Source organism: Natronolimnobius sp. AArcel1 (assembly GCF_011043775.1).
Lineage (GTDB): Archaea > Halobacteriota > Halobacteria > Halobacteriales > Natrialbaceae > Natronolimnobius.
Genome location: NZ_JAAKXY010000003.1, coordinates 111,585 through 342,270, shown reverse-complemented (window position 1 = coordinate 342,270; position 230,686 = coordinate 111,585). Strand labels below are relative to the sequence as shown.

211 protein-coding genes, 4 tRNA genes and 4 pseudogenes (2 of these 219 only partly in view) are annotated in these 230,686 nt (G+C 57.4%); 96 read left to right on the top strand and 123 right to left on the bottom strand.

Annotated features, from left to right (window positions below; translation table 11 throughout):
• The 8 genes from G6M89_RS09840 to G6M89_RS09805 form a co-directional block, all read left to right on the top strand.
• A protein-coding gene (locus G6M89_RS09840) for a CARDB domain-containing protein (protein ID WP_165161617.1) crosses the window boundary here: on the top strand, positions 1-2,053 show its 3' portion. It extends 302 nt beyond the left edge of the window; 2,053 of the gene's 2,355 nt are visible here — the last part of the coding sequence; the start codon falls outside the window, past its left edge; the stop codon is at positions 2,051-2,053.
• 114 nt (positions 2,054-2,167) lie between these two features.
• On the top strand, positions 2,168-3,505 hold the full coding sequence (gene hmgB / locus G6M89_RS09835; protein ID WP_165161616.1) for a hydroxymethylglutaryl-CoA synthase: 1,338 nt from the start codon (positions 2,168-2,170) through the stop codon (positions 3,503-3,505).
• Between the two features lie 196 nt (positions 3,506-3,701).
• Positions 3,702-4,541: a sulfite exporter TauE/SafE family protein gene (locus G6M89_RS09830; RefSeq protein ID WP_165161615.1), complete on the top strand. Its 840-nt coding sequence runs from the start codon at positions 3,702-3,704 to the stop codon at positions 4,539-4,541.
• Positions 4,542-4,570: 29 nt separating this feature from the next.
• Complete coding sequence (locus G6M89_RS09825; protein WP_165161614.1) at positions 4,571-7,039, top strand: cation-translocating P-type ATPase; 2,469 nt, start codon at positions 4,571-4,573, stop codon at positions 7,037-7,039.
• Between the two features lie 236 nt (positions 7,040-7,275).
• Positions 7,276-8,427, top strand: a complete 1,152-nt coding sequence (locus G6M89_RS09820) for an AI-2E family transporter (RefSeq protein WP_165162095.1) — start codon at positions 7,276-7,278, stop codon at positions 8,425-8,427.
• A gap of 223 nt (positions 8,428-8,650) precedes the next feature.
• Positions 8,651-9,988, top strand: a complete 1,338-nt coding sequence (gene gcvPA, locus G6M89_RS09815) for an aminomethyl-transferring glycine dehydrogenase subunit GcvPA (protein ID WP_165161613.1) — start codon at positions 8,651-8,653, stop codon at positions 9,986-9,988.
• The gene (gene gcvPB, locus G6M89_RS09810; protein ID WP_165161612.1) at positions 9,985-11,514 is read left to right on the top strand and encodes an aminomethyl-transferring glycine dehydrogenase subunit GcvPB; all 1,530 of its coding nucleotides are present in this window, start codon (positions 9,985-9,987) and stop codon (positions 11,512-11,514) included. The genes gcvPA and gcvPB overlap by 4 nt, the downstream gene beginning before the upstream one ends.
• 73 nt (positions 11,515-11,587) lie before the next feature.
• A complete protein-coding gene (locus G6M89_RS09805) occupies positions 11,588-12,346 on the top strand; it encodes a hypothetical protein (protein WP_165161611.1) in 759 nt (252 codons plus the stop codon).
• Positions 12,347-12,400: 54 nt separating this feature from the next.
• Here G6M89_RS09805 and G6M89_RS09800 read toward each other — a convergent pair whose 3' ends face one another.
• From G6M89_RS09800 to G6M89_RS09785, 4 genes are all read right to left on the bottom strand, one after another.
• Entirely contained in the window at positions 12,401-15,097 is a 2,697-nt protein-coding gene (locus G6M89_RS09800; protein WP_241175288.1) for a PAS domain S-box protein, read from the bottom strand.
• 110 nt (positions 15,098-15,207) lie between these two features.
• Complete coding sequence (pstA, locus tag G6M89_RS09795; RefSeq protein WP_165161610.1) at positions 15,208-16,149, bottom strand: phosphate ABC transporter permease PstA; 942 nt, start codon at positions 16,147-16,149, stop codon at positions 15,208-15,210.
• The gene (pstC, locus tag G6M89_RS09790; protein ID WP_165161609.1) at positions 16,146-17,093 is read right to left on the bottom strand and encodes a phosphate ABC transporter permease subunit PstC; all 948 of its coding nucleotides are present in this window, start codon (positions 17,091-17,093) and stop codon (positions 16,146-16,148) included. Before pstC ends, pstA begins: the two co-directional genes overlap by 4 nt.
• Positions 17,090-18,103 (bottom strand): PstS family phosphate ABC transporter substrate-binding protein, encoded by a 1,014-nt coding sequence (locus G6M89_RS09785; protein ID WP_165161608.1) that lies wholly within the window; start codon positions 18,101-18,103, stop codon positions 17,090-17,092. Before G6M89_RS09785 ends, pstC begins: the two co-directional genes overlap by 4 nt.
• Before the next feature lie 201 nt (positions 18,104-18,304).
• Between G6M89_RS09785 and G6M89_RS09780 the strand changes: the two genes are divergently transcribed.
• Entirely contained in the window at positions 18,305-19,300 is a 996-nt protein-coding gene (locus G6M89_RS09780; protein ID WP_165161607.1) for a phosphate uptake regulator PhoU, read from the top strand.
• 16 nt (positions 19,301-19,316) lie between these two features.
• Here the strand turns inward: G6M89_RS09780 and G6M89_RS09775 are convergent, their stop codons facing one another.
• The 5 genes from G6M89_RS09775 to G6M89_RS09755 form a co-directional block, all read right to left on the bottom strand.
• Positions 19,317-19,634 (bottom strand): sodium:proton antiporter, encoded by a 318-nt coding sequence (locus tag G6M89_RS09775; protein ID WP_165161606.1) that lies wholly within the window; start codon positions 19,632-19,634, stop codon positions 19,317-19,319.
• Positions 19,635-19,740: 106 nt separating this feature from the next.
• Entirely contained in the window at positions 19,741-20,205 is a 465-nt protein-coding gene (locus tag G6M89_RS09770) for a universal stress protein (RefSeq protein ID WP_165161605.1), read from the bottom strand.
• A 239-nt stretch (positions 20,206-20,444) separates the two neighbouring features.
• On the bottom strand, positions 20,445-20,816 hold the full coding sequence (locus tag G6M89_RS09765) for a 30S ribosomal protein S8e (protein WP_165161604.1): 372 nt from the start codon (positions 20,814-20,816) through the stop codon (positions 20,445-20,447).
• A 104-nt stretch (positions 20,817-20,920) separates the two neighbouring features.
• The gene (locus G6M89_RS09760; protein WP_165161603.1) at positions 20,921-22,348 is read right to left on the bottom strand and encodes a PQQ-binding-like beta-propeller repeat protein; all 1,428 of its coding nucleotides are present in this window, start codon (positions 22,346-22,348) and stop codon (positions 20,921-20,923) included.
• 128 nt (positions 22,349-22,476) lie between these two features.
• A complete protein-coding gene (locus G6M89_RS09755) occupies positions 22,477-24,732 on the bottom strand; it encodes an NADP-dependent malic enzyme (protein WP_165161602.1) in 2,256 nt (751 codons plus the stop codon).
• 147 nt (positions 24,733-24,879) lie between these two features.
• Between G6M89_RS09755 and G6M89_RS09750 the strand changes: the two genes are divergently transcribed.
• From G6M89_RS09750 to G6M89_RS09730, 5 genes are all read left to right on the top strand, one after another.
• Positions 24,880-25,368: a phosphopantetheine adenylyltransferase gene (locus G6M89_RS09750; protein WP_165161601.1), complete on the top strand. Its 489-nt coding sequence runs from the start codon at positions 24,880-24,882 to the stop codon at positions 25,366-25,368.
• 72 nt (positions 25,369-25,440) lie between these two features.
• Positions 25,441-25,653, top strand: a complete 213-nt coding sequence (locus G6M89_RS09745; RefSeq protein WP_165161600.1) for a DUF1918 domain-containing protein — start codon at positions 25,441-25,443, stop codon at positions 25,651-25,653.
• Between the two features lie 48 nt (positions 25,654-25,701).
• On the top strand, positions 25,702-26,175 hold the full coding sequence (locus G6M89_RS09740; protein WP_165161599.1) for an RNA-binding protein: 474 nt from the start codon (positions 25,702-25,704) through the stop codon (positions 26,173-26,175).
• A gap of 111 nt (positions 26,176-26,286) precedes the next feature.
• Positions 26,287-27,441 carry an SPFH domain-containing protein gene (locus G6M89_RS09735; protein ID WP_165161598.1) on the top strand — a complete coding sequence of 385 codons (1,155 nt, stop codon included), beginning with the start codon at positions 26,287-26,289 and terminating at the stop codon, positions 27,439-27,441.
• 83 nt (positions 27,442-27,524) lie between these two features.
• A complete protein-coding gene (locus tag G6M89_RS09730) occupies positions 27,525-29,282 on the top strand; it encodes a YcaO-like family protein (RefSeq protein WP_165161597.1) in 1,758 nt (585 codons plus the stop codon).
• Between the two features lie 37 nt (positions 29,283-29,319).
• On the opposite strand, the gene G6M89_RS09725 is transcribed toward G6M89_RS09730, so the two are convergent.
• Positions 29,320-29,811, bottom strand: coding sequence for a hypothetical protein (locus G6M89_RS09725; RefSeq protein WP_165161596.1), 492 nt, complete (start codon positions 29,809-29,811; stop codon positions 29,320-29,322).
• Between the two features lie 94 nt (positions 29,812-29,905).
• Positions 29,906-31,405 (bottom strand): IMP dehydrogenase, encoded by a 1,500-nt coding sequence (guaB, locus tag G6M89_RS09720; protein WP_165161595.1) that lies wholly within the window; start codon positions 31,403-31,405, stop codon positions 29,906-29,908.
• Positions 31,406-31,544: 139 nt separating this feature from the next.
• Between guaB and G6M89_RS09715 the strand changes: the two genes are divergently transcribed.
• The 5 genes from G6M89_RS09715 (at position 31,545) to G6M89_RS09695 (ending at position 35,799) form a co-directional block, all read left to right on the top strand.
• Positions 31,545-32,519: an acetamidase/formamidase family protein gene (locus G6M89_RS09715; protein WP_165161594.1), complete on the top strand. Its 975-nt coding sequence runs from the start codon at positions 31,545-31,547 to the stop codon at positions 32,517-32,519.
• Positions 32,520-32,781: 262 nt separating this feature from the next.
• The gene (locus G6M89_RS09710; protein WP_165161593.1) at positions 32,782-33,927 is read left to right on the top strand and encodes a helix-turn-helix domain-containing protein; all 1,146 of its coding nucleotides are present in this window, start codon (positions 32,782-32,784) and stop codon (positions 33,925-33,927) included.
• 46 nt (positions 33,928-33,973) lie between these two features.
• A complete protein-coding gene (locus G6M89_RS09705) occupies positions 33,974-34,300 on the top strand; it encodes a HalOD1 output domain-containing protein (protein WP_165161592.1) in 327 nt (108 codons plus the stop codon).
• A gap of 342 nt (positions 34,301-34,642) precedes the next feature.
• Positions 34,643-35,575: a DUF5794 domain-containing protein gene (locus G6M89_RS09700; RefSeq protein ID WP_165161591.1), complete on the top strand. Its 933-nt coding sequence runs from the start codon at positions 34,643-34,645 to the stop codon at positions 35,573-35,575.
• A gap of 49 nt (positions 35,576-35,624) precedes the next feature.
• Positions 35,625-35,799: transfer RNA gene (locus G6M89_RS09695), tRNA-Trp, on the top strand.
• A 184-nt stretch (positions 35,800-35,983) separates the two neighbouring features.
• Here the strand turns inward: G6M89_RS09695 and G6M89_RS09690 are convergent.
• The gene (locus G6M89_RS09690) at positions 35,984-36,193 is read right to left on the bottom strand and encodes a hypothetical protein (RefSeq protein ID WP_165161590.1); all 210 of its coding nucleotides are present in this window, start codon (positions 36,191-36,193) and stop codon (positions 35,984-35,986) included.
• 307 nt (positions 36,194-36,500) lie between these two features.
• Here G6M89_RS09690 and G6M89_RS09685 point away from each other — a divergent pair, with 307 nt between their 5' ends.
• A complete protein-coding gene (locus tag G6M89_RS09685) occupies positions 36,501-37,190 on the top strand; it encodes a helix-turn-helix domain-containing protein (protein ID WP_165161589.1) in 690 nt (229 codons plus the stop codon).
• A 430-nt stretch (positions 37,191-37,620) separates the two neighbouring features.
• Here G6M89_RS09685 and G6M89_RS09680 read toward each other — a convergent pair whose 3' ends face one another.
• Positions 37,621-38,091, bottom strand: coding sequence for a hypothetical protein (locus G6M89_RS09680; RefSeq protein ID WP_165161588.1), 471 nt, complete (start codon positions 38,089-38,091; stop codon positions 37,621-37,623).
• Positions 38,092-38,421: 330 nt separating this feature from the next.
• Here G6M89_RS09680 and G6M89_RS09675 point away from each other — a divergent pair, with 330 nt between their 5' ends.
• Complete coding sequence (locus tag G6M89_RS09675) at positions 38,422-39,600, top strand: redox-regulated ATPase YchF (RefSeq protein ID WP_165161587.1); 1,179 nt, start codon at positions 38,422-38,424, stop codon at positions 39,598-39,600.
• Positions 39,601-39,673: 73 nt separating this feature from the next.
• On the opposite strand, the gene G6M89_RS09670 is transcribed toward G6M89_RS09675, so the two are convergent.
• The 3 genes from G6M89_RS09670 to G6M89_RS09660 all read right to left on the bottom strand — a co-directional run bounded on the left by G6M89_RS09670 (position 39,674) and on the right by G6M89_RS09660 (position 41,809).
• Positions 39,674-40,021, bottom strand: coding sequence for a hypothetical protein (locus tag G6M89_RS09670; RefSeq protein WP_165161586.1), 348 nt, complete (start codon positions 40,019-40,021; stop codon positions 39,674-39,676).
• Between the two features lie 247 nt (positions 40,022-40,268).
• Positions 40,269-40,343 (bottom strand) — tRNA-Glu (locus G6M89_RS09665).
• Positions 40,344-40,456: 113 nt separating this feature from the next.
• Positions 40,457-41,809: a hypothetical protein gene (locus G6M89_RS09660; RefSeq protein WP_165161585.1), complete on the bottom strand. Its 1,353-nt coding sequence runs from the start codon at positions 41,807-41,809 to the stop codon at positions 40,457-40,459.
• Positions 41,810-41,911: 102 nt separating this feature from the next.
• Between G6M89_RS09660 and G6M89_RS09655 the strand changes: the two genes are divergently transcribed.
• The gene (locus G6M89_RS09655; RefSeq protein ID WP_165161584.1) at positions 41,912-42,496 is read left to right on the top strand and encodes an MBL fold metallo-hydrolase; all 585 of its coding nucleotides are present in this window, start codon (positions 41,912-41,914) and stop codon (positions 42,494-42,496) included.
• 44 nt (positions 42,497-42,540) lie between these two features.
• On the opposite strand, the gene G6M89_RS09650 is transcribed toward G6M89_RS09655, so the two are convergent.
• The 7 genes from G6M89_RS09650 to rpl7ae form a co-directional block, all read right to left on the bottom strand.
• Positions 42,541-42,825, bottom strand: a complete 285-nt coding sequence (locus tag G6M89_RS09650) for a DUF5827 family protein (RefSeq protein ID WP_165161583.1) — start codon at positions 42,823-42,825, stop codon at positions 42,541-42,543.
• A gap of 140 nt (positions 42,826-42,965) precedes the next feature.
• A complete protein-coding gene (sod, locus tag G6M89_RS09645; protein WP_165161582.1) occupies positions 42,966-43,568 on the bottom strand; it encodes a superoxide dismutase in 603 nt (200 codons plus the stop codon).
• Between the two features lie 298 nt (positions 43,569-43,866).
• Positions 43,867-44,256 carry a hypothetical protein gene (locus G6M89_RS09640; protein ID WP_165161581.1) on the bottom strand — a complete coding sequence of 130 codons (390 nt, stop codon included), beginning with the start codon at positions 44,254-44,256 and terminating at the stop codon, positions 43,867-43,869.
• Positions 44,257-44,557: 301 nt separating this feature from the next.
• Positions 44,558-45,028 carry a nucleoside-diphosphate kinase gene (gene ndk, locus G6M89_RS09635; protein ID WP_165161580.1) on the bottom strand — a complete coding sequence of 157 codons (471 nt, stop codon included), beginning with the start codon at positions 45,026-45,028 and terminating at the stop codon, positions 44,558-44,560.
• On the bottom strand, positions 45,025-45,411 hold the full coding sequence (locus G6M89_RS09630; protein ID WP_165161579.1) for a 50S ribosomal protein L24e: 387 nt from the start codon (positions 45,409-45,411) through the stop codon (positions 45,025-45,027). The genes ndk and G6M89_RS09630 overlap by 4 nt, the downstream gene beginning before the upstream one ends.
• 3 nt (positions 45,412-45,414) lie before the next feature.
• On the bottom strand, positions 45,415-45,639 hold the full coding sequence (locus tag G6M89_RS09625) for a 30S ribosomal protein S28e (protein WP_087714364.1): 225 nt from the start codon (positions 45,637-45,639) through the stop codon (positions 45,415-45,417).
• Positions 45,640-45,649: 10 nt separating this feature from the next.
• Positions 45,650-46,012: a 50S ribosomal protein L7Ae gene (gene rpl7ae / locus G6M89_RS09620; RefSeq protein ID WP_165161578.1), complete on the bottom strand. Its 363-nt coding sequence runs from the start codon at positions 46,010-46,012 to the stop codon at positions 45,650-45,652.
• A gap of 314 nt (positions 46,013-46,326) precedes the next feature.
• On the opposite strand from rpl7ae, the gene tmcA reads away from it, so the two are divergent.
• On the top strand, positions 46,327-48,648 hold the full coding sequence (tmcA, locus tag G6M89_RS09615; RefSeq protein ID WP_165161577.1) for a tRNA(Met) cytidine acetyltransferase TmcA: 2,322 nt from the start codon (positions 46,327-46,329) through the stop codon (positions 48,646-48,648).
• Between the two features lie 8 nt (positions 48,649-48,656).
• Here tmcA and G6M89_RS09610 read toward each other — a convergent pair whose 3' ends face one another.
• Positions 48,657-49,394: an SDR family NAD(P)-dependent oxidoreductase gene (locus G6M89_RS09610; RefSeq protein WP_165161576.1), complete on the bottom strand. Its 738-nt coding sequence runs from the start codon at positions 49,392-49,394 to the stop codon at positions 48,657-48,659.
• A 111-nt stretch (positions 49,395-49,505) separates the two neighbouring features.
• Here G6M89_RS09610 and G6M89_RS09605 point away from each other — a divergent pair, with 111 nt between their 5' ends.
• Entirely contained in the window at positions 49,506-49,991 is a 486-nt protein-coding gene (locus tag G6M89_RS09605; RefSeq protein ID WP_165161575.1) for a DUF456 domain-containing protein, read from the top strand.
• A 256-nt stretch (positions 49,992-50,247) separates the two neighbouring features.
• Positions 50,248-50,919, top strand: coding sequence for a twin-arginine translocation signal domain-containing protein (locus G6M89_RS09600; protein ID WP_165161574.1), 672 nt, complete (start codon positions 50,248-50,250; stop codon positions 50,917-50,919).
• Between the two features lie 36 nt (positions 50,920-50,955).
• Here the strand turns inward: G6M89_RS09600 and G6M89_RS09595 are convergent, their stop codons facing one another.
• Complete coding sequence (locus tag G6M89_RS09595; RefSeq protein ID WP_165161573.1) at positions 50,956-52,674, bottom strand: glutamate--tRNA ligase; 1,719 nt, start codon at positions 52,672-52,674, stop codon at positions 50,956-50,958.
• 122 nt (positions 52,675-52,796) lie between these two features.
• Here G6M89_RS09595 and G6M89_RS09590 point away from each other — a divergent pair, with 122 nt between their 5' ends.
• Both G6M89_RS09590 and G6M89_RS09585 read left to right on the top strand, forming a co-directional pair.
• Positions 52,797-53,333, top strand: a complete 537-nt coding sequence (locus tag G6M89_RS09590; RefSeq protein ID WP_165161572.1) for a hypothetical protein — start codon at positions 52,797-52,799, stop codon at positions 53,331-53,333.
• 79 nt (positions 53,334-53,412) lie between these two features.
• Positions 53,413-53,895 carry a TspO/MBR family protein gene (locus G6M89_RS09585; RefSeq protein ID WP_165161571.1) on the top strand — a complete coding sequence of 161 codons (483 nt, stop codon included), beginning with the start codon at positions 53,413-53,415 and terminating at the stop codon, positions 53,893-53,895.
• 226 nt (positions 53,896-54,121) lie between these two features.
• Here G6M89_RS09585 and G6M89_RS09580 read toward each other — a convergent pair whose 3' ends face one another.
• From G6M89_RS09580 to G6M89_RS09570, 3 genes are all read right to left on the bottom strand, one after another.
• The gene (locus G6M89_RS09580) at positions 54,122-54,532 is read right to left on the bottom strand and encodes an FxLYD domain-containing protein (protein ID WP_165161570.1); all 411 of its coding nucleotides are present in this window, start codon (positions 54,530-54,532) and stop codon (positions 54,122-54,124) included.
• Positions 54,533-54,698: 166 nt separating this feature from the next.
• Complete coding sequence (idsA3, locus tag G6M89_RS09575; protein WP_165161569.1) at positions 54,699-55,787, bottom strand: geranylfarnesyl diphosphate synthase; 1,089 nt, start codon at positions 55,785-55,787, stop codon at positions 54,699-54,701.
• Positions 55,788-55,791: 4 nt separating this feature from the next.
• Positions 55,792-57,144: a ribonuclease J gene (locus tag G6M89_RS09570; RefSeq protein WP_165161568.1), complete on the bottom strand. Its 1,353-nt coding sequence runs from the start codon at positions 57,142-57,144 to the stop codon at positions 55,792-55,794.
• Between the two features lie 477 nt (positions 57,145-57,621).
• Between G6M89_RS09570 and G6M89_RS09565 the strand changes: the two genes are divergently transcribed.
• Positions 57,622-59,922 (top strand): universal stress protein, encoded by a 2,301-nt coding sequence (locus tag G6M89_RS09565; protein WP_165161567.1) that lies wholly within the window; start codon positions 57,622-57,624, stop codon positions 59,920-59,922.
• A 5-nt stretch (positions 59,923-59,927) separates the two neighbouring features.
• Here the strand turns inward: G6M89_RS09565 and panB are convergent, their stop codons facing one another.
• Positions 59,928-60,740, bottom strand: coding sequence for a 3-methyl-2-oxobutanoate hydroxymethyltransferase (panB, locus tag G6M89_RS09560; RefSeq protein ID WP_165161566.1), 813 nt, complete (start codon positions 60,738-60,740; stop codon positions 59,928-59,930).
• A 140-nt stretch (positions 60,741-60,880) separates the two neighbouring features.
• Between panB and G6M89_RS09555 the strand changes: the two genes are divergently transcribed.
• Positions 60,881-61,117, top strand: a complete 237-nt coding sequence (locus G6M89_RS09555; protein WP_165162092.1) for a DUF5822 domain-containing protein — start codon at positions 60,881-60,883, stop codon at positions 61,115-61,117.
• Between the two features lie 35 nt (positions 61,118-61,152).
• Here the strand turns inward: G6M89_RS09555 and G6M89_RS09550 are convergent, their stop codons facing one another.
• Complete coding sequence (locus G6M89_RS09550; protein WP_165161565.1) at positions 61,153-61,671, bottom strand: HAD hydrolase-like protein; 519 nt, start codon at positions 61,669-61,671, stop codon at positions 61,153-61,155.
• Positions 61,672-61,935: 264 nt separating this feature from the next.
• Complete coding sequence (locus tag G6M89_RS09545) at positions 61,936-63,225, bottom strand: HAD family hydrolase (RefSeq protein WP_165161564.1); 1,290 nt, start codon at positions 63,223-63,225, stop codon at positions 61,936-61,938.
• Between the two features lie 147 nt (positions 63,226-63,372).
• On the opposite strand from G6M89_RS09545, the gene gfcR reads away from it, so the two are divergent.
• Entirely contained in the window at positions 63,373-64,023 is a 651-nt protein-coding gene (gene gfcR, locus G6M89_RS09540) for a transcriptional regulator GfcR (protein WP_165161563.1), read from the top strand.
• Positions 64,024-64,365: 342 nt separating this feature from the next.
• On the top strand, positions 64,366-64,572 hold the full coding sequence (locus tag G6M89_RS09535; RefSeq protein ID WP_165161562.1) for a hypothetical protein: 207 nt from the start codon (positions 64,366-64,368) through the stop codon (positions 64,570-64,572).
• A 457-nt stretch (positions 64,573-65,029) separates the two neighbouring features.
• On the opposite strand, the gene phoU is transcribed toward G6M89_RS09535, so the two are convergent.
• The gene (phoU, locus tag G6M89_RS09530) at positions 65,030-65,701 is read right to left on the bottom strand and encodes a phosphate signaling complex protein PhoU (protein WP_165161561.1); all 672 of its coding nucleotides are present in this window, start codon (positions 65,699-65,701) and stop codon (positions 65,030-65,032) included.
• A gap of 168 nt (positions 65,702-65,869) precedes the next feature.
• On the opposite strand from phoU, the gene G6M89_RS09525 reads away from it, so the two are divergent.
• From G6M89_RS09525 to G6M89_RS09510, 4 genes are all read left to right on the top strand, one after another.
• The gene (locus G6M89_RS09525; protein ID WP_165161560.1) at positions 65,870-66,319 is read left to right on the top strand and encodes a universal stress protein; all 450 of its coding nucleotides are present in this window, start codon (positions 65,870-65,872) and stop codon (positions 66,317-66,319) included.
• Positions 66,320-66,441: 122 nt separating this feature from the next.
• Complete coding sequence (locus tag G6M89_RS09520; RefSeq protein WP_206335514.1) at positions 66,442-67,425, top strand: M48 family metalloprotease; 984 nt, start codon at positions 66,442-66,444, stop codon at positions 67,423-67,425.
• Positions 67,426-67,468: 43 nt separating this feature from the next.
• The gene (locus tag G6M89_RS09515; RefSeq protein WP_165161559.1) at positions 67,469-67,732 is read left to right on the top strand and encodes a hypothetical protein; all 264 of its coding nucleotides are present in this window, start codon (positions 67,469-67,471) and stop codon (positions 67,730-67,732) included.
• Positions 67,733-67,823: 91 nt separating this feature from the next.
• Positions 67,824-68,561 (top strand): HNH endonuclease, encoded by a 738-nt coding sequence (locus G6M89_RS09510; RefSeq protein WP_165161558.1) that lies wholly within the window; start codon positions 67,824-67,826, stop codon positions 68,559-68,561.
• 94 nt (positions 68,562-68,655) lie between these two features.
• Here G6M89_RS09510 and pstB read toward each other — a convergent pair whose 3' ends face one another.
• A complete protein-coding gene (pstB, locus tag G6M89_RS09505; RefSeq protein WP_165161557.1) occupies positions 68,656-69,519 on the bottom strand; it encodes a phosphate ABC transporter ATP-binding protein PstB in 864 nt (287 codons plus the stop codon).
• A 286-nt stretch (positions 69,520-69,805) separates the two neighbouring features.
• Positions 69,806-69,988, bottom strand: coding sequence for a hypothetical protein (locus G6M89_RS09500; protein WP_165161556.1), 183 nt, complete (start codon positions 69,986-69,988; stop codon positions 69,806-69,808).
• Between the two features lie 120 nt (positions 69,989-70,108).
• Here G6M89_RS09500 and G6M89_RS09495 point away from each other — a divergent pair, with 120 nt between their 5' ends.
• Together G6M89_RS09495 and G6M89_RS09490 are read left to right on the top strand one after the other, a co-directional pair.
• Positions 70,109-70,654, top strand: coding sequence for a cob(I)yrinic acid a,c-diamide adenosyltransferase (locus tag G6M89_RS09495; protein WP_165161555.1), 546 nt, complete (start codon positions 70,109-70,111; stop codon positions 70,652-70,654).
• A gap of 94 nt (positions 70,655-70,748) precedes the next feature.
• Positions 70,749-70,823, top strand: a tRNA-Val gene (locus G6M89_RS09490).
• 298 nt (positions 70,824-71,121) lie between these two features.
• Here G6M89_RS09490 and G6M89_RS09485 read toward each other — a convergent pair.
• Positions 71,122-71,511, bottom strand: a complete 390-nt coding sequence (locus tag G6M89_RS09485) for a hypothetical protein (RefSeq protein ID WP_241175287.1) — start codon at positions 71,509-71,511, stop codon at positions 71,122-71,124.
• 179 nt (positions 71,512-71,690) lie between these two features.
• Positions 71,691-72,236 carry a winged helix-turn-helix domain-containing protein gene (locus G6M89_RS22315; protein ID WP_241175286.1) on the bottom strand — a complete coding sequence of 182 codons (546 nt, stop codon included), beginning with the start codon at positions 72,234-72,236 and terminating at the stop codon, positions 71,691-71,693.
• 71 nt (positions 72,237-72,307) lie between these two features.
• On the opposite strand from G6M89_RS22315, the pseudogene G6M89_RS09475 reads away from it, so the two are divergent.
• Positions 72,308-72,733: pseudogene (locus tag G6M89_RS09475) on the top strand (hypothetical protein); the annotation flags it as partial.
• Between the two features lie 47 nt (positions 72,734-72,780).
• Here the strand turns inward: G6M89_RS09475 and G6M89_RS09470 are convergent.
• Together G6M89_RS09470 and G6M89_RS09465 are read right to left on the bottom strand one after the other, a co-directional pair.
• Complete coding sequence (locus G6M89_RS09470; RefSeq protein ID WP_165161553.1) at positions 72,781-73,245, bottom strand: hypothetical protein; 465 nt, start codon at positions 73,243-73,245, stop codon at positions 72,781-72,783.
• 29 nt (positions 73,246-73,274) lie between these two features.
• On the bottom strand, positions 73,275-73,601 hold the full coding sequence (locus G6M89_RS09465) for a hypothetical protein (protein WP_165161552.1): 327 nt from the start codon (positions 73,599-73,601) through the stop codon (positions 73,275-73,277).
• Between the two features lie 431 nt (positions 73,602-74,032).
• Between G6M89_RS09465 and G6M89_RS09460 the strand changes: the two genes are divergently transcribed.
• The 6 genes from G6M89_RS09460 (at position 74,033) to G6M89_RS09435 (ending at position 83,706) form a co-directional block, all read left to right on the top strand.
• On the top strand, positions 74,033-76,198 hold the full coding sequence (locus G6M89_RS09460) for a restriction endonuclease (RefSeq protein WP_206335513.1): 2,166 nt from the start codon (positions 74,033-74,035) through the stop codon (positions 76,196-76,198).
• Between the two features lie 123 nt (positions 76,199-76,321).
• Positions 76,322-77,419 carry a hypothetical protein gene (locus G6M89_RS09455; RefSeq protein WP_165161551.1) on the top strand — a complete coding sequence of 366 codons (1,098 nt, stop codon included), beginning with the start codon at positions 76,322-76,324 and terminating at the stop codon, positions 77,417-77,419.
• A gap of 1 nt (position 77,420) precedes the next feature.
• Positions 77,421-78,545 (top strand): hypothetical protein, encoded by a 1,125-nt coding sequence (locus G6M89_RS09450; protein WP_165161550.1) that lies wholly within the window; start codon positions 77,421-77,423, stop codon positions 78,543-78,545.
• Between the two features lie 113 nt (positions 78,546-78,658).
• Positions 78,659-82,291 carry an Eco57I restriction-modification methylase domain-containing protein gene (locus G6M89_RS09445; protein ID WP_165161549.1) on the top strand — a complete coding sequence of 1,211 codons (3,633 nt, stop codon included), beginning with the start codon at positions 78,659-78,661 and terminating at the stop codon, positions 82,289-82,291.
• A gap of 38 nt (positions 82,292-82,329) precedes the next feature.
• Positions 82,330-83,364 (top strand): endonuclease NucS domain-containing protein, encoded by a 1,035-nt coding sequence (locus G6M89_RS09440; protein ID WP_165161548.1) that lies wholly within the window; start codon positions 82,330-82,332, stop codon positions 83,362-83,364.
• Positions 83,365-83,475: 111 nt separating this feature from the next.
• Positions 83,476-83,706: a hypothetical protein gene (locus G6M89_RS09435; protein WP_165161547.1), complete on the top strand. Its 231-nt coding sequence runs from the start codon at positions 83,476-83,478 to the stop codon at positions 83,704-83,706.
• 54 nt (positions 83,707-83,760) lie between these two features.
• Here G6M89_RS09435 and G6M89_RS09430 read toward each other — a convergent pair whose 3' ends face one another.
• The 5 genes from G6M89_RS09430 to G6M89_RS09410 all read right to left on the bottom strand — a co-directional run bounded on the left by G6M89_RS09430 (position 83,761) and on the right by G6M89_RS09410 (position 90,595).
• Positions 83,761-87,555 (bottom strand): helicase-related protein, encoded by a 3,795-nt coding sequence (locus tag G6M89_RS09430; protein ID WP_165161546.1) that lies wholly within the window; start codon positions 87,553-87,555, stop codon positions 83,761-83,763.
• Between the two features lie 31 nt (positions 87,556-87,586).
• A complete protein-coding gene (locus G6M89_RS09425) occupies positions 87,587-88,273 on the bottom strand; it encodes a PD-(D/E)XK nuclease family protein (RefSeq protein WP_165161545.1) in 687 nt (228 codons plus the stop codon).
• A 128-nt stretch (positions 88,274-88,401) separates the two neighbouring features.
• Positions 88,402-89,667 (bottom strand): PD-(D/E)XK nuclease family protein, encoded by a 1,266-nt coding sequence (locus G6M89_RS09420; protein ID WP_165161544.1) that lies wholly within the window; start codon positions 89,665-89,667, stop codon positions 88,402-88,404.
• 78 nt (positions 89,668-89,745) lie between these two features.
• Positions 89,746-90,444 (bottom strand): resolvase, encoded by a 699-nt coding sequence (locus G6M89_RS09415; protein WP_165161543.1) that lies wholly within the window; start codon positions 90,442-90,444, stop codon positions 89,746-89,748.
• Positions 90,437-90,595, bottom strand: coding sequence for a hypothetical protein (locus G6M89_RS09410; RefSeq protein WP_165161542.1), 159 nt, complete (start codon positions 90,593-90,595; stop codon positions 90,437-90,439). The genes G6M89_RS09415 and G6M89_RS09410 overlap by 8 nt, the downstream gene beginning before the upstream one ends.
• A gap of 181 nt (positions 90,596-90,776) precedes the next feature.
• On the opposite strand from G6M89_RS09410, the gene G6M89_RS09405 reads away from it, so the two are divergent.
• Together G6M89_RS09405 and G6M89_RS09400 are read left to right on the top strand one after the other, a co-directional pair.
• Positions 90,777-91,460 (top strand): nucleotidyltransferase domain-containing protein, encoded by a 684-nt coding sequence (locus G6M89_RS09405; protein ID WP_165161541.1) that lies wholly within the window; start codon positions 90,777-90,779, stop codon positions 91,458-91,460.
• Positions 91,461-91,463: 3 nt separating this feature from the next.
• Positions 91,464-91,958, top strand: a complete 495-nt coding sequence (locus G6M89_RS09400) for a hypothetical protein (protein WP_165161540.1) — start codon at positions 91,464-91,466, stop codon at positions 91,956-91,958.
• A 688-nt stretch (positions 91,959-92,646) separates the two neighbouring features.
• On the opposite strand, the gene G6M89_RS09390 is transcribed toward G6M89_RS09400, so the two are convergent.
• The 3 genes from G6M89_RS09390 to G6M89_RS09380 form a co-directional block, all read right to left on the bottom strand.
• Complete coding sequence (locus tag G6M89_RS09390) at positions 92,647-92,832, bottom strand: hypothetical protein (RefSeq protein ID WP_165161539.1); 186 nt, start codon at positions 92,830-92,832, stop codon at positions 92,647-92,649.
• Positions 92,829-93,179 (bottom strand): HalOD1 output domain-containing protein, encoded by a 351-nt coding sequence (locus G6M89_RS09385; protein WP_165161538.1) that lies wholly within the window; start codon positions 93,177-93,179, stop codon positions 92,829-92,831. The genes G6M89_RS09390 and G6M89_RS09385 overlap by 4 nt, the downstream gene beginning before the upstream one ends.
• A gap of 84 nt (positions 93,180-93,263) precedes the next feature.
• On the bottom strand, positions 93,264-93,908 hold the full coding sequence (locus G6M89_RS09380) for a helix-turn-helix domain-containing protein (protein ID WP_165161537.1): 645 nt from the start codon (positions 93,906-93,908) through the stop codon (positions 93,264-93,266).
• Positions 93,909-94,099: 191 nt separating this feature from the next.
• On the opposite strand from G6M89_RS09380, the gene G6M89_RS09375 reads away from it, so the two are divergent.
• Positions 94,100-94,765, top strand: a complete 666-nt coding sequence (locus tag G6M89_RS09375; protein WP_165161536.1) for a helix-turn-helix domain-containing protein — start codon at positions 94,100-94,102, stop codon at positions 94,763-94,765.
• Positions 94,766-94,823: 58 nt separating this feature from the next.
• Complete coding sequence (locus G6M89_RS22310; RefSeq protein ID WP_228442374.1) at positions 94,824-95,231, top strand: hypothetical protein; 408 nt, start codon at positions 94,824-94,826, stop codon at positions 95,229-95,231.
• Between the two features lie 317 nt (positions 95,232-95,548).
• On the opposite strand, the gene G6M89_RS09365 is transcribed toward G6M89_RS22310, so the two are convergent.
• Positions 95,549-96,001, bottom strand: coding sequence for a HalOD1 output domain-containing protein (locus G6M89_RS09365; RefSeq protein WP_343162636.1), 453 nt, complete (start codon positions 95,999-96,001; stop codon positions 95,549-95,551).
• 137 nt (positions 96,002-96,138) lie between these two features.
• Here G6M89_RS09365 and G6M89_RS09360 point away from each other — a divergent pair, with 137 nt between their 5' ends.
• The gene (locus tag G6M89_RS09360; protein WP_165161535.1) at positions 96,139-96,585 is read left to right on the top strand and encodes a hypothetical protein; all 447 of its coding nucleotides are present in this window, start codon (positions 96,139-96,141) and stop codon (positions 96,583-96,585) included.
• Between the two features lie 658 nt (positions 96,586-97,243).
• Here the strand turns inward: G6M89_RS09360 and G6M89_RS09355 are convergent.
• The 3 genes from G6M89_RS09355 to G6M89_RS09345 form a co-directional block, all read right to left on the bottom strand.
• A complete protein-coding gene (locus G6M89_RS09355; RefSeq protein WP_165161534.1) occupies positions 97,244-97,762 on the bottom strand; it encodes a hypothetical protein in 519 nt (172 codons plus the stop codon).
• A gap of 27 nt (positions 97,763-97,789) precedes the next feature.
• Positions 97,790-98,182: a HalOD1 output domain-containing protein gene (locus tag G6M89_RS09350; protein WP_165161533.1), complete on the bottom strand. Its 393-nt coding sequence runs from the start codon at positions 98,180-98,182 to the stop codon at positions 97,790-97,792.
• A gap of 321 nt (positions 98,183-98,503) precedes the next feature.
• Positions 98,504-98,698, bottom strand: a complete 195-nt coding sequence (locus G6M89_RS09345; protein ID WP_165161532.1) for a hypothetical protein — start codon at positions 98,696-98,698, stop codon at positions 98,504-98,506.
• A 194-nt stretch (positions 98,699-98,892) separates the two neighbouring features.
• Between G6M89_RS09345 and G6M89_RS09340 the strand changes: the two genes are divergently transcribed.
• A complete protein-coding gene (locus G6M89_RS09340; RefSeq protein WP_165161531.1) occupies positions 98,893-99,639 on the top strand; it encodes a hypothetical protein in 747 nt (248 codons plus the stop codon).
• 659 nt (positions 99,640-100,298) lie between these two features.
• Here the strand turns inward: G6M89_RS09340 and G6M89_RS09335 are convergent.
• Entirely contained in the window at positions 100,299-100,793 is a 495-nt protein-coding gene (locus G6M89_RS09335; protein ID WP_165161530.1) for a hypothetical protein, read from the bottom strand.
• Positions 100,794-101,124: 331 nt separating this feature from the next.
• Here G6M89_RS09335 and G6M89_RS09330 point away from each other — a divergent pair, with 331 nt between their 5' ends.
• The 4 genes from G6M89_RS09330 to G6M89_RS09315 all read left to right on the top strand — a co-directional run bounded on the left by G6M89_RS09330 (position 101,125) and on the right by G6M89_RS09315 (position 107,049).
• Complete coding sequence (locus G6M89_RS09330) at positions 101,125-102,603, top strand: site-specific integrase (protein WP_206335512.1); 1,479 nt, start codon at positions 101,125-101,127, stop codon at positions 102,601-102,603.
• Between the two features lie 219 nt (positions 102,604-102,822).
• The gene (locus tag G6M89_RS09325) at positions 102,823-103,644 is read left to right on the top strand and encodes a hypothetical protein (RefSeq protein ID WP_165161529.1); all 822 of its coding nucleotides are present in this window, start codon (positions 102,823-102,825) and stop codon (positions 103,642-103,644) included.
• A gap of 393 nt (positions 103,645-104,037) precedes the next feature.
• Entirely contained in the window at positions 104,038-105,756 is a 1,719-nt protein-coding gene (locus G6M89_RS09320; protein ID WP_165161528.1) for a pentapeptide repeat-containing protein, read from the top strand.
• A 105-nt stretch (positions 105,757-105,861) separates the two neighbouring features.
• Complete coding sequence (locus tag G6M89_RS09315) at positions 105,862-107,049, top strand: tyrosine-type recombinase/integrase (protein ID WP_343162635.1); 1,188 nt, start codon at positions 105,862-105,864, stop codon at positions 107,047-107,049.
• Positions 107,050-107,063: 14 nt separating this feature from the next.
• On the opposite strand, the gene G6M89_RS09310 is transcribed toward G6M89_RS09315, so the two are convergent.
• Entirely contained in the window at positions 107,064-108,062 is a 999-nt protein-coding gene (locus tag G6M89_RS09310) for a tyrosine-type recombinase/integrase (protein ID WP_165161526.1), read from the bottom strand.
• Between the two features lie 419 nt (positions 108,063-108,481).
• On the opposite strand from G6M89_RS09310, the gene G6M89_RS09305 reads away from it, so the two are divergent.
• Positions 108,482-109,075: a hypothetical protein gene (locus G6M89_RS09305; protein ID WP_165161525.1), complete on the top strand. Its 594-nt coding sequence runs from the start codon at positions 108,482-108,484 to the stop codon at positions 109,073-109,075.
• 231 nt (positions 109,076-109,306) lie between these two features.
• Here G6M89_RS09305 and G6M89_RS09300 read toward each other — a convergent pair whose 3' ends face one another.
• From G6M89_RS09300 to G6M89_RS09185, 24 genes are all read right to left on the bottom strand, one after another.
• On the bottom strand, positions 109,307-109,639 hold the full coding sequence (locus tag G6M89_RS09300; protein WP_165161524.1) for a DUF342 domain-containing protein: 333 nt from the start codon (positions 109,637-109,639) through the stop codon (positions 109,307-109,309).
• Between the two features lie 32 nt (positions 109,640-109,671).
• Complete coding sequence (locus G6M89_RS09295; protein WP_165161523.1) at positions 109,672-111,846, bottom strand: hypothetical protein; 2,175 nt, start codon at positions 111,844-111,846, stop codon at positions 109,672-109,674.
• Entirely contained in the window at positions 111,843-112,301 is a 459-nt protein-coding gene (locus tag G6M89_RS09290; protein WP_165161522.1) for a hypothetical protein, read from the bottom strand. The genes G6M89_RS09295 and G6M89_RS09290 overlap by 4 nt, the downstream gene beginning before the upstream one ends.
• 26 nt (positions 112,302-112,327) lie before the next feature.
• Positions 112,328-115,390: a phage tail tape measure protein gene (locus G6M89_RS09285; protein ID WP_165161521.1), complete on the bottom strand. Its 3,063-nt coding sequence runs from the start codon at positions 115,388-115,390 to the stop codon at positions 112,328-112,330.
• Between the two features lie 266 nt (positions 115,391-115,656).
• On the bottom strand, positions 115,657-116,106 hold the full coding sequence (locus tag G6M89_RS09280) for a hypothetical protein (RefSeq protein ID WP_165161520.1): 450 nt from the start codon (positions 116,104-116,106) through the stop codon (positions 115,657-115,659).
• A 128-nt stretch (positions 116,107-116,234) separates the two neighbouring features.
• Entirely contained in the window at positions 116,235-117,434 is a 1,200-nt protein-coding gene (locus G6M89_RS09275) for a hypothetical protein (RefSeq protein ID WP_165161519.1), read from the bottom strand.
• 66 nt (positions 117,435-117,500) lie between these two features.
• Complete coding sequence (locus G6M89_RS09270) at positions 117,501-117,992, bottom strand: hypothetical protein (protein WP_165161518.1); 492 nt, start codon at positions 117,990-117,992, stop codon at positions 117,501-117,503.
• Between the two features lie 3 nt (positions 117,993-117,995).
• Positions 117,996-118,391: a hypothetical protein gene (locus G6M89_RS09265; RefSeq protein ID WP_165161517.1), complete on the bottom strand. Its 396-nt coding sequence runs from the start codon at positions 118,389-118,391 to the stop codon at positions 117,996-117,998.
• Positions 118,388-118,714: an HK97-gp10 family putative phage morphogenesis protein gene (locus G6M89_RS09260; RefSeq protein WP_165161516.1), complete on the bottom strand. Its 327-nt coding sequence runs from the start codon at positions 118,712-118,714 to the stop codon at positions 118,388-118,390. The genes G6M89_RS09265 and G6M89_RS09260 overlap by 4 nt, the downstream gene beginning before the upstream one ends.
• A 2-nt stretch (positions 118,715-118,716) precedes the next feature.
• On the bottom strand, positions 118,717-118,929 hold the full coding sequence (locus tag G6M89_RS09255; protein ID WP_165161515.1) for a hypothetical protein: 213 nt from the start codon (positions 118,927-118,929) through the stop codon (positions 118,717-118,719).
• Positions 118,930-118,965: 36 nt separating this feature from the next.
• Entirely contained in the window at positions 118,966-119,298 is a 333-nt protein-coding gene (locus G6M89_RS09250; RefSeq protein WP_165161514.1) for a hypothetical protein, read from the bottom strand.
• Positions 119,299-119,373: 75 nt separating this feature from the next.
• Entirely contained in the window at positions 119,374-120,180 is an 807-nt protein-coding gene (locus G6M89_RS09245; RefSeq protein ID WP_165161513.1) for a phage major capsid protein, read from the bottom strand.
• A gap of 91 nt (positions 120,181-120,271) precedes the next feature.
• Positions 120,272-121,414, bottom strand: a complete 1,143-nt coding sequence (locus G6M89_RS09240) for a hypothetical protein (protein WP_165161512.1) — start codon at positions 121,412-121,414, stop codon at positions 120,272-120,274.
• A gap of 4 nt (positions 121,415-121,418) precedes the next feature.
• Positions 121,419-121,739, bottom strand: coding sequence for a BppU family phage baseplate upper protein (locus G6M89_RS09235; RefSeq protein WP_165161511.1), 321 nt, complete (start codon positions 121,737-121,739; stop codon positions 121,419-121,421).
• A 13-nt stretch (positions 121,740-121,752) separates the two neighbouring features.
• A complete protein-coding gene (locus G6M89_RS09230) occupies positions 121,753-122,142 on the bottom strand; it encodes a hypothetical protein (RefSeq protein WP_165161510.1) in 390 nt (129 codons plus the stop codon).
• Positions 122,143-122,285: 143 nt separating this feature from the next.
• Positions 122,286-125,903: a hypothetical protein gene (locus G6M89_RS09225; protein ID WP_165161509.1), complete on the bottom strand. Its 3,618-nt coding sequence runs from the start codon at positions 125,901-125,903 to the stop codon at positions 122,286-122,288.
• 21 nt (positions 125,904-125,924) lie between these two features.
• A complete protein-coding gene (locus tag G6M89_RS22750; protein WP_165161508.1) occupies positions 125,925-126,758 on the bottom strand; it encodes a minor capsid protein in 834 nt (277 codons plus the stop codon).
• A 114-nt stretch (positions 126,759-126,872) separates the two neighbouring features.
• A complete protein-coding gene (locus G6M89_RS09215; protein ID WP_165161507.1) occupies positions 126,873-128,393 on the bottom strand; it encodes a hypothetical protein in 1,521 nt (506 codons plus the stop codon).
• A 31-nt stretch (positions 128,394-128,424) separates the two neighbouring features.
• On the bottom strand, positions 128,425-129,960 hold the full coding sequence (locus G6M89_RS09210; protein WP_165161506.1) for a hypothetical protein: 1,536 nt from the start codon (positions 129,958-129,960) through the stop codon (positions 128,425-128,427).
• 21 nt (positions 129,961-129,981) lie between these two features.
• On the bottom strand, positions 129,982-130,419 hold the full coding sequence (locus G6M89_RS09205) for a hypothetical protein (protein ID WP_165161505.1): 438 nt from the start codon (positions 130,417-130,419) through the stop codon (positions 129,982-129,984).
• A gap of 157 nt (positions 130,420-130,576) precedes the next feature.
• The gene (locus G6M89_RS09200) at positions 130,577-130,894 is read right to left on the bottom strand and encodes a hypothetical protein (protein WP_165161504.1); all 318 of its coding nucleotides are present in this window, start codon (positions 130,892-130,894) and stop codon (positions 130,577-130,579) included.
• Positions 130,887-131,183 carry a hypothetical protein gene (locus tag G6M89_RS09195; RefSeq protein WP_165161503.1) on the bottom strand — a complete coding sequence of 99 codons (297 nt, stop codon included), beginning with the start codon at positions 131,181-131,183 and terminating at the stop codon, positions 130,887-130,889. The genes G6M89_RS09200 and G6M89_RS09195 overlap by 8 nt, the downstream gene beginning before the upstream one ends.
• A gap of 24 nt (positions 131,184-131,207) precedes the next feature.
• A complete protein-coding gene (locus tag G6M89_RS09190) occupies positions 131,208-131,537 on the bottom strand; it encodes a hypothetical protein (RefSeq protein WP_165161502.1) in 330 nt (109 codons plus the stop codon).
• Between the two features lie 86 nt (positions 131,538-131,623).
• On the bottom strand, positions 131,624-135,472 hold the full coding sequence (locus G6M89_RS09185) for an Eco57I restriction-modification methylase domain-containing protein (protein ID WP_165161501.1): 3,849 nt from the start codon (positions 135,470-135,472) through the stop codon (positions 131,624-131,626).
• Positions 135,473-135,599: 127 nt separating this feature from the next.
• Between G6M89_RS09185 and G6M89_RS09180 the strand changes: the two genes are divergently transcribed.
• Positions 135,600-136,391, top strand: a complete 792-nt coding sequence (locus tag G6M89_RS09180; RefSeq protein ID WP_165161500.1) for a DUF4145 domain-containing protein — start codon at positions 135,600-135,602, stop codon at positions 136,389-136,391.
• A 21-nt stretch (positions 136,392-136,412) separates the two neighbouring features.
• On the opposite strand, the gene G6M89_RS09175 is transcribed toward G6M89_RS09180, so the two are convergent.
• The 3 genes from G6M89_RS09175 to G6M89_RS09165 form a co-directional block, all read right to left on the bottom strand.
• A complete protein-coding gene (locus tag G6M89_RS09175; protein ID WP_165161499.1) occupies positions 136,413-137,480 on the bottom strand; it encodes a hypothetical protein in 1,068 nt (355 codons plus the stop codon).
• A 1,428-nt stretch (positions 137,481-138,908) separates the two neighbouring features.
• Positions 138,909-139,511 (bottom strand): site-specific integrase, encoded by a 603-nt coding sequence (locus G6M89_RS09170; RefSeq protein ID WP_165161498.1) that lies wholly within the window; start codon positions 139,509-139,511, stop codon positions 138,909-138,911.
• A 364-nt stretch (positions 139,512-139,875) separates the two neighbouring features.
• Positions 139,876-140,022, bottom strand: a complete 147-nt coding sequence (locus tag G6M89_RS09165; protein ID WP_165161497.1) for a hypothetical protein — start codon at positions 140,020-140,022, stop codon at positions 139,876-139,878.
• Between the two features lie 457 nt (positions 140,023-140,479).
• Between G6M89_RS09165 and G6M89_RS09160 the strand changes: the two genes are divergently transcribed.
• From G6M89_RS09160 to G6M89_RS09145, 5 genes are all read left to right on the top strand, one after another.
• Positions 140,480-141,583, top strand: coding sequence for a hypothetical protein (locus tag G6M89_RS09160; protein WP_165161496.1), 1,104 nt, complete (start codon positions 140,480-140,482; stop codon positions 141,581-141,583).
• A gap of 90 nt (positions 141,584-141,673) precedes the next feature.
• Positions 141,674-142,231 carry a hypothetical protein gene (locus G6M89_RS09155; RefSeq protein WP_165161495.1) on the top strand — a complete coding sequence of 186 codons (558 nt, stop codon included), beginning with the start codon at positions 141,674-141,676 and terminating at the stop codon, positions 142,229-142,231.
• The gene (locus G6M89_RS22555; RefSeq protein ID WP_255488176.1) at positions 142,224-142,352 is read left to right on the top strand and encodes a hypothetical protein; all 129 of its coding nucleotides are present in this window, start codon (positions 142,224-142,226) and stop codon (positions 142,350-142,352) included. The genes G6M89_RS09155 and G6M89_RS22555 overlap by 8 nt, the downstream gene beginning before the upstream one ends.
• Before the next feature lie 48 nt (positions 142,353-142,400).
• The gene (locus G6M89_RS09150; RefSeq protein WP_165161494.1) at positions 142,401-143,033 is read left to right on the top strand and encodes a hypothetical protein; all 633 of its coding nucleotides are present in this window, start codon (positions 142,401-142,403) and stop codon (positions 143,031-143,033) included.
• A gap of 367 nt (positions 143,034-143,400) precedes the next feature.
• A complete protein-coding gene (locus G6M89_RS09145; RefSeq protein ID WP_165161493.1) occupies positions 143,401-143,823 on the top strand; it encodes a hypothetical protein in 423 nt (140 codons plus the stop codon).
• 97 nt (positions 143,824-143,920) lie between these two features.
• On the opposite strand, the gene G6M89_RS09140 is transcribed toward G6M89_RS09145, so the two are convergent.
• The gene (locus G6M89_RS09140) at positions 143,921-144,943 is read right to left on the bottom strand and encodes a site-specific integrase (RefSeq protein WP_165161492.1); all 1,023 of its coding nucleotides are present in this window, start codon (positions 144,941-144,943) and stop codon (positions 143,921-143,923) included.
• Positions 144,944-145,504: 561 nt separating this feature from the next.
• On the opposite strand from G6M89_RS09140, the gene G6M89_RS09135 reads away from it, so the two are divergent.
• Together G6M89_RS09135 and G6M89_RS09130 are read left to right on the top strand one after the other, a co-directional pair.
• Positions 145,505-146,350: a hypothetical protein gene (locus tag G6M89_RS09135; RefSeq protein ID WP_165161491.1), complete on the top strand. Its 846-nt coding sequence runs from the start codon at positions 145,505-145,507 to the stop codon at positions 146,348-146,350.
• Positions 146,351-146,406: 56 nt separating this feature from the next.
• Positions 146,407-146,814, top strand: coding sequence for a hypothetical protein (locus tag G6M89_RS09130; protein ID WP_165161490.1), 408 nt, complete (start codon positions 146,407-146,409; stop codon positions 146,812-146,814).
• A 279-nt stretch (positions 146,815-147,093) separates the two neighbouring features.
• On the opposite strand, the gene G6M89_RS09125 is transcribed toward G6M89_RS09130, so the two are convergent.
• Positions 147,094-147,504: a hypothetical protein gene (locus G6M89_RS09125; protein WP_165161489.1), complete on the bottom strand. Its 411-nt coding sequence runs from the start codon at positions 147,502-147,504 to the stop codon at positions 147,094-147,096.
• A 72-nt stretch (positions 147,505-147,576) separates the two neighbouring features.
• Positions 147,577-148,434 carry a polymer-forming cytoskeletal protein gene (locus G6M89_RS09120; protein WP_165161488.1) on the bottom strand — a complete coding sequence of 286 codons (858 nt, stop codon included), beginning with the start codon at positions 148,432-148,434 and terminating at the stop codon, positions 147,577-147,579.
• A gap of 123 nt (positions 148,435-148,557) precedes the next feature.
• Here G6M89_RS09120 and G6M89_RS09115 point away from each other — a divergent pair, with 123 nt between their 5' ends.
• Entirely contained in the window at positions 148,558-148,755 is a 198-nt protein-coding gene (locus G6M89_RS09115; RefSeq protein WP_165161487.1) for a DUF5800 family protein, read from the top strand.
• A gap of 18 nt (positions 148,756-148,773) precedes the next feature.
• On the opposite strand, the gene G6M89_RS09110 is transcribed toward G6M89_RS09115, so the two are convergent.
• On the bottom strand, positions 148,774-149,352 hold the full coding sequence (locus tag G6M89_RS09110) for a hypothetical protein (protein ID WP_165161486.1): 579 nt from the start codon (positions 149,350-149,352) through the stop codon (positions 148,774-148,776).
• A gap of 226 nt (positions 149,353-149,578) precedes the next feature.
• Between G6M89_RS09110 and G6M89_RS09105 the strand changes: the two genes are divergently transcribed.
• The 3 genes from G6M89_RS09105 (at position 149,579) to G6M89_RS09095 (ending at position 154,286) form a co-directional block, all read left to right on the top strand.
• The gene (locus tag G6M89_RS09105) at positions 149,579-152,173 is read left to right on the top strand and encodes a methyl-accepting chemotaxis protein (protein ID WP_165161485.1); all 2,595 of its coding nucleotides are present in this window, start codon (positions 149,579-149,581) and stop codon (positions 152,171-152,173) included.
• 59 nt (positions 152,174-152,232) lie between these two features.
• Positions 152,233-152,583: a DUF192 domain-containing protein gene (locus G6M89_RS09100; RefSeq protein ID WP_165161484.1), complete on the top strand. Its 351-nt coding sequence runs from the start codon at positions 152,233-152,235 to the stop codon at positions 152,581-152,583.
• Between the two features lie 170 nt (positions 152,584-152,753).
• A complete protein-coding gene (locus G6M89_RS09095) occupies positions 152,754-154,286 on the top strand; it encodes a (R)-citramalate synthase (protein WP_165161483.1) in 1,533 nt (510 codons plus the stop codon).
• A gap of 101 nt (positions 154,287-154,387) precedes the next feature.
• Here the strand turns inward: G6M89_RS09095 and G6M89_RS09090 are convergent, their stop codons facing one another.
• Positions 154,388-154,594, bottom strand: a complete 207-nt coding sequence (locus G6M89_RS09090; RefSeq protein WP_165161482.1) for a hypothetical protein — start codon at positions 154,592-154,594, stop codon at positions 154,388-154,390.
• A 50-nt stretch (positions 154,595-154,644) separates the two neighbouring features.
• Positions 154,645-156,108, bottom strand: a complete 1,464-nt coding sequence (locus G6M89_RS09085; RefSeq protein ID WP_165161481.1) for a 4Fe-4S ferredoxin N-terminal domain-containing protein — start codon at positions 156,106-156,108, stop codon at positions 154,645-154,647.
• Between the two features lie 679 nt (positions 156,109-156,787).
• Between G6M89_RS09085 and G6M89_RS22300 the strand changes: the two genes are divergently transcribed.
• The 4 genes and pseudogenes from G6M89_RS22300 (at position 156,788) to G6M89_RS09065 (ending at position 161,264) form a co-directional block, all read left to right on the top strand.
• Entirely contained in the window at positions 156,788-158,278 is a 1,491-nt protein-coding gene (locus tag G6M89_RS22300) for a DUF4157 domain-containing protein (RefSeq protein WP_241175285.1), read from the top strand.
• Positions 158,275-159,261: a hypothetical protein gene (locus G6M89_RS09075; RefSeq protein WP_165161480.1), complete on the top strand. Its 987-nt coding sequence runs from the start codon at positions 158,275-158,277 to the stop codon at positions 159,259-159,261. The genes G6M89_RS22300 and G6M89_RS09075 overlap by 4 nt, the downstream gene beginning before the upstream one ends.
• Positions 159,262-159,350: 89 nt before the next feature.
• Positions 159,351-159,834, top strand: a pseudogene (locus tag G6M89_RS09070) (DUF4157 domain-containing protein); the annotation flags it as partial.
• Positions 159,835-160,424: 590 nt separating this feature from the next.
• A complete protein-coding gene (locus G6M89_RS09065) occupies positions 160,425-161,264 on the top strand; it encodes a hypothetical protein (protein ID WP_165161479.1) in 840 nt (279 codons plus the stop codon).
• Positions 161,265-161,845: 581 nt separating this feature from the next.
• Here the strand turns inward: G6M89_RS09065 and G6M89_RS09060 are convergent.
• Positions 161,846-161,930: transfer RNA gene (locus tag G6M89_RS09060), tRNA-Ser, on the bottom strand.
• Between the two features lie 147 nt (positions 161,931-162,077).
• Here G6M89_RS09060 and G6M89_RS09055 point away from each other — a divergent pair.
• Complete coding sequence (locus tag G6M89_RS09055; RefSeq protein WP_165161478.1) at positions 162,078-163,028, top strand: MoxR family ATPase; 951 nt, start codon at positions 162,078-162,080, stop codon at positions 163,026-163,028.
• On the opposite strand, the gene G6M89_RS09050 is transcribed toward G6M89_RS09055, so the two are convergent.
• The 3 genes from G6M89_RS09050 to G6M89_RS09040 all read right to left on the bottom strand — a co-directional run bounded on the left by G6M89_RS09050 (position 163,025) and on the right by G6M89_RS09040 (position 167,840).
• Entirely contained in the window at positions 163,025-163,330 is a 306-nt protein-coding gene (locus tag G6M89_RS09050; RefSeq protein WP_165161477.1) for a zinc ribbon domain-containing protein, read from the bottom strand. The genes G6M89_RS09055 and G6M89_RS09050 overlap by 4 nt on opposite strands.
• A gap of 130 nt (positions 163,331-163,460) precedes the next feature.
• Positions 163,461-166,151, bottom strand: coding sequence for a phosphoenolpyruvate carboxylase (gene ppc, locus G6M89_RS09045; protein ID WP_165161476.1), 2,691 nt, complete (start codon positions 166,149-166,151; stop codon positions 163,461-163,463).
• Between the two features lie 900 nt (positions 166,152-167,051).
• On the bottom strand, positions 167,052-167,840 hold the full coding sequence (locus G6M89_RS09040; protein ID WP_165161475.1) for an SDR family NAD(P)-dependent oxidoreductase: 789 nt from the start codon (positions 167,838-167,840) through the stop codon (positions 167,052-167,054).
• A 117-nt stretch (positions 167,841-167,957) separates the two neighbouring features.
• Between G6M89_RS09040 and G6M89_RS09035 the strand changes: the two genes are divergently transcribed.
• Positions 167,958-168,368 (top strand): hypothetical protein, encoded by a 411-nt coding sequence (locus tag G6M89_RS09035; RefSeq protein WP_165161474.1) that lies wholly within the window; start codon positions 167,958-167,960, stop codon positions 168,366-168,368.
• Positions 168,369-168,371: 3 nt separating this feature from the next.
• Here G6M89_RS09035 and G6M89_RS09030 read toward each other — a convergent pair whose 3' ends face one another.
• The gene (locus tag G6M89_RS09030) at positions 168,372-168,836 is read right to left on the bottom strand and encodes a universal stress protein (protein ID WP_165161473.1); all 465 of its coding nucleotides are present in this window, start codon (positions 168,834-168,836) and stop codon (positions 168,372-168,374) included.
• A gap of 133 nt (positions 168,837-168,969) precedes the next feature.
• On the opposite strand from G6M89_RS09030, the gene G6M89_RS09025 reads away from it, so the two are divergent.
• Positions 168,970-169,842 (top strand): universal stress protein, encoded by an 873-nt coding sequence (locus tag G6M89_RS09025; protein ID WP_165161472.1) that lies wholly within the window; start codon positions 168,970-168,972, stop codon positions 169,840-169,842.
• 40 nt (positions 169,843-169,882) lie between these two features.
• Here the strand turns inward: G6M89_RS09025 and G6M89_RS09020 are convergent, their stop codons facing one another.
• The 12 genes from G6M89_RS09020 to G6M89_RS08965 form a co-directional block, all read right to left on the bottom strand.
• On the bottom strand, positions 169,883-170,374 hold the full coding sequence (locus tag G6M89_RS09020; RefSeq protein ID WP_165161471.1) for a pyridoxamine 5'-phosphate oxidase family protein: 492 nt from the start codon (positions 170,372-170,374) through the stop codon (positions 169,883-169,885).
• An 85-nt stretch (positions 170,375-170,459) separates the two neighbouring features.
• The gene (locus G6M89_RS09015) at positions 170,460-171,209 is read right to left on the bottom strand and encodes a sugar phosphate isomerase/epimerase (RefSeq protein WP_165161470.1); all 750 of its coding nucleotides are present in this window, start codon (positions 171,207-171,209) and stop codon (positions 170,460-170,462) included.
• Positions 171,210-171,259: 50 nt separating this feature from the next.
• Positions 171,260-172,276, bottom strand: a complete 1,017-nt coding sequence (locus G6M89_RS09010) for a GDSL-type esterase/lipase family protein (protein WP_165161469.1) — start codon at positions 172,274-172,276, stop codon at positions 171,260-171,262.
• A gap of 768 nt (positions 172,277-173,044) precedes the next feature.
• Positions 173,045-175,216, bottom strand: coding sequence for an alpha-L-arabinofuranosidase C-terminal domain-containing protein (locus G6M89_RS09005; RefSeq protein ID WP_165161468.1), 2,172 nt, complete (start codon positions 175,214-175,216; stop codon positions 173,045-173,047).
• Between the two features lie 78 nt (positions 175,217-175,294).
• Positions 175,295-175,507 carry a hypothetical protein gene (locus tag G6M89_RS09000; RefSeq protein WP_165161467.1) on the bottom strand — a complete coding sequence of 71 codons (213 nt, stop codon included), beginning with the start codon at positions 175,505-175,507 and terminating at the stop codon, positions 175,295-175,297.
• A gap of 53 nt (positions 175,508-175,560) precedes the next feature.
• Entirely contained in the window at positions 175,561-176,619 is a 1,059-nt protein-coding gene (locus tag G6M89_RS08995; protein WP_165161466.1) for an ABC transporter ATP-binding protein, read from the bottom strand.
• The gene (locus G6M89_RS08990) at positions 176,612-177,667 is read right to left on the bottom strand and encodes an ABC transporter ATP-binding protein (protein ID WP_241175284.1); all 1,056 of its coding nucleotides are present in this window, start codon (positions 177,665-177,667) and stop codon (positions 176,612-176,614) included. The genes G6M89_RS08995 and G6M89_RS08990 overlap by 8 nt, the downstream gene beginning before the upstream one ends.
• 73 nt (positions 177,668-177,740) lie before the next feature.
• The gene (locus tag G6M89_RS08985; RefSeq protein WP_165161465.1) at positions 177,741-178,736 is read right to left on the bottom strand and encodes an ABC transporter permease; all 996 of its coding nucleotides are present in this window, start codon (positions 178,734-178,736) and stop codon (positions 177,741-177,743) included.
• A 1-nt stretch (position 178,737) separates the two neighbouring features.
• Positions 178,738-179,754: an ABC transporter permease gene (locus G6M89_RS08980; RefSeq protein ID WP_165161464.1), complete on the bottom strand. Its 1,017-nt coding sequence runs from the start codon at positions 179,752-179,754 to the stop codon at positions 178,738-178,740.
• 13 nt (positions 179,755-179,767) lie between these two features.
• A complete protein-coding gene (locus G6M89_RS08975; RefSeq protein ID WP_241175283.1) occupies positions 179,768-181,603 on the bottom strand; it encodes an ABC transporter substrate-binding protein in 1,836 nt (611 codons plus the stop codon).
• A gap of 85 nt (positions 181,604-181,688) precedes the next feature.
• Complete coding sequence (locus G6M89_RS08970) at positions 181,689-183,803, bottom strand: helix-turn-helix domain-containing protein (RefSeq protein ID WP_165161463.1); 2,115 nt, start codon at positions 183,801-183,803, stop codon at positions 181,689-181,691.
• A gap of 321 nt (positions 183,804-184,124) precedes the next feature.
• Positions 184,125-185,609 carry a glycoside hydrolase family 43 protein gene (locus G6M89_RS08965; RefSeq protein ID WP_165161462.1) on the bottom strand — a complete coding sequence of 495 codons (1,485 nt, stop codon included), beginning with the start codon at positions 185,607-185,609 and terminating at the stop codon, positions 184,125-184,127.
• Positions 185,610-185,819: 210 nt separating this feature from the next.
• Here G6M89_RS08965 and G6M89_RS08960 point away from each other — a divergent pair, with 210 nt between their 5' ends.
• The gene (locus G6M89_RS08960; protein WP_165161461.1) at positions 185,820-187,313 is read left to right on the top strand and encodes an alpha-N-arabinofuranosidase; all 1,494 of its coding nucleotides are present in this window, start codon (positions 185,820-185,822) and stop codon (positions 187,311-187,313) included.
• A 163-nt stretch (positions 187,314-187,476) separates the two neighbouring features.
• Here G6M89_RS08960 and G6M89_RS08955 read toward each other — a convergent pair whose 3' ends face one another.
• Positions 187,477-188,520, bottom strand: coding sequence for a zinc-binding dehydrogenase (locus G6M89_RS08955; protein ID WP_165161460.1), 1,044 nt, complete (start codon positions 188,518-188,520; stop codon positions 187,477-187,479).
• Between the two features lie 383 nt (positions 188,521-188,903).
• Here G6M89_RS08955 and G6M89_RS08950 point away from each other — a divergent pair, with 383 nt between their 5' ends.
• The 4 genes from G6M89_RS08950 (at position 188,904) to G6M89_RS08935 (ending at position 195,549) form a co-directional block, all read left to right on the top strand.
• A complete protein-coding gene (locus G6M89_RS08950; RefSeq protein WP_165161459.1) occupies positions 188,904-191,576 on the top strand; it encodes a glycoside hydrolase family 2 protein in 2,673 nt (890 codons plus the stop codon).
• 93 nt (positions 191,577-191,669) lie between these two features.
• Entirely contained in the window at positions 191,670-192,434 is a 765-nt protein-coding gene (locus G6M89_RS08945; protein WP_165161458.1) for an IclR family transcriptional regulator, read from the top strand.
• Positions 192,435-192,521: 87 nt separating this feature from the next.
• Entirely contained in the window at positions 192,522-194,438 is a 1,917-nt protein-coding gene (locus G6M89_RS08940; RefSeq protein WP_206335509.1) for a glycoside hydrolase family 127 protein, read from the top strand.
• 823 nt (positions 194,439-195,261) lie between these two features.
• Positions 195,262-195,549, top strand: a complete 288-nt coding sequence (locus G6M89_RS08935; protein WP_054861831.1) for a PadR family transcriptional regulator — start codon at positions 195,262-195,264, stop codon at positions 195,547-195,549.
• 169 nt (positions 195,550-195,718) lie between these two features.
• Here the strand turns inward: G6M89_RS08935 and G6M89_RS08930 are convergent, their stop codons facing one another.
• On the bottom strand, positions 195,719-196,564 hold the full coding sequence (locus tag G6M89_RS08930; protein WP_165161457.1) for a VOC family protein: 846 nt from the start codon (positions 196,562-196,564) through the stop codon (positions 195,719-195,721).
• Positions 196,565-196,688: 124 nt separating this feature from the next.
• Here G6M89_RS08930 and G6M89_RS08925 point away from each other — a divergent pair, with 124 nt between their 5' ends.
• The gene (locus G6M89_RS08925; RefSeq protein WP_165161456.1) at positions 196,689-199,526 is read left to right on the top strand and encodes a sugar-binding domain-containing protein; all 2,838 of its coding nucleotides are present in this window, start codon (positions 196,689-196,691) and stop codon (positions 199,524-199,526) included.
• A 169-nt stretch (positions 199,527-199,695) separates the two neighbouring features.
• Here the strand turns inward: G6M89_RS08925 and G6M89_RS08920 are convergent, their stop codons facing one another.
• The 5 genes from G6M89_RS08920 to G6M89_RS08900 are packed head-to-tail and all read right to left on the bottom strand — an operon-like array spanning position 199,696 to position 203,751.
• On the bottom strand, positions 199,696-200,562 hold the full coding sequence (locus tag G6M89_RS08920; RefSeq protein ID WP_165161455.1) for a UbiA family prenyltransferase: 867 nt from the start codon (positions 200,560-200,562) through the stop codon (positions 199,696-199,698).
• A 43-nt stretch (positions 200,563-200,605) separates the two neighbouring features.
• Positions 200,606-202,099, bottom strand: coding sequence for an FAD-binding oxidoreductase (locus G6M89_RS08915; protein ID WP_165161454.1), 1,494 nt, complete (start codon positions 202,097-202,099; stop codon positions 200,606-200,608).
• A gap of 25 nt (positions 202,100-202,124) precedes the next feature.
• Positions 202,125-202,553 (bottom strand): hypothetical protein, encoded by a 429-nt coding sequence (locus tag G6M89_RS08910; RefSeq protein ID WP_165161453.1) that lies wholly within the window; start codon positions 202,551-202,553, stop codon positions 202,125-202,127.
• 23 nt (positions 202,554-202,576) lie between these two features.
• Positions 202,577-203,041, bottom strand: a complete 465-nt coding sequence (locus G6M89_RS08905; RefSeq protein WP_165161452.1) for a DUF2240 family protein — start codon at positions 203,039-203,041, stop codon at positions 202,577-202,579.
• A gap of 59 nt (positions 203,042-203,100) precedes the next feature.
• The gene (locus G6M89_RS08900; RefSeq protein WP_165161451.1) at positions 203,101-203,751 is read right to left on the bottom strand and encodes a reverse transcriptase-like protein; all 651 of its coding nucleotides are present in this window, start codon (positions 203,749-203,751) and stop codon (positions 203,101-203,103) included.
• Positions 203,752-203,938: 187 nt separating this feature from the next.
• On the opposite strand from G6M89_RS08900, the gene G6M89_RS08895 reads away from it, so the two are divergent.
• From G6M89_RS08895 to G6M89_RS08870, 6 genes are all read left to right on the top strand, one after another.
• Positions 203,939-205,513 carry an ABC transporter substrate-binding protein gene (locus tag G6M89_RS08895; protein ID WP_165161450.1) on the top strand — a complete coding sequence of 525 codons (1,575 nt, stop codon included), beginning with the start codon at positions 203,939-203,941 and terminating at the stop codon, positions 205,511-205,513.
• A gap of 102 nt (positions 205,514-205,615) precedes the next feature.
• A complete protein-coding gene (locus G6M89_RS08890) occupies positions 205,616-206,605 on the top strand; it encodes an ABC transporter permease (protein ID WP_165161449.1) in 990 nt (329 codons plus the stop codon).
• A complete protein-coding gene (locus G6M89_RS08885) occupies positions 206,602-207,600 on the top strand; it encodes an ABC transporter permease (RefSeq protein WP_165161448.1) in 999 nt (332 codons plus the stop codon). The genes G6M89_RS08890 and G6M89_RS08885 overlap by 4 nt, the downstream gene beginning before the upstream one ends.
• 2 nt (positions 207,601-207,602) lie before the next feature.
• Positions 207,603-208,856: an ABC transporter ATP-binding protein gene (locus tag G6M89_RS08880; protein WP_165161447.1), complete on the top strand. Its 1,254-nt coding sequence runs from the start codon at positions 207,603-207,605 to the stop codon at positions 208,854-208,856.
• Positions 208,853-210,205: an ABC transporter ATP-binding protein gene (locus G6M89_RS08875; protein WP_165161446.1), complete on the top strand. Its 1,353-nt coding sequence runs from the start codon at positions 208,853-208,855 to the stop codon at positions 210,203-210,205. Before G6M89_RS08880 ends, G6M89_RS08875 begins: the two co-directional genes overlap by 4 nt.
• A 148-nt stretch (positions 210,206-210,353) precedes the next feature.
• Positions 210,354-210,716 carry a hypothetical protein gene (locus tag G6M89_RS08870; RefSeq protein ID WP_165161445.1) on the top strand — a complete coding sequence of 121 codons (363 nt, stop codon included), beginning with the start codon at positions 210,354-210,356 and terminating at the stop codon, positions 210,714-210,716.
• A 116-nt stretch (positions 210,717-210,832) separates the two neighbouring features.
• Here G6M89_RS08870 and G6M89_RS08865 read toward each other — a convergent pair whose 3' ends face one another.
• Positions 210,833-211,114, bottom strand: a complete 282-nt coding sequence (locus tag G6M89_RS08865; RefSeq protein WP_165161444.1) for a hypothetical protein — start codon at positions 211,112-211,114, stop codon at positions 210,833-210,835.
• Between the two features lie 313 nt (positions 211,115-211,427).
• Positions 211,428-213,659 carry a CDC48 family AAA ATPase gene (locus G6M89_RS08860; protein WP_165161443.1) on the bottom strand — a complete coding sequence of 744 codons (2,232 nt, stop codon included), beginning with the start codon at positions 213,657-213,659 and terminating at the stop codon, positions 211,428-211,430.
• A gap of 198 nt (positions 213,660-213,857) precedes the next feature.
• On the opposite strand from G6M89_RS08860, the gene larC reads away from it, so the two are divergent.
• A complete protein-coding gene (gene larC / locus G6M89_RS08855) occupies positions 213,858-215,219 on the top strand; it encodes a nickel pincer cofactor biosynthesis protein LarC (RefSeq protein WP_165161442.1) in 1,362 nt (453 codons plus the stop codon).
• Between the two features lie 106 nt (positions 215,220-215,325).
• Here larC and G6M89_RS08850 read toward each other — a convergent pair whose 3' ends face one another.
• The gene (locus G6M89_RS08850; RefSeq protein WP_165161441.1) at positions 215,326-215,832 is read right to left on the bottom strand and encodes a hypothetical protein; all 507 of its coding nucleotides are present in this window, start codon (positions 215,830-215,832) and stop codon (positions 215,326-215,328) included.
• Positions 215,833-216,524: 692 nt separating this feature from the next.
• On the opposite strand from G6M89_RS08850, the gene G6M89_RS08845 reads away from it, so the two are divergent.
• Positions 216,525-218,081, top strand: coding sequence for a hypothetical protein (locus G6M89_RS08845; protein ID WP_165161440.1), 1,557 nt, complete (start codon positions 216,525-216,527; stop codon positions 218,079-218,081).
• 199 nt (positions 218,082-218,280) lie between these two features.
• Here the strand turns inward: G6M89_RS08845 and G6M89_RS08840 are convergent, their stop codons facing one another.
• Positions 218,281-218,637 carry a hypothetical protein gene (locus G6M89_RS08840; protein ID WP_165161439.1) on the bottom strand — a complete coding sequence of 119 codons (357 nt, stop codon included), beginning with the start codon at positions 218,635-218,637 and terminating at the stop codon, positions 218,281-218,283.
• Positions 218,638-218,986: 349 nt separating this feature from the next.
• Between G6M89_RS08840 and G6M89_RS08835 the strand changes: the two genes are divergently transcribed.
• Positions 218,987-219,526, top strand: coding sequence for a hypothetical protein (locus G6M89_RS08835; RefSeq protein ID WP_165161438.1), 540 nt, complete (start codon positions 218,987-218,989; stop codon positions 219,524-219,526).
• A 282-nt stretch (positions 219,527-219,808) separates the two neighbouring features.
• Positions 219,809-220,612, top strand: a complete 804-nt coding sequence (locus G6M89_RS08830; RefSeq protein WP_165161437.1) for a DUF4330 domain-containing protein — start codon at positions 219,809-219,811, stop codon at positions 220,610-220,612.
• 2 nt (positions 220,613-220,614) lie between these two features.
• On the opposite strand, the gene G6M89_RS08825 is transcribed toward G6M89_RS08830, so the two are convergent.
• Positions 220,615-221,115, bottom strand: a complete 501-nt coding sequence (locus G6M89_RS08825) for a VanZ family protein (RefSeq protein ID WP_165161436.1) — start codon at positions 221,113-221,115, stop codon at positions 220,615-220,617.
• A 167-nt stretch (positions 221,116-221,282) separates the two neighbouring features.
• Between G6M89_RS08825 and G6M89_RS08820 the strand changes: the two genes are divergently transcribed.
• Both G6M89_RS08820 and G6M89_RS08815 read left to right on the top strand, forming a co-directional pair.
• Entirely contained in the window at positions 221,283-221,567 is a 285-nt protein-coding gene (locus G6M89_RS08820) for an AbrB/MazE/SpoVT family DNA-binding domain-containing protein (protein WP_165161435.1), read from the top strand.
• On the top strand, positions 221,560-222,027 hold the full coding sequence (locus tag G6M89_RS08815; RefSeq protein ID WP_241175281.1) for a hypothetical protein: 468 nt from the start codon (positions 221,560-221,562) through the stop codon (positions 222,025-222,027). The genes G6M89_RS08820 and G6M89_RS08815 overlap by 8 nt, the downstream gene beginning before the upstream one ends.
• 36 nt (positions 222,028-222,063) lie before the next feature.
• Here the strand turns inward: G6M89_RS08815 and G6M89_RS22855 are convergent.
• From G6M89_RS22855 to G6M89_RS08800, 3 genes and pseudogenes are all read right to left on the bottom strand, one after another.
• Positions 222,064-222,405 (bottom strand): annotated as a pseudogene (locus tag G6M89_RS22855) (type II toxin-antitoxin system PemK/MazF family toxin); the annotation flags it as partial.
• Between the two features lie 95 nt (positions 222,406-222,500).
• A complete protein-coding gene (locus tag G6M89_RS08805; RefSeq protein WP_165161433.1) occupies positions 222,501-223,751 on the bottom strand; it encodes an RNA-guided endonuclease TnpB family protein in 1,251 nt (416 codons plus the stop codon).
• A 161-nt stretch (positions 223,752-223,912) separates the two neighbouring features.
• Entirely contained in the window at positions 223,913-224,284 is a 372-nt protein-coding gene (locus G6M89_RS08800) for a helix-turn-helix domain-containing protein (RefSeq protein ID WP_165161432.1), read from the bottom strand.
• 973 nt (positions 224,285-225,257) lie between these two features.
• On the opposite strand from G6M89_RS08800, the gene G6M89_RS08795 reads away from it, so the two are divergent.
• Both G6M89_RS08795 and G6M89_RS08790 read left to right on the top strand, forming a co-directional pair.
• A complete protein-coding gene (locus tag G6M89_RS08795; protein ID WP_165161431.1) occupies positions 225,258-225,602 on the top strand; it encodes a winged helix-turn-helix domain-containing protein in 345 nt (114 codons plus the stop codon).
• Positions 225,603-225,938: a type II toxin-antitoxin system PemK/MazF family toxin gene (locus G6M89_RS08790; protein WP_165161430.1), complete on the top strand. Its 336-nt coding sequence runs from the start codon at positions 225,603-225,605 to the stop codon at positions 225,936-225,938.
• 43 nt (positions 225,939-225,981) lie between these two features.
• Here the strand turns inward: G6M89_RS08790 and G6M89_RS08785 are convergent, their stop codons facing one another.
• The 6 genes and pseudogenes from G6M89_RS08785 to G6M89_RS08760 all read right to left on the bottom strand — a co-directional run bounded on the left by G6M89_RS08785 (position 225,982) and on the right by G6M89_RS08760 (position 229,222).
• Entirely contained in the window at positions 225,982-226,137 is a 156-nt protein-coding gene (locus tag G6M89_RS08785; protein WP_165161429.1) for a hypothetical protein, read from the bottom strand.
• The gene (locus tag G6M89_RS08780) at positions 226,124-226,372 is read right to left on the bottom strand and encodes a UPF0175 family protein (protein ID WP_165161428.1); all 249 of its coding nucleotides are present in this window, start codon (positions 226,370-226,372) and stop codon (positions 226,124-226,126) included. Before G6M89_RS08780 ends, G6M89_RS08785 begins: the two co-directional genes overlap by 14 nt.
• Before the next feature lie 105 nt (positions 226,373-226,477).
• Entirely contained in the window at positions 226,478-227,005 is a 528-nt protein-coding gene (locus G6M89_RS08775) for a hypothetical protein (protein ID WP_165161427.1), read from the bottom strand.
• Positions 227,002-227,535, bottom strand: coding sequence for a helix-turn-helix domain-containing protein (locus G6M89_RS08770; RefSeq protein ID WP_165162075.1), 534 nt, complete (start codon positions 227,533-227,535; stop codon positions 227,002-227,004). The genes G6M89_RS08775 and G6M89_RS08770 overlap by 4 nt, the downstream gene beginning before the upstream one ends.
• 66 nt (positions 227,536-227,601) lie before the next feature.
• Positions 227,602-228,501: pseudogene (locus tag G6M89_RS08765) on the bottom strand (hypothetical protein); the annotation flags it as partial.
• Positions 228,494-229,222, bottom strand: a complete 729-nt coding sequence (locus G6M89_RS08760; RefSeq protein WP_165161426.1) for a hypothetical protein — start codon at positions 229,220-229,222, stop codon at positions 228,494-228,496. The gene G6M89_RS08760 and the pseudogene G6M89_RS08765, both read right to left, overlap by 8 nt.
• Before the next feature lie 233 nt (positions 229,223-229,455).
• On the opposite strand from G6M89_RS08760, the gene G6M89_RS08755 reads away from it, so the two are divergent.
• On the top strand, positions 229,456-229,719 hold the full coding sequence (locus G6M89_RS08755) for a helix-turn-helix domain-containing protein (protein WP_206335507.1): 264 nt from the start codon (positions 229,456-229,458) through the stop codon (positions 229,717-229,719).
• Between the two features lie 328 nt (positions 229,720-230,047).
• Positions 230,048-230,686 carry the beginning of an ABC transporter ATP-binding protein gene (locus G6M89_RS08750; RefSeq protein ID WP_165161425.1) on the top strand. It continues 1,164 nt past the right edge of the window, so only the first 639 of its 1,803 coding nucleotides appear in the window; its start codon is at positions 230,048-230,050; its stop codon lies beyond the right edge, outside the window.

The window sequence follows — 230,686 nt, the reverse complement described above, 5'->3', positions numbered from 1 at the left end:
AACGCCGATAACGATAGAGAATGCGGATATTGGTGACCCAATTATTGACGGCCTTCTTGAAGAGTCACTTGATACAAAGTTCATCCAGTACGACCCACATTATAACGAATACCAAGATGCACCGAAGACGAACATTGAACATACACTTCTATACAACGAATTTGGCCATGCAAACGTCACACTTGAAGAACAACACCTCATTCGTGACGATCAGCTTACTCTCTTCGTCATCGACGGCAACCTGTCACGGACCGATCAGCGAACAGTATCCGTCGACGTAGAACGGCTTGGTGGCCCCGGAGACTCGACGCTCGAGAGCGACGGTGCAACAATTACAATTCCAACAAACTCACCTGACCGGTGGAACGACTCGGTTGGAACATCGTTCGACGATGATAGCGAAGAGTATGCCAGAGTCACGGACGCAACCGACGATAGCGTTACGATTGAACTCGATGACGAACAAACGTTTGACCTCTCCGTCGCAAAGGTTGGAGTCGGTGATGGTGGTGAGCGTGATGATCGATTCTCAGGTGACGACTCCAGTGAATCTGGCGAGGGTGGAGGATCAGGAGGGGAAAGCGATCCAGTACAGGGTCCGTTGGTCACAACTGCTGATGCACCCGCTGAAGTGACCCAAGGAAATGAGTTTACACTTAGTGGTACAGCGACCTCCATCGGTACTGAGAGCCACTTTCGAAGTGGAACACCTATTGTTGGTGGTCAGTGGGAAAGCGATGGACCAGATGGGGAGAACACAGGGACCTTAGATATTGATGGTGATCCCGAGAGTTTGGAGAATGTCAATCTCGAGGACGAGATAACGACGGAGATCGACACCGACGAATGGGAGACTGGTGAACATACCCTTACAGTGTGGGGACAGGACGCGTCTGGGCGGGTGAGCAGTCTTGGTGACACTGCGAACACGAGTATTGAAGTGAGAGATCCACCCGAAGACGAGCCATCTTTCTCGGTCTCAATTGACGAGTACGACGACGACGTGACAGCAGGCGAAGACGCTGAGTTCACTACTAACGTTCAAAATGATGGTGGTGAAGCGGGAACACAGGATATTGTCCTCGATGTCGATGGTCAGAACGTTGCCGAATACGAAACACTCGAACTCGAGCCCGGTGAGTCTGCGGAGGTCACTCTTACGTGGCAAACCGAACAGGTGGATACTGGGGAGAGAGCGGCAACGGTCTCGAGTGATGAGGACAGCGATACTGTCGAAGTACGAGTCAATGAAGCAGAGGTTCCAGGTTTTGACCTCGTATACATAAGTGACGTTAATGGGTTTGTTCAACCAAGTGAGGAGCGACAAACGATCCAGTTTGCACTTGATGAGGGGCCGGAAGCGTGGGAAGATGTTGTCATTGATCTCAGTAATCCGAACGATGGCGGTGTCGACTATACAGACACGTTCGGTGGCGACTACCGAATTGAGCGTGGAAGTGGTCAACTCTGGAATAGCGGAGAAACGCTCGTATATCAGATCGATGACAGTTATGAAGCAGGAGAGATAATCGAACTCAGTGTTGGAAGCTATGCAACCGATGGCACAGGTGGACCCTATGATGTGGCGTTCACGCGAACAGATACCGATGAAACAGCGATAACTGACTTTGAGATAGATGGTGAAGAGGGTGCTGATGATCCGTTCGTCTCTGTCGGTGCCTCCGATGTTGACGGTAATGCTGGCCCTGGAACGGAGCAACAAACGTTTACATTTACTCCTGGGTCACAGATCGAGCCAAATGAGCGAGTGCTATTCGACATCAGTGAGCCCAACGGCGATGGCGTGACCTATGGCTGGGATGTGTCGCTTGAACAGGGTTCCGGAGAAGTCTGGCGGGAGGGAGATGAGATCGTCTACCAGGCAGGTCAAAACAGTTACGCCGGCGAGGGGGTCGAAATCTCAATTACGCTTGAGGGAACCGACCGTGAAGGTGGACCATATGATGTCGGCGTAAGACGAACGGATACCGGGGATGAAACAACGACGACGTTCGAAATCATTCCACCTGGTGCTGGAGCTGGCCCAGGATAGTCTCTATACGATACTCATTTGATATCAAAGTCACAGTATCGAGATCGACAAAGGTAGACAATTGTCGAAACCACGAACGACACTACCATATGGCTTCCCCGATATTGGGTTGGTATGACTGCAGTCGGTATCGACGCGATCGAAATCTGGACTGGGAACCTCAAGATGGATCTTCCCGGCACGTTCGCCCCGGAGAAAGGCGAAGATCCCGCAAAGTATACTAAGGGCCTCGGTCTCAACGCGAGTTCGTTCCCCGACAGCTACGAAGACATCGTCACGATGGGGGCCAACGCCGCCCATCGATTGATGGAACGAAAGGGACTCGAGCCCGACGACATCGGTCGCATCGACGTCGCGACTGAGAGTTCCTTCGACAACTCGAAACCGGTTTCGACGTACGTCGCAGGCTGCCTCGAGTCGGTGTACGACGGTGACTTCCATCACGCGAACAAGGGCGAGCGTAAGTTCGCCTGTATCGCGGGGACCCAGAGCCTGGACGATGCGTACAACTGGATTCGCGCGGGTCGCAACCGCGGTCGCGGCGCGCTCGTGATCGCAACTGACACCGCACTCTATGCTCGCGGTGACGCCGGCGAGGCAACGCAGGGCGCTGGAGCGGTCGCAATGCTCATCGACGAAGATCCGGATCTGGTTGAGCTTTCGACGCACCAGGGCTATGGCTCGGCTGACGAAACGGACTTCCTCAAGCCGAACCAGCAGTTCCCTTCGGTCGACGGAAAGCGTTCGGTGCAGGTGTATCTCGCCCGTATGCGCGAGGCACTCGAGGATTACGAGAGCGTTGCCGGTGACGTACATCCCGAGGATGTCTCGTTCGCGCCGTTCCACACGCCGTTCCCGGGCATGGTACGGAAGGCAGCAATGCTTGCATACCGGCACATCACGCGCGATACGTCCATTGAGGAGGAACTCGCCGAGGAAATCGGCCGCCAGCCCCGCAGAGAGGCGTTCGATGACGAGGAGGCGTTCCACGATGCCGTTCGCGAGTACATGGACGCGCTCAAAGAGACGGATCGCTATCAGGAGTGGTACGCGGAGACAATCGACCCGACGCTGACGCTCTCCCGCGAAGTCGGCAACTGGTACACGGGATCGGTTCATATCGCCCGTGTCAGCGCGCTCAAGACTGCCCTCGAGCAGGGCCGCGATATGACCGACCAGCAGTTGCTCGTTGGCTCCTACGGCAGCGGCGCACAGGCTGAGATTCACGCCGAAATTGTCCAAGACGGTTGGGAAGACGAACTCGAGGCGCTGAACGTCGACGAGCAACTCGCCAACCGATACGACATGTCGTGGGCGGATTACGAGGAGATTCACGACGCGCACAACCACGAGATGGACGTCGATGTCGAGGAGTTCACAACGCCTGAGGAGGAGTTTGTCTTCGATGGCTGGGGCCGCATGGGCGAGCGCAAGTATCGGTACGTGGAGTAACGGTCGCGGTTTTTGAGTGGGAAGCAAAAACCCTGATTCCGAGCGAATTTTTCGAGCAGCGACAGGCAATCAGTGACACTCGAGGCGAAACCGATTACGTGCTCGAGCGGCTAGCGCGAGTACGTACGGGTTGCGGTCGGGATTCGAGAGGTGAACCCGAACGTCGAACTACCCGGAATCACTACTCGAGAGACAGATGGACCCACTTACATTCCTCGGCATTGATCTAGTGCTGTTTTTCGTCATCGGGCTCCTCGGCGGAGCCCACTGTATTGGAATGTGTGGGCCGCTCGTCACGGTGTATGCGGGACGTATGGCGGAGGAGCGAGGGACCAAGACTGACGGAGGGACACAGACGGCGCGCTCGAGCGGACGCGGGAGTCATTTGTCGATGTACGAAGTTCGCCAGCACGCACTCTTTAATCTCGGGCGCACGGCGAGTTACACACTGTTGGGGGCTGCCTTCGGTGCGCTCGGTGGTCTGGTGTTCGTCTCGACAGCGGAACTCACGTCGATTGCGGATCTTGTCCGCGGCGGTGCTGGGCTCCTGATTGGAGGATTTATCATCATCACCGGCATCTACTACCTGCTCGGGCGAACGACGGGCGGCTTGCACATCCCCGGCCTCGAGCGCGTTGTCGGCGTACTAACGAGCCATGTCGACCGGTTTGCGAACGGTCCGGGGATTATCGGCCTTGGCGCACTCCACGGTCTGTTGCCCTGTCCGATCCTGTACCCGGCGTTTTTGTACGCGTTCACGACTGGGTCGCCGACGAGCGGCGCGCTTGCGCTGGCTGCACTCGGTGTCGGGACGATTCCAGCGGTCTTCGCCTACGGAACGCTCATCGAGAGCGTCGATATCGCCCACCGGCGTCGGGTTCACCGACTGCTCGGTGTGGCGTTTATTGTTCTGGGGTACGTCCTGTTCGCACACGGATTGATGAGTCTCGGTATTCCCGTCCCACATCCCGAACTGCCGTTCTACGACGGCATCGACGTTCCTGGTATCGACGCAGGCGGCCATGATCATCACTGAACTATGCGCGCTATCGCACACGCACACCGATGACTGCCGATCACGTTGACGAACAGTGTACGCTCTGTGACCTCCCCGTCGAGGGCAGCGACGTCACCGCAGACGGCAACCGATTTTGCTGTGTCGGCTGCCGAGACGTCTACGACGCACTCGGAGATGTCGAGGTCGATGTCGACGCGGATGCTGTCCGTCGCGCCCGCGAGGATGACGCCGACGATCCCGAGATTCCATCCGACCACGAGACGACCTATCTCGAGGTCGACGGGATGTACTGTGCGACCTGCGAGGCGTTCATCGAGTCGGTCGCAACCGAAACCGACGGTGTCAGCGCGGCGAGTGCGAGTTACGTCACCGAAACGGTGCGGATCGACCACAATGGCGACGCGGTTTCCCAGGCCGACCTCGAGGAGACGATCAGTCAACTCGGCTACAGCGCCTACGACCGCGACGACGCGTTCAGTCGCCGGCAGGCAGACGACTGGGAGATGGCTCGAATCGCGGTTGGCGTCCTGATGGGGATGATGGTCATGTTGCAGTACCTCGTGATCATCTACCCGACATACTTCGGGGCGTGGTTCTACGACGAGCGAACGCTCGAGTTCTTCGAGGCGACGCTTGCGAGCGAACTGGCGACGCCGTTTTACCTGATGATCGGGGCGCTGACGACGATCATCCTCGCTGTCACCGGCAAGCCGATTCTGCAGGGGGCGTACGTCGGGATCAAGACGCGCTCGCCGAATATGGACCTGCTCGTCGCGATCGCAGCCGTCAGCGCGTGGGTCTACAGCACGCTCTCGATTGCGGTCGATGGCCCGCACATCTACTACGACGTAACCGTCGCAATCATCGTCATCGTCTCCGTCGGCAGCTACTACGAATCTACGCTCAAACGCGAGGCGACCGAACGCCTCTCGGACCTGACGAGCGTACAGGTTGACGACGCTCGCCGCATCGGCGAGGATGGGACACACGAAGAGGTCGCACTCGAGGAACTCGCGGCTGGCGACCAGGTGCTCGTTCGAACCGGCGAGCGAATCCCCGTCGACGGTACGGTGGTCGATGGCGAGGCCGCAGTCGACGAGGCGGTCATCACCGGCGAGTCGCTGCCCGTGACGAAAGGCCGTGAGGACGTTGTCGTCGGCGGCTCGATGGTGGCCGACGGCGCAGTGACGATTCGGGTCGGCGAGGACGCGACGAGCAGTCTCGACCGGATCACCGAACTCGTCTGGGACCTCCAGAGCGGCACCCACGGTATCCAGAAGCTCGCGGACAAACTCGCGACAATCTTCGTCCCGCTCGTGCTCGTCCTCGCGGTCGTCGTCACGACGCTCAACCTCGTTCTTGGGACGAGCATCGACGATGCACTGCTGATCGGGCTCACGGTCTTAATCGTCTCCTGTCCCTGCGCGCTCGGGCTTGCGACCCCGCTCGCCGTCGCCGCTGGCATCCGCGACGCCCTCGAGCACTCGATTGTCGTCTTTGACGACACCGTTTTCGAGCGCATTCGAAACGCGGACACGGTCGTTTTCGACAAGACCGGGACGCTGACGACCGGCGAGATGACTGTTCTCGAGACCGACTGCGACGACGAGTTGCTCGAGCAGGCAGCGGTGCTCGAGCGCCGATCTGCACATCCCATCGGCGAGGCGATTGCAGCACGTGGCCATGGCGAACAGCCGGCTGCCGATGGCGGCACGGTCGAACCAGCACCCACGCGAGCAAAGCCAAGCGACGAAGACAGTGACGGAACGGCCGACAACGACCGCCTCGAGGCGTTCGAGAGTCACCGGCACGGCGTTTCGGGCACTGTTGACGGTGACGAGGTCATCGTCGGCCATCCAGATCTGTTTCGATCGCTTGGCTGGCAGGTTTCGGACGCACTCACAACGCAGATTGATGACCACCGTGAGACGGGACGGGTTCCGGTTGCGGTCGGCCGCAACGGAACTGCAACAGGTGTGATCGTCGTCGGCGACGAACTGCGCGATGGCTGGGGAGAGACGCTTTCTGCAATCGCAGCAGATGCCGAACTCGTTGTCCTGACTGGTGATGACGCGAACGCAGCCGATCGATTCCGTGAGCACGACGCCGTTTCGCAGGTGTTTGCGGGCGTTCCACCGGAAGGGAAAGCCGAAACCGTCGAGCGACTCAAGCAAACTGGCCAGACGGTGATGGTGGGTGACGGGACGAACGACGCACCGGCGCTTGCGGCCGCAGACCTCGGTATCTCACTTGGCGGTGGGACTGCAATGGCTGCTGATGCAGCCGATGTCGCGCTCGTCGACGACGACCTCTCGTCAGTCGAAACGGTGTTCGACCTCGCACGAGCGACGGATCGCCGTGTCAAAGGAAACATCGGCTGGGCGTTCTGTTACAACGGAATCGCAATCCCGCTGGCCGTAACCGGCCTGCTAAACCCGCTCTTTGCCGCCATCGCTATGGGTCTAAGCAGCCTCCTCGTCGTCACCAACTCCTCGAGGCCGTTGCTCAAAGACTAATTGCGACCGTCGGGTCGACTCACTCCGGCCTCCCATCAGTGGGCGTGATCTTTCACTGGGATAATATGTGATGCCGTCGTAGGCGGCCTATGGGCGGGCCCGACTCTGATGGCGGACGTGATGGCGATGCAGCTGCTGCTGACGATGGAGGAGACGCCGAGGCAGATGCGACCGCCATGTCTCCGGTTCCTACCCGGGCCGGGGAGACAGCCCAGTCGGCTTCGACCGCATCCGCGATGGGGCCACGACAGTGGCTTTCGGATCGAACTGGACTGACCATCGTCGCCATCATCAGCGCCCTTCTCGGCATTGCCGTTATTCTGCCGTATCTCCAGTACGTGCTGCTCGGCATTGTCCTCGCGTACATTCTCATGCCGGTCCAGCGCCGCCTCGAGCAGTATCTGAGCGCGATGACGACGGCACTGATACTCGTCGCTGTTGCTATCCTCACGATTTTACTTCCACTTGCGTACGTACTTGCGATTGCACTCGACGAGGCTGTCCAAATCGCGACGATCATCCAAGAGGACGAACTTGGGATCGGCGAAATTGAGGCCCAACTCGAGTCGACGGGCTATTCGGTCGATCTTCATGAGATGTGGGAGACGTATGAAGAGCCGATTGGGACGGCACTACAGGGGATTGCAACGAGTGCGCTCGAACTCGTCACGCGGTTACCGAATGTTTTGATTGGTCTGACGGTCACAGTATTCGTCCTCTTTGCGCTGTTGCGAGATGGCGGTGCACTTGTCGCGTGGTTCCGACGCGTGTTGCCGGTCCGCGATGAACTGCAGGATGAATTGTTCACTGGGCTTGATCAGCTCATGTGGGCCTCCGTCGTCGGAAACGTCGCTGTTGCGGCGATTCAGGCAATTCTGCTCGGGATTGGGCTGGCCATCCTCGGGGTCCCTGCCGTCATCTTCCTGACGGTGGCGACGTTCGTTCTCGCACTCCTCCCGCTCGTCGGCGCGTTTGGCGTCTGGGTTCCCGTCTCGATCTACCTGTTCGCGACCGGCCAGTACGTCGCCGCCGCGGCGCTCGTCGTCTATGGCTCGCTCGTCAGTGCGTCCGATACCTACCTCCGTCCGGCCCTGATTGGCCGCACGAGCGCGTTTAACTCCGCGATCGTCGTCGTTGGTATCTTCGGCGGATTGCTCGTCTTCGGTGCCGTTGGTCTGTTCATCGGGCCCGTTGTCCTCGGCGGCGCAAAGATCACGCTCGACGTATTCGCCCGCGAACGCGCTGGCAACGGAACACCGATTTCGGACGACGAACGCGCGGCCGACCCGGCAGTCAATACGTCTGCACTCGGCGTGATGACCGTCCTCGAGCGCGTGGACGACCCGAACACGCCCCTTCTCGAGGATGAAGAACGAGACAACTCGTGAGTGTCTGAGCTAACTGACACCAGCGAGTCGGTCACAGAAAGAATGCGTTCATTACCCCCTAGCCGTTAGCAACAGCTATCGTGGCCGAAACCGGTGTTCACGGCGAAGACGGGCAAGAGCCGACAACTGGGCGGCGGTCGGCGGTCCGCGCTCTTCGCACGGCTGCATCTGAACCTGCAACGACACCTATCAACGAGTCACAGGACTGGAAAGACACGTTACTATGCACGGATCACACGAAACGGGGAGTCCATACGCTCCTCACACGGACGATGGGCGCGACGCAATGCTCGAGGCAGTCGGCGTCGAAACGGCTGCGGATCTCTTTGACATTCCGGCTGCCGTTGCCTTCGACGACGAGTTCGGAATCGACGCACGAACGGAACGAGAGACCAGACGCCTCGTTCGCTCGATACTCGAGCGAAATGACGACCTGACGGAACTACTCGGCCGGGGACACTACGGCTATTACATCCCCTCGCTGGTCGATCACCTCGCGGACCGATCGGAGTTTCTGACCTCGTATACGCAGTACCAGCCGGAAGTCTCACAGGGCTTTCTGCAGGCACTGTTCGAGTACCAGTCGCTGCTGGTCGAACTCACGGGACTGGACATTGCGAACTGCTCGATGTACGACGCGGCAACAGCACTCGGTGAGGCGGCGACGCTCGCCGACCGCGTCCGCGATACCAGCGGCCATCGCGTGCTCGTTCCCGACCTCCTTCGCGAGGGCCGACGGAGCACCCTCGAGAACTACGTCGCTGGCACCGACCTCGCGGTCGATACGTACCCCACAGTTGACGGCAACGCCGATCTCGAGGCACTCGAGGAGCGCGTCGACGAGGACACGGTGATGGTCTATGCGGAGAATCCGACGGTTCGGGGGACGATTGAGGAGAATCTCTCGGCTATTGGCGAGTCCGCCACAGACGCCGAGGCGCTGTTCGTCCTCGGCTCCGATCCGGTTGCGCTCTCGGTCCTGCAGCGACCGGCAGATGTCGGCGCGGATGTCGTCATCGGCGATGCGAGTGTCCTCGGTTTGCCGACGAGTTACGGGATGGGACTCGGACTCTTTGCCTGTCGCGAGGACTATCTTCGGCAGGTCCCCGGCCGACTTGTCGGGGCGAGCGAGGACGCAACCGACCGGCGCGCGTTCACGCTCACACTCCAGACGCGCGAACAGCATATCCGCCGCGAGCGAGCAACGAGCAATATCTGTACGAATCAGGCCTGGGTCGCACTGCGAACGGCGATGCACGCGGCCACGCTCGGGTCGACTGGCATGGTCGAACTCGCAAACCGCGGCGTTCGACGCGCCGACGAGTTAGCACAACGTCTCGAGGCGGTCGATGGCGTGACAGCGCCGGTTCACGACCGTCACCACCTTCGGGAGTTCGTCGCCCGCCTCAACCAGCCCGCACAGGAGGTTGCAGACGCCCTCGAGGAGCGCGGTTTTGCGGTCCACGTCGTCGGCGAGCACGAACTCCAGCTCTGCGCTGCGGGCGTCACTGACGAGCAACTCGACGAGTTCGCCACAGCGTTCTCGGAGGTGGTTCGATGAGCGACGAACGGACAACCGAGGAGACACCAATCGATGCCAGTCAGGTCCGCTACGATCAGGCTCGCTACGTCGAGAACGGCCAGTACGAACCGCTGCTCTCGGAGAAAGATCTCACGCGAGTCGCGATTGGCGACGCCGACGCTGGCGAGGACGGAGCGGCAAAACGCGTCGACTCCCCGCTTCCTGACGACCTGACGCGTGACTCACTCGAGTTGCCGGAACTGTCTGAGCCGGAACTCGCACGCCACTACACGCGGCTCTCACAGATGATTTACGGCATCGACAGCGGCCCCTACCCGCTGGGGTCGTGTACGATGAAGTATAATCCGAAGTTCACCGAGGACGTGGCCGCGTTGCCCTCGGCTGCGGTCCACCCCGACCGCTCGGGACAGTCGATTCAGGGGACCCTCGAGTTGCTCTACCGACTGCAGGACTACCTTGGTCGAATCGGCGGCATGGACGCCGTCACCTTACAGCCACCCGCAGGCGCGGCGGGCGAGTTCGTCGGCATCCGCGTTGCGGCGGCCTACCACGAGCACAACGGCGAGGGCCACCGCGACGAGGTCATCATCCCTGAGAGCGCCCACGGGACGAACTTCGCGACCGCTGCACTCGGGGGCTACGACGTGGTTTCGCTGCCAAGCGACGACGACGGGCGTGTTGACCTCGAGGCACTCGAGGCCGCACTCTCCGAGAACACGGCGGCGCTGATGCTCACGAATCCGAACACGCTCGGGCTCTTCGAGCGCGATATCGAAGAGATCGCGGAGATGGTTCACGACGTTGGCGGGTTACTCTACTACGACGGCGCGAATCTGAACGCCTTGCTCGGACGCGCGCGGCCCGGCGATATGGGCTTCGACGTGATGCACTACAACGTCCACAAGACGTTCGCGACGCCCCACGGCGGCGGCGGCCCCGGCGCGGGTCCCGTCGGTGTGGTCGAGGACCTCGACCCCTTCCTGCCCGCGCCTCGAGTGCGCGAGGCCGAGGACACTGGCGAGGGTGACGAAGTAACCTACGAACTGTTCGACCCCGATCACACGATTGGTCACGTCCACGGCTATCAGGGCAACTGGCTGGTGCTCATCAAGGCCTTCGCCTACATCGCGCGACTCGGCGATGCGGGACTCGCGGATGCAAGCGCCAAAGCCGTTCTCAACGCGAACTACCTCGCAAGCCAACTCGAGTACGACGTGCCCTACGAGCCGTTCCACCACGAGTTCGTCGCCAGCGCGGGCGACCAGGATGCTGCAGACGTCGCCAAACGAATGCTCGATTACGGTGTCCACCCGCCGACGACGAAATGGCCCGAAATCGTCCCCGAGGCGCTGATGACCGAGCCGACCGAAATCGAAAGCAAGGAGACACTGGATCGACTCGCAGCCGCCTTCAACGCCGTTGCCGAGGAAGGCGACGGAACGCTTGAGGATGCACCCGAGCGAACCACAGCCCGACGGATCGACCAGACGAGCGCGGCGCGGAACCCGCGACTGTCCTGGCAGGCACTCGCGGACGACGAGTAGCGGTTCCGTCGCGCATTGGGTGCTTCCATATCAACCGGAAAACACTTATCGACGAGTGAGACATGATTGAAAAGTGAACTCTCGGCTCGTCGTGGTGGTTTCGCTGTTCGTGGCTCTCTTGCTCGTCGGTTTTGTTGCGTACCCGGCGGCCCTCACGTATCCGTACTCACAAAGTCCGTCATCGTATTCCGTCGCTCACGAGTCAACTGAGGCCTTCGAAGAGACCGTCGGGCAGGACGACGTGACGCCAGGCGAGCCTCTCGAGGTGAGCAGCCTCGACCCATCGACCCAACAGGCGCTCGAGGAGGCGAAAATGCAGCCTCGAGACGACGGTAGTCGGGGTGAGGGGTGGCAACACCTCGGTAGCGTGCTGGTCTGTGACGACCGACTGCTCGTGTGTGACGAATACGAGGAGCGGCCGGCGTTCCCGGACAACGTCGAGGCCTACGAAATGTACGGTCTCGTCGAAGACGACGACGGTACAGTCTATCTCACGCACTACGACAGCGGTGTCTGGTTCGATTTGAGTCCACTCCTCGAGTTCGCCGTTAAACTCTTCTCGTTTGTCCCCTATGCCGCGTTTCTCGCATACACGTCCGTCGTACGGGACCGCGTTCGCTCGACTGAAATGATGGCGTTTGCGGGCTACGGACTCGCACTCGCGCTGCTGGCGTTTCTGCTCCCGTATCTCCTCATGTTCGATCTGTTTCCGACGTCCGAATACATCATCGGAGCCATCGTCCCGGTGACGTGGATCGTAATCGGCGTTGGCCTGCTCGTTCTTGGGTCGCGGTCTGCATCCCAAGACACGCAAGACGGCGCTGATCACTAACGGCCGAGACATCGCTGTCCGGAAGCCTGCATACTCGAGCGGTCAAATCCGTTGTTAGCCGTCGCGGTCGACCGGTTCATCGGCCGCCTGAAGTGCCACCGAAAACGTCGAGCCCTCTCCGACCGCCGACTCGACCCAGATGTCGCCGCGGTGGCGCTCGATGATCCGCTGGCAGATTGCGAGCCCGATTCCCGTCCCAGCGTACTCATTTCGGGGGTGGAGCCGCTCGAATACCTCGAAAACCCGACCGTGGAGTTCGGGTTCAATGCCAATGCCATTGTCGGTGACCGAAATGACCCACTCGGTATCACGGTGCGTTGCTGCAACCCGTACGACCGGCGACTCCTCGCTGTATTCAATCGCGTTCTCGAGGAGGTTATAGAACAGCCGATGCAGTTGGTGTCGGTCTCCCTCGACCGTTGGCAGCGATTCGATAGTAACGTCCGCATCAGCCGCCACAATGTGGTCATTAAGATCGGTGACAACATCTTCGAGAACGTTCTCGAGATCAACGGGTTCGAAGGGGTTGCCGTGTGTTTTAATCCGAGAGTATGCGAGCAGTCCATCGATCATGTCTCGCATGCGGTCTGCGCCGTCAGTTGCGAACTCAAGGAATTCAAGGCCGTTTTCATCGAGTGACTCTGCGTACCGCTGCTCAAGCAACTGGAGATAGCTCGAGACCATTCGAAGCGGCTCCTGAATGTCGTGGCTGGCGGCGTAGGCGAACTGCTCGAGACGTCGCGTCTCGAGTTGTAACTCGTCAATGTACTCTCGGCGCTCGAGGTGGAATTTGACGAGCGTGACAAGCGTGTCAATCAGTTCCTGCTCTTCGGTGAGAAACGGTGTGGTCTCGCCATTGACGGCCCCATTCGGAAGCCGGGCGGTAACCGTAATTGGCGTCTCGTTCGCTGTTTCCGTCCGTGCCGTGATCGACGGGCCGTCCGCCGAGAACGCATCCGTTGTCGCTTCCTGCGTCCCAATCCGTACGCGCAGGGCGGTCTGGTCTGGATGCCGAAACGCGTCTGGCAGCGTCTCGAGGAGTTCCTCGAGCAACGCTGAAATCGATTTATCGCCCGGCTCAAGCAAGCTTGTCGCGAGTTGAATCGCCGTATACTCCTTTTCGCGTTCCTCGAGTTCTCGTTTGCGCCGATCAGCCAACTCTTTGAGTTCGGTAATATCTGTGGCGGTGACGACGACTTGCTCGGGATCGCTGTTTGAATCAGAAATCGGTGTCGCAGTGATCGAAAGCCACCGTTTTCCCCCGCCTGGTTCTTCGATACTGACCTCCCTGTCGTAGACTGGCTCGCCAGTCTGGAAGACGTGACTCGCTGGTCGCTCTGCAAGCGGGATCGGCGAGCCCGTTTCGTCGTACAGCTGACGGAGAGTCGGATCGATTGTCGGGTTATCGTCAACCGGCAGCGAGAGCAATTGCGCCATCCGTTCGTTCGCCCGACTCGTCGTTCCATCGCGATTGACGACCGTGATGCCGACTGAACTGGTCTCGAGAATCCGTTCGACCAGATCCCGTTCTCGTTGGAGACGTTGCTCGCGCTCTCGTCGATCCGTCATGTCACGTGTGATTTTGGCGAACCCCTCGAGATCGCCATCAGCGTCGCGGATCGCTGCAATCGTTACGTTTGCCCAGAACGTCGAGCCATCTGAACGGACTCGCCAGCCTTCATCTTCGACGACACCGTTTCGCCTCGCGCGCTCGAGATTTTCCTGTGGAACGTGGGCGTCTCGTTCGTCCGGTGTATAAAATATCGAAAAGTGTTTGCCCAGTACCTCTCGCGGGTCGTACCCTTTGATCTGGCTCGCACCAGAGTTCCAGCTGGCGACGTTCCCGTCTGGATCAAGCCTGAAAATTGCGTACTCGTCGACGGCATCGACGAGCGACCTGAACTGGGCTTCACTTGCGACCCGTGCGTTCTCGATCCGCTTGCGGTCGGTGATGTCGTAGTACAGTTCGATACGCCCACCCTCGTATGGCCCGGATTCGATTGGCTTACTTCGGTGCTCGAGCCACCGTTCCTCACGATCCGGGCCGGAAGTGACGTGACACTCGAACCGCGTCGGTGCCCTGTTTGGCTCGTAGGTCGCAAACACGGTTTCCATGAACGTCTCCGGATCCTCGAGTCGATCGGCGATCGTCTCCTCGATGAGGGTTCGTTTGTCTCGCCCGATCACATCTGCGCGATCAATGCCAAAGTAAGATTCAATGCTCTCGTCGATCCAGGCGACAGAAAACGACGCATCGAGGACGAAGACGCCGACATCAGCCTCGTCGATCACTGACGACAGCGGGGCTGCGTGCTCCGGTGACCAGTCATCGGCCGCCGGTTGTGTGTGGCTCTCAGCCTCGCGGACGACTCCAGCAACCTGTGTCGATTCGCCTGCACAGTCGACAGTCCGGAGGTGCAGTTCACACGAGATGCTCGTGTCATCTGCTGATTTCACCGTCACTGAAAGCGTGGACTCAGTTTGCTCGCTCGAACGGAGCGACTGGATCACTCTCTCGAGGCGATCGCAGTCAGACGCCTCGAGGAATGCTGATGCGTGGGAGTCCAGAAGCGTCTCGCGATCTGTCTCGAGAAACTCGACGGCACTATCGGTCGCAGCGACGACGTTCGCGTTTGTATCAAAAAGAACGATGCGCTCCGATATAATATCCAGAAGCTGTGTGTAGCCATCCGTCGTGGCGTTCGAGACCACATCATCGACGCCGTCTGATGTGTGTCCTCGGTTACCCATACAGAGTCATACGCAGTGGTTCGGATAAACCCTCCGCAGCGTTCACTGGTGGTATACGACGGGATACCGCCAAATAGTAACAGTGCATCACTCAGCGAAAAACGTCCACGTCAGCCACGCGGGTCGTACTTATTCCGGATGTAGATCGCGACGGCGTTCATCAGCAACAGCAGGGTCAACAAGACGACAATCCCGGCTGCCGCGACGTGCTGGAAGTTCTCCTCTGGTAACTTTGCCCACTCGAAAATTTGCATCGGCATCGCACCGAACGGCCCGCTCGGATCAGTCAGCGACGGCGGTGCAAACAGCGTCGTCGCCGCACCGACCATCAGAATCGGTGCGGTCTCACCAATCGCTCGAGAGAGCGAAAGAATAATTCCGGTCATGATTCCCGGAACTGCTTCGGGAAGGACAACGTTGCGAATCGTTTGCCATTTCGTCGCTCCGGCACCGTAGGAAGCCTGACGCATCGAGTCCGGAACCGCGCGCAGTGACTCTTGGGACTGAACGATAACGATTGGCAAAATGAGGAGCGTCAGCGTCAGCGCACCGGCGATGAGGCTCGCTCCGGTTTGCATCGCCCGGACGAACACGGCAAGCCCGAGCAGTCCGTACACGATCGAGGGTACTCCCGCAAGATTCGAAATATTCGCCTCGATAAATCGAGTGAGGAGGCTATCAGGCGCGTACTCCTCTAAGTAGATCGCCGCGCCGACCCCCAAAAAGAGGGTGAAGATGGCGGTGAGGATGATCAGGTAGATCGAGCCGACGATCATTGGATACATCCCACCGGGGCCGGTCGGCAGATCACCGTAGTTCGCCGGGTTGTAGTGTTCGACAACCTGGGACGGCGGATAGGTCAAAAACTCCCAGGTGAGCCACCCCCAGGCCTCGCTAACGACATCGTACAGCAGGGCGATGAGGGCAACGACGCCGACCATCGTCGCGGCGAAACACAGCCCAAGGAAGACCTTCCCGAGCTGGCGTTTGCGCTTGACTGCTGACTCGTCGAACTCGAACTCGTCCGCTTCGTCTGCTGTCTGCGTACTCATTGGTACTCCTCCCGGTAGCGCGACCGAATCCACATACTGAAGACGTTCATCAGGAACGTCATCACGAACAGTGTCAACCCGATTGCGAACAGACTCTGATACCCAATTGAGCCAACCGAGGCGTCACCGGTTCCGATCTCGACCATGTACGCTGTCATCGTCTGAATCTCTTCGAACGGGTTACTCGTCATCTGAGGCAGCGCCCCTGCAGCGAGCGTGACTGCCATCGTCTCACCAATTGCCCGCGAAATCGCAAGGATGTACGCCGCCATGATCCCTGACAACGACGCGGGAAGGACAACCTGTGTCGACACCTCGAACTTTGTCGCCCCCAACCCGTAGGCCGCATTTCGAAGCGAGTCAGGCACCGCCGACATCGCATCCTCGGAAATTGAGGACACCATCGGGATAATCATAATCCCGACGACGATCGCACCAGCAGCCGCGTTGAAGGTGTCCGGAACCGGAATAAACCAGATCTGACCGCTTGCACTCTGTAAGATCGGCGTAATAAACGAAATTGCGAAGAAGCCATAGACAATCGTCGGAATCCCCGCGAGAATCTCGAGCGTCGGCTTTGCGACCTTTCGAACGCGAGGATCCGCGTACTCGGAGAGGTAAATCGCCGTCAGCGTCCCGACTGGAATCGCAATCAGGGCCGCCCCAACGGTGATCATGAGCGTCCCCCAGACCAGCGGCAAGACACCAAAGCTCGGATCGTCTGCGGCCCGCGGTGACCAGTTTGTCTCGGTGAAAAACTCGACGAGCGAAACCTGTGAGAAGAAATCGAACGCCCCATCGACTAAAACGACGATGATCGCAAGCGTCGTCGCGACCGTGACAAACGCACACGCAAAGAAAATATAGCGTGCAAGCCGATCACCGAGCGTCCCCACGTCGTTGCCATCCCGACTCAGATCCATCGGTTCAGTGTCTGTACTCATGCATGCTCCTCAATTGCCGCCTCGAGTTCCTCGCGTTGTTCGTCAATCGTGGCATCCGGAACCGGATAGAAACCAACGTCACTCGCCGTTTCCTGCGTGTTTTCGAGATAAAACCGAACAAACTCGCGGAAGGCTGGCCGCTCGAGTGCTGGTGTCCGAACGTAGAGATACATCGGCCTCGAAAGCGGGAGATAGGGTTCGACATCGTCCATCCCCTCTTCGTCCTCTGCGGCCTGGATGCTTTCGTCGGTCGGCGCAACGTACTCGTTGCCGTTGTAGACCTCGATCAACTCGAGGTCGTCACTGTTTTCTTCGTAGTAGCCCGCACCGGCAAAGCCGATGGCATGTTCGTTGCCACGGACGCCACGAACGATGTTGTTCGTGTCCGGCGAACCGCTGTAATCGTCCCGAATGTTGCCAACGGCACCGTTGATCTGCTCAGTGAAGTAGTCGTACGTTCCTGAGGCGGCATCCCGGCCATAGAACGAGATCTCTTCGTCCGGCCAGTCGTCATCGAGGTCTGCCCACGTGTCGATGTCTGAGCCACGCCCCCACAACTGATTAAGTTCGTCAACGGTGAGTTCGTCACACCACGTGTTGTCCGGATGCTTGATAATCGCAATCCCGTCCATGACTACGTCCAGTTCGAGCCAGTCAACGTCGTTTTCTGCACACTGGCTCTGCTCATCGTCACTAATTTCACGGCTGGCGTTCTGTAAGTCGGTTTCGTCGCGACAGAACTGCTGAAACCCGGCTCCAGTCCCTGAGCCACTGACTGAAATCCGAACTTGATTATTGTCCCACATGAACAGTTCGGAAACGAGCGCGCTGTTCGGTAACAACGTATTCGAACCGTCGATCCGAATCTCGCCCTCGAGGCCGCTGTCCTCGCCGCGGGTGATACATCCCGCAAGCCCCGCAAACGCGGTTCCGGCGGCGCCGAGTAATGCACGCCGCCGAGTGAGCGAGTGCCCACTGTCAGCGTTGCCAGTTATCGGCTCGTTTCCCATCACTCACCTAGAGAGGATATTGTCTCTAAATACCCTACTATGTTTACTATATACTGCTATGTAGGTGAACGGTTAGCACCCTAGGCCTCAAGAGAAATCTCGGCAGAGAACGGTCGTTATAGCCGCTCCGAACAACATATTCGACGATAGCAATCTATAGATTCTGCTGGATTTATAGTGATCGGCCCGCAACCGGGAGCTATGGAGACGCGGAAAGTCCAAGTGACAGGTGGGTCGACGTATACCGTCTCGTTGCCGAAAGGCTGGGCCACGGCCAACGACGTCAGTTCCGGGTCCACCGTTGAACTGTATCCAGAAGACGACGCGCTGTTGGTCACACCGCGTAACGAAACCGAGCGCCAGGAAGGAACGCTCGATGTCTCGGATCTCGAGGACGAGCGCCTGACGCGTGCGGTTATGACGATGTACGTCAGCGGCTTCGACATCATCCGACTCGAGGCCAGTCGAATCACGACGGATCAACGCCGTGCCATTCGAGACGCCACGCAGAGTCTGGTCGGCGTCGAAGTACTCGAGGAGACGACTGACAGCGTCGTTATTCAGGATCTGCTCGACTCCTCGGAGCTGTCGATTGTCAACGCTGTCTCGCGAATGCGTCTGATCGCAACGTCGATGCTCGAGGATGCCGTCACCGCGCTCGTCGAAAACGACGACGACATCGCTCGCGACGTGATCGAACGCGACGACGACGTCGACCGCCTCTGGCTCGTCGTCTCCCGGATTTTCCGGGCAACGCTTCGCTCACCGCGAGCAGCCGAGGAACTTGGTCTCCCCCGCGAGGACTGTTTCGACTACCACTCGAGTGCGCGCCAACTCGAGCGCGTGGCCGACCACGCCGCCAAACTCAGCAATCTCGCGCTCAAACTCGATGATATCCCTGAGTCGGTGGCTGACGCACTCGCTGCGCTCCACGCTGACGCCTCCGACGTGCTCACGAAGGCGATGGATGCACTTGTTGCCGACGAACCCGAAGAAGCGAATCGACTCGGCCACGCCGCCCGCGAGGCCGTCCTCGAGATTGACGAACACACCAGAACGATCGACGATATGCTTCGAGACCTCGAGCCGGTCCAGGCCCAGTCGCTCGGGCTGATCGTCGACTCACTCTCTCGAAGTGCTGACTACGGCGGGAATATTGCTGAAACAGCGTTACAAAAGGCCGCACCTCGTCCATAGCCGCACCCGTCCGTAACTATTTGAGCACGCGCTCGAGGAACGGGCTCTGATCGAGGCCCATGCGGTCGTGCAGGCGCGATTGGATGATAGACGATGCCGCAGCGAGAATACCGATAACGCCGAGTAACAGCCATTCCCAGCCGGACGCCACAAGTGTGAGTGTAAGGCCACCGAGTCCAGCGACAAACATCAGGGCCGTAATTCCGAGGTAGACCCGCACTAAGCCCGGTGCTCGAGCCTTCTCGTCGTCCGTATAGAGCGTGTACTCGTACCAACAGAGGACGCCCGCGAGTATAATCGCGATTGAGACGAATCCAGCGAAGATAGTCGGCATAGTCGGGTGCTACATCCGAAGCCTAATAATGCTATCTCGATAGCGACACGTCCCTCCCGGGCCCGTCGTCCAGGTGAGCGTTCTTATATATTGATTGAAACGTCGTTCAGGTTTCTGTCTCCTCGTACGGCACAGCAACGACAGGACGGTTCGCGTTCAACAGCAACGCCTGGGTGACGCTACCAAACAGCGCCTGACCAATTGGTCGTCGATGTCGGCCACAGACGACGATGTACTTTGCGTCGTGTTCCGTCGCATACGACCGAATAACCTCCGCTGGATCACCAACTAGTCCAACCGGTTCGTAATCAGTTTCCTCGAGGCCATCAACCATCTCCGCAATTTCGCGTGCGACTGCCGTCGCAGCCTTCTGTGTTTTCTCGATTGTCGACTTCGCTGTGATTTCGTGTTTCTCGCGCATGGCATCTGCGGACACCTCGGTGAAGTCACTGGTTGGGTGTCCGACGTGGAGCACGTGAAGTTCCGTCTCATATTTCTTGGCGAGATCCGCGGCCTGTTCGACAACAATGGCCGCTCGCTCGGACTGATCGACGGCTGCAACGATTGGCATACGTCAACTAGTGAGCGCATCCGATATGAGCGCTGTGGGACTGCGGACTACACGGATGCCCAACGCCGCGCTCGCATAGCCACTCACGGTCACTGCACTTCTGAGGGGTGTGGGATCAATGTATGGATCGTCTCAACAGCGGCGATAGAGAGACGCCACGCTCTTTGTCGTTCCAACGCATCCGCAGAAAACGCGGATGCATCATACGCTGTTTTCGATCGCTGGTCGCGGGAATCGACTTACTCGAGCGAGATGGCGTTGACCTGTCCGGTCTGGCCGGGACGCGACTGAACGCGGGCGCGGCCTTCGGAGGTTTCGATGATTGCACCCTTCGTGATGATGTTTCGGCGAACGTAGTTCGGGTTGGCGTCGTTCTCCACGACGTCATCAATCTCGGCTGCGACCGTCTCGTCACCTTTGTTGACGCTTGCAACGTTGGTTGCGAGCGCACGCGTCTTGGTACCGTTGCCGTGGACAGCAACCGTTCGGAAGCGTGGTTCACCGACTTCTGTTTCGGTGGGGAGACGTCCGAGTTCGTCTTTGCGAGTGTTTCGAACGTTCTTCAGTCGACCGCCGGTACGCTTGCGCGTAGAGCGTCCCTGATCTTGCATACCCGAAATCAGTCGGGGCGAATACTTGAATGCACGCTTTCGTGCTGACGGGTTCAGAACACCCCCTGCGTCGTGTCTACACACTCGAGACTGCTGAAAACCCGTCACTCATCGGCGACCAGACAGTAGGCATGACCCGGTTCCTCGAACACTGTCTCCGCGTCGTCATCGTAGTAGTTCGAAAAGACGCCCCGTTCGGCGTAGTAGATCCGCCCATCTCGAGGAATCGCCCCACTCGTCACATGCCCGCGATTCTCGACGCGCCACCGACGCTCGCCGGTGGCTTTCTCGAGTGCGTAGAGATGGCTGTCGTAGGAGCCAACCAGAATCGTTTCAGCAGTTGCGGTGAGCGAACCGATGACGGTACCGTGAACGTTCGCCGACCACAGTTCGTTGCCCGTCTCAGCCTCGAGTGCATAGACGTGGTTATCGTCGCTGCCGACGTAGACGACGCCCTCGTCGGGATCGACGGCTGGATTCGACATAATCACCCGTCCTGTTTCGAACGCCCACTCCTCGGTTCCGTCCTCGAGATCGAGTCGATAGAAACGCCCGTCCCACGAACCGACGAAGACTGCGCCGTCGTAGACTGGGGTTGTGCCCTTGATCTCCGCGCCGAGGTGGAACTGTCCGTCGGCCATCTCGTCCCCGTCCGGACCGTCCTCGCCGCCAGCCTGAAACGTCCAGGCGCGCTCGAGCGAGGGGAACTCCCAGCAGTAGACAACGCCGTCGTTTGAGCCCGACACGAGTCGGCCCGCCTCGCAGTCGATCGCCGGCGAGGGATGGGGCATCCCCCAGATGTCGTCGTCGCTCCAGGTCGTCGCGCCCGTTTCGGCCTCGAGTTCCCAGAGCGCACCACTCGCTGGATTGGAGTACTCCGCGAGCAGGTAGAGGGTTCCGTCGATGTAGGCCGGACTCGAGCCAATCGCAATCGAGCCGCCGAATTCGCGGGCGCTCGTGCGCCAGATCAGTTCACCAGTGGGAATATCGACCGCGTAGCATGCCCCATCGTAGCCGCCGATGTAGGCCGTTTCACCGACGATTGCGGGTGTTCCATGAAAGCCAAGGCTGTTTCCAGCACCGGTCTCGAGCGTCCACCGGCGCTCGCCCTCGGGCGTCACCGCGTGAATTTCTCCGGTGTCGCTTGCGATGAGCACCGTTTCGCCGTCCGGCGTCGGCCGCGGCGTCGATTTCGCCGCCGTATGGCCGATTTCGTTCACCGGAACCGACCAGTCGACGCGAACCTCGTCCGGCACGGTTTCCTCGGGGTAGTAGCCGTACCGGCGCACTCCGCGCCGGAACATCGACACGTCGTCATCGACCGGCTGTGGCGTCGCTCGAGGCGCGTCCGCAGCGTCATCAAGCACTCGAGTGCAGTCGGGGATCGACCGACCGGCAACGAGCGTACTCCCGCTGACTCCAGCGATGCTAGCGGCCCCGAGGGTGGCAAGCAGCCGTCGTCGAGACGGGCGAGCACCACGGTCGCTTTCCCCGGCTCGAGTCCGTTGGGGCTCGAGAGGCCGATCATGCATATGGCTGATCGGTTACGTCTCTCAGTTCTTAGCTTTGCTTACTCGCTGGCCTCGGGACCTTCCCGTGAGGCCTCAAAAATCTCCATCAGAAAGCCGCTCGCTCACACTGTTCGCTCGCGGGTGCTGTGCTACTCTTGCTGTGCGTCAACAACCGCAACGCCAGCCAAATTGACGATGTCCTTGACCTCATCGCCTCGCTGGAGGACGTGAACCGGCTTGTCCATGCCGACCAGCATCGGGCCGATGGCGTCCGCACCACCGAGTCGCTGGAGCAGTTTGTAGCCGATGTTACCCGACTCGAGGTTCGGGAAGACGAGCACGTTCGCTGGCTCCTCGAGGTCCGAGAAGCCGTAGGTGCCCTCGAGAATGTCCTCGACGACGGCCGTGTCGGCCTGCATTTCGCCATCAACGGGGAAGTCAACCTCAGGGTCGTCCTGCAGCATGCGTGCGGCGCGGCGCGGTTTGCGCGTGGCTTCGTTGTCGACGCTGCCGAAGTTCGAGTACGACAACAGGGCTGCGCGTGGCTCGATGTTGAACCGCCGGGCGAGGTCGCCGGTCTGTTTGGTGACCTCGGCGAGGACGTCCTCATCGGGGTCCTGATTGACCGTCGCGTCTGCAATAAAGACGACGCGATTCTTGAACGTCAACATGTAGACGCCAGCGGCGTAGTCGACATCATCGGCGGTGCCGATGACCTGCAGCGGTGGACGCAGCGCAGAGGGATAGTGATGCGAGAGCCCGGTCAGCATTGCGTCGGCGTCGCCCTGTTCGACCATCACGCTGCCGAAGTAGTTCGAGTCGCCCTCGATCAGTTCGCCAGCCTCGCTTCGTGTAATCCCCTTTCGGGAGCGGAGTTCGTGCAGTCGCTCGGCGTACTCGTCGTAGTCACCGGCCGATGGATCAGCAACCTGTGGCTCGAAGTCCAGTCCGAGGTTCGCTGCGCTCTGGCGAATCTCGCTCTCATCGCCGATTAGGATTGGGGCTGCGATACCTTGTTCTTGAATCTGGTAGGCTGCGCGGATCATCTTCTCGTTCTCGCCTTCGGCCAGCGCGACCGTTTTCGGGTCGCTCTTTGCCTTGTTGAGGACGACACGCATCATCTCACGGGACTTGCCGAGACGCGCCTCGAGTTCCTCTTCGTACTCCTCGAGGTTCATGTCGACGCGGGCTGCGCCGGAGTCCATCGCGGCCTTGGCGACTGCGGGTGCAACGCGAAAGAGCACGCGCGGGTCGACTGGTTTCGGGATGATGTAGTCGGGACCGAACTGCAGTGGGTCGTCGCCGTAGGCTTTGACAACTGCGTCAGGAACGTCCTCGCGGGCGAGTTCGGCAAGCGCTTCGGCACAGGCGACTTTCATCGCCTCGTTGATCTCGGTTGCACGCACGTCGAGTGCGCCCCGGAAAATAAAGGGGAAACCGAGAACGTTGTTGACCTGATTTGGATAGTCAGAGCGGCCAGTGGCCATGATGACGGTGTCATCGCGGGCCTCCTTTGCGTCCTCGTAGCCGATTTCAGGATCAGGGTTGGCCATCGCGAAGAGGACTGGGTCCGACGCCATCGAACGAACCATCTCCTGAGAGACAATACCGCCAGCGGAGAGGCCGACGAAGACGTCTGCGCCCTCCATTGCATCGCCAAGTCCGCCTTCGGGCAGATCTCGAGCGAACTGCTCTTTGTACTCGTTGAGTTCGCCGTTTTCTGCGCGTTTCTCGGTGATAATCCCCGTCGAGTCACACATGGTGATGTTTTCTTTCTCGACGCCGAGAGAGACGTAGAAGCGGGCCGAGGCGATTGCACTCGCACCAGCGCCCGAGAAGACGACCTCGAGATCCGCGAGGTCTTTGCCGGTGATGTCGGCGGCGTTGAGCAGGGCTGCTCCGGAGATGATTGCCGTGCCGTGTTGGTCATCGTGGAAGACCGGAATGTCGGCTTCCTCGCGGAGGCGCTCTTCGATGGTGAAACACTCCGGCGCTTTGATATCCTCGAGATTGACGCCGCCGAAGGTTGGCTCCATCATTTTGACGGCGTCGACGATTTTGTGTGGGTCTTCCTCGTCGAGTTCCACGTCGAAGACATCAATGTCAGCGAATCGCTTGAAAAGGACGCCTTTCCCCTCCATGACTGGTTTGGAGGCCTGTGCGCCGATATCACCGAGTCCGAGCACTGCAGAGCCGTTCGAGACGACGCCCACGAGATTGCCCTTCGCCGTGTACGTGTAGGCATCGCGTTCGTCTGCGTCGATCTCGAGACATGGTGCGGCGACGCCGGGCGAGTACGCAAGTGAGAGGTCCCGCTGCGTGTTCGTCGGTTTCGTCGTCGAAATCTCGAGTTTCCCGGGCGGATCGGTGCGATGATAGTCGAGTGAATCCTCGTCGAGTCCCATACCCGTGACACTGTATCCGACCACTAAAAACAATGCGAAAGGGGCATTCGACAGTTGTCGAAATAATCAGGGTGCGTATGGCGGTAGTCGGCACGGACTGTCCGGCGAGACGACCCTTTTATACGCACCGCGCCAGTGACCACCGGTATGGACGTCGCGCTTGGTGGGACGTTCGACCCCGTTCACGACGGTCATCGACGGCTGTTCGAGCGGGCGTTCGAACTCGGAGACGTAACCGTCGGACTGACGAGTGACGACCTCGCGCCGAAGACGCGCCACGTCGAACGCCACGTTCGGTCATACGAAACGCGCAAGGCCGCCCTCGCCGAGGAACTCGAGGACCTCGCCGCCAACCAAAACCGCGAGTTCGAGATTCGGCCACTCGAGGAGCCGACAGGAATTGCGACCGAACCGCAGTTTGACTATCTGGTCGTCTCACCGGAAACCAAAGACGGCGGCGAGCAGATCAACGAGATTCGGCGCGAACGCGGCCACGACCCACTCGAGGTCATCGTCGTTCCCCACGTCGAAGCCGACGACGGCGATATCATCTCGAGTACGCGAATCGTCAACGGCGAAATCGACGAGCACGGAGCCGTTCTCGAGGATGGGGACGGCGCAGACGGTAGCGAGTGACAGCTCCGTCAATCCTCTCAGCAAGGCTGTCGAATCAGTTCCTTTTTACGGGCTGACGGGGAATCTCACGCTATGAGCTTCGAGAAAGACGACCAGGTCGTTTTGAACGACGAACACAGCGAGTTCGACGGCGAAAGCGGCACCATCACCCAGACGATGGAGTCGATGTTCGGCGACACCACCTACACCGTCAGCTTCGACGACGGCCAGGAAACCGGTGTTCCCGAGAGCGACCTCGAGGAAGCCGACGAGGACGCAGTCGACGACGAAGACGCGGACGAATAACCAGAGCACGGCTAACGTGGCCACCGCGCCGATACTACAGACCCGCAGATGCCCCAGATTCCGCTTCACTACGTCGATTTACGAACGTTCTGCTACGCCACCGAGGACGAAAAACGCGTCGAGGAAGCGCTTCGAACCTTCCTCCCCGGCAGTGACGACGATGCCGATGACGCCGACGACACCGAGCCGTTCGAGATCGAGCGCGTCGAAAGCGACGGCCACTTCGGCGACCGCATTCTTGTCCTCTCGGCGCGCATCGAGAGCGCCGACGACGTTCGATACGTCCTCTCGAGATTGGCAGACCTCGAGTCCTTCGACACGCTAATCGGTGAACTCGATGAACGCGTTACCGAAAACACCGAACTCTTCTTGCGCCTCGACAAGCAGGCCGCTTTCGGCGGCGACGTCAAACTGGGCGATGGCATCACCTTCCGCGGCAAGGTCGAAGCCTATCCCGCTAAAAAGGAAAAAGCCGTCGCTAACGCCGAAGACGTCTTAACACAGTTGCGCGACGACGAGTGAAAGTAGCCGTTCGAGAGGCCCGAGTTTTCGAGTGAGGGCGTTCTCATTTCTCCCGTTTCTTCTGCATCGTTTCGGCCAAGAGTTATTCGGCTAGAACCCATAGTTTGCGTAATGGTATCATATTTCGACGCGCTCACACCGTTGCAACTCCAACTCGAGGACCCAATCCTCCTCGTTGGGGCGCTCGCGCTCGTGCTCGTCGTCGCCACTGTCTGGTCGATGGTGGAAATCGTCGACGCCTACGAGCGCAGTGCACTGACCGTCTTCGGGGAGTACCGCAAACTGCTCGAGCCAGGGCTGAACATCGTCCCACCGTTCGTCTCGCGGATTTACGCATTCGACATGCGAACGCAGACGATTGACGTGCCGAGTCAGGAAGCGATTACGCGGGACAACTCGCCTGTGACCGCCGACGCCGTCGTCTACATCCGTGTGATGAACGCGAAACGGGCGTTTCTCGAGGTTGATGACTACGAACGCGCCGTCTCGAACCTTTCACAGACGACGCTGCGGGCAGTCATCGGCGATATGGAACTCGATGACACCCTCAGCCGGCGAGAAATGATCAACGAGCGCATCCGTCAGGAACTCGACGAACCCACCGACGAGTGGGGGATCCGCGTCGAAAGCGTCGAAGTTCGGGAGGTCACGCCCTCGCGCGACGTCAAAGGCGCAATGGAGCAACAGACCTCCGCAGAGCGCAAACGTCGTGCCATGATTCTCGAGGCACAGGGTGAACGCCGCAGCGCCGTCGAGCGAGCAGAGGGTAACAAGCAGTCCGAGATTATCCGCGCCCAGGGTGAAAAGCAGAGTCAGATCCTCGAGGCACAGGGTGACTCGATTTCGACCGTCTTGCGAGCGAAATCCGCCGAGTCGATGGGCGAACGCGCCATCATCGACCGCGGAATGGATACGCTGGCAGAGATCGGCCAGAGCGACTCCACCACGTTCGTGATGCCACAGGAACTCACGTCGATGGTCGGCCGGTACGGCAAACACCTCTCCGATAGCGACGTCGCCGAGGACACCGATTCGCTCGAAAGTCTGGACTTCGACGAGGAGACTCGCGAATTGATCGGACTCGACGACATTGCCGAGATCATCGGCGAAATCGAGGACATCGAAATGGACGTCGAGGCGATGGAACAAGAAGCCCAGGCGATTCAGGAAGGCGAGGATATGCCGGAAGAAGGCGGTGACGTGGTCGATGTTGCAGAGACGAGACAGGGAGCGACAGATACCGACGGCGGATCGGACCAGAGCTAATAGCCTTGGTCGGGTACCAGCGCCCGGATTGCACTCGTCACTGCGAACATGGCGTTTTTACTCACAGACAGTGACGGTCACGTATGGACGTACATCTCGTTGGCGACGATCCAGTCTATGAAACCGTCGCTGCCGCGCTCGAGGATGTCGATATCGGTGTTGTTGATGCCGACCCCGACGAACTAACCGACGCTCGATTCGGCGTCGTCAGCGATGTTGCGGGTGCAAAGACGTTTCAGGAGGCGAGCGAAGCCGCTCGAGCGGGTGGAACGCCGTGGGTTGCCATCGAAATCGGCGGCGTCGGTGGCCATCCTCTGCCCGCGGTCGATGCCGCAGTTTCTGGATTCGCGTCGGGGGCTGGTGCAGGCTGTTTTGAGTGTCTACGCACACGCGTTGCGTCGACAACTGAGGAGACGGCCCAACAGCCACGCGCCGACCGCAGCACGGCTCGACTCGCCGGCGCGCTCGCAGGCCGTGAGTGCGTTCGCGTCTTCGAAGGCGTCGATGACTCAATCATCGGCCGTGTTGTCGAACTGCCCTACAACCGCCGACGATTTCTGCCTGTTCCCGACTGTGACTGTGATGGTGGCGAGCGAGACTGGACGTTTGAGCGTGACGACGACGAGTCGCTCGCCCTTGACGCGGCCGTCGAACACGCCGAAGCAGCGATCGATGACCGGGTCGGAATCGTGACGAGTATTGGTGAAATCGAGTCGTTCCCCGTACCGTACTATCTGGCTCGCAACGCGGATACGAGCGGCTACAGCGACGCCACCGCGCCGACGGAGGCCGCAGGCGTCGCCGACGACTGGAACGCCGCGTTGATGAAAGCCGTCGGCGAAGGACTCGAGCGCTACTGTGCCGGCGTCTACCGTGAGTCGGAGTTCGTTCACGCGAGTGAGGACGACCTCGAGAATCCAGTCTCGCCCGCGGCGTTCGTCCGGCCGGAAAGCGCCGAGTACGATCCTGAACAGGAGTATCCCTGGGTGCCCGGCCAGAACCTCGCGACTGGCGACGATGTCCACCTGCCCGCCGCAGCCGTCCAGTTCCCACAGCCCGGCCCGTCGCTAGTTCCGGCGATTACGACCGGACTCGGACTTGGCTCCTCGACGGCTGATGCACTCTTGTCGGGGCTAACCGAAGTCATCGAACGCGATGCAACGATGCTCGCGTGGTACTCATCGTTCGACCCGCTCGAGCTCACACTCGAGGACGAGCGATTCGACGTGCTCGAGCGCCGAGCGCGAAGTGAAGGACTATCGGTGACACCCTTGCTCGTCACACAGGATGTAGATGTGCCAGTCGTTGCCGTCGCTGTCCACCGCGACCCTGCGGAGGGAGCTGTCGATCCTGACAGCCCCACCTGGCCTGCGTTTGCGGCCGGCTCTGCAGCAGCGCTTGATGCCACCGACGCTGCGAGTTCGGCACTCGAGGAGGCGCTTCAGAACTGGATGGAACTGCGCAATATCGGCGCAGAGAACGCAACTGCCCAATCGGGCGCAATTGGTGAGTACGCGACGTTCCCGGAGACCGTCCAGAAATTTGTCGACGTGGATGGGACCGTTCCCGCAGCCAGTGTAGGCCCAACTGCTGATCTTACCGGTTCAGACGCCCTCGAGGAGGTCCTTGAGCGGGTAACAGAGACCGGACTGACGCCGTATGCGGCACGGATCACAACGCGGGACGTGTCGGCTATCGGGTTCGAAGCGGTTCGTGTCGTCATCCCCGAGGCACAGCCGCTGTTTACCAACGAGCCGTTCTTCGGTGAGCGAGCCGAGACCGTTCCCGACGAGTTAGGCTTCGAGCCACGGCTCAAGCGTGCGTTCCACCCGTACCCATAGGTTCAGCGAGCAAACACCACAAAACAAAGCGGCTGACTCAGTCGAGTTCCTCATCGGCCATCTGCTCGCCGTCTGCACCCTCGAGATCGTCGTCTGATGAATTCTCGTCAATCACGTCGATCTCGTCATCATCGGCGTCATCGTCGCCATGAATCTCGACGACGAGGTCGTCGTCGCGTATGTACACCATCACCAGTTGCGTGTCTTCCGTGATCGACACCGCGCGAGCGACCGAATCCTCTGTGTCTCGGTCGTATTTGACGACCTGTAGGTTCTGGTCCGTCCGCTCGAGGTTTGGGGCCATGACGGTCTCTTCGGGCGTCACCGCATAGCTCTCGTCGTAGGATTCGCGGCCTGTTCCTGTCTCCCGAGCCTGTAACTGGAGGTTATACGCGTTGTCGGCCTCGCTATGAATCTCGAGTGGGACGACTCCCTGCAGGCCGAAATGTTCCTGCACCCCCTCGAGACAGCCTGCGAGTCCGGCCATTGCGAGTACGCCTGCTGACTGCAGTGCCCTGCGGCGATTCACACTACAGAATCGGGACCGAACAACTGTATGCGTTTCTCTTTGGGTGTCAGGGTTGCACAGAGACGAACGGCTGAAACGTAACTGAGTGACGACGTTAGCTATCTGGCGAGTAGTTCGGTGCTTCGTCCGTAATCACGACGTCGTGGGCGTGACTCTCAGCTTGGCCAGCCGAGGAGACGCGGACGAACTCGCTCCGTTCTTTGAACGCGGGGACCGTCTCAGCGCCGACGTAGCCCATGCCGGACTGCATCCCACCGGCGAGTTGGTGGAGTTCGGACTTGAGTGTCCCTTTGTACGGCGTCGCGGCTTCGACACCTTCTGGGACGTAGTCTTCTTCCTCGTCTGGCTCTTCTTTGAGATACCGGTCGCTGTCGCCGGATTTCATCGCACCGACGGATCCCATGCCGCGGTACTGCTTGTACTTCTTGCCGTTCATCGTGACGACGCGGCCGGGTGCCTCGTCGGTGCCGGCGAAGTACGAGCCGAGCATGACCGCATCCGCACCGGCTGCGATCGCTTTGATCGCGTCGCCGGAGTAGCGGATGCCACCGTCTGCGATCACAGGCACGTCGTGCTCGCTCGCAACGTCTGCGACCTGTGCAACGGCCGTGATCTGGGGCATTCCTGCACCGGAGACGACTCGAGTCGTACAGATCGAGCCTGGGCCGATGCCGACTTTGATCCCGTCTGCGAACTCCACGAGTTCTGCGGCCGCTTCGCGGGTACCGACGTTGCCGACGACGACATCCGCGTCGACGGCCTCTTTGATCTCTCGAGCGCCGTCGATGACGTTCCGGTTGTGCGCGTGGGCGGTGTCGATAAAGAGCACGTCCGCGTCCGCCTCGTCGGCGGCTTCCGCGCGGTCCATCTCGAAGGGACTGACGGCAACGCCACAGCAGAGTTTGCCGTCCTCGTCGCGGACAGCTTCCTCGTACTCACGGCGCTGGAGAATGCCTTGCATTGTGACGAGGCCGACGAGGAGGTTCTCGTCGTCGACGACCGGCACGCGTTCAATCTTGTGCTCGTACATCAGATCGAACGCATCACGCGGTCCGATGTCGTCTCCGGCTGTGATGACCTCATCCGTCATCGCTTCGGTGACCGGGTCATCCTCGTTGACCTCGAGGTGAGGCCGGATATCCGTACTCGAGATGATGCCCAGCACTTCACCACGGGTGTTGACGACAGGTGCGCCGCCAACGCCTTCGCGGGCCATCAGGTCGTCAACTTCGCGAACGGACATTTCGGGGTCGGCGGTGACGACTGAGTCTTGTGGAATAATGAGTTCGTCGGCGCTTTTGACGCGGCCAATCTCTTCGACCATCTCGTCGATGTTCATGTTGCGATGGAGGACGCCGAGACCGCCGTGGCGAGCCATTGCGATTGCCATGCCGCTCTCGGTGACGGTGTCCATCGCTGCCGAGAGGATCGGCACGGAGACCTCAACTGTCTTTGAGACTCGCGAGGTGAGGTCTGCATCATCTGGTTCGACGCGACTCTCCTTGGGTCGAAGGAGGACATCATCGAACGTTAGCGCTTCCGGTACCTGCAGTTTCGACAAATAGGGCTCGTGCTCGGGAACGTCGTTCGCCATGTAAACCGTCCGGACCCGCCAGCAAAAAGCGTTGCGAGATAGACCCGTTTCCGAGCAGACTCGTCGCTCACGAGCGCTAGAGTGGTCCCGGCGTTCTCGGTGATCGCTTTATCTTCCATCACCGCGTCTCTCTTATCGAATGTCGGAGATAGACCTCACAATCGATCATCGACTCCCCGCTACCGACGAGACAATCCACAGCACCTGGAATAACGCTCTCGAGCCGGTGTTAACGATCGAACCCGGTGACGTCGTCCAGTTCGAGTGCCGGGACGCCACAAACGGCCAGATCGATCAAAAATCAACAGCCACGGACGTACCAGCAATCGATATCAGCCAGATTCATCCGCTCACCGGGCCAGTCGCCATTGCCGGTGCCAAGCCCGGAGACGTGCTCACAGTTGATATTCTGTCGCTCGAGCACCACGGGTGGGGATACACGCTGGTGTTGCCGGGTGCAGCCGGCCTTGGACTGCTTGCCGATGACTTTCCAGAGCCTGCGATGTACGTCTGGGATCTCGAGGACGGTGTTGCTCACTTCACAAACGGGATCGAGGTGCCAGTGGCGCCGTTCCCGGGAACGATCGGTGTTGCTCCTGCTGACGACGGCGAACACGAGACCACGCCGCCACGAGCGGTTGGCGGCAATCTCGATATTAAACACCTCACTGCAGGGTCGACACTTCATCTTCCCATTGCCGTCGAAGACGCGCTGTTCAGTATCGGCGACTGCCACGCCGCACAAGGTGACGGAGAGGTCTGTGTGAACGGCCTCGAGGCACCGATGACCGTTACCTGCCGATTCGAGTTGCAGACGGATCGCTCACTCGAGTACCCCCAGTTCGAGACTACCGGCCCACTCTCCTCGAGTGGGCGCGAGGAACCCGTCTTCGGGACAACGGGAGTTGACGCAGATCTTCACGAGGCAACGAAGATAGCAATCCGAGGCATGATCGAGTACCTGCATCACGAACGGGGTCTTGCGCGCGATGAAGCGTATATTCTGTGTTCAGTAGCCGTCGATCTGAAAGTCAACCAGGTTGTCAACGCACCCAACTGGACGGTCTCTGCGTACCTTCCGGAACGAATCTTCCCGACTGCCAACGGCGAGTAATGACAAGTGTGATTTTTGACCGACTGCCCGTCCTGAAAGCCGAGCTGTCTACCTGAATATCGTTTTGGTCCACGGATCAGGTAGATAACTGGCTTATTCCGCGCACAACTCATAGTCTCTGACGACGTAGGCTGTCTATGGGGTTCTCCGAACATGGGGCAGCAGGACCGCAGTTCCGTACTGAGTGTCCTCCTCGAGCGAGCCGTCGCGGAGGCGGCGAGTACATCGCCACCAGTTGTTGGCAGTCCTCGCAGGTGATTCAATGACCGACACCTCGAAATGGGATCGAACGGAAGCAGACGCAAGCGTTGATCACGACCGCCTTCCGGCCGAACTCGCTCGCCGAATATTCGCTGGCGGACCGATCAGTACTGTCGTCGTCGACCCGTCGGGAACGGTCGTGTTCGCGAACGAACGCGCCACTGAAACGCTCGGTGTCTCGAAAGCGGACCTTACGAGCGAGACTGCCGGACCGTCGACGTGGCCGCTTACCGATGACGCTGGCTCACCGATTCCGCCCACTGAACATCCCGTGACGCGCGTCTTTGAGTCGGGGTCTCCGGTTTTTGGCTTCGAACACTGGATCGAACTTCCCGATGGGGCGAAGCGGTGGCTCACGACCAACTCGTCACCCGTTCTAGGCGATCCGGACACTGTCGAGTACGTCGTCCACTCATTCGAAGACGTGACAGCGCTCAAACAACGCGAAGAACGACTGACCAGCGATCACATGCGCCGCCTCGAGTTTCGCGTCGACCAGTCCGCTGTGCCGCCCTCGATTCGCGTCGAGAGTCAAGCGGAGACAGACAATGGCGAGCGCCGCATCGACATCGAATCCGTCGTTTCAGTCCCTGACAACGGTACCGTGCAGTACATGGGCACGGCCGACCTTTCGGCGAGTGCGTTTGTCACCGCTATCGAGGAAGTCCCACACTACACCGATGTCCGCCTGCTTAGTACCGCAGACGGCTACAGCCGGCTCGAGGCGCGTGCCGAATCAGCGACAGTCTCGGAGCTGTTTCAGACACTCGGCGGTCAACCCTGTGCGGTTATCGTCGCCCGGAATGAAGTTCGGTTCCAGGGAGAGTTGCCGGGAGACGTGGAGTACCAACGCGTTGCCGACGGTATTCGACAGTTTCACACAGGTGTTGAGTTGGTCGACGACGAACTTGTCTACTCACCCCATCTGCTCGCCGACGTCGTCACGGATGCACTGACCGGCCGCCAACTCGCGACACTCGATGCAGCCTACTATAGCGGCTACTTCGAGACGCCACGAACCAGCACCGGTGATGAACTTGCTGATCGCTTCGGTGTCACTCGTCAGACGTTCAACCAACACCTGCGCAAAGCCCAGCAGGTCGTCTTCAAACACCTGTTCGAGAAGTCGGCTGCAGCCGCACGGTGACTAGTCAGCGCGTCCGCTTACCATACCCCCGTCCGTAGGAAGTGTAATGAATGATAACTCGACACACGCAGAATCGCCATCCGTCGATGGGGGGATCGGCGAAACCGACACTGGAACTGTTCTCCGCACTGCGTTCGAAATCGACGAAACCGACGCAGTCGTCGTTACCATCGTGACGAGCGTCGCGACCATCATGGACGAAGCCGTCGACGACATGCCTCCGCTGTACGACACCATCGACACCGAAGCCGTCACTGAACTGCTGGCACACGGCCGACACGGACGCAACTCGACGATCATCTCCTTTTTTTACCACGGCTGTCAGGTAACAATCTCGAGTCGTGGCGATCTCGTCGTTGCAGCGCCGACGTAACGAGATTCGCGTATCGGTCTGCCAGTCGACTGCAGATCAGTACACCGACGCGCGGACCTGCACGTTAGTGTCGGAAACGCGACTGATCGTGAAAGTCGCTCTCACACAACGCTTATTGACAATCCCATCGTTCCTCCAAATATGTACGCTGTGAGTACAATCGATACCCGAATTGGTGGCAAGGTGAGCAGTGACTCCGCCTTTACGTTTACATTCGGGAATCGCAAACGCAAACTCACAGCACGAGGCCACAACCGGACGAACTGGGTGCGTTCTCACCAGTTACGGCATCGTCCACCCTATTACCCACGGGCCTCGGGTCATGGCCACTCTCCCTGACCAATGAGTACCTCTCAACACCCGATTGCCCTCCGCCTCGAGCGGTTAGTCGGTGGTGACACGCGGTTGCTGGCGCTGGTGATGATGCTCCCGCTGATCGACGGCGTCTTCCCAGCGTTGATCCTCGCAGGCGCACTCGACAGTCCAATGGGTGCAATCCAGGTTGGACTGCTCATCTTCGGTGGCAGTGCAACCGTTGCCGTGATTCTCGCAGAGATGAGCGGTACGCCTCGCGAGCAGGCGACGATTGTCCTGTTAGTCGGGATTCCGCTCATACTGCTTGCGGCCATACAGGCCGCGCTCGCGCCGGCAATCGAGAGCGTCCTCGATATCGTTATCTTCGAGCGCTTCGCCGCACTGGTGATCCTCGCAATCGCCGCCAAAACCGCGAGTGCGACCATCGGCGAGTATCTCCCCGGTCCCGCCGTCATCATTAGCCTCGGACTGGTCGCGAGTCTCGATCCGAACGGAATGGCGTTCGTCCTCATGGACGACCCCGCGCTCGTGATGAACGCGACGCTCTCTGCGACCGTCGGCGTCGCATTCGCGCTCGGTATTGCCCTCACCGGCCCGTACCTGCGCGAGTACATGGACCTCGACCGCTTCCGATTCGGCAGCGCTGTTGCGCTGGGCTTGCTCCCCATCGCGCTGGTCGCCGACACGTTCGGTCAGGCCCCACTCGCCGCGCTCGTCGTCGCCGGCCTGTTCGCACTCGACCTCCCACTCGAGCGCGGTGGCGACTCGGAAGACGACGATTCTGATTCGTTCGCACCTGCAGTCGGCACCGGACCACTCACCGATGGCGGGGCTTTCGGTCCAACACGGCCGAGCAACTCGAGTGACGCTGACGACGGCGACACTCGCAGCGGCGGTGACAAGCGATCGTCTTCCGGCGAGGACTCGAGCGACACCGAAGAACGCGCTCCTTGGTTGTAACGGCTCGAATCGAAACCACTTTAGGGCGGATCCCCCAACGTATGCTCGCGGGGTCGTGGCCAAGCCAGGGATGGCGACTGACTCCAGAGGCACCGCGCCCGGGACGACACTCCAGACTGATATACTGATCGGACACCTGATCAGTGTCCGTGTGATGACCCTCTGGAGTTCCGAGGCGCACCGGAGATATCAGTCGATCGGGGGTTCAAATCCCTCCGACCCCATACCTCTGACGCTCACAAATCCGTGAGCGTCAGGTATGTAATTCGGAGGATTTGAATCAGGGAGCAGCTCCGCTGCGACCGTGGTTCAAATCCCTCCGACCCGGACTTGCAATTGGTTGTTGTACTATTTTCATGCATCAGCCGGTTACATCACTCTCGAGGAGAAAACGAGAAGCAAAAACTCCTAACTCGAGTCCTCATCAACACGGCTGAACTGATACCACACACCAAGCAAGATGGCAAAGAAGACGACGCCTAAGCCGACGCGCAAGCCGAGTTCCTCGAGGCCGGTCGCCTCTGCGTGGACGAGTCCACCGGCCCAGCCGCCGATGAGGACCGCGAATCCGGTTGCGACGATCACCATGATGAGCAGTCGGTCAGTGGGAATATCCATGCGGGATGTGTCGTGATAGGCACGGGTAAACAGACTCCCTGAAGTGGCCACGTCGATGGTTGCAGTGTGGTCGTCGTCGAAATTTGGTAGCAGTAAGACTGATTGACTCAAGACAGGCGAGAGTGCGACAAATCGAAAAACGATGGGAGCGTCGGCCAGCCCTGTGTATTCGTCACTGCCAGTAGTGGCTGCGTAATTTGTTACTCAAACCGACCGTTTGGTTGCACTGACTCTCACTCGAATTGGGTGGCGGGAAAGGCTACCGGAAACCCAACGCGTCTATACGTCTCTGTGGTGGATTCCGGTGATGACTACGGTCGTCGAACTCGAGGTTCCGGCTGAACGGCTCGGACTTGCACGGACGTTCGATCGCGTCCCGACGTTCGAGTGTGAGATCGGCGGGCTCATTGGCGATACAGCACCGCTGGTACACGTATCGGGCGAAGACCGTCACGATGTCAAACGGGCACTCGAGGCGGATCCGTCGGTCGATGTCGTCGCGAGTCTCAGTGGCAACACGCAGTCGACTGGGGCCGATCACAATCGGTGGCTGTTTCGACTCGAGTTCGGTGAGGATATCAAACTGTTTCAGGAGATCGTCTCCAGTAACGATGGCGCGATGCTCTCGGCACGCAGCCACGACAACACGTGGTCGCTGCGATTGCTCTTTCACGATCGCGAGTCGGTCTCAACCTCGCATGCGCTGTTCGAACAGTACGACTATCACGTCAACGTCACCCGGATCACGGAAACCGATTCGGCGGATCTCGACCTCGACCGGCTCGAGACGCCGCTAACAGAAACACAGTACGAGACGATCACGATGGCACACGAACTGGGCTACTTCGACGTGCCGCGACAGGTAACACTTGAGGAACTCGCTTCTGAGATGGATATCTCCCATCAGGCGCTGTCGGAGCGTCTTCGTCGGAGTCATGCTGCCCTCATTAGTTCGGAGTTGGCTGACCGGCACGCACCGAAAAAGGCAGACCCATAGCGTAGAGATGGTATCCAGCGCAAGTAGTCTCGAGTGGACGGTCACGAATGCGGGAGCGGCAACTGATATCATCACTCAATTTTCGACAAACACACTCACATCACAACATCGATGAGAATTTGTCCACCATGTCTCTATATTAGGTCGAATTCGCACTAACAGATAGCTTTATTACTGAACGTATTATAATATGCATGTCGGCACACCGCCGACCCTGACGCATCGGCAACAGACATCCTGTGACCGGTGGATCACTCGTGCTCGATCAGCAACGGCTACTCGTGGCTGTGTAGTCGACACTGCTGACAGATCCCCTGGTGGGCTCAAGAGATCTGTGGCCTGCCATACTTTTGTCCGGAAACTCTCGCTCTCGAGGAGAACCTGCACGCGGCATACAAACGACACCAAACACGGTGATACCCGGCGACCGTCAGTCAGCGCGGGAACACGATACCACCGCTGTCGTGTCGGTTGTATCCGTTGTGTCCGTTGTTTCCTCGAGCAGTTGTTCTGCGTGGAAGGCAACGGAGAAGTCCTGTGGGCTTGGAATTGCGCAGGCAAGCCAGCCGATTGCGGCTGCTGTGAGTATCGGCATTTCACCTGGTAGGTGGCCGGTGATCCCAACTGCGAGGACGGGGACGGCAAGCGCGAGGGGCATGAGTGCGGCAACGCGAAGGACCCAGGCTGGATCACGGGCCGTTGGCTGCGGTTCCACGACTGCCCATGGGCAACTCGCGAGGAGTCCAAGCGGGCCGCTGGTACGATTTGGTAGATAGTTGATCGAAAAGGCAATCCCTGCAAATCGAAGGACGAGTGCATGAGACCACTCGTGAGCAATCAATCCGATTCCTACTGCAAGTGCGAGCGCGACGCCAGCACCCACCACATCTATTCCGATCATGCGACGCGCGGATCAGTCCCAAATACCAGTTCGCCACTCAGGAGCACCCGCGCATTCGATCGGAGGGACGCTCGAAGCAAGTGTGGACGGCTGCACGTATACGAGTTTTAAAACCGAACCGAATCCGACGACGAGCGCTCTGTTCACCCAGCCTGACTGTCCCACAGGTCGAATAACGGAGTCTCCGGAGAGCAACGATGGAAGGGTGCGTATCAGGTTGGACTGTGTCTGCAATCAAGTGGGTCAACGGCCATCTGTTGTGGACGCGCGTTCGACAGGCCGGGACGCACAATCGAAAGACAGTTTGAACCCACGATGCTACGATGACGCATGCTCTCGATTGCGCTTGCCGGAAAACCAAACGCCGGCAAGTCCACGTTCTACACCGCGGCGACCATGGCCGACGTCGACGTCGCGAACTATCCGTTTACGACGATCGACGCCAACCGTGGCGTCAGCTACGTCCGAACCGAGTGTCCCTGCCTCGAGCGCGACGAGCGTTGTAACGCCGATGACTGCGAGGACGGCAAACGCTACGTCCCAATCGAACTGATCGACGTCGCCGGACTCGTTCCCGGCGCACACGAGGGGAAAGGCCTGGGCAATCAGTTCCTCGACGAACTCACCAACGCCGACGTAATCGTCAACGTGATCGACGCCTCCGGCGGCACCAACGAGAAGGGCGAACCCGTCGATATTGGCGAACACGACCCGCTCGAGGACATCGACTTCGTCGAAGAGGAGATGGACCTCTGGTTAGCTGGCATCGTCGACCGCAACTGGGAGTCCGTCGAACGAAAGTCCCGCTCACCCGATTTCGATATCGATGACGTGCTCGCGGACATGCTCTCAGGCTTTGGGGCCTCGCCCCGCCAGATCGCAATCGTCCTCCGCGAACTCGACTATCCAGCGGACCCGATCCAGTGGGAAGACAGCCACCGCGAGGAACTCGCCCGCCTTGTTCGCGAGCGTACCAAACCCATCGTCGTCGCCGCGAACAAAATCGACGTTGCCCCCGAGGAAAACGTCGAGACACTGCTCGAACTCGACAAGCCTGTCATCCCGACGACCGCAGAGGGCGAACTTGCACTTCGCCGTGCCGCCGACAACGGTCTCGTCGATTACGACCCCGGCGACGACGCCCTCGAGATCGGTGACGGCGTTAACGACGCCCAGCGCGACGCACTCGAGGAGCTTCGTGAAACGATGACCAACTGGGACGGCACCGGCGTTCAGGGCGCGCTCAACTACGCCGTCTACGACTTACTCGAGCACATCACGGCCTACCCCGTCGAAGACGCCGCGAAATGGTCCGACGGCAGCGGGAATATCTTGCCCGACGCCTTCCTCTTACCCGATGGCTCGACGCCTGTCGACCTCGCCTACGCCGTCCACTCCGATATCGGCGACGGCTATCTCCACGCCGTCAACGCGAAATCGAATCGAGAGGTCAGCGAAGAGTACGAACTCGAGGAGGGTGACGTAATCAAGATCGTAAGCACCAATTAGCGTTTTCTTGCGATGTGAATGCAACCTCTCCGCCAAAACGGGTTGTGCTCAACCGAGGTGAAAGAAAAGCAGTCTACTCCACAACCTCTTCATGGACTGATTCGCCGGTACCTGGTTTTGATTCCCACTCCCACTCGTCTTCGACTCGAATCCGCCCGTCCTCGAGGCGTTCAACAACACCAACAGAGTGACCAGTCGCCGTTTCATGTGCTGTGTTTATCTGCGTGTATCTGATGTCCCAGTGGGTTCCATCGAACGTTCCAACCAGATGCCCATCGACGATCTCGCCGCCAGCATACTGTGCATAGAGTCGCTCACCAGTCTGTTCGAAGTGAAAGACCGTCTCTGCACCCACATCTCCGTTTTCGTCGTTCGAAACACCAGTCAGTGTCACTCCATCAAATGAAATCTCGTCTTCCATACAGAAACTGGAACAACGAACCGAATAACCGTTCTGATGCACGGGTTGTAGCAGAGATGACTACAGACTCAGATCAGTAGAAGAATTTTGACCGAACGTCACGTTCGAAGGAGTATTACTCACTTTGTTCGTTTAAAAGGATGCTCCGACTGGGATTCGAACCCGATGCAAATCCTCACTTCGCTCGGATTTCCGTGCTTCAAATCCAGGGTCGCATTCTCCGCTCACAAAGTTGTTCGCTGAGAAATGCTCCGACTGGGATTCGAACCCAGGTCATTGCCGTGAGAGGGCAATATGATTGGCCGGACTACACCATCGGAGCGGGTGTGCGTCTACACCCACTTCTAACGCAGTACGATGTTTAAGCATTCCGTTTCGATTCGAGGTTGCGGAGAGATACCACGTTTCTGAGCGGCCGTGGCCCCGGTCTTGGAGCTACTCCTGATTGTCAAAGGGGGATTTCGTTGCTTCGGGTTCGAACCCCTCGAGGCTGATGATATTTTCTCGGCCAACCCGAAGTTTGCTGATGGTGTCGTCGGCTTCCATCTCCGAGAGAAGCATGCTGACCTTGGATTTCGACCAGCCGGTTTCGTCGACGATGTTGACCTGTTTCATTCGGCCGCCGTTTTCGCGGATAAGTTTGACAACGCGGTCTTCGTCCGTGAGCAAGTCGTCTTCGGAGAGTGGCGGGTGTGGGGTATTAGCACTGGCCGACTCGTCAGTATCCGTCTCAGTGCTCGAGTCTGGAGTCTGGTGGCCACCAGCGGCAGGTGTGGTGCCCCTCTGTGCGGCCGTTTCGTGTGATGTACGAGCGCCGGTATCGGGTGTGTCTGACACTGCAGTCTGGTCATCTGTAGCCGTGTGCTCGGGAGTTTTACTCGAGTCGCTGCGGTGGCGTCGATACCAGACTGCGCCGCCGCTGCCAGCGAGGATAATGAGGGCACCGGCGGCGAACAGCCACGAGGAGTTGGTGTTGTCGGTCATGGCCGTCAACGGCGAGTCTGCCCCCTCATCGGTTTTAGTGAGTTCGACTCGAGGGTGGCCATCGAGGAACTGTCGTTCGCCACTCCAGTGGACGGAGTTGGCTTCCGAAAGCGAAGTGCCGACGTACTGAGCCTCGGGTTCGACGTGTTCGAACGCGAGTCCATCGCTAGCCTGGAGTTCCATCGCCTGCTCTTCTGTGAGGATAAGGTTCTGGTTTTCGAAGACATCACCGACGAGGATGGACTCGTCTTCAACGGCGGCAAATCCGTGCCAGGTGAACGTCATTTCGACGACGCCAACGGGGTTGAAGGTACCATCGACCTGTGCAGAGCGATTGAACGCGGTGGCGTCCATCTCGCGTTCGGTTTGCTCGTCACCGGTTTCGACCATTGCCTGTGCCTGCTCTGAAAACAGGGTGTAGAGGTCGGTTTCGTCGGACTCAAACTCGTCGGCGAACGTTTCGAACTCTGATCTGGTCGTCTCGTTGCTCTCATCGAAGTGATGTTCGTAGCGGAACGTCCAGGTTGCACTGCCGTTTTCGTGAACCGTGATTTCGAACGTTGTGCTATCGAAGTCACCGGCGCTCATTTCGTCAGTTGTCGCCACTGTCACGTGTTCGTGCTGCGGTTGAGCGTCCGCAGCAGATGGTTCGGCTGTTGTGTCGGCCGGTCCGGCAACAGTGAGCAATCCAGCGTCAGCCCCAAGTCCACCATCCCCAGCCGCGACTATCGGGCCGCCAACGCCGGCGAACAAACCGACGACGAGAACGGCGATGAGCAGCCCGACTGCAACCGGCTGGTTCATTGGTGTGTCCCTACGTGCGGGAGCTAAAAATGCTTGTGAATAGCGGGGGTCTCCCAGACAGTGGGTCGATACGCACAAACGAATCGATTTCGTAGGGGTCGTATGATCACGAATCTCGCGCGTGGCGTCCAGTCGTTTACGAGCAACGCATTTCTGGTGACGGGTGAACGCCCCGTTCTAATCGATACTGGTTCGAATTTCGATGTCGTCGCAGCCGTTCGCGAACACGTCGACGACCTCGAGGCCGTCGTTCTGACGCACACCCATCCCGATCATATCGGCAATCTCGAGGCAGTAACGACAGAGTTTGACCTCGAGCCGTGGTGTTACGATCCGTCAGTCGATGCGGTCTCCAGCGGCCACAAAATCGCCGACGGCGACACGCTCGTACTCGGCGATGACGAGTATACGGCGGTGCACACGCCCGGGCACAAAGACGACCACCTCTGTTTCTACTCACGAGAGGCGGACGTCCTCATTGCCGGTGATCTCGTCTTCCAGAACGGCAGTTTCGGACGAACTGACCTGGCAGAAGGCGACCGCGCGACACTCATCGAGAGTATCGATCGCATCCTCGAGGTCGTCGATGAGGATCTCGAGGCGATGCATACGGGCCATGGCCCGAGCGTGACGGAGACGCCGTACGAACACATCGAACTCGCGAGTCAGATGGCGCGACGGGCATAAGCGCACCTCTGCTGAAGCGGTTGTGTTGCCAGCGGTGACTCTGGTTATTCGTCGTCGCCGTCGTCTTCTTTGACACCGTAGTAACCGGGTTCGTCGTCACTGCGTGGCTCGGCTACAACGAGGTCGTCCGCGTTCGTCATGACCCACGGAATCGCCCAATCGAGCAAGACGCTTTCTGTCTGTTGTTCAATCTCCGCATCGGGCTCGAGTCCCTGCAGCAGCCGCGCGATTTCGTAGACAGTGTACATCTGGTCGTTCTCGAGCAACTCCGCCGGCGTGTAGAAGTCACACGGCGGTCGATTCTCGAACTCGGATTTTGGAACAGGCATACGCCATCATTTCCACTTCGAACGCCTAAGTCGTTCGTTCTCGAGTGCCGATTAACGGCGACCCCTCGAGTGCTGTGGCTGGCCGGTCGGCATCGAAAGAAAAGCGGTGTTGACCGGGTCGTCGCGGTCCTACAACTGGATTACTCGAAGTGGTCGAGGCACTTCTGGTACTCTTCGTCGACGCTGTCCCAGTTGACGACCTCGAAGAAGCCGTCGATGAACTCGCCGCGGTCTGGGCCGTAGTCGTAGTAGTAGGAGTGCTCCCAGACGTCGAGTGCGAGGATTGGGTGCGAGCCCCAGAGTGCGCCCTGGTCGTGCTTGTCGACCGCGAGGTTGCGCAGTTGCTTGGCAACTGGGTCGTACACGAGCAGTGCCCAGCCACCGGCAGCGCTGGCTGCAGCCTCGAATTCACCTTTCCAGCCCTCGTAGGAGCCGAAGTCCTCTTCGATGCGGTCGGCGATGTCGCCCTCTGGCTCGCCGCCGCCGTTTGGGCTCATGTTCTCCCAAAACAGCGTGTGGAGGTAGTGTCCGCTGCCGTTGTGGGTGACGTTGCCGAGTGCACCAGCGGTCGAGCCGTAGTCGCCGGACTCGCGGTTCTCCTCGAGGGTTTCCTCGGCGGAGTTGAGGCCGTTGACGTAGCCCTGATGGTGGGTGTCGTGATGCCAGGTAACGACCTGCTCGGAGATCGATGGTTCCAGTGCGTCGTAGTCGTACGGTAGTGGTGGAAGTTCGTGGTCAGCCATTATATCTCACCTAGTGGGTTGTATCGGCATCTCTCCTGTTAAACGTTGAGGAGAGAAACGGTATCATAGTACACGGCAGGTCCCGGCGTCGGCGACCGGGACCTCACTGCACGGACATCGCTCAGTGTGGTAAACCTTTCATACAATCTGGTTACTGATACTCGGTGGACCTGAAAGATGACTGCAATCATATCGAAACCGAGGCCACCAGTTCGTCTCACTGGCGCCACTGCGACGTCTCACTATCGTCGATTGGGGACACCACCGTACCCGATGAAATCGCGCGGGCTAAAACTGCTTACAAGGACGTCATCGATTCCTTGTGATAGGCGTGCTCGAGCCACTCCTCGAGCGACGGCTGCGTCCAGTATCGGACTGTTTCGCTCCGATGGTCATGCTCGAGAACACCTGCATCCTCGAGTTTCGGCAAGTGGACGTGCTGGAGGTCGGTTCGAACCGCCGTGATGAACTCGTCTGTTACCTCTGTTGTGTGGGTCTGTTCAGCCACAACCTCGAGTTCGGCAACGCGATTTGTCAGCGCTGTCGTCGTCGCAACGCCATCATCCTGTTCGTAGAGATGGTACAGGGCGTACCGACGCCGACGATTCGAAAGGAGGTCAAACACCTGATCAAGTGACGGTGTTGCCTCTGTCTCGAGCGGTGATGACGCTCGTTCCGTTTCACGCATCCACAGACCACCTACCGTGAGTTACCATTCGAAACCACCAACAGCCCCTTCTACAGCCGACACATTAGATGTTGCGTCTCCCTAGAATAGTATCTGTCTTTCATACATACAATTAAACAGGGAGTAAATACGACACAGAGGCTGCTGGATGGGTTTGGAAAATGAAACTCTGTCTGCCGCAGACGGTGGTGGCTGCTCCCCGGTCGTTACAGATAACGGAATCCTGCCGGCGGTTCCAGCGCAACTGCTACGTGGGATACGGGCGCTCCGATAGCAAAATGTGGATAAGAGTCGCAGTCGCTTACTCGTAGAGCCACTCGGCGTCGTGCTGATCGTAGTCAATCAGTTCGTCGTCGTCGAAGTGGATTCCGATTTCGCGCTCGTTTGCGCCCTCATCCTCGTGATCGGCCGCGTGAACGACGTTGCGACCGAGATCGAGTGCGAAGTCACCGCGGATGGTTCCTGGCTGAGCCTCGAGTGGGTCGGTCTCGCCGATCATCTGACGGACCTGACGGGTTGCGTCCTGTCCTTCCCAGACCATCGGGACAACCGGTCCCGAGGTGATGAAGTCTACGAGGTCGTCGTAGAACGGCTTGTCCTCGTGTTCGCTGTAGTGTTCTTCAGCCCGTTCGCGGGGCATGTTCTCGACCTTAATGGCGACGAGTTTGAGTCCGCGTTCCTCGAGTCGAGAGATAACCTCGCCGACGAGGCCGCGACCAAATGCGTCCGGCTTGATCATCACGAAGGTTCGCTCGTGATCGCCGTCGCTCATTGTTCGGCCTCCGCCTGCTCGTCGTCGGCTTCGGTCTCGTCGACCGTTTCGTCATCGGCAGCGACATCATCGTCGTCGTCCTCGCTGTCGTCTGCGTCGACCTCGCTCTCTTCGTCGAGATCTTCGTCTTCAGCTGCGTCGACGACCTCGTCCTCGTCCTCGTCTGCCGACTCATCGGCAGCCGTGTCGGCCTGTGCTGGCCCTTTGCCAGCACGACCTTCTTCGGTCCACTCGAGATCGCGTGGTTCGCGGCCGAGTTTGTAGTTTTTCTCGGCTTTCGAGTCGACGAAGTGGAGCACGCTGCCGTCGTTGCGGACGTACATGATGCCCGTGCCGGGTTCGATCTCTTCGCCCGTGTAGTCGCAGGTTCGTTTCTCGACCATTGGTTACTGACCTCCGATGGAGTCGGCCTCACGGGCGGTCTCACGAAGTTGGAGAATATCCCCTTCGCGGACCGGCCCGAGGCAGTTTCGGGTAATGATACGGCCTTGATTCTCGCCCTCCTGAATGCGGCACTTGACCTGCATGGCTTCGCCGTGCATGCCGGTTTTGCCGACGATCTCAATGACCTCGGCGGGCGTGGATCCGCTTTCGTCCTCTTCAGCACTCATCTCTGATCACCTACTCGAGGTCCTCGAGCTTGTTGGCGATGTCCTCGACGTCGCCGTCGGCCTCGCCGGTGTCGACGATTGCCGCAGCGGCGCTGCCGACTTCGAGGCCAGCAGCGTGGCCAACGTCGTCCTGGGTCTCGATGAAGACGACTGGGATTCCCTTCTCGTCTGCGAGGTCGGGAATGTGCATGACGATCTCCTCAGGGGAGACGTCTTCGGCGACGAAAACGAGGTCTGCGTTTCCGCGCTCGATTGCTTTGGTAGATTCGTTGGTTCCTTTCTTTACTCGGCCGGTGTCTCGTGCGACCTCGAGCGCCTCAAGGGCGTCATCTGCGAGGTCGGCTGGGATGTCGGTATTGACGTAGACTGACATGGGTTGTTCACCATCTCCTACACGTGGGCTCGCGCTCCCCTGCCATCCGGGAACTGGGTTCCCGTGCCGGCGTCGTGCCGGCGGAAGTCCTGTGGGGCTAGGAGCATCATCAACCCCGCGTAGGGTGTACTACGTCTGTAGCGTTGCCCCCCTTAAAAGCGTGTTCAAACGAACGGCGCTGTGGGAGGGTGACGCATGGGCGTCTCATCGCTCTCGAGCACGAGCGAATCGAACGTTCGTGATTGTCAACACACTCACCGGCCGGCAGGTCGCTCTCAATGGGTACTATACATCCAACACGCCAACGGCCCACCATGGAGACGGATGCTGTGTCGCTCGCCACGTCGCTGCTCGAGGAGGCGGCCCAGACGAACGAGCGACGCGCCCTCGTCCTCGCGGGCGAGCGCGAACGAGGCTATCGAACGCTCGAGTCCGTCCTCGATGCGCTCTCAGTTGGCATCACGGAGACGACGCTGGTCGGGCCTGAGGATCGACTGCGCTGTGAGCACGTCGAACAGGTACACGCGAGTACCCTGCTTGGGACGACACGCTCCATCGTGATTCTCGACGCGTCCGAAGACCTCCAGCCGAACGCACTCGGCAAAGTCGTAGGGGCAATCACCGGCGGTGGCCTGCTTATTCTCCTGACACCGTCGCTCGAGGAGTGGCCCGACCAACAGGGTGCGTTCGCTGAGTCGCTCGCAATTCCACCGTTCACACGTGCGGACGTAACTGGGCGATTTCAGCGTCGCCTCGCCGAGACGGTACACGAACATCGCGGTATCGGAATCGTTGACCTCGAGACCGACTCCGTTGTTGACGACGGCCACACAAACCCTGCGCCCCGTCTTGGCGGCCAGCAAGTCGACGGCACACTCGAGCGCAATCCCAACGAATCGCCGCGACGATTCCCGTCCGAAGCGTACGCGGCGTGTCTCACGAGCGATCAGGCTGAGGCCGTCGGCGCGCTCGAGTCGCTGCACCCGGACTCGGGTAATGACTCCGAACAACGAGCAGTCGTCCTCGAGGCGGACCGCGGCCGCGGGAAGTCGAGTGCTGCAGGCGTCGCTGCAGGTGCGTTCGCCGCCGACGGACTCGAGGTGCTCGTCACCGCACCCGCCGCACGAAACGCGGCCGAAGTCTTCGAGCGTGCAAGGGAACTCTGTGAGATGCTCTCGGACTGTCCCGTGACCGCGACCGGCCTGCGACAACTCGAGACGGATGCAGGCGGCCGCGTTTACTTTCTCGAGCCTGACGAGGCCCTCGAGCGACTCGCAGACGCCGATATCGTCATCGTTGACGAGGCCGCGGCGCTTCCCGTCTCGAGACTCGAGGCGTTTCTCGCAGCCGACCGAATCGCCTTCGCGACGACGATCCATGGCTACGAGGGCGCTGGGCGGGGCTTTTCGGTCCGATTCCGTGACCGCCTCGCGGAGAGCGACCACACCGTGACCGACTGCACGCTTGTCGAGCCGATTCGCTACGCAGCGGGCGACCCGCTCGAGGTCTGGGCGTTTCGCGCGCTCTTGCTCGATGCGCGGCCGCCGGTCGAACCACTCGTCGCAGACACCAAGCCTGGAACCGTCACGTACCGGCGACTCGAGCCCGACGAGCTACTTGCGGACGAGCAGTTGCTCCGAGAGGCGTTCGGCCTGCTCGTGCTCGCACATTACCGAACTGAACCCAACGACCTCGCGCGACTGCTCGACGCGCCCAATCTCGAGGCGCGGGCGCTCTGTCACGACGGTCACGTCGTCAGTATTGTCTTACTCGCCCGCGAGGGCGACCTCGGTCACGAAACGCGGACGATGATGTACGAGGGCGGGCGCGTCCGCGGGAACATGCTCCCCGATATCCTGACGAGCCAGCTTCGCGACGAGGCCGCTGCCGAGCCTGCCGGCGTGCGAATTGTTCGGATCGCAACCCACCACGCCGTTCGCTCGAACGGGCTGGGATCGCACCTCCTCGAGTGCGTTCGCGACGAGTTCGAATCGACAGTCGACTGGCTTGGGACCGCCTTCGGCGCGACGCCCGGCCTCCTCGAGTTCTGGCGCGAGAGCGGTTATCGGGCGATCCACCTCTCGACGACGCGCAACGACGCCAGCGGCGAGTACTCGGTGCTGATGCTCTCTCCCACCAGCAACGACGGCCGAGGGCTCGCCGAGCGCCACGCCGGCTGGTTCGCCAACCGATTTGGCGCGCTTTGCTCGGACAAACTGAGTGATCTCGAGCCGGATGTCGCCTGCGCTGTCTTGCACAGCGTCGACGCGGATGCGCTACCGGCACTCCACCTCACCGACCACGACTGGCGCGTCGTCGCCGGAGCCGCCTACGGCCCTGGGTTGTTCGATGTCGACCCTGGTCCGTTCCGACAGCTTGCGATCAATTACCTGATCGAGCGGCCCGACTCCATCGAGTTGTCGACTCGCGAAGAGCAACTGCTCGTCCTGCGCGTCCTACAGGCACACGACTGGGAATCCGTTGCAGACCACCTCGAGTATCACTCGACGGGTCAGTGCATGCGGGCACTGGGCGATGCGTTCCAGCCGCTGGTCGATTACTACGGCGTCACGGCGGGTGTAGAGACGGCACGCGACACTCGAGCGCGATTTCGCTCGGATGAGCGGTCAGAATAGGACCAGAGCTACGAGAGCAGTCGTCGGGTCACCGACTCCGGGAGCGCTTTCAACACCCACGCAACCAGCCGCCAGCGCCGCGTGACATAGGCGTGCGTGCGCTTTTTGCGGATCCCTCGAGCGATCTGAGCGGCCGCAGTTTCGGGCGAGCACTGCCAGAACGAGCCGTAGGCCATCTCGGTGTCGACGAATCCGGGTTCGATTGTCGTAATCGTCACGTCCGCATCGGTGCTCGCTTGACGAGCGCGAAGCCCCTCGAGATAGCGCGAGACGTACGCTTTCGAGGCGTTGTACGCCTGCGTGCCGCCGTTGCCGAAGTGGGCGGCGACCGACGAGATACCGACGAGGTGGCCATCTGCCTCGCTCGCGTGGTCTGGCTGCGTCTCGAAGTACTCGAGCGCTGCCGTCGCAATAGCGGTGAAGCCACGGACGTTGACGTCGACCGTTCGGCGTTCGGATTCCCACTCGAGGTCGTAGTTTGCCTCGCCGACACCGGCGCTAATGATGACGAGATCGACGGCGGGCATCGCCTCGGCCAGTTCGAAAAAGCCCTCGCGTGCGTCTGCGGTGTCGGTCACGTCCAGCGTTGCGACGTAGGTTTTGGTCGGGAGTTCGGTCCCGATCTGTCGCATGCGGTCTGTCCGGCGAGCAGCCAGTCCGATCTCGTAGCCATCAGTGGCGAGTTCCCGGGCCAACGCTTCGCCGATCCCTGAGGATGCGCCAACGATGATCGCAGCACGTGTCATACCACTCGGTTCGATGCCCGGTACGTATTACTGTCGGAGCAGGCGATCAGAGCGCTTGGGCCGAGAAGGCAGTAAGTCTTTGCCCCAGCCACCCGAACTCGAGACGTGTATATGGTCGACGCGCTCACGCTTATCGCGATTTTACTGCTTGTCGGTGGCGTGGTCGGCACGCTCGTGCCACTCGTTCCCGGCGGGTTGCTCTCGCTGTCGGGCGTCTATCTGTACTGGTGGCACTCGGGGTTTACCGCACCGGGAACCATCTCGTTGGCCGTCCTGACGTTCCTGGGGCTGCTCACGCTGTTCGTCGAATTTTTCGGCGGCTCGATTGCGGCGCGAGCCGGCGGTGCGTCTTGGGCAACGACCGCGGCCGCCGCAGCCGTTGGCATTCTGCTGATGATCGTGACCGGCCCACTCGGGCTCCTCGTTGGGCTGTTCGGAACCGTTTTTATCCTCGAGTTCGCTCGCGGCGGTGACCTGGACAGGAGCGCTCAGTCCGCGCTGTATGCAACCGGTGGCATTCTGGCGTCGACAGCAGCTCAGGCGTTATTGACGACGGCAATACTGTTTGGATTCCTCATTGCCGTCTTCGTATTCTAAGGCGCTGTTGAACAGCAGTTTCGCCTTAACTCACTGCCGTATGGCCCCAGGACGGTGAGGTACCCACTACACCCTAGCGTGTCAAAGACATGCACGAATTTATCATTCAAAACTGACTCTGATTTTCCTGTCTCACCTCGAGTGAGAAACCGCCAGACAATGGCGTGATTCGTCGGTAGATGGCCTGCAAGCGAGGGATCAACCCGCTGCATATGAAAGGAACAGGTGTTCGGAGGAGGTCGGAGTATGGGTACCCATGAAGAATGCCGACGATCTATCCCGTCGTACAATGCTCAAACTGACCGGTGTTGCTGGTATCACCGCAGCGGTTGCTGGCTGCGCAGACAATGGAGAAGAAGAAGATGAACCTGCTGACGACCCAGCCGAAGATGAAGAGGACGACACCGCACCGGTCGAAGACGACGAAGACGACATGGAGGATGACGACGAGGATCCAGCAGATGATGAAGACGAGGACGAAGACGAAACTGACGAGAATGGCGACGTCATCGAGCCCGGTACCACGATTGAATTCGATGCACAGACTCCCGGTTGGGTCGGCATTGAACCCGACGAGATTGCTGATGAAGAAAACCCCACACTGACTCTCGAGGAGGGCGAAGAGTACGAAATCGGTTGGGAAGAAGGCGACGGTGCGGACCACAACATCGAACTCGTCGATGATGACGATGAAGTCGTCGACGACTACGAAACCGAAGAGGAAAGCGAAGGTGGCGACGATCAGTTCATCGAATTCGAGGCCACTGACGAGATTGCTGAATACGTCTGTCGTCCCCACGAGGGCACGATGCGCGGTGCAATTGAAATCGAAGGAAACGGCAACGGTGACGACGAGGAAGACGAGAACGGCGATGAAGACGAAAATGGCGACGAGGAGAACGGCAACGATAACGGCGACGACGAATAACGAACTCGTCGAATCGGTGCGCTTGCAGCTTGTTTTTCAGTCGTGTGTGTAGTAGACGACCGTCTCATCACCGCTCGAGTCATCGATTCGAGCGAAACCAACGCGGACGAACTGAACGACTTCGTCGGCCTCGAGGTTGCCAACGCCTGGCTCTGCGCGGCCGGTCACGTCGCCGTCCATCGTTCGCATCCGGACAGAAACACTCTCACTTGCGGGAACCCAGTGGACGACATCGGCGTTCCCCTCGCGGACGACGTCGATATCGTCGTCAGTGTACTCGAGCGTCTCTCCGGTGAACTTGAAGCAACCAAGTCCTTTCAGCCAGAGACGTTCGCCTGAGTCGGGGAGGTCGGCAGGCTCGAGCAGGACGGAGTCCCCAACGGGAATCTCACGGACACCGCGCTCGTCGTGGTCGGGATGGACTGGCGGGGACGCCTCGGCAGGCGGATTACCACCGAGTGGGACCTGATTGCCGTCTCGAACGAAAAAGCGCCGGTCAGCCTCGTCGTCGACCAGGTCGCGGTTGTTCGCGTAGATCGTGCTCATTGCGAGGTCGACATCGCTGGTCGAGGTGCCGAGACCGGTCATCGCTTCGACGATGGCCTCGCCGCGGATGCCTCGACGGCGGAGACTTTTGAGCGTCGGCGCGCGCGGGTCGTCCCAGCCCTCGAGTTCGCCGTCGTCGATGAGTTCCGAAATCGTGGAGGTGCTCATCTTGACGTCGTAGGCGTCGATCTGGACGTGGCCCCAGTGAACCACTTCGGGGTACTCCCAGCCGAAGTAGTCGTAGACGAACTGCTGGCGCTTTGCCGAATCCTGCAGGTCGATCCCGCGGATAATGTGCGTGATTCCGAGCAGGTGATCGTCGACGCCGGACTGGAAGTCGAGCATCGGCCAGCAGCGGTACTCGCTGGCATCCTCGCGAGGGTGAGGCGTGTCGATCATCCGGAACGCAACCCAGTCACGCAGCGCGGGATTCTTGTGTTCGATGTCGGTCTTGACGCGAAGCACCATCTCACCGCTCTCGTACTCGCCGGCGATCATGTCCTCGAACTCCGCGAGTACGGTCTCTGTATCCTTGTCGCGGTGTGGGCAGGCCTCGCCGTTGTTTTTGAGTTCCGAGAACTCCTCGCCCGAACACGAGCAGGTGTAGGCCCCGCCCATTTCGATCAACTCGCGGGCGTGGTCGTAGTACACCTCGAGGCGATCACTGGCTCGGTAGGTGTCATCCGGCTCGAAGCCAAGATAGTCGAGATCCTCGAGAATATCGTCGTAGGCGTCCAGATCCGGCCGTTTCGTCTCGGGATCGGTGTCGTCGAAGCGGACGCAGAACCAGCCGTCGTAGCGGTCGCGATAGGTCCCGATAACGGCGGGCATGCGGGCGTGGCCGACGTGCCACGGGCCGTTCGGATTCGGCGCACAGCGCATGCGAACCTCGTCATATTCCTCAGCATTCGGGAGGTCTGGCAGGTCATGCTCATCTTCTTCCTCTTCCGCTTCGATTTCGGCGAGTTCCTCGGGTGCAAGCTCCTCGAGTCGGTCGCGTTTCTCGTCGTAGGAGAGGTCGTTGACCTGGCCGATGACGCCGCCGGCGATGCCCGGAATTTCGTCGCCGTGCTGGCGGAAGTCGGGGTTGTCGCCCATCAGCGGCCCCATGATCGCGCCGACGTTGGCGTCGCTTTCGTGTTTGACGGCGTTCAACAGCGCGTGCTTTTCGGCTTCGCGCTCGATTTGCTTGCGTAGATCGTCGTCCATTGGCGAGACGTTTGCCGCGCCCGTTCAAAATCCTCGCGGTGTTCGCCTGCGAGCCGTGGCGCCGGTACGCAGCCAGAAACCACCAGTACATCTTTTTATGGCCGCTCGCTGTCATCTCTACTATGGATCGATCTGCGCTCGTGGAGACGGCCAGAGACGCACTCGAGCAGTGCCAACTCGGCCGTGATGGTGAGCGCCTGAAGTCGCCGCCGACGCTCGACAACGTCTATCAGGTCAACACGAATCGGGATGGCGACCCGGTGTACGTCCCAGTCGTCGAACTTACGCTCGCAACCGAGGACGACCCCGACCTCGATGCAGTGTATCGACTCGCCGCGGCGATTTTTCGACGTCTCCACCCACACTTTCGCGACGTCCACGTCCGTCAGTACGACCTCGAGTGTACCTACGGGACCACCTCGTGGCTACGCTGGGACGTCACAGAACGCCGAATCAGCGCCCGACCGCAGGACATTGACGTCCTCACTCGAGATGCGAGCTTCGATGATGTCGACCTCCGCGAGCGCCTCGAGGACCTCGACGACGGCGACGACGAAATTCCGCCGGTCGCGTGGGGTGAGACGCTCGGGGAGTGGGACTACTACCATGACGATAGTGGCGACTGGTCGTGGATGGGCGGCTTTGGCGGGCTCGGATAACTCGTTGTAACACGCCGTTGGCAGGTGCTTGTGCTGCCAAGGGGAGTTACTACCCGTTTTGCAATCGAATAGGACCGATATGGAAACGCGTGTTCGCCGCCTCGAGTTAGGGGAACTTCTCACCGGACTCGCAATTATCGTCGCGGTCAACCTGCTTGGCTCATCGCCGGCGTTTTTCGTCGGCTCCGATACGTCATGGTTTGCTGAGCCGTGGTTCTTCCCGCCGGGCTACGTCTTCTCGATTGTCTGGACGCTGCTGTTTACGCTCATGGGGATTGCGATCTGGCTCGTCTGGCAGCGAGGAACACACAAACGGGCAGTCCGCATCGCCCTCTCGCTGTTCGCGATCCAGTTCGTGCTGAATCTTGCGTGGACACCAGCCTTTTTCGGCCTGCAGCGGGCTGATCTCGGATTAGCGGTCATCAGCATCCTCTGGGTTGCCATCGTCGCGACCATCGTTGCGTTCGACCGTATAAGTCGCCTCGCAGCCGCCTTGCTCGTGCCGTATCTCGCCTGGGTGAGCTTTGCGATTTTCCTCACATATACGATCTATGCTGGATGAACCGCCGATGGCGAATAGTGCGAGACCGGCGGTCTCGCATACCATGCGAACGGTGCATTGTGCCGTGAGCAGACGGGGAACATCGTGACCTGTGAGTTGCAAAGTGGGAGTCGCAGTTACAAATAGGACACGCGAGAACCCACGACTTTAGCCGTGCGAATGAAGCCGTCACTACTGACTATAGACAGGAATCACCAAGCGTGATACTTGGCTTTCGCGACCTCTATCAAAAGCCTGGTTCGACAACGCGGAGTTCAACGTAATCGATATCGCTCGCGTCGCCGTCGATTGCTTGCTGGTACTGCTGGCTCTGGTCGGGACTGATTTCGGTTCCACTGTAGCCTGGTTCGTCCTCACCAAGCAACACATCGTCGGAGTCATAGAATTTAGCCCCAATCGTTGCTGTCACCGTTTCGTCACCTGTATTCGTCACTGTCCCAGTCGCAACAACGGCATCTGTACCGAGTACCTCCTGGTTCTCCACTTCGTGATCATCGATCTCGAGAGCGTCAAACTCGTTTTCGGTGACTTCAACGGATGGATCATCACCAAGGCCAACACTTCCTGTACAGCCTGCAAGTGCAACCGCACCTGCGCTACCAATACTACATAACAACACTCTGCGTGTCGAATCCATCACAGTCGTGTCAATCAAATGGAGGCGATCAAAATAAGTATTATTGCCGATTTTATATTTATATATTATAATTAGTTGTTTACTATTTAGGGAGAAGACCGCCTGTACAGCTGATTGCCAACGTGTCCTATCGAAAGATGGTGATGAAAAGGGGAAATAAGAGGGCTCAGTAGCCGCGTTCGATCAGGTAATCCGCAAGTTCGAACAGCAACTCACGGGCCTCGTTGTCCGGCACAACCTCGAGTCTGTCTTTGCCCTGTTCGACCAGATCACGGGCCATCTCGTTGGCGTAACTGATCGAGCCGACCGCCTCGAGTCGGGAAACGGCGTCATCGATTTCGGCTTCGGTGACGGCGTCGACGTCGGTCGTATCGACTAGATCCTCGATGGTGATGCCCTGTTCGCGGGCGTGGACGGTGATTAGCGTCTGTTTGTTCTCGACAAGGTCGCTGCCGCGCTGTTTGCCGAGTTTCTCGCTCGGAACGGTCAGATCGAGTACGTCGTCTTGGATCTGGAACGCCCGGCCAATGTCGAGTCCGTAGCCATAGAGTGCGTCGATTGTTTCGTCGTCGGCACCCATCAAGATCGCCGGGAGACACGCCGCTGCAGCGTAGAGAACGGCGGTCTTCTGTTCGACCATCTCGAGGTACTCCTCGGGCGTTACGTCCTCGCGTTCTTCGAACGTCACGTCGAGTGCCTGTCCCTCGCAAATCTTGGTACAGGTCGTCGCGAGGATGTCGAGGGCGTCGACGGCGCGGTCGGGATCGGCTCCCGCCTCGAGCATGATCTCGAACGCCTTCGAGTAGAGCGTATCGCCGGCGAGAATCGCCGTCTCGAGGTCGTATTCGCGATGCACGGCTGGGACGCCGCGTCGGAGGTCGTCGTCGTCCATGATGTCGTCGTGGATCAGGGTAAACGACTGGATGACCTCGACGCTGACGGCGGCGTCCATGATGTCGATTGTCTCGGCTGTCGACCCGTTTGGTGGACTGCCGTTTGCGTCGCTTCCCGTCAACGTTGGGAACGCGTGGTAGTCCTCGGTCAGCGTCTCGACATCGGCGAGTGCTTCCGCGACGGTCAACAGGATCGTCGGGCGAAGTCGCTTTCCACCGGCATCCAGCAGGTAGCGCGATGCTTCATAGAGTCGTTCGGGCTGTTGAACCGGCAGCGATTCAGGGATGGCCTCGTTGACCAGTTCCCGTCGCTTGCGGACCGCCTCGAGTACCGCCTCTTCTCGTGCCTCGGGGGTTGTCATATGATCAATCGACGAGCTGGATGAGGTTGCCGTTTCGCGTGACGTGGACGTCACGGCCCATCTGATAGCCTTCGCTCTCACAGAGGTTGACGTAGCCAGAGAAGCCTTTCAGATCCTGGTGCGCAGGGATGATGTGCTGGGGCTGGAGTGCGTCAAGCATCGCGTAGTGGCCTTCTTGATTGAGGTGGCCCGAGACGTGGATATCATCGTAGATACGAGCGCCCTGCATACCGAGCAGTTTCTCTGCCTGATAGCGCTGGCCCTCGTTGGTTGGCTCCGGAATCACGCGTGCGGAGAAGACGACCTTGTCGCCGTCGTCCAGTTCGTAGGGCGTCTCGCCGCGGGCCATGCGAGTGAGCATCGCGCGTGGCTCGCCTTGGTGGCCGGTGACAACCGGCAGGAAGTTCTCCTTGCCCTCGTTCATGATCCGTTTGAACGTGCGGTCGACGGACTTGCGGTGGCCGAACATCCCGAGGTCGTCCGGGAAGTCGACGAAGTCGAGTCGCTCTGCGGTGCCCGAGTACTTCTCCATCGAGCGACCGAGTAGGACCGGCTGTCGGCCGATATCCTTGGCGAACTCGACGAGCGAGGTCACACGTGAGATGTGACTCGAGAACGTCGTTGCGACGATCCCGCCGTCGTAGTCCTCCATGCTGTAGAGGACGTCACGGAGGTGTTCTCGAGCGACGTTTTCGGAGGGCGTGCGCCCTTTCTTGTTCGCGTTGGTACAATCCTCGATGTAACAGAGGACACCTTCGCCTTCGCGGCCAATCTCACGGAAGCGCTCCATGTCGATGGGGTCGCCAATGACTGGCGAGTGGTCCATCCGTTTGTCGAGCCCGTAGACGATTGCGCCTTCGGGCGTGTGAAGTACTGGGTTGATCGCGTCGATGATCGAGTGTGTGACGTTGACGAACTCGAGGTCGACGTTGCCGGAGTCGCCAATCGACATCGTCTCGCCGGCCTCCATCTTGATGAGGTCGTTTTCGACGCCGAACTTCTGCTCGCCTTCGATCTGCTGTTTGACGAGTTCGATTGTAAACGGCGACGCGACAATCGGCGCGTCGTATCGGTGCGCAAGCTTCGAGATGGCACCGATGTGGTCGAGGTGACCGTGGGTTGGCACGATGGCCTGCACGTCGCCCTCTAAGTCACTCATGACCCGGTCGTCTGGGATTGCGCCCATATCGATCAGGTCGAGACTGTGCATGCGCTCGGTTTCGACGTTGTCGTGGATGAGAACCTGCGAGAGGTTCAGACCCATGTCGAAGATGACGACGTCGTCACCAGCGCGGACAGCAGTCATCTGCCGTCCAACTTCTTCGTAGCCGCCAATGGTTGCGATTTCGATTTCCATGGTCGTTGTACTGAAAGCCGCGTTCGTGGACTCTCTTCGAAACGGTCCGCGGACTCCTGGTTATGCGGCCCCGGCGTCTTGCAGCTCGTCGGCCACGTCAATCCCGCTATGCGTCCGGGAGAGGGCGAATCCCTCGTTGCTCACGCCTGTGAGCCCCGAACGCACTTGCCCGCGGGTCTCGGTACTTGCTCCTACACGCCCAGGTGTTAAAAACACAGTGGGTTGACCTGGCAGCCACAGGCACCTCGAGACACACGCTCGAGTCATCGTTTCTGGACTGCTTCCCACTGTACGTGTACCTCACTGGCGACGTGTCGATTGCTGTGGGTGCCCACAGGTAGATCTTGCCTATTCGATGTGGCCAAATGACCTGAAAAAGCCGCGATTTTATTTTGGATTTCAATTCAGTACCGGCAAAAGACACACTCAGTTTCGAAATGGGAAGACTTCTTACCTTCCGTTCGAAAGTCGTGTGCAATGACAAAGGACCTCGAGCGTGACCTCGGGTTGGGTGCCGTCATCGCGATCAGTATGGGCGCGATGATCGGCAGCGGCATTTTCATTTTGCCCGGTGTCGCGATGGCGGAGGCCGGACCGGCCGTAATCCTCGCGTTCGTGATTGCAGCGATTCTGGTCGTTCCGGCGGCGCTTTCCATCGCGGAACTGGGGACGGCGATGCCGGAAGCGGGCGGTGATTACGTCTTCATCGAGCGAGGGCTTGGCCCTTCGTTCGGGACGATTGCTGGGCTTGGGACCTGGCTCATGTTGATGCTGAAGGGATCGCTCGCGCTGTATGGCGGCATGTTCTACATCGATTTCATCTACTCGCTCCCGACGTGGGAACTCGCAGTTCCACTCCTCGAGGCGTCATTGCCGATCCCCGGCGTTCGCGCGCTTGGGATCACATTTGCGCTCATTTTCATCGGAATCAACCTCATCGGCGTCAAACAGACCGGCGGCATCCAGTCGATCATGGTCGTCATCATGCTCATTATTCTGGGCGTGTTTGTCGCCGCGACAATCGTGCAGGTCGACGGCGCGAACTACGACGGCTTCTTCGATGAGGGAATCGACGGCATTCTCGGGGCGACCGCACTCGTGCTCGTCTCCTATGCCGGAGTGACGAAAGTCGCCGCGGTCGCAGAAGAGATTGAAAATCCAGGGCGCAACCTCCCGCTTGGTCTTGCTATCTCGCTCGGTGTCACGGCGTTTCTCTATGCGCTCCTCGTGTTCGTCCTCGTCGGCGTGATGGAGGCTGAAGACTTAGCAGATTCCAACGAACCGATGGCAGAAGCAACAGAGTTGCTGTTCGGAAACGCTGTCCTCGGTGGGTTTGAGGTTGGATTCTTTGCCGTTGTCGGGATCATCATCGCGGCCGTCCTCGCACTCGTCAGTACCGCAAACGCCGGTATCCTGACCGCCTCGAGATACCCACTCGCGCTCAGTCGAGACAAGCTCTTTCTCGAGCGCTTCGAGTACATTCACCCACGATTCAACACGCCGACGGTCGCCATCCTGACGACTGGTGCGGCGATCATCTTCATCGTCGCCACGCAGAACGTCGACGAGATTGCGAAGATGGCCGGTGCATTCCAGATTCTCGTCTACATCCTCGTCTGTGGCGCGCTCATTGCGTTCCGCGAGCGCGACCTCGAGTGGTACAATCCCGACTTCCACACGCCAGGCTATCCGTGGGTACAGTTGTTCGGCATCGTCTCGGGGATCTTCATCATCACGCAGATGGAAGCCCGCGAGATCCTCGGCTCCATTGCAATCGTGATTCTTGGCTTCCTCTGGTTCAAGTACTACGCCGCGGACAAGGTCGACCGCGAGGGCGTCGCCAAGGGCCTCGCCCGCCGCGAAGCCGGTCGCCAGTTCGTCCAAGATACAGAAGCTCAACTCGAACGTGCCGACGAGTTCGAGATTCTGATTCCGATTCGCCAGGACGTCACGCGCGAGCAGGAAGACGCGCTGATCAATATGGCCGCGCCGATCGTCAAACAACGAGGCGGCCACATCCGCGTGGTGCGCTTCGATGAGGTCCCTGACCAGGTGCCATTGGATACCGCCGCAGCGGAGCTCTCCGAAGCCGATGTGGAGTTCGAACAGCGGACCGACGAACTCGTGCGTGACCTCGAGGTGCCCGTCGAAGTCGGTGAGATCGTCAGCCACGACACGCGCCACGCGGTCGTGAACTTCGCCGAGCGCTCGGGTGCTGATCTGATTCTCGCTCGTCAGGAGGCGACCAGCCGCCTTGGAACGTTGTTCGGTCGCGATACAGACTGGATCATGGAACACGCCCCGTGTGACGTGGTCTTCGTCCAGCACGAACAGCGCGTCGACGTCAACGAAATCGCGGTCGTCACCGACCGCAGTCCGTTCAACGACCCGCTGAAGGTCGAACTCGCCAATGCGATGGCCGACATCCTCGGCGCACGCATTCGGTTCCTCTTTGCCGTCGATGAGAGTGCACCCGAGGAACTAGCCGAGACGATTGCAGACTACCACGACGAACTGGACGACCTCTGTACGGTCCCCGTCGAGTCAACGATTGTGCGAACTGATGAAGGCGTCTCTGGGCTCTCAAGAGAACTCGAGTCCTCGGATCTGGTGATAGTGAGTACCGTCACGCACCGTCGACTCCCGGATCTCCTCATCGAACAGCGCTCGGATCGCCTCGCGGCGGCAATTGAACAGCCCGTCTTGCTGGTTCACTCGAAACAGACGCGACGTGGGTCGTTCCTGCGGCCGATCCTCGATCGGCTCCTGTTCGACTGAGTGACTCAATAGAGTTCGTCGAGGTCGGCTTCCTCGTGGCTGTGTTCCTCTGCCGGAAACTCGCCGGATTCGACTGCGTCGACGTAGCCGTCGACTGCTGCTTCCATCTCCTCGCGGACGTTGCCGAACTGTTTTGCGAAGGATGGTGACCACTCGCTTAGCCCAATCGCGTCGTCGACAACGAGCACCTGCCCATCACAGTCCGGCCCGGCCCCAATGCCAATCGTCGCCATCTCCACGGCCTCGGTGACCTGCGCCGCGAGGTTCGAGGGCACGTGCTCGAGAACGAGCGCAAACGCGCCCGCCTCGTCGTGGGCCTGTGCAAGTTCGAGAATGCGCTCTGCGGCTTCCGTATCGGTTCCCTGTCGCGGGTAGCCGCCGTATTGGTTGACGTGTTGAGGCGTCAAGCCGAGATGTGCCATTACTGGAATCCCAAGCTGGACCATCTTCTCGGTCAACTCGACCGTGTGTGGGCCGCTCTCGAGTTTGACTGCGTGAGCGCCTTCGTCTTTGAGCATCCGACCGGCATTCTCGAGACTCGTCTTCTCGTCGACGCCGATGGAGAGAAACGGCATGTCAGCGACGACGAGGGCGTCATCCGTGGCTCTCGAGACAGCGCCGACGTGGCGAGCCATGTCGTCGACGGTGACCGGCAGTGTCGTCTCGTAGCCGAGCGAGGCGTTGCCGACGCTGTCGCCGACGAGAATCGCGTCGACGCCGGCCTCATCGACGACCGTGGCTGTCGGGGCGTCGTAGGCCGTCAACATCGTGATCGGTTCCTCGCCCGCCTGTTCCCTGAGGTCGCGAACGGTAGGCATACGCACAGATTTACGTCCGCCGAGTAAACAGCATCGTTCTGTGTGTGTCTGTAGCAAGGACTTTTGGGTGAGAGACACACCGCTGAACACCGAACAGAGAACCCGCGAGGCTTAAGATGGCTCCCTCGGGAGTGTCGAACGTGCCAGAACCCGTCGAAACGAGTACGCCCGACGGCGTCGACTACGGCTGGGTCATGCAGACGACGTTCGTCCTCACGATTCTCGTGGGCGCGCCGCTCGTCGCAGTGCTCTCAATCAACGTTGATCTGCCCACGTGGGCCTCTCGAGCAGAGTTTGCCATCCGCGTCGGTGCCGTTGTCTGGATCGTCGTCGCACTGTCAGTGTTCGCGTACGCGAAACGTCACCAAGACAAGTAGTCTGTTCCACCCACCAGTGCAGGCGTGGACCGCCACTACACGTACTCGAAGGCCGTCCCCGCTCGCTCGGCTGTCAGTTCATCTCGCGGCGAATCGCCGACGAACACCGTCTCCGCCGGCTCCGCCTCGAGCGCGCGAACAGCCGTCAACAGCGGCTCCGGGTCCGGTTTCTGCGTCGCGACAGTATCCCGGCCAACGACACAGTCGACAGCTGTTGCTAACTCGTGTTCCTCGAGTGCGATCCGACACGCGGCCTCGCAGTTGAGTGAGCAGATGGCGACGGGAACCGTCCGATCGAGTAGTTCATCGGCGTGTGCGAGTCGTGGCGCGGTGCGTGCACCCTCGCGTTCGTGGGTTGCAATCGCAGACTCGACGGCTGCCTCGAGGCCGACCTCGGGTGCGGCCTCAAGCATTCCCCAGAGTCCGTCGCCCGGGGGCGTTTTCCCGGCATCCTCGTAGACAGCGGAAACGTCGGTTGCGACGGCTCCCCAGTTCACGTCGAGGTCGACCAACGTTCCATCGAGATCGTAGACGACGGCGTCGTATGTGCTCACGGCTACGAGACTGTAGGGCCGGCGGGAGAATATATGTACTGCTCGCGCTGATGGACGCCCCAGCGACGGCTCGTCCGTGGTCGAACTGGGACTCGATCCGGATCATGATCTCACGGAGCCCGTTGGTCCTGTTGGTCATCGTGTCGACAAGCGATAGGTAGTCATGAGCATGCACGCGACGAACGTGACTGGATGGCGTGATTGTCAGCGAAGTACATCAGTTTGGACACACGACACCAAGCCCCTTCCTGGCGCCCGTGGTGATCAGTTGAGTCGTGCCAGACGATTAAGCGCGTACACTGTCCGCAACACGTCCACACTCTGCCCCTGATCGAAGACGAGGTCATCCGTCTCGAGGACGTGCTCTAAAGTATCTCTCGAGGCGTGTTCGGGGGCAGCTGAAATGCCCGCATCGGTGTCTGCAACCCAGCGCATTACGCGCAGGTCGCTTTTCGAGTCGCCCATCACGAGTGCGAACGGATCGTCGATGCCCAGCACGTCGAGTGCGCGTTCAACGCCGACGACCTTGTTCAACTCGAGGCTACCGATTTCGGCGGCATCAGCCTCGTAGTAGGCCACGTCGATGCGCTCGAGTGTGTCTGCGATCTGGGCTGGGACGTCGTCAGCGTCCCGGTCAGGATAGACCCCCTCACTCTCGAGGACGGCGCGGATTTCGGGGTCCTGTGCGGCGTAGAACGCACGGGTCCAGTCAATGATAGTTTCGTCGCTGATTTCGGAGTTCCCGTCGTCGCTGTCGTCATCAGCCTCACCGTCCAACTCGAGGGCTGCGCTGACGGCGTCGGCGAGCAGGTCGATGAGATACACCAGCGCCTCGTCGATGACGTCGCGAGCGTCCGACGACCCGGTCTCGTAGTTGGGTTTCATCGTGACGTTGAACTCATTCCCCTGTAGGTGACAACCCCGGCGGAGCGTCTCGGGCGCTTCTGGGAGTATCCGGGAGCGAACGTCGTCGAAAACCGTCCGAATCTCCTCGTCTAAGTCCTCATAGAGCAACTGCTTCGTCTCTGCGCCGTGGCCCGGCGTGAAGACGCCAGTGCCGGCCTCGTAGACGATTGAGAGGTCGCCCGAATGCACAATTTCGCTGCCCAATCCCTGAATCGCGAACCCCTTGACGTTCTCTAAGGTCTGGCCTGTACAGATGACGATTGGAACGCCAGCCTCGTGAAACTCCGTTAGGACGTGCAGCGTCTCACGGGGAATTTCGTTGTCCGTTCCACCGGCCGAGCGCAGCGTCTCGTCAACATCGAGGACAAGCACGTTCACCGCCCGACCGTACTTGGCCTCGAGATCGAGCGCGGTAAAAGCCTGATCGCGGTCGGCCCACGAGGCGACCTCTGCAAAGGTCTCACCAGCCGCAAAGTCTGAGCGAATCTCGTCTTTTCGCGCCTCGAGTTCTTCGGTTGCTTCTTGCCAGTGATCGAGGGCGACACGCGAGTCGACGGCCGGGAAGACGTCGACGAACTCCTGATACTCGCGTAGCGTCTTCGTGTCGTACTCGTCGTAGAGCCGGTAGATGAGATCGTATCGCTCCATGATACCACCTGTCGGAGGCAGCGGGATAATCGTTTGCAGTTCTCTCCGAGGGATGTGCGCCGTCTCGAGGCGGGACGGATGTCGTCTGTGTGCGAACACTTAGCCGACGACGACACGACTATAAAAACGGCGCTCGAAGCGTCGCCTATGAAAAACGTCGACGACCTCATCGAGAGCGCGGCGGAACTCGCAGACCGCGGGCTTTCGAAGGGCGAGATTGCAGACGAACTGAACGTCTCCCGTGAGACGGCGAGCTGGCTCGTCGAACGCAGCGGAACGACGACACAACCATCGGGCAATGGCGCGACCGACGCCACCTCAAGTGGCGGGCCACAGGACATCCACGTTGACTGGTCGGCCATCGGCCGAGACAGCAAGCGACTCGGCCACATTGCAACGGCGATGGCCGACCTGCTCGCCAAACACGGTGAAGACGTCGACCTCACAGTCGGCATCGAGAAAGCCGGTGGTCCAATCGCGACGCTCATCGCCCGCGAACTCGAGAGCGATATGGCGTCGTACACGCCTGCGAAACACCAGTGGGAAGAAGGCGATATCGAGGATCTGGGTGGCACGTTCTCACGGAACTTTGCGACGATTCGTGACCGCGAGTGCTACGTCGTCGACGATACGATCACGAGCGGAACCACGATGCGTGAGACGATTGAGGCGATCCGCGCAGAGGGTGGCGAGCCACTTGCCTGCGTTGTCCTTGCAGACAAACAAGGCGTCGAAGAGATCAACGGCGTCCCCGTCTACTCGCTGTTCCAGGTTATCAGCGTCGGCAAAGACGACTGAGACTCCATCCTGTCTCTGTTTTAACGCCTCCAAAGACGCCCGCTGTCGTCTCGAGCGCCAGGCGACATGGTACTTAAATAACGTCACTGACTCGAGACTGTTTCGTCGCGTTCCAGTGCTCGGCCATTCCACAGCGAGGGTAACTCCAATTTTCGCGTCTGAAACAGTCCACAGAGCCGTCTCACGGCCGTGGATTTCGACCCCGTTTCCTGTGTGTTGGCGTATCTGTTCGAGGGCTAGCAGTCAGACCGCGTAAGAGTTGCTTGGTCTGAGTGTCAGTCGGCACAATGGGTCCTAGGACACGCATTCTCTTGATGACCCGCGTGTCCCTTCTGGTGATACATGACTGATCGACTAAGTCGACGACGACTGATTGCACTGAGTGGCGCTGTTGGCGCGGCCGCACTTGCTGGCTGTGGCGACGAAGGGCCTGGTGAAGAGGAAGACCCAGTCGATGATGGGGATGACCCCGCAGAGGAGGAAGAGGAGGATCCGGTCGATGAAGAAGAGGACCCCGATGAAGACGAGGACGAGGACGACGACCTCTAGATCGGGGGACCCGCTACCTGCGCCTCGAGGGACAGTCACTGTCACGACAGAGGCTGGTACACTCGAGTGCGCGCGGTTTGTTCGCCGATCGATTTTTGGCGCTTCCCGGGCCATACGTCACATCTCGAGGGTTTGACACAGCGTGGTGTCGCAGTATCGCAAACACAACAAAACGCACGAGGGATATGACTATGCCGCTCCGTGACCGACGCAAGTCGTGATACCTGTCCGAAACAGGACTGAGTCGATCAGAGACTGCACAGACTGTTTGCTGGCAGCACACCCATTCCGTGTTCTCCGGCGCTACATCGAGTTGTGCCACGACCGATCACAACTCGACAACGAACGGCTCCAATTGCCAGCAGGACGAGACTGAGGAATCGTAGCCACACGGATCAGTGTCGTCTGTGCCGATGTGGCAGCGACTATTTCGACCTAACACAGGACCAGAGAGAACTCAGTAGATGAGTTCGTCGTCGTTTTCGACCATATACAGCGTCCGTGCCGCGATGTTGACCGCATGATCGCCGACACGCTCGAGATCACGAATCGTCAGCAGGAGTCGGGACACGTCCTGTAAGAGTCGCTCGACTTCCTCAGGTTCCTCGAGTTCGCGTTCGATCAGGTCCCGGACGACGATGCCGCTTGCACGCTCGGCGAACTGATCGAGGTCGTCGTCGCGACTGGCCAGCGCGCGACAGCTGTCGGTATTTTCCGTGTCGTAAGCGATCATCGCCGTCTCGACCATCTCGAGAGTCATCTCGCCCATCGCTTGGACGTCGACGTCGGGGAACAGGTCCTGTTCGGACTCAAACGTATACTCGCCGAGATTGACTGCGAGGTCGCCGATTCGTTCGAGATCGGTGATGATTTTGAACGACGCAGCGATAAATCGCAGATCACTGGCAACAGGCTGTTGCAGCGCGAGCAGGTCAATACAGTCTTGCTCGAGGTCGAGATACATCCGATTGATTTCGCCGTCGCCCTTAATCACCTGTTCAGCGAGCGCTTCGTCTTTCTGCTCGAGTGCATCGAGCCCCATGCGAAGTCGTTCCATCACGACCTCGCTCATGTAGAGGATATCCTCTCGGAGTTCCTCGAGTTTCTCTTGGTAGGATTTCCGAGCCATAGTCCACCGACCTTTCCGGGTGGCAATATAGCTTGTGCTCGCTGTAGCTCGGCGAAACACGCCGTGGAGACGAGCACTGGCCCACTCGCGTCGGGTACGTACGAAAAACTGCACCAGCAGCAACGACTATACGAGTGTCTTCATAATCACTCGAGTAGAACACAAACAATGGGAAATGCGATGATTATCCCGACGGACGGAAGCGAATACGCTGAGAATGCAGCTGAAGTCGGATTCAATATCGCGGCAAAAATGGATGCGACGATTCACGCACTCGCCGTTGGCGACCTGAATCTCACACAGATTTCCTCAGTGGGCGGTCCACCCCCAAAAACGAAAGACGATGTCACGGAGCTGGCGGCTGGCTGGGCGACAGAGCTTGTCGAACTGGCCGAAGACGCTGGAATCCCGGCCGAACCGGTCGTTCGCGTCGGAAAACCAGCCGACGAAATCGCCACCTACGCGGGCGAGATCGACGCCGACATGGTTGTCATCGGGACCGCCGGCCGCAGCGGCCTCGAGCGCCGACTCATCGGCAGCGTGACGAACGAAGTCGTCCAGACGGCTCCGGTGCCGGTTGTCACAGTACGGCCGGATGGCTCGGTCGATGCGGCCTGAGTCTGCGCTCTGCGACCGCGTGACAAGGCCGATAATCGATTGAGTTGGACTCCCCGTCCTACAGGGCAACGATACTGTCCGGTAGTATCAAGAGTCCATACGCCAATCAGTCGTCACGATAGATGCCCGCCACAACACTCGGTCTTCGATTTCGGATGGCAACTGCGATCACTGCCCTCCTTATCATTGTCACCGTCTTCCTCGTCGGCGTCTGGGCGTTCCTCTTCGGGTTGTTCACACTCTTTGGGTTTACGCCGGCGACGTGGCCAGCAACCATCTGGACTATCATCTTGTTGGGCGTACTCGGTTACGTTGAGTACCGACAACAAGACACGATTGAAGCGCTGGCTGGCGCTCGTCCAATCGGCCCCGACTCAGAACCAGAACTCGAGCAGCTCACGACTCGAGTCGCGGCACAACTCGACGTTCCAAAGCCGACCATCGCAATTGCCGACCGAGACACGCCCGAAGCGATGGCGGTCGGCTTTCGCCCGTCGAACATCCATCTCGTCATCTCGAGCGGCGCACTCGAGTCACTCGAGACGACGGCCGAACTCGAGGCGGTCGTGGCCCATGAACTCGCCCACGTCGCCAATCGCGATGCAATGGTGATGACCGCGGTCTCGGCCCCTGTGGTGCTCGCCGACGGCCTAGTCTCGCGATTCGAACGAATCAACGACAACGACGACAAGAACGCTGCGTTTCTCTCGATTCTGACCGTCCCGCTCGGGCTTCTCTCGCTGGTCGTCTCGTTTCTCGGCCGCTGCATCACGGCACAGCTCTCTCGAGAGCGCGAACGCGCCGCAGATCGCGCCGCCGTCAACGTCACCGGCTCCCCAGCCGCACTCGCAAGCGCCCTCGAGCGCCTCGATGATGAGATTACGGCGACCCCAACGCGAGACCTCCGGGACGCAGCGGCCGTCTCCTCGCTGTCGATCCTCTCGCTCGAGCCTGACGAACCCGAGAAGATCATGCTTGGCCCCGAAGGCCAACAAGAGCCATCCTACTGGTGGCTCCGACGACGCCTCTACAAACTGTTTCGGACGCATCCGCCGACGCCAGAGCGCCTCGAGTGGCTGTCTGCTGCGGAACGGCGGCAGGAGTAGCGTTTCCGATGGCTATTTTTAACCGTGGAGTGTCAAACCACCCATGAACTCCCCAGACTCGCCGACGAGTGAGTCAGCGACGAGCCACACGAGTTCCGACTCGCACGCCTGGAGCGAGCGGCTTGTCGGTCGGTTCCGGAGGACCGAAGATCCGCGGGAACTGTCGTGGGTCATCGTCGCCAGCGCAGTCATCATCGCAGGCGTCGCCTCCGCCGCGGGCGTCTCAGCCGGATACGCATGGGTGTTCGGCTGTCTCGTCATGCTCGTGTTTGTGGGTGCTGAGTATCTCTTTACTCGAGTGCGCTGAGACAGCGGTTCTGGCCGGTTCTGACGTTTCTTCCGCCTCTAGGCAGGCGCGCCGATGGTATTTTGAGCGCTGCTCGCACAGGGATGAGTGAATGGGCACCGGTGACGGCGAGGCGGACCAACGCGGCTACGGCGAGGGCTGGGAAGAGCTTCGCCGACAGACGCTCCGTCGCGATGGCTACGCCTGTACCCGCTGTGGGGCCGACGACCGCACGCTGCAGGCTCACCACATCATCCCGCGCGGACAGGGTGGCCCGGACGAGTTGTCGAACCTGTTGACGCTCTGTCGGCCCTGCCACGGTGTCATCCACCAGACAAACAAGTCGTTTGACGACGTCCGCGACGACGCGCCGCTCTTTCCCAAACCTGAGGCACCCGCCCCCGTCGCACGGATGCAAAGTCCGGACGACAGCTACTGCAGTCGCTGTGGGCACGACTGCGAGCCGAACGAGCTCGTCGCCTGGACCAACGTTCCGGATACTAGCTCGAGTGCAACTCGTGGCAGTCTCCCTGACCACCTCACGCTCTGCAAACCGTGTGCGGGCTTCCTGCTCGAGTGCGAGCGTTCACCGCTCCGCCGGGAGGACCTCACTGCCAATCACCGCTTTGGGATCCACGAACTCTCGGCGTGGCGACTCGACGCGCCGGTTCGCTCGAGCGTGTTCGCGCCTGCACAGGTAGCGATTCGACGGAAGCCGCGAACGCTTCGCGAACGCGTCATTGACGATACACCGGTTCGATTCGTCTGGAATCACGACGGCGGCCGCTGGCTGGCGATTGGCGTGATCAGCTACGTGCTGTTGGTCTTTCTCGTCGGCACACTGCTGTGATATTCTGGCTTAGCAGGAGGGAAGTGAGAGAAGTGAGAGAGACGAGCGAGAGGAGTGAAACAAAAACTGTAATGTCGAGCGACCGGTGAGTCGGCTACCCGAACTTGCCCGTAATGTAATCTTCGACGCGGTCGCTCTCGGGATTCTCGAAGATTTTGTTCGTATCGTCGAACTCGACGAGGTGGCCCCCAGTCAGGAAGACTGCCGTCTTATCAGAGATGCGGGCCGCTTGCTGCATGTTGTGAGTGACGATCACGACGGTGTACTCTTCGGCGAGCTCTTCGACCAAGTCCTCGATTTTCGAGGTCGCGACGGGATCGAGTGCGCTCGCAGGCTCATCCATCAGAATTACTTCCGGGTCCGGTGCAATCGCACGGGCGATACAAAGTCGCTGCTGTTGCCCACCGGAGAGCTCAAGGCCGCTCTCGTCGAGTTGGTGCTCGACTTCATCGAGTAAGGCAGCACGCTCGAGCGCCGTTCGAACTTCCGCTTCGACGTCGACATCGGCACCGTCTTTGCCCTGAACGCGCAGGCCGTAGGCGACGTTGTCGAAGATGCTCTTCGGGAAGGGGTTTGGTTTTTGGAACACCATCCCGATTTTTCGACGCAGCGCGACAGGGTCGACGTCCTCGTCGTAGACGTTTTTCCCGCGGAAAGAAAGATCGCCATCGACGCGTGCGATATCGATCAGGTCGTTCATCCGGTTGATCGAGCGCAGGAACGTTGATTTCCCACAGCCGGAGGGACCGATTAGGGCCGTCACTTGCTGTTCGGGAATTTCCATGTTGATGCCGTGGAGGGCCTGATCCTCACCGTAGAACACATCAAGATCGCGTGATTCAATGATCGGATCGGCAACGTGTGGCGAACCGAGTGGCGCGTCAGTCATCGGATCCGACCGGGTCTCACCCGCCTCGGACGTCGATACGGTTCGTTGTCCGCCGCTGTTCGCGGTCATAGGGGATATCTAACGCTTGACCCTCGAGCAGTTACCAGTTCCGGATTCGCCCGTCGCGTCTCGGCAGTCGATACCGACTGTTTCCACTCGCGTAACATATCTGTTTCACCGTGATACGTCGATAAAGGAGATGCTATGATGACTACGTCGGACCACTGTGAACTATATAGACCTCTATATTCGGTTGCAAACCAAAATAGAGTGCCATCAAATTCCACCCCACTAGGAAGAAAATGCGCGTGTCTATGCTGACATGATAAGAAGCAGGCGGTGTCTCGAGTCCGGTTTAGGCCGAAACGCTCGAGTCGATTGGGTTCTCGCGATCGCCGTTGATCCGCGTAAAGCCGTAGTCACAGTCGGGACAGCTCCATTTGACCTTGGTTCCAAGGTGCAGGGTCGTACTCGCTGCGCGGTAAAACGTCTTCTCCGTCCCGCAGTCGGGACACTCGTGGTCGAGTTCCATCGTCATACGTGGGCGTTGCGTGTCGAGTGAGTTTAACGTACTGGTTCAGGTGCCGACCACCGTGCGGTGTCGCCGGGACGAGAGGCCGCGCCAGTAGTTAAGTGCGCATCGACCCTCTCTTCGTTCATGTCGATTTACACTGGCCGCGGCGACGACGGGGAGACAGACCTCCGCGACATGACGCGCGTCTCAAAAGCAAGCCCGCGAATCGAAGCCTACGGAACTGTCGATGAACTCAACGCCCTCGTCGGGACGATTCGACCGACCGAATACGACGATATCGACGACTGCCTGCAGACGGTCCAAAACCACCTCCACATCATCCAAGCAGAGTTTGCAACGCCCGAACCCGAGGCGGATGATCCTGCGATTCGATCCGACCACATCGACACGCTCGAGACGTGGATCGACGACTTCGACGAAGAACTCGAGCCACTGACCTCGTTTATCCTTCCGACGGGAAGCGACGCCGGCGCACGCTTGCACCACGCCCGGACGGTCTGTCGGCGCGCCGAACGCCGCGCCGTTGCGCTCGCCGAGGCTGAAACGATCAACGAAGATGCTGTCCAGTACCTGAATCGCCTCTCAGATGCGCTCTTTACGTTCGCCCGCGTCGTCAACAGCCGAGATGGCGAACTCGAGGATGCGCCGACGTACGATGAGACCAGTTGAAACGGGATGGAGACGAGACGGGGCGCATGATCAGGACACGGTTGCGGCTAGCGAAAGGAAGTCTTAAGTCGAACGCAGGGCAACTGCTTCGTGCGGGTTGGTGATCTAGTCCGGTTATGATACCTCCTTCACACGGAGGAAGTCGGCAGTTCAAATCTGCCCCAACCCATACGAACTACGTACGGTTTGTAACTCCGTCGTTTTCGCACCCTCAGCACTTCTAACAGCCGAATAGTGGTTTTCATCGGCCGATTTCGAGTCACGATATTTTGTGAACCCACACAACTGTTTCACGCGGGTCGCCTCCCTCTGGGAATCCGGGTAATTGAACGGTTATTACACATAAATAAGTAGTGGTGGAATTCACTCACAACCGTGCAGCAGTTGTGGGAATTACGTCGGTTCGATGACGCTCTCGTCGATCCGTTCGAACCGTGGTCGTTTCGGCAGCCGGACCGGTATGTGCGTCACTCGGAGTTGTCAAGTCGGTCGGCGAGTGCGTCCATCACTTGCCACAGGAGCCCGGACACTGAGCGTGCACCGAACGAGACCGGCTCGTACGTGTACGCGTCGTTCGTGTCATCGCGTTCCTGATAGTGGAGTAATCCATCGACGTGAGGGTTCGGTTCACAGAGGAATCCGCAGTCGAGCCCGTCCGATTCGCTGTAATGGATGGTGTAGTACGCCTGTATCGGGCTCCGCATCCAGGCATCGTTCGTCCGGTCGGCTGCTTCGGGACCAGGTGATGGATTCGGGATCCACGTTACCCGGAGAGACGCGGTCTCTGTTGGTCGCCTGAACCACGATGGATCGAGCGTGGCCCGTAATTCCCGGTACTCGTCCGGTGGTTCCCCCACAATGGATCAAACGGCAGGGTGTCGCGCCAGTTCGCCACGTAACTCCCGCAAAATGCGATGTCGATCACGACCCAGTTCCGAGCCCCCATCGAAGCGAACACGTCCTCGGGAGGAGTCAGAAGTAGCGCGTCGGTGGATGCCACCGTCAGACTGGTTATTCGACACACCCCGGTCGCCGGTCATACGGTGATCGACGACGGGTCAGACGTCCAGGTGTCGTAGTTCTTGATCGCGTCCTGCACGAGCGAGAGCCGATACCGGGCGAGTTCCCAGTCGCTTGCTGCCCGCGTCAGTTCGTATGCCAGCTCAGCAGAGACCTCGTCCACGGCTGCTCGTTCACGGAGTGTGTCGGGGGAGTCAGCGTCATACTCGGCTTTCCACTCCGCGATATCTTCTTTCAACGCCACTGCCTGCTCTGCAAGTTCCCGTTTTGTCGTGTCTTCGAGTAACTTCCGGACGTCTCGGAGTCGCGTGTACAGCGGATCCGGATAGTAGTGGCGGACCCCGTCCTGCTCGGTCGCCATCACGACACCAAGATCGATGAGTCGGCGCAGATGGTCCCGCGCGGTATTCGGAGAGACGGCTGCCTCTTCAGCGATCCAAGAGGCGGGTCGGGGCTCCGAAAGCGTCATCGTGACCGACTTCACCCGATCGAACGCCGACGCGTGCTCCTTCCACGCCCCTACCCATTCTGGCTCGTCGCCGGACGCATTTTCGGGCGGCATACGCGACAGTAGTCGCTTGAGCACAATAATTCTACTCCTCCTCAAATTATTGCGCACTATCTGCTAGCTCTCAGGGAGTTGCAGTCCTTCCCTGCAATGGGAAAACTAAAATCGGCCGGCCTGCAATAATTTTCGAACAATTAGGTGGATCTGTCTACGTAATGTTTGACTCAGACTACGATGATGAGTCAGAGGCCATCATCAATAGGCAATTACTCCGTCTTGTTGACGCTGAAGAGGAAGACTGGCCCTCGGGAGTCTATGATCGCCACGCTTGCTTCCAAGAGAATCTAACTGAATGTATTCGAACCTCTCTTGGACCTGATTTCTACGATGAGGCACTCCGAGATGGCTGCGACAAATACGGATATCACAAACAGTCTCGGGGAGCAAAGAACCCGACAGTCATATCTAGTGTATTCAAGACTGCAAAAGAGGATGATCGGTCTGTCTCGAAGATTGACGAAATTATTGATCACGTCCTCACTATGATTTAATTAAAGCCCTGGGGTTTTTTATGCTCCGCTCTGCGCCGCGTTGGTGATTACTCCTCCTCTTGTAGTGTCGATTTGATTTCATCCCTTGTCTTCCCCAACTTCCACCGGAGACGATCAAGCCCGTCTTCAACCGTGATTGGGTCAGCATATTCAACATCGTCAGATCGGTACACTGGCGTTATGTTAACGGTCTCCGTTGCAGCAGGGTCGTCCGTGATGATGTGGATGTCGTACAGGATGCCAACCTGATCTCCATCCTTGAGGTCGATCACCGCTTCGGTGACCGTCATGTGTTGCATCGGATCAAGCATTGGGTTGCTTCGATCGTCAGTGTGGACGATGATCTGCATCGAGTGCATCTCCTCTTTCGGCAGTGGGTGGCTCAGCGTGATCGCAGCGATGCCATCGACTGACTTCTCGATCTCATCGATAACCGCCTTGATCGGCTCTGATAACGCCCGTCTTCGTGCTGTCTGGTCGTCTTCGTTGCTGTCGAGGTTATTTTGTTGCATTTTTGGTATAAGGGATTGGTTGGCTGGTGTTACTGTGCGGTGTTGACGTTCTCGATGAGATCAGCAAACTCCTCAAGGACTGTCTCTGAGCTGGCAGAGCGTTTCTCGCACCAGTCGAGGGCTTCTTCTTTCGTGAGCAACTCTAACGTTTCACCGTACGTTGTCCCATTTGGGGTCTGTTCGGCGTACTCCGTAGCCGCACCGCCTTGACAATGCAGGAAGTACTCACCGTTCGAGTCTTTGTACAGCGTTTCTGCGAGGGCGTGGAAGTCACCCTTGTCTACTATGGCCCCATGCTTGGCAATTCGGTCCGCACTGTCCGTGTCGTAGACCTTTCGGTTGATTACGCGTTGCATTGCAAGCCGGGCTTAGACGCATTGTTTAAAAACCCTCGTAGCAGGCGGGTAATCGACCGGCTAAGACGTTTATTTAGTTAAAATAATCTTGGACTATTTGTTTCACAGGAGGCTGGAGCGCGCGTATTCTTGCGATTTTGGAGATATCATTCACTATTGTGGCGTAGAGCAGACCAACCGAGGATGTTGATTGTAGTAGGATACGCGATGCGACGTTCAGATCTCGCTGCCAGACTAACTCGATGGTGGGTCCTCTAGTTAGATAAGCAATAACTCTGGACAAATCGTACTTCCCCCTACAATAGACAGACCAATCTTGTCCGCAACGTGAAGAGCGTCATTTCGCCTTTTGAGGTACCCGAACACGTCTATTGGTTTGTTTGGTGTTTTCACCGGAATCGATAACTTGTGTCAGTCCACAACACAGCAATATGAAACGGTTCCTTCGCTACTTCCTCTACCGCGAAGTGTATCGGTTAATCCGCAAATCGATGCGCGACTCGGGTTCGGATTCGACGTCCAACTCTCAGCCGGTCGAGCCAGGAAAGGTAATTGAAGAAGGGCGGCATTCAGTCGGAAATGCGCAGGACTTTCCGGCTGACGGCGGTCAGATCGAATCACCGGCGCAGCTCAAAGCCGTCCTCCAACGAATGGATGCGTACGACTTCGAGCACTTCATCGGCGACCTCTGGGAACGGATGGGGTGGGAGACGGAAGTCTCGACGGCTGCCGCGGACAAGGGTGTAGACGTCACCGCCGAAAAGGCAACACCTTACGAACAGACGCTGCTAATCCAGGCGAAGCGATACGGTCCGAACACGACCGTCGGGTCACCCGAGGTGCAACAGTACGCGAGCCTGCGTCATCAGTACCACGGCGTCGATAAGGTGTTGCTCGTCACGACTAATGGCTACAGTCGCCAGGCGAAGGAACTCGCCGACCAACTGAACGTCAAACTCATCAACGGAGACGAGCTCGTCCAACTTGTCCTCGAACACGACGCCCTCGACCTGGTCGTTGAGTATCTCGACTTCGTCGAAGCCGTTCCCGAGGAGGACACCTCGCAGTCAGCGGAGCAATCGGCCGATCGACCGGAAACCTCGTCCGAAGCAGGAGCGCCGTCGTCGGAGTCGAATGTGTCGGCACAACAACCGACTCAGATGGGTAGTCCGCCTTCCACGCACTGGCATAAGGTGGTAATGGGGGCGACGATCGGCTGGGTCGTCGTCTTCTTCAGCGTGGTGGCGATCCCGGAGGCACTCTGGGGTCTACTGTTTCTGGCGACGTGGGTCGCGCTTCCGGCGGCGATGTTCCTCGATGCGCGTGAGATCGGCGACGTCACCGACTGGCCGAAGTACACGTGGGCCTACGTTCTCGCGTCGCTGCTTTGGTTCGTGGCTGTCGTTCCCGGCCTCGTCTATCTCTGGCGACGTCGATCCGTCCCGGTCAAAGACGAGATGGATTCAGCGTCTGGTGAGCAAGCGTCGTCGATCGATACGTCTCAGTCCAGTACTGAGGAGCAGCACACGGAAGCATCGGACGAGTCGGAGTCAAACGCCGATGTCGATGGGTCAGCGTCGGAACCTCGGTCATCAGGAGAAGATTCCGGCGATCGAGATCACGCTCGCGTTATTGGCTACGAGGAGGAACGCTACACGTGCCAAGTGGAGCGGTCGCCGAACGGCGAGTGGCTTGTGGCGTACGGTCGTGGTACCGATCCCGACGACGCGCGGGTGTTCGTCTACGACGATACCGGGTTACGGATTACAGAGACGATCGCGGAGCCGACGACCGCGTCAGTCGCCGATTCCGGACGAACCATCGTTATCGACGCGCTCGACCCGGACGAACATTCGGCGAAACTTCTCGTCTTTGAGCCGGACGGCACACAGCCCCTCACGCACTACTTCAACGCCGACATCACCGACTGCGACGTTACGCCGGACGGCGTGTATGCGGTCGTAACGACGTATCCACCGGACGACAGCGTCTACGTATTTGACTTGGAGTCCGGTGACCGACGGACGAAGCACGAGTTACGCCATGAGAAGGCGAGACAGGTTACGCTTCGAACGGAAGGCAGTGAATGGGAGATCCAGTTCAGTACGGAAACGGGCGCAGATCCGTCGTACGCTATCGACCTAGATGGCGAGATTGTCTGGGAGGAAACTAACGACCAAAGAGAAGCCAAGCGAGAGGATGTGGACGAACGTGACGATCCACAACACCTCATTGAGACTATCAAGTCTCTCCGCGAAGCGTACGACACCGCCGAGACCGAGCCGGAACGAAACGACGTCGCACAGTCATTAGCAGACGCTCACTGGGCGTTAGCGAACGCGCTCGAAGACGACGACCCTGAGGCCATGCAGGACCAACTCGATCAAGCCAAGAAACGGTACTTCGAACTGCTTCCCTGGTACGAGGGCAAGTCGGGAGCTGCGAAGGTGCTACGAAAGCAGGGGACCCACTATCTCGAACGCGGGGAGGAAGAACGAGCCGCGGAGTGTTTCCGACAGATCAAACAGCTCGAAGACGAGTACAGCGTCCAATTGCTTACGGAAGAGGACGAGCGGCATTTAGAGGCCCTTAGTTGACTACGGGGAATTCGTACAGGAAACGGTACTAAATCGGCCGATTTCCACTTTCACATCGAATGGGGAACTAATATACGGTCGGGTGTTACACATTAACCAAGCAACGCTGCGTGAGGTGCCCTAATGCATATACCCGAAGGACAATACAATCTCAAGGAATTCTGCCGAGTCATCTTTGACTCGCCTGAGTCCGTCCTAGAGGGGTACCACGGTCAACGCATCAAATCATTCCTCTATCTTTCTGACGACGGTTGGCGAGAATACCTCGACGAACACTACGAAATTGAAGAACTAGGAGGTATCACGAAGTTCGTTGGGGAGTATAGAAACCGAAGAGGTGCTGAGCAACCCGCCAAATTCTACGTCGGAGAATACAAGGACGACCTCCAGATGGTTGTTACTGCTGAAACCGAGGAAGCAATTCGACAGGCCTTACGTCCCGTCTCGGAACACAGTGACTGCCTGTCGCCGATGCCGATTATGACTGAGGACTTTCAGACGATGAACGAGATCGTCCTCAGTACTTACGAGGATATGCGGATTTCCGAGTTCAAATCAAAACGAGTCCCAAGTCTGGCAGATGCTCGAACCCGACCAGATGTCAATCGTGAGATTGAATACAAAGGATTGGACGGCCGCGACCGACTTGACGACTTCCGCGATGAATACGGTGTCGTCCCAACCCGTATCCAGTACGAACACGAAAACGTCTCTATCAGGATTGACACCTCTGGCAAATTCACTTTAGAGACCGTCAATCAAGAGAGCTTCAACATCCTGTTCGAACTGCTGAGTGAAGTTGTCGTGAACGTGCTCGAATTGCTCGATGTAGCGAACCAGATCAAGTTCGAGAAGCGGGAGGTGGAGCCGGGAAACTTGAAAATCCAAGTGCCGGAGGTGAGTTCTGGTGAGATAGATTTTGATCACCCAGTGACGTTGATGCAGGCAGAGAGTTTCATCAAAGGCACCAAAAATAGTGATGAGCTGAATTTTAGTTTCACCGATGTCACGAAACAAGCCGGCTCACTCGACTTCTCCGCGCAGGTAACAGACGAGAATAGAGGATCACTGTTCAACGTTAGTGCAACCGAAGAATCGATGCGAATCGTTCCAAAACATAACTGTTCGTTCCCGTCTCTCGTCGAGTTTTACCTAGCCGTAATTCAGATGCTGGACGGTGGCGCGAAGATGAAACTTTACGAATCACAGACTGCGGCCTAATATGACAAACGTTGATCCTCCCGAATCGGTGCTGGAGGGTCAAGAAACGAAATACCGTGGACTGTACGGTAAGTGCATCCATCATAAGCTTCGAGAATTCCCGGAGCAATCCAAGCGCGAAAACCTCCGTGAGGAAATTGACGTCCAGCGCCATCATCGAAAACTCATCAGTTACTCAATCTTCCCATTCGCGCAGGGAGAACCCGCTGGATACAAATTCATCACCGCTGAACCACTTGAGGAACTTGGCGTCCCGAACTTCGATTTTCTACTTTGGAACCTCGATGGGAGCGTGATTTTCGGTGAAGCGAAATCATCGATTCCGGCCAGTGCTTCAACCGTAGTGAATCAACTACAGGAACGCAAAGAGGTAGCCAAGGAGCACAAGGGGTACATTGAGGAGGAGTATCTCGGTAGTGAGATTGCCCACATGGAATTTGTGGTGGTGACGTACGTCAACCACGGTGATAAGATCGCTAAAGAGATTATCGAGACAGGCGCGGAGTTCATCACGTGGGTGGTGGATGCGCATTCAGACACCCTGTGGATCCGTCAAGCTAGGCCAACATCGTTTCCTGACAACCTCGAAGCCGAAGACCCGGATGCGATGCTCGAAGAGCTTGATCGAAGACATACACACGATGTGGCGTCGTTGAATGGAGAATTAGATCGGGTGACGACGAGTTTTGGACAAGCGGACGTCTTGCCAACATCGATCATCGTTGATCGATTGCGCGTTGTCGTGCAATCACGCCGGGTAGAAGACCGACACCCGTGTATTGACCGGGAGGATATAGAGGAGTACGTTTCTAACAGCGCATTGAATTATACCGACGAACGGATCTCAGAGATTGTTAACGAGTTGATCGAGGCTGGAAAACGGATTAACTTCCTGTCTGAGTGGGAAGATGATCGTGCTGAGTTTAAAATTGTCTCGAACTATACAGCCAAAGACGATCTTGAAAGGGTCTTAGAGGACAAATGGGTTGAGTGGCGAATCGAGGATATGAAGGACGAATTGAGGGACGAATGCGAGGAACGTGTGGTTGCTGAAATTGGTAAGCAGCGCCAGCTTGATGAATATGGCATCGGTGTTTCGAAAGAACCGGATACAGATCCAGCGTAACTAACGGGAGAGGGTATTTTACCGGATAGGAGCAAAAAATAGTCTACAGAGAGAGTAGTCATTGTAGTCAGGTTACCATACATTTCTTATGCAATGAGTGTCTCCGATTCGCCATGACTCTCCAGCAGATCACCGCGTCCGATGTTGCCAGCTGGGACTCTCTACAGGATATTGCAGCCTCCTTCGAAAAACGCGGGCTAAAACCTCGCCCCAATCTCGGTGACGATCACGAGTTAGTACTCCAACTTGCTGATGACGAGTTCATCGTCCTTGTACGGGCTGGACTCGGAGAATCTGCAACGGATTTCAAACCAGAAGACACCGACCGCCGGCATACGAATCTCGTTGCGACAAACGATTTCGAGGAATTCACGTTCATCACGCGAGTTCGAACCTTTGGCCAGCAACACGGCCAGATCAAACACCAGAAGCTCTCGTTCAGCAAGTCGCAGTTCACTAGCGATAGCGGTGAGAAGAATACCATTCTCCAGAAACTCAACGAAATCGAATACGGTTCTACCGCTGCTATCTATGGAGATCTCTACGACACACAGCAAATCGTCAAGGAGTTCTACGAGGACTTCGAGAAGCTTCGGACGGAACTCGTCCAAGAAGTAAGCGGCGTCCCAGACGATCGAGGCGACGCTAAACAGCGATATGTCCAAGTTACGCTCGATCGGATGATCTTTCTCTACTTCATCCAGGAGAAGCGCCTCCTCGATCGGAATCCCGAGTACTTACACGAACATCACAAACGGGTCGCTGGCGAGGATGAGGATGTGTATGAGGAGTTCTACGATCCGCTGTTCTTCGATCTTCTCGCTGAAGGGAAGCGAGATCCGGAATTCGGCAGTCTACCATATCTGAACGGTGGGTTGTTCACCACGAATCCCGTCGAAGAGGAATTTCCAAACGCTAAGCTGGGTGAGTCAGCCGAGGAGACGAACGAGTTGTTCGGTCGGATTCTGGACTTCCTCTCGGAGTGGAACTGGAACGTTGATGAGCGGCTGGATATCGTCGATCCGAAGAATCTCTCCCCTGCGGTCTTGGGTCACATCTTCGAGCAGACAGTGAACCAGAAGGAGATGGGCGCGTACTACACGCCCGAAGAGATCACCGGGTTCATGGCCCGCCGTTCTATTCATCCCTATCTCTTGGATCAATTAAACGAAGCCGTTGATGCCGACTACGAAGAGATTGACGACATCTTCGCATTGAGCAGTCTCGATGCAAAGACGACTGGTGATGAAGTTGTAGCTGACGGAGGGACAATCACTCAGCAAGGGCCAACAGCCGACGTACAGACTGATCACGTAGAAACGCTCTATTTCGATATTCTTCAAGATGCACGAGTGCTTGACCCAGCAGTAGGTAGCGGAGCATTCCTACTGGCAGCTCAAGATGTGTTACTCGATATTTATCTTCAGTGTTTGGAATTCTTTGAAGAACTGGAGCAGGAGGGCCGTAGCTGGGAATTATCGAGTCGGACGCGAGATGAACTACAAGATATACAGAGTCGCAAGGGGAGTAAGACGCTCTACGCTAAGCGAGAGATTATTCTGAACAACCTATATGGCGTAGACATTGACGACGGTGCTGTCGAAATTTGCAAACTTCGACTGTGGCTTTCAATGGTTGCAGATATAGAGGACGAACCGAATGAGGTTGAACCGCTTCCAAATATCGACTTCAACATTCGCCAAGGGAACTCACTGATCGGATTCACCGAGATCGTTGAAGTAGCAAATGCGGATGGCGATGCAGCGTTAACGAACTACGGCGGCGGCACAGGAACCGGTGTTAAGGAAATGTATGAGGATGTAATTGAAGCGATTGAGCGTCATCAGGGTTCTACGAGTGCAAAAGAGGCGACAAATGCCCGGAAGTTAGCTGAAGCAAGAATTGAGTCACATAGTGAAGAATTGGATAAGAAGGTACTCGAACAATTCTATGACTCTGGAATAACAGAGATCTCCTTGGATGAAATTAAAGATTTTTGCCCTTTTCATTGGGTATTGGAGTTTGCACCTGTATACAGGGACGGAGGATTTGACATAATAATCGGAAACCCTCCATGGGAGGTTTTGAGCCCTAATCGAGATGACTTCTTCTCAAAATATGATGAGACATTTCGGACATATAATGCTGACCAGAAGGATGAGATACAGAAACAATTATTAGAAAGTGAGGAGGTGCATGATGATTGGGAAGAGTATAAACTAAATCTAGAGTGGCGAGCGGACTTTTTCAACAACAGTCAAGAATACCAGTTACAAACACCCAAAATCGCTGGCCAGACTATCGCAAGTGAAAATGATCTATCTGCTCTCTTCCTTGAAAGGACGTTTAATATCGTTTCTGGTGAGAGCTATGTTAGCCTAATTTTACCAGGTTTTGTATTCACAGGAGCAATTGCGAAGGATCTACGACGACATCTTCTTGACGAGAATTCATTAGAATCAGTTGTAGGATTTGAAAACAAAGGTATTTTTGAGCAGATACACGGCCAGTACAAATTTGGAATAATAACTTTCAAATCATCTGGCAGAACAGAGTCTGTTATTGGAACCTTTGGCCATACAGATACTGAGATACTCAAATATATTGACAGCGAATCTGTAGAAATACCTAGGTCAGTTCTTGAGAACTTTTCTCCGGGTGCCGGAATATTCCCTTCAGTCACATCTCAAAAGCAAGCAAATGTGCTTAAGAAAATCTTAGATCACCCACCAGTAGGCAATCAAGAGGAACACGCCTGGTGGGGTGACTTAGTAACTAAGGAACTTCACGAACCTACAGATAAGGGAAGGTTTGTTGAAACCGAAAATGAAGGAGATTATCCGATATATGGAGGTGCGAACATCCACCAGTATCTACACGATAATAAGATTGATAAAGAGTTAGATGGGCCGAGATACTGGAGTATAGAATCTGAGGATCCGGATAAGAGTGCTAGGGCAAGAATCCGACAGAAGGCATTCAACAAGGGACGGCTCAAAAAAGCTATTTACAACAACTTCGGTGGACCGGAAACTAGCAAATCGCAGAAGCAGTTTGTGAATGATCTTCTGAAAGAAAAGCGGGGAAGGGGGCTAAAACCTAGTGATTTACTCCCTGACTTCACGGAATATCGAATTGGATATCGGAACGTTACAAATTCGACGAATGAGCGTACACTCGTTGCAGCGGTGATTCCTCCCGGAACGGCATGTTTAGAAACGCTACAATCGTTTCGGCCATACTACATTGAACCAGATGAAAATGATTTACAATCGGACAGTCTTCATTCAGCCTATAAAAGAATCTTCTCTGATAGAGAGCTATTTGCAGCACTCGGCCTGCTTAATAGCATCCCGTTTGATTACCTAATGAGGCGGAAAATTGAGACTCACATTGTCAAGTACAAGTTTGAGGAGAGTCAAATTCCTCGTCTCACCAAAGGCACTGAATGGTTCCATTACATCTCAGAACGAGCAGCTCGCCTCAATTGTTACGGTGAAGATTTCGAAGAGATGCGAGATCGGCTAAACGGCATCAAGCCAGCTGTAGACGAGCAGGCTCGTCGTCGCTCACAAGCCGAAATTGACGCCGCTGCATTCCATGCCTATGGGCTCAATCGTGAAGATACGGAGTTTGTCCTCAACGATTTCCACCGAGTTGAGAACCCACGGTTGATGGATGAGCCGTATTTCGAGATGGTGCTAGACAAGTACGACGAATTGACCGATATCGGGCCATGTGAGTAGCCGTAATTTGATTACGTCTTATTGAGAACTCTGCGGTAATGGTATTTCATATCGACGGTGACGACGTTCGTTCTCTTTCCCGCACTAGCTTTGAAGCCATCGATGTCGCGGAGGCAAACATCGAGGAGTGGATCATCCAGAACCCGTCTATGCTTGGAGAAGAACTGCTCGTCGTCGCGTCCCAGTACGCCAAGTTCGACAGGACCACTGAGCGGCCTGACGTGCTTGCACTTGATCCAGAGGGGAAACTGGTCGTCGTCGAACTTAAGCGAGACAGAGCAGACAACACGACTGATCTACAGGCGATCAAATACGCCAGTTACTGTTCCACGATCAGCGCTGAGGAACTCCAGCAGGATTATCGAACCTTTTGGAACGAACGCGGCGATCACGAACAACTCACCCCGGAAGATGTCGGGGAACGGTTTGCCGAATTTCTCGGTGACGAGGTTGCATCCATAACTGGTGACGGCTATGCTGAGTTTGCACTCGACGATAGGCCTCGGATTCTCCTCGCAGCTGGTAGCTTCGGGCCCGAAATTACTACGCCAGTTATCTGGCTCGAACGAGAGTTCGGCATGGACATCACCTGTGTAGAACTCGAAGCGCATCGTACGGAAGGTGAGGACGTCTATGTGAGTTCTCGCCGTATGCTTCCGATTCCAGAAGCTGAAGAGTACATGGCGAAACGTCGGGAGAAGGAGCGACAACAAAGCCGGTCGTCAACCCGCGCTGAACGAGCGATTACCGTCCTTCTGGAAGCAGGGATCGTCGAAGAAGGTGATATCGTAGTGTTTGATGAAGGGAGTGTTCCTGATGATGCCGACCATCGTTTTGATCCAGATGACGATTTCTGGCGCGGACGAATCACTGGGAAGACGGGACGAAGTGATAACGTAGAGTGGCTCGAAAACGGCGCTGAGTATTCATTTACGAAACTCGCACAGACGGTTCTCGAAGAGACTACTGGCCGTGAGTTCAACGTAAACGGATACCCATACTGGCGGCATACAAAATACGACATGACACTTACAGAGTTACGCAAAACGGAAGTGGGAGATATTGATTGGTAGATCTACGGGTGTCGAACAGTCTTCTCTGGCGTGTTATCGAAAGAGTCACGCAACTCCTGTTGACCTGTATTAGCCGTAACTGACAGGGTAGAGTAGCAGTAAGAGCAACCAATGAGACGATTTGAGGTAGGAGATCGGATTCGAGTCGATATTCCGGATAAGGACGATCCCGATCATGAACGACTCCATCGAAAACACGGTACAATCGTCGAAATATTCGAGGATGACGCTGGCCAAGAAACAGGGGATTCACGCGACTCGTATCTGTTTAACGTCCAGATTGACGATGGCACAACCGAACACCTCCGATGGAGAGACCTCCGACCCGCTTCAGATCTATAACAACGCTTCTGCCCATGCCATGGATTATATGACCGACTATTATCGGCTATTTATTCATGAGCCCACGACTCCCCAGCAGACCAACCGAGCCCGAACCTCGCTCTCGCCGACTAACGTCTCCTGATACTCGGTCGATTCAGCCACATATTCGTCAAGGAACTCCTCCAGCGCATTGAGGAATTCCTCTACCGGCCAGTCCGGTAGCGTCTCGTATTGATCATTATGGCGGAAACGGTCTCGAAGAACCTGATCCTCATCTGTGTTCTTGAGTCCAACCTCTCCCAGCCGGCTTCGTAGAGCCTTCGCACGATCGCTGGCACTGTCGTAATCTCCCGACGTTGGTTCGTCCTGGAATCGGGGTTCGATATACTGTCTACAGAAGCTGATCAACGTTTCCTGCTCTTTGGAGTGATCTCCGCCGTGCAGGAATGCACCTTCGACCTGACTTTCTCGGATCGACTCTAACCGTTTCTCGATGAGATCTTCGATCGCTTCTCGATTTTCGAGTACACGTGAGGTCTCCGCATTCTTGCGAATTGGCTCTCCGTCGGTATCGGGTTGGAACCGTAGCATACGGACGTGAGTCTCCTTGACGTCGCCTCCGAACCGTCTGTGGTAGAACGCTCGTTGTACTCGTCCGAGTGGCGATTCGTCCTCCTCGTCGAACCAGAGGTGGGCTAACCCGAACACGCCCGCTGGCGGCCCTGCATCCATGTCTGTGACATTTGTGTACAAGAGATCTCGATCGTCTGGATCGTCCTCGAAGTAGCCTTCGGCGAACTCGAAGTCATCTGCTTCCAATTCGTACTCTTCGTTGAGTTCGTTTTTCAGCAGATATCGCTCGTAAGCAGCGTTCTCATCGCTGCCAGCGTGTCGGAGAAGTGGATTCTTGCTCGCGTCGTCGAGTTCGTTGATGTCGTCTACTGCACGCGACTCTCGCAAGGAGCGTTCGATCTCCTCGACTTCGAGCTCACCGATCGTCTTCTCGGTTTCGACGCCAGCTCGTTCGAGAACCTGATCCTCGTTTGGATCAAGGATATTGTTCTCTTTGCCGACGATCAATGCGATGTCGTTGATCTTTGCCTGAAGACGTTCAAGGAGCTTAATTGCAGCTTCGATGTCGCCGTCGGGGTAGAAATTGTGCACGTACTTGTCCGCCGTACTCCCGATCCGATCCACGCGACCAACACGTTGTACGATCCGCATTGGATTCCACGGCAGATCGTAGTTGACGACAACGTTGACATCCTGAAGGTTAACCCCTTCACTGAGCGTGTCGGTCGCAATGACGTATTGGAGTTCGCTTTCGTCGGATTCTGCGAGCGTTCGCTGATATCCCGATGCTTCCGGTGCAAATCGCTTGATGATCTCCTGCTTGTTTTCGTCGCCGCCCTTGACGACGGCGCTATTCGCGTCGGTGAGTGGTGTCCCGGGATCATTACGGAGCGTCCGATAGACGTATTCCGCGGTCGCTCGGTACTGCGTAAAGACGAGTACTTTCTTGTCGTATCCGGCGAGGATCTCACCAAGTCGTTCGATCTTCGGATCACGGAACTCTCGAAGGCTGAAAACCGCTTCGTAAAACTCACGGGTTGCCCCATCGACGTCACTCAAATCACTGTTGGGGTAGAGAATAGGGTTGAGTTCCTCCTCAGAAACATTCGGAATGACACCGACGTCGCGGTCATGCAACCACTGTCGCGTTTCAACCGCATAATCGCTGACTGCCCCAGTATCATGGGCGACATCACCGATGAACTGTGAAAGGAAATACGCCAAAAGGGTCAGATCCTCCCGAATGTACGTTTTAACCTCGCCTATGGTCGCGTCGGCAAGCTCTGTGTCTTCGTCTCCGCCATCGGCTCGTACAACTCCCGCATCAAATCCGAACTCTTCTAACGTCTGTTCGAGGTCTTCTGCGGCATCTTTTCCTTCGACGAAGTCATTAAGTGTTGCTCCATCGTTGTCAGCTTGGAAGTCATGGAGTGCATCAATGTCTTCGTTTTCGGGTAAGGAGTCAAGTAGGCCGAGGAGTGCTCGCTCACTCTCGTGGAGGGTTTCGAGCGACTGGACGAACGCATAGGTGGATGATTCCAGGCGTTTGAGTAGATTTAGCTTATAAAGCGCTTTCAGTGTCCCACCACCTTGCGGGTTCCTGATTGTAATATGAGGTAGGTGGAGCGCATCCATAACATCGGGAAGCATCCGATAGATCGGTTGATACGCAGGCGGGAGAGAATACTCCTCCTTGGAAAGATGTGGAGGTTTAAAGCTCATCTCGAAGTCTTCCTCGTCGAGGATTTCGTCCTTGACGTGCTTTCGGGTCCGGAGGACCATCACCTCGTTCAGCATCTTGGAAATCTCCTTTGAGCGCCGTTGGAGCTGATCCGTTAGTTGTTGTTTCTCCTCCTCGGAGGCTTCTTCTTTGTCGGCTGCGATCCGTTTTCGCTGCTCGGCTAAGTCGATATATTCGTCGAACGCGCTGAAGTCGAGACTCGCCTTGTTTCGTAGCTCTTCCGAACCGGTAAACAGCGAGATGAGATTTTTCAGGTCGGTCGCAGAGTTGTTAATCGGCGTCGCCGTCAACAAAATCATCGTCTTCCCGCGAAGCTGTCGGAGATTTGCGTGACGTCGCGTTCCCTTGTAATCATCCTCGTGATCGGGATTTGGACGCCACTTTCCGAAGTTTCTGAAACGATGTGCCTCGTCGATTAGAACGACATCGTAACCGTTTCGGAGTTCCTGAACCTCCTCGTAGGAGAGGTTCTGAAACTTGCTGATCGACATGACATCGAGATGCTTTCCGTCAACTTGGAGCCCAAAGAACGGGTTTCCATCTTCGTCGGTCTGATCCTGGAGGAGATCAATCCATTGCTCGGTCAGGTTTGCGGGGACGATTAGGAGACAGCGATCCCCTCCTTGGCGATAGTCATGAAGCAACTCACCACCGATGAACGACTTCCCCAACCCAACCGAATCGGAGATGATACACCCGTTGTACTGGGACAACTTTTCTTTGGCGCTCTCATAGCCGAGTGATTGGAAGTAGTAGAGTGGGCTATCTCTCGTACAGACATTGCCGCTTAGGGCATCATATGCGAGTAATTTGTACAACTCGAACGGTTCGAGATACTGACCGAATTCGACACCGCTGTCTACACTTTGGTCGTCTTCTTGTTGGTCCTTCCACTCCTGGTATCGATCGCTCGTTTCAATGATGTCTACGAGATCCTCACTGAACTCATCAGCGTTTGCCCACTGATTATCGTACCAATCTTCGAAGTCTTCGACTTTGTGGGGATCCTGTGTCGTCAGATTCAGCTCAATGTTATTCCGTTGTCCGCTGGCAGTGAAGTTAGACGAGCCAACGACAAGTGCACAATCTCTGCGATCTGTGTCACCATCCCGGAGTTCTGGGTTTTCGGGCGCGAGACGGAAACTCGTCCCTTTCGCGTGGAAGTAACCCTGTTCGGGCGCTCGAACACGTATCTCGACATAGCCCTGCTCGATGAACTCTTTGAGTCGATCTAACCGATCGAGTTGGGCATGGTTCAAGCCCGCGATATCGGCCCGTACCTCGTCACGGAATTGATCTCGTAAGCTTTGTCCCTCTGTGATTTCATCAGCTGTTTTCTGATCCGTCTGTCGGCCCATCAGAATCCGCATAGGGGCGTATTCGTGTTCAGATGGATCGAGTAGACTCTGTAAATCCTCTCGAAGGAGGTCGAACCCGGAAAGATAGAAGTATCCAGTCGCAATCCTCACTTCCTCGGTTTCAGGAAGTAGCCTGCGGTGAATCTCCTCAAGCTTTATTTCCCCGTTATCAACCAACGGATCCAGGTAAACCATGTCGTGTATCGTCACATGACTGGTTGGCCTCTTAATGCTTTTTAGACATTAGTGCCGAGTGAATCCGCTTATTGGTAACTTCATAGGCATCTTCCACCTCGTTAGATCCCCAAGTATATCGGCGATCGATATCGGTAAAGAACAACGTCACCGATACGTCACGCTCCGGATCGGCCTGCATCAGTGAAGCTGCGTACGCCATCACCTGCGGCTCATGGTGATTCGCACGTCGTTCGAGGAACTCTTCTACGGATTCGTTGTCACCCGTTCGATCTGTCTTGTAATCGACGACGTGGTACCGATCGGGTGTGACGACCAGGTGGTCGATGTACCCTTGGAGCTCTCCGTTCGGAAACGTCAACTCAATCGGGAACTCGTCGTATGTGGCCAGCATTTCACTCCGCTCGTGAAGATCCTCGATGAACCTGATCGCACACTCGGCCGCACCCTCGATCGAATCGAGATCACCGCTACTCGCCTGAAGTGGCTCATCTGAACCGACCGATCGTTCCTCTGAGAACACCTGTTCGATAAACGATCGCCACGTCTGGCGAGGGGGTCGGACCTCACAGAGTCGGTGTACTGCCTGTCCGAAGACCGCTGCCGAGATGCCGGGCTGTTCGTCCGAGGGTGATCGGTCACTCGTCTCTCTTGTCTCTGCTTTCTCCGTCGTGGTTGGTCGAATGCACCGCTCAGTGTCGTCTGCCGTCAGCTCCATGCTTCCGTCTTCTAGTCCAGTGAGGGCAGACGGTGAGAGCCTGATCTCCCTTATCGAGCGGTTCATCAGCTAAATAGAGTTTGTGCGGACTCATTCGACGATCGGATTTCGAAAATTGCTATTTCTACTCAGTCATCCTCAAATAACTGATCTGGGTTTTTGATATCTGATTGAACCTCAAAATATAGTTCTTCAAGATGAGGCACGACCTTATTATATTCTAGAAAGGCTTCCTTCAGTGCCTCCAAATGCCCCTCGCCGTCGTTGAATTCGAAGGAATGTACTGACCTGAGTACCCTCGGTTCATTGGATTCATTGACTGTTAGCCGAGTATCTTTGATTCGTTGTTGGATTTGGTCCTGAAACCCATCCGAGTGAAATCGCTCCAAGTAACATTCAGTATACTCATTATCTCCGTAAACCCGGAACACAGCTTCCGTTTCCCCTCGTTCAAAATCTTCTAACCTGACGTCAATTGAAATCGCAACAGAAAATCCGGAGGTCTTTTGTGGAGCTCCAGTTGGATTTTGAGGAAGTCTCCAATCTGCCTTCATCAAGCGCCCCCACTTGTTCCCATTTCGAATGGTCGTCCACTTGTCTGTCCAGCCACTTGGTGGATCCTGTTCGAAGCGTCTGTCCCACGATGCCTGATACTCTTTGATGAACTGATCGGCAGCGTCTGTGAGTTCATTAATCATCTCACTGTGTTCGAACGCCAGTTCAACCTTCTCGGAATTCGGACCTTGTTCATTTACCATATTGAGTGACTGCTTAACGTGGTGAACGAAATCGTATAATTGTGCGACGCTTCTAGCAGGATACGCTGTGACACCGGGATTGAAGTGCTGGGAAAACTCTTCGACGACCTCTTGCCAAGTTATTGTTACGAACTTGTCTGCTTTAGGGTCGTTCGCATGCCGACTAGCAAGATACACAAAGTGGTGGCCAGATGATGGAATAGATGCCGTACACAGCTCACCGAATCGAGACGCGTTAGTGTACCGCTCTGTTTGATCCTCCGTTTCTGGGGCATCGACTTTGATTTCCACGCATAGGAACCACATCTCCTCCAGCCAGAGAACAATGTCAGGACGCCCAGTATCGGCCGAGGCCTCGACCTGTATTTCGATGTCCTCAAGATTGTACTCATAGAATTCGAAAGTCGATTCAGAATGTTCTTCAATTAATCTTAGGAACGCTCCAAGGATAGTCGCTCCAAACCCATGTGGTTCATTGGGGGACAGAAAATACGCGAGCGTGTGTTGCCACGCAGATTCCGAACGAGAAACATCAGCCACATCGAAGAAGGTTCGTGGTGGTCGTTTTGACTCATTGAGCACCTGAACTCGGTTTTCAACCGTTTCCAAAACCGATGCAACATGATTTATTTCCACAGACTCATCTATTCGTTGACAACCATAGTTATTTCGACTGACTACTCTATTTGGTGCGGAGACATTTCCCGCTGTGTCTCAGATATTCCCGTGTTCTATAGCCAACTCTCGGTACCAGTCACGGCGGTCGAGGATGTTTTTCAGTGTCCCAACTGACTCGATCGACGTCCGTCCGACAATGTCTCGGTACGAGTATTCTGGCTCGTCAGATTCCGCCATTTCGATAGCCGTGAGTACATCGGGAAACGTCTCTGGATCCGGGACGAGGTATTCCCCGTCGGCGTCGTACGTCGTTCCCCACTTTGGTCGTCCCTCGTCGTACCCGTTCTCTCGCCGTCGTTGGAGTGCGCTCTTTGCCTTTCGGATCTCTTCCTGTTTGGTCACTCGCTCGAACAGCCGGTGCATGTCGTGAGTCAAATCGTCCTCTGCAACGTCGGCAACGTACGCAATCTCCGTATCTCCCTGCTTGCAGGCGTACGTGATGATGGTAAGGTATCCATCTCGGCAGATACGCCGGTCGTCGAAGGCGACGAGATAGTCGTACTCTCCGCTTCGAAGTTGCTCGACGACGTCGAGGACATCCTCGTTTTGATCGAGGAGGTCAGAGTCATCATCCCGAGTGAGTGAACTGAACCCGGTGTGGACGCCCAGGTCGAACATCTCGACCTCGTCGGCGAGCTCGTATGCGAGGTTTGTGACGACCTCACGTTGCTCTTCAAGTCCGATGTCGTCGTCAGATCCGCGAGATTTTCGAATCCACGCGAGCGCCTTACTCATCGTCACCCCGCGATGTGATCTGCAATTCGAGTTTGTTTCGAGATGCGACAGACCACTCGACGTCGGCTCCTGCGAGATCCATCGCGTCTGCAAGTCCCTTGTCCACTGTGACGACGTACTGACCGTTAGATTTGAGCTGAACCTTTGGCATCTGCTCGTACCGTTATTTCTAACGGTAGAGGTAAAGGTATTTCGGGGTGTTCAGGAACTCCAGATTTCCTGAACAATACTTGCTATGCGGAACCTCCGTGAGTGGATCTCCGTGACCGAAAGCGCAAGACTGAGAACGGCGAGCGTAACACTTTTGCACATCCTGCAATATCTTGTCTATTATGCAAGAGCAGATGCGGGTGCTTCTCGATTTCCCCTTTCCGGAGGAACGAGTCTTCCGATACCAGGCGATGCAAGACATCCTCCATCATTTGGTGAATAACCCGTTCGAGGAGTTTACGCAGAAAGAATTAGCGACGATCACTGACTCCGATATCTCTTCTGTCTCACGAGCTGTCGAACTCCTCGAACAGATGGGTGTCCTGGATATTGCGAACGGGAAACCAGCACAGATCAGGATCGATCAAGATCACATCACTGGATCTAACCCACTGTTCACCATTCCACAGCGAGAGTTTCGAAAGCCGGTACAAGCATTCCTCAATGAACTCGCCAAAGACGTCGAAGCCTCTGATGACGTTGACGAGGTGGTTGGGATCATCCTCTTCGGAAGCGTAGCTCGTGGACAAGCCGATCGGAGTAGCGACATCGATCTCCTCGTCATCGTCAAGGGAAACCTTACGTACGGACGTCGCCTCGCTTCCCAACTCGTTAGAGACTTGGAGGAACGAACGTTCCATGGAGAACGTTACCAGTTCGAAGTGCTCGTCGAGACGCCTGAATCTGCTGCATCACACGGGGAAAAGTTACGAGAGATCTTCGATGAGGGACTTGTTCTGGAGCGGATCGGTGCATTAGAGGATGTTCGAAAAGCGGCATATGAAACTGAACGAGGAGGTGAGTAAGCGATGCCGATCACGCTTACCGATGTAGAGCCGGAACTCTCAGATGCTGAAACAGCGTTCCGCCACGGCGGTCAAGACTCGGAGATAGGACTTGATGTCTCTGACGCGGGACTCGTTCAACTTCGCAAAGCCTGTCGATCGCTTTCAGGTGCAGATCAACTGCTGACTGATGGTTACTACACGCTGACGATCGAAGCAGCGTTCACCTCCATCGAGAAGACGTTCATGTTCTGGTTAATTCATGAAGGGCACCAGGATCCGGCAAACCCTCCCCAGTCACATACGACTGCAATCAATCGCAGCGCGGAAGTCGGGTTCATCAGTGAGGAAGTCGCGTCTCGACTTGACGACCTCTGGACCGAAAATCGTGCACAGACGTACTATCAGGACGGAATGCCTACCCGGGAACGAGCAGAGGCAATGTTGACGCTTTCAACACGAATCCACCGGCAGATAATCCATTTGGTTGGTCAGTCCTACGAGTGTATCTGCGGATAACGAATTCGGGGGATAGAGCACGCCGCAATCGTTTGAGACAACCGTTCTTAGTGATGAGATCAGTCAGGTTTGCGCTCACGAAGCAGCCATTGTTGTTCAAGGGGAGCCATAGCGATAGACGGCTCTGTTGAAATCCTCAGCAGATGATAAGTGTCGCCTGCTGAATATAGAGGGTGGATGCAGCAGCCGAACACTGTTCGTTTCAGACACTCAACGACGAAGCATCCGTTATGTATGCGTGCGTATCGATCGCTGAGGGTTCTGCCAATTCTGATAGTTGTTCAAGTAGTCGTGCAAACCCAAAGTGCGCATTCAGCAGCAAATCGATTACAGGACCAGGTTACTCGTCATGGTCGTCATCGATCTGTTCATGAAACCGACATACCTCGTCGAATTTCATTCCTCGCCGTACCTTGTCTTCGAACCTGTCGAACTCGACGAACCCCTTATCCGATAATTCGGGAAGTAGGACGTGATGGAGTTCGTAACAAATCGTGAGGTACTCCCCGGAGTTGAGAGTCTCTCCCTTACGAAGAATCGGGTCAGCAGATATCGAACTCTCGTCGAGGAGCGCACGTAATACTCGCCGTTGTTGCGCTGAGAGTACCCGTTTGATGCAATCTTGGTTACAGCGTTCGTCACTCACAGGTCAAGTAGTTGCTACCGATCTGGCCACGCTCGTAGTCGTTCACTCCGAATGCTCGTTCTTTTCGACTTCGGTGACGATCACGTCCCAGTCAGGATGTTCGACCCCATTCCGACATTCGAATCCGCCTTCCACATCGATTCCACTCTCGTAGGCCCTGCGAAGGAGGGCTTTCAGCTCCGCGTTTAATTCTTCCTTCGACGCAAGTGAGGTCTCCTCAGACGTCATTTTGCCTCGCCCCCTTCGTGTTTCTCCACTGTGAGTTCGTGTTCTGGTGTGATGGTGATCACACCGTAGCTGTGTACGGTTATTGCGTGCCCCTCGTGCGTGAATGCAACGTGGGTGTCTCCGTTCGTCCCGTTGCGAACGTGGACGAGCGCATCTAATTCGTCGGCGTCAACAGTGGAATGGAGCGGGTCCAGTTCTACCGGATCAGTGTCCATTACGTCCGCCAGCGTTGCGACAACAGCCATGCTCGCGGGTGTCTTCTCCTGATCAAACTGCGTGCGGACAGTCCCAGATTCCTGAGAGTACTCGACCGCTTCGACTCCAACCCCAGATACCGTTGCGTCCATCTCGCCCGATTCTAGCCGTCTGAGTCGGTTCAATAAGTATACTGATTATACAGAGGGTTTAATACAGAGGACCTATCCGAACGATCACACCGAACTACTGAGTGTCGCTCCAATGAGGCGTCGATGCCCGCGTCGAAGGCGTGATGAGAGCGATTGCTGGGTGATGCCGAGCTCGTCAGCGATCTCTTCGAGCGACACCTCGCGTGGGGTGTCGAAGTAGCCCCGCTCGTAGGCTAACACCAGCGCCTCACGTTGGGTCTCGGTTAACTCGTAGCCCTCGCCCTGGATCGGGAGCATTGCGTGGACGGCGGTGATTGTTATCGGAATGTCGTTTTCCTGGCAGTACTCTCGAAACTCGCCGATTGTCTCCTGACTCTCGCCGCGCACCTCGAATCGCCACTCGTCTTTCGTACCGATTCCGGAGAGCACGACGACGTTGGCCTTGGCCAGCGCGCTCAGGATGCCGAAGTACTCTTGTTCCCACTCGGCACGCATGAGATACTCGTCTTCGATGCTATCGACCATTCGGATGTTGCTCACGCCGGCGTGTTGTTCGAACTCAGCTTCGATGTCCTCCGTTTTCACATCGCGTACCCAGAAGTAGGGGATAATCAGCGTCTGGTGTGGAATCAGCCGCTCCAGTTCGACCGTCACACCCGGCAAGTTTTTGAACACACTCCCCAGTGGGAACTCCGCTGTCGGACTCGTAAACTCCATCACAGTCGCCATGCGGAACCTTTCGCCTAGCAGACAAATAACCGGCATGGGTGGTGTATCATGGCTTCGAGACGAGCCAACGCACAGTTGTTGGCCGGGATAGTGTATGCTGCAAGCGGGGAGTCCGTTTGATACCCGGAAAGCCATGGTACACCATGTCAGCTCCTTTTGTACAACCGGGCAATCTAGTTGCACAAGCGAGCATGAGTGTAATAACGGAGATTCGCATCCCATCTGATGCTTTTGAACTCGGGCAAATCCTCAGTCTAGAGCAAACCTCGGCCATCGAACTGGAAACGCTCGTCCCGAGTGGGGACGTCACCGTGCCGCTCTTCTGGGTCTACGAACCGGTCGAAAACGGCTTTCTCGAAGCCGTCGAACGCTATCCAACTGTCAACACCGTCACAGAGGTGGACGTGTTCGACGACAGGACGCTAATCAGGATCGACTGGGATGCGAGCCAGGACCACCTTTTTCAGTGCATCTTGGAACACGACGGGCAGATACTGGGTGCAACTGGATCGTCGGAAGGGTGGAATTTCGAGATACGGTTTTCAGACCGCGAGACATTGAGTCAGTGCCAGACCTGTTGTGAGGACGCGCACATCTCTCTGGAGCTAACCCGCATATATAATCCGACGGACCCTGAGGCCGGTCCGTGGTACGGCCTGAGTGAGCCCCAACGAGAAGCGTTGACGCTTGCCATTCGAAGGGGATACTACGATATTCCACGAGGGTGTACGACCGCAGAGTTAGCTGACGAACTCGGAATTTCCGATCAAGCAGTGACGGAGCGACTGCGTCGTGCCATTGGGACGTTCGGGAGGTACGCACTTCTCACGCCCGAGTCAGCGGCGGAAATGGACTGACTGTTTCCATTATGCACCATGGGACAGAGCCAGGCAGATGGGACTACGCTATGTGAGTATGGATGAGAGTCGAGAGCTGGGGACACGTGATATACAGTCAATTGATGAGGGTACCGGTTCTTCGGGGCGTGAGAGATCGCTCTCCCCCGATACGATTCTGTCGGCAGTAGCGAACGAACACCGACGCGCCACCCTCAACGCATTGGACAACGCTTCTGAGAAGACACTGGAATACGATGCGCTCGTAGATCGCGTTGCAGACCGGGTTCGGAACGAAGACCCGAGACGGGAGTCAGACGAACACCAACAACGCGTCCGAATCGCACTTCACCATACTCATCTTCCAAAACTGGAGGAGGCTCGGATAATCGACTACGAGGCTGAAACGGGGCACGTCCGGTTTGTTGGCGGTGAACTGGAACAAGATCTCCTGACGTTGGTCGAGCCGTACGAGGCCTACGAGTGACAGAATATCGGATCGACTTCTCCTCCGTTCGACCTAAATCAGCCGTATTGTACGAATATGTATTGTTCGTCGCCTTCATTCTCTGTACTGACCGATTTGACTGACCCGAATTGAAAGTTGGTCCGATACTGTATTCGCGCTGTGTATGCAGCACCACCTTAGCAGACTATCGTGGCACTGTCAATTCGGGACTGCAACATACAGAGCTTGGATGCAGCACCGCGGATTTGCTTGTTGCACGCCAATCAATGGGATTATTGATTTGCTAGATGAGCAACTATGTCTTCCGAGGCAGTGTCTTTGCAACCAGCCGAGCGTTAGGGTGCAGGAGACCCGAAAACAGGCTGTGGGTCAGTAGGCTGCGTCCCGTCACAGACGCGAATCCGGCCATCGCCTCGAACAAAAACGTTCCAATGGTCGATCCTGAAACCGAGGATGGTTTCGCTATCAGCAGCCCCCTTGTGCTGGAAGAGGTTGTTGAGGCTATCGGCATCGATGAACTCGTACAACGGTGGTAATTCGACCGGTTCAACATCAGCTGCTGTCGCCACTGCGTCAATAATCTCCGCTACTGGTGTTTGTTCCCCATCTGCTTCATATTGTGCATCGACAACCGGGGTACAACCTCGGTAGACCGTCATGGCTCCCGATCCCATGCAAGAACCTTGAGAGTGACTGGTTATCAGCTTGCTGCATTGTTCAACCTCGCAATAACATTCAAAATTCATGCTGTCCTGAAAATTCAACATCTTGGTGAACTTCGTTAGCACCTGTGCGACACTCGCGCTGTGTATTCAGCACAACTACTGAAACTTATCATCAGCCAAGGGTTTCAACAGAGCTCGCTCAGTATATACTAGGAGAATCCAACCCAACACTCAATTTTCTGTGTGATGTACTTGGAGACATGAGTCGATCCCTTCTTAATCGCCGAGCGGCCATTAGTTACCTATCCGTTGTGTTAGTGGGTGCTTCCGGGTGTCTTGACAGTCCGGCTGGTACAAATGATGAGGGGACTGAAGATGAAAATCCAAACTTGACGAACGAAAGAAACGAAAACGATGAATCAAGTTTCCTAATCGGGATGCCGGTTAGCGACGAAGAGAAAGAACCTGTTCTGAGTATCGAGGATGATGCTCCAGATTTTACGGTTCTTCATCACGTCTCCCAAGAAGTAATCGAAACAGAGGGAACGGTCTCAAGAGGAATTGATGAAGAGGAAGTAGATCAATTCGATGAACTCACTACCGATGTTGAATACTACGAAGATGCCTCTCAACCAGGCTACTACATGGAATTTGAAGACGAAGTGATCTCACTCCATACTGAAACAGAGGTAGAAGCAACGGGCTGAGCGACGCTTTCTCTCCGGTTAATCTATCTCAGAACACTACTGCATTTACTGATTACGACGCCAAAGATGAACACCTCAACAGTAGCTCGTTCAGTGAACAGCAACTCACCCCAACCGGCAATCGGAATAAGGTTCTTATGCTGGAATCACCTTAGCTAGGATAGACTCTACTGGAGGCCCCCATGATGACGTTTCAGGAACGACTTCGTTCAATAGAAGAGCAGTACGACGTAAGCGAGAGCGAACATTCCCGGGAGCTCGGACGCACTGTCGCGCACCTTCAGGACTAACGCTGTCATTCTGCCTCTTCAAGGAACGAGACGAACTCTGCCTTTCCAATCCCATCAGCACTGATGAGTTCATTGTGTCCAGCGCGGGTGAATTTGAGAACGATTTCGATACCGTTCTTCCGCGGAACAATGTCACAGCCCCACTCAGCGAGTAACTATCGGCAGGAGGTGTTTTAGGCACGAGACCCCACAGTTTCCTACCCTCAGAGACCAATCGTTGAGTGCGATATTCGGTTCTGCACTCACAACGAGGGGGGTGTGATATCAGAATCTGCACTCACAACGAGGGGGGGGGTGTGATATCAGAATCTGCACTCACAACGAGGGGGGTGTGCTTGGCCTTCGTTTCAGCAGCCACATGGAAATTACTACCCGTATGAGGTGCCTTTAACGGGCTCTCTCTTTTGGATCTCCGAATGGATGCGGTCGAATTCCTCTTCGTTTTCTGTTGTTATGAACTCGAATCTCTCTTCTGGTGTTTCGATTCTCAGGACGTGTGCCTCACCGACCTCCATTTTGTAGAACATCAGCGCAGTTGGGTATGCCAGAACCGTCGAGAAGTACGTCCCTATAGTAACGACGTCGAGCAGTGGTGCGCCTGATACGATTAATTGGACTGAGAGTGCGGTCAATAGTAAGGCGATGAAGAGAAACAGATGGCCAAGCAAAGAGAATCCTGTGAGTGACTGATCAGTGAATCTCCGTGTCTCTGTAACGTCCTCGCGTGAGATCTCTATTGGTGTAGGTGAGTCGATTGCATATCGAATCGCCTCCTCTGTACAGATGAGTTGCTTTTCTGCTTCACTCAGAATGAGATCCCCCTCTTGTGCCTGGGTCTCAATGTGGAGCTCTTTTGGCCCTTCTGACGTGGTCTGTCGCTGTGTCATGGTGAGTTGAGTTTTCAAAAAAGCTACTTACTCTTTGTGGGCTCCAGCTTGCCCGTTATCACCTGTTACGTCCTGAATTTGGATGTCCTCGCGTGTGATCCTGATTTTGTACCCACAGTACCAGAACTCGATTCGTTCGATCGAGTTACTGGTTGCCAATTCATCTACTGCTTCAACGCTGATCGTGTCTTCCAGAGGTGGGAGATCTGTGATATCGCAGTCTTCCCTCTCGGCTATCTGATCAAGGATCACTAGAGAGGCATCATATTCCTCACCGGCCGACCGGGACTGAGAGTCGTCGGTCTCTCCCCCGGATACTGCGAAGGGATCTCCTCTCTTCCCGGACCACTCCCACTCGTCGGATGACTTTTCCCCGAGTTCCTCGAACGGGTCGTCGCTGGGGTCGTGGTCTTTAGTCATCGTTTGCGAGTTGCGTAACCGTCACTATGTAGCGCGCTCCACAGTCGCAATCGGTGATGACTCTCCCCGAGTCGTTCTTGATCATCTGTTCGCAGTCTTCGCATTCGATGTTGAGTCTCATGGCTGGTAGTCTGATGATCCCCGGGAAGCAACCAGTCCAGTCACTCGTCGCCAGACCTATATTGAGTCAGACGCAATCCTGATTTGCTCCCTTAGGGAGCCGCACGAGAGGGAGTGAAGCTTGCAGGCAACCGCTCCCTCTCTACGCGCTTTCGCGCGCGGTTAATGCTGTGTTCTTGGCAGTATTTATAGTTCGGATTCTTAATCAGTGAGTTTCGCCGATTGATTAGTGGCGATATCAATTCGCACAGCATGGCGGATACGATGGCGTTCCATAGCTGAGAACTCAGCGTCTCGTTTGTTGATCGCCTTCTCAACTGCTTGATCGGGCTCGATATCCATGTGTCGAGTGTATGCAATCGCATCTAGTCCGGTCGATAGTAGCTGATCGCTCATAGCTAAAAATCCGCTCCAAATAATATGAATGGTTGGATTTTAGCACAATCCGGGTTAGAGATGATGTTTTCTATTAAAGACGCCGACGATTAAAATCCAGGGTGTGACGTCAATATTGATAGCACTTTACTGGTAACTCACTCTAAATTTCGAGGTATGCATTTTTAAGCAATCTTTTCATAAACGGTGTTGAGATGAGTTGGGATCAGGCAAGACTGGACCAAATTGAGTCCATGACTGAAAAGCAAAAACGGAATTTGAAGACATATACCGCAGATGAGTTCGAGAGTCTATCATACAACGACAAGCAGAAGATTGCGACTCGCCTGGGGGTGCACGGAACATTACCCCCAGAGAAGATGAACCCAGCCTTATGGGACCTTGTAGGAGATCCTGAAGACGACCCGCCAGAGGTAAAGGGGTTAGCCGAATTAGAACCGCGCACCGTCACTCACGGGGAGCTAAATTGCATGTCTCCTCAAGATCTACAATCACTTGCAGCTGAGTATGAAATTGAGAGATGCAATCACAAGAAAATAGAGACGCTATTAACTGAGTTGCGAGAAGTAGCAACTCCGAATCCGCCACCCAGAACCTCCACTGAAGGCGAAAACGACAATGGTTCCACTGAAACCAATGCCGAAGCAGATCCTTCGCCAAAAAAATCCTATTATGTGGCAGAAATAGACAATCTCTCTCCCGCCAAGAAGCAGCGAGAAGCAGAAGCAAGAGGATTTGATCAACCCTATCAGACTAGCATGGATATCCTGACGAAGAAACTCAAGCGAGATGTCGCTACTGAGATTGAAGATCGAAGGCGGGAGTTAAGCGAAAGAGATGATACTGAATATCGGTGCGAACCGTGTGACCATTGTCAATCACACTATTTTACAGAAACTGCATACCGCCCAGTCTGTGCTGACTGTGGAACCCCTCGGTGATTTTTAGAATATAGTTCCTAAGCATTGCCGGCGTTTGAGGCCCCCGGTCCACAAATCACCTCATAATCCATATATAGTGCCCCCTCTTCGGAAAATAGGCCCCCCTACTTCCCAGACCCTACTCCACCATTTTAGCGCGTTAAAATGATCTATACCATCTATTACTGCCTAAGAAATGGCAAGGTCATACCCCCCTGAACACCCCTCCCTATTCAGCTCTGAAATGACAGTCATACAGAGTGAGTTATAGAATACGCGAATGATTTGTGGCTGTCCGTATGAAATCGTCAAAAATCGGGTGTTCAAGATTCAAACTGAGTTATAGAATTCCCGAATGATCTGTAACAGCTTATAGAATTACCCACATGATATCGTCAAAAATGGGCCAGGCAAAGAAATAGACTTGATTATGGAATCCGCGAACGCTTTGTCCAGTTATAAAATCGGTTATATGAATCTGGTGAAATTGGAGTTCTCAATGAAATAGACCAAGTTATAGAATTCCAGAACGATTTGTCCAGTTATAAAAATCCCGCATGAAATCATCAAAAACTCCGGACTCACAAGAGTAGAACGCCTTATAGAATCCTCGAATGATCTGTGGCTGTCTCTCTTATTTTCTATCTAATGGAGTGACTCTCCGAAACACCACCAGACCTTCACAACCAGTTCGGCGTTGGACGGTACTCGTACGTTTCAATCTCAGCGAGCGTGACTGGGCGAGCATCACTATTTGGCAATTCAAGATCAGCTGCTTCATACATGTCGTAGAGCACACCAATTTGGTCGTACAAATTCACCTGTTTGAGCAAGCTAATCCCATATTCTGTAACTGCGAAGTACTTTCGAGGAATGCCGTTCGGGACAGGACTTTCTGATGCTTTGAGATCTGTGATGATCTCTGGGGTCCGGTCCTGTAGATCTCGCAAATGATCACGGATTGTGCTTTCGGTAGTGGTTGACCTTGCTGCGAGTTCAACCGCACTCAACGCCCCAGTTGGACTGGCAAGGATTTGTTGTAATATTCGAGTTTTAGCTGGCATAAGGATGGTTCGCAGGTCGTCGAGCCGATCATCGTCAAACCCGTGATCTGGGAGAGTGCCAGGGTTCGATTCGGCTTGATGGCTGTCCTCCCTACGATTTTTTGGTGGCATGGATCAACCTTCGATTCAGAGTTGTGTATATTTTGCGACGACCATCGACAAGGATTGGCGGTTGAGTGCTCTTCAGCGAAGTAGTACGCCTCGATCAAGGCGAATCATTTGTCCAGAAATGCAATAACACGACCGAACCCTAGTCAAATGATTCCGAAATCCTAGTTGTAGAGAAGCCTCGCTAACCAGTATCACCTCCATCTGAAGCGCAACAGTTGATTCACGACCCGTACAGCGGTGCGACCCTCCTCATTGAGTCACTTATTGTGGGTGAGTACTGGTTACGGGGCTTACTTTTTTAAATAACTGCCCCATATTCCGTTTCAGTTCAATGACGGAGAATAGTCTCGAACCAATAACTCCACAAAAGGCAAAGGACAAGTATTTGAAAGATAGAGAGGATGACGCTCGCTACGATACGATAGACACCATCCAACGAGGATTAGACCACTTTATCACTTGGTGTGAATACGAGGGGATTGAGAATCTTAACACCATTGGCGGAAGGGAGCTGTTATCGTATAAGAACTGGTGTAAGGAAAATACTGAAAACAATACCGTGAGTCTTAACGGACTTCTCAGTATCCTTCGTCGATTCCTTGTCTTTTGTGTAAAGATTGAGGCTGTCAAATCTAAGGTACCCGATAAAGTCCCAATCCCGAAGATCCCGGATGACGAAGACGTCTGTTATGAAAAGCCGACAGATGAGGAAGTTGAGCAAGCGGTAGCGTACCTCGAAACGTACGAGCCAGCGTCGCGTCGTCACGTTGAGTACGCAATCATCAAAGAGAACGGCAACCGAGTTGGTGCCCTTCGGGCGATTGATGAGGAGGATGTGGATCTGAAGGAGCAAGTAATTGAATTCCAGGACCGACAAGAGAACGACTACACTGACGAGAAGGGAACACCGCTTAAAAACGGCACGGACGGCGAACGTGAAATTAACATTTCCAAAGAGTTGGCAGAATTGATTCGCCGATACCTCAATAACCCCGATCGACACGACGTTACGGACATGTTTGGCCGAGAGCCGTTGCTAACAACGAGATACGGTCGGCCATCGGTCGAAACGATTCGCCGTGATCTGTACAAACTCACTCGTCCGTGCACGTACGCTGACTCTTGCCCTCACGACCGCGACATCGACTCCTGTGAAGCGACTAAGAGCTACAACGCCTCTAAGTGCCCATCTAGTCACAGTCCCCATCCACTTCGCCGGTGGTCAATTGAGCATCAAATCGACCGTGGGGTCCCCAAGGATCAGCTGTCCGATCGAGTTGACGTTTCTGTTCCTGTGCTCAACAAACACTACGATCTACGAAAAGAAGAAAGAAAGCGAAAGCAACGGCTGAAGACGTTCGAGAAATTGTTCGACGGATATGGTGACCCAGACGCCACATTGAGCGAAACAGAGCTGGCTGCTCTCATGAATGACGACGGGATGATTGATCCTGTTGCACTGAATGAGTTGATCGCTAAATCGGAAAAAGAACAGACCCCATCGCATGACAGGTCGTCCAACGATAGCGACACCGAAGGTGAGAGGGATGAGGGCCAGTTAGGAATTACCGACTTCTCCGAAGGGCCAAACGCGGTCTGGCAACCGGCCGTAATACCAGTCCTTGCGGGTGTTGCAGTGGGCAAGTGGATTCCTGGTCGGCTCACTCATGAACTGGAAGCATTGGCTCCCCCATCGGAAGACTCACCGTGGCCAAATCAGAGTAGAGCAGCAAAGGGTATGGCTGCATACGCACTATACGTGTGTCTGGTTTCAGTGAATTTCGCACTTCTCGGACTCCTCCCAGCGTGACCCTTTGCTGGATGAGTTGACTGGTAACTCACTCAAGAGTCCTCGATCTGATATCGTAGAGAGACTGTTTCGAGGCGCTACTATAACCCACGTATCTCCCAATCACAGGTGGATGACTGAAGAGCCGAATGGGAAATTGATTTCTTCCAAACACACAACTATGATTTGATCGCGTATTATTACCCAAGATTCATATCGCCTTAATTTCGATACTGACATATGGTCGATATTCGTCCTGCTGTTGAGCAGTTAGGAACGGAATTCGAACGTTCCCCTGTTGACTTCTTTACCGAGTCAGATATGCAATCTCGATTGTACCACTTGCTGCGTGAAGAAGTCAAGCAGTCAGATGACTCGCCGCTGACGCCCCGCTCCTCACCCTTCGGATCAGAGGGGATGCAAGTTGGCAGGAGTTCGTCGTACAGATCTGACTACGATGAACGGGTCAAGGAACAGGTTGACCAGGTCGCTGACGCGCGATCAACACCACACCTGTCCCGTGTTCACACAGAGCTCTGGTATACGACCGACTTCGGTAGCGATAAAAAGAACCGAGTTGATATCGCTGTCCTCAGAGGAGGCGATCCACGGAACTATCGTCCTGTCGTCTGGAGTAAGGGTAAACAATCGCTAAGCTTTGAGATGATTGATCACGCATTTGAACTCAAGTACCTCCGTGAGCGGATGGGACTTCGTCGTCGCGTCGATGACGTTGACCTACAGTCAGCAACCGTCGATGAAATCGCTGAGACTATCGACCTTGATTTCAATGGCATCGGAAAAGACCTAAACCGACTCCAAGGACTGTCTGGTGGAATCGAAGATGGTGATGGCGAAACCGTGGGATACACTGATCTCGATTCCCACTTTGTTCTGTTTGCCAACTATGATCCGTTGCGGCGATTTCAACCTAGTCACGATAATCTACCGTCTTCAAAAATCAACCAGAAGATCGGTGAGGCAGTTATACAGAAGATCTCCATCGACTTTCCCGACGTGAACGTATTTTACGCAACACCAGCAGGGTACGACTGGCTATAATCGCGCTGCGTTCCTCGACCCGTTACACCTATATTTAAAAACTCCAATTTGAACCACCGACGTGGCCTTTCCTCCCATTGGATCGATCGTATTAATGAGTATTTTTATACAGGTGCTGAGTCAGTTCAGCGCTAACTCACTCAAGCATCGCTGCCGAAGCGTCAGGAATATCGTGGAGTGACCTTCTTGAAATTCTCTTTTATAGATCTGTCTTCTCGTGAATCTGCTGCACGCTATATGTGTTTATTGACCGCTGAGGTTCTTCCCAGTCAACGTGTCTCTTTGAAAAGTCGTGCTGAATACAGGCGTGTTTGCAGCACATACAGTGCCCCTAGTGCGTTGATCCCCACCACAGGTGGATGTTTATATCACCTCTGGTCTGATGGATATACTATGGGTTCACAGACCTGTGCCTATGTCGCCAGCAAATCCGATCCGGAGAGTTGGCACGGGGCGGAGTCGTCCACGTTCCACCTTGACAAAGTCCCAGCACGAGGTGGGCTTGGGATCGAGGAATGGCAGTGTCCGCACCCACCACTTGAGCGAGACGACGAGAGTGATAACGACGATAATCAGTACTGTGTCTTTCACACTGATCCGCCCAACGTGCCTGATGATATCGATGAGTCTGAAGTGCTATTGGATGCAATTCAAGACGCTGGTGACGGTCCATGGTCCGACCGTCCAGAACATCGAGGTCAATTCGTCGGGGCAACGTTCGGCACCATCGATTTGTCTGCTGAAACGATTATGGCGACCGATTATCACGACCTCAGATTCGATCACGCACGGTTCCAGGCTAATAACGAAAACCTTAACTTCAGAGCGACAACGTTCGTAACGAAAGGACGACACCCGATATCGTTCGCTGGGACACAATTCATCACCACCGGCGAGGGTGACGTGGCGTTCCGCAATGCGACGTTTCAAGCCGACGGCAAGGGCGACGTCGCGTTCCCCGATGTGACGTTTCAAACCCGGAGCGAGGGCAGAGTACTGTTCACCGGTGCAACGTTTCGAACTGACGACCAAGGTGAGGTGACGTTTCCTGATGCGACGTTTCAAACTGACGGCGAGGGAGATCTTTTGTTTCCAGGCGCGACGTTTTTGACCGTCGGTGAAGGCGACTTGTTGTTTGACGATGCGAAGTTTCGAACAGATGGAAAGGGGAGCGTGGTGTTCCAGGGTGTAACGTTTCGGACTTACGGCAAGGGCAGCGTTGATTTCCTCAATGCAACTTTTAGAGCCTACGGCGAAGGGAAAGTATTGTTCCCAAATTCGACGTTTCGAACAGATGGAAAGGGTCACGTGGAGTTCAGCAATACGGTGTTTCGAGCCGACGGAGAGGGCGACGTGAAGTTCCCCGGTGCGACGTTTCAAACCGATGGCGAGGGCGACGTGGCTTTTTCCGATGCGGCGTTTCAAACCGATGGCGAGGGTGACGTGGCGTTTTACAGTTCTACGTTTCGAACAAACAGTGGGGGCAACGTGACGTTCCGTGATGCGATTTTACACAAAGCAGACTGCCGGAGGATTGCGTTCGCTGATGCGAATTTTGGTGGCGTTGATCTCACGGAGATCGACCTCCGTGAAGCAAATGTAGCTAATATCTCCGTGAACGGCGCGACAACCTGTGAGAGACTGAACGAGGAGTCCGATTTCGACGCCGAAGCATGGGACGCTACAGCGCGGGCCTACCACCAACTCAAAACCGTGTTCAGCGAGCACGGTCTCGTTGGCAGAGCTCGAAACATGCACGTCCGAGAGCGTCGGGTCCGTAGTCTCGAATCGAAGGCAGCAAATGGGTGGTTCGACCGCCGGCATCTACTTTCACTCTTTTCTCGGGTATTTACAGGCTACGGGGTACAGGTTCGATATCTCATGGGCTGGATGGCGGTGCTATTTCTGGTTTCGACCGCGGTATACGTGATTGCGAGCGTTGAGGACACACTCGCGGAGAACATTTCCTACAGCGTTCTCGCGTTTACGGTTGCACCGCCTAGAATTCCGTCCGAATCGTGGGTCCAATTCGTAATGGTGGTCGAGACGTTCTTTGGCACGCTCTCAATTGTACTTCTGGGCTACATCCTTGGTAACCGCGAACAATTTTGATCGGGATCTTATACACTGCTGACGGAATCTAAGCAGCGATATCAGACGTGAGCGACTAATACTTCATATTCAGCACCCAAATTTTGGCATAATTCTAACTAATAGATGGGTGTCCCCGATAACTCCTACCCTTGTACTGGACACGGTTTTCATACGGAAATTCAATTGAAGAAACCGTACAGTTGCCCACTGACACTGATAGAGTTATTGTGCCTGAGAAGGTGGGAGGAATACCCGACTACGGGTATGATCTCTATGACCGAACTGGAGTCAATCCATCCGGCGGAAGCGTTTGAGATCTATCTTGATGAAAGACGTGCTGAGGTCACTCCAAACACACTTCAAGCCCACAAATACCGAATTGGGCACTTTCTCCGGTGGTGTGAGGAAGAAGGGATAACTAACTTGAACACGCTCTCGGGACGCCAACTACATGAGTACAAGATTTGGCGGCGAAAGGAAGGCAATCTGAACGCTGTTTCTGTGAAGACGCAGATGGACACTTTGCGCGTCTTTATCAAGTTCTGCGAATCGATCGACGCTGTTGCTTCAGGTCTTCACGAGAAGGTATTGTCGCCGAAGCTCAACCGTGGGGACAACCAGAGTAACGATATTCTCACAAAAGACGTGGCCCACGAACTGTTGGACTACCTTTACCGATTTGAGTACGCCTCGTTCGATCACGTCTTGATTCGGCTCCTCTGGACGACTGGGATGCGAGTCGGAGCTGCTCACGCGTTAGACGTGGAAGATTATGATCCAGATGACCGGTATCTCGAAGTTCGGCACCGGGAATCTACCCCGTTGAAGAACAAGCAAGAGGGGGAACGTCTTGTCGCGTTGGATCCCGAAACGTGTGAAGTTCTCGATGACTGGATTTATCATCAGCGGCCGGATTCCCGAGACGGCGAAGGCCGAGAGCCGCTGTTGGCGTCAGTCCACGGTCGTGCTCACAAAAACACGCTTCGGAGTATAGTTTACCGATGGACGCGACCATGTGTCTACACTGGTCGGTGTCCTCACGGACGGGATCTCGATACGTGTGAGGCGTTGAATGATAACAAGAAGTCAGCGAGTCTTTGTCCGTCCTCCGTATCTCCTCACGCGATCCGAAGGGGATCAATCACATATCATCTTACCCAAAATGTTCCGACAGAGGTCGTAAGCAGCCGGATGAACGTCAGTGCAAAAGTACTCGACGTGCATTACGATAAACGAAGCAAAGAGACGAAAATGGAACAGCGACGCCGGTACTTAGAGGACCATTCCTCTAGGCGATTCCGACGTCATTGATGCCGAGTCAGTTGTTAAATGTTATCGAGGTAGCCTCGACGTTGCTCTAATTTCACCTCCTCTGACCGCTTGTCGTAGTGTTCGCCAAGGATGCGACGGCTCACGTTCATGCGATCGCTCACAATCTCTACTGGGACGTCTTCGGAGAGAAAGTGAGTGATGCTCCCACGGCGAATGGCGTGGGGACTGACCGCTTCTGGGCATTTTGCGTTCACCTCCTCTTCGCAATCGGGACAGGACTCGTTGCGGTAACACGGCGCTGTGATCCGGTTGATCATTCGACGCATTGTGCTTCGAGCCATCCGTCCATGCCTCGTTGTGATGAGCGGCTCTCGACCGTAATCATCAGTCACGTCGTGGCGGTTAGCATCGACGTGCTCACGGAGCAGTTCTGTGAGCGCTGGCGTCATTGCAACCAGACGCTCACCTCCTTTACCGTTCTTCAGCGTTGTTCCCTCACTTTGTCTATGGACAAGTTGGATACGCTCCTCATCGAAGTCAACATCTTGGAGATCGAGCGAATTTACCGCTCCAATCCTCATGCCAGTCTCCCAGAGTAACGCGAGCAAGGTGTGCTCAATCGAGGCGTACTCGTACTTCGAGAGGTACTGAAGGATTTTCTGTGCATCGTCTGCATCCAGGGTCTCGTCGTTCCGTCGCTCGGCAGGACTGACACGAGGGACCATTACCTTGTTGTAGAGGTCCTGAGGAACAGCCTCGATAGATCCAGCCCACTTGAGGAACACGCGGAGCGTGCTCATTTGCATCCGGAGCGTGAGCTTGTTGAGTTCTCCATCTCCTTTCCGCCAGAGTCGAAACTGCTGGATGTCTCGACCGGAGAGGTCGTTGAGGTTATCGATGCCCTCTTCTTCGCACCATTCGATGAAATGGTTCGTACGGTACCGATGGTTTCGGACAGTTGATTCTGTGCAGCCCGTCGCCTTGTGATCGAGGAACAGCTCTTGCGCTGTCTTCGGATCGAGTGGTTCGAGATCGTCTTTGTCCGTGCTCATTGTTGTCACGGATGCCCGTTAGAAGACGTCTCGCGCGCAGATCTGAGGGGGAAGAGATCCCACGTACTTCGACCCTTATCTGCCCCAACCCACTAACTTCCTCCTCACGCCCAAGTGAGGGTTTTCTCCGTCCTCAGTTGATCTCTCGCAAGGACTGCTGGCAACCCTCAGAGTGTGTGAGTTCCCATTCCAACGAGTATCTTGTCGGAGACTACGCCGTGTCACGATCTCCTGTAATGGAACAGAGTCCAGAATGATAAAGTTACCTCTCGAACATCAATGTGATTGATATCTGTGGTAAATGAGTTTAGTCCCCGAGATCAGTTGTCGCTTTTTGCACTGACGACTGCACCGTCCGCGCGCGAGACACAAACGTTGATCCAGAAAGAGATATGTGGGGATAGTATACATTTACGAGTATGGATAATGAATTTCTTGCAAAAACTTTGAAGCGCATTTTTGATGAGTGCCAAGAGGCTCAAAACCGAGGGGATGCAAAAAGTGTTGGGACAACACTTGTAGAAGAGTTCAATGAATTACTACAGGACTTCAAAGACAAATATCCAGATAATGAAGTAATACAGAATGTCGAACCTGTCGGACTTCATAATTGGACAGGTGCAAGTGCTCACCCACAAGATGTACAAAAAGTGAAGCAGAACTGTCTAAAGATCGCAGATGTATTAGATCTTGACACAAGTGACTTCCGAGAGCCCTCCACTTCAGAAAGTTTCACCACAATCAATTTCGAAGCAAATCAACGGGTTGAACAGTCTGTCTCTATCGATTCCACACTCGAAATGGTAGAGAAGCAAATGATACCGAATTCGGAAAGGGAGAAATTAAGAGAGGCCGTCGAGGAATTTGGGAAAGAACTTGACTCAGATGATCCAGACAAGTCAAGACTCGAAAAGTGTCTTAGTACAGCTCGAGAATATCAACCACAAATAGCTCTCCAGCTTGGCGCAGTCGCGCTGAATAATGGGATTGATGTGCTCCTTGGAGCGAAGTGATAGTGTTTATGGCTTCTGAGAAGAGAAGATATTTTCCGTTAAAATATCATCTCTGTCATGAATAGCGACAGTAAGTGATCGAATTCGAGAGCCGGAAAATAACATACCACCAACCTGTGTCAACATCCCCCAGTCGAATTTGACTGAGGTGGTTCGAACGAGACTGATTGTTCCCTCGACTCGGATCCCACACCGAGCGTCATCGGGCATCAAGAATCAGCTGTCGGGACGTCAGTCGTCGATATCGTCGCGCTCGAAGTCGAGATCCTCTTCGTCGTGGAGCGCGTCAACGAGCTGTTCAAGACGTTCGTTGATCTCTTCGATTTCAGCAGCGATTCCACTGTTCGTCGGATCCTCCTCGCGTCCGAACATCCAGGAGTGTGCCACGTCCATGTCCTTCTTGATCTGGAGGCACTGGGACTCGAGTTCGGCAACGTTCTCTTCCAACTCGTCGAGTCGCTTCCGAAGTCGACGATAGATGATACCAACGAGACTGAAGAGAACACCAGCAACGAGCGCGAGGATCGTGTCAAGGAATCCGATGGGGATTGAGGCCTCAGACATTGATAGCGACTGTGAGAGAAAAGTGAGGCCAATTAGAGCGTCCGTCTGTTACGTCGGACGTCCTTTCGAGCGAGGATTAGCTCCGTGTCGATTCGGCCAGAGATGTCGAAGTCCAGAGACATCGTGTCACCACTTCCCAGTGAGTACTGGACTTCGTCGAGTTCTCCAACAGCATCCTGATACTCAGCACCGTCGATCGTTCCTGCAGAGCCACCATCGTCGCTTGTCGGTGCTTCAGCGGAGCCGTAGTTCTCTGTGATCGTTGGATCCGAGTCGTCGTTGAGCCTGTAGTAGATGTCGCACTCCTCAAGGTTCGTCTCAGTCTGGACGAGATCGTCGTAGGCGTGCTCGAGGATCCAGTCGTGATCCTGCGGACACTCACTCGACGTCCAGAGACGGACGTCGTCGAGTCCACCCTTGTAGACGCTCTCTCGATCTGGATCAGTTCCGAGAGTGTGAGTGTTGTAATTATCGTACGGTTCGATGATGGAGCTCGTGACTTCTGTCGTCTCCCACTTCACCTGGCCGTCGACGAGGACTCGCTGGATGTCGACAGAGGGCCCCCAGATGATCGACAATCGTTGGCCGTCGTCGTTGTTGACGAGTCCTGGAGGACTTCGATCAATCCAATCGTTAATCTGCCCCCCATTGAGCTCAATACTCCCATCACCGTAGAGGCGGATCCAAGAACTCGGATCTTCACCGGAAATCTCGTGTATCGTATAGTACTCGTCGTCACCCATCTCATCGAGGCCCTGAGGGTGGATCAAGTACTCGAACGTCCAGTGGCCACCAGTTTTGTTCCCATCGTAGCTGAACTCGACACCGGCGTCTTCGCCGTCGAAATAGAGCGAGTTCTGGCCGATCTGAGCACCGTACGGGAAGGAGTCTCCCCAGGCACTCACGTTGTACGAGTAACCTGACATCACCATCTGTGGGACGATTGAGAGCGATCCAGACTCGTCTCGCTCGGTGACTGACTCCTCGAGGAGTCGATCGGCACGATCTTCGACTTCGGCCTCAGTTTCGAGATCAGTGCTCTTCTCGTACTTCTCGATCACTCCGTTGTCACCGACACCGCGCTCCTGCATGAGCTCGATCTCGTCCTGGTGTTCGGACGTAGCAGTGTACGAGGATCCATCGTCAAGTCGAGCACCTGTAACAGTGACACGATTCGCGTAGTCGGTGAAATCCTTCGAGCGCGTCGACGAGACGATCCGCCAGTCGGGTTCGACGTTGACAGTTCCAACAGGGAATGCATCGACGGCTTTCCGTTCGTAGTCCCGGATCGCAAAGTTGTAGGATCCAAGATCGTGGAGCTCCTGTAGTACTTCGAACGTCGTCCCCTCGATCTCGGCCTCATCGATCGTGACGAACCCATCCTTATCGGGAGCCATCACCTCTGTTCTCGGAATTTCGATGGGCTCGTCGTTCTCGAGCATCGGACGATAGTGAGTGTACTCGTCGGAATCGAACTCGAAGTGGAAGAGATGGTGTCGCTGGGGCCGTTCGTGTTCAATCGTCTGCCACTCCTCGTCGACGATCTCGTTTTCGAGTTGCATATCCATCTGCTTCAGTCCAGCACGAAGCCAGGAGACTGGCTCGTCAGTGACAACGAGCATCGCGAACCAATCAGTCGGCTCGTCGGTGACGATTGTCTGGAGCTGATCACCATCACTATCGTCGTCGAGAACGATCCCTGGCTCCTCGAAGACGAGTCGATTCCGTTCGAGAGTTACACCATCCGTGTTGATCGTCGCAGCAGAGTTCCAGGCCCACAGAGTCCGGTGATCGCGCTCCGAGATGAATGTTCCATCGTAGATCTCACGATTCGGTGGGAGAATTAGAGCATCGTAGTCCAAGTCGGCCCAGAAATCGACGAGTGCGTCGTAGACAGTGGTACTGGTGTATTCAGCGAAGGAAACGTGACGATCCAACTCAGCGAACACTCCACGGCCACGGAGTGTCGTCTGGGCGGAATCGTAGTCCGTCTCGTACTCCTCGAGCTCGCCACGGAAGATGAGATCGTCGTCGTAGTAGATCCAGATATCCTCGAAGATCCGATCGTCGAACGTCTCTCGGAACGGAAGTGACGCCGTCCAGGAGCCCATCGACGACGATCCCTCGGTGACGTCGAGTGTGTCGAATCGGACAAACTCGTCTCCCTCACCAATCGGGCCACCGAGTGTCAAAATGTAGTCACTCATAGTCCTGCTTCGAACTCAGATTCGACGTATTTCCGATCGGAGTAGTCGTCGTACTCTGCAAGAACGAAGCAATCCAGCTCGATCTGGCGATTGACACCGACAGTGTTGGTGGTGAGGGTTGCACCCTCGATCACACACCACCAGGAGTCGATCTCTTCTAGAGAACCCCCAGGTTCGAGGCGGACAAGTTGGGATGTAAAGTCCGACTGAGGGTGGGTAGACTCGTGATAGTACGGTTTGCCTCGAATATCAATGCCAGTCTCCGACGTCCCATCGTTCGCGTATCGAACGAACTCGTGGAGTGTCTCGAACTCTGCGTCAGTGATCTCGTCGGCCAGGAAGGTGATCGAGATACTGTCCCCGACACCGAACGAGGGATAGGATCCACCAACGGCTCCAGGGACGTCGATCGAGCCCGACGTGTCAGTATGAACCGTCCAGGAAGTGTCTGTCATGTTATGTTACGGAAAAGATAGGTTGATTACATCCGGCTGAGTCGATTCGCCTTCGCCTGATCGTTCTCCTCGACGATGAGCTCAGCGTTCTCCCGGATCATCTCGGCGAGATCACCGTCGCCCTCGATCTTCAGTCGAGCCGTGACGGAGGTGTCGTTGGATCCACTGGAAGCATCGTGAGTCGTCTCAGTCGCCGTCTGCTGGCCTGCCTCGAAGGCAGTGTCCATGAAGTTGCTCAGTTTGTCGAGCGGAACGACGGCCTCGTTGTCGCCTTCCTCACCGATTCGAGCGAGGGTGTCCTCGACGATGATCCCACCTTCGGCCAGCTGTGGGATGTCGAGGGAGTGGCCTCCGACAGTCTCACTCGGAATGTTCAGCGATCCACCACCAATCGTAGTGGACATCCCCCCGGCCCAATCAGGTGCCGTAAGCGTCGTACTCGGAATGTTGACGCTTCCGCCACCAACAGTGATCTCGGGGATCTCGAGCGTATCGGGGATCGCACTGTTGAACGTGTCAATGGCGTCGTCGATCGCGTCGTTGATCGAGTCGAGGATCCAGTCAGCGAGACTCTCGATTGCATCCTCGACGTAGCCGACGAGGGAGTCGATGACACCTTCGACGGCGTCAGCGATGGATCCAAACGCTCCCTCGAAGACACTGGCTCCAGTGATCGCGAGCCAGTCGGTGATCTCGTCGATCGAACCAGTGAAGAAGTCACCCAAATCGGAGAGGAACTCTCCCATCCGATCGAGCGAGTCACCGGCGATCGTGTCGAAGCCACCCCAGATCAGATCGGATCCAGTGTCAGTGAGCCAGTCGCCAATATCACTGACGACATTTTCGACAGTCTCCTGAATGTCGTTCAACGTGTCTGAGATGAAGCTGAAGACGTCGTTGAGGAACTCGGTGTATTCCTCCCAGAAGTCCTCGGTGAGGTACTCGATGACGTCGTCGAACGTCTCACGGACGATCGCTTCGTCTCCGATCAGGAAGTCGAAGATGTCAGTGAACGTCTCGTGGATGAAGCTGAAGACGTCGTTGAGGAACTCAGTGTATTCCTCCCAGACGTCTTCAGTCAGGAACTCGATAACATCGTCAAACGTCTCTCGAACGATCGCCTCATCCCCGATCAGGAAGTCGAAGATGTCGGTGAAGATGTCGGAGATGAAGGTGAAGACGTCGTTGAGGAAGTCAGTGTAGGCCTCGAAGAAATCGTCGGTGAGGAAGTCGATGATCTCGTTGAAGGTGTCCGGGACGATCGAGCCTCCAATCAGGAACTCGTAGATGGACTCGAAGATGTTGGTGATGAACCCGAACACCATCTCGAAGGCCGAGACGATGCCTTCCCAGAAGTCCCCTGCAATGAAGTCGACGATGTTCGAGAACGTCGTCTCAACGAAGTCCCAGATGATCTCGAGTGCTTCGTCGAAGTCACCTCGGATGAGTGCGAGGATCGTTCTGATCACCGTCGAGATCGCGTGCATCACTGTTCCGATGTACAGCTCGATGAAGCTGAACACCGCCTCGACGATGTCCATGATCTCCTCGCCATGATCATCCCAGAAGGACTCAACCCAACTGAGAACTGTCTCGACGCGATCCTGAACGACACTGAGCGTCTCGATCAGATCCTCCATTATCGCCTCGAGGTGTTCCTCGAAGGCGTCCTGGAGTCGCTCGAGGAGTGGCATCGTGTACTCCTCGAAGACGAACATCATCGTATCGTAGACGCTCTGGAGAATCGGTTCGAGTGTATCCCAGAGTGACTCCGTCGCCTCCTGGATTCCTCCGAGGTTGTTGCTCCAGGCGTAGTAGAGTGCACCAACTGCAGCTGCGATGGCTGCAACAGGTACGAGAATCGGTGAGAGTGCCCCCACAATCGTCGGGCCAACAGTGACGGCCACTGCTCCAAGGCCAGCGAGAGTCGTCCCTACGAGGGCAATGAGCGCCGGCATTCCGTCGAGCTCCTCGTTGAAGTCGAGGAAGGCCTCGATCGCTGGGGCTACGTACTCCAGCAGATCCGTGAGAACTGGGAGGAGTTGCTCACCAATGGAGATCTTCAGGTTCTCGATCTCGTCGGAGAGGAGCTCCATCTGGCCCTGGAACGTATCAGTATCCTGGGCGTTCTCCTCGGCAACGGAGCCCCCTTCCTCCATGGCCTCGTTGGAGAGGTTCATCGCCTCTTCCATCTCCTCAGCCGAGCTTGCGGTGTCACGGAATGCTCTCGCCTGTGTATCGGTGAGCCCGTCGTTGAGAGTGTCAACAGCGTCCTGATTGCCCTCGACAGCCTCCATGAGATCCAACATCGTCTCCTCGGGGGCCTCGTCTCGCATCTCCTCGAACTCCTCAGCGGAGACGCCGAGCATATCGGCAAACATCTCGACGTTGTCGGGATCCATCATCGCCTCCCCAACAGACTCCATCCGGGTGGCAGCCTCTCGACTCGTCGGAGAGACTTCGTTGAAGGCAGCTGAGAGGCCAAGGATCGAGTCAGACTCCATCCCAAGCGTATCCATAGCCTGTCCGGAACGTTGGGCGGAGTCGACGATCTCCTGTGAGTTCGTCTGGAAGTTGTTCGAGAGTTCGTTCGTGGAGTCGGCGAGTTCGTCGACGTTGTCCAGAGGTTCGTCGAGCGAAGAGGAGAGCTTCCCGAGTGCCTGGCCGGCTTCGTCCGATGAGAGCGTCGTCGCTGCTCCCATCTGGGCAGCCACTTCAGTGAACTCGGCAATCTCGTCGGATCCCTCAGCACCCATTCGGCCAGCCTGGGTGGCGAGTTCTGCGAGTTCGTCGTGTCCGAGGCGAACCTCGCCGGCGAGATCCTGAATGTCGTCAGCGAGCTCGTCGGCCGTCTGTTCGTCCGTCACCTTCTGGACGTCCTGCATGGCCTCCTCGAAGTCGGCAGCTGAGCTCGCACTCGAGGCGAGTCCTGCAGCTCCCGCTCCAGCGAGCACACCTCCGGCTCCAGCCACGGCCTTCTCCATATCGAGAGCCGAACTCTCGACGTCGCCGAAGGTACTCGATGCACCCTCGTCTGAGGCCGTGATCTCGATTGCTAATTCTTGACTACCGTCTGGTGTGAATGCCATATGTCATACAGGGAAAAAGCGTCAGTTCTGTTCGCGAGCGAGGCTCTCTACCCACTCTTCGTCGGACTTCCGAGCTTCACCTGGTGCCCGCTCGTGGACACCACTGCCCTTCGTCTGGCCGGAGTTCTTCGCCTTCCTCCGGTTCTGCTCGTTGACACCCTCGAGGAGAACTCGAGTTTCGGGAAGAGTCAGCTTGTAGAACGAGGAATCGCCGATGTACTCGTAGCCGTTATCGTGGAGCTGCTTGATCCAGAGTGCTTTCTCCTTCAGCTCCGACTCTCGGCTAACTCCATCATCGTCTCCAACTTTCCCGGATCATCGATCTGTTCGAGCATCTCCAGGTTCTCCATGTTCAGTGCGTTCTGCATGGAGTACCCCGAGGCCTCGAGGATCGCTCGGAGAAGGGGATCGGCACCGAACGCAACCATGTCTTCTTCCACCATCTCGGGGGTGACTTCGAAGTCGTCCTTCTCCCGAGCATCGTACCAGTGTTCGTTGATGATCTCGGCGATGTCCTCAGTGGACAGCTGGTTCGGGTTCAGACGTTCATCAGAGCCACCATACTCGTTGATGTCGCCCATCGTCATTGGGACGACACGGATGTGTTCCTGAACACCAGGAAGTGGCTGCGTTACGGGCTGAAGCTCGTCATCATCGTCTCGAGTGACGAAGAAGTCATCGGGCTGTGCGATCGAAAGTTCGTCGTCTTCTGTCATGGGAAGTCAGTCTCGTTGTAATTGGAACCTCGCCCTGTCTTGGGAGGACTGGGAGGTTTCCACGAAGTTGGTTATGTGTGAAGGCGCGACAGTCGAAAAGAACGCTGTCAGCGGGCGATCAGACGCCGTTAGTTGGCGTCGAGTTCGATTCCCTTCGGTTCGAAGGAGTTGTCCATCGTCGAGATGACGTCGCCAGCCTCGGGGCCGACTTCGCCGGGCCCGACAAGGACAGCGTCCTTGAAGGTGATCGAGCCACCGTCGAACTCCCAGACGAGATCGAACTCGTTGGCCTGGAGGTGATCGACGAGAGCGTCGTGCTGCTCGAAGTTGCCCGCAACAGTCGCCGAGAACTCAGCGTCCTGCTCACCGACGTGGATAGCCTGCTCGGTTCCACCCATAACAGGCTCCTTCTCGTAGTCGTTGTCGACGTTGAACGAGGCCGAGCGAACCTCAGCAGCCAGTCGAGCGCCACCCTTCGTGATCTCGTCGTCGAGGAAGCGCTCGTACGGTTCAGCGATAGCGTCGCCGTGGCTCCCGTCACCGAGAGCTGGGACACCGAGATCTCCTCGAGCACCATCGTAGCTCTCGGCGCCGTGGAGTCGGGCGAGTTCGTTACCATCGGCGTCCTCGATCACGACGTCACCCTCGGTGGGTTCGTCGAGCTCGAAGGCGTCAAGCGAGGAGAACTCCTCTTCCGTGGTGACGTCCGACGTCCCCTCGAGTTCGACTTCCTCGCTTGCGTAAGCACCCTGGGACTCGAGTGCGATCGTCTGCGAGGTGTCGTCCGAGCTCGTCGAGCGAATCGTCAGAGGCTCACCCGACGGCTGCTCGGCCTTGAACTGGCGGACACGCTTCGCCTCGTAGTCGAGCGAGACGACGATCGGGAGTGCGCTCCCCGGATCACCCGAGACGTCGTCGAGGTTCGGATAGCAACCTCGAGCTACGACGTAGGTTCGAGCACCGTCGTACTCGGCTCGATCGACGATGGTGTGGGTGTTCTTGACACCACCATCCTCTCCGCGAATGATGGCGTCCCCTGCGGGATCGAGGGGATCACCACCATCGTCGACGAAGAATCGCTGGAGCTGATAGTCGATCGAGACGGTGTGATCTTCCGCCCCAGTAAAGTGGTTCTGGACTTCGTACTCGCCGAGTCCGCGCTGTGCTTCGATCTGAGCGTCCGCATCCCACTGGAGTGCAGTCTCGAGCGTATCCGAGAAGAGCTCCCAGTCGGGATCGTCCGGCGTGACGCCGGGCTCATCTTCTCGAACGAACTCGACACGGTGGTTGCGGAACCCGCTGTCAGCGTTAGTAGCCTGATTCGTCATGATTGTGTCAGTTGTCGTATGGAAGTGTCTTGTCAGTCAGAACTCGATACGATCCGAGCAAGCAGCTCAGTCTCGAGGTGGTTCCTTTTTCCAGAGGTACCGTACCTGGAACTGGACGGCGTATTCAGTCGGATTCGCTTCTTCATCGACGAGATCCTCACGAGGGCCAACAGCCAGCGCGAGGTACTCGCCAGGCGACTGATTCCGTCCAATAATGCGAGAGATCTCGTCGCCCATATCCTCCGCTTGGAGGCGTTCGAGGGCGCGCTGATCGTAGTCGTCGCGACTGCCTGCGAACGCTGTCACGAGGACAGTGCCATTCCGATCCTGGATCCCACCGGAACCGTCGCCGGCGATGGCAGTGAAGCCAGTATCAGTGCCAGTAGCAACGTCCTCGTTCCGATTCGAGACAGCCACCTGGGGGAACCCCCTGGCGTCTTCGAACCAACCAGTGTGGATATCCTCCTCATCCAACCCCGTGGGAACTGCGTCGTTGTCCCACTCGTCTCGGAGGATATCGCGAACTACGAGCTTCGGATCCTGGATCGTCTCTGGCATAAGTTAGAGCTCCTCCACGTGGATCGCGAGGAGATCGTCCTGGTGTTCTACGTCGACGGCTCGATAGCGAGTGTCCGTCTCCGTATCGACGAACTCACTCGATCGAGCCTCACTGTCGGCGTCCTGGGCAAGTTGGACGTTGGTGTCTGGAAGCACGAACAGCGTCTCCTCGGCCTCGACGTCGGCTCCTGATTCATCACTGACGTCGTCAGCGTCACGACTCTCGAGTCGTCCCTGTACGGTGACTGGTGACTCTGCAGTCGGAACGAAGTCGCCGTCAGCGTACGGGTTGCCACCCCCACCCTCCGAGTCGAACTCGAAGTTGATGAGGTGGAAGTCGTGTCCGAGGCTCTCGTGAACCCTGGTGATCGCCGAGGAAACCTGTCCGTGAACGTTCATGATACTCGTTGGGCCTCGATAGATCCGCGTAGATTCCCAGTATCGACGGGAGCGTTGTCCTTCGCGTACTCCTCGATCTTCAGCGCGAGACGCTCGACAACTTCTTCGGGACTGTCGGCGTCACCCGCATACTGATCGAGCTCGGAGACTGCCTGCTCGACAGCGGGACGAAGGAAGGGCTGTGCTTGATTGCGTGAAGTGCCGAATTCTACGTAGATTGCGTACTCTACGTTCGTTCCGACGCGATATTCTCGAGAGCCAAAACTCTCGTAGTCGAGTGCATTCATCACGTCGTCGAATCCGAGCATCGAGATTCCAGACATAGTCAGTCGAGGAGGATGGTGTAGGTGTCAGACTTGATATGAGTCTCGTCCAACTTGCCCGTCTCGTAGATCGTCAACATCCCCTCGGCCTGGACGTAGTCGTACTCGTGTTCCGACGACGGCATCAGGCCTGGCGGGTGCTCGTACTGCTCCGAATCCATCTGATCGTCGCGAGGCTCCGGAGTCTCGGGGAGATTGTCTGAGTCATCCGCCATCTGGAGGGCCATAGGGTGGGGTTCGAGTGTCAGTTGTTACGTTGTAGCGACTCCGTACCCACGTTCGGGACGATCAAGTCGGCCCGTCGGATCGATCAGCACCGCCTGGTGCCAGTATCGATCTCCATCAGCGTCGAGCTCAACGCCGACGCTCTCATGGGAGGTGGCGGAGACACGGGGCTCCTTTGCAGTAGCGAGGTGGGCAGCAACGTACGTCTCGACGTCGGCCAGTGCTTCATCATCGTCAGTGTGTGGTTCACACCGACGATTGACGACGCGATTCGCGTCGCTAATGAAGGCCATCAGGGCCGAGTCGTCGAGTTCCGTCTCGAGAACTTCAGCAACGTCGTGAGGAGCGATCCGTGTCATATGTTGGAGGGCAATGGGAGGAGTTCGTCAGCGGAGAACGGGCAGAGTCAGGGCGAGGGATGGGTGGAACCCAGTTCAGCCCTCGATCTTGACGCCGGCCTCGGGACGGACAGCCTTCCATCCCATTCGGGTGCGAACCTGGACGACGCGCTTGTTCTCCGACTCCTCTTCGTACTCTTGGCTCGTCATGGCCTCACGCTCCGACTCGATGCCGTAGCGTCCACTGTCGAACATGACAGCCTCACCAGCGCCGATGTGGCCACCGTCGTCGACGAAGACGGGGACGCCGGCAACTTCACCGAACGCACCGTCGCGGACGATGTCGTCACCGAGCTCGGAGGCTCGGGTGAACTCGTCCGACTTCATGAGATCTCCCTTGCTCTCGGGCGAGACAATGAGAAGATCGGGCTCGAACGACTCACCCTCGAGGGCCGTCATCGCGTCGATGACGTCCGTGTAGCCGAGCTCGCCACCAGCGTCGCCGATGACGTCGGCCTGGAGGTTGCCTTCGACTTCCGCGTAGGCAGCCTCGTCAAGGGCGTCGGCCAGATCCTCGGCGCGCTCTTCCGTGTGGAGGGCGATGACGTCCAGGAGTGCATCCTGGATCGCCTCGTAGGTGAGCTCGACTTCGACACCGTACTTGTTGTGCTCGACGTCCACCTTGCGAGTGGCGTCGCCAGCCGACGGGTACGAAGTACCCTCGTCGACGACACCAGCAGCGCGCTCCTCGTCGAGAACAGGAATCTCGACAGTGTTGGAGTCGATGTCGGTGCTGTCGATCTGGCGGAAGGCCTGTCGCCAGACACGGTTCTTCTCGGCGTACTCTTCAACTTCAGCGCGAACGGCTTCCTGATCGATAACGTCGTTAGAAGTAACGGACATTGTTTGGAGGGAATGGAGCTGTCAGCGGGGTGACAGCGGGAAAATGGTGCGAGCGACAACCCTCGCTCGCGGTGGGCAGAAGACGACTCAGCTACGCTCGAAGCTCTTCGAGACGTGCCTCAGCTTCCGCCTTGGCAGCGTCCCAGCCGAGCTCGTCGTAGTTCTCGATCTTGCTCTCGAGTTCAGCGATCTCGGACTCGTTGTCCTCGTCGCCAGTGGAGAGCTCCGACTCGGCGTCCCCAGTCTGGGGTGCCGGAGTCGCCTCGGCCTCGGAGGTTTCCTCGTTCGTTACGAGTGAGGCCTCGGCTTCGTCGAACTTCTCGCGAAGCTCGTCGAACGAGAACTTCTCAGCCAGCTCGGCAGCCTCGAACGGACTGCCTTCGGAGAGCTGTTCAGCATACTCGAGACGGACGCTCTGGAGTTCCTTGCGGAGCTCCTGATTCTCGGCGCGGAGGGACTGAACTTCGTCGCGAAGCTCAGCTTCCTCGAGATCGGCGTCAGCTTCCGTCTCATCGGATTCGACTTCAGCTTCCTCCGTCTCATCGGCCTCAACTTCCGCCTCTTCAGTTTCAGCATTAGACTCAGGCTCGTCGGCTTCGAGCGCTTCCTCTTCAGGTTCGTCAGTGTCGTCGTCAGTCATGGATTCATGTTCAGTGTCAGAACCAGATCCGGATTCCTCGAGGATCTCGGCCACCTCGTCAGTGGAGAGTGAGGCCAGTACTTCACTGGGCGACTCACCCGCCTCGACGAAGTTGCTCGGAGAGCCTCCACGGGGAACGAGTGAGAGATCGAGGAACTGGACGTCCTCTACGATCAGCTCACCCTCACCGGTGCGCCCACCGTCGCGGTGGAGGGCGTGAACGGAGACTTCGAGTCGTCCCCGAGAAATCTTGGTGGCGAGATCCTCATCGTCGACTTCCGCCTCGAAGACGATCCCAACGCCAGGCTCGAAGCCTGCGTCGATCACTTCTCCGACGACGGATTCGACGCGATCGTCGTCATGGTTCTTGGTTAGCGGGACACCGACGAGCGACTGTACGGCGCGACGGAGCTCCTCAGCGGGCCAGAACTTCGGCCCGTTGGCACCGTGCGTAACCTCGTTGGCGCCGATCGCGACGCCGTGCACGGTGTAAGGCTCCGACTGCCCCTCGAGAGACTCACACCGGGCAACACCGGTGGGACTCGAGGAGCCAGCCGTGTGCTCGACAGTGTCCTCAGAAGTATCTGTACTCATAAGTTTACTCAGTGATAATTACGTGGTGATATCCGTCGTTCGGGAATGACTCGGTGGTGTCGTCCGTGTGATGGACGACGAACTCGGCGCGATAACGGCCTGGTTCGGCAGTATCCTCTTCGTCCCAGGAGTAGCGAACGAGGCCTTCGATCTCGTCAACAAGCGTCACCGAGTCCTCGACGAGTACATCGCCACCTCGAGGTTCCAGGAGACGGAACTCCACCCCAGAGCCACGAAGATCGACAGGATCCTCGTCGCTGGATCGAAGGACAGCCTCGATCCTGGGGGCAGTGTCTCCAGTCTTGAGGTGGAACGATTCACTCATCGATGATCACCAATTACTCGAGTTCCATCCCGATGTTCGACAGATCCAGCGTGTCGATCGAGTTCAGATCGTACGTCTGATCCAGATCGTTAGTGAAGATCAGATCACCAGTCGACGCATCGCGAACGTAGACGTAGTCGATCTCACGTTCAGCGTCGGACACCTGGAACGACAACTCACCCATCGTCACCTCAGCATTGTCGTCGACATTCTGATCGACTTCAGGATCGTCGACAGTCTGGACGGAGTAGTCGTCACCGTCCGGCTCAGTGTCGATGTCGCTATACGTGTCGCCTTCAGTGAGCTGATCGGTACTATTGTCGTAGAGCCCCACCTCGACAGTACGCCCGTCAAAGGCGTCGTCGAGGACGAGGAGCTCACCTTCGTTGTGTAGGTGTGCCATTTGTAGTCAGAATCGTACTGCGAATCGCTATGGCGAGAGTATCGGGGATCCGATACGACGAGCTGAAAAGCGTGTTCGTACTATACTATATGCACTACAGCTACCTTACACTTCGGCGCCATAACGGTAGCATGGGAGTGCGATTAGTCTTCGTCGGAACTCTGATACTCTCGCATCTCCACTTCGTTCGTACCATCGTCGTCGAGATCAGCACTGTTCTTCCCTGGGTTCATCGTCACCCAGTTGTCAGTCGTACTGACTCGACTAATTCGAGGACTGAACGAGAGTCCTGTATTGAGGATGGCCGAAGCACTGTACTTCTTGGCAGCGACGTGGGTGATCCCGTTGGAGTCCACCACCAGTGGAACTCCGTCGGCCTCCACCAGAGCACCCATCGCTTCCGTCTGAGTTTCCACAGAAGGTGTGGATGGATCTGCACTCGCCGTTGTAGTAGAGGCAGCCAGGTTCACCCACGTCTCTGCTGTCGGCTCCGAGAGCGAGCTCGTTGCCGTCACAGGCTCCGCAGTTCCACCGATGAAGCGTCCACCGTGTACATCAGTGAGCGACGCTGACGCCGTCGTGAGCGTCGCATATCCACTCGTATAGGTGAACACATCCGGGGTGTTTAGCGAGCCTACTGTCGTGAGATCCTCTGACTCAATCGAAATGTACGTCTCCCCGATCGCTTCATAAGGCGTAGTAGTCGCTGTCAGAGTGTACGCGCGCTCCGGTGTCGCAATCGACGTTGAGTCGATCGTCGTTGGATCAGCGTTTGCCGTGACGATGTTTGCCTCACATGTAATAGACTGCCAGGCTGCTATCGTCGTGAACGCTGCAGACGCCGTCACGATCGACGAATCGCTACTCGAGGATGCGAACCCTTCGGCATCGGAAATCGACGTTGTGACGTTGACTGTGTCGGCCTCTATCGTCTGTGTGGCATGAGCCTGAGCCTGGGACGGAGTCCCGGACACAGTGATCATATTGGCGTGAACTTCGTCCGTTCGAGTGAACGGTACGAACATCGACGCCTGGACGTTCACTGGATTACCAGTGGCAGTAACTCGCTTTACACCAGCACCAGTAAGTGTCGAAGTAAAGCCGGACGTGAACGTCGCTGTCGACTCTGCAGACGCTTCGATAGACGGAGCCACAGGTGAAGCAGTAGCCGTCGTCGTGCCCCCAGTAGAGACGACGCCTGTGGATCCTGTCGGAGTCGGAGTCGACGCTGTTGCAGTAACTCCACCTGCTTCAGGAGAAGCAATTCCATCCGCCTCAGACTCGAGGGTGTTCGAGCTCGCAGTGGCGTGTCTCGCCTGTCCACCAGCGATTGTTACAGACACCCACCCATCGCTGTTTGCGGGGTAGTTCGGATAGGCGAGCAGATCTCCTCCATGATCCCAATCCGATGTCCACTGGAGGGAGCCATCATCAGGGTTGTAGTTCTTGATCTCATCGTTAGTACTATCCACTACGTAGAGGTTTCCGTGCTCGGTGATATCGATTGAGTTGATCGAGTACGAAACAGTCTCCTCCCAGATGATGCCACTGTCCCAGTTGTACTTGGCCAGCGTATAATCATCCGAGTCGTCGAACTCGACAGCTACGTACAGATCGTCGTCACTGTCGGCCAGGAGATCAACAACTTCGTCATCCGTGCCGAACACCTGATCACTGTCGAGGATGGTTCCACCCCAGGAGTCGCCGTCGAACTTGATGAACTCACCATCAGCGATGAACGTAACATCCTGTGTTCCACTCTCACGGACGGGGTACGAGAGTTCGGATTTATCCTCGAAGGTGCGCTCAACTGTGATATCACCACTGCTGTTGAAGCGAGCGATCGAGGCGTCGCTCATCGAAGAAGACTCAGCAGTCATGTACACCCCACCATCACCATCAGGTTCTACACCAACAGGACGTCCTCCTTCATTGCGCTCACTAAAGAATTCTCTATCGCCATCTCTGTCGAGCTTATTAATGTAGCCGTTGTAGTTTGTTATGAAGACACCACCCAAGTCATCGACAGCAATTGGGCGATCCATGGGATCGTACTCCCCAACCCACTGTCTATTGCCCTCCGAATCGTACGAGACTACAACATTAGCACTTCCATCAGTGAAGTAGATATTCCCGTCGGAGTCGACTGCAGAATCCCACGGGCGGTATTCGAGTGACTCCTGCCACTTGAGATCACCATCACTGTCGAACTTATTGATCGAGGAGGAGACAGTGAATCGATATCTCGACTCAGGGACAGGAGACTCGTAGAGTGTGCTCGGATTCAGAGGCCTCCCAGAGGCTTCGAGTGTATCCGACGAGGCCTCAACATGGGTGGATCCCTCGATGTTGGATAGCGTAGTAGTGGCTGCAGTATTCTCCAACCCTTCAACTGTGACGATCCGTTCTGGTACAGTTGTTCTCGCTGATGAAACAACAGTACTTCCTGAAGCTAACGCCGTAGCTGATCCATGAGCTCGATCCGTTGTAGAAGTAGCAGTGGCAAACTCACCAACAGACGTCGTTGTAGATGTAGCAGAGACATCAGTTAGCTTCGAGTTCGACGTTATCGGTGAAGACGTCGCCTGGGCTCTACGAGATGCTACAGCAGTCGTCACATCCGACTCAGCTGTCAGAATCGACGTTGATGGGGTTGCAGTGCCAGTCGATTCAGGCAGGTTCAATCCAACCTGTCCACTCGTATACGTGGCTTCTGAGGAGCTAATGGCAGTAACATCTGGATCTGTGAATCCAGACGTAGACGTGACTACGTTAGCTGAACCAACTACTTCACCCCCATCGTCGGGAACTTCCTCTTCGACACCCCACGTTTCAGCGAAGGCACAGAATCGTGGGTGAGTGCTCCACGTTTGAATACCATAAGGGCTCCCAATTGCACCAACGTCATCTTCCCACTGGGTGCTCATGGAGTCATCGAGAGATTTGATGTCATTGTCGTCGTCAACAAGCACACCCCGATTCTCACCATTGTGGAGTTTCGGCATGAAGTCCGTCGAACAACCGCTACTAAATGGCCACGACTCGTAGGCTTCCTCTTCGCCATTATCGTCAACGATGGCAGCCGGGCCACCGAACGTATCATGACTCCCGATGTAGTATCGAGCCTGATCGTCTCTCCAGGCTCGCTCTCCATCAGTTACAGAGTCGTTCTCCCAGAGGACGTCACCATCCCTATCGTACTTCCGAAGTATGCCGTCACTGTGGTAGACGACGTAATTATCCTCGTCGTCTCTGGTTACAGATGAGGGAGTATCAACAGTGGAGATCTCGTTTACGAGAGAGCCACCTGAATCCTCGAACTCCTTAATTGCATCACCGACAGCAACAATTACATTCCGAGACTTCGAAGTTGCTACACCGTTGACTGACGATCCAGGATCTACAGTCCATTGATGCGATCCATCATCAGCAGAGTATCGGCTAAGAGATCCATCAGTAGCCAAGACAGGATCAGCAGTATCACAGAACCCAATATGAGCATCTCCTTCAACACCGTGGATACGCCACAACTCATCTAGATCAGGCTCATCAATGCCTTCCGTCTTCTCGTACTTTGCGAGGAAGTCACCACTATCGTCCTCACCAGCTGCATAGACGAAGTCTGACTCCGCTTGCTGAACAGAGGCAACATCACCATCCATCCCGAGAGAGGTGCTCTCAGCACCAAATGGGCCTTCTTCCCAGTGATAGACAGTGTCTCCGTGGATTGCGATCGTCAGGTGTGTTTCCTTCTCAGCCATAGTTTAGTGTAATGAAGAGAGTTAGTCGTCGATCTCAGGAACCCAGGTACAACGACATCGGGGGTGAACTGGAATGATGCCTCGAGCCTCCTCGATCGTGTACGTATTCCCTTGGAGGTGCGCACATTGATCACAAACGCGCTGATCGTTCGTTGCACGGAACTCTACATCGGGACGTACCTCAGTGATCCCCTCGGACTCGAACCGATCCAACGTCCCCTCAGCGTGTGCATGGATGATCTCAGTCTGGGCGAGAGTCCGAGCTCGATTCACTCCGACAGCGTCGACGCGATCGTTGATCTCCCGAGCTGCCTTCCGGGGGTTCCACCCTTCGGAGATAGCTTGCGACAACTCTCTGGAGATCTGAGTATCCATCTCCTGGGTGATCCCCTGGAGCCCGTCGTAGGCTCGGGTGTAGAGCATCTCGATCTTCGCCGAGTGAACAGGTTGGTTGAAGACGTCCTCGAGATCGTCGATCTGATCAGCATCGAGGTCGGCCTGACGAAGGTTCGAACCAGCGTCGGTGACACCCTTGGCGTACGCTTTCTGGACGTACTGTGCCGTCCAGTGATCTCCTCGACGGACGGCGTCACCCTCGGCTGGAACGAGAACGCCCTCGTCGATCTGCTCTCGAAGCCATGCCTGGAAGCGCTGGCGTTTCTCAGGATTGGAGAGGAACTCGAAGTCCTGTGGATCTGGAGCCTGATTGACAGCCCGTTGGCTACCCAGATGGAGGACGTCCAGCTCTTCAATAGCCTCGCGAACGTCACCCTTCAGGGCACGGAATCGTTTGTTGACTTCTGCTTCGAAGTCCCCTCGAAGGGTGCTCGTTCTCGTCGGATCTTGAGTTGCCACGAAGTGATATGTGTGTGATCGGGGTGTCGATTACAAGTCAATTCAGCAGTGCGACGTGAGGAGGAGAAGGCTACGAGTTAACCAACACGCAATGTCTGATGAACTGGCCGTTGGTTAATCCGCAGTGGGCGCTTCAGGTTCCGATTCGTTCGAGGTGTCGAGATCGAAGTCGGCACCGTCACCCATCGAGTCAGGTGTCGATGGTTCACCATAGAGTTTCTCGAACTGTGCTTGGACTTCTTCGTTGTCCTCGTCCAGTTCGTCAGCGAGCTCACTTTCCTCGACTTCGTCCCGATCGGGGAGGCCGAGGAGATCGCGCATCTCTTCAGGTGGGACGATGTCGCTGGGTTCGCCCTCGTTGCCAGCAGCTGCCTGGAGGCCACGACAGAACTCGGCGAACTCTGAAGCGTCGAAGTCGTCTCGAACCAGTGGGTTCTCCTCCCGATCCTCCTCGATCGAGAGTTCGACGGAGCTAACGACGTCGTCGCTGTAGCCGAGTTCCTCAGCCTTCTGTCGGAGGACAGGTGTGAACGCTTCCTCGAGCTGTCGACGCTTGTTCTCGATCTTGCGCTCGTACTGAGGACTCTGCTCGGAGGTGACGTCCCGGTTGATGTCGTCAGTGAAACCTAACTTGTACTTCGGAACAGGGAGAGCGGAGACGATTTCTTCAACGTACCAGTCCAGGAGTTCCTCGATCTCGGGAACCTCTCCCTCGATCCGATCGACGTCCACGTCTCCGGGCACGAAGTCCTTCTGATTGGTGCTCCAGTTCCCTTTCTTGTGTTCGTCGCGATAGTTCTGCATCTCATCCTCGGGCCAGATGCCGGCTCGAGGATCGGTGACGTCTCCGTTCGGCTCACCGAGGTAGAACACCCAGAGAGGATAACCCTTGGAGTGGACTGCCTCACCGACGTCGTCGAGCATCCGGTACAGCTCGTCGATCTCGTCGGAGACGGGCTCGATCGAACTGTTGCCGAAGATGTCCGAGGTGTCAGGATCTTTCACCACTTTGACAACATCGTTCTGGGAGAGTGGAACAGTGTTCTTGTCATCGAACGGGCCGGCGAGAGCGCTGTTATCCCACTGTCCATAGGCTGCTGCTTCGCCTCGAGGCGTCATCTGTACGCCATCGAGTTCAGTGTCGTCAGGACGGATCAGGACAGCTTGATTCTCGTAGGTATAGGCGGAAACGGTACTCACGTTGATGAGGCGGAACCCCCATATCTCGTCTTCTGCCTCAGCCTTTGGGACGATCTCGACGAGTGCCGTTCCTCGAACCTCCTCCTGGATGATCGAACCATCGAGGATCGCCGAGAAGTCACGGTGTGACTCGCCGGCTACAATCGCCGAATTGGAGAGCCAATCCTCGAGATCCTCGACGAGCTCGTCATTCTCGGCGTCGACACGATAGCCAGGTGCAGTGATGTCCTCGGCGTAAATGTCGATCCCACGACGGACGATCGGGCAGGTACGATACTGCTCCCAGTAGTGCTCGAGATCGCCCTTGTTCGGGCGGATCCGATGTGCATCGCCAGAAACAGTATAGTAGGCGTATTCGTCCGTCCGATTCTCCGACTGGACGTCGGGTTCACCGTGTCCGAGAACTGCATCACGCAGTCGATCGCTTAAACTCATGAATTGGTTGTATCAGGAAATTTAGTTGTACTCAGTACGAGTAGAACGAGTACCCGGCATTCGACGACGCCTGCTCGACATTGAGGCCCCAGGCAGCCAGGGAGACTGCGTCGAGCAAGTCCGGAGATCGTCCGAGAGCGTCGCTCTTCTTCAGATCTGACTTCGACGTAGCCTTCCAGGTAGTGCCACTCTTGAGCGACTTCTCTTCCAGTTCGATATGACGAGCAGCCTCCCGGAGTTCGGATGCGACGTCCGTCTTGGGTTCGACGGCGCCGTTCTCGAGCCAGTTGCCGAGCTCGCAGAGCGCTTCAGTGCGACAGTCGTTGTACTTCTTCCGCTGTCGAGCGTTCTCACTCGCCTTGTATCGAGTGACGTTGTAGCCCTCGCGATTGAGCTCGTCAGCGATCCCCGAACCCTCACCGATCGCGTCCATAATGACAGGTGTGCGATTGTCATCTACGTGGCGCTCGACGAGGCGTTTGTTCACCGAGTGATCGCCCGGAGATTCGACGGACTCGAGGATGTCGACTCGCTCTGGAGTGATCCCAGCGATCACCGTACGATCGCCACCTCCACGAGCAACGTCGACGCCGTACGCGTCGTACTCGATCTCGTCCTGATCGTCGTTGATCTCCTCCCAGTTGTTCTCGGCTGTGGTGACGTCCTCGGCGTAGAATGGACGGACAGACTTCGCTCCAGTCGGAGGGATCACTCCGAGACGACGTCGGTACCAGCGTTCGTCGAGGCCTTTCTCAGTACACTCGAGGACTCCAGTCTCGTCGTCCTTCTCGAGTGTGTCGAGGATGTTTTCGAAGCCGGGGAAGTTCTCCCGATTCCAGGAGCGATAGTCCTCTCGAACCTGCTTCAGATCGACGAGGCCAGGGATCTTGTCACCCTCTACCAAACCAGCGTCGACTCGAGCGTTGTGTGAGTCCATCGAGGAGAACTGGATCACCTCGTAGCGAGGATCCGTCATGAGCTCGTACAGCGAGTTGCCCTCGTCACGAGGCGGGTTGCCGATCACAACCATCCGATCCTTCTCGTCCGTGATCGAGGACTGAGCAGAATCGAAGTGCTCCTGGGTGATGTCGGGTTTGTCGGCCTCGTCCACCAGTACCAGAACGCGTTCGTTGTGACGGCCCTCAAGGTTGTCCGGATATCGGCCGGAGATGCACCGGAAGTAGTGCTCGGGATCGTGTTCGAACTCGATTCTCGGGGGCGACTTCTTCACATCTCCAGGGAGTGGGAAATCATCCTTCGCGCTGCGAAGGAGCGACTCCATAGGCTTGAACGTCGCCTCCTCCATCTGGCTGTACGAGCCAGACGTCATGACGACAGTGGAGTTAGGATTCGTGTAGAGGAACGCCAGGTTCAGACAGGCAATCGCGTAGGACTTCCCGACACCGTTCCCGGAGACGACGACGAGGTGCTTGTTCTCTGTGACAGCACGGAGGATCTTCTTCTGGACTTCGGCCAGCTGGACTCCAAGGATCTCCTCAGTGAAGCGGACGTACCGCTCTTCGCCAGTTACGTACTTCTCGAGTGGGTTGGAGTCCTGCGCTGACATCGGAATGAAAAGTACCGCGAGTTAGTCGTCGCTCGCTTCGTCCTTCGCGTCGGAGATCTGCTCCATCCAGTCCTGCGTCGCCTCGGCCTTCTTCATCTCGGGGCCCTCTTCGAGCAGCCCGAGCTTCTCCATCTCCTTCGTCGACGTCCGAACGAGGCGATCGTAGGCCATGTTGATCCGATCTGTTCGCTCCGAACCGTCGGTGATCAGATCCTCAGCGATGATGTGCTCGTTCGCTCGGATCCGCTTCACCTGATCGAGTGCGATGTTGCGGATCGCGTTCCGTTCGTACGCTCCGACTTCGCCGTCGAACTTGTCCAAGAGATCCTGGCTGATGTCGACGACGAGCTTCTTCTCGTCGTCAGAGAGTCGTTCGAATAGCTTGTCGCGCTGACTGTACAGTCCGTGAGTCTCAGCGTTGCCGTTATTCTCAGGTGCTCCTCGTTCTCCGTTAGTCATAGTGTATCGAAAGTCGTGGAATTAGTCGTCAGAACCGTGCGTCTGAGCCCAGTGACGACGCATCAACTCCTCGTTCCCGTAGAGACGCTCGCAGTCAGGACACTGAGAGAAGAGCTCCCTGTCAGTGTCGGAAGAGTTGTCAGTCATACGAGAGGGATCAGTCCGAGCGGATCTTGGTGCGCTTCGTCCGGTGGTGAAGATCGCCGATCTCGGCCTCACAGGACTCACAGATCGTGACGAGGTTGCTTTTCTCCGCTCGAACCCCAGGGTTCACGGTGTGAATAGTGAGGTTCTCCGTGGCATCACAGCGGAGACAGGCTCCGTCATCACGCTCGTAAACCTCGGCCTCGAGGCCGTCGAACTCGGGTTCATCCGGATCCTCGTCCTGGTTCCCACCAGAACAGTGGGCCTTGTGGGCTCCGATCCCCCGCTTGTCGAACATCTCACCACAGTTCTCGCACTCTACGTCACTCATTCTCGTCCTCCATCACTGCGAGCTCAGTTACAGTCTGAACGCTGGCGATTCCGACGTCGTCGTCCTCGTAGGCTTCCTCGAGGCTCTCCTCGTCGAACGTCACCTGCGTCGTCACGTAACTGGTGTCTCCTTCGTCGAGCTCGTCGACTTGAGCGACGATCGAGTTGGCCACCGTCTCGACGATCGAGAGTTCCACTTCCTCGTAGGAGTCGAAGACGGAGAGATCGACAGGTACAGTGACTTCGTAGGAGTTAACCTCGAGTTCAGAGAGGGGTTGCTTCGTCGTCATTGGGTGAGAAAGTGTCAATATCGTTTAGTCGTAATCCTGATAATCGTCCCAGTCGAAGGTGGACGATTGCTTCTCTGCGAGCTCACGTCGCTGGAGTAGTCGTTCGTACTCGAACGTGAGCTGGCGTACCCTCTCAGCAATGTGACTCCAGCACTGAGCGTCGTGCATGGAGATCACGACGGTTCGATGGCCCTCCTCACTCATCCCCATCATCGTGTTGGGGAGAATGCTGGCCGTCTCTACGATCGTGCTCGTGATCGCTTCGAAGTCGTTCTCAGGCTCACCGCCCGAGTCTGGCAGATCAGACGCTGGGATACAAACCCTGAACGCAACCTCGGAATCAGGGTACGCCACTGTTCGTACTATACTATACGCACTTCAGGAACGTTACAATTCGGCCGGCATTCGGTAGCGAAAAATCGCGTCGCCTCGGACGACAACTATCGTGTGTCGGCTAACTCGTCGTACTTCCCGAGTACGAGATCGAGATACTCGTCCGTCATTCGTCGCGGATTCTGCACCATATGGAAGTCGTCGAGGATGAACTCTACCTGTCCTCGATCGAAGCCGTATGCATGGAACGCACCGGCATCGAGCTCAGCCTGGATCTCTTCGCGTTTATCTGGATCAGTCACAGCATCGATTCCTAATCGATCACGCATCTCCTCGAACTCGTCTCCATAGCAGTTGAGTCTCGCTGCTCGAGTCCAGATGTACTCGAACCACTCGTCACCCTCAGTGAGTCGAGGTACCTGTGATTCCATGAATTTGTACATTACAACAGTAGAATCAATCTTTGTCCTCATCAGATAATCAAATGTAATGCTATTAACCAACCCAAGGACAACAAATAACTCTTTATCAGTGAAAATACGATCATAGACACTGTGAAGTGGGGAATCTGATAAATCGCACTTGTCAGGATTAATCTCATATGGACGGATTGTGTGGAGTTTGTTCTGGCAGACAATTCCTTTCGGTATCACCGAAGCAATCAATGTTCGCTCATCAGTCGCTCTGGCGATATCTCGGTAGACAATTCGATACTCGGTGCAGTCAAGTAGGACGTCATCCTCAGAGAGTTCTTCTCCTCGGTGCTCCTCGAGGAGTTCATTCACAAACCCAACCTGGGAGCCAGTCCCATCAAACGCATCGTAGAGTCCTCGTTTGAGTTTGCGTAGGTTCTTCTCCCGAACTCGATATTTTGCACTTAGCTCTGGATCAACATCCTCATCTACACTCCAGAACTCTGGCCCTTCGATATCGACAAACGATGGATCGTGACTGAACTGATAGATATTGCTGCCACCATATACAGGATAGTCTCCTTCAGACTTGTCCTCGACAAATCGATCCGAGTCGTTAGTTCGATCTAACTCCCTATATGGGTGTGCATACCAATCATCATGCGTGTCATCGCTAATTGGTGGATGCTCTACGATCGTATCCAGGACGTCTACTTCCTGCTGAGACTGGAGATACGGGAAAATCCGAGCCTCAGGCGAGTATTCGCGAAGGACACGTCGAGGGATTGTGAGCGCATTTTCCTCGATATCATCGAGGACATCCATTCCAATTTGCTGGAATATACCGTGGAGATCCTCTGTTCGCCCGGAATTCTTGAACGTAATCACTCCAAAGTTGTATTGATTATGGATCTCTGGGAAGACAATACCGCGATTCTCGAACGTGACGAGTGATTGAATAGTTGTCTCATCGAGGAGATGTGTTCGGAGATCCTTCGTAGAGGCTCCGTTGAAAATCGCACCAGGGAGTACCTGAGAAACATATCCCCCATCCTTAGCTAACTGGAAGATCCTCTCTAGGAAGAGCGCAGACAAGTCGTTCTCGGTACCCTGGCTTTGTCCACCAATTGTGGGAGATTGCATCGTGTATTCCCCAGAGTCGTGGAAATACTCTGTCACAATCTCGATTTCGCGCTGATATTCTTCCCACCCCTCTTCGATCTCAGGATTTTCGAGTAACTCTTCTTGTCGGGAATTCTTGTCTTCCGGGAGGTATGACTGGAACTCCTCATCGTACCGAGCGAAGTAGTCGTCTCGAGTTGGCCGTAATCGATCCCATGGTGGGTTTCCGACGATAACATCGAACCCACCATCAGCATACACCTCGGCGAACTCGAGAACCCAGTGGAACGGGGTATACGCCTCGAGATCGTCCTCAGAGACATTATCGACTGTGTCTTGGAAATCCTCGAGGATCTCGTCGTCGAGTTCACCACGGTACTGTTTCAACAACTCCTTCGCGTTTTGACGGTGCTCTTCAGCCTTCTCTGGGAACGCATTGTACTTCTCGTGGAGTTCAATCTCCTCGATGACGTCCTCGTATCGTGAGCGAACACTGTCCTCGTTCCAACGCTCAAAGGTAGCAAGCCCGTCTTCCGTTTCTTCGGGGAAGCCAACGTACCCAATTAGCGTGTTTCCGGCCCGAATGTTGAATGTGATATTCGGGAGGGCAATCTCCTCAGTATCTAACTCGTCGATATCCTCTTCTCTGAGCTCAGAGACGATCGATAACCAAAGACGGAGCTTGCCGATCTCGACGGCTGGCCCCATGATGTCGACACCGTAGATGTTATTCTGGACAGTCGTCTTCTTGAGTCGGTGACGAGGCGGATGTGCGTCCTGACGGGCGTACAGTGCTTGTCGAACGTTGACAATCTCCTCAACAACGGAAGTGAGGAAGTGTCCACTCCCCATTCCAGGATCGACTACGTATAATTCGTCGGTTTCCTTGAGGAGTCGGGTGATGAGATCACTAGATCCGGGGAGTCCATCAATCAACTCGTAGAGTGTATCGTACTGCTCTACTTCCACGCTCGGCCAGTCTCTCTCCTCGACGAGTACCTCACTGAACTGATCTAATAGTGCTGGACGTACAGTCTCTTCCGCACAGAACCGGGTGATCTCACTCGGAGTATAGTACGCTCCGAGATCGGCGTTCTGATCGCCTGGATCCGTAGTGAGGTAGTTGATCGTTTTTTCGAAAACGTTCCCGAGGACACTCGGATCGATATCTGCAGGCCCACCGTCAGTCGAGAACTTATATCGCTCGAGAAGATCGATAATCGACATCAATACATTATCCCGGACATCGAAATCGCGCTCATTGACGTCGGACGAACTGCTTAATTCCGGACGGAAGAGGCCCCCGTTGAGGTAGGGAATATCCGAATAGAACTCGATATCTTGGATATGAGAGGCTCGATTGTCTGGTTTGACGTTCAGTACATCGTAGAATAACGGATCGAAAAACGACTTATAGAGAGAGTTGAGGTACGTTCCGTCTTCATACGTCTCTTTAATGGTTTCGAGGAGGTTTGGATGGACAATTTGTTTGTCCTCGAGGAATTTGATGAAGATTAGACGGTTCATCAAATCGACGGAGAATAGACGAACGTCGTCACCGGTTGCTTCGTCTGGTGGGATGATACCATCTCCTACGAGACTACGGGCTCGACGTTCGGAATCTTCCTCGTCAGCGACGCCGAATACTGTTCGGATGTAATCATCGTAGAACTCGTCGGTGATCTCTTCCTGCTTCTGTTTGATGACGTCGCGAGCGTCATCGATGATTGAGAGGAAGTTGTCGAAGCCGAATGTACGGATTAGTCTCCTAATGAGCTCGCGTTCTTCTTCGGAGACGACTTCTGTCGTGGGATCCCGAGTAGTCGCCTCGTTCTCGTAAAGCGTGAGGAAAACAGGCTGAAGATCGACGTGCTCGATAATGTTGTGGGTGTAGGAGTCAGGATCGTACCTGACGAAGATCCACCTTACACCATCAGTAGCGAACCCAAAGTCAGACTCGAACTCACGCTGGCTCAGCCAGCTCTTGACTTGATCGAGGCCATGTCCTCGGTTCTGGAGTTGCTTGTTGATCGGCTCGGCTTCGATCAGAAGACGACTCGAGTCAACAGAATCAATGTCCCGTAGAGAAACACTGTAGTCGGCCTGTTCGCCACGTTCGCTCGAGAAATCGCCTGCCTCAGATCCATAGTTCTCATATCCAAGTTCCTCGAGGAGTGGTTCGATCACCCTGTCCTGGGTGGTTGGCTCTGGATCCAGCTGATCTCGAGTGAAATCCGATCGGAGAGTGTACCTTCCTGGCTCGGCTCGAAAGACTTCGTCAAGGATGTCGTCATCTATCTGATCACGGAGTCTTTGGATCGATTCGGCGATCGTTTCGATAACAAGATCCTCATCCTCGGTGGAAACATCTGTCTCGAAATCGTCGAAATTGAATTCAGTGGGAGCCCCCTTTGCCGACATTGTTAGTACAGCGCCTCTCTTCTCAGTACCACCTAATGAAAGTACATCCTTGGAGAAGCAAATCTGTGTAGATAGGTTCGAGTCATCACCGTCAGAAACATATTGATTCGATAAGTATCACATCGTAATGGCTGTTTCAGAAGGGGAAGTAGAGGAGTACATTTCCGATCTCGATAATATCGCGGTGGAAATAATCGAAAATACTGAGGCCTTTTTTCGAGATGTGGAAGTTGAAACTGAATTCAACCAAGATGTACTTAGTGCTACTCACTCATGGAAAACTCCAGGCACTAGTACAAAAAGGGTTCAACGACGGATTCTGGAGGGGTACCAAGAATGGTATGCCGGTGGACGAGTTCTAATCTCTGAATATATGGAATCTGATCTTGCTGAATTCGATCATCTTAGAGACGTATTTTACGAGAAGGTAACCCTGAGCTCCCCGCCCAACTCTTCGGAATCCTTAGATGCATATAGCACTGCTCACGATGCTTTTGTCACTCAGAAAGGAATGGTGAATGCTATCCCTAGAAAAATAGCCGGAGAACGACTCAAAGCCAAGGAACAGATCTCGAAATCCGTAGCGAAAGATGAGGTACAGAGAGCGTGGCAGTTGTTTGAGGAAGGACTCCTCCGTGCTAGCGGTGTAACAGCGGGCGTTGCGCTTGAACGTCATTTATTGACTCTGTGCCAAGAGTCTGAATCTAATCTTGAATTTAGTCATGATGACGGAATTGCATCGCTTGCAGATGTCCTGTATAAAGCTGACGAGATCGATAAAACGACGCTCAATGCACTGCAGACGCTGTCGACTATCCGTAACGACTGTGCCCATGCGAACCAATCGGAACCGAACGAGCACAAAGTTCGTCGTTTACTAAACGACACTGAGGACTATATCCGGGGCCGAGGTTTATAGGATAATGAGATTTTCTTTAGTTCAGTCAATTATTGAAGGTTCGAATTTCGCATCAGAACCTGACTCAACCAACTCTTCCAGCTCTAACTCTTCGAATTCAACATCCGTGCCATGAGTGTCAAGTAATACACTCCTTTTTTGCATATGCCTGATAGATGAAGTCCGGGGTGTTTCACTCATATCAATCGGCAAATGCCTTGGAGGCGTTACTTTTGTCAAACCCATTTCGCCCAATAGGTTATGATAGCGCAAATATATTTGATACTGACAAGCATCTATTCCAGCCCTTTGCAACTGCACCAATCCATGGATGATTGGCTTAGTAACTCGCTCTCCATTTTCTACAAAACCCAAACAACCTTTTGCTTCAAATCCTACTTCTTCTCTTCCTGGGGGGATCGATCGATCTCGACGTTCAACTTCAGCAAAATCAACTTTGCTCGTAGGGTTCACACATATTCCCGGTTTTAGCTCATCAGTTTCCGGGAATTGGATCTTAATCACAATTCCAAGCGAGACAGCTACATCGGAGCCATAATTGGATACCAGTAGTACATCGCGCTCATCTCTACTGAAATCGAAGCCAACCGGTTCAACCCAAGGGCGTTTCGATATTTTCAGCAGCTCTTCTTGAGCCTCAAGCGTGTCTTTTTGCAACTCTTGCGTCTCTCCCACTTCGCTATAAACATCAACCAGATTCCTCAACCGTTCTTCCTGATTCGCTAAGGTATTTGCTTGTGTCTCTTGAGTTTCCCCAACATCCCTATAGACATCAACTAACTTTCCCAACAACTCTTCTTGGTTCTCCAATGTATCCTTCTGCAGTCGTTGGGTTTCTCCCATACTCCTATAGACAATAATCAGAGCAAAGGTTAGCAGCGCAGACGAGAAAATACTCGTAGCTAGTAATTGTTCACGTGCTCCCCATGGAGTAAGAAATGGCAATTTTTCGATGAGGAGGGAATGCAGAACGTAAAATGAGAGAATGAGGGTGCCAATTCCAATCGCTCTCGACACAGTCCAATAGTATTTTCCTCTCCCATCCTGCCAGAATATGTCCGGAACAACACTCTTCTCCCATTCGAACATCAATTACCAATCGATTCTTCTATGGTGTAATAAATCCATTCGAAAATCTACTAGGAAAACCTCTCTCATTTTCCGGCCTCAGTCCTGTGTCGGTTCCGCACTCGTCTATATACTTAGGCCGGCGTCCAAATTTTGGCCCCACCGGTACAGAGTGGGTACGGACTGTGGAGTTGCCACGGGTGTGTATTGTGTTAGGGTGCTCTCGACTCGAGGACGTGTCAGTACCGAAGGACTGCAAACTCGAGGAGACGTCGAGGATCTGTACTGGCCGATAACAGGCCTGACTCAGGGATGAGTGTGGCAGACGCCTGGCTGAATCAGGCAGCCGATCGAGGCCGAAGATACCAATCCCCAATACATAAGCAGATTTAGTTTAGTCAGAAAAATTAGACAGCCACTCGAGTAGGCCTCGAGAGAGTGAGCTCGATCGATCTCGAGGGAGACGACGTCGGGAGAGACGATGAGTGCGCCGGCGTCGTTCCCCTTCGAACAGACAGAGCTTGTCCACCACCAACCCTGTAGTATTCGACAGTACCCCGCCTTCTTCTACGAACAACCACCACTACACTACACACTTTCGTGGAAACCCCAGTCGTAGAGAACAGTAGCCCTGTTGGAGAGGAGTATACTGCTGTACATTAGTAACATAACTATGTATTGTACAAACAGAACGTAGTACATTGTGACACTACAGCTGTCTGGTTCGATGTAACAACAGTACACTACAAACAGACTCCCCCTCGCCTCCTCAGCACCGCTACAGCGGGAATATGGCCTTGATGCACTTGTCTCTGGCGGAAAGTCAGGGAGCTATGAGAGTCTCGATCGGCCTCGAGTCGGCACTGGAGGGGATCCCCCAGGTGTAGAAATCGATTCTGAGGGTGCTGGCTTCGTCACTGACAGCGTTCCGTGGCCGGCGAGAGGGAAGCATCGTCCCACCATCACGGAAGCTCTCAGCGCGCCTCCTGTGGCTCTGAGAGGACACTCTGTTCTACGTACTGTGACGACGTCGATCTCGAAAGAGATCGTTGTCCCACAGAGAAGGCAACAGCTTGCGTTCTCAGCGGATCCAGGTGCGACAGGATGGTTGGCCCCTCGGTGACGTCAGATCGATCTGTGCGACGCTGTGAGGGGCCTCAGATTCGACGAGAGATCAGCTGCACTTACTCCAACCACAACTCAGGCAGAGAGGGCAGCCTCCATCTCGACGGACGATTCCATCTTCACAATTCGGACAGTCAGACTGTTCGCCAGAAGCCATGCGACTGTGTCGAGAAAGTGATAGAAGTGAGTTCATTATCTAGAATTTGATAGTTAGCACCCTCCGATCTCGATCGCGAGAGGGATCCCCATCGGGAGCGACTCGAGTCTGACATCCACATACTACACTTCGTGGAAACTCGAGTCCGTTCAGAGAGTGAGCTCACTCTACATGGACATCGCTTCGCCGATTCGGCCCTCCGTCGGAGCGTGGAGATACGGTTCGATCGCAGAGTAGCTACTCCAACCCCCGATCGCCATCATCGTTCGGACGTCGACGGGATCCTGGCGCTCTACGAGGTGCCACGTTGCCCATGAACGGCGAAGATCGTGCGACGAGACGTGCTCCCAACCATCCGACTCCGTCCTCTCAGCGATCGACTGAGCTGCTTCTCGAACCCACCGACGAACACTCGAGGCCGAGACGTCGACGATCGGTTCGTCATCGGCGATATCTCGCTCTCGAACGAACTTCGAGATGTTCCTCTCGACGTCGTCTGGCATCCAGGCGTCGCGCATCTTCGGTTCGCCACCATCCGTGTTCTTGCCTTCGACACGGAACAGCCAGCAGTCTCCGTCGTCGGAGTATCGGATGTCCCCTGGAGTGACTCGAGGAACCTCATCCGATCGGAGTCCGCACTGTGCCATGAGCTCGATCGCGACTTCGCGTTTCCAGTCGACGTCGCCGGCTTCGCGTGCGAGATCGTCGCACTCGTCTCGAGACAGCCAACAGCTGGTTTGTCCGGCACCGGATTCCTGGACTGACACCATACACAAGTTGTTTGCACTATTTGTCTATTATTCTTCCGGTGGAGACGGTTTTACCAGTGAGGGTATATAAGGGACGGCAGGTGCTGGCGGGATTCGTACACGAGTTGTTGTACAACTTGGCTACGGAGGCTGTCCTCGAGTCGCCCCGGATCGAGGACTCCGTCGGCCCAGAAGGAAACTCAGCTTGGAGAAAGAACAAGTCAGATTGATTTCGAGAGTGATTCAACGCCGAGAGACTGCCGACTGAGCCACATCCTATATCGCCCGATTTCAGATCCATTTATAAGGGCATCAGCGGGCCTGAGCGATTATCCCAGTCGACGGATTCATTTATATACCCCAAACAGGGGATCACTGTCGGCCCTCAGTCGTCGGGCTCGTTTCCGCCCTGATCGAGGCCCTGCTTCGCCCGAGCACGGAGTGCGGATCTCGCAACCTCTTCACACGCAAGCGCGAGTCCAACTCCTGTCCAGAACTCGAGCGACTGTAGTGCCGTAATGAGCTCAGTCATGCGACGAATGGGGAAAGGTGAGGAGGAGGAAGGAAGCGAAGCAACCGTAGGTGTGAGGCGCCCTTGTGTGCGAGGAGGGCAACGTCTACTACGAGCTATTCGATTGTAACGATTCGCGCCCACGTCGGTAGCGATCCGTTGCTGTGTTGAGGGGTACCCCCTCCCCTGGGGTTCGAAAACGATAGCGACTATGGATTTACAGGTTGTGTCAATTCAGATGCCAACTCAGCGACGAGTTTATTCATTCCGAACCTGTAGTGGTGAGTGAAGATGGGGTATTTATCGCGCAGACTGCTGATGGAGTAGGAGCAGTGAATTGTGATCGAGGAACCTCGCACCCCCTATAAGTGGCTCGCGGAGACTCATGATTACACGGGTGGAGTTGGGATCCGGACACCCGCTGTCGCGCTGTCGCAACGTCGCAATGTCGATTCGAACTGGCAACACTCCGACTGCAATGGCTGAAATTAACGGACTCGAAGACGAGATCGTCGAAGAAGGACACTTCATCGTCCCCGACTCCGTCGAGGACAAGGAGTGCTGGTACACGTACGTAGAACACGAGGAGCGCGGAAAGATCCCGTGCTCCCCACACAGTCTCTATCCTAGCTGGATCGATGGCGCCAATCCGGACGAGGACGAGCTCGTCACGTTCCAGGAGGCCCTCGAGGCCGTTGAGAAGAGTCGAGCGAAGCACGGACACGACGATGGCCTTACTGGTGTCATGCTCGCTCTCTCAGCCGACGTCGTCCCTGATCTCGCTGTGATCGACATCGACGACTGTGTCGGTCCCGAGAGTGGAGAGATGACTGAGCTAGCTGCGAACATGATCGAGGATCTCGACTCCACCTTCTGGGAAGTTAGTCCAAGTGGAACGGGCCTGCACGGCTACTACTTCGACTCCAAGGGACTCGACTCCGAGTACCAACAGAAAGACACACTCGAACTCTATACAAATCGTGGAGTCACCTTCACGGGACGCCACGTCAAGGGTACGGCCCAGGAGATCGACGAGTGTCCGGGGATGATCGGAGCCTATCAGCGGATGTACAACGACGAGAAGTACTCCGAGAGCGATACCTCCGATGTTCACGAACAGAAGCTCCGTGAGTCCGTCCAGGGCCGTGAGTACCTCGACGGTGGCCTCGACGACGAGAGTCACACCAGTGGCCGTGGAGATGGAGTCGATGCGCTTTCTGGTCGGACGAAGCGCGTCGCCGAGGCGATGATCCAGTACGGTGATGATGATCTCGTTCGACTCTACGAGAACGGTGACTCCCGAGACGTCTGGAGCGAGTGGGAGACGATGAAGAAGGACGAGGACGGCAACGAACGACTGATGCCTGATCGAAGTTCGGCCGAGTTCTCCCTCCTGATGAAGATCTGTTGGTGGGGGATGGTGGCCGATATGTTCGACTTCCAGCTCGATCAGTCGGAGATTGAGGAGATCTTCCTGAGCTCAGATATCGCTCGTCGTCAGAAGTGCGCTCGTCCCGACTACGTCTCACTCTCCGCCTACAAGGCGATCGAGAAGACACGCCGAGATTATCTCGACGACTAACTGACTCCCTTATTAATGGCTCGCTTGGACTAACAGATACAGTAGGGAGAGTCGTGAGATAGGCTCTCGCTGTTCTGTCGCACTGTCGCAATGTATGATAATACTGACTCCGAGGAGGAGTTCGAACTGCGAAGCAACATCCCTGACGAAGAACTCGCCTTCGAGTTCATCGAACACCTCGACATCTTCTCTGAGTATCGCGAGTTCCTAGAGGAGATTGACAAGACAGGAACCTTCCGACTGAAGCACCGTGACGAAGTCGACTTCAGCGACGTTCGCTTCATGTCCAGCGCCTTCCTGATCGAGGAGGACGAGGACAAGGAGATGGGACGTGCGACGGACTGGACGACGACTGAGCGGTGTTCGTACCTCCTGCAGAACGTTCCCGAGGACGTCACGATGTCGGAGGAAGAGGTGAACGCGTACCTCACTGTCGGGACAGATATCTTCGCTCTTCCCCACCCGAAGGCTCGCTGGCAGTACAGTGATATCGAAGATCTCGACATCGAAGATCGCGAACTCGGTGTCCTACGGAACGCAGGCCTGATCAAGCCGACGAATACGCCTCGAGGCCACTCGTGGACGTGGAAGACGACGGATCGTCTTGCACAGATCAACGCGCTCCTGGAGGGCCTCGTTCATGCGTGATCTGGGGATCTACTTGCTCGGATTACTGATCGGTGCGCTCGGAGCCGAGATCCATCTCGGTGCCGGCGTCTTCCTGGGTGTTTTCGTCTTCGTCGTCGTGTTCGTCGACTTCGAGACGTAGTCCAGCTTCGAACCACCGGGTGCGCGGTGTTCCCGGTTCTCTGTCGCGATGGATCTGACTAATTCCTTCCAGAACGATGAGACTTCTAACTATGATCAGCTCAAGGATGGCCAGCAACTCCTGTACGAGCTCGATGACGAGGAAATCGAGTGGGCGAAAGAGTGGGCTCAGCGTCGTCACGGCTCGTACGAGTCGGGTGAGACTCGGAACGAAGACTGGGGCGCCTCACTCCCGTCGATGGAGCGAGGCGTCGCTGTCGAGCTCGTGATGGCCCTGTTGTACGAAGAGTGTGAGTTCGACACCTACGTCGGCGCCGATGGTGACGATGGTTCTGACGGGAGCCTGGAAATCGACGGTGATGTCCACGACTTCGATGTGAAGTCCTCGACGGTTGATCAGGACGACGTCCCCTTCGATGTGGAACTACTGTACGCGAAACACCATTTCGACGAGCGTGACGTCCCACCAGTCCTTGTCAGCGCCTACGTCAGCGAGGATATGTCCGAAGTTCGGATCCGTGGGTGGAAGTGGACGATGGACTTCCTCGAGGAGGCCGGCGTGAAGGAGGCCTACGCAGGAGATCACGAGAACTACTGCCTTCCCGTCGACGATCTCGAGCCGATGCCGAAGCCGACAGCCGATATCGACGAAGACGAGGAACCTGAGATCGTCTGGTACTGATGAGAGATGCACGAACTCAAGAACGGACGTGCTTCGTCTGTGATCGTTCGCTGATCGAACAGCACTGCAAGCTTCGCTGTCCAGAATATGGCGTCATATACGACTGTAGTTTGATGTTGTAGAAAGGGGAATAGGTGGAATTGAATGAATTCAGAGTGGGACTCTGATGTTCCCCCAATTGCGATCCCCCAGGGAAACCCTGGGGAATCGACATTGGTAACTCACGAGTGGGTGCATATCAAACTTTCTTTCTGAAACAGATTTCCATGAGTATGTATATGCAGGTGAAGAACTTAATTCTTACAGTATCTAACTTCATATGTTTTGAAAAGGAATTTTTATGCATCAGTAGAGAGAACCAGTTGGTATGTCTGATAACGAAACTGAGGTTTCGATGAACGATATCAACGAGGAAAGGTTGCGAGAGCTGTACAAACTAGCTGCAGGGAACGCTCAAGACATCCACCATATCCGGATGACTCTACGAGAGATCACGAGTGATAATGAAACGAGTACTGTCGAAGAAGGAGATCTCGAACCTCTTCGCGTCTTTCTCCACGAGGAAGCCCCACCTATCTCAGGTGTTTCAGACGAACAACAGGACACGCTCGATTATTTCTTCGAGCAAGGTGGTATAGATCCTGAGGATGTAGAAAACATCAACACCATCAAGGAGGAAAATCGACGTTTGAAACAGGAAGTGGCGAGCCTTCGAAGTAGGCTTCTCGAGTTGATAGATCCAAATGAGCTAGACGGCAATAATGATCTACTAACCGATAACAAATTGTGATTAAAGACATAGAAAGTGAATACCTCTTTCAGTAGCAGTTGTATCAGTATTTGTATGAAAATATGGTGTGGTGATAAAAGCAGACAGGAGTCTTCAATCAGAACCTCAGATCATCAATATACTGTTGACGGGTAGTACGCGCTTGTTCTTCAGATCGAACATCATAGTGTTCTGTGAGGGTATCAACATTAACGTTGACTCGTTCGGAGACTATCTCTTTCGGCACTCCCTCATTGAGAGTTGCTGTGATCGCACTCCGCCGGATGGCGTGTGGGCCGACAGCTGATGGACATCCTCCTGGCTCTACGTATCCGACATGATCGCACTCTTCTGGATCCTGTCCGTGTGGGCAGTCGTCGATCATGCAGGGTTGTGTTGCCCGATAGACATCGATTCGGAGTGTCGATGTCGAAACACGTCCCTCCTCAGTTGCCAAGAGGGGATCTCTCCCATACTCGTCTTCGACAGAAGGACGCTTATGTTGGATCCAGTCATCGATCGCGGACGCAAGCTCTGGATCACCGATAGTGACGTTACGCTCACCCTCAGATCCAAGCTTGAGTGGTGTGTCAGTTCCAGGCCGGTGTCGTACTCTCAGATACATCGTTCCATCGTTCGCGTATTCGATATCATCGACGTCAAGTGCTCGAGCACTCCCAGTTCGCATCCCAGTGTGCCAGAGTATCCCAAAGATGATGTGCTGGCGGGTGCAGTACTCGAGTTCGTTGAGATAGGACTTGATTCGATTAGCTCTCTCGTAAGAGAGAGCATCGTCACGACGACGATCCGCCTTTTTGACGGAAGGGACACGGACGAGTTCGTGGAGACTCTTGTCGCAGTAGCCGACAACTCCACACCACCGCACGAACTGGCGAAACGTTCTCATGTGGTGGCGCATTGTGATCGGCGCTAACCCAGAGCTCGATCGAGTCAACTTGAATTGCTCGCACTGTTTCCCATTGAGCTCACGCATATCTTCGAGTCCGACATCGTCCGCCCATAGACGGAACTGCTTCAGTCGGTAGCGGAGGTTCTGTATCGTCGCATCACTAACCTCAGGCGCTCTCGTTTCAAGAAACTCATCAACTGCTGTCTCGGGACTAACTGGATCGTCTTGCATGGTGTCACTCGAGATCGTGACACGTCAGAACCAACATTACCCGTTGGGCGGGGAACCGAGCCAGAGTCGGTTTTACTGTGGCTCTGATCGACACCGACAGGCCCCGGAAGTCGGCAGTGAGCACGAGCGGAGCGAGTGCGAACTACGGGAGTCGCGCGCAACGCAGTGAGCACGTCTCCCGGCAGTTCAAATCTGCCCCAACCCACTACTTCTGTCGCGAGCACATTCGCGAGCGACAGCATTGTGATGGTGGGCAGATTTGAATCAGGGAGTGGAGCGAAGCGGAACGACCGTGGTTCAAATCTGCCCCACCCCATTTCTCGAGTGCCAACCCACAAGTTTGTCAGTGGCACTTGATCGAATAGACCTCACCCGAGTACAGACTGGCTAACCGATCCCAACAAGGAAACGGAACGGCGGACCGCCAGCGAGACGGCGCGTGTGACCGACTGACGAGAAGGAATCGACTCGAGGGGGAGAACAGACTGGCGTCCCACACAGATGGGCAACGCAGTGGTAATGACGTTGTTTACTTTGATAGATGATGGTGCCACTCGAGGTATGACAGCGACGCAGACGCTGCGGGCGCATCTGGTGCCGAACGAATCGTTGAACGCGGTGTATGAGGGGCAGGTTGAAACGGAGTCCGAACGGGCGGCGATGACGATTGGCGTGACGGATCGGCGACTACTTGGTTGTGGTGACGAAGGGGCGTTCGTCGACGTCAAACAGGAGTATATAACGTCGATCCAGAGCACTCGGCGAGCGACATCATCGGTTCGTGGGGTGGACGATCGGATTGTGACGGCGGTTGGCGTAGCGATCGCAGTACTGTCGGTGCTTGGAATTACTCTCGTCGCGGCGCTGGCTGGTACCGCGGGGATATTCGCGCTCGGGCTGTCAGTGGCAGCCATTGCCGGGACGACCGCTGCGGCCCTCGCATTCAGGCAAGGGGCTGGGTTCGAGGCGTTTGACCGGACTCAGCCGCTCGAGTCACTATCGGAAGCGGAGCCTGTGACGACACTATCGCTCGACGAGGCGTTCGACTTCGAACTTGACCTCGAGGCGGATCGACAGCGGTTGGGACTCGCGGGCGGCGCAAGTGCAGTGATTGCGGTCGTCTCGTTCGGCTGGTTACTGCTTTCGGGCAGCGTCCTCGCGGCAGGACTCGTCGCCAGTGCACTCGTTGGGCTGGCGGTGGCTGGCTACGGTCGCAGCCTCGAGAACGAGTACGAGGGGCTCGAGTTCGAGACGACGCACCAGAAACACGTCGAGATCACGACAGTCGATGGTCGGACGCTCACTATTCGAACGGATTCGTCAGCGGATCTCGAGTGCGAACTCGGGTGCTGGACGACACAGCGCCAGGAGTTCCCACTCGAGAGCGTCCAATACGAAACGCGGTGAGGTCTGTCGTATCGAAAGCCGGAATCGATTTGGCCGTTCGGCGGGGAATGTCGTTCGTGTTCAGGGATCGAACGGCCGTTCGAAACGGCGCGCTCGTCGCCGGTGGGTTCGTGCTGTTTACTGGCGTCGTGACTGGGTTAGTGCCGACACCGCTGTTTGACCGGATGGTGCCACGGACACCGCTCGAGTACGGGTTGCTTGCGACGACGGGGCTTTTGCTCGGGGCGTACGTCGTTCAGCGCTCGAGACTCGAGGAATGTTCGGGCGATACGTGTGCCTACGGCGGGGCGGTAGGCGGGTTTTTCGCGGTGGCGTGTCCACACTGTAATGCGATTCTCGCAGCCGTGTTTGGCACGTCGTGGCTGGCAGCGTACGTGGATCCGCTGCGCCCGCTGCTTGGTGTGGTGGCCGTTGCCGTCCTCGGTGGCATCATCTATCGACGCAAGAATCAGCAGAACCAGTAATCAGCGATATATCGGGTGTTCGTCGGTTGCATCCACGTGGTACTCACGGGGCGTCGCGGCCACCAAAGAGGGAGTTACTCGCGATGGGACTGGTACATGAGGTCCCACAGCGCGTCTTCGACAGTGTCGTCGCACTGCTCATCGAGTTTTTCATACAGTCGCTCGGAGATCGTGACTTCTGGCATCACTACCGGCTACAATCGGCTCCTATGTAAAGCTACGCGGATACAGAACCGAGTTAAAAATTCCAGAACAGGTCCTGTGACTGTCATCTGCGGGTTACTCGAGGGTTACAGCACTCGAGAGTTTTGCTGCGAGGATTGCCGTATGCACTGTTCGAAGGTCCGACTCCTGAATCGTCGCCGCGGCCTCGAATCGCTCGCGAAGTGAGGCAACACGCGATGGTGTTGCCGCCAGACGAACCAACTCAAATTCGTCCGGTTCGACCGCCTCAACCGCGTCGAACACAGCTTCATCGTACAGTGTCGCAAACTCTGCGATCAGTTCCGAGACGAACTCATTGGTTGCGATTGCGCCCGGGTCGTCGGTTGGCACCGGTGGTGTTGACTCCGCAAAGTATGACTCGAGGTCGACGACCCCTGCCTGATCGTAGATGTGTTCCTCGAGTGCGTCGGCGACCGCGGGTGAGACGTAGAGACCGACCAACGTGAACCGATCGTCATCCATCATAGCTTCAATTTTTTCGGGAGGTACAAAAAGCCGGTTGGCCCCGCGGGCCAATGGGAGGAGTCCGATCGGGCGCTACTCGAGGTCGCGTTCGGTCGTGCCCATCGTAATCTCCCCATCGGCTCGAATCGTGCCGTCGACTTCGGCACCAGGCTCGAGTGTGAGGTCGCGACAGGAGACGTCACCGAGGATTCGTGCGTCGTCGCCGACGACGACGTCGCCGTCGCGCGTCGTCAGGTCGCCATGAATGCGGGTTTCGGTGCCGATAGAGACATCACCGCGGGCGCGAAGGCTGCCGAAGATGTTGCACGCTGTCCCGACATCGATCGTTTCGGCGCGGACGTTGCCGTGGAGTCGACACGCGTCACCGATCGTTGCGGGTGTCGAGACGCGCCAGGCGTCGTCGCCGACAGTTGCGTTTCGCGGAATCACGAGCGGCTCTGCTGCGGGTTCGTCGTCACCGTCGTCGACGACTTCAGAAATCAGGCGCTGGGCGGTCTCTTCGTCACCAACGAGTAAGAGGTGTTTAAGGTAGACAAACAGTAACACGATCGTTGGCATCGGATTTCGAATAACGATCCACCCGTTGGCTTCGAATCCCTCTTCGATGTCGACGTCATCACCGATATCGAGATCGCCCGCGACTTTCAATTTTCCAGCGATATGGACGCGTTCGCCGATGTAGGCGTCCTGGCCGACCAGTACGTTATCCGCGACATCACACCACATATCGAGTCGGCAGTCGCCGCCAGCCTCGATATCGCCGCCGAACTCGACGTTCTCGCCGGCGAGGACGTTACGCCCGCGTACACCGAATTCGATCGTCGACCGACTGCCGACGAGCACGTCGCCATCGGTCTCTAAGGCGACTTCCTTTGCTTCGGTGCCGTCGGGAACGACGAGTTTGTCGAGCGGATCCGTACTGAATGCCACACTCGCATCCAATGTGACCCCCAAGTAATAAACCTCTCGCGATGTCTGACACAGATTGCTGTCTGGTAGGTGACTCGAGTTCCAGTCGACCCGTTTTTAGCACCGCATCACGTACGGCCGACCATGACGACGCTTGCGTTCGACGATCAGGGTGTTGACGTTGTGTACGAAGGAACCGAGTTCCGCCTCGAGAAAGACTTACTCGAGGAAGCGACAGAAAAGTCCTACTACGACGTGACCGATCACGAAGTGCTCAAAATCGTGGCTGAGCAGCCGAATCTGCAGGGCGAACCCCGGCGCGTCGGTGACATACTCGATTGAGTAGCGGCCACACAGCACTTACTCGTTGCGCTCATCGCGGCCAGTTTGATCAGTGCGGTCATCGTGGTCGGTGCCGCTATCACGATACCGTTTTGCGGCCGATTCGAACCCGAGTTCCTCGTGCTCCCGACTCCGTCGCCCCTCGAGTTCGGCAATCGCATCCGGTTCGGGGGCAGCGTCGTCGGTAATCCGAGCCCAGGAATTGTGGACTTTGGCGTGACACCATCGGCAGAGATACACCGTGATTTCGTGCGAGAGCGTCTCCCCGTCGCGGGCGTAGGATAAGTGGTGTTCCTCGAGTAGTGGGCGCTCGTCGTCGTGTGCGATCCGTTTTTCTGCGAGGCCACAGCGAATACACTCGCGCTCGCGGTTGCGTGATCGAAAGTGTGGGCAGTCGGCCCATGACCACTCGTGTTCGGGGTCGACGACAGGGCACTCATGGTCCTCGTGTGCACGTTCGCGGGCGAATTCGGGGTCATGTCCGTAGTGCTCGAGGGCGTATCGACAGCGGCCGTCACCGGTGAGATAATCACAGAGGCCTGCGAACTCGTAGGGGTCATCGACGCCAACTGCTGTGCCACGGGGCGTTTTCTCCATACCTCGTTGTCAACCACTTTCACTACAGGAATTTGAATCTTCGGCTCCGATCCGACAGTCAGTGTTCAGTTATCCAGAACACCCTAGTATTATAGAGAACCACTCACACACAGTCTGTACTGGATGAACGGGCATAAATATCAGGTTTGAAATTTACATTCGAACGGAGAGTACGCTCTCAGTGACATTCAGCAGAAATAATATGGGGTAGCAACAGGATGAATGCATGGCTAGTGGGATTCGACGACTCGTTCCGTCGTTCATTCGACGGAGCTACGCACTCAAATTCGCGATTGTATTACTCTTACTGGGGCTTTCCGTCGGCACAGTCGGACTCGTCGAAACGACGATGATCACCGACAGTGTCGAGGAGACAGTTCTCGAGGATCAACAGGAAACCGCCGTACAGGAAGCAGCGGCGCTTGATCGCTGGGACGAACGCAACGAGCATCTGTTGCAATCGGCCGCACAGTCGCCGGTGTTCATCGATGACTCCGACGATGAGGCAATCGAGGCCTATCTCCAAGACGCCTACAGCGGCCTCCCTGAAGACACCAGAGAGAACATTCTCTACGTCGATACAGAAACCGGCGACGTTCTTGCTGGGACTGGGTCCGATGTAACGACACTCGAGGAGGCGGCGTTCCCGGACGTTGATGAACTCGATGGCGACCTCTCACAGCACGTCGTCCAGCGGACGGATCCATACGGGATGCCCGATGAAACCGGAATCGCATTCGAGGAGCGGCCAGCCGTTTCGTACTACCTCTCTGTTGGTGACGACGATGACCGCGCATTGGTGATGACGTTCGATCTCGCTGATCGCTCACTCGAGATGCCGTCTGCAACCCAATCGAGTACGCTCGTGACGGTCGTTGACACCGAGGACCGCATCGTCTCGGACGACTCGCACCTCGGCTATGACGACTTCCAGACGGGTGCAACGTTTGGCGAGGAGTACCCCGATGCGACGCTGCTATCGGAGGCTCGAGGCGACACGCCGGGTGCGGTGACGGTTGACCACGAACCCGCTGAACTCTTGCAAGACGCACCGTACGAGTTCGACGCTGAGGAGTATGTCGTCGGCTATCACACGACTGACGACGATTGGCTCGTCCTCGTGCACACGACAGAACAGCAGGCGTTCGGGTTGGTCAACTCCATCAGTCAGCTCGGAATGGCCCTCACTGTCGCCGCTGTGCTCCTGATCGGTGTCTTCGGCGCAATCATCGGCCGCAACACCGCGACTTCGATTGATCGCCTCACGGACAAGGCAAACCGGATGGAAGAGGGCGACCTCGATGTCGAATTCGACTCCAAACGAATCGACAACATCGGCCGCCTCTCCGGGGCGTTCGACTCGATGCGTGGCGAACTCAAAGCCACCATCGCCGAGGCCGAAGACGCCCGTGCGGATGCCGAAACTGAACGCCAGCGCGTCCAGGAGATCAACGACCACCTCGAGACGAAAGCAGACGAGTACAGCGCCGTCATGCAAGCCGCTGCAGATGGGGACCTCACCGCGCGGATGGACCCCGACAGCGACAACGAGGCAATGAACGAAATCGGTGCGGAGTTCAACGACATGCTCACCGACCTCGAGATGACGATTGCCGAACTCAACCAGTTCGCAACTGACGTGGCGACCGCCAGCGAACAAGTTACTGCCTCGAGCGAGGAGGTTCGGTCGGCAAGTCAGGAAGTCAGCGAATCGGTCCAGCAGATTTCGGATGGCGCAGACCGACAGCACCAGGCGCTGCAGTCGGTCGACTCCGAGATGAATACGCTCTCGACGACGACCGAAGAGATCGCAGCGTCTTCGAACGAGGTGTCGACTGTCGCAGAGCGCACCGCACAGGCAAGCCACGACGGTCAGACAGCGGCCCAAGAGGCAATCGACGCGTCCGATGCGCTCGCGGCCGAGCATCGCGAACTCGTCGACGAGTTCGACGAACTCAGTTCGCAGGTTGACCAGATTACGACCCTGACCGACACGATTACCCAGATCGCAGAGCAGACGAACATGCTGGCGCTCAACGCCAACATCGAAGCTTCACGCTCTGCAGACGGCGACAGCGACGGATTCGGCGCCGTCGCCGCAGAGGTCAAAGAGCTCTCCCAAGACGTCAAGGATGCAGCCGAGCAGATCAACGACCGCCTCAAGGCTGTCGAGGCCCAGACCGAGCAGTCCTCAGAGACGGTCGATCGAACGAGCGAGGAAGTCGAGCGGGTCAACACGCTCGTCAGTGATGCTGTCGAGGCGCTCGAGGAGATCGCTGAGTACGCGGAGGCGACGAACGACGGCGTCCAAGAGATTTCGGCGGCGACTGAAGAGCAGGCCGCTTCAACCCAGGAAGTCGTTGCGATGGTCGACGAGGTTGGGACCATCTCCGAGGAGACGACGGCAGAAGCCGAGACCGTTGCTGCGGCCGCCGAAGAGCAGACGAGCGCCCTTACCGAAGTCTCGGGTTCGGCCGACGAGTTGACCCAGCAGGCAGTCCAGCTTTCGGAGGCACTCGACCGATTCGAGACTGAAACGGAGACTGCGGGCGAGTACACCGACGCCGATGATGACGTCCTCGAGTCGACGCTCGATGTCGATCCAGAAGCCGGTGTTGATGCCACCTCACAATGGGAGACGGATGCCGAGGATGCCGACGATGGAGAGGCCTTCGAGTTCGACGAGACGGTCGCTGACGCTGATGCCGATGCGGACGGAGACGACGACGCAGAGACTGGAGCAGGCATCACGGAGTCAGACGCTGACACCGTCGACAGTGACCCACTCGCGCCGGGCGGCGCCGAGCCCGACGACGAGTAACGGACGACAGATATCCAGCGGGCGTGAGCTTTTTGCATCCCGCACGTCGAGTCGATGCAGTGCAACTCCGACACGTTCGCTCCGGTGCCGGCTCCGTGACGCTCGCCTCGAGCGTCGATATCGCTGACTCGCTCGTGAGTCAGACGCGTGGGCTGATGTTTCGCCGATCAGTTCCCGACGAGTACGCGCTCGTCTTTCAGTTCGACCGCGCGAAAAAACGCGATATTCACATGCTGTTCGTGTTCGTCCCGCTCGATGTCGTCTGGCTTGTCGACGGCGTTGTCCAGCGCGTCGAGCGCTTGCGCCCTTGGCTCGGCTTCAAACGCGAGCAAGCGGATACGATCATCGAACTGCCGGCCGGGGCCGCGGACAACGTCGAGGTTGGTGATCGACTCGTTCTCGAGACGTAATCGAGTACCCGACGGAGGTGTGAAACCGGCGAGTTTAAGTCGCGGTCGTTCGATAGGACGAGATACCATGGCACGAGATTCCGTCTCATCGCCGCACGAGGATAGAGGAAGTCGGGGCGACCCGGCTGGATGCGAAATTCAGCGACGAACGTAGTCGCAGTTCATCACTCTTGCCTGTCAATTACTCCCCCGAACAGACGATTCCATCGGATAGTACCGTCCGCCTTCTCGATACCACGCTTCGCGACGGCGAACAAGCGCCAGGTGTGTCGCTCTCGCCCGACGAGAAAGTCGAAATCGCCCGCGGTCTCGAACGAACGGGCGTCGCCGTTATCGAAGCCGGAAGCGCCTGTACCGGCGCGGGTGAGCGACAGGCTATCTCGAGAGTCACAGACCTCGACCTCGATGCCACCGTGACGAGTTTCTGTCGCGGCCTCGAGCACGACATCGACCTCGCACTCGAATGCGATGTCGACGGCGTCCATATCGTCGTGCCCGCAAGCGACCGCCACGTCGAGGGCAAAGTCGGCACCTCCCGCGAGGACAACCTCGAGGCTACCGCCGAACTCGTCGAGTATGCGACTGACCACGGCCTCTGGGTCGAAGTCATCGGCGAGGATGGCTCTCGCGCAGATCTGGACTATCTCGAGGAACTCATGGCCACCGCACTCGATGCCGGCGCAGACCGAAGCTGTTTCGCCGACACCGTTGGCCACACAGGCCCCGAACGAACGGCCGAGGCAGTCTCCCGACTCGCCGACCTCGGCCCCGTCAGTGCTCACACCCACGACGACCTCGGGCTTGGCGTAACGAACGCCATCACGGCCGTCTCCGCCGGCGCAGACCTCGTTCACTGCACTGTCAACGGCCTCGGCGAACGCGCCGGCAACGTCGCCTTGGAGGAGGTCGCAATCGCCCTCCAGCACGTCTACGACGTCGAAACCGTCGAACTCGAGGAACTGTACGACCTCGCCCAACTCGTCTCGCGGGCAACCGGCGTCCAGTTACCGCCGAACAAGGCCGTCATCGGCGAGAACGCCTTCACGCACGAAAGCGGCATCCACACGGACGGCACGCTCAAAGACGACAAGATGTACGAGCCCTACGCGCCCGAAACCGTCGGTCGTGAGCGCCGACTCGCGCTTGGCAAGCACACCGGCCGGGCGGGCGTCAAGGCCACACTCGAGGAACACGGTGTCGAGGCCGGCGACGACGAGATTTCCGAAATCGCAACGCGCGTGACGGAACTTGGCGACCGCGGTCGCCGGGTCACCGATGCCGACTTGCTCGCAATCGCTGAAGACGTCACCGGCGACGACCGCGAGCGCGTCGTCGACCTGCTTGACCTGACCGCTACCAGCGGCGGTGCCGTCCCAACTGCAAGCATCCGTCTCGAGGTCGACGGTGAAGAACGCGTCGCCAGCGGCACCGGCTCCGGTCCGGTCGACGCCGCCGTCTCCGCCGTCCGCGAAGCACTTGGCTCGCAGGCTGATGCCGAACTCGAGTCCTATCGCGTCAACGCCGTCACCGGCGGCACGGACGCCGTCGTCACCGTCGAAGTGACGATGGCTCGCGACGACCGCTCGGTGACCGTCGCCCGCAGCGAGGCCGATATCACCCGCGCCAGCGTCGAGGCGATGGTCGATGCACTCGACCGACTGCTGGCTGCTGAGAGCCAGCCGCTTACCCCGGCAGACGACTGATTCTGCCGGCCAAAACGAGTTCCAGAGTACGAGCGAACGGGGCTCGACACTGTACCGATGATTATCCAGTAGTCTGAGAGAATCGGTGTTTCTACTGTGAGTTATTCGTCCGTGCCGGGCATCATCCGATCATGGACGCCCCACGGATTGAACAGATAGACGACGGCAAGAAACAGCGCCAACACGACGACGAACAGCCGAACCGCGTCGTCGAACGACGACGGCATGCCGAACTCGAGGCTCATCGCCATCAGTCCTGCAACGCCGATCCAGAGCAGTCCGACGATCAAGCGTCCGCGTGAATCCATATGCGAGTGTTCGAACGAACCGTTATGAAGCTCTCGAGTTCGTATGGGCGTTACAGGCCCAACTGATCTGCAACCCAGCTCGGATCGACCGTCCCCTCCTCGAGGACGTCCTGACGGTCGTCGACTTGCCCGACATCTGCGTAGGAGACCGGGCCAGGAACCTGCTCGGCGTTCGGACCCGGCTCGTTACCGATGTAGATCACATTCGGGTTCGTGTCGTACTCCTCTAAGAGCCGGAACGTCGAGTCGGGGCTGCCGTACTCACCTTCGACCAACCGCGTTGCTTCCGCCTCAGTGAGCGTGTCGGCGTCTTCGTCGTCCTCGTCTGCGGGCTCTTGCTCGCCGGCGAGTATCTCGATCGCCTCGACCAACTCTTCGTCATCCTCCTCATCTGGGTCGTTCTCGAGTGCGCGCGCTAGCGGAACGTTATCGACGTACTGCTGGGGGTCGCTGTCGGGATCGTTCATATCGCCGAACTGGATCGCACCGGGTGGGCACGCGTCTTCGCAGGCGGTCGTCCCGACCATATCCTCGCCCATCTGGCCGTCCTGACGGGCCGGGTCGAAGATGCATTTTTCCATGACGCCGCGCGGCCCGGCCCCGCTGACCCAGCGGTCGCGCTCGTCAAACATCATCTCCTCGTCCATCTCCTCGGCTTCCTCGGTCGGGTCGTCCCACTGGAAGTAGTTCACCCCGTAGGGACAGGCGACCTGACAGTACCGACAGCCGATACAGACGTCGTAATCGGTCAGGACGAGCCCGCCCTCGTCTCTGGTGTGGCGTGCCGTCGTCGGACAGACCTTCTCACAGGGCGCATCGGTACAGTGTTGACACGGCCGAATGAGGTAGTTGAAATCCCGCGTCGAGTCGAAGTCATCCGGCTCAGGCGACTCGACAGTCCCATCGTCGTAGGCGAGAATATACATCCAGTTCGCCCCCTCGTTCCAGTTGTGCTCGGCGTTACAGGCCACAACACAGGAGAGACAGCCATCACAGACCTCGAGGTCGAGCGCCATCCCCCACTGCACGTCGTCACCGTCGCCATCGTTGTCTGCGTCGGCCGCCGCCTCGTCGTCTTCGTCCTCATCATCCTGGGCGGCCACCGCACGCTCTGGGTTGTCACCGCTTTCGGATACGGTCCACGCACCGAACCCGACAGCACCGGCTCCAGCCCCCATTTTCTTCATCATACCGCGACGAGAGTCCTCGTCGAATCCAAGCCGCGAGAGCAGTGTCGAACTATCGTCATCCGCTTCGCGAGCGGCTTCAATCTCTGCCGCCATCGGCCGACTGTCCTCGCCGAACTCCTCGAGGACCTCCTCGTGATACCGATCGTAGAACTCCTCATCCGAGAGTTCACCCTTCGTCACTCGCATCGCATCTTTGGCCATCTCCATCCCGAGTTCGGCATCGTACTCCGTTTCCTCGAGCATTTTCTCGAACTCTGCTTCGGCAGTCTCACCGAGCGGATGGAAGGCGTCGTCGCCGTCGTCCGGCGGGTCTGACGAACTCATCGCGAACGCCCACCTCGTTTCGCCCCCGTCGATACCGCCTGCGACCATCTCGAGAGTGTGGTTACGGACACGGGCTTTCCACCATTCCAGTTCGGATAAAAAAGCCCCCTGAGAATGACGGGCATGGTTCGCGGTGTCTGATCGCCAGGTGTACGCTCAAGGGAGGTTCTTTTTGGCTCAACTGAAACACTATAGTAACAACTGCAACGATTTACACACTGATCGCCGACCTGCTCACGGGCGCGGACGCCCGTTCGCTTCGCCGCGGCTCTCACTTCGTGGCTTGCGGGTCGTGCCTCCCCGCTCGCTTTTCGCGGTCCTCACTCACTTCGTTCGTTCCGAACCGCGTCCGTTCCGAGCCGCGCACCCTCTGGCGATCAGGTGTACAGTGACTTGCAGTGGCTACTATATTCGAGCGAAACTGTTGAACCACTTCTCACGGACTGTGCGTACCGATTCGAGTCAGACTCCCAGTCACAGTACATCATCCCAGCGCTGAGCATGCTTGCACAGAGATAGCGTCTCGACTCGAGACGAGTCGAGTTTCTGCAGGAAATTTCCACAATGATCAATGAAAAGAAAAGTGTTATGTTATTGGTATAGGTGGCAACAAAAAATGATCTGTCGGAATCGCCTGTGCCGACTGCCTTCCACTCAACGCTCGACGGAGGGTCGGTAGATGGAGTCGAAAAAGTCTCGTAAGCGGAAAAAGCAGTCGTCCGAGCAAGCGAACACGAGTACGTCACCCCGGCAATCAACGAAGGAAAACTCACACTCGAGCGGGGCGCTGGGGTCGCATGGACTCGGTTCGGCGGCTGAGTCGGCAGTCCATGGTACAAATCCGAACCGCGTTAGCGACCCGACGCCATCCTACGAGTTCGGCCACCCAGGACTCGCTCCCTCGCCCAGCGAGCTCAATATCCAGCGCGCGCTCGAGGGAACTGGCACGAGTCAAGACGAGGTGCCTGATACGGTACTTGACGTGCTCGGTGACGGTGGGCAATCGTTAGAGCAGCCGATTCAGCGCACGCTCGAGGAACGAATGGATGCAGACTTCTCGAACGTCCGGATTCACACGGGCGCAAAAGCGGCGGAGGCTGCGGATGCCATCGACGCGAAGGCGTTCACGTGCGGGAACGACATCGTGTTCAATTCCGGCGAGTACGATCCCGAGTCGGGTGAGGGTCAATTTTTGCTCGCGCACGAATTAGCGCACGTCAAACAGCAGACTGGCGCGGCGATCAGCATGATGCCTCAGGAAGGCACGGATTTGGAGATTGATCCAGATCCGCAACTCGAGCGGGAGGCCGACGAGACGGCGATGCAGGCGCTGTCTGATGACGAACCGGTAGTCGTCGATCGGCTGGGCACCGAGGTACACGTGCAGCGGGTTCGAAAAGATCGGGCAGAAACCATGCAAGCGATTTTGGGAGGCAACGTCGTTGCTGACGACACAGGTCACTCTGAGGAACTGGAAGTATTGTCCCTCCCACGGGACCGCAAAGAGGCAATGGATCGCCAACTCGAGGGAGTCGACCCGAAAACACTCGTCGACCCTGACAGAGACTCAGGTATCTCGATCAGTTTGGATAACAGTGCGAAGGAAACGAAATATGCGTTCGTAAAGAAATCGATCGAGGTATTAGAAGAAAAAGAAGCCTTCGCCGAGGAGTTCGAACGAACTGGCGAACAACTCGAGAGAGCGATTGCCGACCGAAACCAGATCCAAAATCGACTCGATCGAGTGGGAGAGACGGGCGCACAACATCGTGAGTTACAACAGCGACTGAAACAAAAAGAGGCAGAAATTCACGAACTCGAAGGCCAACTCATTCGAGCGCACGTCGAACTCTCGAAGGCAGTCGAACTCGCCGAAGCACTGTGGGACCAAGTCGACGTGACGGAACTGGAGGGCTATTATCTGGACGGTGAAATCGAAGCCCTCCAGAATGAACTCGTGAGTCAGTGGACGGCGGAAAAAGTCCTTGGTGCTGTCCCGGGCATTTCGGAGATACTCTCCGTCTTGAAAGACGTTCGCGAAGCAGGTGAGAAGTTCTTGCGGATCAAACGTGCGAGGAAACGGGGCGTGACGATCGTTGAGGGTGAGGAAGAGACTGGTATGAGTGACTCGACTGGTGACGTGGATATGGAGGCAGAATACGAACAATGAAGGCAGTTATCACAGGAAAGTCCAAGCGTGTCGGTGTCAAGGTCCAAGATAACAATGGTGTAGACCACGGCATTGAGATGACCTTCGACGGCGAGATCAAATACCATGAACAAGATGGGTATCCGGACGATCCGGCCGAACGCACCCCGAATGAAAGTGAGTGGATTCAACAGGCCAAGGAGTACGCTCGGCATCACGTCTGGCAAGAGACCGACTACGAACCGTTCCCCGTCGAGAAAAACCTTCCTGGGATCATGCGCGTCCGGGAAGCCATCCAGGAACTTCCAACGGATGGCGTCCGTGAGCTGTTCGCCGATGCCTACAATCAGGTAGATGGCAAAGATCCGCTACCGACAGATCTTCCCGCACCGCTGCCTCCCGAAGTCGGCCCCAACGACTGGGTGGTCTTCCTCATCGACGTCTATCTAGACGAGAACGGTGAAATCGAGGCTGTCTCTGACATCCACCTGCGATATAACGACGAGAACGGAGACGAAACCGAACAGTGGAACCACGACCCGTTCCCGGAGCGGAAACCCGACGCTCGCCTCCAGCTCTCGTTCGATCACGTGCCCTCGCTCGATGATTTCAAATCGTATCTCGACTATCATCTGCGCTGTCAGATCCGTGACTGCTACATCATCGCCGGACTGGAACCGCCAGAAGCCTACAAAGTACTCGGCAACGGACAGGACCAGATTACTGGCCGATATCCCCATCCCGAAATAACGATCTACGAACCGTATCACAAACACCATCCCGAGATACCCGGCTACGAACTCGACTACGACTATGGAATGGGAGAGTACGGAAAGATCATCACGCAACTCGAGTCATTGACCGCCGAAGACGACGAACTCAGAGAAGCCATTGACACGTACCGACGAACTGGCGAGGGGAAAGAGGAATTGATCGACCGCTTCGAAGAGCACGGGTTCAGCAATCCAGAAGAGAAACTCTCCGAATTAGTCGGTCAGACGTGAGTTGTCCTGTCGGTTGCTCGTCCACTCCCGACGACATCCTTCCAGGGTTGGATTACAGCCCAAAGGGAATCGGCGCCCGGCTCCGTAGCATGCGGACCCAGTGGACGCTGGACGGCATCGACACTACCAGAGAAGAGGTTCCTGACACCGTCCTCGATATCCTCGGGGATAGTTGGCAGTCGTTAGATCAGCCGATTCAGCGCGCGCTCGAGGACCGCATGGATGCGGATTTCTCGAACGTCAGGATTCACACGGGCGCGAAAGCCGCCGAAGCCGCCGACGCAATCGACGCGAAGGCGTTCACCTGCGGGAACGATATCGTGTTCAACTCTGGTGAGTACGACCCGGAGTCTGGGAAGGGGCAGTTTTTGTTGGCTCACGAACTCGCCCACGTCACACAGCAGACTGGGGCAGCGATCAGCATGATGCCTCAAGAGGGTGCGGATTTGGAGATTGATCCGGATCCGCAGTTGGAACGTGAGGGTGACGAAACGGCGAAGCAAGCGTTGTCTGGTGAGGAACCACTGATTGTGAATCGGATGGGGACGGACATTCACATCCAGCGGCTTTCTATCGGAGATGACGGGCCGGATCAAGCGACACTGGATGCGTTCGAGGACGGTGAATTCGACGGAACGACAACAGACAAGAGCCTGTTAGAACAAATTATCGAGAAACTCGATCCGCGAAAGGTAGTGCGCGACAGTGGCCGTGATACTGTCGAAGACGCAGCAGAGAGTGATACGGTCGTTCGAATTGCTGCGAACCTGGCTGCGTTTGTCTCCGTCAGCGCACCTGTTGGCATCTCAACTGGAAACGCTGAAACGGCGGTGACAGTACAAGCGTCCGCGGCTGCGGTTATCGAACGCGTCGGCGCGGATCAGATCCGCTCGCTCAGCGCTGCAAGTGCGGCCCAAATCTAATGCGCTCGTCGACGTTGGGTATACCCAGCTTGCCAACATTTGGCAGGACGCGGTTCAACGTGTTCATGGTAGCAATGATGCTACTGGCGACGAACCAGTGGCAGGAGAAAGGCGGAATGACAAGCAAGACTAACTATGGATGCACAAATTACCGGTGAAACGGAAGAATTGATCGGTCTAAGCATTCTCGACAACAATGAGATAGAGCACGTTCTAGATGTTCGAAAAAAGGACGGGGAAATGACTGTCCACCAACAAGATGGCTATCCGGATGATCCGGACAAACGAGCATTTGAAGAAAGTGAAGCCGTCGGAACCACGCGCCGATTCGCGAAGTACACTGTCTATCGCGAGCGTGGATACCCGACGCTTCCGCCACACGAAAACCCGGATCGAATCGCCGCGACACTTGTCGCCATCGCACAGCTTTCCGATGACGAGTTCGACGCCCTGTTTGGTGACTACTACCGCCAACACGCCCATCACTTCCAGCCCGAACTCGAGGCGCCGATTGAGCCACCGGCAGATATCGCTGCCGACGAATTCCTTCGGTACGAACTCGAGGTGTATCTCGGCGTCGATGAGGACCTCGAGGCGGCGATTCAGGAGGTAGTGGCTGCGGGGCTCGACGAGGCGGCTGGGCGGACGCTGAAATCGCTGGCTGAACCGGTCGACGTTGACTTTGACCCACAGGCTGCGCTTGGTCTCGAGGTCGAGGCTGTATCGGATATCCGCGTGGCGTATCAAACCGGACCCGGTAACGAACAGGTGCTCGAGAGTGACTCTCCCCGTGAGCGCGAGCCGGATACGGTCATCCAGTTGGTCCCTCTCCCGGCGGGATCACTGGATGTCTTCCGGCTGCTCTTGTGCCACCATCTCGGCTGCCAGATCCGCGATTGCTACCTCGAGATGGGCGTTGAACCGCCCGAAGCGTTCCGGGTGGTCGGACACGGCTTCCACCACTCTGCTCAACGGTACCGGCTTCTCGAGTACTTCGAGGACTACTTCGATTTCGATGCGGACATCCCTGGCTATCGCACGATTGCTCTCGGCCAAGACTCCGATCACGCGACTCTCTAGAGAGCGATGTGAGCACGAGAAGTAAGCGTCGTTGTGGCTGCTGAGTCAGTGGTGAAGCCGAAAATCTCGAGCGAGAGTGTCTCCCGTTCCGACGTGCTCGCGTTCAGCACTCGTTATTGTTGGTCGCCGTAGAATCTCCGAGAGGAAGATTTGAACAATGCCCAAGAACCTGCACGTTGTGCAGAACCTCGGTCCCATTCAAATCTCCGCTGTATCTTTTTCCAGCACCTGTCTGTGATTCGCGCCGCCATGCGTCGCTCATCGGAATTGGTGCTGTAAAAGCGCCGAGAGGGAGATTTGAACAACGTCCAGACGTGCTCACTTCGTTGTGCGCGTCTGGCCTCGTTCACATTCCCTGTTCGTGTTTTCCGCTCACGGATGCCGAGCACACGCTACGCGGTGCTCGGCGGTGTTGTTCGCGGAAAAACGCCGAGAGGGAGATTTGAACCACGGTCGGACGATCTCGCTCACTTCGTTCGCGAGCGTGCGACCTCCCTGATTCAAATCCCCGTGATCGTTTTCCAGCAACGTGAGTTAATTCGCGCCGCTATGCGTCGCTCAGTAGTTTGTTGCTGTAAAAGCGCCGAGAGGGAGATTTGAACTCCCGAGTCCGTGAGGACAGTAGATTTCGAATCTACCGCCTTGGCCGGGCTAGGCTATCTCGGCTCACCTGTACATACCGGGGAGACGTTTTTACGGGTTTCGATTTTTCGCTGTGAGTGCGAGCAAATCACGTGAGGGCCGACCTATCAGTATACCACCTCGAGTGCCGCGAACGAAACTACTTTGAGATGAGGGGCCGACGGCGTTGCCATGGACGTTACGCAGGCCAGCAGCGAATGCGAGGCCGTTCTCGAGACGATCAGTGAGGCAGTCATCTGCGAGCGGTCGTTTCTCGAGGAGATCATGGTCGGTGTCGTCGGTCGCGGCCACGTCCTCTTAGAGGACGTTCCCGGAACCGGAAAGACGCTTACCGCTCACAGCATCGCCAGCGCGCTTGGACTGTCCTTTTCTCGGATCCAGTTCACGCCCGACCTCCTGCCCGCAGACGTAACTGGCACGCACGTGTTCAACGAGCGTGAACGCCAGTTCGAGTTCAACGAAGGTCCCATCTTCGCGAACATCGTGCTCGCAGACGAGATCAATCGCGCGCCGCCGAAAACGCAGGCCGCGCTGCTCGAGGCCATGGAGGAAGGACAGGTCACGACCGACGGCGAGACCCGCCAACTGCCGGATCCGTTCTTCGTGATTGCGACGCAGAATCCCGTCGAACAAGAGGGAACCTTCCCACTGCCCGAAGCACAGGTTGATCGCTTCCTCGTCAAAACCTCGATGGGCTATCCCGACGAGGCCGGCGAGATTGAACTCCTGCGCCGCCGTGCGAGTCGCGAAACAGGGAGCCCGTCGGTCAACTCCGTCCTCGAGCCCGAGCAGGTCGCCCAACTCCGAACGGTCTCCGAATCCGTCCGCGTCGATGAGGACCTCCTCGAGTACGTCGCGAAACTCGCCCGCGAGACGCGAACTGATGGCCGGGTCGACGTTGGTGTCTCCCCGCGAGGGACCCAGCGACTGTTCGAAGCCGCCCGCGCCTACGCCGCAATGCGCGGCCAGGAGTACGTCACGCCGGACGACATCAAACGCGTCGCCCAGCCCGTCCTCGCCCATCGCCTCGTCCTCACCCCCGACGCAACGGTCAACGAAGTCCAGAAATCACGCGTCATCGAGAGCGTCCTCGAGAGCGTGCCGGTTCCGACAATCGACTAAGGCGACTTCCCACACTCGAGACACGGCGAGTCGGCGAGCGTGGGCGCGCCACAATGTCCACATCGGATAAGCGATGATCGCGATTTCGATCCTGTCGCACCCGCAACGAACCCGCCGAACGTTGGCGCCAGCGAGTTCACGTCCGTCCGGCCCTCCCGGCGTGCGACCTCCTCGAGTAACCGATCATCCCGAAGCCACTCGAGGGCTCTATAGAGCCCGAGAAACAGCAGCGTCGGGCCGATCATCACACCGAGCGCGATGAGCACTCGAGCGGCGAGGCCGACCGACTCGAGGTTGATCATGTGACTCACTCACGCGGTCAGCAGCCAAGAGTATTGTCCTGCGCTCACGTCGACTGACACACAGCGGACGTGATTGGTGACTCCAAAATCCGTACTGAGGATTTTCGAGTTATGACTCGAGAGAAGCGTGTTATCCCGTATTCTTCATCCCAGCCGCAATTCCTTTCACCGTCAGGCGCAGCGTGCGCTCTTCGATGTCGGTGCGGTGCGTTCGGTCGAGCAGATACGTCTGCAGCAGGTTGAGCGGATCGACGTAGGGATTCCGTCGCTCGAGATTCTCGCCAAGCCAGTCTCGGGTGTGTAACTGATCGCGCTGGCCGATGGTCTGAATGAGTTCCGTGGCGCGTTTGTACTCGCCGGTCAGGCGCGGGAAGAAGGTTTCGCGGAGGTCGTCTTCTGCCAGATCGGCGTACCGCTCGGCAATCTCGAGTTCCGTTCGCGACAGCGAGAGCGCGGCGTTGTCGAGCGTCGTCCGGAAGAAGTCCCACTCGTCGTACATCTCCTGGAGCGTTGCTTCCGAGCCGCCATCCTCGAGATAGGCGTCGATACCCGTCGCGATGGCGTACCAACCCGGCAGGATACACCGCGACTGGGTCCAAGAGAACACCCACGGAATCGCCCGTAGATCCTCGACACTGCGCTCACCCGATCGGGAGGCTGGCCGCGAGCCAAGGTCGAGATTCTCGATGACAGTGATCGGTGTCGCCTGTTCGAAGTACTGGACGAACCCATCGCTCTCGAGCAGATCACGATACTCTTGACGGGCCGCGGTGGCCATGGTCTCCATTGCGTCCATCCACTCGTCGGGAATTTCCTCTTTCGGGTTGTTGATTGCGTTGTGGCGTGCACGCAGTTGTGCGTTCAGCATCTGCTCGATGTTGCGCTCGGCAATGCGCGGGTTGCCGTACTTCTCTGCGATTGCCTCGCCCTGTTCGGTGAACTTGACCTGCCCCGTCACCGTGGAGTTTGGCAGTGCGAGCAATGCTTCGCCCATCGGCCCGCCGCCTCGGGAGATCGAGCCGCCGCGGCCGTGGAATAGCCGCATCGTCACGTCGTAGTCGTCACAGATTTCGCCCAGTCGGCGCTGATTCTTATACAGCGACCAGTTCGCCGCGAGGAAGCCGTTCTCCTTGTTCGAGTCGGAGTAACCAAGCATGATCTCCTGGGTCTGGCCGCGAGCCTCGAGCGCCTGGCTGTAGGCCTCGTTTTCGTACAGCGTCCCCATGATGCGACGAGCACCCGAGAGGGCGTACTCCGTCTCGAGCAGCGGGACGATGTCGAGCCCGCAGTGTTCAGGCAGGGAAACGACACCGGCCTGATCGGCGAGGAACAGGACCTCGAGGACGTGACTCGGCTCGTCAGTCATCGAGATCGCGTAGGTGTCGATGGCTTCGACGCCGTACTCGGTCTGCCAGTCGCCGAGATTGTCGAACAGCCGAAGCACGCGGGCGGAGTCGTCCGAGAGACCATCAGTCTCGCTGAGGTCGATCACACGCTCGTCCTGTAGGACGGCATCCGTCAGTAACTCGACGCGCTCGTCTTCGTCTAAGGCGTGGTAGTCGATGCCTTCGCCCTCGAGGGCCTCGGCGATGGCGTCAGTGTGTTTTTGCTGGTGTTCGCGCAGGTCCAGACTGGCAAGTGAGAAGCCGAAAGTAGCGACTTGTCGGCGGATTGGATCGACGTGGGCGTCGACGACGCTTTCGCCACCGTTGTTCTGGAGGCTCTCAGCAATGACTTCGAGGTCTGTGAGCAGTTCGTCGGCATCGTTGTAGCCGCCGGGACGAACGTCGCCGACGCGGTCCAGACGCTCGCGCATGAGCTTGAGTTTCTGGCGGTAGGGCTCGCCTGGATAGCGGTCCTCGGCTGAACGCGCACTGCCGGGAAGGCGTTCGCGATCATCCTCGAGTGAGGCCGTAAACGCAGAGCCAGCGTCGATCCGGCTGCCGTCCTGACTGAGGACACCCGAGAGTCGCTTGAGCTGTTCCCGGTACCGCTCGAGGACGATTGCTCGCTGGCGCTCGAGCGTGTTCGCCGTCACGTCAGGGGTCACGTAGGGATTTCCGTCCCGGTCGCTGCCGGCCCACGAGCGGAATTCGAACAGTTTGGGTATTTCGAGGTCGCCGTCGACTTCCTCGTCAATGGCATCCGCGAGTTCGTCGTACACTTCGCCGACGACATCAAACAGCGTGTTCTCGAGATACCACTGCACGTTTCGCGCCTCGTCTTCGGGTTCCGGCTGGCGGTTTCGAACCTGTGGGGTCTGCCAAAGGCTCGTCACTTCCGAATCGACATCACGCCAGATCTGGTCCGTCTCCTTGTCGGTTAACAGTCGCTCGTCTAGCGTCTCGAGATCGGTTGCAATCGCCCGCAGCTTTGATTTGACCGTCTTGCGCCGGGCTTCCGTCGGGTGGGCGGTAAACGTCGGCTCGATGAGTACGTCGTCCAGTACCTGCTGAACCGTCTCGAGGTCGTCTTCGCCAAGTTGCTCGGCTGCCGTCTCGAGGCTGTCCTGAAGTGTCCCTTCTTGTGAGGCCTGTCGGATCGTTCGCACGCGTTCGCGCTCTTCGGCGAGATTAATCAGTTCAAAATAGGTCGTAAACGCCCGCGCGACGATCCGCTGTCGGTGTGGCGAAAGCGTCTCAAGTTCCGAAATGAGTGAGTCTCGCGAGTCGAGATCCCCTGCGCGGTAGTCAATCGCTGTCCGCCGACACGATTCGACCGTCTCAAACGACGTCCGAGACGTCTGTTCCTCGAGTACGTCTCCCAGTAGTTCCCCAAGTTCCCGGACGTCCTGGCGAACGTCTCTGTTATGGAGTTGCATATCACGTCGATTGCGCTGGGGGTCTAAAAATCCCTAGCAGTCGGATTCAGTATACGCCGCATTGTTTTCTGTGATAGTTCTATCTGAGGCGATGATTTTGATGATACCGAGATAGGTAGCTATAGCCCACAAAAGCGCCACTTTTCGCCATTTTTGAACCTCTTGAGTTGCTTGAGTACGTCAATTCATGAACGACCGGTTCGACAATACACGCAACTTTCGGTGCGTTTCGGACCAATTTCCTGCAATTAGTATTCGAGTTAACTCTGTTCTGTGAAACTGTTTCGAACAAATAGGGTACAGAAACCACCTAGACAGTAGTCTTACGAGTAATCACACCATAATTACGGTCATCCATCCCTATACCTACGGAGAAGTGTTTTCTCTGTTAAAGGATATTTCGTATGCCACAGAGAATAGCGTTCTCATACAGATCACAGTCGCTCGAACGAACACGATAGTGACTCTATGCCCCAGACGCATCGGTTCGAAGCAGATCCGAACCCGCTGGGTGTCCATGGTTTCGACCATTCCCACGAGGCTGGAGCGTGTTTTTCGCTTTATTATCAACGCCCCCAAATGATGGGTGCGGTCAGCGCCTGACCGCGAGGCACGCATCCCACGCACAAGCCACCGACCGTGAACCACTGGCGTTTACCCGACGTCCACTGCCCCACCTGGCGCTCGCCTAACGCCACCCAACCCCCCGACGCCCGCTGTCGTCCGACGAGTGTGCAACCGCTCTCTGTCCCGCGGTTGCCACACCGCTGTCCACCGTGTCATTGACCACTCGAGAGTAGGCCCCGCTCTCGAGCGGTTGGTTTTCAGTTCATGTCAAAACGTATCGGCGTGGACCGGCCCGTCTACCGGTCTTGCGTTGTGCTGTAGTCTCGCCTATCCTCAGATGATTTGCCAGCCACCGTCGACGTGAAGCAGTTCCCCGGTAATATACTCGGCGTGGTCGCTCGCTAGGAAGAGCGCGCTACCAGCGACATCAGCAGGCGTCCCGGCGCGGCCGGCAGGAACCGGTTTGATGAACTCGTTTTCCTGTGCGCCGCGGGTGGCCGCGTCAGTCCAGCCCTTGCCGAACTCTGTTGCGATCTGTCCTGGGGCGACCGCATTGACGCGAATATCGTACTCGGCTAACTCGAGGGCACAGCCGCGAGTAATCATGCGAACAGCACCTTTTGTCGAATCATATTGTACCTGATCAAACTGGGTGACGTTCGAACTGATCGAGGCTGTGTTGATAATGGCGCCGCTCTCACCACGCTCAATCATATCGTTCGCAGCGTACTGACAGCCAAAGAAGACGCCATCAACGTTGACACGATGGATGCGCTCGAAGTCCGCTGGCGTCACCTCGAGCATCGGTGAATCAGCCGACAGCGCTGCGTTGTTGACCATCACATCCACGCCACCGTACTCGCCTGCGGCGTCGATGACGGCCTCGATCTCCGCTGGCTCGCTCACGTCTGTCTCGAGGTAGACGCCCGTACCGCCGAACTCGTCGACGAGTTCGTGTGTCGGCATCTCAGCGTTGATATCTTTCGGTTCGGACTGAATGTCTGCGTTGAGCACCGTTGCGCCGGCCGCGCCGAACTCGCGAGCCATTGCGCGACCGATACCGGAGCTCGCGCCCGTGATAACGACCGTCTCGTCAGTAAAGTTGTATTCGACAGAGCCCATGCGCATACGTCGTGAGCCCGATACTTAACTGTGGACGGGCGTCTAGCAGAGTCACAGACCTGAGCCGACGGCGCGAGCGATAGGTTGATCATAGCGGCCGCAGTTGCTTGCACTGTCATGACAGAGCGGCGACGGACACTGGGGATGGGGCTGTTAGCGGGTGCACTGGTTGCGACGGTCGTCATCTACGCCGGACTAGTACCGACTGCTGCCCGTGGTGACGAACCCGCACGCGCACTGCTGTATCTCGTCGGTGGGTGGCTGCCGTATACGCTGGTCTTCTACCTCCTCGGGCGCTTTTTCTCATCGCCGTCGACGTTACCAAGCATGCGAACGGCTGACCTCGGTCTCGGTGCCGTGGTGATCTTGCTGTTGCTCAGCCTCGGCCTCGAGGCGTGGGGTGCAACGCCTGAACGGATTCCAGAAGCCCATATCATCCAGGCGATCGGCATTTTCGTCGGTCTCGCGCTGTTCGGTTGGGGCCTCGGTCGCCGGTCAAAAGCGATTACGGACACGCTAGAGCCGTAACGGTTACTCGAGTTCGTGATCGTCTTCGCTCGAGGCAGGGCCGTTGCCGACGACCAGTACGTCTCGAGCGGTGTGGCGCGTGACGCCGTCGGTGACGCTGCCGAGCATCATGCGACTGATTCCGCCGCGTCCGCGCGTACCCATGACGATGGCGTCAGCATCGATGTCGTCGGCGTACTCGAGGATTTCGCGAACGGGAATGCCTTCGATAACGTCCGTCATCACGGGAACGTCCCAGTCAGCCCCACGGTCTTCGATTTGCTCGACATACTCGCGGGCGCGCTCGCCGAGAACGGAGGCTGCGCTTTCGCTCTCGCCGGGAAGTGTGACGGAGCCAAACGGCCCGGTTTCGACGACGCAGATACCGTAGACGTCGGCATCGACGCTCGCTGCCAACTCGAGTGCGCGGTCTGTCGCCTGTTCTGCGTGTGAACTGCCATCGGTCGGAACGAGAATGCGATCGTACATGGATACCGTTGGAACCCAGACAGTGGTTGTCCACGTGCACTGATACGCTCCTCGAGTATATCGGTTGCTGTGAGTACACGTGGGATAGAACAAGCAAGGACCCTTTTGAGGAGTGCTGTTGAAGGCACGTAGTATGGGCCCCTGGTCGAACACGTCGCCGGAGACGATCGTCGTTCCAATTGCAAACACCGAGACAGCGACACGGCAACTCGAGACGGCAGTCGATCTCGCAGCCGATCGATCGGCTCGCATCGTCCTCGTCTACGTGTGTGCAGTGCCGCCCCAACTCTCGCTTCAGGATGGGCGTCGCTATCTGGTAACAGCTGAGGACGAACAGCTGCTCGAGGATGCTGCAGCCTCGGTCACCTCCCACGGACTCGCCGTTGATACGCGAATTCGGCTTGCTCGAGGGGTGTCGCGCGGGATCGTGGGTGCGGTCGACGCCTACGACGCGGATACAATCGTTCTCGGCTGGCGTGGGCGCCCACCGCGCCAGAACGTTATGTTGGGCTCGCACGTTGATCGGGTACTGCGAGACGCTGAATGTGACGTACTCGTAAAGCGAATCCAGACGCCAACCGAGACCGTCGACGGCGTGCTCGTGCCAGTTGCGGAAGGGCCACACGCCGAGTTTGCCGCCGAGACGGCAGCCGCAATTGCTCGTCAGAACGACGCCTCGATAACGCTGTTGCACGTCCGTGACACGGCAGACCCCGAACGCTCCGAGACGGACGCACGCGCGCTCCTCGCGGAAACGGCAGCCGATATCGAGGACGTCCATTCGGTTGATCGAAAACTTGTCGCCGCTGGCGATGTCGCCGGGACAATCACGGACTGGACTGCAACACACGACGTCACTGTTCTCGGCGTCTCTCGAGGCGGGCTAGTACAGCGGAAGCTTCTCGGCTCGATCTCACGTGCGGTCGGGCGACACGCCGCAGGGACCGTTATTCTGGCCAAACGATACGATTCGGTTCCGTCCCGGCTCAAACGACTGTTTTCCTAACAGGCCCTGTTTGTCCTCTCGAGAACCTCTACACCCAAGATTACGCGGACTCGTCGCGACTTGAGCGTTCGGTGTACGCCGGTGGCGTGCCCGAGTGGCGCAGGCCGGACCAGTCATCAATCTCGAGGGTGTAGATGTCGGTCGTCTCGTCGGTGCTGGCCGTTTCGAACAGTTCCGGACGCCAGGTTGGTGTCTGGTCCTCGGTGAGATCCTCGTAGTCAGTCGTCGAGAGCGGGTGAATCGTCCCGGTGATCAGGACGCTCTGCCAGTGAAACATCGTTTCTGCGCTGTAGACGAGGAAGCTAGCGTCATCGGCACGATCCGATAGCGATGCTTTCGTACTGTCAGTCCCGGTGACGTAGACGAAGTACAGTCGCGATTCGCCGTCGAAGCCATACGACAGTGGCAACAGGTACGGTGTGGAGTCGGTCGGCAATCCGAGCACGCCGAGACTGTGCGTCGCGAGGAACTGTCTGATCGCCTCATCATCCAATCGCTCCATCCCATAGTCGGTGAGTTCGTCGACAGTCATCACACACTGTCGCACGTGAGCAAGCGGCATAATTCTCCCACCAGGATCGTCGAAGTGAGAAATGCACGGCCTTTGGAGGATGCGTTCACTCTGTGTCGAGGCACTCGGTTATTCGCTCAGCCGTATTCTGAAGAAGCCACGTATCGTCGGTAAACACCTCGACGGCGACGGTACCATCGAATCCGGCAAACTGCTCGGAAACGATGTTGTAGTCGATCTCGCCCGCACCAATTGGGAGATGCGTATCGTCGCGGCTTCGTGCGTCGTGGACATGCAAATGTGAGACGAGATCGCCGTAGCCCGATCCAAACCGTTTGACGCCGTCGTTGCCGTCTTCCATATAGGCGTGACCGACATCGAAACAGACTGCTGTGTCTGTCTCACGGGCGAGATCGCCGAGCACAGTCAGTGGCAGCCCGCGTTTTTGATGGCCGACGTTCTCGACAACGAGTTCTACGCCATGGTCGGCTGCCGCCTCTCCAATTGCCTCGAGTTGCTCAGCAAAGAGCGGCCGCAGATCGGTATCGTGTGGATTTCGGGCCGTTCCGTGTAGCACCGCCTTCTGCGCTCCGGCCGAACCCGCCCACTCGAGGAGGCGAGACAGTGAGGCAACGATCGCGTCGTTGATCTCCGGGACCGGCGTCACCACGTCCTGTTTGAACGGCAAGTGAACACACAGGTCGGCGTGTGCCGCCTCGAGCGACGACTCGAGGCGGTCGCTGTCGATCGTAGCAGTGTCGACGCCTTCAGCGAGGGTGAACTCCGCGAAATCGAAGCCCTCGATCGTGTCGTCGAGTCGGTCGAGCGAATCGCCGACGGTGAGACCACAGTCCATACGGACTCATGGACTGGCTCGGTCTTAATGGCGGTGACAACAGCGACACCTCACCTCGTGACGGTCTCGAGATGCGCAGAGAGGGCGTCGCCGATCGCTCCCATGCCGCGGTCGCTGGGATGGAGCACGTCCCAGGTCAGTTCGGTTGGAGAAAGGAGGTCGCTTCCGTCGACGAGCGAGACAGTATCGTGGGGCGTGGTCTCAACGACAGTACGCAGAGCGTCCCGGAACGCGTCGGCGCGGGCGGTGTCACCGCTTGTCGTCAGATCCGCAAAGTATGGAAACAGTGTCACGCAGACGATCGTTTTCTCCGGGTTTGCCTCGGCAATCGTGTTCACGAAGTAGTCGGCGCGCTGGTAAAACTCCGGCGTGATGTACTGGGCGTTTGCCATATTGACCGAAAGCGCGAGGGTTGCAACGTCCCAGTCGTCTCGGCCTGCGAGGTACTCGGCTAAGGCCGGTTCACAGTGTGCCGAGCCCGAACACCCGAAATTCAGTGCGTCGTAGCCGCAGTTTTGTGCGACCCGTGAGACGTAACTCAGGTGCGTCGCGGACGCTTTCGCTCCTTCGGTGATTGAGGTGCCATAGGCGAGATAGCGCTTTCCGGGCCGTTCGTCGGCCGTAGGCGGCCGACACGCACCGGAAACATCGTGAATCGCCACGGGGGTAAAACGCTCGAATCGAATCCGACAGACGCGCCGATCGAACCGCCCTGTCGGTACATCCGACGCGAGATCTGCCAGTCGGTCGGGGACGCGAAGCGTCAGCGTCGTCGGCGTTGAATTGATCTCGAGGGCTTGCCAAGGCTGGAATTCTCCCCAGAATACCCGAATCTCCGTCCGTTCGGCGGCAGACAGCGTGACCTCGATTTCGGCGTCATCAGTCATGGGGACGAACCGAACTTCGGAGTTCGTCGGGTGCCGAAGTCGGTCTCGAGCGTCGTCTCGGAGCTCTGTCCCGACCGATTCGGGGACGCGAAGCAGTCGATCACCGTCTGCGTCCCACGCAGCGGAGACCGTTTCTGCTACGTTGTGCAACGAGACGGTCGGATGGGCCTCGGAAATCATTTGACTACATACCGCTTATACAGCGTTGATATATCGGTGCTGCTGTTCTCTGCTCTCGAGGTCACTCAAAGCGGACGCACTCAAGCAGGCGCGACTCACCACGGCGACGCGGTGCTGACTGGCCTGCGAGGATTGGAGACGCTGTGGCTCGAGAAGCAGACACAGATGCTCAATCTAAATATGTATTTTCCTAATCCCCGGATAGCATTGTGGTAAAATAGAAAACATGGTTGGCGACAGATCTGGTACAAGTGGGTCTATAACCACTATTTACGCCAACTAAGCCAATATGTCGTCACGAGAGTCGTTTTCCGGATAAAAATCGAATGATAGACATAATAGGTCCAATTGGAAGAAATATATTTGAAACTCATGTGTTTAGTTGGACTATGATCGAAAGTATAGAGGAACAGCCAAAGTACTGGCAGCCATCAGAAAGTCTATTTTGGAACAAGACTATTTTCGAATGTATGTCTCAGTCTTAGGATATGTACCTCCCGTCAAACTCGTTTCTGTATAAGGAACGCACGCTCGAGCAACGTTTTAATTACAACCATACACTTGTAATAGGCTCTGTGCTATGAGTCGACGAAACACGGGACAAATCGAGAGATAGCAATCGGAAACGGAGGGATTCCTGATTAAGAAACAGCTACTGAATCGCTTTCCGGCCAGCCACCGACCTGGCAGTCGCTGTCGGCAGTTCATGCGTTGTAGACGCCGATAGGCGATAGACACGCCACACGAAAAGCAACCGTAGTGGCGGGGTTACTCGTACTCGCAGTCGACAAACGCTACCGTGAACGGCTCGAGGTCAAGCGTCACAGCGCCCGCTGTCTCTGTCCGTTGGTCTGTCTCGAGGGCGACAATCTCGGGACGCTCTCGAGTGTTCTGTGTGACCATCGAATCAGCGCCGATCCGTGAGACCGTCGCCGACTCGAGAGAGGATTCACCGGCAACCTCGAGCGTGACCGTCAGTGGTCCGGCCGTCGCATCGCGGTGGACGAGACAGGTGATGAGTCGATTTTCGGCGGGGTGAGAAACAGCCACCGCATCGAGTTGTGCCACGTCAGTTGCGGGCTCGATTGCGCCGAACAGTTCGCCGGTGTGGTCGCCGACAGGCAGTTCGGTATCGTAGGTCCCACACTCCAGGTGCGTTTTGACTGGGTGAGCGCCGACCATCGAGAACGCCTCGCGGTGGACGTAGTACGCCGGATCGGCCCACACCCGCTCGCGGTCCTTCCGGAGTCCGGCACCGTGATTGCCAACCCCCGAGTGCGTGATCATGCCGATGAGTCCATCCGAGCGAATCGCCTCGAGCAAGAACGTGGCGTCGTAGACGGCTTCGGTCATAGTCTTGTTCGTCGGGATGTCCGTCCACTCGAGCGTGTCGTCGCCGTCATGTTCGTCGTCCGCGAGGGTGGTGAACAGTTGCAGTTCGGTGATCGCCAGTGTCGGCTCGTCAATCCCGGCTGCACGCATCCGCTCGGCGACGGTCTCGTACTCTCGGCCGACCTGCTCGGCGAAGGCCATGTGTGCGTTGTACAGCGCCTCGAGATCGGTGTCGGTCGAGACTGGATCGCCGACGAGGACGTGATCGGTGAGCCAGTCGAGTTCATCCGCACACTCAGCGAGGAGTGGCTCGTTCCAGTCGGTGAGGCGGTTGCCACAGGCCAGCACCTCGATGTCGTTGTCGACGGCGGTCATCGCCTCGTGGAATCGAGCGAACCGATCCGCGTAGCCGCCGGGCGTCGTCCAGGTGGTCTGCCACGGGCCGTAGACTTCGTTGCCGACCTCCCAGTAGGTCACGTCGTACGGTTCGGGATGGCCGTGTTCGGCCCTGAGGCGACCGTATTCTGTCCCCTCCGGATCGCCGTTACAGTATTCGACCCAGTTCGCGGCTTCTTCGGCCGTGCCGTTGCCCGCGTTCAGACAGATCATCGGCTCGCAGCCGACCGCCTCGCAGAAGTCCATGAATTCCGCCGTTCCGAATCGATTCGTCTCGAGGCCGGCCCAGGCCGGATTCGGCTTCGTCGGGCGTTCCTCGAACGGGCCGACGGCTTCTTCCCAGTGATAGCCGGAGACGAAGTTGCCGCCTGGCCAGCGCAGCAGGGGGAGGTCTGCGTCCTGCAGGAACGAAATGACCTCCGGATCCGCCCGCGCGACGTGATCGTCGGGCAACAGCGAGATCCCGTCGAAAACGACGTTCGATCCCGGCTCCGGCCGGATTGTCACGGCGTACAGCGCGTCGAGATCGTCGAGTGCCGACTGCGGGCACTCGAGGTCGAACGCGGCGGTGGTCCAATCCGTGCCGATCGCGACCGACTGGGTGGCAAGTTCCGTCTCGAGGTCGCCATCGGCGGTCACCGTCTGAATCCCAATCTCGACCGTTGTCGCCTCGTTCCCGCGGGCGGTGAGTCGACCCTCGAACGCACGTGTTCGATGCAGCGGAAGATAGCACCACTGGGCGATTGCGCTCTCGGAATCCGCGTCGGGCGCAACCTCGATCCGCTGGGCGCGATCTTCGGCGACGCCGACGTCCGGGCTGGTGCGAACGTCGTCGCGGATCCCGCAGTGGACCCACCACAGCGCCAGCCCGTCGCGATAGGCCTCGAGCAGTCGCTCGTGGTCCGGATAGTCACGCCGCGTGGCGTACTCGGCGACGCGGTCATCGATCTCGTCGGCGTCGTGAACCGCCGGGCGGCCGCCGTCCGGACCGGGACCGTGAACCTGGAACTTCCAACTGCCGAACGTCGGGTTATGCAGAATCTCCGCCTCGAGGGTGTTCTTTGCGTTGTGTGCGGTGTAGAGGTGTTCGCCGAACTTGCCGAGGAGTTTGGGATCGACGGTCGTCTCCCCGCGAACGGTCGGATCGACGGTCACCGTGGCTGTGTCGCTGTCGGAACTATCGCTGTGCTCGACGAGTTGCGAGTCGTCCATAGTCGCTAGAGGAAAATATCGTATTTAATTGTGTGTATTAGCGAACCCTCGTAGCGGTCTGTCCGTCTCCATTCCGCGTTAGACCTCCTCGAACGGCCGAAACGGGTCCCAACGGAAATAGAGTCCAAGCGCCGCAATCGCAAGCGAAATCGCCGTCACACCGAGCGTGAAGATGGCGATCACCCACGAACTCGAGCCGGGCTCGAGAAACGGAAGGAGTGCGACCGTCAGCACCGCAATCGTCAGGCTGACCGCGACCATGAACTTGTATACCACGCCACTGACGCGCATACATCTCTCTTGCCGTCAACTGATAAAAAGCCACGGGTCGAGGCGTGTCTCGATTACTCGTCGAGTGTCGGCGAGTCCCAGTAGTCGTGGTCCTCGAGTGCTCTGTAACACCGCGTGGTGTGACTGTCGCCGACTTCGGTCGTCGGCGGTGCCGTTTTGCAGGCCTCTCGAGCCTTCGGACAGCGCGTGTGGAACCGACAGCCAGCTGGCGGATTCTTCGGATCGGGAACGTCGATTTTCCGCAGCGGCGAGTCGGTATCCTGTTCGACGTCCGGGTGGAGATCCGGCGTCGCCCACATCAACACCTTCGTGTAGGGGTGTTGTGGATTTTCGAGCACCTCGTCGACGGGGCCGATCTCGACGAGTTCGCCGAGGTACATGATTCCGATGCGCCCGTCGGCTTTGCCGGCCAGATAGCTGGCGTTCGAGAGGTTGTGCGAGATGAACAGATACGACGTGTGAAACGCCTCCTGTAACTCGAGCATGAGATCCATCATGTCGATTCGCAACGACACGTCGAGCGCCGAGACGGCCTCGTCGGCGAGGATCAGATCGGGGTTCATCAACAGCGCGCGAATCAGTGCGATACGCTGTTGTTCGCCGCCTGAGAGCTGGTGTGGGAATCGATTCGCGTAGTCGTCGGGCGGCGTCATCCCGACCCGTTCTAACATCTCGTAGATCCGCTCTCGGCGCTCGAACGTGTCCATCTCCGGATGCGTCACCTGCAGCGGACTCGAGAGCGAGTGACGGACGCTCTTGTTCGGGTTCAGCGACGACCCTGGGTCCTGATGGATGATCTGGAGCGATTTGCGGACTTCGTCGAACGGAATCTCGGGATTGCGCTCGTCTTTGGCCGCCCAGATATCCTGCCCGCGATAGTGGACCGTCCCGCCGGTCGGGCGCTGGACCCCGATTGCCGTCTTGCCGAGTGTCGTCTTGCCACAGCCGCTTTCGCCGACCAGCGCGACGACATCGTTCTCGGCGATTTCGAGCGAGATATCGTCGACTGCCCGAACCGTCTCCGGATCGGAGAACACGTCGAGGAATCCCTGGTCTTCCTCGAAGTGGACGTTGACGCCCTCGAGCGAGACGACGTGATCCGAACTACTCATCGACGCGCACCTCCTCGAGACTCAGCGGAATGACCTCGGGGACGCGCTCGCCGTAGTGACACGCAACGCGATGGTCGTCGGCGACGGCCTCGAGGGGCGGGTCCTCGGCGAGACACGTGTCGTCGCTCATCGGACAGCGAGGATGATACGAACAGCCCTCGGGCACGCTGACGGGGTCGGGAGCCGCGCCGTCGATGGGGCGCATCTTCGATCTGGGGGTGTCGAGATTGGGGGTGGCGTTCAACAGCGCGCGCGTGTACGGATGCATCGACCCGGTCAGCACCTCGTCGGCGGGGCCGAGTTCGATGAAGTCGAAGGCGTACATGACCGCGAGTCGGTCAGCGAGATTCGCCACCAGCGGCAGGTCGTGTGTGATGAAGACGATCGTCAGGTCGTACTCCGCCGCGAGGTCGTCGATCAGCCCGATGATGCTCTGTTGCATCAGCAGGTCCAGTGCGGCCGTCGGTTCGTCCATGACGAGCACCTCGGGCTCGAGAACGAGCGCGAGTGCGATCAGCGCCCGCTGTTGCATCCCGCCCGAGAGTTCGTGCGGGTACGAATCGAGGACGCGGTCGGCGTCGAGATACAGCTCCGAGAGGAGGTCTCGAGCACGGGCCATCCCCGCGTCCATGTCGCGTTCGTGGACCTCGATGGTCTCCTCGAAGTGATCGCGAATGCTCATCGTCGGGTTGAACGAACTCATCGCCCCCTGGAACACCATCGAAATTTCCTCCCAGCGCAGACGCTTGAGTTCGTCTTCCTCGAGGTTCAGCAGGTCGACGTCTCGATCGGGTGTCGGGTGGTAGGTAATGTCGCCGAGTGTCACGCCGGGGTCGACGACGGCATCGAGCAAGGCGGAGGCGAACATCGATTTGCCGGAGCCGCTTTCGCCGACGACGCCGAGGATTTCCCCGCGGCGAACGTCGAGGTCGACCTGATCGAGCACCCGCGATTCGCCACGGTCCATATCGAACGTGACGCTGACATCACGGAGTTCGAAGATCGGGTCTGCAGTCGATACCGTCGGTGTTGCTGGCTCTTCCATCATAGGTGCTGGCTCTCGTTGCTCGCGTGTCGATCAGTCCGTCGGTACATCGTGGTGTGGGTGGAGTGAGGGGCGCTCATCGGTGGCCCTCCATGTTGTCTTCGTCGATAGTTTCGGCGTGGCGCGCCCTGATTCGGGGGTTGAACAGCCGTTCGGTCCCCTGTGCGAAGAGGATCAGACCGAACGACAGCGTGACCACGGCGAACATCGGCGCGAGAATCCAGTGGGCCGTTTCCCACGAGGTAAAGACGCCGAAACTGTCGTAGGCGTCGTTGAGCATCACGCCCCAGTTCTCGTTCGAGAACGGCAACACGCCCAGATAGTAGAGCGCGACCGATCCGAAGATGACGCCACGAGCCGACTGGACGAAGTTGACCAGCACGTAGGGCATGATGTTCGGCAGGATGTCGTCGACGACGATCCGCCGCGTCGGAACGCCCATGATCCGTGACGCCTCGACGTAGGAGTGATCCCGCAGCGTCAACACCTGCGAGCGGATCGCTCGAGCGAGGCCCGCCCAGGCGTTGATCGTGAGCACGATCCCGACGGTGACGGGGTGTGTCGGCTCGATCAACGCGGCCAACAGGATGATCAGCGGCAAGCCGGGAATCGTCATCGCGATGTCCGTCACGACGGTCAGCGCGCGGTCGACTCGGCCGCCTTTATACCCTGAAACTGTGCCGACGAGCGTTGCAATCGCCACCGAGAACACCGCTCCGGCGGTGATCATGACCAACATCGCAGGCGTCGCCTGCACGACGAGTGCAAAGACACTCTCGCCGCGGATCGTCGTCCCCAGCGGGAACTCGAGACTCTGGAACGCGGGTTCCATCCGCGGCCCGTCGCCGGGGAACGGCTCCGAAACGAGCCAGTAGCCCACGGTGCCGAGGAACACCCACACGAGGATGATCAGGGAGCCGACGCGGGTGCGCCAGTCGCTCCAGATCACGCGCAGCGGCGTCAACACGAAGAGGTCGAGGCGCTCCCGGTAGAGTTCACGCCTCGAGCGGGTGATTCGGTCGTCGCGGTCCGGTTCGGCGTCCGTCTGGAAGGTAGAGGTTCGTTCGGCCATGTTAGTACGCCTCCCGGGAATCTTCCTGTTCAACCCGTGGATCGATCTTGCTGTATGTGAGGTCGGCGATCAGGATGAAGACGATCACTGCGAGTGTGATGATGAGGAACGCGCCCATCATCAGCGGGTAATCGCGGGCGTTGACCGCCTCTAACAGGTACCAGCCGATGCCTTCGTAGGCGAAGATCTCCTCTAAGACGACCGCGCCACCGAACATGAATCCAATCGAGATCATCAGCGAGGTGTACATCGGGAGCAAGGCGTTCCGTCCGACGTACCGCGTTGCGATTTGTCGGCCGGGAACGCCACGCAGGTTTGCGACGCGGATGTAATCCTCGCCGATCACCTGGATCGCGTTGCCACGCATCGTCAGCGCAACGCCGCCCAGTCCCGTAATGACCAGCGAGAGGATCGGGAGCGACGCGTGATGGATCACGGCGAGGAAGTACGACAGCGAAAGCGCTGGATCGGCACCGGTTGGATGGTGCCCCGAGGCTGGGAACAGCCCCCAATCGTACGCCAGCACCGCAATCGCCAACAGCGCAAAGATGTAGTACGGAATCGAGTTGAGAAACATCGAAACGACCGTCGTCCCGACGTCGAAGCGCGATCCCTCGAGATACGCCATGATTGCGCCAAGCACGATGCCTGCTGAGAACGTCAACAGCGTCGCAATCGAGAGCAAGAACAGCGTCCAGGGCATCGCCTGGACGATGATCTCGTCGACGGGTGCAGCGAAGTGCAACGACTCGCCGAGGTCGCCCCGCAGCATGTGGGACATGTACTCGACGTACTGGACGTGCATCGGATCGGTCGGATTGATGTTCATCGAGCGCTCGGCGAGTTGGCTGACCTGTGCCATGCTAATGGAGCCGTCGCCGCGACTTTGCATCAGTTGAGCGCGAATGTAGTCTTCCGGGCCGCCCGGAATGGACTGGATCATCACGAACGTGATCGTCATGACGGCATACAGGGTAAACGCCGCCATCGAGAGCCGTTTCAGGAGGTAACGAGACATCAATCGTCCTCCGTTATCGTGCCCGCAGGTTGCCCGTTCGTGGGAACTGCCACAGTGGCCACTTCGACTGGTACGTTTCTGACTCTTCAACCGGGTCCGGAACCCACCACTCGTCCTCCCAGAACCAGACCGTGTCGTTGATTTCGGTCAGGGGCAACATCGGCAGGTACTGATTCGTCACCCACGCAATTTCCTCGATCAACTCGACGGACTCGGCTTCGTCCTGTGTCGTCTGTAACTCCTCGAGCAACCCAACAACGTCAACCGACTCGAGGTCGCCGTCGGGCTCGCCTATCGGTGGTGCAACCACGTCGTCAGTGTCGAGATTGAGGTACTGGGCGTCGATGATGTAGTACATCCGGAACGTGAAGTACGGGTAGGAGTTCTGTAGCGTCCACCCCGTCGATGCGAGGTCGTAGTCGCCATCGAGGTAGTAATCCGACCAGTAGACGGTGTCGTCGACCGCCTCCACGTCGGCGTTGATCCCTTCCTGTCTGAGCTGTCCCTCGACGGTCTGGTACACTGGGTGCCAGTCGGTCGTATCCGCTGGCATCGTAATCGTCAGTTCGAACTCCTCGTCATCTGGCGTGTACCACTGTTCGTCGTCTCTCGAGTAGCCTTCCTCGCGAAGCAGGTCCCGGCCGCGCTCGACGTCATCGTACCGGTGGAGGGCATCGGCACCCTCATCCGTGATCCAGTCCGTCCAGGCGTCACTCGGGTTATTCTCGCCGTCGATGTTCCCGACGAGACCGCTCGGAGCCTCAACGGCTTCTCCGTATGGCCCGTAACTGGAGGCAACACCCTCGCGGTCAATGAACTCCGCCAGCGCCTGGCGGACGCGAACGTTGCCGACGTGTTCGTGGTCGAGGTTGAACGGCAGCGCCATCCCCCACATCGCCGGAAGGTGACCAACGGTGAGGTCGTCCGGCCGGTTGTCGAGGACGGCATCCTCAGCGGTGAAGTTACGGATCGTATCGACTTCGTTGCCCATCAACACCTCACCAGTATCGGAGCCGACGCGGTGGATTTCCCAGCGGGTGAAGTTGATCTGGTCTGCGTCGGGGTGGTCCTCGACGAGTTCCATCTCGAAGAGGTTGTCCGTGACGTTGACCGCTTCGAACGGGCCGTGACCCTCGATCTCGTCGAGTTCGTAGTTCTCGAGGTCGGGACGGATATCGTCGATCGATTCGCCGTCTTCCCAGCGTTCGACGAACTGGTCGTACTGGTCGGCTCTGGTGTCCAACCACATGTTGGTCCAGCTCGTATCGAACACCTCCGGATTGATCGTCCCCGCGAGATCCATCTCGACCTGGTGATCGCCCGAAATCGAAACGTCCTCGAAGACGGCACCGAGGTCGCCGCTCATGATGTCCTCGAGAATCAGTTTTGTTCGAAGATCCTCGGCGTCAACGTTCTCGCCATCCGAGTGCCAGTAGCGGTCGTCAGCGAGGTCGACGAGCGCATGGTCGTCTTCGTACTCGGCGATATCGATGAGACGCCACGTGAACTCGTCGCGCTCCATGTGGTACCAGACGAACTGGTCGTTGTTCATCTCGTGACCGAACTCCTGTGACGGATTGTAGATGTTGTACTGCCAATTCGTCGGATTATCCGTCGTCGGTTGGATCAACGCGGTGTCGACGCGCTCGTCTTCGTCCGGGTCGAACGACGGCCGCTCGTCGGCGGCGCCACCGTTCTCATCGTCACCGCCCCCAGCACACCCAGCGACGAGCATCGCGCCCGTACCGCCGGCCGCCGACAGCACTTGCCGTCTCGAGACGGCGTATGGCGTTCCCTTTCCGTTACGTCTATCTTTTGATAAGATATCACTACCGTTTTGGCGTGACATACCACACAATTCGATGCCCGTCCGTAATAAATGTACATGGTCGATCACGATATCTCCCGAGAAGAGACGAAACAATCGTGAGCGGTTACCCGAACTGGCCGCGCTCGCGCTCGAGCAATTCGAGTTCGATCTCTTTTGCGGCAGCCACAAGCAGTGGGACGAGATCCGCCTGCAGTCGCGTCGAGTCCAGTTCGAAATTCGAGCCGATCACCTCGAGTGCGGCGACGCCGCGGTCTTCTCCATCCCGAATCGGGACCGCAATGCGATGAATCCGGTCGTCCGCACGCTGCTGACTGATTGTATACTCCTGTTTCTCGAGCAAACCGGCGCTGTACTCGAGTTGCGTGCTCGTATCCCGATCGATGAGGACACGATTGTCTCGTGCCGTCTCGAGATCGGCATAAAAGTTCTGCCGGTCAACGGTCCGAACCGCATTCTCGAGGAGGGAGTCGACCTCTTCGCGCGAGCGGTGTGCAAGCAGTGCTTTGCCGCCCGTCGAGACATGAATCGGGAGGCGACTGCCCGCTTCGATCGTCGTCAACCCGTCGACCGGATCAGTACAGTACAGATACACCGCATCACCGTCTTCTTCGACGATTAGCGAGACAGTCTCGCCGATTCGCTCAGAGAGTGCCTGCAGTTCCGGTTTGGCAATGTCGCGAACCTCGTGTCGAGAGAGGATCTGCTGGCCGAACCGGAACAATCGCAGTGATGTCGCGTACTCGCCGTCACTTTTCGTCACGTAGCCCAGGTGACGCAGCGTATCGAGATACTTGTAGACCGAACTCTTTGCCACGCCCGTCTGACGGGCAAGTTCGGTGACGCCGACCGGGCCAGTTCGTTCGATCGTCTCGAGGAGGTCGAACGCCTTGACAATCGATTTAACGTGATGGGGTTCTGCAGGTGGCGTGCTGTCAGTTGGCCGGCTGATAAACTGGGTGTTCTCACGCGTCCGCCGATGGGCGCTCTGGCTGCGTTCTGTCGATGAGGTGCTGGCCGAGCGCTCGCTCGAGTCGCGGTCGTATTCGACCATTGTTGACAGCGACTCGCGGCCGTACCTGATCTCGGTCTTGCCGTGGCCGGCATACGTCGACGTAAACTGCAGCAGTTCCGTTCCGTCAGCAGCGGGCAACAGTGTCGTCGTCCAGGCGACGGATCGATGCCCTGTCTCGAGTTCGTCGTCGAACCAGAGGGGGGCAGATACCGGTGTCCATGGACCGACTGCGCTCATGTCGGTCGTTGCGAGCAAGACCGTCCCGCTGTCGGGAGCGGGGTTACGGTGTTTGTCGCGAAACGTCTTGCCGGCGACCAGTATCGTGCCGTTGTCGTCACCTGCGGGGACCCACGTCCCGTACGGGCCATCGATCAACTGCAACTCGTCTGTTGTCTGAACCGGGGCGCCAACGTCGGCTGGGTCGCCCCACTCGCGCCCGTTCGGCGAGGTACGAGTGAATACGCTGCCGCCGTACTGCGGGCCGTCGATATAGTACGTCATGAGGTAGCGCCCGTTCGGAAGCGGCGTAACTGAGGGCATGCCAGGCCGGGACTCGTTGTCAGCAATCGCGACGTCGAACACCTGTGGCTCCCAGGTGTTGCCCCCGTCACTCGAGACGCGGTGGCCGATGAGTCGGTCGTAGCCGTCTTCAGAGTGACGTTCGTCGGAGAAGTAACAGACGAGATTGCCGTCGGCGTCGACCGTGAGTTCGGGAACCCAGACCGGCGACTCGCCGCGGCTCGGTACGGCTTTCCCACCCGAGACGATCGTGCTCACGAACGACCAGTTCCGGCCGCCATCGTCGCTCGCGTACAGATCGATACTCGTCTCCGAACGGTCGCTCGGAATTGCGTTCCCGGCGGCCAGCACCGTTCCGGCCTCCCAGGGCCCAACCTGTTGTGGCAGTTCGAACAGCGTCGGCTGGTAGCGAAGTCCCCACCCATGCTCGGTGTCACGAAGATCTGCGTAGTGCGACCACGACCGGCCGTCGTCGGTGCTTCGATAGATCGGAAAGTATGGCTCGTCGGTCCCCGTCTTGCCGACCGTCTCGTAACACTCGAACGTCGCTAACAGTGCCGGATCGTCACCCTCACCGTGCTCGAGGCGCGTCGCTCGCGGGTACATCGCGCCGGGAACGGGTGCCCACTCAGGCGGCTCATAGAGGACCGAGCCAGTGTGATCGTCGGGGTTGTGGGCGTCAGTCATGGCGTGGTCAGTCGACTCGAGGGGATTCCTCCCGGTCGTTTGACTCCCCAAATCGATCCAGCCGCCATCGACTCGAGCGGACCCACCGCAGTGCCCGAACAGGGGCGGAAAGCAGTCGTCCGGTGTGATCGCGCGTGTCTCATATGCTACGGGTTGGGTTGAATACTCTTATTCGTACGGGTCTGCCGGTCGCTCGCGTTGGATCCGAGCGCCGTCAACGCGACCGAGCAGTAGTCAGCTCACATCGATTCGGGGACTCTCTACTGAACGGCAGTACACACCCCATCGCGTGACAATTGTGCGATGGGTGTGAAAACGGTTTCAGTCGGTACTATAAACGACTCGCTCGATGACGGCGTCCGTCTCGCAGGTCGTCCCATGACCGGTTGCGTAGGGGCCGACAACAACACCGGTGAACCCGTCTGCGACCTCCGTCGAGAGATAGCGAGTCGACCCCGAGCCGAGTTCCGTCCCGTCGACGAGGAAGCGGTAGCTCTCGGCGTCGGCTACCACGCTGAGATCGACTGTCTCCCCGACCGGCGTGCGTCCGACGATCTCCGTCGCATCGCCGATACGGAGGCGCACGATGGCCTCCCGACGCCCCTCGCGTCGGGTTACGCCCACCTGGTAGTGGTGGCGTTCGTCAGCAACCACCGCAATCCCCGCCTCCTCGCCAGCGCCCGGATCGAACGACAGCGCGGCCTCGAGACGACAGTCGAACGCCGTCTGTCGGCGACCGACGAAGGTCGCACCGGGTTCCGCGAGCGATTCCGGTCCGCCGCGAAGCCGGAGGCCGTCCGATCCCGTCTCGTAGCGCTCGCGATCTGGGTTGCGGCGGAACTGCCACTCGAGGCCCAGTCCGTCCGCGAACGTGGTGTCGGTGCGGTCGATGCTCGTCTCGTCCGTTTTGCGGTCGCCGGGAAGCGGGGCGTCCATCGCAGCCTGAATCGGTTCCCCGTCGTTGACGACCGGCCAGCCGTTCTCCCAGGAGACGGGCGCGAGGAACGTCTCACGGCCAAGGTGGTGGTACCTCGGCCACGGACCGCGCTGGCGGATTCCGAGACAGACGAGCCACCACGCCCCATTGTGGTCCTGGACGAGGTCAGCGTGGCCGACGGCTCGAATCGCATCGCGCGGTTGCCCCCAATGGGTGAGAATCGGGTTGTCGGGACAGCCCTCGTAGGGTCCCGTCGGATCGTCAGCGCGCGCCATGACGACCATGTGGCCGGCGTGCGTGCCACCCTCAGCGACCATCAGGTAGTAGGTGCCATCGCGTTCGTAGATGTGCGGCGCTTCGACGTAGGGGTCTCGAAACCCGGTCCAGATCGTACTGGACTCGCCGAGGTCTCCCGTCTCGAGGTCGAGTTCGGCCTGCTGGATCGGGGCGTCGGGATCGTCGGAGTGGTAGGTAAAGTAGCAGGTGCCGTCCTCGAAGAAGAGGTCGGGGTCAATACCCGGCGCGTCGATCCACGTCGGCTCCGACCACTCACCTGCTGGGTCCTCAGCCGTGACGAAAAAGTGACCGCCGCCGCTGACGTTCGTCGTGACGAGGTAAAACGTGCCGTCGTGGTGGCGAAGCGTCGGCGCGTAGATACCTGTCAAGGCGTCGGCGTGGTGGGCCGCAAATTGTGAGTCACGGGTAAGTGCGTGGCCAATTGGCTCCCAGTCGGCGAGGTTGTCGCTCCGATAGAGCGGGACGCCAGGGACGTACTCGAAGGAACTGGTAGCGAGGAAGAACGAGCCGTCTGCTCGACAGATCGTGGGGTCGGGATGAAAGCCCGGCAGCACAGGGTTTTTGTAGCGCATAGTGTGGCATCTCGTGAGAAGGTATTGACGCTACTGGTTTGATCACGACAGACAGTCATACTTCGTCATATCGACTCGAGACTGCGAAACTGGGTATCGAACACTGCCTCGAGAGACTCAATTGGGTAAATCGGCAGTTCACTCCCCGCCACTTTCAACTTAAATAAACCATGATATTTATTACACCCGTCGCGAAATAGTGGGTCGTACATGGCTGATGCAGAGCTAACGGTTCATACAGAGGCAGTTATCGGACACGTTGATCCAGCGGTACACGGCCACTTCTCCGAACATCTCGGACGATGTATCTACGATGGGATCTGGCGACGCGACAGCGACGAGGAGGTCGGCTACCGCGAGGACGTGTTCCAACTGCTCAACGACATCGAACTGCCGGTGCTTCGCTGGCCCGGCGGCTGTTTCGCCGACGACTATCACTGGGAAGACGGTATCGGGCCCCGCGAGGACCGCCCGCGCCGTCGCAACCTCTTTTGGGCCCAAGGCCCCGAGGAACTACCCGAAGAATCGAACGCCTTCGGCACCGACGAGTTCCTCGAGTTCTGTGAGCAAATCGATACCGAACCCTATCTTGCGACCAACGTCGGGTCGGGCGATCCACAGGAAGCCGCAGACTGGGTCGAGTACTGTAACTACGACGGCGATACCGAACTCGCCAACCGGCGGCGTGAAAACGGACGCGAGGAACCCTATGGCGTGAAATACTGGGGTATCGGCAACGAGAACTGGGGCTGTGGCGGCCAGATGACGCCCGAACAGTACGCCAACGAGTACCGACGCTTTGCGACCTACGTCGGCACCACGGACAACCTCATGCTCGAGGATGACCTCGAACTCATCGCCTGCGGATTCGAACAACACGAGTGGAATCGGCGCTTCCTCGAGCAGGTGAACGAATCGCCGTGGGGCGTTGACTTCCCGCTCGATCACCTCACCTTCCATCACTACTACGGCCGGACGATGAGCGTCTCCGAAGCCGACGAAGATGATTACGATACGTTCCTCGCGGACGCTCTCGAGATGAGCGACCACATCGAGACCATTGCGGGAGCCATCGATGCCGTCGCGACGACGCGCGATATCGGCGTCATCGTCGACGAGTGGGGGGCCTGGCACGTCGAAGCGACGGCCGGCAACGGCCTCGAGCAGCCCGGGACTGTCCTCGATGCGCTCTCGGCCGCAGCCGCACTCGATATCTTCAACCACCACAGCGACGTGGTGACGATGACGAACATCGCCCAGACGGTCAACGTTCTGCAGTGTCTCGTCGAAACCGACGCCGACGAGGCGTGGGCACGCCCGACCTACCACGTCTTCGATTCCTATGCGCCACACCAGGACAACGACGCCGTCCAGACGACGATTTCGGCACCGTCGCGCGAACTCGAGGACGAGCGTGATCTGCCACTTGTGCAGGGCTCGGCCTCGACTGACGGCGACGAGACGTTTATCTCGCTGACCAACCTCGACTGCCGCGAGGCACAGACGGTCGACGTGCGTGTCGAGGGCGCGACGCCCGACTCGGTCGAGGCGACGCTCCTCTTTGGCGACCACGAGCCGAACGCGGAGGTCGGACCCGACAACGCCGACGAGTTCGAGCCGGAACCGACCGACGTCGACATCGATGGAAATACCATCAGCGTCGATCTGCCGCCGGCAACGGTCGCGACGCTCGAGGTCGCATAAGCGGGATTCACTCCCAGACAGCAGTTCCTTGCGGTGCGGTTCGGGACACATGGCTTATGCTGGCTCCGATGTGTCCCACGCTGTGTTGTTCGTGAGCGGAGCCACTTTCTGGATTGTGCCACCTCCACCTCGAGCGCGCAAAAAAGCGATAACTATGACGGCGTTATGCGTGAAGTTCGCTGACGTCGAAGACGGGTTTGCAGGTCTCACCGCCGAGGAAGGCGGTGAACGCGTCATCAGCCGACAGCAGCGAGTAGCGCTCGTCGATAAAGGTATCACAGTCGACGGCTCCCGAGCCGATCAGTCGCAGCGAGCGTTCGAAGTCTTCGTACATCGAGGCGTAGGAACACTGCAGGTCGATTTCGGCGCGCACGAGCGGTGAGTACGCCATCGTCGTCTCGCCAGTCTGGCCAACGAGAACGATCTGGCCGCCTTTGCGGACCTCATCGACGGCCATCGTCAGCCCCGAGGGGTGGCCCGTCGTATCGAAGACAACGTCGTAGCCGATGCCGTCCGTTCGTTCGTCACGAATGGACTTGAGGTCATCCGTTTCGACGTTGATGGTGTCGAAGCCGAACTCTTCGGCGAGCGGGAGGCGGTAGTCGGTATCCTGACCAACACCGGCGACGACGACTTCGCCGCCCTGTTCGCGCGCAATCTGTGCCGTTAATTGTCCTATCGGGCCAGGTCCAGCCACGAGCACGCGGTCGCCCGCGCCTACGCGGGAGTTTTCGATAACCGCTCGAGCGGCGATACTGGTGGGTTCGACGACGGCGGCGTTACGCAGGGAGACGTCGTCGGGAACGGGATGGAGTGCGCGCTCGGGAACTGTGACGTACTGGGTGTACGCGCCGTGGTGGTCGACGCCGGTGATAACGGCGTTCTGGCAGACGTTTTCCTCGCCGATTTTACACTGGTAACACTCGCCACAGCCGCGAATCGGGCGTTCGACGATGCGGTCGCCAACGGCGTACTCGCTGACATTGTCTCCGGTTTCGACGACGGTTCCGGCGTACTCGTGGCCGATGATCGTCGGCAACTCCATGCGCTCGAACGCGGATTTGAACTTGTAGATGCCTGCGTCGCTGCCACACAGTCCTGCATGAGAGACTTCGATGAGCGCTTCGTCCGGTCCCGGTGCTGGCTTATCGACCTCGAGTAGTTCCATCGCCCCGTCCGTTCGGTCTGTTTTGGCAAGTCCTCGCATGGCTCACTCTTGCTCGGGTGCGGCATAAAATACTATGAAACCCGAATTGACAGATGCGTCGAGACGAGGTGGACAACACTCGAGGGGTGACATCCAGCCGTGACGAGAACTGGAAACGTGTTCCACTGCCGATGCTCGAGCCTGTTTCGTTTGAAGAAATAGGCCGGAAATCGGTGTCATACTCGGTGTTTGGCGGCGTACATCTGTGGCACTAGCTGACATAGATTACGCATGTACATATGTAATCAACAGTCGACTAAACTCGGCGTTTCTCAGTAAGAAACGAGTGTACCGGTTCGATGATGGCCGATTCGCCTTGAGGAGGGGAGGTGCAAAACGCGCGTATAATGAAGATTTAACCACGAGCGGGCAAACTCCCAGTCATGGACGACAGCACCGGTTTCCGTCGGACGCGCTCGCTGAATGGCGAGTGGATGTTCGAAGTCGACCCCGACGGCATCGGCATGACTGAAGGCTGGCAAACGGAACTCGCGATGTGGCTCACCGAGGCAGATCCAGTCGACGTCCCTCACGTCTGGCAGGAAGACGACGGTCTCCGGAGCTACACCGGAACTGCGTGGTACAATCGAACGTTCGAACTCGAGCGGAGTGCACTCGAGTCGCGTCGGGCGTTCGTCGAGTTCGGCGCAGTCGATTACTGGACCTCCGTCTGGGTCAACGGCGAACTGGTCGGTGAGAACCGCGGTGGCTATCTCCCCTTCGAGTGTGAGATCACCGATGCAGTCGACTCCGGCGAAAACACGCTCACTGTCGCCGTCCACGATCCACAGGACCTTTCGGAGATTCCACACGGCAGACAGGGCGAGCCGTGGTACACCCGTGTTAGTGGCATCTGGCAGTCGGTATCGCTGGCTTTCCGTCCAGAAACCCACATCGCCAACATCGCCGTCACGCCGGATCTCGAGACAGATAGTGCACTCGTCGACCTCGAGGTAGATTCGAACGGCTACGACCAAGACGACCTGCAGGCAACCGTTCGGGCGTCTCGAGACGGGCTGCTCGAGTGCCTCGAGATTGGTCCTGTCGATGAGACGCTCACGCTTTCGTTTGATGATCCGGCGTACTGGTCGCCCGACTCACCCGCGTTATACGACCTCGAGGTCACACTCGAGGCCAACGGTACTGAACTCGACCGGTACGAGGAGACGTTCGGCCTGCGAACGACCGAGCGTACCGCAGACGGCTTCGTGCTCAACGGCGAGGCGATCCGCTTGCGGGGCGTCCTCGATCAGGGCTACTATCCAAAGACGCTGTACCGGCCGCCGACCGACGACACGTTCGCGGACGAACTCGAGCGAATTTCGGCGCTTGGCTGTAATCTCGTTCGAACGCACTGCAAGCCGGCCCATCCCGACTTTCTCGAGGTCGCCGACCGGGAGGGGCTGCTCGTCTGGGAGGAACTGCCGAGTCCGTCGCGCTACACCGATCGATCGAAAGAGGAACTCCAGGCTGAACTGCGAGCGCTTATCAAACGCGATTATAACCACCCAAGCGTCATCGCGTGGAGTCTCTACAACGAGGCGTGGGGGATCGGCCAGCACAGCGCCGAAGAGGCCCTCTGGACGGACGAAACGAAACAGACGTACCTCTCGTCGCTCGTCGACACTCTGCGGGAGGACGATCCAACGCGACTCGTCTGCGATACCTCCGGCTGGGCGCACGTCAAAACAGACATCAACGACTATCATCGCCACTGTATCAGCCCCGACCGCGCGACCGAGTGGACGCGCAATCTCGAGCATGCACTCGTTCACCGGGCTGACAACTACGCAACCCGGCGCTTCGACGACGCGACTGCGCCGGTTGTGGTGTCAGATGTCGGCACCTGGGCGTTTCCCTCGCTCTCTGTCCTCGTCGAGCACTACGGCAGAGAGCCAGCGTGGTTCTCACATGAGTTCCTCGAGGAGCCGATGAAACGGCCAAGTGGCGTCCGAGAGCGATTTGACGCGGCCGATCTTGCAGACGTGTTCGACTCGATTGAGGATCTCGCAGACGTCTGGCAAACTCGGGCCGCTCGATCGCTCGCGCATGTCGTCGGCGAGTTGCGAACAAACGAGGAGATCGACGGCTACGTGCTCTCGCAGTTGGCCGACACTGAATGGGAGTTTAGCGGCCTCTACGACTACTGCCGGAACGAAAAGGCAGCAATCGAGACGGTTGCCCCGTTAAACGAGCCTGTCACGCTCGTCGCCAGCCTCGACGCCCACACAGCCTGGACGGACGACGACCGTCATCTCGAGGTGACGTTGGTCAACGACACCAACGAACCGGTGCAGGAAACGCTCGAGTGGGAGTGGCGTGGGGAAACTGGCCGACAGGAACTGACGGCACCGCCACACTCAATCGTCGACAGCGAGCCGATTGCGCTCTCGATGCCAGATGCGGAGACAGTCGGCACGGAATCAGTGACTGTCCGCGGCCTCGAAACCGGTCACACCCGAACGAAATCCCTGACGGTCGTGCCGTCGTCAATATCGCCGCCCCAAGACCTGACCGTCTTCGCCACGGGGCCACTCGGCTCACAGCTCGCGGGAACCGGTCTCGAGGTCACACACCAGTTCTCCGCTGCTGTGGATGTCGCGTTCGTCACCACCGTCACCGACGACATCCTCGAGTTCGTCTCTGCGGGTGGAACGGCGATCCAGGTACCGGATCAACACGGCGACCTGCAGGCGAACGACGTATTCGAGACTCGATCGATGGCCCGTACTGATAGCTGGATGAACACGGCGACGCTCTTTTATCAGGACTCGCCGCTTCTTTCGGGGCTTTGCTCGGACCGCGCGCTTGGCTGGGAGTTCGAAGACGGCTATCCGTACGAACTCGTCACCGGCCTCGAGCCTGAGACAGATACCATCCACGTCGGGAGCGTCCGCGGCTGGCTCGCCGACTGGGCCAGCCCGCTGCTCGAGCGGTCGGTCGGCGACGGCCGCCTGATCGCGTGTGCGTTTCGCGTCCAGACGGCGGTCGGCCCCCACCCCGTCCTGACGGCGCTGGTGTATCGCCTTCTCGAGCGGAGCAAAGAGGCGAGTTAGCCGCGCCTCGAGTGACACAGGCGTAGCGTGGACACACAAGAGATTCGGACTCTCGGAACAATCTATATGAGGGCTCGTCTGTAAGTGCCACTCATGGCGAAGTCAGAGTCATCCGTCCGATCAGTGCGTCGGACGTTTACAATACTCGAAGTCATACAGGAACTCAACGGCGCGAGCGTTGCAGAGATCGCTAAGCGAGTCGATATCGGTCAGAGCGCGGTCTACAACTACCTGACGACCCTGACCAGAGAGGAGTACGTCGACAAAGTCGGCGACGAGTACCACCTCGGCCTGTCGTTCTTTGGACTCGGCGCACACGCACGCAATCGGACGCCGATCTACGACTCCGCACAGCCCCAGGTCGATGAACTCGCGGACGAAACCGGGCATCTGGTCAATCTCTGTATCGAAACGGACGGACATGGCACCTACCTCTACCAATCTCGCGGCGAGAACGGCATCGATATCGATGTTCACGAAGGCCAGCCAGTTCCACTTCACAGCACGGCGCTTGGGAAAGCTATTCTCGCTTTTCGACCCTCGGAAGAAGTCACTGCCATCATCGACCAGCACGGGCTGCCGGCCACAACCGAGCACACGATCACCGACCAGACGGAGCTTCACGCCGAACTCGAGCAGGTTCGAAACCGTCGATACGCGGTTGGCCAAGAGGAGTGGCGAAACGGACTGCGCTCGCTTGCGGTCCCAATCGTCGACGCTCACGGCCGCTCCATCGCCGCCGTCGGCATCGCCTGCCCGGTGTACTGGAACGACGACACCACCACGTTCGATGACGAACTGCTGCAGGCCGTCCTCGGTGCGGCAAACGTAATTGAACTCGAGCACAACTACGCCTAAGACACAGTTTTCACGGTCCGCAGACCGCGATCGGGCTCGAGATCGGTATCGCTATACGGCTGTGTGACACAGACGCATTCGATTCCCATGCGCCATATGAAGCCAGTCGAACCCACTGCGGTAACGATCGACGACGAGTTCTGGAGCCCCCGACTCGAGACGAATCGCGACGTTACAATCGAGTACCAGTACGACCAGCTCGAATCGAGTGGCTGTCTCGAGAACTTCCGTCGTGCCGCCGCCGGCGAGACGGGCGACTTTGAGGGCATGTGGTTCGCCGACTCGGATGCGTACAAATGGCTCGAGGCGGCCAGTTACGTGCTCGCGACGGCCGACGAGCCAGATCCCGAACTCATAGGCCGTGTTGACGACGTCATCAACCTCGTCGCTGCCGCACAGGACGACGATGGCTATCTCAACACCTACTTCACGCTCGAGGAGCCCGACAAGCGCTGGACGAATCTCAATACGCTCCACGAACTGTACTGTGCGGGTCACCTCATCGAGGCCGCCGTTGCCCACCACCGTGCGACCGGGAAAACGTCGTTACTCGACGTTGCCACGGCGTTTGCAGATCACATCGACGACGTGTTTCCCGACGAAATCGACGGCGCGCCCGGGCATCAAGAAATCGAACTCGCGCTCGTGAAACTCGCGCGTGTGACGGGTGAGGCGCGGTACGTTGATCTCGCCGAGTACTTTATCGAGATTCGAGGCCACGACGACCGCCTCGAGTGGGAGTTAGATAATCCCGAGGGCCTTGCGGGGTATGACCCTGATGGTGATGATATGATAGAGGGCGCACGCGGTGTCTTCTGGGAGGACGGCGAGTATGACGGTACCTACGCCCAGGCACACGCCCCACTCGAAGAGCAGGAGGCCGTCGAAGGGCACGCCGTTCGCGCGATGTACTTCTTTGCGGGCGTCGCGGATGTCGCCGCTGAAACGGGCGACGAGGACCTGCTCGCACACCTCGAGCGCCTCTGGGAGAACATGACGACGAAGCGGCTGTACATCACGGGCGGCATCGGCTCGGCTCACGAGGGCGAACGCTTTACCGAGGACTACGACCTGCCGAACGAGATGGCGTACGCCGAGACCTGTGCGGCGATCGGGAGCATCTTCTGGAACCAGCGCATGCTCGAGCTAACCGGTGATCCGAAGTACGCCGACCTGATCGAACGGACGCTGTACAACGGCGTCCTCGCCGGAGTCTCGCTCGACGGGACCGAATTCTTCTACGACAACCGCCTCGCAAGCGACGGCAGTCACAGCCGTTCTGGCTGGTTCCACTGTGCGTGCTGTCCCCCGAACGTCGCTCGCCTGTTCGCCTCGCTCGGACGGTATCTGTACACTGTTGACGGTCGCGATTGTTACGTCAATCAGTACATCGGCGGAACAGCATCGGTCCCACTCGAGAAGGGCAACCTCACGCTTACTCAGGAGACAGCCCTTCCCTGGGAGGGCGACGTGACACTCGAGGTCACCGCCCCCAACCAGACGACTGCGACCCTCCATCTTCGGATTCCGGAGTGGTGCGACGACGTTTCGGTCACAGTCAACGGCGAGACCGTGTCGACCGCAGACGAGGGCTACGTAACGCTCGAGCGAACGTGGGACGACGACCGGATCTCCGCCACGTTCGACCACTCGACGACGCTCGTAGCGGGCCATCCAGCCGTCGCCGCAACTGCTGGCCGCCTCGCGATTACGCGTGGCCCGCTCGTCTACTGTCTCGAGACCGTCGACAACGACCGACCGGTCCACCAGTACCGGATTGATTCGACGACCGAATTTACGCCAACACACCGCTCAGACCTTCTCGAGGGTGTGACCATTCTCGAGGCCGATGCGACGGTTCCCTCGCTCGAGGGATGGGACGGGAAACTGTATCGCCAGGCGGACGAAACCAAGACCAGGACGGAACCCGTGACTGCAATCCCATACTACGCATGGGATAATCGCGACTCGTGTCCGATGCGGGTCTGGATTGACTGGCCATAGATCAAAATATAAACTATTGTACACAGACACTGTATTGTAGAGAGTTAGAAATAGTGACTGGAAGTGATTACACCCAATTGGCAACGACCTACTTCAACAGATAGGCCGTAAAACTGCTGTTTGATGCGTACAATAGTACGTCTGTGACTGAGTGACGGCCTATAGATTGAGTGCAGTTATAATTACATGCATGAGGCGGTTGTGGTCCTCCTATCACGATAATTGAGAGAATAAGCGTCGAGTATACCAAATCTGATATTGTGCTCGAAGCGAACAGTAGAAGCGTAAGCTCGAAGTACATATCATATATGTGTTGTATCCAGAGACGACTGGAACTGGCAGTGAGAATCACCGGAGATATCGAGAAACGAAGGAAGTCGACAACCCAGAACGATGTGATTAGACCAGCCACCCAAGAGTCCGATCACGGATATCAAAATCCAGAACATATCACTGACGGTGATGAGCGACATTGACCCCAACACGCGAAACGCTAATATTACAGTCCAACCCTTCTGCCGCAATGTGATAACTAATCTGACACACTGGAACGCCATTTCTTCCACACTTGTGTGTTATAAATCATTCTCCACGATATATTTACGAACAAGCGAGCCGAGGCAAATGGTTCGGATAGGACTCAGAGAACCAATATCCCGAATATGACTCGAGTGTCCGATGAACATGGTACAAATACAACAGTAGTTCTAAATGTCGATTCAACATGTAGTCAGAAGGGGGAGAGAAGTACTCGAGCCAGTGGCGGAGATTCAGACTGCTTCCGGAACTATTATCTACTTTCCTTACTTGTACCAAGGTAGATATGTACGATCTCACGGGATTCCAACGCGACCTGCTGTACACGATCGCTGGACAGGACGAACCACACGGGCTCGCGATCAAAGACGAACTTGAGGACTACTACGAAAAGGAGATCCACCACGGGCGACTGTACCCTAACCTCGATACAATCGTCGACAAGGGCCTCGTCGAGAAGGGCCAAGAAGACCGCCGGACGAACTTCTATACGCTCACCCGTCGTGGACAGCGTGAAATCGAAGCCCGCCGTGACTGGGAAGAACAGTACGTCAGCGAACTCCTTTCGGAGTAATCGCTCCACACCCCTATTTTCGAGTTTCGTGAGTCGCTCGAGGTGTTCGATAGGAGCCACTACGCGTCAATACACAGCAATCGAACGGCGAACCCGTAGTTCACGCACACGGTGGTCACTTCGAACTGCGGACGCGGTAGCCGGTGACGCGTGACAGTCGACACTGACCTTAGTCGACTTGGAGTCGGACAGAGATTCCGTCAGGGTCGGTGACGACAATTCCGCTCTCGCGTGTATACGTAGTGTCGCTGTCCTCGAGTCGTTGTGTGATCGCCTCGAGCGCCTGTTCGTCGGGGACACAGAGTTCGAACCACGCTATCCCGCGTCCCGCCTGCGCCGTTGTTCGACGATTCCAGATGTTCGCTCCGAGATGGTGGTGGTAGCCGCCCGCTGAGACGAACGCCACGTTGGAGGTCGTCATTTGCGCCTCGAATCCGAGCGTGTCGACGTAGAACGCCTCGAACGCTGACAACGACGTAACCTCGAGGTGAATGTGGCCAAGATCAGTCGCTGGCGGGGCGGTTTCAGCGCCCGTACTGTCGGCCGCGAGCTGTGAGCGATCGAGCGGATCGGTCCCCATCTGGACGCGACCCGAATCGGTCCGCGGCCAGTCTTCGCGCGGAAAGTCTCGATAGATCTCCACACCGTTTCCCTCGGGATCGGTGAGGTACAGCGCCTCGCTCACCAGGTGGTCGGCTGCGCCATCGAGTCGCCAGCGGCTCCGAATCCGCTCGAGGGCAGCGCCGAGTGCGGGCCGCGACGGCACGCGAAACGCGTTGTGATAGAGCCCCGCGCCCGTCTCGGATCGGGCCGGTGCGTCCTCGTCGCGCTCGAGGATGAGCAACGACGTCTCACCCGCACCGAGGACGGCAGTCGTCGGGGAGCGCTCGAAGACGACGAGTCCGACGACATCGCGATAGAAGGAGATCTGTTCTGTGAGGTCGGAAACGGTGAGCGCGCACCGCCCGAGGCGGGTCTCGGCCGGCAGTCGATTAGGTGAAGATGACGGTGTCATATGCTGTGGTCGCTGTTGGTGGAAACAGTCTCACTCGATACTCGTGCCGTTGTGCATTGAACGTCTCGGACAAGGCTACACACAACCACGACCGAATTATGTGCCAGCAGTCGGTGGGGTAGCTATGGACACGATTTCGCTGTCGGGGCCGTGGACACTCCGACTCGATCCGGACGACGAGGGCTACCGCGAGAACCCGTCCGACGAGGTTGACGGGACGATCTATCTGCCCGGAACGACCGACGAGTACGGCTACGGCGACCCCGTCAACGAGCGCTCTCGAGACCATCTCGAGCGCACGCATCGCTACGAGGGACCTGCCTGGTATCGCCGCACCGTAACGATTCCTGACGAGTGGGCGGGAAAGCGAGTGACGCTGACACTCGAGCGTACCCGGCCAACCGAGGTCTGGCTCGACGGGGAACGACTCGGCTCGCGAGTGTGTCTGAGCACGCCACACGTCTACGAGTTCCCGACGGATCTCGAGCGCGGCGAACACGACCTTGCGATTCGTGTCGACAACGCCGATGAGTCGATGGCTCGTACCGGCGTCGAGCGCTCACATGCAGCGACTGAGCACACACAGACCAACTGGAACGGTATCGTCGGCGAGATCCGTCTGGATGCCAGCCCGCAGGTCCGCATCGAGCGTGTCAGAACGACGCCGAACCTCGCCGACAACACGGTCGATTTGGCGGTGACGCTCGATGCACTATCCGCACGCCCACTCGAGGGAACGCTGACCGCGACCGCCCGGAGCGTGACTGACGATGAGGTGCACATGCCTGAGCCACTCGAGCGGGCTATCTCCGTCAACGCCGCGGAATGGACGGATGGGCAAACAACGCTCGAGTGTACCTACGACCTCGGCCCGGATGCACTCACCTGGGACGAGTTCTCGCCGGCGTCGTACAATCTCTCCATCTCGCTCGCATTCGAGACGGACACAGACAGCGGTGTTGACGAATACGAGACGACGGTCGGTCTCTGTGCGTTCGAAGTTGGCGGGACGCAGTTTGCGGTCAACGGCCGCACAATCATCTTGCGCGGGCGAACCGACTGCTGTGTCTTTCCCAAAACTGGCTACCCGCCGACGACGACCGCCGAGTGGGTCGAGCACATGGAAACGGCGAAATCCTACGGCATCAACCACTATCGCTTCCACAGTTGGTGTCCGCCGACAGCCGCCTTTGAGGCCGCCGATCAGGTCGGCATCTACCTCCAGCCGGAGTGTTCCCAGTGGGACTTTGGCACTTCTCTCGTCGACGACGGCGACTACGACTACTACAAGCGAGAAGCCACGCGCATCCTCGAGACCTACGGCAATCACCCCTCGTTCGTCGCGTTCACCCTCGGCAACGAGAACAAGGGCGACGAAGAGCGCCTGAACGAACTCGTCCAGCAGTGTCGGGAATTCGACGACCGCCGGCTGTACGCATACGGTGCGAACAACTTCCTGACCGCGCCACGACCTGGCGAGGCTGATGACTTCTTTATCACCGCAAACGTTCCTGAAGACCCCGACGCCGACCCCGAAACCGTCGCTCGAACGCCAATCCGGGGCACCGGCCACATCAACGACACACCGCCATCGACAACCGTCGACTACGAAGCCGAACTCGAGGCCTACGATATCCCCGTTATCGGCCACGAAATTGGCCAGTACCAGATCCATCCCGACTACGACGAGACGCGCAAGTACCGCGGGGTGCTCCGAGCGCGCAACCTCGAGCGATTCGAGCGCTCGCTCGCGGATCGGTTCATGGCCGGTCGCGACACGGCGTTTCAGGAGGCCTCCGGGCAACTCGCGATCTCGTGTTATCGCGAGGATATCGAAGCCGCGCTCCGCACGGAGGGCTTTGGCGGCTTCCAGCTGCTCGGCCTGCAGGACTTTCCGGGGCAGGGAACCGCGATGGTCGGCGTTCTCGATTCGTTTTGTGAGTCGAAGGGACTACTCGAGGCCCACGAGTGGCGACAGTTCTGTGCGGCCCGTGTCCCGTTGCTCTCGTTCGACCAGTACACGTTCACGACCGCGGATACGTTCGTCGCCGAGGCAACGTTCGCGAACTACGGTCCCGGCGCGGTGACGGACGCGACAGCGGTGTGGTCGATCACTGCACCTGACGGAACCGATATCGCGACTGGAATCATCGAGTGCGAGACACTCGGGCAAGGTGCGCTTACGACAGTTGGAACGATCAACGAGGCGCTTTCCGACGTCGACGCGCCCGCTGAGCTCGAGGTGACGCTTACAGTGTCGGGAACTGACGAGGCGGACGGTTCCGCCGTCGAGCAGACGACGTCGTATCCGCTCTGGGTCTATCCCGAGACCACAGAGTCAGTCGACGACGCCGCAGAGATCACCGTTGTTCGCCGGTTCAACGAGGATGCGCAGGAACGACTGGATGCTGGCGAGACAGTCCTGCTGCTGCCCGAACCGAGCGCGCTTCGATACTCGCTCGAGGGCGCATTCCAGCCTGACTTCTGGAACTACGAGGTGTTCAAGCAAAACGGCAAACCCGGGACGCTGGGGCTGACGACCGACTCCGACCACCCGTTATTCGACGCATTCCCGACTGAGGGCTACGCCGACTGGCAGTGGTGGTCGCTGTTGCGACACTCGCGCCCGATGATCCTCAACGACGCGCCCGCCGAGTTCGAGCCTGCTATTCAAATTATCGATACGATCTACCGCAATCACAAACTCGGCGTTTACGCCGAGACTGCAGTTGGTGACGGCAAACTCGCCATCTGTACGCTGGATCTTTCCCACGATGATCCCGCAGTTCGGCAGTTCCGCCACAGCCTCGAGTCGTATCTCACGTCCGAGGAGTTTGCGCCCGAGGCATCGCTCTCGAGTGGCGTCCTCGAGAGTCTGTTCAACGCTGGTAACGAGAGCGACGGCGTGTACGGCGACGACGCGGGGGCGTGGGTCGAATTCGACGGCAACACCGACGACTAGGGCGTTTCATGGGACCGAAACCGGCGGCTGGCGAACCTGTCGACTGGGACCTACCAATTCATTTTGGCGTGACGGTTATCCCTGAATACGTGTTTCGTTGCGTTGCGAGCTTCTTCATAACCATCCCCGCCCCGACCATCGTGGCCCGGGGCACTCTACAACCCGTGAGTCACGACGCTGTTAGCCACACCAGTGGCTCGAACCAGACGGCAGCGACGAGGACGGCGAGAAAGACGTACGAGCCCCGGATGAGTAACATCGTCGCAAGCGTTGGAGGGGCCCGGCGAGCGATGAGCGCGACTGCGGCGAACGCGAGTGCAGCGAGTATTGCTGTCGGCGGAAAGAGCTGGATAGCAGCGAGAGCCACGACGAGTGAGAGTGCAACGGCCATGAGCCCGTAGGCCACATCTCGAGCACGGCGCTGGCCGACCACAACGGCGACGGTTCGCTTCTGGATCGAGCGGTCGTACTCATAATCCTGGGCGTCATCAATCACCTTGATTCCCGAGAGCAAGACGAGAAAGACGAGCGCAAAGGCGAACGGAACGGCCGTAATCGTGCCCGCTTGCACGTAGAAGCCACCCAGAAGCGAGAGCGAAATACCGAGTGGGTAGCCCGTCGTCGTTGTGAGTGGGTTGGTATCCAGTTGGGGCGCATGATGATAGGCGATCAGCCACGTCGGAAGCGTCAGCGCGACCGCGATCCAGTTGACGAAGACGAACAGCAGGACACAACACAGCGCGAACGCCGCCGTCGACGCCGCGAGTCCTATCCGACACCCGCGCGCTGTCAACGGATGGTCGTCGTCCTCACCACGAATGTGAAAATCGACGTAGCCGTCTTTGACGTGGGCCGTATACACCGCCGCGAACATCGCTGCCACGTGAATCGCAGCGAGTGTGAGCGAAACGTGCCCGGCGAGAACCGCCCCGAACAGCGATGCGGCAAGCGGCGGCGTCATAAACACTGGATGAATCTGCGAGCCGTACGCTCGAGTCACCGCGCGGACGCCGGTCTGTCCCCTCGCGAGCGCCATACGCGAGTGACATCAAACGAGGGTATAATACCCGGGTCGCATCTCACTCATCGGAGTCAGTGGCGTCGGCGGATCCGGAGGCGTTGGTAGCGTCGGCGAACTCGGTAGACTCGAGCACTGATGTCTCCTGCACTCGCTTCCCATCAACTGTCTCCGGAAAAATCTTCCCTGGATTGAGCGTATCCGTCGGGTCGAGCGCGCGTTTGATCCGGCGCATCATTTCGACTGCGCCTGCGCCGTGTTCGGCCTCCAGAAACTGCTGTTTGCCCTCGCCGATGCCGTGTTCGCCGGTGACGGTGCCGCCGAGTTCGATGGCTTTCTCGACGGTTTGCTGGTAGACCTCCTCGCCGCGTTCGACCATTTCGGGGTCGTCGAAATCGACCATCACGTTGTGGTGGAGATTACCGTCACCGGCGTGGCCGTAGCAGGTGGTCAGCAGGTCGTACTCCGCTGAAATTCGCTTGGCTTCCGTGACCATCTCGGGATAGGCGCTGATCGGAACCGTCACGTCGCCGGGATGGAGCATCTCGAGGTCGTCATCGTAGTGTTTGACCGCGAAGGCGATTTCTCGGCGAGCCTCCCAGAGATCGTCCATCTCGCTGTCGCTGGCGCTGACCTCGAACTCGAGGACGTCGTGCTCTTCGAAGATCGCCCGACAGAGGTCAATTTCTTCTTCGATCCCGTGGTTTGCGTGAAACTCGAGAAAGACCATCGGCGCATCGGGTAAGCCGGTATCGAGATAGTCGTTGGTCATCCGCACGCTGAGTTCGTCGAGCAGTTCGATTCGGGCGACGGCGATTTCCGTCCGAACAGCGTCGAAGATCGCTTCGGTCGCATCCTCAAGCGTCTCGAAAATGGCGCGCCCGCCGTGGATCTGCTGGGGGCGACCCGCGAGTTCGAGCGTCGCCTCGGTGACGACCGCGAGCGTTCCCTCGCTACCAACCAGGAGATCTGTCAGGTTGTAGCCACTCGAGGATTTGATCGCCCGCGACCCCGTCTGGACGACGGTGCCGTCGGCGAGGACGGCCTCAAGGCCGAGCACCCAGTCAGACACTTCGCCGTAGCGGACGGTCTGCATGCCGCTCGCGTCGGTGGCGATCATTCCGCCAACTGTCGAGATGTCGCCGGAGGAAGGCAACGGCGGGAAGAAGAGTCCATCGCGGGCGACGTGGTCGTCGACCGCGCTACCGATGAGGCCCGGCCCCACGTCAATCTGGAAATCGTCCGGCCGGTAGTCAACGATGTCATCCATCCGGGTCAGATCCAGACTGATGCCGCCGTGGGCCGGGACCGCGTTGCCCTCGAGGCCAGTGCCCGCCGCGTAGGGCGTCACCGGCACGTCATGGTCAGTCGCCGCCGAAAGAACAGCAGCTACGTCGTCGGTGCTCTCGGGCCAGACAACTACGTCCGGGAGGACCTCTCGGCCGCGCTGTTCGGCCCCCCAGTCTGCGGCGTGGTCCGCGCGCCGGCTCTCGGCAAACGATAGCTGATCGTCCTCGAGTCCGAGGTCCTCGAGAAACGAGTACGCGCCTGTCATATGCCTCCATTAGTCACGGGCTGTATCAATCCGTCGCCAGCGATTGACAGACCGCTTGGACCACGTCCGTTCCCCGTTTGGCCGCCGCGCCGTACTCGAGAAAGACTAGCGTTCGCGGCGGCTGGCTCGCTTTCGGGCGGACGCGAAGATCGAGTTCCTCGGCAGACGTCGCTGCGATGTCCTGTCCCGCCTCGAACTCAAGACGAGCACGATCCTCGTGGACGTAGACTCGCGCGAGGCGGGTACTGTTGGCTGTCTCGTCAGCGCTGTTGGAGTCGCCGTCGCTGTCTACATATTCAACATCATACGCGCGTGCGCCGTCTGCCGTCGGTTCGACATCCCGGTCGGCGTTCGTGACTGCAATTGACTCGAGACCACCGTCCTCGCGGCCGTCAAGTTCGGACGAAAGCAATTGCGCGATGCGCGTCCCGTCGGTGATGCGCTCTTCGACCATACGGATGGTCGGGCGGGCGGCGACTAACGCTCTTCGGCTCCCGTCTCTGTAATCGTCGCTCGAGCAACGGGCGCAATATCGTCGACCTCGAGTCCTTCGCGGCGAGCGTAGACGACAGCAGCGGCTTCGATCGTAATACCGAGTTCGTGCTGAAGCGTGTTGATCGCGCCGACAGCCTCGTGTTTTTCCGCGCCAGCAGCAACGAGTTGATCGAGGACGCGCTCGAACGCCGAGCGCTCGGCGAGAATGTCGTCGTTGGGGACGAACTCGTCGGGGATCGTCACCTCGCTCGTCTCGAACGTCACGAGAAGGTCGTTTCCGTCGTGCTCGAGGAGGCCGTCCTGGGTTGCAACGTCGATCAGGCGTTTGGCCTGATCGGGCGAGAACCAGTCGCGATCGAGCGAGAGCGCAACCACGAACTCACCTTCCTCGAGGCGTGTCGTCCCGTTCTGGATGAACGGGGCGGCGACGGCGACGCGAAGACTCATCGGCGATGAGTTGCTGTGGGGGGAGAATAACGGTGGCGGTTCGACCGCGGTCTCTGAAGTCAGTCTGAGGCGCGCCCACCGCCAGTGGATCCGTTTCGATCGGCTCGAGACGGCGGTGGGAACTCGGTGGCCTGCGTGGTCGACTCGAGGGGGTCGGGCAGGACACAGCGGTCGGGTTCGTGGTTGACGTGGCGATACCGATCCGGTGTGTTTGCGAGGGGGTGAGCGGGGTTTTGGTCGCTGTCGATACGCGCTGCTCTGACTTCGCCGAACCCGTTCAGGCGGGCTTCGATACCGCGCCAGTGATAGCGGGTTTCTCGCGGGACCGAAAGCGGTCGCGGTGCTTTCCGGTCTGGGTGGTTTGTCGCGAGGATGGCGTTGTTGACGTTGCTTGCGAGGGTGTCATGATCGACGAGGACGCCGACGCGAGCGTCTCGAGGTGCGCGTGCGGCCAACACGTCGAGGCCGAGATGAAGCGCCCGATACTCGGCGACGTTGTTGTCCGGCGGCGTATCCGCGGTCGCGATGCGTGCGACACGGGTGCCGTCGCGCGTTTCGATGACGGCGCCCAGCCCACCGCCCGAATCCCGGAAAGACCCATCGGTAGCGACGTAGAAGTCACGATGATGGGTCCGCGGGGGATGGGCGATGTGCGGCGTGGGCGACTCGTCGAACAGGTCCCGCAGTGCGGACCGGCCGTGAGCGGCCATACCACGAGTACGTGATGAGGCTCACTTAAGCTTGTGGGCAGTGTCAACGACTGCGAATAAGAGTGTGTATAGCAATGCACACATAAGTGTCATAATGTTCAAAATTGTCCAGTCAGATAGGCCATATGTAGCATATCTGTGGCCGAAACGACCAACATTTATATTAGATACCCCTCATTCATAGGGTATGAAGGGTGCTGACAACCAGAGTACCGGACGTCGTTCTGTTCTCAAGGCTACCGGCGCAGTCGGTGTAACGGCCGGACTGGGCGCTATCGCAGGCTGCCTGGACGATCCAACCGGTGATGACGACGAGACTGACGAACTCGTCATCACGCAAGGAGAAATCATCGAGAACCCGGATCCCAACGACCACATTACGGGTCCCTATTTCAACGTTCTCGACCCCGTATACGAGCCGCTGTTCAACGTAACACCTGAGTTCGAGTTTGAGCCTCGCGTCGTCACAGAGTGGGAAGACACTGACGACGGCGCTGAACTCACGATTCAGGAAGGTATTACCTTCCACAACGGCGATGAGATGACCGCAGACGACGTCGCCTACACGTTCAACCGAATGATCGATCCCGACGAGGGAATCGAAAGCGATCAGGCCGCCGGCCTGGGTGCAATCGACAACGCCGAGGCACTCGACGAGACGACCGTTCTGTTAGAACACGACGTCGCGCCATCGCTTGCTGAGTTCGAATACGCAAATTACGGCCGCGTCGTCAACCAAGAATGGATCGAAGACCAGGACCAGCCAATCGCTGGCAACGACGCCGACGCGTTCAACGGTACCGGACCGTACGAAGTCGTCGAATACGAACCCGACGTCCAGATCGTCCTCGAGCCGTTCGATGACTACTGGGGCGATGACGCAACACTCGAGCGCGTCGTCTTCAATCAGGACGGCGAGTCGAGCGGGCGCGCAAACGCACTCGAGACCGGCGAAAGCGACATTGTCGACAACATCATCCCAGAAGACGTAGCTGGTGTCGACGATGCAGACGGCGTCGAGATCCGCGAGGAAACGAGCCTCCGGAACGTCTTCCTCGTGATGAAATCGGGCGTCGAGCCGTTCGACAGCACCGAGTTCCGACAGGCAATGAACTACGCCGTCGATAATCAGGGAATTATCGAAGACTCACTTGGCGGCTACGGCGAAGCGATGACGCAGCCAATTCCAGACGGTGTCTTCGGCCACAATCCGGATCTCGATCCCTACGAACAGGATCTCGAGTATGCAGAAGAACTCGTCGAAGAGAGTGGGCACGCGGGCGTCGAGATCACGCTGTACTCGCCTGAGGGTCGGTACCTCAACGATGCCGACGTTGCCGAGATGGCCGCCGACCAGATCGACCAACTCGAGAACGTCGATTGTGACTTCGACACCGCGCCGTTCCCAGACATCTCTGACGCCAACAGTGCGCCGTACGACGACGACGAGATACCGTTCTTCCTCATCGGCTGGGGCGTCATCACGGGTGATTCCGACTACGGATTGGCCCCGTTCTTTGTCGAGGAAGCACCGCAGGAAACGCTGCGCAACGAGGACATCTCTGAGATGATCCTTGAGAGCCAAACGATCGAAGATGAAGACGAGCGCGAAGCACAACTGCAAGAGATCAACGCCGAACTCAGAGAGGAAGCGCCATGGGTGTTCCTCCACTCACAGGACAGCGTCTACGGTGTCCGAGATGATATTGGATGGGAGCCACGGGCAGACGAAAGCATCTATCTCTGGGATATCGACAGCTAACGACCAGCGATCGACGCGGTGCATCGGAACGCTGTTTCGGAGGAATCACGTGCGTTCGACTGCAATCTGTGCATCAATACAGTTGAGGATACTCGACAGACCATGGCTTTTGGAAAATTCTTGCTCAAACGGACCCTACAAGGGGTGCTCGTCGTCTGGGGGGTCGTCACGGTCCTGTTTGGCCTGCGGGCGATTACGCCCGGCGATCCGGTCAATCTAATCGTTGATCCGGCCGTCGATCAGGCGACCCGCGACCGGATCCGTGAGGAGCTCGGACTCGATCAACCCATCTACGTACAGTACGCTGACTACCTACAGGATCTCCTCGTTGGCGATCTTGGCTACTCCTACCAGTCGAGTCGGGCGGTTTCGACAATGGTTATAGAGCGGGTTCCGGCAACGCTCGAGCTCGCTATCGCAGCCACCATCGTCGCGCTCGTGATTGCGATTCCGCTCGGCGTTATTAGTGGAACTCGGCGTAACGATCCGGTTGACTACGGAGCAACGTCGTTCTCGCTGGTCGGGATCAGTACGCCGAACTTCTGGCTCGGGATCATGTTGATCTTATTGTTGTCGGTCAATCTCGATCTCTTCCCGACGGGACGGCGGCCAGTTGCGCTCCACGATGCGCTGTGGATGTTTCTGACGACGTTCTACATTGGTGATTTGCTCACCTGGTTACATCATATCATCCTCCCGGCAGTGACACTGGGGACGTACTTCACGGCACTCATCACTCGCCTCACGAGAAGTGGCATGCTCGATGAGTACGGCAAGCCCTACGTAACCGCGACCGAGGCAAAGGGGATTCCGGAGACGCTCGTTCGGTACAAGCACGTCCTCCGAAACACGATGATTCCGATCATCACCGTCCTCGGCCTCCAACTCGGAACGCTGATCGGCGGTGCAGTCGTCACGGAGACGGTCTTCTCCTGGCCCGGGCTGGGGCTACGGCTCATCGGCGCGATCAACAATCTCGACTGGCCGCTTATCCAGGGGATCATTATCTTCGTCGGAATCAGCTACGTGATCATCAACATCGCCGTCGACGCAATCTATGCAAAACTCAACCCACGGGTGCTAGACGAATGATTTCGGATCGGCTCAAATCCAACCTCAAACAGGAATTTCGAAGCAGTTTGCTGCCGAAAGTTGGACTCATTATCCTGCTTTCTATCGTGTTTATGGCACTGTTTGCGCCCATTCTCGCAACACATAACCCCAGTACGACCGGCCACTTTGACGAGGGTGACTCGTACCCACCGATGGGAACCACTGCTGATGGCTACGAGGTCGTCGACGGTGAGCGAGAACCCGTCGTTGTTGAATCCTCGAGCGATCACTACCTCGGGACGAACAACGTCGGACAGGACGTCTTCTCGAGACTGTTGTACGGCGCTCGCACTTCGTTACTCGTTGGGATCCTCGGGACTGGCCTTGCCGTGTTGATGGGCGTTCCGTTCGGCCTGGTCTCTGGCTATTACGGCGGCCGGGTCGACGATGCGATGATGCGAGTCGCAGATGTCATGCTTGCGTTCCCATCACTCGTCCTGGCGCTTGCACTGATCGGCGTCTTCGGCTCGATGACGATACCGATTCCCGATCCATTCGTCGCGGCCGGCTTTGCGGACGGAATGCCCGGATCGACACCGTTACCCGGAACGGTGACACTTGTCGTCGGGCTCGTTACCTGGGTCTGGTTCGCCCGCGTGGCCCGCGGTGAGGCGATGGCGATACGCAACGAAGAGTACGTCAAAGCCGCCCGCAGTCTTGGGGCGAGCAACAGGACAATCCTCCTCAAACACGTCCTGCCGAACAGCCTGACGCCGGTGATCGTTCTCGCGACGATTCAGGTCGCCGCGATTATCCTCCTCGAGAGTTCGCTGTCGTATCTTGGATTCTCCGGGACGACACTCTCGTGGGGCTATGAGATCCAGCGCGGACAGGATTACCTGCGGCAGAACTGGTGGATTGCAACGATCCCCGGCATTGGAATCGTCCTGTCGGTGGTCAGTATCAACTTGCTCGGTGATTGGCTTCGAGACTCGCTCGATCCAAACATCGAGGGCGAAGGAGGCGGTGCATAACAATGACTGACGATATTCTGCGCGTAAACGGACTCTCGACGCGATTCTTCACGGAACAGGGACAGGTAAACGCGGTTTCGAACCTCGACTTGCGGATCGAACGCGGCGAGGTGTTCGGAATCGTCGGCGAGAGCGGTTCTGGAAAGAGTGTGACCGCTCGCTCGGTCATCGATCTGATCGAATCACCTGGCGAAATCACTGACGGCGAGATCTGGTTCAACGACGCCGACCTCGCCGAGGCAATCGCAGACGACCACCCTGAAGCGGTCGACGGCTCGTTTGTGAACCTCCGTGACATCCCGACGGAAGCGCGTCGATCCCTTCGTGGCACGTCGTTCAGCATGATCTTCCAGGACCCAGAGAGTAGCTTCAACCCGAGTCTCACCGTCGGCGAACAGATCGCCGAAGCCGTCGAAGTCCAGCAGCGAGCCAGTGCGAACCCGCGATCAACTCGAGCGAAAACGCAGTCGTACTCGCTGGGATCGCTCATGCTCTCCTCGGTCATGCCCTCGAGGAAGTACATCAACGAGGCGAGTCGCGAGCGAGCGATCGAACTGCTCGAGTTGGTCGGCATCCCGGATCCCGTCGAGCGTGCCGAGGAGTACCCACACGAGTACTCCGGTGGGATGCTCCAGCGGGCGATGATCGCGCAGGCGCTCGCCGGAGAGCCGGACATACTGGTTGCTGACGAGCCGACAACGGCACTCGACGTCACGATTCAGGCACAGGTTCTCGATCTGCTCGATGACCTCCAAAAGAAAACTGGCATGACGATTTTCCTGATCACGCACAATCTGGGTGTCGTTGCCAGAATGTGCGATCGTGTCGGCGTGATGTACGCCGGTGAAATCGTCGAACGCGGAACGCTCGAGGATGTCTTCGATGACCACGTCCATCCCTACACTGAGGGACTACTCGGGTCGATTCCCGACCTCGAGGCGACTGGTGACCGCCTCGAGCCGATTCCAGGTAACGTGCCAAGTCTGTTGGAACACGAAATGGACGATCGGTGCCAGTTCGCTGATCGCTGTCCGAAGGCTATGGAGGAGTGTCTCTCTCACCCACCAGAGTACGACGCCGATGGCAGCGACGAGCACACCGCGCGGTGTGTTCTTGCCGAACACTCCTATTCCGAAGCAAGAGCACTCTCGAGTGACTTCTTTGGCGACACAGTCGACGAGACGCACGAGGACACTGAGAGGGCGTCTGAACCAGCTGAATCGACGCTCGAGGGGCCAGGAGGTGAGGACCGATGAGTGCTGACGAGCCACTCGTTCGCGTCGACAACCTGCAGAAGTACTTCTGGGAACAGGACTCGGTCCTCGACCGAGTGCTCGGCGCTGAGCCGGTTCCCGTCCGTGCCGTCGACGGCGTCAGCTTCGAGATCAACACAGGCGAGACGCTCGGACTGGTCGGCGAATCCGGCTGTGGAAAGTCGACAACTGGCGAGACGCTCCTTCGCCTGCAAGAGCCAAGCGATGGCCGTGTTGAATTCGATGGACGGAACGTCTACGACCTCGAGGGACACGAACTCACCCAGTTCCGACAGGACGCCCAGGTCGTCTTTCAGGATCCGTTCTCGAGTCTCGATCCGCGGATGACGATTGGCAGCATCGTCAGGCAGCCACTCGACATTCACGACGTCGGTACGGCGTCTGAGCGGCGCGAGCGCGTCCGTGAGTTACTCGAGCGCGTTGGCCTCTCAGTCGACCAGCTTGATCGATACCCCCACGAGTTCTCGGGCGGCCAGCGCCAGCGGATTGGCATTGCCCGGGCGCTTGCGCTCGAGCCGGAGTTTCTCGTCTTGGACGAGCCAACCTCTGCACTCGATGTCTCGGTGCAGGCGCAGGTGTTGAACCTGCTTGATGACCTGCAAGACGAGTTCGATCTCACCTACTTGCTGATCAGTCACGACCTCTCTGTGATTCGGCATGTCTGTGACCGCGTCGCCGTCATGTACCTCGGCGAAATCGTCGAGATTGGCCCCGTCGAAGACATCTTCGACGACCCGAACCATCCCTACACGCAGGCGCTCCTCGAGAGCGTCCCACGAGCGGCGACCGACGAGCAAGAGCGCGACCGACAGACGCTGTCGGGCGACGTGCCATCCCCACGGAACCCCCCGAGTGGCTGCCGGTTCAGAACGCGGTGTCCCGTGGTGATCCCGCCCGATGACCTCGATATCGACCAAGCTGAGTTCCGCCAGATTATGAACCTGCGCGAACGGATCGAAAGCGAGGACATCTCCCTCGAGACCGTTGGCGACGACGAACAGTTTTCCTTCGAGGACGGCTCACTTCCCGCCGACTCGATTCCGGGCTTCGTCGCTGCACTCGAAGACCGTCTCTTTGAGCAGCCGCTTTCTTCACCACACGACGACCGCGTCCGAGAGGCACTCGAGGCGCTTGCGACCCAGGACTGGGAGCGTGCGGCCGACCGACTTCGCCGCGAGTACGAAACTGTGTGTGAAACCACCACGCCAGAACAGCGTACCCCAGAAGCGAACGACCTCGAGGGTGTGAAGAACCACCCTGTCGCATGCCACCGGTACGGTGATTCGTCCGAGAGCAGTGGTGACCCGTCGGTCTCGCAGTTTGATCGATAACGCATCAATCGTGGGTCACTGTCACAGGCGACTACGCGCTGTCCGTCGGTTTCCCCGTTAATGGGTGTGAGCGAAACTGACTGTCTGAGTCTCCAATCCTATTTGTATTGGCAGCAGGTGTATTACCACAGGTTTCGTTGATTCTCCTATGACGACAAGCGCTACTCGAATGGAGGCGGCCTGTTCCCTACTGTCGGAATCGAAGCGCCGATACCTGCTATACCTCCTTGCAGAGACGCGCAACGGAAACATCGAGGATCTCATCACACAAATCTCCGCCTGGGAGTACGACCAGCACGCCGGTGCAATCGACAAAGAGACCAGACAGCGTGTGTACGTCTCACTTGTCCACAATCACCTGCCCCGACTTGCTGACTATGATATCGTCGAGTACGACCTCCGAAGCGGGGATATTGTTCTCGAGGACGGCTTCGACGACATCAAGCCCCTCCTCGAGCAGTTCAAACAGACCGAGGAAGTCCAAGAAATCCGCGCCCGCCCGGCACTATAGACCAGCCTCGAGCCACGTCGACTGTCGCTGAATTGACCTCTACTACGGGATACTCCCAGCCCCCACTCGGTTTCGCACTCACGTTTCATTTCCTCGCGCGCTCGAGAGCAGTCTAATCAGCGCCGGTACTCGTGGCCAACGTACAGCGCAACCAGATTGAGGCCGAGGAGAAACAGAAACAGCAGGGTATGAATGCCTGTCGACAGCCCGTAGAGCAACATCGGCGTGTAACAAATTGGGAGAAAAATTGCCGACCAGAATCCCGCCTTTCGAATCGATGCTGCGATCCCCGGCACCGTCCGCTCGAGAAGCCGTTTTCGCTCTCCGTGCGAGCCAGTATCGACTGAGTCGCGAACAGAATCGGATTGGCGAGATCGGGATGTCGAAGAGTCTGCCATCGAAATACCTGTGTATCACTCCAATAGGCGCTGTACCTACATATATCGCTGCGACGCTTTGGACAATTGCAACCGATTCAGGCGAATACGAGTCGGTTCGAGCCGTGTTCGACCGATTGCCTCAGTCAAAGCCCGATACTATCGGGTTAGCACAGATCAGAGACAACTGTTTCAACTCGAGTAACCATTGCTTACCACGGTTGCCGGGGTCGTAGCAATCGGTTATCTCGGTACACAGCGCTCACGTCTCAGGTTGAGAAAAACAGCCCATATAGCGATTGCAGATCCGTTCGAGCCAGACCGACGAACTGGGTTACTGGAAGCCGATGCGACTGCCACGTCGCCCAGTTGGGTCCGGCCCGCTCGTGCCGCCCTGGAACTCCTCTTCGATGCGGTCGTAGTAGTCCATGATGTCGTCGGTGATCGTCGGCCGGACGTTCTCCATCGCCTGGCGGAAATGGCGCATCTCGACGACATCTGCTGCATCATCCTCACGAAGCGCCTCGATTGCGGCTTCGCGCGTGATCGACTCGAGGTCGCTCCCGACGTAGCCGTCGGTGATCTCGGCGATTTCGCGCAGCGTGACGTCTGCAGCCAGTGGCGTGTCCTCCGTGTGGATGTCGAGGATGCGCTCGCGGCCGTCAACGTCGGGTTGGCCAATCATGACGAGGCGGTCAAATCGACCCGATCGCAGGAGTGCGGGATCGATCATGTCTGGGCGGTTGGTCGCACCGATGACCATCACGTTGCCCATCTCCTCGAGGCCGTCGAGTTCCGTCAGTAACTGGTTGACGACGCGTTCAGAGACGTTCGAACCGCTTTCGCCGCCACCGCGGCCGGGTGCGAGCGCGTCGAGTTCGTCGAAGAAGATCACCGTTGGCGAGACCTGGCGCGCCTTGCGGAAGGTCTGGCGGATGGCTTTCTCCGATTCGCCGACCCACTTGCTCAGCAGTTGCGGCCCGCGAACTGAGATGAAGTTCGCGTTGGTCTCGTTGGCGACGGCTTTCGCCATGAGCGTCTTCCCGGTGCCTGGCGGCCCGTAGAGCAAGACGCCCGCCGGTGGGTCGATACCCAACCGACTGAACCGTTCAGGGCTGTTCAACGGCCACTCGACGGACTCTTGGACCTGCTCTTTGGCGTCGTGGAGACCGCCAACGTCGTCCCACGAGATCTTGGGTAGTTCGACGAGGACCTCCCGCATCGCCGAGGGCTCGACCTCGTTCAACGCGCCGCTGAAGTCCTCGCGCTTGACGATCATCCGATCGATCAGGCTCGGCGGGATATCCTCCTCGTCGAGGTCGATCTCCGGCAAGTACCGTCGCAGCGCCTTCATCGCGGCTTCTTTGGTCAGGGACTCGATGTCCGCACCAACGAAACCGTGGGTCTCATCGGCAAGGTGCGAGAGTGCAACGTCGTCGCTGAGTGGCATCCCGCGCGTGTGAATCTGTAGGATCTCCTCGCGGCCAACCTCGTCTGGCACACCGATTTCGATCTCGCGGTCGAATCGGCCCGGTCGACGGAGGGCAGGATCGACGCTGTCGACGCGGTTCGTCGCCGCGATGACGATGACCTGGCCGCGGGCCTCGAGGCCGTCCATCATCGTCAGCAGTTGGGCGACGACGCGGCGTTCGACCTCGCCGGTGACGTCCTCGCGTTTGGGCGCGATGGAGTCGAGTTCGTCGATGAAGATGATCGCGGGTGACTCCTCGCTTGCGTCTTCGAAGATTTCCCTGAGTTGTTGTTCGGACTCGCCGTAGTACTTCGAGATGATCTCTGGGCCGGCGATAGAGAAGAAACTCGCCGACGTTTCGTTCGCGACGGCTTTCGCGAGCAGGGTCTTCCCGGTGCCCGGTGGGCCGTGTAAGAGCACGCCCTGTGGCGGCTCGATCCCCAGTTTCTTGAAGATCTGGGGGTGTTTCATCGGCAGTTCGACCATCTCGCGCACGCGTTGGATCTCACCCTGAAGGCCGCCGATGTCCTCGTAGGTGATCCCACCTCCGGTCTTCTCGAAGCCTGAGATCGGCTCCTCGCGGAGTTCGACGTCGGTATCCTCAGTAATGAGGACGACGCCTTCGGGTTCGGTCTCGACGGCGATCAGCGGGATTGCCTGGCCCGGCGAGCGCATGAACGGATGGTTCGTCGAGCTCATGACCGGCACGATGTCGCGGCCGACGACTGGCCGTTTGAGGATCTGGCGTTTGACCATGCCAGCGGCGTCAGAGCCGAATTGGACGGACGCCTCTTCTGGCGGTGCCAGGGTGAGCGAATCCGCTTTCGTCGCTTCTGCCTTGCGGATGGTGACTCGCTCTCCGATGCCGACGTCTGCGTTCTGGCGGGTAAAGCCGTCAATGCGGACGGTATCTGTATTCCAGTCCTGCCGGTCGGCGCGCCAGACCTTCGCGGCAGTGGTGTCTGCACCTTCAATTTCGATGATGTCGCCCGGACTCAGCTTTAAATGTAACAGCGTGTCCGGGTCGAGTCGGGCGATACCACGACCCGAGTCGTTCGGGTATGCCTTCGCAACCTCCAGTTGAACTTCATTCATGATTCGGGATGGACGGCGATATCAATCACTCCGATTCGTGATCGGATATGTTTTTTGCTAGCCTCAGTTGTGCTAGTCGCTACCATACGTAAGTTCTCGTGGCGGATACATAGATGTGACGGCGTTCCCTAGATTTGTGAGAACCGTTCCGTGCTTCGCACAGATGGATTTTTGGGCGTGCCCACCGGCCTCGTACCTATGTACGTCCTCGCGTTCGACGGCCGGATGGGAGCCAGCGGCGATATGCTGCTTGGAGCCCTCCTTGACGCCGGTGCTGATTCCGACGCCCTCGAGCCAGTTACTGACGCCCTCGAGATCGAGTATCGGATCGACGAGACGGTTAAGTGTGGTATTTCGGCCACGACGGTCGATGTATTGCTCTCGGACTCGAGTGACTCTGCTGACGGACACCGGAGCGAAGACGAGGAGACAGATGCAGGCAATGATCACGCGCACGAGCACACGCATGGCCATGACGACGCCCACAGCCACGGGCACGCGCATGACCACGACGAGAGCCACGATCACAGCCACGGAAACAATCACACTCCCGTCCACGCCGAAGGCCATGGCCCACACCGCAGCTATCTCGAGGTTTGTACAATCGTCCGCGAGATGGGCCTGCCTGAGTCCGTCGAGCGCGACGTGCTCGCAATCTTCGAACTACTCGGCGAGGCTGAAGCCAGCGTCCACGGCGAGGCACTCGAGGACATTCACTTCCACGAGGTCGGCGCAGACGATGCCATTGCAGACGTCGTCGGCGCAGTGCTCTTGCTCGAGGGTTTGGACCCGGATCGCGTCGTGACGACTCCGCTTGCCACCGGTGGCGGCACAGCGTCGATGGCCCACGGCGAGTTTCCCGTCCCAACACCTGCCGTCCTCGAGATTGCCGAGCGCGCGGACTGGTCGCTGCGTGGAGGCCCTGTCGAGGCAGAACTGCTGACGCCGACGGGTGCGGCAATCCTTGGACACGTCGCAGACGGGATTGAGGTGCTGCCGACGCTCGAGGTCGAAGCCTCGGGCTACGGTGCCGGTGGATATGACCTCGATCCACACCCGAACGTGCTTCGAGCCGTGGTCGGCACGGGCGAGGACCGCAGCCTGGTGAAAGACGATATCGCCGTTCTCGAGACGAACCTCGACGACGCGACGCCGGAAGTGCTCGGCGGGCTTCAGGAGACGCTCACGGATGCAGGCGCTCGAGACGTCTCGATTGTCCCAGCGACGATGAAGAAATCGCGGCCCGGCCATCTGGTGAAAGTCATCTGCAAGCCCGCAGACAGAGCACGTGTCGCGCGAGCGTTAGCCGAGGAGACTGGGACGTTAGGGGTTCGGGACGCCGGCGTGACGCATCGGTGGATCGCCAAACGGGAGTTCGAGACAGTAGAGGTGGTACTCGAGGGGAAACCATACGAGGTGACCGTAAAAATCGCGCGTGATAGTGAGGGGACGGTGTACGACGTGAGCGTGGAGTACGAGGACGCGAAGGCGGCCGCAGCGGCAGCGGGCGTGCCGATCCGAGCGGTTAGTCAGCAAGCAGAGGCGCTCGTTCTGGAGTGAGTTGGTGGTGTGCTCGAGCGAGAGGAACAGCGAGCGCTCTCGAGGAATTATTGTACCCCGGGAAAATGAAGAAATTCTCGTCAGTTACTGCGTTGGTTGGACCGGATTATCCTTCGACGGTCTCGGTGTCGTCACCGATGTCGATTCCAACGTCGAAGTCCTGCACGTTGTCACCGGTCTGAGCGGTGGCGTCGATGTCAGCAGCGTTCTGCTGGTTGACATCCTGCACCTGGGTCACTTGGGAAGCAGCCAGCGATCCAGCAAGTGCGTTGCCAGAGTCAGCACCGTTAGCGAGTGGCTGTGGATCGTCCTTCTTCGGGTCATGCTTTGGGTCGTCAGCAGCAGCCGCGCCGCCGCCAGCGCCACCGTCACTCACAGCGACCGCGTCACCGGAGGTCGCTTCGGAGACGCCAGTCTGTGCGTTGTTGTTCTCCTGGTTCACGTCAATGTTGTTTGTTGCGTCGCCTTGGGTCTGGTCACCGAAGTCGGCGCCAATATCTCCAATGTCGATTCCGTTATCGACGTTCTGCGCCGCAGCGGTTCCTGCAAACCCCATGAACATGAGGCTACCAATCATCGCTACCGTCAGTGTGATCGCGAATGTACGTTTCATAGTTGCGTTGGTCTAGGCACGCATCACACACACGGCTGGGTACTGGATCCCTCTCCGACGGGTGGCAGATCGTGACAGTCCACTATCTGCCGTGTCGCTGTGACGCGTTGCCCAGTCGCTACTCTGCAGGGTATTACACTTGAACCCGGACCACGGTTTCACACCGAATACTCCGATTGGACCGACTGAGGCCATACCTACTGTTATGTGGCCGAAATTACATATACTCGAGAACGGACTGGTAACAGGGCCACACTGTACATTTCCGTGTTGTCATCATCGTGACGAAGAGTATGTGTGGGAGTCTCTGTCGGAAATCTCTCGTAGATGTGACTACCACGAACGCTTCCACACTGAATGCGTCGATTGCATACTCGAAAAGGTTCTATTTTCTGATTGAAAGGCCGTGTCGAGTTGCCAATACCACTCCCTGCTGCGACATAGTTTCTTACTGAATCAGTTCACATCAAGAGATAATCTTTAGCGAAACCACCGCCTTCCGTCCATAAATCGCCGCCTTCTGCGTAGTAGGTCCCATACACCGTCAGCACAACTGACCGATAACAAAGACGGTAATCAGGATATGATGGTTCACGCCGGAGAGGTGCAAAAAGAAACGACTCTCACGGCACGAATCAAAACAACTCATGAGCAACACAACGACGATACGTTCACGATATACGACAGTACTTATGGCGTGTATAGTCGCCCTATCGATGATCGCGGCCGGCGCACCGGCTGCGGCCGCAGGCGAAGACCCCTCCGAGAGTTCAGTCCACGCACTCGAGAACGGTGAAGAGCTGTATCTCGTCTTCGGCGCTGATCTCGGCGACAAAACGCTAGACGAGTACATCGAAGCACAGTCAGGAAGTGAAGCTGATGCAGACATCAACCAGTACCAGGATGTCGATCAGGTAAACATCAACCAGCAGAATAACGCAACGTCGATCTCGATCGACGGCGGTGAGGCGACCGCAATCCAGGACGCAAACCAGTACAACGACAACGAACAGTTTGCTGATGCGGCCGCACAGAACGTCCAGGTCGATGAGACTAACTTCGAGGACGTCGGCACCGTCAACGTCGTTATCGGTAACGGCGACGGCCAGCAGTTCGACGGCTGGGGCATCGCCGACAAGAAAGGCGACAAAGCCGATGTTGACGCCGACCAGAGCGCAGACACCGTTGTGACCCAGAGCCAGGTCGTTGGCCAGCTCAACTACAACGAACAGAGCACTGCGTTCTCGCTCGCGGAGAACGAGAGCGATGCAGTTGCCCTCCAGCAATCCCAGCAGTCCAACCAGAACCTCCAGCACGGTGCAGCGAACGCGACGAACGTCTACCAGGGTGCTGGTGACTTCAGCGACCAGTCCGCTGATGCGACGGTCAACCAGGAACAGTCCCTCGATCAGACGAACTACAACGAGCAGGACAGCGCTGTCGCCATCGCAGTCGGTGAGAACAGCACTGCAACGTCGATCCAGCTGACCGACCAGACCAACTTCAACGACCAGATCGCCACCGCCGACAGCACGAACATCCTCGAGATGATGTCCGGCATGAGCATCGCAACGGCCGGCATCGACGATGACGGTGCGATGGATGACGCCGCAGCGGCGATGAGTGACCTCGCAGAGGACAAAGACGACGATACAAAGTACGACGACAAGCACGCGGACGACAAGAAAGACGATAAGAAGGATGACAAGAAGGACGACCAAAAGGACAAAGAGCACAAGAAAGACGACGGCTCGGCACAGTCAGCAACCTCCGAGGTCGCACAGGGCCAGGAAGTCGAGCAGATGAACGTCAACCTCCAGAGTTCGGCTATGGCACTTGCCACCAACGGCAGTGACGCCACGGCAGTTCAGTGGTCCCACCAGAACAACGTCAACAGCCAGATTGGCTACGCTGACGCGCTGAACGTCTACGCCGGCCCCGCCTACGCACACGACAGTGTCATCACTTCGGACACGACGAGTGTGATGCTCGGCGGTGACGCCATGGAAGAGGCACCAGGTGTCGCGTTCGACGCCGATGCGAACCAGACTAACGACGTCGAACAAGAAGCCAGCGCACAGATCGAGCAGATCCAGTTCGTTGCACAGGAGAACATCAACGAACAGCAGGCTGCCATCGCCGTCGCTGACGACGCCGGCAGCGCTGACTCTGCACAGGTGACGATGCAAGAGAACGAGAACATCCAGTACAGTGCCGTCGCCTCGACAAACGTCTGGGCTGCAGTCTAACGACGACTAACCGGCGCTTTTTCTCGTTTTCGCGGTGTACTCTGTTTGTTCGAGAGTGACAACCAGATCTAACGCGTCGGTCTGGCGTGCGTATCACTCGGTATCTAACAGTATGTGAGACTGGACAGCGTCCGTCTCATGCAACTTAGTGTGCTCGAGAGAAACGATAGCGGCGGCGAGTCGTCGATCGACTCTCGCGCTACTCGAAGAGCGAACCGGTCAGGAAGTCATCGCCGAATCCGTCATCGGTGAATCCGTCATCGAAGAACCCGTCCTCGAGGTCGAATAGGTCTGCACTGTCAGTGTCGCCAGTGTCGGTTACCGTCTCTTCAACCTCGACAGTCTGTTGGTCGTCGACGACTGCCTGTTCACTCTCTTCGACCGTTACATTTTCAGCCACTGAGTCGCTCGCCTGTTCGACTGAGGTGTTGTCAGCGTCTACCCCGTCCGTCTGTTCCTGTGCCATCGCTGCGCCAGCGCTGAGTGTCATCCCAAGCAATCCAATAGCAACAGCGATCGTAATCGCCTGTCGGTAGCGTCGTTGTCTGTCAGTCATTGATAGGCCCCTGCGGCGAACGTCGTGTCAATCTGTTCATGGATAAACGACTGGAATCGTTTAGCGGACAAACACTCGATTTCGAGACAATAGGTGTCGGTTGTCGTCGAGACGCGACAAACGTCCCTGGATCCCCGCTGGTGATTTTTGATGGTTACGGAATGCAGTCGAAACACCTCACCCTCGAGTTCGAGTGTGGGCACGAAACAGTCCCAAGAGCGACTTACGGTGATGCTTGCTGTGTGGAATAGATAGTGGCTCACATCGTTCATAAATTGATTAGTTTGTCTTCGAGATGGTCTCTCGAGGCTGAAAAAGCGGTTTTAGATAGGCACACGTGAGGGATACTATGCAACTGACACGACGTATGGTCGTCGCTCTTGGCGGACTGCTCAGTCTGGGCCTGCTCGAGCGACTCCACAGTATAGTCACGGCCAACGAGAGCGCCACCGACTCGGCAACAAATAGTACCGAGACGGAAACGGACGAGACGGGCGATTCAGACACAGAAGATGACGAGACAGCATGGACGCTTCCGGACGACAGTCCGCTCGAGGAGATCGCAACCGTCGCCATCGATGCCGTCGACGAGGATGGCCTCGAGGAACCCATGCTTTCGATTACAAACACCGACGAAGATGACCGATCACTCACCCTTCGGATCGACTTCGAGGATGCAGACGAGCCCGCACTCGAGGCGACCGACGACCTGCCGGGAGAGACCGTTCTCGAGGTTGTCGCTGGTGAGCCGGGAACCTACGAAACGATGGTCGAATCGGGGTCATTAGAGAGTACGACCTCCATCAGCGCATCTGCGGACTGCCTCGCGCACACGGAGATCACACTTGGAGACAGTGGGGTCAGCATGAACACCTCAATGAGTTGTTGAACCGTGACCCATCGGACAGCATCGACGGACTCGAGAAGAGGAGACCGTTTCGGTTGGCTGGGACGCGTCACTTGTCCCTACCACCGGCCCTTATATATTACAACCTGTTACGCAAAGGTATGAAAGGGTGCTGGAGTGCAAAGAACTGTTGGTGGCGGTATCAGCGACCCCTGGTGGCGATCCATCGGGCGGTTGGGACCCAATATCGGCGGGTGAACACACAATGAGCAGCGTCCGAATAGCGGATCACGACCGAACCACGCGGACACACTTTGGCCAGCCATGGAACTAATCGACGAAAACGGGAACCTCTTGGGTGTGGTCAACGTCATCGACGCGCTGGTGGTCTTACTCGTCCTCGCTATCGGCGTCGCCGGCATCGCTGTCGTCACGATGGGTGCCCCTGGACCGGGAGACACCGAATCGGCCACGGAAACCGAAACCCAACACGTCACTCTCGAGGCAGATTCCCAGCCAGACTACGTCGTAGAGCGCCTCGAGCCGGGTACCGAAGGCACTGTCGCAGGTGATCAGAACGCGACAGTGACTGATGTCCAGACGATACAGTCTGAAACCCTCCTTCGCCTCGAAATCGAAGGCGAACCCGTAGAGGACCTCGACACCATCAACGTCGGCGATGAACCGGTCCAGTTCAATCGCGATTTGACCGTTGATTTCGGACTGTACGCCGTCAATGGCTCCGTTTCCGAGTTGGGAACTGAGCCAACGCTCAACATGGAACGCACGAGCGCCACTGTTTCGCTGTCGCTCACCGAGGTTGACCCGACCCTTGGAGACGCCCTCGAGGCCGGACCAACCGCAACTGAAGGTGGTGACACGGTTGTCACAGTCACAGACGTCGAGCGCGAGCCTTCGCTGCTCGTCCTCGAGAGCGACGACGGCGAACTCCACGAACACGAGCATCCGCGCTATGAGGACCTTCAGGTAGCACTCGAGGTTGAAGCGCTCGAAACCGACGACGGCCTCTACTATCAGGGTCAGCGCCTCGGTGTGGGCCAGGATCTCGCACTCGAGTTCGAGACGCTTGCTGCGACCGGGACTATCACGCAGGTCGAGAGCGAGTGAGATTACGGTGAGCGCAGCGTCCGTCCAACGGGGACGAACTGCACTCGCTGCTCGAGATGATACCACGACAGCGCCAGTGCCGAGCCGACGGCGTTGATTGCGATATCGATCATAGAGGCGGTTCGTTCCGGCAGGAAGAACTGTCCGAACTCCATCAGCGCACCGTACCCTGTTGCGAGTGAGAAGACGAGAAGCGCCTTCCGGACCGCGGGTGCGTTTCGGTCCGCAATGGCGTACGCGAGCGCGAGTGTTAACGCTGCATACGCGACTGCGTGGCGCTGATACGAGCCTGGAACGCTGGCAACGCCGCTTGTTGTGAGCGTGGCTGTCGGCTCGAGTGGCTGCAGTGCTGGCGGTGCGGTGACCAGCGACCAGTAGCAAATGAGCGCGCCGACGGCCCCTGCAGGAAGCCATCGAAGCGGCCACGGGACCAAGGGAAGGCGAATCGACACCGTATTCGGGTGGACACCGTGTTTCCGGTTAGTAACGAGCCAGTTGACCACTGGTAGCTGGTTCCTTCCGGGTTGCAGTACCGTTCGGTGTGTCAAAGATTTAATCGCAGATGCAGTACTGTTGTTTCTCCGTGATCACTATTCCGACGAACTTCGGTAGTGAGGGTGTTACAGCTCCGACCAGAACTCTTATGAGATTTCCCACTGAATGTGGGAATATGGTCACCGTGGATTCAAAAGGACGGGTCGTCCTCCCGCAGGAGGTCCGAAAGCGACTCGGGATTACTCCTGGAGCGGAAGTGGAGATTCATGAAGAAGACGGAAAAGTTGTCGTTGAACCGGAAGATGACCCTGAACAGATTATCGAACGCATGGAGAATCTTGTTGCGGAAGCGACAGCAGACCGAACAGAGACGACCCCGCTTGGCGAAGGCGTTGAGCCAGTTGCCCAGACGCACCGAGCAGCTGTTCGAAAGGGCGCAACAAAAGATCGCGATGAGTGAGACAAGCGGCCCGTATCTTTTCGATGTTGGCGTCATTGCGCTCGCACACACAGAGACACCGGTTCGTGCTTCTGCGCTCTCATACGTCCGAGATGCCATCACCGGTGACATCGATGCTATCGTCCCATATCCTGCGCTATTCGGTGCACATACTGTCTTGACGACGTACTACGGACACTCGAACACAGATGCGTCTCGACTGTTGGAAAATTTCATGGACGCAAAACGAATTCATTGGTATGATGAGATGCCCGATGAAGTGGTTCGAGGTGGGCTTTCCCGCTCACGTGATGCAAACGTCAACGGGTGGGATGGGTACTACGCTCAGGTCGCAATTGATGAAGGAGTGAATACAGTATTGACGATTGACTATGACTTTGAACAATTTGATGCGTTCGACACCGAGGTTATTCTCTCACCTGACGAATTTAGTGAATTAAATCGGTTTCTTGGAGAGTGACGCCGTCGGTTTTCGACTGCTGGATAACCGAGGCTCTCATTGAAGTTCTTCGACGAGCACAGCGACTGCCTCGTCAACAAGGTCGCTGTCAAGCCGACCCTGCCAGAAATCGATGTCCTCGTGATCAATTGATTGGACGCCCCACGGGACGATCTGGCTCTGGTTCGGCGTCCCACCACGAAGCCACTGCTCCGAAGGGATCGCGATACGGCCATCCATCCAGGACTTCGACGTCAGCGTCAGCGCAATATATTGGTCGCCGTGAAATGGATGTCCCTCGTTGTTCGAGAGAACAAGTCACGGCCGCGCAGCGTCCGCTCCTTTGAACGGATCGTCACCGTAGACGACATCGCCTCGCTCAAAAGTGACATCCTCCTCGCCGTAAACGGAGAGGGATCAAAGATCCCTCAGGCAGTCGGGCAGAGCCCGACGACGGCGAGGCTTCCCGTACCGCAGGTGGGATATTTGCCGGTCTACGACACGGCCTGTTCTCTCGTGTTGAACGTCCCGCTCTCGCGGTCGAACAGGTATGTCGATGGCTGTGCCACACAGCCGTTACTCCTATCCTCACCGTAAGGACTCGGAGTTATCTTCTGTCGCATATTCTCCGCCCCGTTACAATCCGCGTTCCCGACCAACTCGCACGACGAGCAAACGTACAGGCCACGTTCGACACGATTCGACTTCGTATCGTCACCACACCGTGAACACGTCTTCGAGGTGTTCCACTCGTTCTCTTTTAGCACCTCGACGCCACGAATCTCGCCTTTGTATTCGAGGTACTGGTAGATGCGGTCGAACGCCCACGAGTGCAACTTCTTGTTACCGGTCTTCCCCCAGTCAGACTCACGCACGTCTTCGGGCCAACTCACCGCGAGCGTCCCAACACCGCGCTCGACACACTCGGTAATAATCGTGTCCGTGAGGACGTGGTAGAAGTGTGTCTCTCGGTCAGCGAGTTTTCGACGTGCCCACATTGACTTCTCTGATGGGCCGTTCTCACCCTCAGTCTCGTACTCTGCTCGGGTGAAGTAGTGTTTGTCTTCTTTGAGCGAGTTACCGGGGTAGAGAACGAACTCGTCGGGGAATGCGACCGTGGCGATGTTAGTGATCCCAAGGTCGATCCCTGCCACTCCGTCGTCTGTCGAGTCGGTAGTTTCGAGTTCGACTTTGCAGACGAAGTGGAGTTCCCACCCGTCGCCGTTCCAGACGGCTCGAACGTTTTGCACCTTGGTGACTTCCGAGAGATCAACGTCGGGACGAGTCTGGTACTCGCAGAGCAGGAAATCGGAACGGTGTTCCTTCAGGTTCTTCCCCTTTGAGAGTCGGACGCGGTTGTTTTCAGGGTCGTGTTTGAACCCGTCTGCTTTGAACGTGACCGTGGAACGCGGTCGGGTATCGCCGTGTTTGCGGTAGCCGGGCGGATTCGCCTCGTCGTCCTTGTGTCGCAGGTCGAACCACGACTGGAAAGCGTCAGAAAGTTCTTCGATGACTTTCTGACTTGATTGTGCATTCAAGTCTTTCCAGCACGACTGATTCTTCATATACGATTTGAGCGATCCTTCGTTGGGAATCTTCCCAATCTCATCCCATACGCGGTCTGCTGTCCATCGTGCGACGTTCCAGATCTTCGAGGCGGAATCACCGAGCGAATCGAGACCATCGCAGACCTGTTGGTGGTTCTGGATCGAACCAACGTAGGTGCGTGTGACCTCAATCGCCACACATAGCCTATGTAGCTGAAACGATAAAATAGTTTGGGTTAGCGTTGAATATCCAGTCTGCTATCGAGCGGTGGTTTGCGTAGTTGAGTGACGCGATTCACGCCCGGCGTAAACGCCGGGATTCTCTCGCTGTCAGAAGATAGGGACGGCTTCCTCGTCGGTCACTGTTCGTTCTCCACACTCGGATGTGGCTCTTCAGGGGCGTGTTCGCGCCAGGACTCTTTGTTCTCCTCTCCGAGTTGGTCGTTGAACAGGGTGGTCGCCCGTTTGTAGCCACTGTACCCCTCAAGTCGCTCACTATCTTTGGTTATCGCCCAGTACGTTGCTTTATGTTCAACCAGGCCACGATCCTTCAACCGCGAGAGGGCAGTGCTAACCGTCCCCTCGTTGATCCCGATCCGGGACACAATCTCGTGGGCCTTAAACGCCTGGTCGTTGTGGACAGCGAGAAACCCGAGGACTTGATCCGGCCCCGAAAGATCCGCGAGTTCTTCCTCACTCGTGTTTTCGAAGGTGTTTCGATCGATGGACATCAGTAACCGAACGTATACTTTCTGCTGTGAAAATCGTTAGGAGCGTAATTACTATGAACCCTGTAAGCGCTGATATTGGCGTTCAGTAGATATAGTACCCACGGAACGTCACTGCAACCTGATCGCACACGGATGCGCGGTTCGGAACGAACGGAGTGAGACGCTCCAGTGACAACTGTTGTCGTCAGGACATCCTTCAACACCTGTCCGTCAGTCTGACCACGACGACCACTCGAGGGAGACACCCACGGTATCCACCCTTCATACACCCGCGTTCGTCTTGTGAGAGAGACTTCCCAGAGCGATATCGACTCCGCTCTCGAGGCGTACTGTAACCCGTTCTCCCCAGTGAGAACACCAGCTTTCACCGGCTGTTACGGCCATCTTTCGTTTCACCTGGAATTGCTGTATCCGCGGGACGCACTAATCGCTGTTCAGTGTGCTCGAGGCCGTTCTTCCGTTCCGCTCGAGAGGAGGATGAGTGCCCCCAGAAACCTCACATCGGAACTGTTGTCCGTCAGTTCCAGCGACACCCGGCACCGTTCTGTGGGTAGATCAGTTGCTCAGTACAAGAGACCACATCAGAGTTCATCACGCGCCTGCTCGAGGACTGTCTCGTACAAGTCATCGGGAATCCAAAATCCCGCTTTGCGAAGACAGCCGAGTTCTGTTCACAATGTGTCCGTGTCGTCGCCACTCCTACGTGACAGAACTCCGATTGCGCCAGTCATCGAGAGCCCACGTCGCCGGACCGTTCGGCGTGCGTCATGCTCGTCAATCAGTACGAGATCGGCATCCGGTTCAATCTTCGTAGACACCAGTCGTCTAGCTGGCCTCGAGTCGGTTCGTGATCGTACTCGAGGCAGTGACCGCGACCGTCGTTGCCTCCCGAGATCAATCGTTTTTACGCCGGATACATAGTGACATCAGTTACAGAAATACGCTTATGACTTGGGGGACTGTAGTGACAACTATGCCAATCGATATCGAAACCTTCGACGAGAGTTCTGAAACTGAACTCGAGGGAGAGACAAATGCAGAGCGGATCATCACGTTTCTGGCCCGGAACGATGATAAGGCGTTTACACCATCCGAAATAGCTGATGGGGCAGGCATAAAGCGGGGATCAGTCAGCACCGTCTTGAGTCGTCTCGAGGATGCAAATCTGGTTCGGCACAAGGGAGAATACTGGGCAATTGGGGATATGGACCGCGTCCGTGATGCGTATGACTTCCACAAGACCGTTCAACGACTGAACGACCAGTATGGTGAAGAGGACCTCGAGGAGTGGAAGGAGCACGCAGTTGAGGGCGAATAAATGGATTACAATCGAGGTGATGTCGTCATTGCCACCGATACGTTCAAGGAAAATTCCGGTGGACGCCCGTTTTTGATCATCAGCACCGAAGAGACCCCGTTCCACGGAGAACAATATATTACACTCGCACTCACAACGAGGACCTGGCACGAGGAACGAATCCCAATCGAGGAGTCCGATTGGCTCGACGGAGGGGCACCAAGATCAAGTTCACTCACGCCGTGGTCAGTGAACTCAATTAGCTCCGATGAGATCGACAGCAAACAAGGGACACTCATGGAACCGATCATCACAACGGCGACAGAGCAACTCTCTGCGTACATCCTCGATCAATAACTGGCCGAACGATGAGTTGGGTCTTCAGTGACAACTGTTGTCTTCAGAATATTCGCTTGCCCGTGTCCGTCAGTCTGACGACCGTCGAAAACTGTTCGCGGATGAGGTCGAGCCGGTTGATCAATGCGAGGTTGAGTACCGGTGACGTATCGGCGACGACGAGGTCACTGTCACTGTCGTCGCCGTCACTGTTTCCCATACTCGAGATCTTCCGCGAGTTCCTCGGTCGTGTAGTGGCGCTCAACGTTTCGCTCACCAAGCAGTTTGTGGAACTCTTGGCGTGATAGGTCAGCACGTTCACGCGCCTTTCCGAACGAGAGCATCCGCTCTCGATACAATGACACGGCTAGCTCTCGCCGGAGCACATCTTCTCGCTCGTTTTCTGGAACAGTGACGGAATCGTAGACGTCCGGCGGAACATCAATCGTCCGCATAGGGTATGATTGTCGGGACAGCTACAACGGTCTTTGGATCAGCCGTACTCGCTCGAGACTTCGACCGTTCTCGATCACGCAAGTAGTCCGTATCACGGTTACCTTTCACTCGAGAAATTCGTTCGCAGTTATGTTCTGAAGATATGCTTCGCTCACATACCGATACTCGAGACGTTCTTCGAACCCGTACTCGGGAAGTAATGTTTCTGCTGCGCGTCCTGCCGGCTTGTCTGTTGTTAAGAGTACAATCTGGTCGGCCTCACTCTCAAGGAATTGTGCTGCAAGCCCAACGAGGGCTGTATCCGCTTTTTCGACAATATCCTGTGATCTGCCCGTCTCGTTCGCGATGAATCGTCTTGTGGCATCCATGATCCCCGATACGATCGGGTTCGTATACTCGAGCGGATCCGCCACGACGATCCACCCTTCCTCGATTCCTTCTTGCCAGGGCATACTGCTGGTGGGATATGCTTCGTCGGATGGTTCGCCTCCGAGTTCCTCATACACACGCCGTGGGACGTACAACGTTATGCCAGCAGTTCGGACCGCACGGCGCAGTCGCTGGTATTTGTCTCGATCAGGTCCGCCACACCGGATGAAGACGCCCGAGTCTGCGAGATATACCGTACTCATTCGTCAGCACGGTGGGCACGAACGACTGGTTCGAGTGCCTGCAGAATAATCTCGGCCTCGAGCGATGAGAGATCGAGTTCTCGAGCCATGATTCGGTGATTGACCGTTCCGCCCACGTACTCGCGTGCGTACTCCAGTGCAGTTGCGAGTCCATCAATTCCGTGGCGATCGAGATACACAGAGATATCCTGATTCTCATCACTACGGCCGACTGCATCTACGAGCTCGGCCGAAATCGTCTGTTGGTCGCCGTCGATGGTGACCGTTACAGATAGTGGCTCGGCGTCAAACCGGTATGGTCTCTCTGTGCGTGTCTTCTGCAAGAGACCAGCGTCCTCGAGCCTGTTGACGTAGTCGTAGACGGTTCCCTGTGGGACCTCGAGGGTAGATATCAGTTCTTCGACAGGCACGTCTTCTGTGAGACATACGTAGCTGTATATTCGGGCGAGCGATGGGGTCTCTAAGAGCTCGAGGACTGTTTGCAGTTGTCTGATTGGTGGCTGCTCTGGTGGCGTCGTAGACTTGGACATTGTGTTATGTATTATGGAGAATTCATAATAAGGCTTCCCCCCGGAATGGTCCGATGGACACCTGTCGTCTCCGGGCGCCGCTGCGTCGGTGGGCAGCACGAGCCGGCGCTCGGTGTACTCGAGGCCGTTCTTTCGTTCGGTGCGCTTGCGGACCGCGAGTCGGTTCTTGGAGAGGTCCAATATGGCGTCGATCACCCTCGAGACGAGTTTCTTCGCGTACGTGTCGCTGACGCCGGCTTCCTGTCTGCGGATCCAGTGTTTGAGATCGCTGGCGGTGACGTACTCGGCGACGGTTTTGCAGCCGCTCTTCCATGGGTTGTCGCCAACACTCGCGTCCGTCCGTGCCTGCCAAAGTTGCGCGGCTAACCGCGTTGGGAGTGCATTCGCGGCCGAGCGTCGCATGTCGTCGTCCATCCGCGCCAGTTGCTGGATCGGCAGGAGGTCGCCGTAGGCGAGCGTGGTGGCGGTGCGCTCGAGCGGATCCGCCTGCTCGGGCAGTCGGTAATACGTTCGGTCGTCGGCTTTGGTGATGCGCTCGAGGCGATCCCCAGTGATTTCGAGTTGGTGTTCGTCGACGTGCGTTGTTCGCAGGTGGGCTCCCTTCTCGAGTTCGCGCGACTGGAGTTCCGCGAGGCGCTGCTTGTTCGTCTCGGCTTTCTTGCAGGCGGCCTCGGCGAGGTGGGTCTGCTGGTCCGTCCGTAACTCGCAGTCCTCGAGACGGGTTCGGGTGTGGTGGAGGGCGTCCTCGAGCTCGGCGATGCGTTCGCTCTTGGTCTCGAGTTCGGACTCGAGCTGTGCGGTTCTGCGCTCGAGTTCCGATTCGAGGCGGTCGGTTGTGGTCTCGAGGTGTGCAGTTTTGCGCTCGAGTTCGTCGATTCGAGTCAGGGCCTGGTGGAGGGCCGTCTCGAGGTCGGCGTCGGCGGTGGAGTCGGTCGCGGGAGTGGAGCCAGCGGGCTCGTTACGCATCCTCGACACCCCCGTCGTCGGCGTCCGTGTCGGGCGTCTCGCGTGTGCGCTCGGGAGTCTCACTCTCGTCGCATCGGTCCGCCGGTTCTGTCCCCTCGAGTGCGTGCTCGTACGGACAGTCCTCGTCGCAGTCGATCTCGACCTCGAGATTCAACTCGGCGTCGAAATCGATCCTGACCGTACACTCACACTCGAGGGCGAGCGTCGGCGTTACGTCCGCGACAGCGTCCGTTGAGTTGTTCGGGTCCGTGGAGTCGGTGTCCGGCTCTCGAGGCTCACCGTCCGGGTCCTCGGCTTGCATCTCGCCGTCCGGATTTTCGTCTCGCACCTCGCCCTCCGGCGTCTCCACCTGGGGCTCTCCGTCCGGCTCCGCGTCTCGAGTCTCGCCTCCCTCACTCGGTGCATCCGCCGGCGGCTGGTACTCGATAGCCGGGCGCAGGCCCGTCCCCGGCCCATCGGCATCCGGCCGGTACGGAATCGCCGCCTCCGGCCCCACCGCCGCAATCGCAATCTGGCACGCCTGAGCCCTGATCTCGAGGACGTGCCGGCGGATCTCGGCTCGCGCCTGTGGTGGCGTGTGTTCTAATGCCGTGTCTCGTGGGTCATGGAGGTACTCGAGGAGTGTGCGCGTGAGGCTGTCGAAGTAGACAATGTGCTCGCTGATCGACGGTGCGTCCTGTCGGTCGGGAGTTTTAGTATCCCGTGAATCGTCGTCTGACATGGCTTCCGTAGGGAGGTTACGGGAGCTAGCGCGGGTCCGGTGTCTGCAGCACCGGTCCGCATTTCTGCAACTCTGTGTGCTCGAGAGTTACGTGTAGCTTCCGTATCACGAACAGCGTACTCCATTGACATAAATCTTAACTACGTACGTCGTTTCCAAAATTCGAAGCTCATAGTTTTTCATTGCTCGAATGGCACTCATTTTTCTGTTCTGGTAACGGGTTATCGAGAACAATGGTAGAGCGGGTCTCTTGGATGGCTCCCGTCGACTATGAGATTCTGCTCTTTTTCGACACGCATCCGATCAAAGTCTCTCCAAAAGTTCTTGCCGTCAATATTGACTATGACCGCCAGTACGTGAGCAAACGATGTGTTGCACTCACTGACGCAGGTCTTCTCGAATCTGTTGAGACTGGTCTTTACGAGGTTAGTGAGATGGGTGATGCGTTTCTCGAGGGAGAAGTCGATGGGCGCGACCTCGAGAACCCCGACGAATAGAAGATTCCGAAAGCCCCGACGGGCTCGAGGGCTGCGACTCGCTGTGCTCCTCGCTTTGCTGTCGTTCGAGAGAGCAAAGCTCGCTCGTGATCACGAAACGGCTTTGCCGTTTCGGACGACGGTGCTTTCGTCGTCTCGCACCTCGAGCCCGTCGCCCCTTTCAGTCCCACCAGATGGTTTGGTCGGGATTCTACGGATGGTGGCAACGACGTTCTTCAGCGAACAGGACTAAATTCATAAGTTGTGGTACTAATTTAGCTACTAGACAGCGGTCGAACCGACGGGATTATGGCTGTCGCTAGTGGACCACGGAATAGTTAACTCCCCGATGTCATCTTCAGATGCCGATTCCATATCCAGACGAGACAAGATTGATGCCCTCTTGGACGTCGCTCGATTCGATCCGAAGTTCTCGATTATAATCGTTGCACTCGGATTAGTTGCGGCTGTTCTCGAGGGAATCGGCCTGAGTTTTATCTTACCAATCATCGAGATCGTACAGGCAGATGATCCAGTTGCAGAAGCCGACGGATTGATGGAAGTATTCGTCTCTGCCTACCAGTTCTTGGGGATACCATTTACTCTCGGATTCGTGGTTGTCGGGGTAGCGGCAGTGATGACGCTGCGGTATACTACGAGCTTCGTCGTCGCGTGGTTTCGGGAAGCTCTGCGGACATACTACATTCGTGATCTGCAACTGCGTGCGTTTGACAATGCGTTGAACGCCCGCGTCGAATATTTCGACGAGGAAGGTTCGGACGACATGCTGAACGCGATCGTCACCCAAACGTACTATGCGGGACGGGTAATTCAACGTGTAGTGAAACTGTTAGAGGACCTTTTCCTCTCACTTGTTTATCTGCTAATCGCACTCGTCATGGCACCACTACTTACGGTGTTCGCGGTTGTCGTTCTTGGTGGGCTCACAATCATGCTTCGCGTCGTGATTGAGCCCGGATACGAGGTC

Bases quoted from the DNA above. Each gene is read 5' to 3' on its own strand.
- G6M89_RS08980 (WP_165161464.1), bottom strand. From the start codon at position 179,754: ATGTCTCGTTACCTCCTGAAACGGCTCTCGATGGCGGCGTTTACCCTG.
- G6M89_RS08960 (WP_165161461.1), top strand. From the start codon at position 185,820: ATGGCTGATGCAGAGCTAACGGTTCATACAGAGGCAGTTATCGGACAC.
- G6M89_RS09305 (WP_165161525.1), top strand. From the start codon at position 108,482: ATGGATAATGAATTTCTTGCAAAAACTTTGAAGCGCATTTTTGATGAG.
- G6M89_RS09015 (WP_165161470.1), bottom strand. From the start codon at position 171,209: ATGGACTGTGGTCTCACCGTCGGCGATTCGCTCGACCGACTCGACGAC.
- G6M89_RS09340 (WP_165161531.1), top strand. From the start codon at position 98,893: ATGAGTTGGGATCAGGCAAGACTGGACCAAATTGAGTCCATGACTGAA.
- G6M89_RS08910 (WP_165161453.1), bottom strand. From the start codon at position 202,553: ATGGTCGAAGAGCGCATCACCGACGGGACGCGCATCGCGCAATTGCTT.
- G6M89_RS09355 (WP_165161534.1), bottom strand. From the start codon at position 97,762: ATGACACAGCGACAGACCACGTCAGAAGGGCCAAAAGAGCTCCACATT.
- G6M89_RS09800 (WP_241175288.1), bottom strand. From the start codon at position 15,097: ATGGGTAACCGAGGACACACATCAGACGGCGTCGATGATGTGGTCTCG.
- G6M89_RS09140 (WP_165161492.1), bottom strand. From the start codon at position 144,943: ATGCAAGACGATCCAGTTAGTCCCGAGACAGCAGTTGATGAGTTTCTT.
- G6M89_RS09400 (WP_165161540.1), top strand. From the start codon at position 91,464: ATGCCGATCACGCTTACCGATGTAGAGCCGGAACTCTCAGATGCTGAA.
- G6M89_RS09235 (WP_165161511.1), bottom strand. From the start codon at position 121,739: ATGAGTGAATCGTTCCACCTCAAGACTGGAGACACTGCCCCCAGGATC.
- G6M89_RS08875 (WP_165161446.1), top strand. From the start codon at position 208,853: ATGAGTGCTGACGAGCCACTCGTTCGCGTCGACAACCTGCAGAAGTAC.
- G6M89_RS09275 (WP_165161519.1), bottom strand. From the start codon at position 117,434: ATGACGAATCAGGCTACTAACGCTGACAGCGGGTTCCGCAACCACCGT.
- G6M89_RS09105 (WP_165161485.1), top strand. From the start codon at position 149,579: ATGGCTAGTGGGATTCGACGACTCGTTCCGTCGTTCATTCGACGGAGC.
- G6M89_RS09325 (WP_165161529.1), top strand. From the start codon at position 102,823: ATGGTCGATATTCGTCCTGCTGTTGAGCAGTTAGGAACGGAATTCGAA.
- G6M89_RS09360 (WP_165161535.1), top strand. From the start codon at position 96,139: ATGAGTCGATCCCTTCTTAATCGCCGAGCGGCCATTAGTTACCTATCC.
- G6M89_RS08880 (WP_165161447.1), top strand. From the start codon at position 207,603: ATGACTGACGATATTCTGCGCGTAAACGGACTCTCGACGCGATTCTTC.
- G6M89_RS08850 (WP_165161441.1), bottom strand. From the start codon at position 215,832: ATGAAACGTACATTCGCGATCACACTGACGGTAGCGATGATTGGTAGC.
- G6M89_RS09115 (WP_165161487.1), top strand. From the start codon at position 148,558: ATGACGACGCTTGCGTTCGACGATCAGGGTGTTGACGTTGTGTACGAA.
- G6M89_RS08920 (WP_165161455.1), bottom strand. From the start codon at position 200,562: ATGGCGCTCGCGAGGGGACAGACCGGCGTCCGCGCGGTGACTCGAGCG.
- G6M89_RS09655 (WP_165161584.1), top strand. From the start codon at position 41,912: ATGATCACGAATCTCGCGCGTGGCGTCCAGTCGTTTACGAGCAACGCA.
- tmcA (WP_165161577.1), top strand. From the start codon at position 46,327: ATGGAGACGGATGCTGTGTCGCTCGCCACGTCGCTGCTCGAGGAGGCG.
- G6M89_RS09180 (WP_165161500.1), top strand. From the start codon at position 135,600: ATGGCTGTTTCAGAAGGGGAAGTAGAGGAGTACATTTCCGATCTCGAT.
- G6M89_RS09605 (WP_165161575.1), top strand. From the start codon at position 49,506: ATGGTCGACGCGCTCACGCTTATCGCGATTTTACTGCTTGTCGGTGGC.
- G6M89_RS08930 (WP_165161457.1), bottom strand. From the start codon at position 196,564: ATGACACCGTCATCTTCACCTAATCGACTGCCGGCCGAGACCCGCCTC.
- G6M89_RS08955 (WP_165161460.1), bottom strand. From the start codon at position 188,520: ATGCGAGGACTTGCCAAAACAGACCGAACGGACGGGGCGATGGAACTA.
- G6M89_RS09415 (WP_165161543.1), bottom strand. From the start codon at position 90,444: ATGAGTAAGGCGCTCGCGTGGATTCGAAAATCTCGCGGATCTGACGAC.
- G6M89_RS09565 (WP_165161567.1), top strand. From the start codon at position 57,622: ATGACAAAGGACCTCGAGCGTGACCTCGGGTTGGGTGCCGTCATCGCG.
- G6M89_RS08985 (WP_165161465.1), bottom strand. From the start codon at position 178,736: ATGGCCGAACGAACCTCTACCTTCCAGACGGACGCCGAACCGGACCGC.
- G6M89_RS09450 (WP_165161550.1), top strand. From the start codon at position 77,421: ATGACAAACGTTGATCCTCCCGAATCGGTGCTGGAGGGTCAAGAAACG.
- G6M89_RS08940 (WP_206335509.1), top strand. From the start codon at position 192,522: ATGCGCCATATGAAGCCAGTCGAACCCACTGCGGTAACGATCGACGAC.
- G6M89_RS09240 (WP_165161512.1), bottom strand. From the start codon at position 121,414: ATGAGTACAGATACTTCTGAGGACACTGTCGAGCACACGGCTGGCTCC.
- G6M89_RS09410 (WP_165161542.1), bottom strand. From the start codon at position 90,595: ATGCCAAAGGTTCAGCTCAAATCTAACGGTCAGTACGTCGTCACAGTG.
- G6M89_RS09785 (WP_165161608.1), bottom strand. From the start codon at position 18,103: ATGGGAAACGAGCCGATAACTGGCAACGCTGACAGTGGGCACTCGCTC.
- hmgB (WP_165161616.1), top strand. From the start codon at position 2,168: ATGACTGCAGTCGGTATCGACGCGATCGAAATCTGGACTGGGAACCTC.
- G6M89_RS09460 (WP_206335513.1), top strand. From the start codon at position 74,033: ATGAAACGGTTCCTTCGCTACTTCCTCTACCGCGAAGTGTATCGGTTA.
- G6M89_RS09710 (WP_165161593.1), top strand. From the start codon at position 32,782: ATGACCGACACCTCGAAATGGGATCGAACGGAAGCAGACGCAAGCGTT.
- G6M89_RS09200 (WP_165161504.1), bottom strand. From the start codon at position 130,894: ATGAGTGACGTAGAGTGCGAGAACTGTGGTGAGATGTTCGACAAGCGG.
- G6M89_RS09580 (WP_165161570.1), bottom strand. From the start codon at position 54,532: ATGGATTCGACACGCAGAGTGTTGTTATGTAGTATTGGTAGCGCAGGT.
- G6M89_RS08935 (WP_054861831.1), top strand. From the start codon at position 195,262: ATGTACGATCTCACGGGATTCCAACGCGACCTGCTGTACACGATCGCT.
- G6M89_RS08995 (WP_165161466.1), bottom strand. From the start codon at position 176,619: ATGAGTAGTTCGGATCACGTCGTCTCGCTCGAGGGCGTCAACGTCCAC.
- gcvPA (WP_165161613.1), top strand. From the start codon at position 8,651: ATGCACGGATCACACGAAACGGGGAGTCCATACGCTCCTCACACGGAC.
- G6M89_RS09600 (WP_165161574.1), top strand. From the start codon at position 50,248: ATGAAGAATGCCGACGATCTATCCCGTCGTACAATGCTCAAACTGACC.
- G6M89_RS08785 (WP_165161429.1), bottom strand. From the start codon at position 226,137: ATGGGAAACAGTGACGGCGACGACAGTGACAGTGACCTCGTCGTCGCC.
- G6M89_RS09680 (WP_165161588.1), bottom strand. From the start codon at position 38,091: ATGATCGGAATAGATGTGGTGGGTGCTGGCGTCGCGCTCGCACTTGCA.
- G6M89_RS09440 (WP_165161548.1), top strand. From the start codon at position 82,330: ATGGTATTTCATATCGACGGTGACGACGTTCGTTCTCTTTCCCGCACT.
- G6M89_RS09500 (WP_165161556.1), bottom strand. From the start codon at position 69,988: ATGACGATGGAACTCGACCACGAGTGTCCCGACTGCGGGACGGAGAAG.
- G6M89_RS09570 (WP_165161568.1), bottom strand. From the start codon at position 57,144: ATGGAAATCGAAATCGCAACCATTGGCGGCTACGAAGAAGTTGGACGG.
- G6M89_RS22310 (WP_228442374.1), top strand. From the start codon at position 94,824: ATGGATGAGAGTCGAGAGCTGGGGACACGTGATATACAGTCAATTGAT.
- G6M89_RS09280 (WP_165161520.1), bottom strand. From the start codon at position 116,106: ATGACAGAAGACGACGAACTTTCGATCGCACAGCCCGATGACTTCTTC.
- G6M89_RS09775 (WP_165161606.1), bottom strand. From the start codon at position 19,634: ATGCCGACTATCTTCGCTGGATTCGTCTCAATCGCGATTATACTCGCG.
- G6M89_RS09375 (WP_165161536.1), top strand. From the start codon at position 94,100: ATGAGTGTAATAACGGAGATTCGCATCCCATCTGATGCTTTTGAACTC.
- G6M89_RS09320 (WP_165161528.1), top strand. From the start codon at position 104,038: ATGGGTTCACAGACCTGTGCCTATGTCGCCAGCAAATCCGATCCGGAG.
- G6M89_RS08865 (WP_165161444.1), bottom strand. From the start codon at position 211,114: ATGGCAGACTCTTCGACATCCCGATCTCGCCAATCCGATTCTGTTCGC.
- G6M89_RS09170 (WP_165161498.1), bottom strand. From the start codon at position 139,511: ATGGTGTCAGTCCAGGAATCCGGTGCCGGACAAACCAGCTGTTGGCTG.
- G6M89_RS08990 (WP_241175284.1), bottom strand. From the start codon at position 177,667: ATGATGGAAGAGCCAGCAACACCGACGGTATCGACTGCAGACCCGATC.
- G6M89_RS09160 (WP_165161496.1), top strand. From the start codon at position 140,480: ATGGCTGAAATTAACGGACTCGAAGACGAGATCGTCGAAGAAGGACAC.
- G6M89_RS22300 (WP_241175285.1), top strand. From the start codon at position 156,788: ATGGAGTCGAAAAAGTCTCGTAAGCGGAAAAAGCAGTCGTCCGAGCAA.
- G6M89_RS09630 (WP_165161579.1), bottom strand. From the start codon at position 45,411: ATGGTCGAGAAACGAACCTGCGACTACACGGGCGAAGAGATCGAACCC.
- G6M89_RS08860 (WP_165161443.1), bottom strand. From the start codon at position 213,659: ATGAATGAAGTTCAACTGGAGGTTGCGAAGGCATACCCGAACGACTCG.
- G6M89_RS08800 (WP_165161432.1), bottom strand. From the start codon at position 224,284: ATGTCCATCGATCGAAACACCTTCGAAAACACGAGTGAGGAAGAACTC.
- G6M89_RS09335 (WP_165161530.1), bottom strand. From the start codon at position 100,793: ATGCCACCAAAAAATCGTAGGGAGGACAGCCATCAAGCCGAATCGAAC.
- G6M89_RS09765 (WP_165161604.1), bottom strand. From the start codon at position 20,816: ATGCAAGATCAGGGACGCTCTACGCGCAAGCGTACCGGCGGTCGACTG.
- G6M89_RS09040 (WP_165161475.1), bottom strand. From the start codon at position 167,840: ATGGGCTCTGTCGAATACAACTTTACTGACGAGACGGTCGTTATCACG.
- gcvPB (WP_165161612.1), top strand. From the start codon at position 9,985: ATGAGCGACGAACGGACAACCGAGGAGACACCAATCGATGCCAGTCAG.
- panB (WP_165161566.1), bottom strand. From the start codon at position 60,740: ATGCCTACCGTTCGCGACCTCAGGGAACAGGCGGGCGAGGAACCGATC.
- G6M89_RS09515 (WP_165161559.1), top strand. From the start codon at position 67,469: ATGAACTCCCCAGACTCGCCGACGAGTGAGTCAGCGACGAGCCACACG.
- G6M89_RS08870 (WP_165161445.1), top strand. From the start codon at position 210,354: ATGACGACAAGCGCTACTCGAATGGAGGCGGCCTGTTCCCTACTGTCG.
- G6M89_RS09250 (WP_165161514.1), bottom strand. From the start codon at position 119,298: ATGACACGGATCGCTCCTCACGACGTTGCTGAAGTTCTCGAGACGGAA.
- G6M89_RS08790 (WP_165161430.1), top strand. From the start codon at position 225,603: ATGGATTACAATCGAGGTGATGTCGTCATTGCCACCGATACGTTCAAG.
- G6M89_RS08830 (WP_165161437.1), top strand. From the start codon at position 219,809: ATGGAACTAATCGACGAAAACGGGAACCTCTTGGGTGTGGTCAACGTC.
- G6M89_RS08840 (WP_165161439.1), bottom strand. From the start codon at position 218,637: ATGACTGACAGACAACGACGCTACCGACAGGCGATTACGATCGCTGTT.
- G6M89_RS09315 (WP_343162635.1), top strand. From the start codon at position 105,862: ATGGGTGTCCCCGATAACTCCTACCCTTGTACTGGACACGGTTTTCAT.
- G6M89_RS09215 (WP_165161507.1), bottom strand. From the start codon at position 128,393: ATGAGTTTAAGCGATCGACTGCGTGATGCAGTTCTCGGACACGGTGAA.
- G6M89_RS09210 (WP_165161506.1), bottom strand. From the start codon at position 129,960: ATGTCAGCGCAGGACTCCAACCCACTCGAGAAGTACGTAACTGGCGAA.
- G6M89_RS08975 (WP_241175283.1), bottom strand. From the start codon at position 181,603: ATGTCACGCCAAAACGGTAGTGATATCTTATCAAAAGATAGACGTAAC.
- G6M89_RS09245 (WP_165161513.1), bottom strand. From the start codon at position 120,180: ATGTCCGTTACTTCTAACGACGTTATCGATCAGGAAGCCGTTCGCGCT.
- G6M89_RS09065 (WP_165161479.1), top strand. From the start codon at position 160,425: ATGACTGTCCACCAACAAGATGGCTATCCGGATGATCCGGACAAACGA.
- G6M89_RS09270 (WP_165161518.1), bottom strand. From the start codon at position 117,992: ATGCCAGAGACGATCCAGGATCCGAAGCTCGTAGTTCGCGATATCCTC.
- G6M89_RS09825 (WP_165161614.1), top strand. From the start codon at position 4,571: ATGACTGCCGATCACGTTGACGAACAGTGTACGCTCTGTGACCTCCCC.
- G6M89_RS22315 (WP_241175286.1), bottom strand. From the start codon at position 72,236: ATGCCGCCCGAAAATGCGTCCGGCGACGAGCCAGAATGGGTAGGGGCG.
- guaB (WP_165161595.1), bottom strand. From the start codon at position 31,405: ATGGCGAACGACGTTCCCGAGCACGAGCCCTATTTGTCGAAACTGCAG.
- G6M89_RS09445 (WP_165161549.1), top strand. From the start codon at position 78,659: ATGACTCTCCAGCAGATCACCGCGTCCGATGTTGCCAGCTGGGACTCT.
- G6M89_RS08895 (WP_165161450.1), top strand. From the start codon at position 203,939: ATGAAGGGTGCTGACAACCAGAGTACCGGACGTCGTTCTGTTCTCAAG.
- G6M89_RS08915 (WP_165161454.1), bottom strand. From the start codon at position 202,099: ATGACAGGCGCGTACTCGTTTCTCGAGGACCTCGGACTCGAGGACGAT.
- G6M89_RS09675 (WP_165161587.1), top strand. From the start codon at position 38,422: ATGCTCTCGATTGCGCTTGCCGGAAAACCAAACGCCGGCAAGTCCACG.
- G6M89_RS09830 (WP_165161615.1), top strand. From the start codon at position 3,702: ATGGACCCACTTACATTCCTCGGCATTGATCTAGTGCTGTTTTTCGTC.
- G6M89_RS09640 (WP_165161581.1), bottom strand. From the start codon at position 44,256: ATGCGTGAAACGGAACGAGCGTCATCACCGCTCGAGACAGAGGCAACA.
- G6M89_RS09595 (WP_165161573.1), bottom strand. From the start codon at position 52,674: ATGGACGACGATCTACGCAAGCAAATCGAGCGCGAAGCCGAAAAGCAC.
- G6M89_RS09690 (WP_165161590.1), bottom strand. From the start codon at position 36,193: ATGGATATTCCCACTGACCGACTGCTCATCATGGTGATCGTCGCAACC.
- G6M89_RS09135 (WP_165161491.1), top strand. From the start codon at position 145,505: ATGACAGCGACGCAGACGCTGCGGGCGCATCTGGTGCCGAACGAATCG.
- G6M89_RS09625 (WP_087714364.1), bottom strand. From the start codon at position 45,639: ATGAGTGCTGAAGAGGACGAAAGCGGATCCACGCCCGCCGAGGTCATT.
- G6M89_RS09090 (WP_165161482.1), bottom strand. From the start codon at position 154,594: ATGGATTCACGCGGACGCTTGATCGTCGGACTGCTCTGGATCGGCGTT.
- G6M89_RS08965 (WP_165161462.1), bottom strand. From the start codon at position 185,609: ATGCGCTACAAAAACCCTGTGCTGCCGGGCTTTCATCCCGACCCCACG.
- G6M89_RS09030 (WP_165161473.1), bottom strand. From the start codon at position 168,836: ATGTACGATCGCATTCTCGTTCCGACCGATGGCAGTTCACACGCAGAA.
- G6M89_RS09230 (WP_165161510.1), bottom strand. From the start codon at position 122,142: ATGGCACACCTACACAACGAAGGTGAGCTCCTCGTCCTCGACGACGCC.
- pstC (WP_165161609.1), bottom strand. From the start codon at position 17,093: ATGAGTACAGACACTGAACCGATGGATCTGAGTCGGGATGGCAACGAC.
- ndk (WP_165161580.1), bottom strand. From the start codon at position 45,028: ATGAGCGACGGCGATCACGAGCGAACCTTCGTGATGATCAAGCCGGAC.
- G6M89_RS09670 (WP_165161586.1), bottom strand. From the start codon at position 40,021: ATGGAAGACGAGATTTCATTTGATGGAGTGACACTGACTGGTGTTTCG.
- G6M89_RS08770 (WP_165162075.1), bottom strand. From the start codon at position 227,535: ATGTCCAAGTCTACGACGCCACCAGAGCAGCCACCAATCAGACAACTG.
- G6M89_RS09050 (WP_165161477.1), bottom strand. From the start codon at position 163,330: ATGATCAACCTCGAGTCGGTCGGCCTCGCCGCTCGAGTGCTCATCGCG.
- G6M89_RS08900 (WP_165161451.1), bottom strand. From the start codon at position 203,751: ATGGCCGCTCACGGCCGGTCCGCACTGCGGGACCTGTTCGACGAGTCG.
- G6M89_RS09585 (WP_165161571.1), top strand. From the start codon at position 53,413: ATGGAAACGCGTGTTCGCCGCCTCGAGTTAGGGGAACTTCTCACCGGA.
- G6M89_RS09165 (WP_165161497.1), bottom strand. From the start codon at position 140,022: ATGACTGAGCTCATTACGGCACTACAGTCGCTCGAGTTCTGGACAGGA.
- G6M89_RS09425 (WP_165161545.1), bottom strand. From the start codon at position 88,273: ATGGAGCTGACGGCAGACGACACTGAGCGGTGCATTCGACCAACCACG.
- G6M89_RS09085 (WP_165161481.1), bottom strand. From the start codon at position 156,108: ATGAGTTCGTCAGACCCGCCGGACGACGGCGACGACGCCTTCCATCCG.
- G6M89_RS09295 (WP_165161523.1), bottom strand. From the start codon at position 111,846: ATGAGTGACTACATTTTGACACTCGGTGGCCCGATTGGTGAGGGAGAC.
- G6M89_RS08820 (WP_165161435.1), top strand. From the start codon at position 221,283: ATGGTCACCGTGGATTCAAAAGGACGGGTCGTCCTCCCGCAGGAGGTC.
- G6M89_RS09470 (WP_165161553.1), bottom strand. From the start codon at position 73,245: ATGCAACAAAATAACCTCGACAGCAACGAAGACGACCAGACAGCACGA.
- gfcR (WP_165161563.1), top strand. From the start codon at position 63,373: ATGAAAAACGTCGACGACCTCATCGAGAGCGCGGCGGAACTCGCAGAC.
- G6M89_RS09330 (WP_206335512.1), top strand. From the start codon at position 101,125: ATGACGGAGAATAGTCTCGAACCAATAACTCCACAAAAGGCAAAGGAC.
- G6M89_RS09155 (WP_165161495.1), top strand. From the start codon at position 141,674: ATGTATGATAATACTGACTCCGAGGAGGAGTTCGAACTGCGAAGCAAC.
- G6M89_RS08795 (WP_165161431.1), top strand. From the start codon at position 225,258: ATGCCAATCGATATCGAAACCTTCGACGAGAGTTCTGAAACTGAACTC.
- G6M89_RS09545 (WP_165161564.1), bottom strand. From the start codon at position 63,225: ATGGAGCGATACGATCTCATCTACCGGCTCTACGACGAGTACGACACG.
- G6M89_RS09535 (WP_165161562.1), top strand. From the start codon at position 64,366: ATGACTGATCGACTAAGTCGACGACGACTGATTGCACTGAGTGGCGCT.
- G6M89_RS09820 (WP_165162095.1), top strand. From the start codon at position 7,276: ATGGGGCCACGACAGTGGCTTTCGGATCGAACTGGACTGACCATCGTC.
- G6M89_RS09265 (WP_165161517.1), bottom strand. From the start codon at position 118,391: ATGAACGTTCACGGACAGGTTTCCTCGGCGATCACCAGGGTTCACGAG.
- G6M89_RS08780 (WP_165161428.1), bottom strand. From the start codon at position 226,372: ATGCGGACGATTGATGTTCCGCCGGACGTCTACGATTCCGTCACTGTT.
- G6M89_RS08925 (WP_165161456.1), top strand. From the start codon at position 196,689: ATGGACACGATTTCGCTGTCGGGGCCGTGGACACTCCGACTCGATCCG.
- G6M89_RS09125 (WP_165161489.1), bottom strand. From the start codon at position 147,504: ATGATGGATGACGATCGGTTCACGTTGGTCGGTCTCTACGTCTCACCC.
- G6M89_RS09290 (WP_165161522.1), bottom strand. From the start codon at position 112,301: ATGACAGACACTTCCTGGACGGTTCATACTGACACGTCGGGCTCGATC.
- G6M89_RS09260 (WP_165161516.1), bottom strand. From the start codon at position 118,714: ATGTCTGGAATCTCGATGCTCGGATTCGACGACGTGATGAATGCACTC.
- G6M89_RS09770 (WP_165161605.1), bottom strand. From the start codon at position 20,205: ATGCCAATCGTTGCAGCCGTCGATCAGTCCGAGCGAGCGGCCATTGTT.
- G6M89_RS09000 (WP_165161467.1), bottom strand. From the start codon at position 175,507: ATGCGCGTCAGTGGCGTGGTATACAAGTTCATGGTCGCGGTCAGCCTG.
- pstB (WP_165161557.1), bottom strand. From the start codon at position 69,519: ATGACCGCGAACAGCGGCGGACAACGAACCGTATCGACGTCCGAGGCG.
- ppc (WP_165161476.1), bottom strand. From the start codon at position 166,151: ATGCAACTCCATAACAGAGACGTTCGCCAGGACGTCCGGGAACTTGGG.
- G6M89_RS08890 (WP_165161449.1), top strand. From the start codon at position 205,616: ATGGCTTTTGGAAAATTCTTGCTCAAACGGACCCTACAAGGGGTGCTC.
- G6M89_RS09350 (WP_165161533.1), bottom strand. From the start codon at position 98,182: ATGACTAAAGACCACGACCCCAGCGACGACCCGTTCGAGGAACTCGGG.
- G6M89_RS09510 (WP_165161558.1), top strand. From the start codon at position 67,824: ATGGGCACCGGTGACGGCGAGGCGGACCAACGCGGCTACGGCGAGGGC.
- G6M89_RS08905 (WP_165161452.1), bottom strand. From the start codon at position 203,041: ATGAGTCTTCGCGTCGCCGTCGCCGCCCCGTTCATCCAGAACGGGACG.
- G6M89_RS09730 (WP_165161597.1), top strand. From the start codon at position 27,525: ATGGACGTACATCTCGTTGGCGACGATCCAGTCTATGAAACCGTCGCT.
- G6M89_RS09700 (WP_165161591.1), top strand. From the start codon at position 34,643: ATGAGTACCTCTCAACACCCGATTGCCCTCCGCCTCGAGCGGTTAGTC.
- pstA (WP_165161610.1), bottom strand. From the start codon at position 16,149: ATGAGTACGCAGACAGCAGACGAAGCGGACGAGTTCGAGTTCGACGAG.
- G6M89_RS09150 (WP_165161494.1), top strand. From the start codon at position 142,401: ATGGATCTGACTAATTCCTTCCAGAACGATGAGACTTCTAACTATGAT.
- G6M89_RS22555 (WP_255488176.1), top strand. From the start codon at position 142,224: ATGCGTGATCTGGGGATCTACTTGCTCGGATTACTGATCGGTGCGCTC.
- G6M89_RS09195 (WP_165161503.1), bottom strand. From the start codon at position 131,183: ATGACGACGAAGCAACCCCTCTCTGAACTCGAGGTTAACTCCTACGAA.
- G6M89_RS09755 (WP_165161602.1), bottom strand. From the start codon at position 24,732: ATGGGACTCGACGAGGATTCACTCGACTATCATCGCACCGATCCGCCC.
- larC (WP_165161442.1), top strand. From the start codon at position 213,858: ATGTACGTCCTCGCGTTCGACGGCCGGATGGGAGCCAGCGGCGATATG.
- G6M89_RS09025 (WP_165161472.1), top strand. From the start codon at position 168,970: ATGGGCCCCTGGTCGAACACGTCGCCGGAGACGATCGTCGTTCCAATT.
- G6M89_RS09705 (WP_165161592.1), top strand. From the start codon at position 33,974: ATGAATGATAACTCGACACACGCAGAATCGCCATCCGTCGATGGGGGG.
- sod (WP_165161582.1), bottom strand. From the start codon at position 43,568: ATGGCTGACCACGAACTTCCACCACTACCGTACGACTACGACGCACTG.
- G6M89_RS08760 (WP_165161426.1), bottom strand. From the start codon at position 229,222: ATGTCAGACGACGATTCACGGGATACTAAAACTCCCGACCGACAGGAC.
- G6M89_RS09390 (WP_165161539.1), bottom strand. From the start codon at position 92,832: ATGACGTCTGAGGAGACCTCACTTGCGTCGAAGGAAGAATTAAACGCG.
- G6M89_RS09740 (WP_165161599.1), top strand. From the start codon at position 25,702: ATGCCCCAGATTCCGCTTCACTACGTCGATTTACGAACGTTCTGCTAC.
- G6M89_RS09685 (WP_165161589.1), top strand. From the start codon at position 36,501: ATGACTACGGTCGTCGAACTCGAGGTTCCGGCTGAACGGCTCGGACTT.
- G6M89_RS09750 (WP_165161601.1), top strand. From the start codon at position 24,880: ATGGACGTCGCGCTTGGTGGGACGTTCGACCCCGTTCACGACGGTCAT.
- G6M89_RS09405 (WP_165161541.1), top strand. From the start codon at position 90,777: ATGCAAGAGCAGATGCGGGTGCTTCTCGATTTCCCCTTTCCGGAGGAA.
- G6M89_RS09495 (WP_165161555.1), top strand. From the start codon at position 70,109: ATGTCGATTTACACTGGCCGCGGCGACGACGGGGAGACAGACCTCCGC.
- G6M89_RS09780 (WP_165161607.1), top strand. From the start codon at position 18,305: ATGGAGACGCGGAAAGTCCAAGTGACAGGTGGGTCGACGTATACCGTC.
- G6M89_RS09005 (WP_165161468.1), bottom strand. From the start codon at position 175,216: ATGGACGACTCGCAACTCGTCGAGCACAGCGATAGTTCCGACAGCGAC.
- G6M89_RS09010 (WP_165161469.1), bottom strand. From the start codon at position 172,276: ATGATTTCCGAGGCCCATCCGACCGTCTCGTTGCACAACGTAGCAGAA.
- G6M89_RS08845 (WP_165161440.1), top strand. From the start codon at position 216,525: ATGGCGTGTATAGTCGCCCTATCGATGATCGCGGCCGGCGCACCGGCT.
- G6M89_RS08945 (WP_165161458.1), top strand. From the start codon at position 191,670: ATGGCGAAGTCAGAGTCATCCGTCCGATCAGTGCGTCGGACGTTTACA.
- G6M89_RS09175 (WP_165161499.1), bottom strand. From the start codon at position 137,480: ATGTTCGAATGGGAGAAGAGTGTTGTTCCGGACATATTCTGGCAGGAT.
- G6M89_RS09435 (WP_165161547.1), top strand. From the start codon at position 83,476: ATGAGACGATTTGAGGTAGGAGATCGGATTCGAGTCGATATTCCGGAT.
- G6M89_RS09385 (WP_165161538.1), bottom strand. From the start codon at position 93,179: ATGGACGCAACGGTATCTGGGGTTGGAGTCGAAGCGGTCGAGTACTCT.
- G6M89_RS09380 (WP_165161537.1), bottom strand. From the start codon at position 93,908: ATGGCGACTGTGATGGAGTTTACGAGTCCGACAGCGGAGTTCCCACTG.
- G6M89_RS09745 (WP_165161600.1), top strand. From the start codon at position 25,441: ATGAGCTTCGAGAAAGACGACCAGGTCGTTTTGAACGACGAACACAGC.
- G6M89_RS09345 (WP_165161532.1), bottom strand. From the start codon at position 98,698: ATGAGCGATCAGCTACTATCGACCGGACTAGATGCGATTGCATACACT.
- G6M89_RS09110 (WP_165161486.1), bottom strand. From the start codon at position 149,352: ATGGAGAAAACGCCCCGTGGCACAGCAGTTGGCGTCGATGACCCCTAC.
- G6M89_RS09205 (WP_165161505.1), bottom strand. From the start codon at position 130,419: ATGACTAACGGAGAACGAGGAGCACCTGAGAATAACGGCAACGCTGAG.
- G6M89_RS09310 (WP_165161526.1), bottom strand. From the start codon at position 108,062: ATGAGCACGGACAAAGACGATCTCGAACCACTCGATCCGAAGACAGCG.
- G6M89_RS09300 (WP_165161524.1), bottom strand. From the start codon at position 109,639: ATGTCTGAGGCCTCAATCCCCATCGGATTCCTTGACACGATCCTCGCG.
- G6M89_RS09185 (WP_165161501.1), bottom strand. From the start codon at position 135,472: ATGTCGGCAAAGGGGGCTCCCACTGAATTCAATTTCGACGATTTCGAG.
- G6M89_RS09465 (WP_165161552.1), bottom strand. From the start codon at position 73,601: ATGCAACGCGTAATCAACCGAAAGGTCTACGACACGGACAGTGCGGAC.
- G6M89_RS09520 (WP_206335514.1), top strand. From the start codon at position 66,442: ATGCCCGCCACAACACTCGGTCTTCGATTTCGGATGGCAACTGCGATC.
- G6M89_RS09075 (WP_165161480.1), top strand. From the start codon at position 158,275: ATGAAGGCAGTTATCACAGGAAAGTCCAAGCGTGTCGGTGTCAAGGTC.
- G6M89_RS08835 (WP_165161438.1), top strand. From the start codon at position 218,987: ATGCAACTGACACGACGTATGGTCGTCGCTCTTGGCGGACTGCTCAGT.
- G6M89_RS09020 (WP_165161471.1), bottom strand. From the start codon at position 170,374: ATGACTGTCGACGAACTCACCGACTATGGGATGGAGCGATTGGATGAT.
- G6M89_RS09455 (WP_165161551.1), top strand. From the start codon at position 76,322: ATGCATATACCCGAAGGACAATACAATCTCAAGGAATTCTGCCGAGTC.
- G6M89_RS09650 (WP_165161583.1), bottom strand. From the start codon at position 42,825: ATGCCTGTTCCAAAATCCGAGTTCGAGAATCGACCGCCGTGTGACTTC.
- G6M89_RS08775 (WP_165161427.1), bottom strand. From the start codon at position 227,005: ATGAGTACGGTATATCTCGCAGACTCGGGCGTCTTCATCCGGTGTGGC.
- G6M89_RS09225 (WP_165161509.1), bottom strand. From the start codon at position 125,903: ATGGCTGAGAAGGAAACACACCTGACGATCGCAATCCACGGAGACACT.
- G6M89_RS09610 (WP_165161576.1), bottom strand. From the start codon at position 49,394: ATGACACGTGCTGCGATCATCGTTGGCGCATCCTCAGGGATCGGCGAA.
- rpl7ae (WP_165161578.1), bottom strand. From the start codon at position 46,012: ATGTCAGTCTACGTCAATACCGACATCCCAGCCGACCTCGCAGATGAC.
- G6M89_RS09590 (WP_165161572.1), top strand. From the start codon at position 52,797: ATGGATCGATCTGCGCTCGTGGAGACGGCCAGAGACGCACTCGAGCAG.
- phoU (WP_165161561.1), bottom strand. From the start codon at position 65,701: ATGGCTCGGAAATCCTACCAAGAGAAACTCGAGGAACTCCGAGAGGAT.
- G6M89_RS09145 (WP_165161493.1), top strand. From the start codon at position 143,401: ATGTCTGATAACGAAACTGAGGTTTCGATGAACGATATCAACGAGGAA.
- G6M89_RS09055 (WP_165161478.1), top strand. From the start codon at position 162,078: ATGGACGTTACGCAGGCCAGCAGCGAATGCGAGGCCGTTCTCGAGACG.
- G6M89_RS09660 (WP_165161585.1), bottom strand. From the start codon at position 41,809: ATGAACCAGCCGGTTGCAGTCGGGCTGCTCATCGCCGTTCTCGTCGTC.
- G6M89_RS09525 (WP_165161560.1), top strand. From the start codon at position 65,870: ATGGGAAATGCGATGATTATCCCGACGGACGGAAGCGAATACGCTGAG.
- G6M89_RS09760 (WP_165161603.1), bottom strand. From the start codon at position 22,348: ATGCATGATCGGCCTCTCGAGCCCCAACGGACTCGAGCCGGGGAAAGC.
- G6M89_RS09735 (WP_165161598.1), top strand. From the start codon at position 26,287: ATGGTATCATATTTCGACGCGCTCACACCGTTGCAACTCCAACTCGAG.
- G6M89_RS08815 (WP_241175281.1), top strand. From the start codon at position 221,560: ATGAGTGAGACAAGCGGCCCGTATCTTTTCGATGTTGGCGTCATTGCG.
- G6M89_RS09715 (WP_165161594.1), top strand. From the start codon at position 31,545: ATGTCGGAGATAGACCTCACAATCGATCATCGACTCCCCGCTACCGAC.
- G6M89_RS09035 (WP_165161474.1), top strand. From the start codon at position 167,958: ATGACAGAGCGGCGACGGACACTGGGGATGGGGCTGTTAGCGGGTGCA.
- G6M89_RS08950 (WP_165161459.1), top strand. From the start codon at position 188,904: ATGGACGACAGCACCGGTTTCCGTCGGACGCGCTCGCTGAATGGCGAG.
- G6M89_RS09285 (WP_165161521.1), bottom strand. From the start codon at position 115,390: ATGGCATTCACACCAGACGGTAGTCAAGAATTAGCAATCGAGATCACG.
- G6M89_RS09255 (WP_165161515.1), bottom strand. From the start codon at position 118,929: ATGGCGGATGACTCAGACAATCTCCCCGAGACTCCGGAGCCTCGCGAC.
- idsA3 (WP_165161569.1), bottom strand. From the start codon at position 55,787: ATGACAACCCCCGAGGCACGAGAAGAGGCGGTACTCGAGGCGGTCCGC.
- G6M89_RS08885 (WP_165161448.1), top strand. From the start codon at position 206,602: ATGATTTCGGATCGGCTCAAATCCAACCTCAAACAGGAATTTCGAAGC.
- G6M89_RS08970 (WP_165161463.1), bottom strand. From the start codon at position 183,803: ATGACTGACGCCCACAACCCCGACGATCACACTGGCTCGGTCCTCTAT.
- G6M89_RS09430 (WP_165161546.1), bottom strand. From the start codon at position 87,555: ATGGTTTACCTGGATCCGTTGGTTGATAACGGGGAAATAAAGCTTGAG.
- G6M89_RS08755 (WP_206335507.1), top strand. From the start codon at position 229,456: ATGGTAGAGCGGGTCTCTTGGATGGCTCCCGTCGACTATGAGATTCTG.